The organism is Candidatus Fokinia cryptica, assembly GCF_034359305.1.
Taxonomy (GTDB): Bacteria; Pseudomonadota; Alphaproteobacteria; order Rickettsiales; family Midichloriaceae; genus Fokinia; species Fokinia crypta.
This window is the reverse complement of sequence record NZ_CP110343.1, coordinates 137,165-367,850: the sequence shown is the minus strand read 5'-3', so window position 1 is coordinate 367,850 and position 230,686 is coordinate 137,165. Positions and strand designations below refer to the sequence as shown.

Sequence of the window (230,686 nt, the reverse complement as noted above, 5' to 3'; positions counted from 1 at the left end):
AGGTAAAGTAGGTAATACCTTAAATTTTATCGTTCTTCCAGCACAAACCATAAGAGCATTTATTTCTGAATACAAAGAAGAATATGATGAAAATTCAGGTATTGTAATATGTTCCAAGGGAATAGAAAAAGATACAGGGCTATTTTTAAGTGAGATTATATCTGAAGAAATAGGCTTAAAAGTACCTTTAGGAGTATTAGCTGGACCAAATTTCAGCATAGATGTGCTAAATGGGATACATACTAGTACTACAATAAGTAGTACTGATCTAAATCTCAAAAAGAATACACTTAAAGTTCTTTCTTCTAATTCATTCACATTAGAAGAAAGCAATGATCTAATTGGTAGTCAGCTATGTAGCGCTTTAAAGAATATATATGCTATTGGAGCAGGGTTTACCTATTTTCAGTATATTAGAGAGAAATACGGAATAGAAAATATTGCAAAAGCTGAAAATGCAATACGCGATAATTTAATAGACTATTCAAATTTACTCGCTTCTTTTTTAACTGATAGCTTCCGAGAATTTAGAGAAATTTTTAAAGCTTTATGTGATATCGAACATATTGATACAACTTTTAATTATTGTGGTATAGGAGATTTCTTACTAAGTTGCTCCAGTAGTAAATCGAGAAATTTTCAGCTTGGATATCATACTGGATTATCCACTTTAAACTACAAGCCAAGCTATAATCGTGAAATACATCTATCTGAAGGGTACTTCAGTATACAAGGATTAATTAATAGAATGTTAAAGTATGATATTGAATATAAAAAATATAAAATACTTAACAGTATCGTAGAATTAATGGCTTTTTAATTATTTAAAAGATGGTGGGATCTGTAGGGATCGAACCTACGACAACACCGTTATGAGCGGTGCGTTCTAACCACTGAACTAAGATCCCGATAAAAAGCATAACCTTAATCGCTCTTCACTTTAAGATATGCACTTGAAAAATGCAACATTTAACAATGAATTGCATTAACAAAATATCCTCAAATACACTAGCATAGCCTCACTATACCTCATTTATTACCAAATGTTTAATAAATTTTTTATCAATGAAAGTTGTAAACATAAAAGTAGCCGTATACGCTATCAATGCAGATGTTACAACATCGCTTAGAAAATGCTTTCCTAGAATTATCCTTGTAATTCCACTAGCTGTACCAATAATAAAAGAAGCTATTATTACCCTTTTCCTCAACCTTCTAGCATTATAATAAAAAGCACTTATAAGAGAAAAAGCATATCCGGTCATTGCATGCGTAGAAACAAATGAGCATTTTTTCCTATTAAGGCATTCCCCTTTCATCTGAAAAGCCTTCGTAAAGTGCATATTTCCACCAAATTGTAAAATATTTTCTGGTCGAGGACGATGAAATACCGCTTTTAGCCCTAAATGCGAAACAAATAAACAGCAAAAAACGTATATCATCATACATGAAAGAGATAATTTTAGAGCATTTTTATAGTTACCACTATTTGACATAAGAAAAGATAGAGATAGTAGAGAAAATGCAATCATTGGACATATGAATAAAAATTCGCTCACTCCACTTAAGAAATCAGTCACATAAAAGCCATTAGATGAGTAAAAGAGAGAACTTACATATATATCTAAATAAGAAAATATACTAAAAATAAGTACACAAATTCCCCAAGAAAAAGCAATAAACAAAAATTTCGTCATCTTAAATTATATACGTTTAGAAATATTAATAGCTAATTTCGTCAAACACATTACGAATTTTCTATGAATTTCTGTAACTTTATTTGTCATATACTGAGCATTTGCAGAATCACGATGCATTTCTTCATCTTCTAAAAATTTCGATACCTTATCCTTGAGCTCTTCTAATAGAGCTATATTTGCTTCTAAAGAACTGATGTAACGGAGCGCATCTATTTTTTCAAGTTCAGGTAGATTCACACTTCTCTCTTCCTCCCTTTGAAGCAAAGCTAATTGATTAGCAATAATAATTGTGATTTGAGATAATTGCCCACTGTAATGTTCAGACACAACTGTTTCTACTCCGTCAATACAAGACATAGTACCTTGATGTTGCATTAGAAATGTACTAATAAAGCCTATACTTTCACTGCATATCCTCCATACAGAATTCACAATACTAGGTCTAGAATAAGAAGAAATTTTAGAGATGAAGTACTCCATATGTTCCTTCTCATTTTGAAGCATTGTCTCTATATGAGTGATCTCACACATATGAAATGTTTTATATATTCTCAGATGACCATTATACATATATACCGCACCTAACTCACCGGCATGATTGACTCGAATAAATGAACTAATAATCTTCCTTACAGAGAAAACGCCTCCCATAACCTTATGAGTAACGTCTCACTATTTTTTCTATTCTTTCCATCCCTGCCTTAACAATTTCAAGTTTTGGTCCAAAACTTATACGAATATAATGCCTGAATCTAACGTCTGCTAATACGATATCACTTTGATCATCAAAACATATACCTGGAACTACAATCACACACTCCTGTAAACAAAATTCTGTGAATCTCGCACCATCTTGTAAAATAAGAGGAAGATTAGAAAGATCTGCCCAAACATAAAAAGCTCCCTGAGGGACAAGATCGATAACTATACCAATATCTAATAACTTTTTAACAACATAATCACGTTTAGCTTGAAAACAACTTTGAATGCCTTTTACTTCAAGAGCAGCCGCATTTACATTTAATAAATGAAGTATATTTTTCTGCACAAGATTTGATGCTCCACCATCCATAAAAGCTCCGCAATCTGCTATAGTCTTTATTATCTTTTTAGAAGCAACGATCCACGCTAAACGTAATCCTGGATATCTCCAATTTTTTGTCAGACCATCTACAATAATTACATTGCTACTATCTACTGCTGTTATATATTTTGCAGAAGAGAAGGTATATGGAGGATTTACTTCAGGGCGATCATATACGTAGTGGGAATACACCTCATCCATTATCAGTATGAAATTTTCTGCCTCTGCAAGCTCAATAAGTTCAATCATCTGCTGCTCATCTGTCAATCTTCCTATAGGATTTGAAGGATTGCTCATTATTATTGCGGTTATTTTATATAATCTCACACTTTCTCTTAATTTTTCAATAGAAATTGAATATCCATTTTCTTTATTTAGTAGGATTGGTATTGCGTTATGCTCCTTAAAGAGTCCAATTATATTCTGATAAGGAGTATAATCTGGAACAAAATATCCTATATTTGCTGAATCCAAACTAGCTACGATTTTTGTAATGGCTAACCTTCCTCCTGATGTCACTAAAATATTATCATCACTATATCGTGATACAGAATCTCTATATCTACTATTATACAGTCCAGCAATTGCATCACGTGTATCACTCCTACCCTCTACTGGAGCATATTCCGATGTAGAATCATCATTTCTTAGAGACGTCATCCTACTTACCTCTGATAATGCTTCGGTTTCCGGAGCACCCTGCCCTAAATTAGCCCACAAAATATTTCCACTATAATACCCGTACTTTCTAGCTTGATTCATGATACTTATGATTCCTGTCTCGGAAAAGTTTTTCATCATTTTTCGTTTCGTAATAAGAGAAAATAAAATATTGTTTCCTAACTAATGTAATATCTTACAATAAGAAACTTGTATTGTTATCAAATTGAACAAATCTCACAAGTGTAATTCATGTTCTTTTAGCAACCATATAACACTTCCATTACCAATAACTTTACTAAATTTCCACATCACAATCTTCGATGTAGTACCTTTATATCCGCTTATGATAACATCATTGCTACTTACTGTATAATCTATTTCCTCTGACTGAATTTCAACTGAAATAGTTGCAGATTGATTATTTTCTGATATAACGGCATCTACTATATCAACATCCCTAACAGAAATAACGTTTTTTACGACTTTATAACCTCTTTCTTTGTTTTTAAGCATTACATTCTTTAGCTTTGCATAACCATCGTATTCCATTAAAACTTCCAATTCATCTATACTGTCTGAAGTGATACTCTTTTGTATAATATAATATACTTTCTCTACACTATGGAGAAAGTTTTCAACATTAAAACTATGCTCAACCTTCCTAATATTATCTATAACATTTCTTAAAGACGGTGATATACGAGCTTCTTCTACAGACATATCACTTTCTCTACTTGTAGCACCTTCTAATACACTCTGAGCTTTTGGTATCACATCTTTCATCTCTTTAGAGTCCTCATATTGTTTTCTTTGTGACACGCGTTCTGCAACATTATCTCTATCTACCTCTCCTAATATAGCAAAAAGCTTCCTTATGATAAGAAAGGCAACAAAAGCGAGGAAGACAAGTTCTACTATCTTATGCATTTTTAGCAACCGAAGGACTTCACGTGTTTATTGTATACTGAAAAATATAAAAAGAAAGCACCTCTACAATTAAGATGAAGGTATACTCCAAGATTCTCCTATCTCTAAATTTCTCAATCTCTTCGGATTTACATTGTTATATTTAATAGCTTTATCAAAATCCTCTTTAGCACATAAATAGCATTCATTAGACATCTTAAATGTCATATGATGCATACTACACCCATATTGAGCATTTAAATCTAAAAAAGCTAGCACCGCTTCAAATGGAGACATATGTACAGGATTACCCATCACTTGAGGAAGAGAAGAGCCAATTGGAAGTAATGCAAGTCTAAATGAAGTATATTTTCTTGACATATCTAAAAAATGATTCCCGTATGCTGTATCTCCAGCAAAATAAATATTACCTATTGGTGCTTTAATTACAAATGCTCCCCATAAAGCAACATTTGCATCTATTATATATCTACTAGACCAATGTAGTGCTTCTTCTGCAATAACACTTAAATTAGGCTTTATAGCAAGCTCTTGTCCCAACTCGCAAGTTTCTACTTTTATTTTACTATTACTTTCATGAATCACAGTATCATTTCCAGATAATGAAATAATTCTTGGATGATCTCTATTCCACAGGAGTTCTATAGTATCTAAATCCATATGATCATAATGATTGTGAGATATCAACACTACGTCAATATGTGGCAAATTATTGAATTGTATACCAGGTTTATGAACCCTCTTTGGTCCGCAACATTTCCATGGAGTAGCTCTCTCACTCCATATCGGATCGGTTAGTATATTAAGCCCCATCAACTGTATGAGAAATGTTGAATGTCCTACCCAAAATATTTTTATTTCGTTTCCATCTACGCTACTTTTTGGTATAAGATCAAACTTATTTGGCATCGAATCTGGCCATTTCACGGTTTTTGTAGTTAAATTTCTAATAAGATGTTTCACTATACTAAAATTATCATATGCCTTACTTTTATGTCTTACAAACTGAGTATTATACACTACAAGTACTATACATAAAATAAAGAATACTATTATCAGTATCTTTATAAGCTTCTTTATAAACATTAATGATTAAAATTATACAGTTCTCTATAAAGCGTCTTTAGGTGAAATAGATATTTTTTGTTAGAGAAAAACTTTTTACTTATACATTATCGCTACTTATCACTAACAGTTTTCTTACAAAAAAAATATGTACACACTATAAAAAAATTAACGGATATTTTTTTTCTAAACGTTATATTTAACCCTTTTTTCAGTAAATTAAAACCCCCCTCAGCATAATCAAATTATTAAAAAATAAGAATTTCAAAAATAGATGAGAGCAACTTTATTTTATGATATAGTCATATATCTTTTTTCGTCTCAATTCTATGAGCAAATATATCTTTATAACAGGTGGAGTTATATCATCCCTTGGAAAAGGAATTGCTGCAGCTTCCATTGCTGCCATTCTAGAATCGCGTGGAGTAAATGTGACAATTTTAAAACTAGATCCCTATATTAACGTTGACTCTGGAACAATGAATCCATTTCAACACGGAGAAGTATTCGTAACAGAAGACGGAGCAGAAACAGATCTTGATCTTGGTCATTATGAACGTTTCCTTCATATAAAAATGAAAAGAAGCAATAATTTTACTACTGGTCAAATTTATGAATCAGTAATCGAAAAAGAACGAAATGGTGAATATCTCGGTAATACTGTACAAGTTATTCCACACATTACCGATGAAATTAAACGCAGAATTTACAAAGGAGCAGAAAATTTTGATATCACAATTATAGAAATTGGAGGTACAGTAGGTGATATTGAATCATTACCATTTCTTGAGGCTATTCGCCAAATGCGATTTACTCATAGTAATCAAAATACCTTATTTATTCATTTATCATACGTTCCATTCATCACAGTATCTCGAGAAATCAAAACAAAACCAACTCAACATTCAGTAAAAGAATTACAAAAACTCGGGATTCAACCTGATATTTTATTATGTCGTATGGATCGTAATTTACCGGAGGAAGATAGACGAAAGATCTCTCTTTTTTGCAATGTAGAAGAAAGTTCTATCATTGGGTGTTACGATTCTGATTGTGTTTACAAGATACCTAGCATGCTTCATAAACAAGATATTGATACTATTATCTGCAAAAAGCTAAATATAAGCGATTTACCTGTAGCTAATTTATCTTCATGGAATAACATAGTAGAAATGATAAAAGAACCAACTGAAAGCGTCAACATCGCTATAGTTGGAAAGTATGTAGAACTTACAGAATCGTATAAATCATTATCAGAAGCATTTAAACATGCTGAAATTCATACTAACATCCGTGTCAATATCTTCTATATAAATTCTGAAGATATTGAGCGTAATGGTACAGCGCAACTTACAAAAATGGATGGTATTCTTGTGCCAGGTGGTTTTGGTAATCGTGGTGTAGAAGGTAAAATTGCCGCTATACGTTTTTCACGAGAAAATAATATCCCGTATCTTGGTATTTGCCTTGGTATGCAGATTGCACTTATAGAATATGCAAGAAATGTTGCAAATATGGATAATGCAAATTCAACAGAGTTCGATGCAAGTACTAAATTTCCTGTTGTAGCTCTAATTCAACAGTGGATAAATTACGATGGAAATATAGAAGCACGTGATAGTAATTCTAATATTGGTGGAACAATGCGACTTGGCAATTATCAATGCAATCTCTTACCTGATTCCCTCGCTACTACCATTTACGGTAATAGTGTAATTCATGAAAGGCATCGCCATCGTTATGAAATTAACAACTATTATGTCCCATATCTAGAGGAGGCAGGACTTGTTATAAGTGGTTATTCAGCTAGTACAGAAAAGCTTGTAGAGACAATAGAACTTCCACAACATCGTTGGTTTTTCGCATGTCAGTTTCACCCAGAATTCACATCTACACCACGAGATGGACATCCTTTATTTAAGGCATACATTAAAGCTGCATTAAGCTATAAAAAAGATAAGAAATAAAATTAATTCAACTATTTTTACATAAGTACAACAATCTTCTTATCCGCTATTTCGTTTCTGTAAAGCACTCATTATGAGACTTACTATTATGGTAGCTGCTGGAATATACATTAAAACATGTCTACACGAGCTTACATCATACATCTCATACGTATTAGCAAACGGTTCTAAGATGAGGAAAGATAGCGTTATTATGGTATGAAAAAACATGCCCGCCATAGTCCCTATACAATTCAGAAACGCAGTGATTACCGCTGAATCATACTTACCTGCTACTTGATTTCCAATAGAGTATATAAGCACTTGTGAGCAACTTAAAATACCAATAAAAAAGAGGCATATATTGATTATCACTGGATGATATTGCATTCCGGAACATGTATATAGTACTAGTAGACTAATAAAGATACTTGATAAACTAACCACTTTATAATATCCAAATTTTCTCCCAAAAAAAGCTGCTATAGGCCCACCAACTATCATACCTATGAACACATACGATACAATTCCAGCAGCGGCACTTTCGGAAAGAAAATACATTTTTCTGAAGTATAAGGCTCCCCATACATTTGCAAATGCCTCGTAACTGCCAGATATTAACAAATTACTAATCCCAAGCATAAGAAATATCGGATTTTTGATAATATTCAATAACCCTCGAAGAGATAATACATCGCCATCATTATTACTATTACCAGTACGTAGAAAAAATAGTACTAGCACGGAATCAATAACGCAGAACATAATCATAGGTATCACAACTGCGTACAACCCTAATTTATTTATCATTTGTCCGATAGGTTCACCTGCGTACACTGCTCCACAAAATCCAATACTAAACGCAAGTGAGAGCATTATAGGGTAAGATTTCTTGGAATACAGTTGAGACGTAACAATAGCAGTTGATAAAAATGCAACTCCAGAAGTCAAACCTAAAACGAACCTACTCAATAGCATTAGGTAAAAATTTATAGGCAAAAGAAACGGTATTATAGAGATTCCGGATAGTAAAATACATACAGATAGTAACTTTCTGATCTCATACCTTCTTACTAAAAGAGCAAATGGTATTTGCAAAATTGGAACACCATATGTCCATGCCGAAACGACTAAGTTAAATTGATTAGCACTAAGTCCTGCACTCATCATTTCTTTAGTGATAAGCATCGGTAAAAGTTTAGGAATAAACTGATACGTAAAAAACGCAAGCGGTAGTAAAAAAACGAAAAGCGATGCTACATGACCTCTTAGATTATGCATTGGTGGAGATACGGGAAGTTATTATATGCTTTATATATTCTCGTATATGAAAATGCAATTCATTCCTATACATCCAATGGTACATGAGATACAGCATTTTATATGCATTTAAATCGCTGATGAAGTTAATACATTTCATCTATATCTTTTTAAAAATTAAAACACAATTAGTCCCACCAAATCCGAAAGAATTGGACATAGCATAAGATATATCAGCTTCTAAAGGTTCATTTAATATGATATTCATATCTTTCGCCTCTTCTATCAACTCTGACACACCTATCGTAGGAGGTAGTATTTTATGCTTCAATGCCATCATACAAAATGCTGCTTCAATCGCTCCAGCTGCTCCAAGCAGATGCCCAGTATATGATTTTGTTGCTGATATTGGAATGTCTCGATAGTTCTTTCCTAGAAATTTTTTTATTGTCGTTATTTCAATCAGATCTCCTGCTGGAGTCGAAGTAGCATGAGCGTTAATATATCCTATATCAGAATGATTAATTTCAGCATCTTTTAAAGCTTTTTCCATTGCAGACATAATGCCGATACCTTCCGTTTCTGGCATTGTGATGTGATATGCATCACTCGTACTGCCATAACCAACAATTTCACAGTAAATTTTTGCATTACGTTTTTTCGCACTTTCATACTCTTCTAGCACGAAAATTCCAGCACCTTCCCCCATTACAAAGCCATCTCTTTCAACATCAAATGGCCTTGAAGCATTTTGAGGAGAAGGATTTTTAGATAATGCACGAGCTGCTTGAAAACCTGCTAATCCGAATCTACATATAGCAGCTTCAGAACCTCCACATAACGCCACATCTAGTTCTCCTGTAGAAATAATCCTAGCTGCTTCTCCTATAGCATGCGCTCCTGAAGCACATGCACTAACAATCGCATGTGACATTCCTTTAAACCCGTATTTTATAGATAAGTGCCCATTAGCTAAATTAATAAGAGTAGATGGTATGAAGAAAGGGCTAATCCTTCTTGGACCAGCAGATTCAAGGATCTTCATATTTTTTTCAATTGCGAGAAGTCCACCAATACCAGAACCTACTATCACTCCTGCTCTCATTGCTTTTTCCTCGGAATCACATAAGTAACCTGAATCCTTTATTGCTTCCTCCGCAGCATGTATCGCAAATTGTATAAATCTATCCATAGAAGAAATTTTTCGAGCTTCTATGTACTTTTCTGGTACAAAGCACATTTCTTCATCACTACAGTCATTTGTTTTAGTATCTGAAATATATCCGGCCACTTTTGACATGAGATCTGAAGTATCGAAAAGCGACTCCGGTATAACTCTTATACCGGAACGTCCTTTCATTAAAGAATCCCAACTCTTGTTTACTGTAATACCGAGAGGCGTTATAGCTCCAATACCAGTAACAACGATTCTTCTTTTCATCCTGTTATAAGAATTGATATCATGTGGGAATTATCTCAAATTTTCTGATTTTATCAACATTCTATTTATAAAATTCTGAGCATTTTGTACAATTTATGAAAAATACATGCAGTTATGATAAGTCACATATCAGGATATCCTGAAATCGCAATAAAGTATCAGAACATGTTCTGTTGCATGATTCAAAAAATGCAGAAGGAACTTCACTCGTATGGATTTGAAAGCTTAGATACATCACCAGTAGAAAAACTCGATGCATTGCTATCTAAAAGTGGCGATAACGAGATATACGGAATACAAAGAGCGAATGATAGGGGTAGTAATTTTTCTCCAGAACTAGGATTAAGATTTGATTTAACGTTTTCTTTCGCTCGGTATGTTGCTCAACATAGCAATGATATTATTTTTCCATATAAAAGATATCAAACTGGATATGTTTGGCGTGGAGATAGACCGCAAAATGGACGTTATAGACAATTTTATCAATTCGACATTGATATAGTTAATAGAGGAAATGAACTATTTTGGTCTGAGGTAGAAGTAGTATGCTTACTCTCGAAATGCTTGCACATTTTAGGGTTAGATAAATTCACTATTTTAGTAAATCATAAAGATATCTTGAGTGGTATATTCGAAAGCTTAGATATTCCTCAAGAAAAATTTCTTGAGATCGCTAGGTTACTTGATAAAACAGATAAAATTAAGATCGATACATTTGCAACATTACTAGAAGAAAATAACTGCAATAGAAAACAAATTGATAAGATATGCGAATTAGTAGCGATTGATTTTACTAAAGAATCAATGGAAGTACAAACAAAGATACTAGAACAATTTACGTCTTCGAAGAAATTTCATGAAAGCTTGGAATATATGAGAAAATTGATAGCTTTTACAAAAAATCTAAACGCATTTCATGATAACATAGTACTAATACCACGATTAGCTCGTGGCTTAAGCTATTATACCGGATTTGTTTGTGAAGTAGTTACAGAAAGTGATTATAAGCTAGGCAGTATATGCGGAGGCGGTACATATTCTAATCTTATAAGTAATTTAGGTTCAAAGCAGCAGTATGGAGGAGTTGGTGTATCAATAGGATTGTATAGATTATTTAAATTGCTTACCGATACATATCAAGAAAAGTACGAAAACACTATTATGATCACTACTCAGGATTATTCGATGATGGTAGTGTATATGAAACTAGCAAACCAGCTGAGAGCTTTATCATTAAATGTGTTTGTGTATACTGAAAAACAAACCCTTTCAAATCAATTAAAATACGCTTCTAAAAGAAAATTTAAATTTGCTATTATATTTGATAAAAAAGAGCATCAGGAAGGAGTTGCAATATTAAGAAATATGGAAGAAGGTATACAATCTACCGTAAAATTAAACGAATTGCCTCATATTGTAGGGCGAATGGTAGAAAATACGTAATATTCAGCATACATTTTGATACAAAGATCTTTTTATTCAAAAATTCGCTATATTTTTGAAAATAACAGATTATCAACTTATAAAATGGCGGAAGGAAAGGGATTCGAACCCTTGTTACCTTTTGGGTAAACACGCTTTCCAAGCGTGCGCCTTCAGCCGCTCGGCCACCCTTCCATCGAGTTCATAATTATAGATTTTATATAAGATGTAAATGATATCTCTACAATATTTTAAATATACCATTTCATTACATCCTAATTCGTAAATCCATTTAATTGAATAGAAAATACCTTCATTACCCGATATGCGATTATCACGCAGAGCAATATAAAATCGTTTTTTATTTACTTTTTGAATTATCTTTTACTATAGCAGTTATATATCCGTCAGATACCTGTATTTCAATCATCGATTCTTGCAATGCAAGATCTCTTGACTGTATTACAGTACCGTCTTTGGTTCTTACCACAGCAAAACCACGTTTTAATATATCCTTATAATCGAATTTTAAAAGTTTTTGATTATGCATATTTAACGAGTGTTCAACTTGCACTATCGAGGAATTAATATCTTTAATAACATCAGCTAATATTCTTGCTACTTCAGTTTCATATCTTTGCAATCTTCCTTCAATACTCCTACCGCTCTGAATTATAGCACTTTTATGCCATTGTATTCTTTCGTTATCATATTTGTACTGAGCACCGACAACCTTACGCATATCGCTGCACATACTGTCTATACTAGAGCTTATTCTTTCGAATTTTGATTCAAGCCTTGAGCAATTATCATTGAGTTGATAACCAACATCAATTGCTATTTCTTTTAACTTTGAACGTACTTTATCAGAGAATTTTTCTATATTACGCTCGAGTATATTATATTTCTCATTAAGAGTTCTGTTTGCACTTTCCAATTTATTTTTAGCTTCATCAAACTTTTTCTCAAGCACATACATAACATCTTGCATTGCTCGAGCATGCTGTAAGTCACCAATACTTTTAATAGCAGCTTCTGCTGCTGCTGTTGGTGTATGTACTCCTTTATCTGCTACGTGCTCTGAAAGCGTACTATCCGGAGCATGTCCAATCCCAGATATAATAGGGATTGTGCAATGATATATTGCTTCTATTATAGCTTCTTCATTGAATGTCTGTAAATCAGATACAGATCCACCACCTCTCGCAATTATCAATACATCCGGCTGAGGAAGCTCTTGAAAATTCATTTCAACTGTTTCTTCTGTAGTCTTTTCTATAAAGTTATTTAACTCAAAGTCCGTATACTTTGGAAGGGATTGAAATTTCTGCAATGCGTTACATATTTCAGCGACTGCTGTTTGCCCTTGCACACTTACATCGAATATAAAAAGAATTGTAGGTATACGTTGAGAAATCGTATTTACTATGTCTTCTATTACCGCACCTTGAATTGATGTTATCACTCCTATTATTCGTGGGAACGGAGGTAACTTCTTTTTCCTCTCTTCTAAAAAATATCCTTTCTCTGTATACTCTTTCTTGCGTTTTTCAAATTCTGCTTTTAAAGCCCCTTCTCCACTAATCTCAATTGAAGTTGGTTTTAGGTAATAACTAGAGTTACTGACAGAACTAAGAGAACCTATACATATCACTTCTACTCCTTCTTTTATCTCTGAACTAAGTTTAATATTTCTACTATTATTTTCCCAAATTGTGACTTTTAATATTATATTCACTGATGATGAATCTTTTAACTTACTCGCTGATGATGAATCTTTTAACTCTATAAAAATATGCCCTTTTCTTCGATCTATGGATGAAATTTCTCCACGTACTTTAATATCTAGATAACTATTCTCAAGTAGTCCTTTTACGTGCCGTGAAATCTCTGTTACCGAGTATATTTTCACTTCCTTCGATACGTTTCTAGAACTACACGCTTCGATCTTCATTATATTACTCTAAAAATATTTTTTTTATTTTCTGTAAGATACCTTCAACAGAACTAGTACTTCTCAGCATTGTATACTTCCTGTGACGAATCTTTTGATCGTTAATAAATTTTAGAACTCCTATAGCATTTGCATATTCCACTTCTAACCTATCATCTGGTGAAAACTTCTTTATCGGTCTCCCAATTCTTGTTTTAATACCTGACATCTTTCTAATCAACTCATCTATACCAACAATTTTTGTAGAACCACCTATTAGCACACATGCACTTACTTTTTTCATCCACTCATTTGGACATTTCTTTAGTAGCATCTCTATTATTTCTTCAATTCTTGCTTTTACTATTTCATCTAACAATGCTGTAGTGATTTCTTGATCGTATTGTGTGTCGCAATCTTCAATTATCACTTGTCCGGATTGTTTATACTCAAGTAAATTAGCATGCAGATTCTTTATCTTCTCCGCATCCTTTATCTTAACACCAAATGTCTTAGCTATATCATTCGTAATATTCATACCACCATATGGCACATATCCAATATACACCATGTGCTTCTCATGAAATATCGAGATAGACGTCACTCCACCTCCAAATTCTATAACACACACACCTAATTCTGTTTCATCTTCCGTAATAGTGGAACAAGTACCAGCATAATGCCCGCATACATAATGATTTACCGATATTCCACAATTCTCAAAGAAACTTGAAATATTCATTATTGTAGAATCTTGGCATGCAACAAAGTGCGTATCACAAATTAATGTATTACCATGCATTCCTATCGGAGACACTATTCCATCATAACCATCTATAGAATAATTATACACAAAACTATGTATCGTATCTAAGTTTCTCTTTTTGCAGTTATTATTATCAGCTTCGATAGCCATTTTATTAATATCTTTGTATGTCACAGCGTGACCTGCAATATTGAGTTTTGTCTCAGTAAGAATTGAAGTGAGAACACTTGAAGGTAGTGTAACATACACATCAGTCTTTTTATCGTTCATATGACGGAAAAAGTGACTAAAACAGTGTCTAACCACATCACGTAATGCATGAGGATCTGCTATGACTCCTTCCTTTACTCCAACACTAGAAGCACAATATGAATCTATAATCTCTATTCCGTCTCTGATGTCACTCACTTTAGCGAGTATCATAGCAATTTTGGAAGTACCAACATCCACTACAAAAGTATTATTGCTTTTTGATTTCGCTCTCATTTAACCTATTCATGAACTACAGATGTGCTCTTATTAGGGAGGTAATGGTAAGAAAATTATACGTACTTTACAATACTTCATAGATAGCTAAATGCCATAGTTTAGAAGATTATAAAGTAGATACTCAACTAATATATGAAATTATAGCAATGATTATAATTTATATCTGTAGGAAAAATATACTACCAATAATAATTTATTTCATTTACCATTGAATGATTGAAATTATAGATAGGGGAAATATTACATATTTTATCACCTAAAAATATAGACATCGATAAATTACTACTTCTAAGCAACTAAAATGATTGTAAATACAAAAATCACCGGATAATAAATGAATCTTTAGTAGATTTAAAGTGAAAAAGAATATATTTCATATAAATTGAATATTTCTCGATTTAAAACGAATGAATATCAAAATACCTTAAAAATATTTTTATAAAAGATAATTATTTTACAACAGCTTTTTATAAAAGTGAATGGATAGTACTCGACTAAGTAATACAACGTTTTTTTTACATCCAGAAGTAAAAAAACTTACTACATATCCATGATCGTGAAGAACTAAAATTTTACTCTAAAAAAGTAAGTTTTAGAAACACTGCAAGCTCATATACACAATTTTACCGCGATACTATGTTCAACAATAACATCATTGGTACATCAATCCTGAAATCATCCAACGAAAATAATAAAAAAACACAATAAGCTAGAAGAGGCTAGGAAGACTCATGGCTAAAAAGTGGAAGAACACGAAGTAACAAATGAGTAATTCTCATGAGCCACTCTCCTATAAAGTATAAAGAACAGCAGCTCCCTTCTATGATTTACAAATATTCACTAAATAATATCCAAAAAAAACTACAGCTTTATCAATAGAAATTACAAAATTCTACCCATAACAAATACTATGCTCTCCCCGCAGCCTAAAAAGACAAAAAGATTAATACAAAATCTACTACCAGTAATTAAACTACCAAATAAAAACTTCAGATAGAACAAATTACGCTATTTTCTTAGCTAATACCTTACGATAAGTAATAGAAACAATAACTGATGCAGCAGCATATATAAAGCAAGGATCTAATAGACCTAAAGCATGCTCATGACCGTGATGCACAAAACTACCTGCCACAATACCAACAGCAGAGAGCATTAAAGAGCCCATTAAAAAAGAAGCTTCGGACTCATAACCCAACTTACTATTAATGAACTTGCGCCATAAAGAACGTAAAGAAATTACTAGAAATAAGCCAAGAATAAGAAAAGAAGGAACAATATGAAGGAAATTTAAAACGCTATGCATAGTCACTAATTATGTATGTTCAACTCGATGTGAGCATACACAGATGTCTTGCTTTTTGCAATACGTGTGTCAGAATATCTATTACTAATTTATGTTGGTATAACAACAATGAAAATATGGAAAATAAGCAATATTTCTTTCGCTTTTTTACTGCTTACTTCTTCCTTTTGTTTTTATAAAAAGGGCTATTGTGCTCCTAATGCTGATATTAAATTCAATATGCTGGAACACAGAAAATGCATTATCCCTGCAATCTTTTATGAGAAAAAATACAATATATCTGAAAATCTATTGTTGGCTATTACAGTGGTAGAGTCTGGAATATATAACTCAGAAGCTGGAATGGCATTAGCATGGCCATGGACTATAGGAATCGCTGGTGAGTCATATAGATTTTCTACTAAAAGTGAAGCTATAAAATTTTTCAATAGCAAGGTGAATCAAGGAATTTCAAACATAGATGTAGGATGTTCCCAAATAAATTATAGATATCATGCTCACAATTTTGAAAACATAGAACAGATGATAGAGCCAGCAAATAATATAGCATATGCCTCATATCTTATTGTACAAAATTATAAGAACACTTCAGAATGGCTAAAAGCTGTTGCACAATTTCACTCTCTCACTCCAATTTACGCTAAGAAATATACAGAAAAAATACTAAATGTGTTAAAATCCTTCGAAAAGAAGACGAACATTAAAGAATTTAGTTTGTGAATAATATTTCAACAAATTAATAAAACATCTTTAATTCATAAGATACAAATTTTTCACTAATTTAGAAGCTTACCTGCTTTTTAAAGATATTAAACTTATATTACACTTCATCACTAAAAGCCTATCTTAATACATACTGCTAGTCCATGATCTAATAACTTCAAAGATGTCATAAGGAAATGTTTCACAATTTAACAATACAGCTTTATGAATTTCTTTCGGTTACTTATTACTGAAATCATTACTTTTGAAAAAGAATTCTATCTCAATTTTAGCATTTTCATCCGAGTCAGAGCCATGAACAGCATTCTCCTCTATACTAGCACCATATGTTCTTCTTAAAGTACCAACTTCTGCATCAGAAGGATTTGTTGCCCCCATTAATTTTCTGTAAGCCATAACAACGTCAGTTCCTTTTTCTAAAACCTGCACCACTATGGCACCGGAAGATATATAATCTACCAAAGAATTAAAAAACGGTCTCTCTGAATGAACAGCATAAAACGCACGAGCCTCATCTTTCGACATATGAATCATTCTTTGAGCTACTATTGTAAATCCGGCACTTTCTATATCAGCTATTATTGCACCAATTTTTTTTCTAGCTACCGCATCAGGCTTTATGATGGAAAGAGTATATTTCTGCATTCGCGTAAATGATAAATTTGCATGATATTATGTAGCATAATTTATCATAACCTTCAATAGATGCTAAACATCTCCAAAAAATAAACATATCTCTTAAAACGACAAATAATAGCCTTCTTAAGGATTTTATATTGACGTCTCAACATTCATTTTATATGTTACCTAGGTACACGTTTGCGGGTGTAGCTCAATGGTAGAGTTCTAGCCTTCCAAGCTAGCCGCGTGGGTTCGATTCCCATCACCCGCTCCATAGTTTTGTATGGTCTAATCTTACATTGTATTGCATTTTCGCAAAATCCTTCTGATATTTTTGCGATTAGTGCCTATATCCTGAAAGCCATAACTGCTACGTTTGGGCGTCTTTCTTCACAAAGCTCTTTTCTAACAAAGTAGTGAGGATGTGAACTAAAATCCCCAAAAACTTTTTTCAGTACTACTTTTTTCAATACTATCTCATTCATCCTTTTTCATCTTCAACTTTCTTGTAGCGCTTCTTCCGATACGCATTGTGTCATTTGCTGGGATTACTTTCTCGTAACAATCTTTTCATCTCTTCAATTTTCTTGTGGTGCTTCTTCCGATACGCATTGTGTCATTTGCTGGGATTACTTTCTCGTAACAATCTTCACGTTTCTTCCTTTTTTAGATATTTTTACTTCCTTACCGAATTTTTCTTGTTTTCCCTCTGAATATTCAATGATAGAATTAATCCAATCAAATTGCCTTTTAACAGGTTCACTTGTCATAGGATCTGAAGGAATAATAGTTTTCATTACCTCTTTGTTGAGCTCTGAAGTAGTCCCATTAGCTACTATCTTGATAAGCTCTATCGCCTCATCCCACTTTTCTGTATTTCCCTCTAACTGTTTCCCCTTTTTATCATTCTTTATCTCTTCCAAATTAGCTATAATATTGTTTATAGTACCCACACAACTAGTATTTATTGTTCCTTCTATCTCTTTCCAGTTTATCTTTTTCCGGTTTGACGTGGCAGCACTTATATCTTTTGAATCACCATTTAATTGCCCAAAATAATCAATTACCTCATTCAAATGTTTTACTATTGCTCCTATAAAACCAACTAGTTCTTTTCCAGCTTTTTCCAATTTTTCCTTATCCTCCTCTTTACAATCTTGTATCAGCTCATTCCAATTCTCTATATCACATCCTTTCAACGAACTCACTTTGCTTTCATAAGCACCTTTGAGCTCATCACAGGAATAATTTATAATATCCTTTATTAATTCTACTCCATCTTTAGAAGAACTTTTGTTACTTAGTACTAAGATGTTTATTACCTTCATAATCTTCATCATCTTCCACTTTTCTTTCAATAGAAGCAGTATAAAATTGCATTTGAGAGGACTGCTACCATTTCTTGATGTTTCTTCCATAATGTCTTTTATCATTTCTTCCAGTTTATATTCTCCTGTATCGCCATCAGATGACTGTATTAAAGTGAGAAAAATATTATTTTCCGTGACAAATTTCTTTTTAAAATCTTGATCTTTAATCTTATTTTCTAAAAAATTCACTATTGCTTCACATCCTGCATTATCACTATCTAGCATAAAGATAATTTTCTTTAAGTTATTCGGGAAATTTTGAAGCATAAAAGTAATATAAGAAGCCCTTGTTATCCCTCCTAAATAACAGAAATGATATCTATTTTTTTTCGAAATGCTCTCCATTTTTTCATTCACTGCTTCGAAAAAAGCTAAATCAGACTCTCCTTCTACGAAAATTACAATACTACCATTTGGTATCGCACTATATGTAAGTTTGGCAGCGTCTTCAGATGGAGTAAACCTTGGAGCTAAGAAATCCAAAATCTTTACTTTTCCACCCTTATTTTCTGCGCTCTTGAGTTCTACTTCTTCGCTACCATCGTCTCTCCTCATTCTACTCATCCACCACAACTCATCCGGTTCTACCTCTATAACGGTAGAAGGGGAATGAGTAGTAAGTACGACTGTGATTCCACTTTTCAACAGTACTTCCCGCACAGTTTTGATGTAGCTTTCTGCTAATTGGGGATTCAAACTTGCATCAAACTCATCAAATAGTAGATATTTTATATTTAACATTTTGCAGAAAGTAGCATAACATATCAATTCAAATATCATCTTCTCACCACTTGATAACTCCTCAAATCTCAAATTAATAGGTAGCTCTTCTCCTGTTTTCAATTTTGTTGTACCCGTGAAACAAAATTCTTCTCCTACAATAGTAAATTTATACTTAAAACTAATATTACACTTCTTGATACTACTATTTATATCTTCTTCTAAATTTAATATTTCAAATATGTGATAAGAAATTATGCTCTTCAATGCCTTAACAACATCTCTGTGCATTTCAATAGCACTTCTCACAAAAAGCTTTTGGATATATTGCTCAAATTCTGACTCTTTAGTTATCTTTTTTGTATCCTTTATCCCTCTGCTCTCAGCGGAAGTTTTTGCAAAAATTTCTTCAAGAATTATGAGGATCTTTTTACAACTATCGCTGTCTCTTATAATACAATGATAATTTTCAATATGCTCAATTTTTAAAAGATTAAGTGCCTTTAGAAATTCAGTAATTTCTCTCTTAGAAAATTCAGTAATTTCTAGTGCTGCACCTCCTCTTCTAAAAAAAAACAACCCTTCCATATATACTAACAAGCGTATTAAGACGCTATCTCTTACTTTATACTCCTCTTTATCTTCATTAAATAAGCAATTCTGCCAACTATGAGGCCTTTTAGAGTGCTTATATATTTCCCGCAAAATATCTTCTAATTCATGATAGATATCTCCAATTGTACAAAGCCTATTATGGAAATAATCGTAAGCTGAGTTACGAGTCGTAAGTAGTGCATTTGTTACATCCCTAGCAATCCCCTGCAAAAAATGAGTTTTACCAGCTCCATTCACTCCAGTGATGACGATCAAATTCCCTTTCCCATCAGATTTTTTCTTGAATTTCAATTCAACATTATTCCTCAAGCTCTTATACTGCTTCTCCTTTGATGCCTCCACTGAAAGACATACCATATCATCGTCGTTCCTATCGCCCTTATCGTTCTCCTCTTCTGCATTCTCACTCTCACTTACATTCTCAACATTTTCATCCAAATTCGAGGAATTAGTACTATTTATGTTGTCCATAACAAACATTAAAATTTTTCCAAAACAAATCCTTTTTACACACTTCAAAAAAACTACGCAAGTAAAAGGCCATCATCAATTGTAATAATATTTTGATATTATATAAGGAAAAGTACTTCTTATTAACAAAATACAACTTATATCTCGGTACTGTATGCAGATTATTTCTTGTATGTAAATCAGTACTGAGACAATACAGCTTGGTAAATTCCGACTCTTAATAACATTCGTGCGTTTACTTTAGGTATTATAATCTTGCGTAATAATCCATTTAAAAAAATAAATGAAGAAAAAGCATCGGTTCAACTTTTAGTGCATTTTACATGACTTTCATGCAACTCTAAGCCTCACTTAAATCACTGCATAGGAAAATCCGTATTGACAGCATGCAATACCGTATGTACTTCTTAGTATGTGGGGTGTCATCAACGCTAAACGAGTCAGATTCGAAAGGAAGCAGCTCAAGTTGTTGCATGATATGCCCACCTATTTGTGGTCAGATAGCTCAGTCGGTAGAGCAAAGGACTGAAAATCCTTGTGTCGCCGGTTCGATTCCGGCTCTGACCACCTTTTTCTTACACTCAATCATGAAATTCAGATCATTACAAAATCTCTGTGATGACCTTTTAGCGACGATGGTAGAGAAGTTTCATTCATACATTAAAATAGGCAGTAGCGAACACACATCTAGAGCATACTTACACGATTTATCATCATTCATAGAATTTCTATCTCACTACCATGGAACCAAGTGCTCCCTTGAGTATGTTATTGACGCTCCTATACAAACTATGAGAGCATGGCTTGCTTTTAGAACAGAACAGAAAGTAAGTCATAGATCAAATAGTAGAACGTTATGCGGATTACGATATTTCCTGCACTATGTAAAAGATGAATTTAAATATGATGTAAAAACTCTTATCAGCATCGACAAATTAAAAATCAGAACTACTAAGAATACCATTCCGAAAGCAATATCTGAAAATAATAGTATCGCTTTATGTCAATTTACGAACACTGATTTATATCCTGAAGAGTGGGTATTTTACAGAGATGTAAGTATCATCACCTTACTATACGGAAATGGCTTAAGAATAGGAGAAGTACTGAAAATTACAAAACACGACATTATAAACTTCAATACCGAAAACCTTGAGTCTAACTTCAACAGAAATGATGTAAGTCTTATAGTAAAAGGAAAAGGGAAAAAGGAAAGAAAAGTACCACTATTAGCTCACGTATTGAATACTATCCTACAATACATTACGAAGTGTCCGCATAAACTAGAATCACAACAACCAATATTTATTGGAATAAGAGGAGATGTATTAAACCCTGATGTATTCAGAAGGCAAATGAAATCTATACTTATTTCTCTCGGCATTGATACAAGAGCTTCTCCCCATACCTTAAGACATAGTTTTGCAACACATCTAATAAAAAATGGAGGAGATATAAGAAAAATACAGGAATTACTAGGTCATGTTTCAATCGCCTCTACATCTATATATTTGCATGCCGATACAAATGATATTGTTGAAACTGTTATGGAACTGCATAACAATAAAAAAAAGTAACTAAAGATACAAAAAGCTTTTATCTTCAGAAAATTGAGACGAATTGAATTTACTAAACTCAGATAAATAAAAATGTAAATATTATATTTTTTGGAAAAAAGTAAGGTTTTAATTGCCTATACTATATATCATTATTCTAAAGTAACATAAAAAGTCACTCAATGAAATCTATTGATTTACTCTATCTATATGTTATAATCACGACTGGTACGCTGATATATTTTACGATACCCAATCCAGCATGAGTGCTCCTATTACACCAAAGAAAAATTTATCTCAGTTCGAAATAGTACTGTATGCGGCATATCGTGCTTCACAACTTTCTCGAGGTGCGCCTTCTGCTATATCTGGAATGGAGGGACGAAAATCTACCGCAATAGCGATAGCAGAAATACAGAAAGGACTAATAGATGTGGAGAAAATGCGTGAAGGTATGATACAGGAACTGGTAGAGTCACGTTGGTTTTTAAAGAAAAAAGATCCACTTGATATCAAAAGGGAAGTTGCTAAAAAACGCAATGATGCCATGATACAAGAAATGGTAGATGAGTTATTCGACGATAAATTAGAAGATGAGCTCCTTTCACCAAAAGATGGAGATGAAAGGGAAGATTAATAATATACTGTTACGTTACTGCATAGCACCATGCTTTGTAGTTTTTATAGCATTCTTTACGTTTTTATTAGATTTGGCTACCAAAACTGTATCCGAAGTCGCAGTCCCTAATGGTGCACTTGAAGTACGCGGAGTAGATAGTTTTATCAATATCGTGAATGTTCAAAACCATGGAGTAATGTTTGGTTTTTTCAGTTCTCTTTTTCCAAGCCAACTCCCATTCATTGTATTACAAATACTGATAACTCTCACACTATTTATATGGAGCATATCAATGCAAGATATCGCATCTCGTATTGGAGTCGGTTTGATAATAGGAGGAGCAATTGGTAATACATACGATAGAATAGTAAGAGGATACGTACTAGATTTTATAGATATACATCTAACTCGGTATCATTATCCTGCTTTTAATTTAGCTGATGTAGCTATTGTGTTGGGAGTAATTTTGGTTTACTCTCGTTTCAGCCTTTCTACAGCTAAATGATATAAAAGTGATGAATTCGCTTTATTCGGTTCCTTCCTACATAAAAAAACTGAGCGATGTTTTTTGTAACAATACATCTCATTTGTTGGAGAAAAATGTTATAAGTGCACTGGATTTTCTTAATGCCGTCTTAGACATAACACGCTCTAGTATTTATCTTAGCAGAGGATTTTCAGCAATTCACGCTCCTAAAAGTATACAGAAAAGCGTAGGAGAACTCGTGATACACAATTTAGTTAATCACGAAAACTCTCTTAATGATGTAGAGCACGGGCTGCTCGAAGAGCTTAAGCATTTCATCTATTTACTCATAGATAGAAAGATGCTTCCTTTTATGTATCATTTCATTCAATTTGCAATAAATAAATTTTATAAACTCGCTAATCTCAGAAGAGCAACAATATTCACAACTAGGCCAGTAAATGACGATACGAAAGCACATCTTGTAAAAAGCCTTTCTGAAGCAGTAGATAACAACTCTATCGTGCCTACATTTCTTATAGATGATTCTATGATAGGCGGATTTAGAATTGAATCGGATTTTCTACTTATAGACAAAAGTATCGCCAGCAAAATACTTGCAGCCAAAAAACAGCTCACAAAACTTTAATGTAGAGCTATGGAAGAATATGAAAAATTTTCCTTTAAAGATATGGATGCTGTAAGAAAAATAATAGCAAAGTATCCTCAAGGAAAACAAAGAAGTGCAGTGATGCCATTACTTTGGCTAGGACAGCAGCAGAATAATAATTGGATATCTAACGCAGTATTGAGCCATATCGCTGAAGTATTGCATATGAACACCGCTCACGTGAAAGAAATTGCAGAATTCTATTCAATGTTTCATTCTAAGAAAGTTGGGAAGTATCTCGTGCAAATATGTAGAACTGTAGTTTGTGCATTATGTCAAAACCAGATGATCTATAAGGCAATACGTGATACAATAGGTATAGATGTAGGTGAAACATCAGAAGATGAATTATTTACTGTCGTGGAGGTTGAATGTCTTGGTAGCTGCATCAATGCTCCAGTAATCATGATAAATGACAGCTATTATGAGCATTTAAATTACGATAAAACGGTAGAAATATTAAAAGAACTACAAAAAAAACAACAATCTCATCCATCCAATGTATAACACTAGATCTATTGACGTTACTATAGGAGTTATAGTGATAGCCTTGACTATATTCGCAATCATCATTGTATTTAAACATGATACTACCGTGTTGGAGACGTCTAAATACACACTAAGAGGAGAATTTGAGAGAGTAGATGGAATAAGAGTGGGTAGCGATGTAAAGATTGCAGGAGTAAAGATTGGTAAAGTAAGTGAAATTTCTATTAATGAAGATTATCTTGCCGTATTAAAAATTGAAATTGTTGGAGATCTTAAAATCCCTTCTGACTCAGTAGCTGAAATCATAAGTGATTCGTTAATAGGGAGTAAATACGTTAACATAAACGTAGGTAGTAGTAGTCAATACTTAGCTGATGATGGTAAGTTTGAGTGGACTCAGCCTCCTGTGAACATTGAATCACTAGTTGGTAAATATATCTTTGGTATTGATAACACTAAAGCAGATGAAGGAACTGATACAAGTAATAATAATGGCAAAAGTGGCTAAAAAGAAAGTTTAGCTTTTCTCAATTTCGATACTGTTGCACATATTATCGCAGAAATAACAGAACCTAATATAACACCTGCTTTTGCACTATCCTGTATATTCACATCTTCAAATGAAAGGGTAGCGATGAACATTCCCATAGTAAATCCTATACCACAAAATGCTCCTATCATTAAGATATCATCCAAACTAATCTTGTAACCTATATTATACCGCTTCAGCATAATCAGCCCAGAAGTGGAGATACCTATATTTTTACCCAAAACTAACGCAATAAATGTAACACCTAAGACATCATAATGATCACCAATACTCATAGTAATTCCAGTATTGCATAGTGCGAAAAGTGGCAATATAAGGTATGTTGATGCAACTTGAAGGACTTTTTCTACATCTAATGCTTTTTTGCCAAAGGGAATTAAAATTCCTATCAAAAATCCAGAAACGGTATTATGTACGCCACTTTTCTGTATCAACCAAAATAAAGGAAGTCCAAATAACAACAACCATAATATTACTAAATTCTCCATATACCTACTTGAAATACTTGCAATAAATATTAAAACAGCAATATAGAATAAATACTCTATCTCTATGGTATTAGAGTAAAAAACCGCTACTACTAAAACAGCTATTAAATCATCAAATATCGCTACAGCTGTAAGAATTTTTCTAGAATTCTCTCTTAATCCACGCACTATCAAACAAACTGTTGTCGCAAATGCTATGTCAGTAGCAGTCGGTATTGCCCATCCGTTGATAATATCAACTTTTAGAATAAGGGCGGCAGCAACATATATTATCGCTGGAAATAGTACTCCACTGATAGCCATTACAAGAGGAAATGCAATACGAATACGAGAACTAAGAATCCCACCAACATTCATCTCTTTTCGCATCTCAATACCAATTAGCATAAAATACACAGGCATCAAAAAATGACTACTAACGTACCCTACACGCATACCATCTACAATTTCTCTGTATAAATCGGTACAAAGATTAGCAATAACAAAACCACATACCGCAAACAGCAATACTAAGAAATTCTTTTCTTCTATTAATTTTTTTAACTTCATCAATAAATTCGCATACCACAACTACATAAAGTAAACATTCATCTCAACATCTCTTTTGATGCAAGGGGTACGGCTAGCAATATCAATATTCATTGAATCTCCCGCAGCACAAGGACTCCTCAAATCTGCATTAGACTGACCATTGCATCCAATAAAAAGAATAGCACTCAAAAGAATGCAAAAGGATAACACTATGATTTTTTTTGCTGTAATATCCATGTGCTTGTAATAAAATTAGTTTCTATATTAGGATAACCTCTAAAATACGAGCAATCAATATATTTACTAAATATGTTTGTACTACAGCTTATACTTTTAAACGTAATTTGAAAAATGATATAAATCTCTCTAAAAGTTCTGTAGCCGCAATTTTATCATCTAATAATATCCTCTTCTTTCTGGATAATCCAACTTCTTTAAGCTTATGATTTGCTAACATAGTAGTCATACTTTCATTAAAAAAAGTAATATTAATACATTCATGATATTGTTGATTCAACTCATATAAATTATCAGTAGAATTGTATAGAGTTAACAATTCTTCTATATCACATGATAATCTTTGGATATCACATAGAAGATTTTTTGTCATTTCAGGAAGTTGCTTCCATGATATTTTTAGATGCGAATTTTCTATACTTTCATTATCAGGTTGCCATACCCCCATAACACAGCAAATTGGCACTGATTCTATAATAAATTTTATAATTTTTTCAGGTGCTGCATTATTATTTTGCACCGTACCATATGGTATTACGTTCCCGGTTAGACTAATAAATCGAGCAAGACCAATTTTTTTCATTCCGTTATCGAGCCCACTGAGTACATATGTTTTTTCCAGAGCAATTTTTTCTTCTATTAATTGCAAAGCATCATAACCGCTTATAAAATTCAACTTCATTGCATAGAGTATGTGGAAAAATAGAACATCTAGTAATTATTCTAAAAAATCAATCATAGCTTATAATATGAAGCATGTTATATCTGTAGAAAAAAATGTCTCAAATAAAATTTTTCCAATTTTCAAAAAGATCATAGATATAGAGGATTATCCGAATTTCATACCATATTGTTCGCAAGTCATTTATAAAAAATCTGATAAACTAAATAATGGTGAATTCACAGGTACAATACACTTTAAGTGGAAGATTCTTCATAAAAGCTTCACATCACATGTTGCATGTTTTTTCTATACTGACACCAACATATGTAATATTCAATTACAAGAAATTGCACGTAACTTACATAAAATAAAAGAAATGGAAGATAAATATTCGGAATATTTATCATTTATAGAGATAAAGATTCAGTCTAATGAATCAATATTCCACACTATGAATGGAAGTTGGAAACTAAAAAGAAAGGATAAAAATACTACTTCAGTATCATTTACTATGAATGTAGGCTTACAAAATTCACTCTTAAATAAAATTTTAAAACTAAATATCGAAGCAGTATGTTTTAGAATCTATAACGCAATAGTAGAACAATAATATCTTGTAAGATTTCATCATATAAGATAACTTTAGAAAAAAGAGCAATATATTCTCAAAATGCTATATAGCAACGAACTATTATCTATAGAAAAATGCAAAGTCGGAATGCAAAAAACAGAAGAAAAACTTGTAGATGAAAATGATATCAACATACTCACTCACCTTTTTGGAGATGCTAAAGATTGGACATTTATATCGCCCATTACCACATCATGCGACTCTTACACATCTTCTGCATATATATATCTGACGTTTTTACAGTACGTTTTCTCAAGCATTGAAACTAAAATTTTTGGGGCTAGTTTAAATTATAAATCTACCTCTTTCAAATGGCTACAAAACATAAGTGGTATTAAGATAGGGGATAAAATTAAAGCCGAATACACCATACAAAACATTGATAAAACCACTAGAAAAATAAAAATTGAAATCGCTGGTTATATTAATAACATACTAATTTGTAATGGTGAATTTATTATAGAATTACCGCAACAACCTATAACAAGAGATATCCATAACTTCCCAAAATTAAGACTATTAGAAGATAAACTTGGAAAAGGATATGAAGTGATGCTTGAGCGTCTTTCAAAAATAGCGACAAAACCGATGCCGTCCGCCATTATTTTTCCAACAGATTATATATCTCTAGAATTAGCATATGAGGGGAAAAAGGATGGTATTATAGATCCTATACTAATCGGTCCAAAAGAGAAGATTATAGATATTGCACAATCCAAGGGAATTAATTTAAATAATATAGAAATAATTAACGCAAGTACACATGAAGAAGCTGCTGCGAAAGGAGCATTTTTAGCAAAAGAACAGCGTATAAATTGTATTATAAAAGGAAATATACATACAGATGATGTTTTACATGCAATTCTAGATAAAGAAAGTAACCTTAAAACTTCTAGAAAAATATCACACGTGTTTATTGTAGGAACTCCAAACTATCAGAAGCCTATTTTTATCACAGATGCTGTAGTAAATATCGCCCCCGATTTAAATACAAAAGTTGACATCGTGCAAAATGCTGTAGATCTATATGTTACCTTATTTATAAGAACTCCAAAAGTCGCTATACTCTCAGCTGTAGAAACAGTAAACATGAAAATGCAATCTACCATAGATGCAACAATATTATCTAAAATGTCACAACGTGGTCAAATAAAGAACGCTATTGTAGATGGACCACTAGCTTTTGATAACGCAATCTCTAAGGAAGCCGCAGTTATAAAGGGTATTAAAAGCGATGTTGCGGGAGATGCTGATATATTCGTAGTACCTGATATAGAATCGGGTAATATATTGTTCAAACAAATGAGTTTCTTATCCGATGCAAAAAGTATAGGAATTGTGCTTGGAGCTAAGATTCCAATTGTAATTACTAGTAGAGCGGAAGGAGATATAATATCTAGAAAAGCATCATGCGCACTAGCATATCTCCAATATCTTAGTACAATGAGAGCCAAATAATTATATTTATTTAGTAGGAGTTGGCAGAAAATTACTAAAATCATAAGATATACTAAAAACCGGGATCTTACCTTCTATTTCTATAGGCAAATACACTTGTTTTTCGTTTCGATTAATAAAAGAAAATCTCCACTGTAGCTTGAGTATTTTTTCCAATAATGCCCAAGTAAGAGCATAGGAGCCGCTAATTCCATTAGTACTAATAACTCCGTTATCTATAGTACCTATGCCATTATCGATCTCCAAGGTACAATTCGTATTTTCGAAGTATGTTTTATTTTGATTTAGTGTCTGAGCAGCTTTATCTTTATCGAAATTCTCTACAGTAGAATTATTGACGTATTTAATAAATGATAATATATCTAAATTATATATAGATATTGCTTTTCCTTGCATCATTACTTGTCCAGATAAATTATGATAGAACGAAGATTTATATATTCCTTCAGTTTTCAAAAGACCATTAATGCTTGTAAAACCATCAATCACTATATTATTGTCCAATAAAAATCGTGATATAACTCCGGGATCTATATTAGATATCCCAAATGCTACTTCATAGCGTGGTAAATCTTTATATAAACTTATATTCGCTTGCATATCAAAATTTCCATTATCAAAGTCTCCGTGTAAGTTCCGAATTGTTATAATTCCTTCATCATTTTGAGATTGTACCATTAAGTTATTTATCTTTTTATCACCTAAAAACCATCCTGTAACAGAATCGCATTCTACATCCACTTGATGATCAAAAAATCCAACATTCATAAAATGTATTACTTCATCGGAATCCATATCTTTAGATATTGCAATTATCTCTGGAGGGAGTTTTTGATAATTAGTAACATCAGCTAGAAATTCCGATAAAGCTGAAGAGAAGAAATTAAGATTGATATATTTAACCCTTCCATTTAGCGTAAAATTTGGTCTGTAATTAACAACAGAAACAGCAAAATTCATAGTGCTCAAAAATTCACGATTTTCATTCAATTGCGAAAATTCCCCTGAAATATTATCTCGCTCCAAAATTACGTGAAGTAGTACACCATTATCTTCTAATTGCTGTGACATTGTCTTATCTGCAATCAAATAAAAATGTACCTCATCTTTTATATTTCTCAAAAAATGTAGATACTGACATTTTTGATTAAAAGTCTCACCGCTAATATCGTAATCGGTAAGGTATGAGCATGATAAAAAATTAGATAAGATGTTGTTTTTCAAAGAAAAAACCAATTTATCTAAAGAATGCACTATAAGCCATTCTGCTTCTCCTCCCCAGCCCTGATGCATTACAATATGAGTACGTAAATTATTAGTGTTTTTATCATCATTAGTAACATTTGATAAATATAAGAATGATGGAAAAATGGAAACACTAGAAGTTGATGTTATATTATCTGCTTTATAAGTAATATTAGAACTCATAAAAGCGATACCAATTCCATCAGCATCTTCAAATCCATAACCACCGGAATTAATATTTACGTTTTTAGAATCAAAAAACGCACTATAAGCACCACTATTACTATCAGCAAGCATGTTAATACTTAGCGTATCTCCAACTTTTTCATCTATTAACTGCAAATCCAAATTTGTTTTCATATCCATCATTAATATTCCATTTGATATCAAATTATTCAACAACTGAACCCAATCTCTATTTTTATAAATTTCTTCAAGATTAACATTATTAGGCATGTCTATCGGTATAGATAAATTTGATAATATAGTATGCTCTTTAAAGTTCACATGCAGGAAATTTTCCCATTCTCTATATAAGTATTCATGTGACTTACTATTTATTTTGGTAAGATTTATAGAGACTTCATCATTACTATTTTCAAATTTAAACAGATATTTCATCATTTCTTCGTTCTTGTTTAAAACTATCAACTCCATTAAATTATCTTTACTATGCTTTTTCAGATTGATCTTCACATTTGAAAAATCCATATCCAATTCCTTATCGCTCCATATCAGAGAAAAATCATGATTACTGTTATCAGCTTTTATATGAGCCTGTCCTTCATATCGTAAGCTATAAGCATTCTGATAACCGTTAAATATTGTGATATCGGGAAATTTATCAGAAGAAGTATATATTAATTTCACATTATGTAATTCTACATTACGGATAGGTGGTGGCTCTTTAACTACAGAATTAAGATATAAGCTACCATCTGTTATAATGACTTTATTTTCTTGTTTACTAAAGACAGAAGCAATGAAAGTGAAAATGTTATATCTAATACATATCTCTTTAGCGGTAATAACTTTTTCTTTTCTGTTATCATATATAAAAGCATTTGAAAATTTTATTTCTGGGAAGTATGAAACAAACAATTTCACATCACTTGATGAAATTTTGTATCCATATCGTTTTTCCATCGACTCATATATCGATTCTTTTACCACAATAAAATTAATAGAAAAACCAAAATACAAAACCGAAAGTACACTGCATAACGCAACTAATGCAACTAACTTATAGAAGCTATTCTGCATCACAGTAGATCACTATCGTAAGTAAATAGAGTATAAAATTTTTCTTTCGATAATTCAATATTATAAAAACAACATATACTATTTTACGATAAAACTATTTATTTACTACTTCACTTTCGATATTATGTCTTATTTGCTTAAGTCCATGCTTAGTTCTAGCTTCACTATACACCATAAACACTCCGCCTACTATTATAATAACACACCCAGTAATAGTCATTACCGTAAGATTCTGTCCTAAGAAAAGATATGCTAATAAAGCGGTAAATATCAAACGAGTATAATCAAAAGGAAATACTACAGAAACCGGAGAAAGCTTGAAAGCCTTAAAAAATGATATGATATGCACTACATGAGCAGCTCCCATTAATAAAATATACGGTATGTAGCTTAAATCTATAGTCCAAACATAACGAAATGCCAATGGAATAGAAAACGCTGTCCCTAGAAAAACATTATAGAATAATTGAGTAGCTGTCCTCTCGGTATTGCCTAGCATCTTTATAAATATGTTATTAGCACCCCAACAGAGTAGTGCAAATATCAAGTACATATAACCTATTAACGGAGCGGTATGTTGACTATTATAACCACTAGAAAAAACCAATATATTCCCTATAAGACCACATGATATAAATATTATTGTACCGATATGATACTTCTCCTTGAATAATACTATACTTAATATCGTTACTATTAATGGCTCAAGATATGTAAAAGCAGCAACTTCAGTAGTATTTACATACAAGATGGAATGATAAAATAATAAAGAACCTAAGAATGCACTCAAACCACGCATAAAGTGCAATCCTACCCTTGATGTTTTCAATACACTCAAACTTCTATGCTTATAGAATATCCATGGGATACTACAAACGAAAACAATAGATTTATATAAAAAGGTCAATTGCTCAGCTTCGAACACAACTCTTAGCTTCTTACTGCATGTATACAATACAGAAAGAGAGAATGCATTCAGCAACATTAGCAGTATACCCGGTATATTATTGCGCAGTTCTTGCGGATTATTTCTCATCAGACTTTCCATTTTAAAGAATACGAGTCTGAAAACTCTCACGTCTCAGCGTTATTATAATAACAATTTACATTATAATATTCAACGTAACAAACGGCATATTGAGAAAAATCATAATTTTCTTTTTAAAGTAGTGCTAATCTTCTCTTTAACAATAACTAAAGCTCCTCTTAAAGGCTTACGTAATATGTAAAAAGCAACTCCAACAGTCATAAAAATAATCACATAATTTAAATATCCAAAGTACTTAGCAATTAGTGTTGCATTATCACCCATTAGATACCCTATAAGTACAAGAGTCGTAACCCATATCCCTCCTCCTACACCACTATATAGACAAAACACTCCAATCGGCATTCTCGATAAGCCTGCAGGTATAGAAATGAAATGTTTCACCCCAGGCATAATCCTCCCTATAAAGACTGATACCCTTCCATATTCACGAAAAAATTTCTCTACCTTACTCATAGCATTTTCAGATATAAAAAAGTATCTACCATATTTTTCTATAAATTTTGCTCCATACCTATATGACACGTAGTAGCTAATAAATGCTCCGCAAAAGTTACCAGAAATACCAGAAATCAAGATTAAAGGAAGACTAAAAACATCTTGAGCAGCTAAGTATCCAGCTGGAATCATCGTTATCTCATTCGGAATCGGAATTAATGTACCTTCTATTACGGAAGTAATAAAGATCCCTACATATCCTAAATTTTTAATTAACAACATGAAGCTGTGAAGAAAACTCTTTATTAACAGCATAGAACTATGGAGAAATTCTAGTAACATCGAATGAAAATACTGAAAAAGCTTTTAATGCAATGATATAGATATTTATCGTATAGTCATCTATTATTCACTGTAAAGTTTTTAAGCTTATATTAGCAATGCTTGCTCGTGATGTAATTTCTACCTACCAACCGGTAGCAATATTTTTTTTGATAGTCGTACTCCTAAGTGTAATTGCAAATGCACTTCCTTTTTTACTTACAAAAACGAACTACTACAAAGCAAAAACTTCGGAATATGAATGCGGATTACCACCTGTAGGAATAAACAGACGTAGTACACATGTGGGATTTTATTCAATTGCAACACTATTTATAATATTTGACGTAGAAATATGTATGCTGTTTCCATGGGCAATAGGAATTAAATATATTACTCCATTAGCATTTAAGGTTGGACTAATTTTTATTGGCTTAGTAGGAACCAGTTTAGTGTATGAAATATCCAAAAAAGCAATCCGTATCTATTAGTAAGATTTATGTTCGACATTTTTTCATTCTTATATACTTCTATACTGGAAGAATATCGGACTGTCATCGCTAATAGCGTTCGGATAGCTATTACAATCTCATGGGCCGCAATTATCCTATATGTACTTTCTTTAATTAGAAGGATTTTAGTGCTATATAAAAATAAAAGAAGCTCATCATCATCAAACTATTGGTATAGAATAGCACTAAGTGGTTACACTCCAATACGTCTACTAATAATGGTAGTATCGATAAGGAAAGTAGCTACTATGCTTATTCCAAAACCTGAATTTATGAATAAAACGGTAAATATAGCATGTATCTTACTTGCGGTAAATTTCATAATAAGGGCAATAAAAATTACGGAAAAATTTATAATCCACCATACCCCTACATTTTTATCAAATAGCGATATAGTACTAGATAAACCGACAGTAGACGTAGCTTCTAAATTCATCTCAGCAATAATAGTACTGTTTGGAGCATTTGGTATATTAAAAATCTTTGGACTTAGCATAGAAGGGTTGATGGCTTTTAGCGGAATAAGCGGTCTTCTTATTGCTGTTGCCTCGCGAGATTGGCTAAGCGGAGTAGTTGGTACACTTAGTATTTATGCCGATCAACAGTTCAAGATAGGACACAAAATCAAATTATTAGATAATAGATTGCTACAACCAGAAGGAGTAGTAGAAAGGATTAATTGGAGATTTACACATCTGAGAGGTATGGACAATAAGAGTATATGTATACCTAATCTTCTTTTTATTTCTACTCCAGTGGAAAATGCATCAAAGATTACAAAAGTACATGTAGCTTTTAATATCTATATTTCCACAACTTCCATGAACACAGTTTCGGAATTTTATGAAAAATTCACTATGGAACTCACAGAAACAATCGGTATAATTCCTGAAGAACAATTGCCAATCTCTATATTGGAAGCTACAAGTAAAAGAACATTATTTAGGTGTAACACATTTTTTGAAAGACAAGATATCAACACCGCAGATCAGATAAAATTGCGAATAACTGAAGTAATTAATAAAATATGCAATAACTTAAATGTGGAATATGAAATTAATTTTTTATAGATAATTAATAGTCTTACTTCATGTCAATACTCAGACCAAAACTCGAAATTATAAAAGCTCCAAATGAGATATTGCATCAAAAATCTCAACCAATACATACAGTAACGGACGAAATTAGGACTCTTTTTATAGAAATGTATCAATACCTTACCAATACAAGAAATGGCATCGGATTGGCAGCTGTTCAAGTTGGATATTTGGTAAAGTTAATTATTCTACATCATGAAAATTTCTTCAGTGAACCAATTGCTCAGAATTTGGAGTATTCTCAAATAATGGAACTAGAAGAGAAATACCCTATCGTTATGCTGAATCCAAGAATAATACAAAGTTCCGATCATTACACTGAATTCGAAGAAGGCTGTTTGTCTTTCCCTAAATTATTCGTAAAAGTAAAAAGACCAGCAGATGTAACAATTGAGTATGAAGATATAAAAATGCACACTAAAGTATTAAAGTTGTCACACTCAATATTATCGGTATGTGTTCAGCACGAAATCGATCATACTAATGGTAAGGTATTCTTAGATCGTATTTCTCCGTTAAAAAGATCTTTAGCACTTCAAAAATATAAGAAATTATCGACTTCAACTGAAGATTAGTGTGATTTTTTACTTATCATAATCCTCTTATTCGTACATATTCCACAGTTCTTCAAATCTTTTTGTATATCGTGATATTATTCTCTTTCTCTTGTCTACAATACAATTTTCAGAATTACCATCTGTAGCAGCCTTTGTCCAATTATAGCTACCAGTCAACATAATAGATTTATCAAATATACTAAATTTATTATGTTCAATTTTTACTTTTTTATTTACCCTTACATTAAAGCCCATGGATTTTAATACTGGAATGAGAGAGAATTTCCCACCACTTTGCAATTTATCGGAAATAATTCTAATTTTTACGCCACGTTTTTTAGCATCAATTAAAGCATCGTATATTCTCATATTAGTCAATGAGTATACAGCAATATCTATCGAGTGTAGCGTTTTATTAGTAAGCTCAATAACATTATTTTCACAACAGTTAGATGGAGAGAAGCATACATTTTTCAGTGCCCATGATATGGGAGATTTCAGGAGAAACGTATAAACTACAAGTAATAACAAGCAAAGTTTAAAAATGAAGCTTCTTTTCATTTTCTTCTACACAACAAGATCTCTATATAGTGGATATTTTTCGCATATAAGCTTTACTTGTTCACCAATATTTTTCGCACAAGCAGTTTCCGTAAAATCACCCATGTCATTTATATCTCTCAATACATTAATACAATCTGCTATATGAGACGCAATTTCATAACATACATCGGTAGTTATACCTCTTGTAGTAATAGCAGGAGTTCCTATCCTAACACCGGACGTATAAGCGGGTTTTAGCTCATCGAATGGTACACTATTTTTATTACATGTAATACCTATACTATTCAGTGCTCTAGATAAAGTAATTCCATCTACTCCATGTTTTCTGAGATCGATTAATATTATATGAGAATCAGTTCCGCCAGTTACGGTATTAATTCCTATATCTGAAAAACATGTAGCCATAGCTTTTGCATTATTTATCACATTCTTAGCATATTCCCTAAAATTAGGTGACATTGCTTCTTTAAATGCAACTGCCTTAGCGGCAATTATATGCATTAAAGGTCCTCCCTGAATTCCGGGAAAAACCGCATTATTTATTAGCTTACTTAAAGTGTCATCATTCCATAATATCACCCCACCTCTTGGACCTCTCAATGTTTTATGTGTAGTTGCTGTAACTACATGTGCATAAGGAAATGGAGTAGGATATAATTCTGCCGCTATTAAACCTGCATAATGTGCTATATCAGCCATAAAATAAGCTCCAATAGAATCTGCTATTTCTCGAAATTTCTTGAAATCTATAACTCTGGGATAAGCTGAATAACCTGCAATTATGAGCTTTGGCTTTTCATTTTGAGCCATATCATATATATGATCGTAATCTAATACGTGTGTTTCTGGATTTAGCTTATAGTGTACAGCATTAAACCACTTTCCAGACATGCTAACGCTACTACCGTGCGTAAGATGGCCACCACAATCCAAAGACAAACTCATAATTTTATCATATGGCTTTAATAAAGCACTGAAAACCGCTTGATTAGCTTGAGTACCAGAATGTGGTTGAACATTAGCAAAACTACAATTAAAGAGCAATTTCACCCTATTAATTGCAAGAGCTTCTACTTCATCTACATACTCGCATCCATCATAATATCTTTTTTTAGGATATCCCTCGGCATATTTATTAGTTAGTACCGAGCCACATGCTTCCATCACTGCACTACTTACAAAATTTTCTGAAGCAATCAATTCAATGGAATTTTGTTGCCTATGTAACTCTTTTAGTATGATTTTATAAACTTCATAATCAGTATCTTTTATACTATTCATTTCTTCTTTTTTAAAATGTCATCCAAAAAATCAGCTGAACCGACTACACTAGCCACACGTTAAATCAACTCCATCATCGAAGCAATATTCAAATACTCTTTGAAACTCACTTTATCGAACATTTACTCTTTATCCGTACGATTTTCGATGATTATATAGTTCACAACTTCATTTATAATAGCATGTAGTTCCTCATTCAGATGAAAGGAATTGGTTAACTCTGAAGAAATAGCAAGGGCTTTTTTCCCTTCATTATGAGAAGTGTATAAAGACATCTTTATCACATTTTGAAGTATATGATACACTGAAACATCATTCATAATTAAAGGATCGTTATCTTTTGCAATACCGCTCCTCAATCGTAATGAATATCCAAGGAATTTATTATATTCTGTAATTCCATCATCGATACCTAGATCAGCAATCTTCTGACACTTCACAATTGCTTTTGCAGGTTCATAATTTCTTAATATCAAACCTAATTTATAATTTTCGTATAATCCAATATATGCATTAGTTTTGTATTGCATATCTTCTTGCTCTAAATTACCTGTAGATGGATTTTCGTATAGTATTCTTGTAAAAAGTGCAGCATCGTCCTTAGTATCTTTTACCCTTTTATAATCATAAAACTGCTTTACACCAATAAATACCGCAGTACATATAAATCCTAACGAAATTATTATGCCTGCGAATTTAACTCTTCTATTCCACTTTTCAGAGACTTCTTCTGCGAGAATATCGTCTAATGCATCCGGATTTTTATTCACTATCTTAAAAACATTAATTCACCTACCTCTTCACAGAATATAATAGATTTTCTCGATATTCTAGTTGCTTTTTAAGGAACTATATACGTATATTAATCTGAGTATTAGTGTTAATTAATATAAAAAATGAGAAAATCTTTAGAGAAAAATATATTGCTTACTATAATGATAGTTTTTACTGTCTTTCAGTATAGCATATTAAGAAGTATAAAAGACTCGTTTGTTGTAGATATAGCGCCAGAATTCTTGAGTGCTATAAAATCTTTTGTAGTACTGCCTGTTGCAGCATTTGCGATGGTGTTCTACATGCAGATATCTAAAAAACTTAATAGAGTTCACACATATCACCTTTTCAACTTCATCTTTGGAGCTATCATAATGGTATACGGGTTTATGATAAACGATACGTATACGGACTACTTTCTTGACGATTTAGCAGAATATCAGCAAAGATTTCCATCTCTCTATTACCCGATAGGTGTTGTTCGTTATTGGGTTGTATCATTTTACTATCTCACAGCTGAACTGTACGGCACATTCATGCTATCACTACTATTTTGGCAGATAGCAAACCAAATTACAGGAACTGATGAAGCTTCTGGATTATATCCTAAATTAGGTATTGCGGCACAAGTTGGATTGTTCGCTTCGGGAGAATTCTCTTCTCTTGTATCAGCTTCAATTGGAGAAAATGGAGAAAAAATCATGAAAAGCTGGGACGTTGTCCTTGCAAATGTTGGAATAGGATGTGTTGCGTCTACCGCCGTTTTAGCATTCTGTATCGAAAGACTTAAAGGTGTAGTAGGAAGTGCAACGATTAACCTAACAAAAGGATTTAAAGGAGAAAAAGTTAAGATGAGCTTTAGAGATAGCATTTCTTTCATCATGAAAAGTCCGGAAATAGGATTTTTAGTACTTTTTGTTCTGGCATATGGAATTGCTTTTAATACCATAGAGGGAGTGTACAAAAAGTATGCATCTATGGCATTTGCTGGTAAAACTGCTTACTTCCTATTCAATTCTAGAGTGCAAATGTGGACAGCAGGTTCTGCAATATTGTTTGGGTTATTTGGTTCTTATATTGGTAAAAAAATGAAGTGGCGTACTATAGCACTTATGACACCTGCTATCATACTTGGCACTGCTATACTGTTTTTTGGATGTATTAAGTTTTCTAGTAGTGTTGAGACGTGGGTTGCTACATATATTGGAATTAAAGCAATACAAGTAATAGCTATATGTGGAGCTATACAGAACGTCGTAGGAAAAGGTGCTAAATATCCGCTTTTTGATTCATCTTTAGAAAGAGTATATACAGTATTAGGTGAAGAGTTACGTACCAGAGGAAAAGCTGTAGTAAGTGTATTGGGTGGCAGAACAGGAAAAGGGTTTGGTGGATTATGGCAGCAATTTCTACTCTGGTTGTACGTAGTAGTATATAGTCCTTCTGTTGCACCTAGTATAGTTGATATACAAGATGCATTGTTGTGGACATCAATATTGATATGTATACCTTGGATTATTGCTATATTCCCTATGTCTGAAAAATTTGAGGAAAGAAGAGCTCAGAAAATTAATGAAACTGGAGAAGCTTGAATAGCCAAATAGGTGTAGCATATAAAATTTGCTACACCTAAGTTGTGAGTGGTAAAATCGTCCCTTTTGTTTAAAAAAATCATTTAATCTGAATTTTATTTACAAATGCTCTCCTCTGTACTCGCATAGGAACATTTTCGTACCTGAAGTAGACTCAAGTATAGCATTCTACTGATTGAGAAAAGAAAAAAGGCATAGCAAGTTTCAGACTTGATAGTATAAATGCGGCTCTTCATATCTCTCCCATAAACCATAAACTATATTATCAGCATACTTTATAAAACTTCATTATTGATCCGAAATGCTTATTTACAAATGCTCTCCTACTGTACTCGCATAGGAACATTTTCGTACCTGAAGTAGACTCAAGTATAGCATTCTACTAATTGAGAAAAGAAGAAAGTTCCATAGCAAGTTTCAGACTTGATAGTATAAATGCGGCTCTTCATATTATCTCCCATAAACCATAAACTATATTATCAGCATAAAAACTTCATTATTAATCCGAAATGCTTATTTACAAATGCTCTCCTACTGTACTCGCATAGGAACATTTTCGCACCTAAAGTAAAGTCTTTCTACAATTTTACAATAACTCTATACTTTTAAACAAAACAAGATACTAGAAAAAGTAACTGAAATACCATTAAACGAACATTAATAGCTCACTAAACGTTAGCGACATACTAAAAAACAAGAAATTTTGTTTTGTGATTTCTCTTATTACGTAAGTAATTGTCAATCTTAAGAAGAAATATTGCAGCTATTTTAGAAGATCTTTTTTATATATGAAAAACAATATTTAAAATGCTTAATTTAAAATTTTAAGAAAAATCCTAAACCACACAAAATATTCAAATTATAGATGGTGCATATCATTATTTAACTTATATATTATTCCAATCCCTCCTTTACTACTACCGTCTCTTCTTTTTCAAATCTTTTCCCTAAGAGAATCATGCATGGTGTAAAAAATAATGTAAGGATAGTAGCAAATGTAAGCCCTCCAGCAATCGAAGCAGATAACTGCTTCCACCACTGACTAGAAGGAGCATCATACAATATCTCTCTATCTATGAGATTAATAGTCAACCCCAGAACTAGAGGTAATAAACCAAGTATTGCAGTAGAAGCTGTTAAGGTGATTGGTCTAAATCTCTGCACAGCTGCTCTAATAGCAGCATCTTCTACAGTATGTCCTAATTTACGCAAATACTGATAAGTATCAATTAATATTATATTGTTATTTAATACTATTCCAGAAAGTGCAATAATACCTATACCACACATTACAACACCAAAAGCTTGATTTGATAGCATAAGCCCCAAAAGCACACCACCAGTAGAAAGCACAACAGAACTCATAACGACAAGCGCGTTATAAAAACTATTAAATTGCGTAAGCATAACTATAAACATCATGACAATTGCTGATAGGAATGCATTTCCAAGAAAATTTCCACTTTCTTTTTGACTTTCAAGATCTCCGTGCACAATCATCGACACTTTTTGCTCTTCTAATTCAGAAAACCAACGTTGAATCAGTTCGATCTGTTTTTCTGGAACTACACCATCTTTCACATCACTTTGAATTGTAATCGCTCTTGCACAGTCTACATGCAGTATCTCAGAACGTTTTCTAGTAGCTTTAGTTTCAGCTAAACATTCTAAAGGTACACTCCCCTTCCCGTAAGGGATTCTAACATTTTTAATCCAATCTATGTTCCTATACTCTTCTGGAAATCTCACTACAATATCAATTTCATTATCGTAATCTTTAGTAATATACTTGGATACTAGCAATCCTCCAGTAGCCATTTGAACAATCTGTCCTACATTTGCAGCAGTAATATTATATTTAGCAGCTAATATTCTATTTACGTTTATCCTATACTCTAATCCCTCAGAAGGCTCCGAAGTTTCAACATTTATGAAATTGTCATCTTTTTTCATTAGCATCACTACGTGCTCTGTAACTCGCTTTATACTACTCCAATCATCTCCTCTAACACTAAACCATACCGGCTTTCCTGATTTTGGGCCAGAATCACCAGAAAGAATTTCAAACTTTATACCTTCTACATTTTTTACTGCTTTTTTTATATCTTCTTGAATATCTTTCGCTTTTCTCCTTATTTTCCAGTCTACATACTCCATATCTATAGTGGCAATAGTATCATCTTTAAGGCTTTGAGAGCGTGCATCTGCAATTATTTTCGTATAAAAGTGCTTAATTTCCTTAAAATCCATAATTTGAGACTCCACCTCTCTAGTTATTGTATCTCTTTGTTTCATAGATAAATTACCTGAAGAACGTATTACTAATAGAGAATTCTTAGGCTCTATATCAGGGAAAAATTCAAATCCTTTGCTAAAAAAGCCAAAAACTACATATATGCATATTATCCCACAAAACAATAAGAGGATTGATTTTTTCGGTCTAGAGGTGAGTTTTATAAGTATATTGTAGTAGACTTTATACACTCCCTGTAGCTCAGAAAGATCTCCATTTTCAGAAGCATATATTTCATCAACTTTCCTACTATCTATAGTACGAGGTTTCTTTATAAGAATTGCGCCTACAGATGGTTGAAAGAATAACGCAAATAGCAGTGAACAAGTCAATATCATAGTTACTGTAATTGGCATATACTTCATGAAGTTACCTACCATACCGGGCCAAAAAAGAAGAGGCAAAAATACTATTACCTTTACTAAAGTTGACGTTATAATCGGCCATAACATTCTCTTTGCAGCACTAAGAAAAGCTTTTGATGGCTCCTCACCTTCAGTAATTTTTCTATCTGCATATTCACTAACAACAATAGCATCATCTACTACCATTCCTATTGACAAGATTAAACTAAATAAAACTATTATGTTTAATGTGTATCCACATACATACAAAATCAGTATGGTGGCAAAAAACGAAGCAGGAAGAGAAAACGCCACTAATAAAGAGGAACCAATTCCCATAGTAGAAAATACTATCAGCAACACCAACAGACCAGCGAGTAGTATACCATTTTCTAAGTCAGAAAGAGTTTCTTTTATCTCATTTGCTTCATCGTTTGAATAAGTAATATGAAGATTTTTTGGTAGATATTGCTTTCTAGATTCAACGAGATTTTTTATCTTTTCCAAAGTATTTATTATGTTAGCCCCATTTCTTTTTGAAACTGCTAATGCAATTACTTGCTCTCCGTTTATTCTAGCTATTGTAGTACTATCTTTGAATGAATATTTTACATCTCCAATATCTCTAATTTTCAGCACTGCACCATTATAATTTGCAATCGGAAAATCTAAAAGTTCTTGGTATGATTCGATCAGATTTTTAATTTTAATCTGATATGCACCTCCAGCATTATCTATCTTTCCAGCAGTAATAAGCATATTATTTTTGCTGATAAAATCAGCAACTACTGAAGGATTTAAATTATATAGAGCCAATTTGCTCGGATTAACTAATATTTCAACTAAAGGCTCTCTATCACCACTCAGATCTACCTCTAACACTTCAGGGATCATTTTAATTTGGTTTTTCATCTCCCTTCCTATAGAAATTAGAGTTCTTTGATCGAGATCACCTGATAAAATTACATTCAATACCGGAAATAAACTAAGATCTACTTGCTGTATGACTGGAGTATCAGCATCTTTTGGAAGTTGATTTTTCGTATCGTCCACCTTATTCCTCACATCCTCAAGAGCCTTATCTTGATCAATATTACTATTAAATTCTAATATAATTGAAGCACTTCCTTCATATGCGTGAGAAGTGATATGTTTAATACCTGAAATACCACGCAATGCTGTTTCTAGAGGTTTTACTATAAGTTGTTCCGAATCCTCTGGAGATATACCTTGTTGCATCACAAGCATATATATAACTGGTATCTTAACATCTGGATTATTTTCCTTTGGTATTTTAAGATACGATAAATAACCTATAAAAATAGAAAAGAGTAACAGCACTATTGTTGTTCTCTTATGCTGCGTAAAAAAATCCAACATAAAAAAGGTATAAACAATTAAACTTCTCTTGCACTACGCAGTATATCCGAGAATGATCTTTTAAATTCTATTAACAAGTCAGAAATGAACTTCTCTAAGGTAGGAGTAAACTTATACGAATTAGTATTGAACTCTGTCGAAATCGAGCTAAAATTCTCTCTTATATATTCGATCAATTTTGACTTAAAGAGCATAATATACTGAACTGGAATATCGTCACAATGATTTTTCACAATACTAAACATTAGTATCGCCTGCTCTTCGGTACCGTATAATTGATGCTGATCCTGCTTCAACATCTCTACGGTACGCTTCCCTCTCTCAAGTAAAGCCATTGTTGCTTTATCTAATTCCATAGAAAATTGAGAAAAAGACTCTATTTCTCTGTATTGAGCAAGTTCTAAACGTACTATACCTGTAAGTTTTTTTATTACATCAAGCTGTGCAGCAGAGCCTACTCTACTCACTGATAATCCAACATTTACAGCAGGTCTAACACCATTATAAAAGAGCTCACTCTCGAGAAAAATCTGTCCGTCAGTAATCGATATAACGTTTGTAGGTACATAAGCAGAAACATCTCCACCTTGAGTTTCAATAATAGGAAGAGCAGTAAGAGAGCCTCCACCTTTTTGATCTGAAAGCTTTGCGGCTCTTTCGAGTAATCTTGAATGTATATAAAATACATCACCTGGATATGCTTCTCTACCAGAAGGTTTTTTGAGAAGTAAAGATAATTCTCTATAAGCTACCGCATGCTTACTAAGATCATCGTACACCACTAATGCATGCATTTTATTATCACGGAAGAATTCTCCTATTGAAGAACCAGAATACGGAGCAAGAAATTTTAGTGTAGGACTTTCAGAAGCTGAAGCAGCAACAATTACAGTATAATTCATTGCATCATGCTTTTTAAGCAATTGAGCTATTTTAGCAATAGATGATCGTTTCTGCCCTATTGCAACATAAACACAATAGACTCTATCTGCTTTATTTTTAATCTCATTATTAATCTGTGCTTGCCTTATTATTGCATCTATTGCGATAGTAGTCTTTCCTGTTTGCTTATCACCTATTATGAGTTCTCTTTGTCCTCTTCCTATAGGGATTAGCCCATCTATTACCTGTATACCTGTCTGTAACGGCTCATTAACAGACTTTCTAGACATGATATCCGGTGCATTTTGCTCGATATTGCTCCGCTTTATATTTTCCGGCAATGGTTCTAAACCATCTAAAATATTACCAAGTGGATCCACTATCCTTCCTAATAATTCCATACCTACCGGAACTTGTAACACTTGCTTCGTTCTATACACCTTCGCTCCCTCCCGTACAGTTAGGACGTCTATCATAGCAATACCTACAACATCATCCTCTAATGACAATACTATACCAGAACCTCCATCCTGAAATGTCACATGCTCTGACATCCCTACATCTAGCAACCCGTATACTATCGCAATTCCATCGAAAGCCTTTACCACAATACCATACTCGCGAATACACTCCGGATTTTCATGAATGAGCTGGTTAATTTTAGCTTGGATAATGTGTTTTAGATCCAACATTGCTTTCCTCTAAAAGATATACATCGCGGTGAGCATACATAACTAATTCTTTGAATACAATATGTGAGAAATTTAGGTAAAACTCTTGAATCGTAATTTTACATAGTTAAGTAGTACTATAAACATATAGTATGATTAATAAACTCTCCATGAGCAAGTTATTATCTACCAAGATAGAGGTAATCACTACAGATTATAGCCTTCCTTATGAAGAAGTAATATTTCTTATGAAACAATCGAGTAACTACGTCAAAAAGCACAACTCTCATTTATTACTTATACTTCAACACGAAGCATGCTATACCACATTCAGTCGGTACCCTCCTGGCAAAAAAATAGAGCATATCAAGATAAAGGATGAAATTTTACCTTTATATTCAACTGATCGTGGTGGAAAAATAACTTATCATGGGCCCCAGCAGAAAATTTTTTATCCAATTTTTTTTCTCCCTAATTTATACAAACACATCGATATAAGAGATTTTATCAATAAATTAGAATGTACTGTTATCTTCACTTTAAAAGAGCTTGACATCGCAGCATTTCAAAAGAACGATGCTAGAGGAATATGGGTGAAAAATGCTAGAAATGAAGAAGCGAAAATTGCTTCAATAGGGTTACGATTTTCGAACATGATTTCACATCATGGTATTTCCATTAATATTTCAGATTGTCGAAATTATCTCGAACAAATTCCAGCATGTGGAATATTTGGAGGACGCACAGCATGTGTGATGGATTTTTTGGATGAAGAAAGTATAACTCTTGGTCTGTATATTGAGATGCTTTTCAAAAAGCACTTGAACACGTTTTTTTTTAGCATATGATCTGAAATTGTTAGTATAATCAAAGCTAAATATGAAAATAAGAACATTATGTATAGTTGCTATGATACTACTGATGCCAAGTATCAGTTTAGCTTCAGATATCAAAGATAATGCAAAAAGCAATTCAGTTGAATTATTACTAAATATTGTGAAAAATTGCCAACGTACACAAGATAATAAGGAAATTCTAAAAGAAAAACCTGAAAACATATATAAGTCTAATAATTTAAGGCATTATCAAAATATTGAAACAGAAGCAGCTGGAGTGAAAATAGCACTTATAGGACACGTATTGGATAATCATTGTCATCCTGTGCGGAACGCAGTTGTAGAAATATGGCAAGTAGATTCATATGGTAAATCACAAAAATATTGCGAAAGCGTTAAAGCACCTTTAGCGAGGGAAGAGCCAGATGCTGAATATACTAGTATGTTCAAGGAGTGTGATAGATTTTTTACCGGTAGTGGCACTTCCATCACGGACGAAAAAGGAATGTACGTTTTCTTCACTATAATGCCAGCAATAATCCACAAGACTCCACACATTGATATGAGTATTAACAGTAAGGAACTCGGCACGCTCAATACTAGGAATTTACTTACCAATCCATTAAATATAGATGAAATACCTGCATCGCTACTAAACAAGTTAGAAGGTAGCACTGCAATCTATAGATTTGATATAGTTTTCCCGATTGAAAATAGATATAATCGTTACTAAACCGTGTATGTTTTCGAGCATTTTGCATATTTCTCGCATTCTGTTATTAGGTTTTGTGCTCTTGCATTCCGATACGTGTTTCGGAAGAGATTGTTCTACTTCAGATATACAGTTTGTGGTGCGATCTATAAACGCTACAAATAGCATTAAAGCAGATTTTGTAGAACACATTAGCAATAGCATAAGCAAGGGTTATATTACATGGCTCAGACCTGCAAGTATAAAAATGGAGTATCATAGCCCCAAAAAGATACTACTGTTATCACAGGATGCGAACGTGATGTTACATTATGATTTTGAATTGAAAGAAGCAAGTTACGTACCAATACGTAATACTGCTTTACTAAAAATCATAGGTAATAATATTGTAAACCTACAAAAACAATTACATGTGAAAAGGTGTGATATAGATGGCGATATTACATCCTTGTGGATGAGTGGTATTATTATGGGAAAAGAAGTTGAAGATTATGAGAATACCGAGATTAAAGTAGAATTTCAGAATATTGTAGAAAATACCGTACTCTCTATCAGGCGTATTATAGTTTACAGATTTGGTAAAATTCATTCTCTCCTTACTTTAAGCAATGCCAAACTGAATCACGGCGTCAATAAGTCAGATTTTCATTTCAAAGATCCTACTTTTTATGGTGCAAATGATGAGTAATTCAAGCGTTATAATATCTCAAGAAGTAAAACTTACGCCACAAAGAGGGAAAGTATTAGGTTGGATAATGTATTTCAACGTCAAACCAGATAACTACTTGGGGATAAATATAGCTACTGGGTGGACTATGTGCATTAATCCTTATTGCCAAGTACAGATAAGATTTAGTAGCAAAGAAAGAGCTATACAGTTTGCTATAAAAAATAATTATAAATATTCTATTTTAGAGTTAAATATCTCATGCAAAAGTAAGAGAATTTATTATCAATATATAAATAATTATAAATAACTTTTAATTTTTATCCATGCACATTAAATATGATTTAGCAGTTCTTGGAGGAGGAGTAGGAGGCTATTCAGCAAGTATTGAAGCCGCTAAACTAGGTAAAAAAGTAGTATGCATAAACGCCGAAGAACGTATCGGAGGTACGTATGTAAATCATGGTTGCATACCTTCTAAGGTATTTTTAAATGTCACTCATGACTACTACCGAAGCACACACTCAAATATTCACAATGGAGTACAATATAACGATGTTACATTTTCGATGCATGATATGTGCCACCATAAAAATAACATCACACAAAGCATTTCTGAAAAAATCGAATACTCCTTCCAGAAATACGGAATAGATAAAATCACAGGTTTAGGCTCTTTTATTGATAAGAATACCATATTAGTCACTAACGGAAAAAAAGTAGTAGCGGAGAATATCATAATCGCTACAGGTTCAAAAAGTAGAGAGATGCATAATATTAAAATGGATGGAAAATCTATTATGTCATCAAAAGAAATTCTCAATATTAAAACTGTACCAAAAAAAATAGTAGTATTAGGTGGTGGTGCAATAGGAGCTGAAATTGCAATCGCATTTGGTAGAATAGGAACTGAAATTATTATACTTGAGCATGGCAATCATATACTCAATAACATGGACGATGATGTTGCTTTAGTTGCACAAGAACAGTTCAAAAATATTAAAAAGATAAAGATTTTTTCCAACGCTTCAATTACAGAAATCAACAAACAAAAAACAGTTAGTAGTGTCACTAATGAGAATTTTTTAACTATTAATTATATCTCCTCAAATAATCATGGGCAGATAACTGATGTCGATATATTACTAGTAGCAGTAGGAAGAATCCCAAACACCGATGGTCTTGAATTACAAAATGTACAAATACAAGTCGACGAAAGAGGAGCAATAGTTGTCGATAACAATATGCAAACCAGTATAAAGAATATATATGCTATAGGAGATGTAGTTTGTGGTATAATGCTTGCTCATAAAGCAGCAGCGGAAGGTAGGTTTGTAGTAAATAAAATGTATAATTTGAATTACAAAATAACATATAACGCAATACCTTCTGTAGTTTATACTCAACCAGAAATTGCATCTGTTGGATTATCTGAGAAGGAACTGAAAAAGCATAATCTAAATTATAAAGCAGTAAAAGCTCACTTCAAAAATAATCATAGAGCAATTCTTTCATGTTCAGATGAAGGTTTTATTAAAATACTTATAGGGGAGGATTTAAAAATACTTGGAGCTACAATAGTAGGGTATAATGCTGGAGAACTAATTGGAGAGATAATATTAGCAATACAGAATGGTATTGACATTAACGACATGTCATTACTCATACATTCTTATCCATGTATGAATGAAATAATAGAGGATGTAATGAGGACATTTAAAAGCGAATCAATATCGTTATAAGAATAGTCATGTACTGAATATATCCAAATTCTACAAGAATTATTGCACAGTAATAAGTTATTGTTATTATAGTGTACATACGTCATGTACGACGTTTTATAAGTAATATGTCACGATATAACCATTCTAAAATTGCTGATAAATGGCAGAGATATTGGAAAGAAAATAAAACTTTTTCAATATCAAATTCCGAGGCAAATGAGAAAAAATACTACGTACTTTCGATGTTTCCATATCCTTCTGGGAAGTTGCATGTGGGACATATACGAAATTATTCGATATCTGATGCAATAGCACGCTTTAAACACGCTTTAGGGTATAACGTTTTACATCCAGTAGGATGGGATGCATTTGGATTGCCCGCCGAAAATGCAGCAATAGAACATAATGTACATCCTAAAGAATGGACATTAGGAAATATAAAAACAATGAAAGAGCAATTAGAAAAGTGTGGATTTTCTTATGATTGGGATAGAGAAATTATGACATGCTCTTCAAGTTATTGTGCAGATCAACAACACCTCTTTATAGAGATGCTTAAACATGGTCTTCTATATCAAAAAGAAAGTGAAGTGAACTGGGATCCAATCGATAAAACAGTACTCGCAAACGAACAAGTAATAGATGGCAAAGGTTGGCGTTCAGGAGCTGTAGTTGAAAAAAAAATGCTTACACAGTGGTTTTTCAAGATTACAAATTTTGCAGAACACCTACTACAAGATCTTTTATCTCTTGAAAAATGGCCACTCAGGATTAAATCGATGCAAGAAAAATGGATTGGAAAATCAGAAGGAGCTGAAATGATATTTCGCATTTCAGATAGTACTGCCATCCACCACGATCTGAATGACATAACTGTTTTCACAACAAGACCTGAAACAATTTTTGGATGCACATTTATCGCTATTAGTTCTACTCATTCAGTAGCAAAAAAACTTGCGCAAAATGATAATCGTATTCACGCAATTCTGGAAGAATGGAAAAAATCTAGCACTATGGAAGCAGAGAGTGCAACTAAAGAAAAACATAGTATCATTACTAATCTTCGTTTTCTACACCCTATCTGTAATACAGAAATACCTTTAATTATCGTAAATTATATTGTAGATGGATACGGGACAAATGCTGTTTTCGGTTGCCCAGCCCACGATGAGAGAGATTTTGAAGTCGCAAAAGCACACAGTTTTCCCGTTATATCTGTAATACAAGATGAAATGATGATCAATTCAGATTTTCTTACAGGACTCTCAATTAAAGATGCTAGAAATAGAATTATCAAATATCTCGAAAGTAATAAAATAGGAAATCGTGCGGTCAATTTCAGACTTAGAGATTGGAGTATTTCACGACAAAGATATTGGGGATGTCCAATACCAGTAATATATTGCTCAAAGTGTGGAACGATAGCGGCTGATGAAAAATCATTACCGATATCACTTCCAGAAGACAGGAATTTATGTAAATCAGAATGGCTAAATGTGAAATGCCATATTTGCGGATCCGAAGCTACAAGAGAAACCGATACATTAGACACATTTGTAGAGTCTTCATGGTATTTTTTAAAATTCATACTTCCAGATACACCACTCAAAGAATGGAAAAATAATGCAACATATACAAACCAACTTAATCACTGGCTACCTGTAGATCAGTATGTAGGTGGAGCAGAACATGCCGTAATGCATTTAATATACTCCAGATTTTTCACAAAAGCATTACATCAATTAGGCTATATAAAGTTCCAAGAACCATTTACAGCACTGTTGAATCAAGGCATGGTATGCCATGCCGCATACAAAAATGAAGAAAAGAAATGGGTAGATGTTAAATATGTGAAAAAAATAAATGAAACAGAATATCTGCGTTATATAGACTCTAGAAATGGACGAGAAGTGCATCTCGTTGGCATAGAAAAAATGAGTAAATCAAAGTTAAATGGAATTGATGCTAATGATGCTATTGAACAATTCGGAGCCGATGCAGTGAGAATGTTTATGCTATCTGACTCTCCACCTGACAAGGATATAGAATGGTCAGATGTAGGTATAGATGGAATCTGTAAGTACCTTAATAAAATATATCGCGAAATTGTAAGTATCACTACTCAAAATATAAAGTATACACTCAGTGAAGATTCACATATGCAGTATATAAAAATATATGCTTTTACTAATGATTCTAATGTGCTTCGATGTATCCATACAACAATACGTCTTGTTACAGAAAGTTATGAAAAACACTCTTTTCATAAAGCGATTGCTTTCATACGAGAACTATCTAACACCGTATTGACTACCGAAGTAAAATCACTTGAGCTAAAAGCGATTGCTTTATGGATGATAGTTAGATTACTTAATCCAATCGCCCCTCATATTACTGAAGAGTGTAATCAAATATTGAGTAAAATTACCGACTCAAAACTTACTCTTTCGAAGATGAAATGGCCTACATATGATATACAATACTCTCAAAGTGAAACAGTGAAAATAGCTGTACAAATAAATGGGAAAACAAGAAATATTTTGGAAGTACAGTTAAACTGCTCTCAAGAAGAAGTTGAACAACAAGCTAAACTCTCTCATATCGTTTCAAAATATATAAAAGGAGAAATACAAAAAGTGATTTTCATACAAAATAAAATTTTAAACTTTATAACAAAAAACTAGCAAAATTATGTAGCTTATTCTTTTGATAAACACTCTTTTATTAAATTTAACGCGTTATCTAGCCCATATATATAAAAGAAAGAACCTAATCTTGGTCCGTTATTAGTTCCTAATAAGATTTCATATAATGCTGTGAAAAAAGCTTGTGGAGCTATATCAACTACCTTTGCAGTATCATATATAGCATTTTGGATTTCACTTTCAGTACAATCCATATTAACTATTTTTTCGAATTTCTCGTATAATATCAGCATTGCTTCCCTCTCAGTATCATTAGGACGTCTATACTGTTTACTTACTTTATATACATCTTCATAGAAGATAAGTGCTTTTTTTATAAGTAATATTATCATCTGCGGCATATTTGCATTTACCGATATCGAAGAATTGTACTTCGTTATGTATTTTAAGATATAAGCACAAATCATCTCATACGAAGAAGAGCGAAAAGCACCAATTAAGTTTAAAATCATAGAGTAATCAATCTTTGCCTCTAAAAAGCCCATCATCACATCAGCTTCAGTAGCATCTACGACATATCGCCCTAAGCAATCGTCATAACTATCTATCTTACCAAAATGTATATTATTTTGTTTTGCAATCTCTACGTAGAAAATTGGATTCATAAAAATAAGCTTCATATATCCACTTTTCTCAGAATCATCTGCTTTTTCGATATTTTTGAGCAATTCGAAGTATTTCCTAAAATCCCTGATATACTCATCCATGTATTTTACAATTAGTCCGAGAGATATTTTTTTAGCTGAAGTAGGAGATATATACATCAAATAGGCAAGTGAGTCGGTAAGACCATATTTTAACCATTGCTCTACTGTAATACCATTCGCCTTCGTCTTTGATATCTTTTCACCATTCTCATCCAAAAACAATTCATAGTACATCTGCTGCGGAGGAATGCCATCAATAATCTTACATCCCTTGGAATATATTGCACCATTCACTAGATGATCTTTTCCATACATCTCAAAATCAACTTGTAGCACTTTCCATCTTAGAGCAAAATCGAGTTTCCACTGCACTTTACACTCTCCATTTAAAACTGATACCTCTATCACATCATTAGTAACTGGCTCAGTATAACTTACAGTATTCTTTTCTAGATCTATCTCGTCTATTTTTACCTGTAATACTACCCCAGTACGCTTACATATCGGAAGGAATGGACTATACGTTTTTCTTCGTTCGTCACGAAGAGTTGGTAATATTAGATCCAATACTTTTTGATGACGCTGAAGAAGAATTACTATTCCACTATTCAACATTCCATTCCTATAACACTCAGTTGCACTCATAAATTGGTATTGAAAACCAAAATCATCCAAGAATTTACACAACTTTTTATTCATTGCTACCGCATAACTATCATCCTTACCAAACGGATCTGGTACTTCACTCAGAGGTAAACCTATATACTTTTGATATTCTTCCACATTTGCAATGAAATCAGGAATCTTTCTCATTGCATCTTTATCATCTGAAAAGCAGATCAGCTTTGTAGGAAAATTTGTTACTCTCTTGAACGCTTCCTGAACCATAACAGTACGAACCACTTCTCCAAATGTACCAATATGCGGTAAACCGGAGGGGCCATATCCCGTCGAAAAAAGTACAAACCCTTTTGATGGAACACTATTATTAATATGCTTCAATAAACTAAATGATTCTTTAAAAACCCAACTACTTGATTGACTTGCTTCTTTCAAATATGAGATATGCATTATTATCTTTAATCAATTATACAGTAGCATTGAACATTATGTTTGTTAGAATATAATTTGCAAACATGATTAGCACTGAAGACCATACTACCGCTTCGGTAGTCGCTTTTCCGATGCCAGAAGCACTATAGTCAGAATTAAAGCCTTGATAAAAAGATACAGAAGTACTAATTAACCCAAAAAATAAGGCTTTGATAAGACCAGAACTAAAATCTACAAGCTTAAATGCGTTGATCGAACTACTAACATACGTCTCATAGTTAAAATCGAGAATCATTATACTGACAACTCCTCCGCCTATTATACCTATTACATCAGCAATCATCACAAGAAATGGCATGCAAATTACTCCACTCATTATTCTTGGTATAGCTAAATACCTAATTGGATCGACACCTAATGTGTACATTGCATCTATTTGCTCGCTATTTTTCATGCTAGAAACTTCCGCTGCTATCTTAGCCCCTACCCGTCCTGTAAACATCAAACTGCTTAACACTGGTCCCAACTCTCTAGTAATCGATACTACAATCATACTACTAAGAAGCATTTCTGGATTTACTGCTGATAAACCAGTATAGCTTTGTAGTGCTAAAACAGCACCAGTAAACGCAGCAGTTAAACTAATAATAGGTAAAGAAAAAAAGCCAAATTCCAACACACAACTTCTAAACATCACAACTGAAATTTTCCTTGTAAACATCATTCCAATTACACAGAGAATAAAAGAAGGTAATCTTCCAATATTAGCGAAAAAAGCATTCACCGTTTGCATACAATTAACATTTTCTACATCAAGAGAATTAGCCAAAATTACAGCGTAAAAATTACTAGTTGTCAATCATACTTTCTGCTAGAATTTCACCTATGAACATCAAAATTCGTACTTGATACGGCACTGTATGAAAACAGAAGATATAAATTTAATAGAAAGCATACAATTCGGAGCGTATAAAAAGATAGTAGAATATCTAGCTATACTACAACAAGTGAACAATCACGTAAATTTATGCTCTTCAAAGTTACAGTTTAGTAAGCTGCTAAATTACGTTATGCGATCTGTAGAATTGCATCTTACCATACTAAAATTTAACTCCAAATCCCTCATATTAGATATCGGTAGCGGTAATGGTTTACCTAGTATTATACTGAGTATTTTGGGAGCTAAAGTTATAATGGTGGATTCTAATTCTAAAAAGTGTGCATTTCTTACATTAGCAGTATCAAAGTTAAATTTAGACGCTAAAATCATAAATAGTAGAATAGAAAAAGTAGAAGCAATGCAAATACCTATTGCTATAAACAATTGCATAACGATCACGGCATTGGCTTTTTCAACTGTAAAAAAATTACTCAACGCTTGTATACGAAACTTTGAATGCCTATCTCATCTGAACGTTAGTATTTTTCTGATGAAAGGTGAAAATATAGAATACGAAATACTAGAAGCCTCAAAGAGATTTAAATTTCAAAGCACTATTATTAATAGTACTTATGATGAAAAATCTAGGATTTTAGTACTAACAGACATCTCTTCAAAATAGATAAATTTTCTATGAGAAGCACTTTATCATATCAAATACGGAAGATAGCAAAAAGCATTATCGTAGTATCACTACTCATAATGCTGTTTATTTCACTTCTCACACTATTACACATCAGACTCACGAAGCATCAAATATTGCTTGCACAGAATATTGCGATGAAATATATAGAGTTGCCTAATGATAAAGAATTAGTATTTCAAAATGTAGAACTGAAATTTAGAAATTTCTTATCATCTCTTGAAATTCAGTGCACTACTCTTATCACAGATAAAGTTTCTCCACATTTTCAATATGCTCTTCCAAGTACAAAAATTTCACTTTCACTCCTACCATGGTCGTTTCTTTCGATTGATTCCATATTGCTTTCAGATTACAAGATCGATACAGAAATCTTATGTACACTAAATGAATATATAAAAAGTACCGGTGCTCAGCACATAAATTTTAAAGCACTTTCTAAAATACTTGCATTAGCACCTCATAAAGTAGAACTACAAAATATTACTCTACAATATAGCCAAAAAGAACAAATACTACTTGAAAAACTCACAATAAATCTAAATGACAATCACGAAAAATACGATGTAGAAAGTACCGGTATAGCTAAAAGGCATACAACGCGGTATTCAATCAAGCTGAATACAATTATTGGACCGCAATTCGACAATAATACATACATCAGTAGCAAAACAAATATTGCTTTTACAAAATATGAACCAACCAAAAAGGATATCCCACTCAAAACTAATTATGAAATCTCCATAAATCAAAGTGCTCCACATCTTTTTGACATATCTTTTGACTTTCATGATGTATATGCGAAAAATATCTTCTTCTACGATAGTGAAAAATTAGATAATATTACTGGTAATGGCTCTTTAAACATAAAGAGTAAAATTCTCAATATTAGCAATGGAAAGATCACGACTGATAATATGATAACAGCACAATTTAACTTACAATATCAGTATGAGATACCACAATTTGACTTCTTTATAAAAAATACCTCTCGAATTTCGAGAAATGATTTTCTGATGTACTGGCCTCGGAAATTAGAAAAAAAAGCTAAAAAATTCATACAAGAAAACGTATTTTTTGATAATATAGCGGAAGGAGGAGAATTAAGATTTTCATATATCGAGAATAAAATAAAATCATTCTCTTGGAATGCTAACACAGTAAACTCGAAATTTGCTCCATTATCACTACTGTTTCCAATAGTATCTGGAGAAAATGTAGCTATAAGTGGAAAATTTTATAATAAAGAAACAAATATTCATTTAGACGCAAAAAATGCATATGCCGATTTCTCTAAAATATCATCAAAGCATAAGTTTCAGAAAAATAATCTACTATATATACCAAACGGAAAAGCTGATATCACACTTGGAGCTCGCAAAAATCTCATGGATATAACATACTATATCGATGGTAAAATAATCTCATATTTAGACGTTATAAAGGCACTTTTTACTCAAAAATCTGTAAAAAGTATTGTTAACATTATCGATGATAATTTCGACGTACAGAATACAGAAGGAATGTTTTTAATGAATTTACAATTCGATTTACTTAAAAGTAATATACCTATCTTTAAAATAAACGGATATATAGATAAGATAGCGTTGAAAAATACTTCATATACGCATCAGATACAACAACTACTAGGTTCAAATATCAAACTAAGTAATGTATTGCTATCTTGGCATAAAGATACAATTCAAGTGTATACAGAATGCCATAATTCTAAAAACGTACATCAAGCTTTTCTCAATTACAGCTTAGCTCAAAAGAACAAAGAAATAGTAGAGAATAGTGATTTTAATTTTTCTGAATGCAAAGAGAAGATATTTGCTTTCAGCAAACTAAAACAAAAGAATTTTGGAATAACACCGGTCTCACTTGTTGGTGCAAACAGAGCAAATCAACTTATAGTGCGTTCATCTATTTATAATCCAATATATTTTGGCGATACAAAAATCACACCTCAAGACAGACTCGATACATTTATTTCGCTCGATATAAATAATCAAATATATCTCAAAACAATTAATATAAAATGCCCATATATATCAATATATAGAAGTGTAAATCCAGTTAATATTACTGACGTTAATGCCACGGTATATAAAATAGATAATACATATAAATTCTCACTAAGCAGTTCTGCAATATCGTATGATGGTACCGTAACTGTTAATAACGAAAATAATGAAAAAATCTTCACCATAACCCCTACGCATGCAATCTCAAAAGAAGAAAAAACAATAATTAAAAAGGATGGTAATAGTATATCTATTGATATTAAACAAAATACCCTCAATCTATCGGGGTTAACCATTACAGATATTTTGAACTTGTATAATAATAAAAGAAATAATTATGCTATATCATTAGCACTTGATATAAAAAACATATTACTGGGGCAAAAAATTAGATTGAGTAATACACTGCTGAATTACATTCGAAATAGTGATGAAAAAGATACAAAATTCGCATGTGTTACAAATAGCATTGGAAATACCGGACATTATGGAATCACATACGCAAATGACAAGCTATCAGTGCAATTGCAAAATGTGATGTCATTAGTTGAAAAATTTGCAAATCTTCAACAATTTAAGAAAGGAAATGTAAAACTTAGTACTAATTTTAAAACAATTGGACAAAAACAACACTTAGATGAAAATATACTACTGATATCAAATCTCGACATTCATAATAATAAATTAATAAATATCGCTACACGAATTCTGTCGCTGTATCCTAGCATGACAAATATTGCAAAAATTATAACTATGCAACAGCAAATCAGTATACAAGACAGTAAATGCTATATCTCAGATCTAAGCTTAAACAAAATATCTTTAATTGGATGTAATATAGAGAGCGATATGTTTACAATTACTGGAACTGGCGGAGCCGACATGCAAAAAAATGAAATAGAATTCAAAGGAAAAATAATGCTCAAAACTTTCATAGATGTACTATTCCTCCCGATAAATGCGATCATACATCGAAAAGATTATAGACCTAAATTCACCTTTAACTTCAAAGAAAAAATATTTTAGCCTTTGAGTTTTAGCCTTTTAGCATGATAAGAGTTAATATAACGGAACAGTTATAATGTAGATACAAAACAACTAAAAAAAGATACATACTACTGAATATTTATCGCCTACTCTGAATGTCAAAAAATAAAGTAACTTATATATGCCAAACATGCGGTACACAGTATGCTAAGTGGATTGGAAAATGTGATGGTTGTGGCTCTTGGAACACAATACTAGAGGAGCTAACAGATTTTAATATAAGCGGTTTGCATCAGAATTTTTCTAAAAAAGATATTCTTGAGAAAGTTATACCGATAAACGAACTAACTTCTTCAGAATCAGAACTATTATCACGATACGATACAGGTTTTGAAGAATTAAACAGAGTATTAGGAGGCGGAATAGTTGCTCAATCTACAATTCTCTTGAGCGGAGAACCAGGGATAGGTAAATCAACACTATTGATGCAACTTTGTAATAACCTCGCATTAAAAGGAATACAAAGCATATATATCAGTGCTGAAGAATCACTTAATCAACTAAAAATACGAGCACAAAGACTACAAATTACTGGAAGTGATATAAAAATACTGACAACAACTTCACTATTAGAAATTATAGCAACCGTAAATAACAATAAAAAAAACTGTGTACTGATAGTAGATTCGATCCAAACAATATACTTAGAAGAAATTGGTGCTACACCGGGTAGTATGAGTCAGGTAAAAGCCTGTGCTTTTGAACTTATAAAACTTGCAAAACAGCTCTCCAACGTTGTTATTATAGTAGGACATGTTACAAAAGATGGACAAATAGCAGGTCCTAAACTACTTGAACATATGGTAGATGTAGTACTTTCATTTGAAGGGGAAAATATAAAACAACATAGGATTATCAGATCAATTAAAAATAGATATGGCGCTACAAATGACATAGGGATATTCACCATGTCAAACGGAGGATTGATGGAAGTAAGTAATCCATCAGAACTCTTTGTTACACAACAATACGATGGTGGAGTGGCAGGTTCATGTATCACAGCTTTTCATGAAGGATCTCGAAGTATTATTGTAGAAATACAGGCTCTTACATCACAATCTTTTTTTACAAATCCCAGAAGATTATCTATCGGTTGGGATAGTCCTAGACTTGGTATGATAATAGCGATACTTAATTCTAGAATAGGAATTAAATTAATGGATAAAGAAGTGTACTTAAATGTTGTAGGGGGATTGAGAATTAATGAAACTGGAATAGATTTAGCTGTTGCAGTCGCTTTATTATCTGCACATTACGGTATATTAGTTACGCGTGATACAATTTTTATAGGAGAAATAGGATTACTTGGGGAGTTACGTCCAATCTCCTATATAGACAATAGACTTAATGAAGCATCAAAACTCGGATTCAAAAAAGCAATCATACCGAAAGAAAATCTTGCAAATGTTGCAAAATCAGAATTACGCACATCCATCGAGGTAGAAGGGTTCAGCAATTTAAAACAAGTATTTCACAAGATAAAAACTGAATTTACATCTGAACCAAGAAGAACATCTACTGAACATCGTAAATAGAGAGTAGCTACTTTGTGCTACTTGTACTACTTGATGATGGCATATGCGTCATACAAAAATCTTGATTAACACCAGAAACTCTAGGGTCATCACTTGGTATGCATACATTCTGACTAAATACACCACCAATACACTTTGCTTCAGTGCCAGTACATTTTATATGCTCTTTAAAATTCTTCAAATACTGCGTATTTTCTATGTCGCTCATAGTGATATTCCTCTCTTCAGACTTAACTTTTGACATGAGCTCTTGAAACTCCTTCCTAGCATTATCACGATTTTTGTTCTCCTCAATAGTACTACTATCGCATTTATTACTTTCAGCACTAGGCGTTGGAGTGGTACTACTATCACTTTGAGGCGTTGGTGCTGAAGGAGCGGTACTACTATTACTTTTAGGTATTAGTGCTGAAGGATTAATAACGGGACCGTAGAATATTGATTGAAGATTCGGAATATTGGTATCCTCTACTGTACCGTATAACCTGAAAGTAGCTGAACCAGATGCACATGTATTATCAGAAGAAATTTCGTTACATGCTTCTAAGGCATTTTGAAAGCTTAATGGTAATTCTACTTCAAAATATGCATCATAAGACAGTTCTAAATACGGTCCACCATCACGACATTGAACAGTGTATGGACATGTCCCACAGAAAGAATTGTTGCTATTACAGTATCCACCATCAACTGAAGATACCCAATAATTGTCCTTGCTTAATCCAATTACTATTGAAACTCTTCCAGAAAATATTGCTGAATTTGCAGAAATGTTTGTCAGCAAAACCCTAGTATTAGGATGCATCATAATATAGTACCCACAAGTCCCACCGAAACAAAATGAATTAGACAAAAACGCTGCATTTCTATTCCCAATGTTATTACCTGCACAATCAGTAACTTCTACCTTAGTATTATATACATCACAAAAGTAAATACTCGGTCCTCCACATATGCTATCGCTAGTATAATATTCAAAGCCGAACTTCTCTCTGACACCTTTATAAATACCCATAGAAAAAAATCCTTCACAATCTCCAAAAACATTAGAATAAAACAATTCTTCATATTGATACGAAAATGCACCACTTCCTTTCATACCATTACAAGTAGACTCCATAAGAAGAGGAGGAGATGCTGTGGTGGGAGATGTTGTAATAGATGTTGCGGTAGGAGATACTGCTGTAGTATTGATCGTACCAAGTAATATTGATTCAAGGTTTGTAATATTGGTATCCTTTACTGTACCATATAGCCTGAAAGTAGCTGAACCCAGACAAGAGACAGATGAAATAAAACTTCCATCTATGCAATTTTTAAAACTTAACGGTAATTCTATTTCAATATACGCATCAGAAGACAGTTCCCAATATGGCCCATTATGACATGGAGTGAAAGCTGCACATGCTTCACGGGCATAATAACAATCACTAAATTGATTAGTGTTAATAGCAACAAAACCATCTCCTGCATAAGGGTCACCTAACATGGTACCTATTGAAACTTTTCCAGAAAATATTACTGAATCTGAGGAAATACTTTTCTGCACAATAGGAGTATTGTAAGACATTATAATACTGTATCCACAAATCCCACCGAAACAAAACGAATCAGATAAAATTCCGCAACTCCCAACCCCAAATACATTACCTCTACAATCAGTAAACGTCCCATAAACATCAGATATGTCAATCGTTGGTGTCGAATTTATATTATTATAATAGTAAAAATAAATATAAGGCGGTACCTTTTGCTCAACCATCACACAAGAAGACATTCCATATGTTACCATATCATAACCATTATACTCCATAAGAAGGGGAGGAGTAGAAGATGTGCTTGTTGCAGTAGCGGTTGCTGTATTTGCGGTAGTACTAGTAGTTGTACTTGCAGTAGCGGTTGTACTACCTTGGCAAGAAGATGATGTACTTGTAGTAGTAGAAGATGTACTTGAGGTATTAGTAGCTGTACTACCTTGTGATGCAGGGCAACTCTCCTCAGAAGCTTTTTTATGGCAAGGTAAAGGAGGTAAAGTGAAGCTGTAAGTAGAGAAACCAGGAGCAGGAGTATATCCTTTATTACATTGAACACTTGCCATCGTATTAACACTTACGCTAGATGGAAGGGATGTCGTAGTGGAGGAAGTGCTTGTACTATTACCGGAAGAAGGTGGTGATTTAAGTTTTTGCCTTAGTTGTCTTATACTTACCGGCTTCCCACTCGCCGTATCGATCTCAACAGGGGATGAAATGATACTATCTATTGTAGCATTTGGTACAGCCCCAGAAGAAATATTACACGTTGACGGAAGGTTAGTGCATACTGGTTGAGGCGGTAACAAAATAGAAGTTACATTTGTATTATCTGGTCTATTATTACCTGAAATAAAATCCCATCCAGTATTAGCACTCATTATACAAATTTTATCTGGAATATGCGTATATATATTGTCCGGACCATCATAAATCCCTGGACAAACAGCTCTATCCATAAAGATTTGCTCTGTAACAACTGGTTCTTCTTGTCTTTTATTAAAATAAGAGCGTATTGTACCTATCGAAGGAAGTTGCTTCCTATAAGTTCGATAAGTGTTTTTTATATTTTCTTTTTCTTGAGTAGTACTTCTCGTACATAAAGCACATGAACAATAATTATATTTTGATAATATAGAGTCTGCTTGTGACTCTATATTTGATTTCATTTTTTTCTGACCTTTATCGCTATCGTCGTTGTATTTATCTGATAAATATTCAATTCCACTTTGATTACTTTGTGCTAGAGAAAGCAAATCTTGATTATCTACTGCATGACATAATCCATCATCATCTCCACAATAACAATATTTAGCTTTTCTAGTCCTCCAACCTCCCGGTACATAAAGTGCGATTGCATTAGCTGATGCAGCACCAATCTTCCAAGATGAACAATTCCAACAATGCTTAGGAGGACATACATCATCTTCTAACTTCTCCTTCTCTCTCTTTAGATCATTTTTAGCTTTTTTATAATTAGTGATTTTAGGATTGTTGATGAAATTTTTTACTTTTGCATTCTCAGTAATCTGTGGATTATCGCTTATTATAGACTGCGCATCTGGAATTATTTCCTTAGCATAATACTCTACTTTTGCTTTTATCTCGCTTAATTTCATTTTCACATTAGATTTAAGTGTCGAAATTCCAGGATACTCAGCATCTTCCTCCGATTCATCGAATATTTCACAATTTTTACCACATTCACCACCCGATGAAGTAAGATACATATACTTCTGCTGAGCACTATTACCCAAAATCAATGCTTTAATACTAAGATTGTAGGTACCTTCAATATTATTAGAATAACTCTGTAACCCCACTATAGATTGAGCATAACTGTAATATTTTATCTCCTCAGGAGATTTTTTTTTCTTACTGTATACACTAGTAGTCTTAAGTGGAACATATTCTCTAGAAAGCATATAATACTCCCCTATACTGGTGAGTGGCGTAGTACCATCACTAGACATAAGAGTTGCGATTTTTATAGTATAACCACTAGATAACTTACATGCGTGAGCAGAAGGATCGCCTATGTTACTTCCAAGATTTTTAGCAAGACTACATTCTGCACTCTGGAATTGATTACTACTTGATAATGTTACCAAGTTATAGTTTTGATCGAGATATAATGGAGCACCATTACTATCTGTACCTATTAACGTTCCTGTTGCCGGTATAGGTGTAATTGTATCATTCATCGATTGTAGCACCCCTACCACTACCGACTGCGTACTAGTGTTACCGTAATTATAGTATGGCATAATTACTATATTCGATCTTTCGCCTATAGAAGGACGGGGAACACACCCAAGTGAACTCGAAGAACTACCATCAGTAAAATTCTGAGTAACGCATATTGAACTACCATCAATTGAGATAGATGGACAAAATGTTCCAGGTACATTCGGTAATTTTTGACAATTCTGTAGATTTTCAGGTTTATCAAAAGAGTACTGCAATGTTATTGTTGGTGGGCTTTCATACATACTAATAGAAGAAGACTGCACTTGGACGGTTGGAGCATCAAATGTACTACCAATTCCTTCAAACCATTTCTGTAAATCTCCACTAGGTGATTGTATAGAAACTACTACTACAGGAGTAACAATTTGGTTAAAAGTTGGTGGTGGTGGAAGTGTGATCATTGGTACACATCCAATTACATTTCTACTTTGAAAATCATTATGAAATTCCAGATAATGTTCTTCTACTATTCCGCATACACATACATAAGCATTGTCTTTGTTGCATGTTTTTTGAAAAGAGTATAACTCATTCAATACATTACTTTGTACCTCTGAAAGGGTAGATGTATCGATATCACCAGTTGGATAAGAGTATAAACAAGTCACAATTTTGCCCGATTTTTTATAAAAAACACCACTTTTACATAATGAACCTTCAGAATATGATCTGATATCATTCACTTGAGACGGATTAAAGGTAAATACCTCTTTCTGTTTTAGATAATTATATGCACATCCAGTATGACGATTTAAAGGATCTCTGTGCGACATACATTCATAAATTGAAACCTTATATGAAGCATTGAACGGATTTGGAGAAGTTACTTCTATAGTACCACCTGTTAACCTTCTAATGTGAAGAGCTAGTATCTTACCATTACAATTACCTTGATATATCGCATTAAAACGAGAACATCTATTTTCCTCTTTTTTAGATGACGCATAACAAGCTAAATCCGGTAGCAAAACTAGCATTATAATGAATGCCATTATATAGCACTTCATCCAAACAAAGCTTTATTTCATATATCAAGATTGTATATGATACATATATTATTGAAATATATATTTAGAATATTTTTTTCTTTTACAGGTAAAAAAACACTAATGTTCATTAAGTAGTGAATTTTTAACAATCCTTTCTTCATGACAAAATAAGTGTAAGCAACTGTTATGCATTACCGTTATAAGTACTTTTAACCATACTTCACTTTCACCAATTTTTATAATCAATATATCAGATGGTATAATATGATGTAATAACCCAATACGCATTTCATACTGCTTTAAATGTACAAATGATTCTTTTATTATATTCTCCAGCAGATGCTTTGCATATGAGCGACTAATTACAATATTAGTAGCATACGAAACGCTTATTTGTTTAGCTTTACTCTCACTTATATAGCTCACTACAAATCCATCATAACCAGTACTCATATCCATGAATGAAAACTCAAATTGTTGCACATCATTAAATTCACATAATTTAGATGCTTTGAGACTACCTTCTTCTTGTAAAAGATAATCCACAGACATGAATAGTTTTCTCGTATTTCTACGAGAAATAAAATTTATACTATAACCATCTTCTACAATCTCAAATAAAAATACTTCTTTCAGCTGATGAATGATCTCTTCACATGTTAGATTTTGTAAAATTGCAAACCCATCTACCTCCTCAATTAAGTTAGAAGTAACGATATTATTTTTAGATAACTGAGTTCTCAGACATAAATCATTCATAATTGTACCAAGAGAACACATACCTAGTTTACCTTGTACGCAATATCCTTTTTCCCACATATCAGTATCACTCCATACGTCATATCTAACAGGCCATGTTGGGTATGGTCTTGCATCCCAAGCACATAAAAATAAATTTTCCACACATTCCGAATTTTGCCATCTCTCTTCCATTGCAACAATACAAGATTTCTGTATAAGAAAATTTATATCTCTATAAAAATTCTCACTATCAGGCTCTAAAAACATATTTGGTCGATTAGTAGCTACACTCATCGATGGAAAACCATATTCCGTAAACCAAATTTTCTTACTTTTCGGAACCCATGACGTTATAACATCATTGGGATTACGATGTAAATTACTCCACCACCATTCGATATTTTTCCATGCATATTCTTTTGAAAGAGTAATTTTATCTATATAAGTGCCACTCCTCTCATAGAGATAATCATACCCTTCCCCACTATCAAAATATTTTATAATATCTTTTACATCATAGTTAGACGTATGCTCTTCTATAAGAGGCATGTAGTTGTTTATTCCAATAAAATTTATATTTGGATCGCTCCATAAATCATCTAAATGATACCACCCTTCATCAGTATGGTGATATTCTAACCAATGAGCAGCATACGATATCAAAACATTACTAGGTAATATTTTTCTCACGTTTGCAGCTAGTTTTTTCATCTCCTTTACTGCAACAAAGTCTCCATCATCGTTTCTACACGCCATAATACTTACAAGTTCCGATCCTATCAAAAAAGCATCAATACTATTTCCTAAAATCCTAGCGTAGTGAGCAATGAAATTATTATAACCATCACTTTTATTAAAAAAATCCTCTAAATTAGAAGCGTCACAAATCATTTTTCCTCTCCATGGTTTGTCATTTTCATTCACAAGTAAAGTTGGATTGATCATAACTTTATACTGTCTACTTTTAAGCTCTCTTACTAATCTTATAACGCTTATGTCGCTTGGTGTACCACCATATATTAGCTTACCTGCTTGATCTCTTTTTATAAGCTCAGCATCATTTCTTTCATGAAAACATACACTCCACAAATCTGGAGATGTTATAATGTCAGCACTTTTAAATTCTACACCAGGCTTTATTGCAGCATCTTTAGTGTCGTACGTAGTAGCAAACCAATTCACTATAACAGACACCCATTTAACATTCGGTAAAGTACGAGCCATATCTTCAAGAGCAATTATTACATTTGCAACTTGAACGGTATGATGCTGATTTATATTGATAACTTCTTCTCTTTGACAAGGATTTGACTTGCTACTTTCTCTAAAAATTTTTGATTGTACGACAGTGTCGTATACAAATTCTCCATAACCTGGAACGAGATTTATAGATTTTACTCTTAATGATATTTCATTTCCTACATCACATAAAGCCAAAACCTCTACTTCTACCTTAGGAATATGATAATTGTAATGAGGTACAATAAAATTCTCAAAAACAATATAAGCTAAACCTCTATGAGCAGAAGTAGAATTCACGCCATGTATACGTTGCAATAGCGGATCTGGCATCTGATCTTCCGTGCCATAATATCCTCTAATTCGAGTGTATTGTGAATACAATATACCACTACCATTAATCCATACCTGACCAATACTATTAATAGGTCCTTGACATATAACCGCTGCAAAAGAAATCGCATATATATTCTGCACGCCATTATGATATTCAACATTTCTCAACTCTGTTACGCCGCTCATCCAAATTATACTACACTCTAACTTATATCGCCCATATACTATTGGTATTTGCTTATATTGTGGTAAATGAAAAGGAATATTTTTTGAAGGAAGATGCTCGATAACAGAATTAACTTTATTATAGCTATTAATAAGCGGATCTATAAGATGAGACTTGATGGTTAGTAAATGCTTACCTAAAGTAGCTCCTATAAAGCGATTTAGAATACGATTGAATATCTTGTACATTAAATTTCTTTCAAAAGAGCATTGATATGACGTGCAAAAACAAAATATTCTTAGATGGGATCATAAAATCTTGGAAGCATAGTGCTAATTTTTATTCTCATGAACTAATGTAAGAAATTTAGATATCCAGATTAAATACACTCCTTTTACTGCATTTTAGTATCACATAAATAATCTTGTAATTTTCTAACTATGAAGTAGGACTCTTAAGAACCTTTCTATTCATTTGGTAAGTTACTTTTCTTTACTGCTCTAGATTCTAGAATTAGTATTAAATCAAAGGAATATTTACGAAAAATTCTTGCCAGTTGTATAACTGCATTATCGATCCTATAATTCTTATAAAATTTATTTCACAATGTAGCGCAAATTTACATCACTGATATGCATTCTTCAAAAATTATAAATGGTACTAGATATGCAGAAGAAATTTTCACTCTACTAAAAGAAGAAATATACACGCTCAAAAAGCTTAATATCGTACCATGCATTACTGCCATAATGGTCGGTAATAACCCTAGCAGCGACGCTTATGTGAAAATAAAAAAAACTAAAGCTAAAGATCTTGGTATAGAGTTCCGTGTGCTGAAGTTTGAAGAAAATATCCAATTAGACGAGCTATCTAAGAGTATAGCGGAGGTCAACAAAGACTCTAAAATAAATGGCATAATACTTCAAATGCCTTTACCACGACACATGTCAAAAGATTCTCATGTTTTACTCGATATTATATCACCATATAAAGATATTGATGCTCTGACTACGTATAATATAGGAGCACTTATATCAGATACGCATCATGTATCGCCTTGTACACCACAAGGTATAATGTATGTATTAAAAAAAGTGTTCTGCGATAATATGCAAGGAATGAATGCAGTAGTTATAGGAAGATCGAAAATTGTAGGGCTACCATTAAGTCACATGCTATTGCGTGAAAATTGTACGGTAAGCATATTACATAGTAGCACAAAAGACATAACACAGCACACAAAAAATGCGGATATATTAATCGCGGCAATCGGCAAAAAACATTTTATAAAATCACATATGATAAAAGAAGGTGCGTGCGTGATAGATGTTGGCATAACACGATATAATTCTAAGTTATACGGCGATGTTGACTTTGACGATTTATACCCAAAAGTATCTTTCATTTCTCCGGTACCAGGAGGGGTTGGCCCTATGACAGTAGCATTTCTCATAAAAAATGCGATTACGTTAACAAAACTACAATATAATCTTCCAATAAATCATAATTGATAATGCAACAATATGGTTTTATCATATTCGCAATGTAACTAAGCTTGTAAAGTTCATGAAATTCCTGAAAGCCATTATGCTGCTAGCAGTATGTACTACTTTTGCACTTCCAAATTCGGATGCAGCTAATATTATGCCAACGCCTCTCAATAAAGACGGGCGCATTAAACTCGTACATTATAAGCCAAATTCCGTAATAAAGTTCGTAGGTCATTACTTATATAACTCGATAATAGAATTTGCTCCCGATGAAAAGATCGAAACCATATTAATGGGTGTTTCAAGTGGATGGCAATTACACCCTGAGGGTAATAGGATATTTCTCAAACCTATTAACGATAATGCAGAAACTAACATGACGGTCATTACTAACATGAGAATGTACTTTTTTGAAATGCATGCTGAAGAGGCAAATGGAGTAGACGATCCTAATATAGCATTCGTTACAAAGTTTGTTTATGCACAACTCGTAACAGACTTTCCATCAGGAACTTCTAATATGGCCTCTATGCATCAACGTAGCGATGCTCCTCCTGATTTAACAAAACCTTCACTTTATAATTTTAGGTATCAAATAAGCGGTATCGCAATGTCGATAGAACCTGTTTTAGTATTTGATGATGGGTATTTTACTTACTTCAAATTCAAAGAAATGAATGGTGCTATACCTGCAATATTTGCAGTAAATGATAAATTGGAAGAAGCTATGGTGAATTATAGAATCAATCACGGATATGTAATCGTTGAAAGGGTAGCTAATAGATTTACATTGAGAAATGGAAAAGATGTAATATGTGTCTTTAATGACGGATACTACAGACATAATGACACTTTCAGGGAAATTATGAATCTCACGAACATGAATTAAATAATTTAATACGTATTACAAGACAATTGACTGCAAAATTTTTTCCCGTATCATCTAGCACGTAGTGTTTTTTTTTAGATATGTTTTCGCCTAAAAAAACGAAGTTTCGTAAAGCATTTAAAGGAAAGATCAAAGGAGCTGCTTCAAGCGGTACCGAACTTTCCTTTGGCTCGTACGGCTTAAAAGCTCTTGAACCAGAGCGTATAACAGCTAGACAAATTGAGGCTGCTAGGGTTGCTATAAATAAGAAACTTGAACGCGCAGGTAAGTTATGGATAAGAATATTTCCTGATATTCCTGTTTCTAAAAAACCTGCTGAAGTTAGAATGGGTGGTGGTAAAGGCGGTGTTGAGTATTGGGTTTGTAGAGTAAAACCAGGGAGAGTATTATTCGAATTGGACGGGGTAACTGAGCAACAAGCACGTGCGGCTTTTAGCTCTGCGGAAGCTAGGTTGCCTATAAAAACGAGATTTGTTAAGCACATGTTTAACGTAAACTAGTATCAATATGAAATTCAGCGAATTACGTAATAAAACTCTAGAAGAACTAAGAAAAATGGAGTTGGAGTTAAAAGATACTCTTTTTGCAAAGCGTCTAGCAAAGAATATTGTTGGCTCTAAGTTTATTAAAAGAGGTATAGCTAGAATAAAAACTATGATTACTAATATCAAAAAAGAGAAAATTTAGTAATCTTTGGCATCGCTTTTATTTACCATATTTACCATTTTTATTCGTGGTTCTTTGATTTATATGGTACTTCGATAGTGTTTTTATGAATCTCTGTATTATTACTGGTAAAATTGGTAGTGGTAAAAGTACTATACTATCCTCAATTAAAGAACTTGGAGGAAGTTGTTACTCTATGGATGAGTTCTCTAATATCGTACTGCAGACTTTGCTGATGGACGAAGTACTTTCACTTTGCAACGGCCAAATTTTGATAATAGACGATATGGTTCAAGTGTACCAAGCATATCAGTTGATGATAGAATTGTGGGAGCAGCTTTCTGATAAGCATCCGAATGATCATTTTATACTACAAAGATATGGGCGAGTAGTAAATTTAACGAAGAAATTTACCGCTCTCAAAGAACTTATGCAGAAAAAAATGCCACTCCCACCTATTATCGATAAGAAAAGATTGAGCACTATTATTCTACAGAAACCATCTTTACTCCAACAGCTAGAAGACGTAATATATCCTACTACACTGCATTTAGCACTGCATTACATTCGCAAAAAACTAGCAATTCATCGTATAATATATATTGAACATCCTCCTGTAAAGCTTAATATCTTATTAAATAATTTAAAAGATATATCACACCATTTTTTCATCGTAGAAATTGATGAAAAATTAAGAAATACCAGACTTCTTCAAAGAGATACGGATAGACTCTTACTCAAGATGCTGCAAGAAAGACAAGATATTGAACTATCAACATTATTACAACATGTGGATTCACATAAGATTACAACTCTAAAGCATGAAAATAGCAACTTGATAGCTCAGAAAATTTTAGCAATTACTTAAAAAAAAACATATCACTAGAAGTGTGCTCTACTATCTAAGAATTTACAAACCCGTTTTCATTCGGTACATAATAATATGAATTTCTCAAATAAAAAAACACATTATCACCTTAGTATAGCTTTAATTTCCTCAGTACATTGTGTTACTACTTTCTTTATATACTTTACTTCATTATTCGTTATTTTAGTTTCAGAAACTACAGATAACACTTCTTCTAATGAAGATAATAATTTCTTAAGCTTTATTTCGTATAAAATAACCGATCTATAGTTAGCGCCTTTTATATCTATATCTGGCTCTGATACTATATCATTTAACTCCAATACATCAGCACTGATTCCCTTTAATACTCCAGAAGAAAACATATACTTTACTTTGTTCACAACATCACTCTTATGCATATTCACTACAGACTTATAATGTGAAAATTATATCCTGAATTACTTTATAAACGCAATATACTTTTTCAGTTCAATCTTTTATTGCATCAGCACATCATTCATCTCCAAAGTACATATCCTTAGATACAAATATATTGATTGCAGCCCCCTGATCAACTTTCATGATAATTTGTTGCGGAAATCGATTGTTAACAACATTATTTGCAACATTTTGGAACGCCCCAGAAGCTTCAGAAAGAGCTTGAGAAAGAGCTGTGGTAGTCGTTGTTACTCCGTTATTATTTCCTCCACTATTTGAAACAACTTCCGAATTACTTTGATCTGTCATCTTATATGTCATAATAGGAACTATAAAAGATAATAAAAATGCACTCGCTAACTGTCCTGCCCAATGATCATCCATATACCCTTGAACACCTAAACGTCCTAATTTATCACTAGATTTTGCATCTATTTTGATATCAACACCTGAAGGGGTAATAAGTCTATTCCATACTACTGCAACTGTAACTTGCCCTGCAGCTCCCTGAGCAGCATAGGTACCTACTACCCTCGAACCTTTAGGTATCAGAACATTCCTACCGTTCTCAGAGTATACATCTCTGGATATCACTGCTCTTATAATACCTGGATCTGAAAGTGCAGTGCTAATTGCACTTTCCAATACTCCTTCAATGATTTTTCCTTGTAGCAAAGTTCTATCTAAATCTGATAATTTCATCGCCATTGTTTTTGGAGAATCCGAAGGTTTCATTTTTACCCTATCTATCGCTCCCCCATCAAATCCAAGAAATTGCTTATCATTAGAGCTTTTTTCTTGCACTTTAGCACCTCCTCCAAATACTATTATGTTTTCTCCAAGAAGCTTTGATACGTCCTTAGTTCCCTTTATAGCTTTATTCATAGTACTACTAGTATTATGAACAATTGGAGGAGTCCGCAATTCATTTTCATCATGATATTGTGCTTCTTCAGAAGGTGACACATCATTCTGATGTAAAGATTCATCATGTACTGGTACTGTCACAGGAGGCAATGGAACAGAAACCTTAGGAGGTTCTAGCTGAGCAAGCGTGGTTGATGTACTCTGAGGAGCTGGTTGTGCTGGTAAAGTGATCACTTCCGCTTGCAATACCGCAGTATCTACTACTGGAGCTTTAGGCTTTTCTTTACTACTAAAGAACAACGAGTAGAGAATTATAATTAATAGAATAACGATACACCCAATCACAATTTTATGAGAAAGAGGTAAATTGATTAGCTTAGCAACAAAGCCATTATTTAACGAGTTTTTAACTATCTGTTGTTTGCTATCTTTTTTATCTTCCACGATATTCTGAGATTTAGTATTTTTCTCGTTTTGCGTATTATTTTTCATATGCTTTTAACGAAGATTTTGAATTACTACTGCTTCATCACCAATCTTTACGAAGAAACTCTTCGCAACATTATCTACTACATAATAATCCTTTACTTTCTTCACTGCTAAAGGTTTTAGTTCTTGGCCATTGAGCAAAAAGATTTTCGGAGTTTTAGTTAAAGTTTTGTACTGAAAGTACGTGCTATTGGAATCATCAAATATAGTAGAAGGATAAACATTCTTACTACCTTTTACCATCGTATAATTAAAGTTATAAGGTACGATTTCTTTCACCGGCTCTTCTGATTGATATTGCTTAGTAAGTAATTTTTTATCATCACTTTGGTTTGCATCCGGATAAAAGAACCTCACCACATATGCAAAACTATCATCTAACTGATTAGCAAAATTGCGAGTTTCAATTTCAAAATAATATTTTCTTTTATTGGTAATAACAGTCATATTTGTCATTACGTCATCTTCTATTGGCTTTATAAATAGAGTATTACCAACAACCGAAAGTTGCCAAGCATAACTATTACCTAATGAATAAGTTTGCAGCACCTCTCCTTCTCCAAATTCTATACTAGTTTGATATCCAGGAGATAAAACGAGAGGAAATACCTGATTAGGACTATAAATAAATTTCTGAATTCTCCTATCTATTGTAAGAGAAGTATCATACTGTATTGCCGATGAATAGAGTGGTGATAATAAAGCTAATACACAAAAGTAAGCTATAATACCTTTTTTTCCAAAATACATTATTACGTAATTACTATCTTACATAGAGATACATTGTGTATGATTCTTTTATTGCTAAACAGAAAAAGCAATATAATTCATCAAAAAAATGATTTTCTTGCTACTTCCTCCTTTTATTTCTCTTTTCTTTTTTCCTTTTATTCCCATCTCACCTTGATATTAAAAAATCTCCTATAGCGGCATGTTACTATGCTTTTTATCTATCTTAACTACTTTCTTCTCACTTAACATCGTAAATGCATTACATATCTTTGAACGCGTTTTGTATGGCTCTATTACATCATCCAAAAATCCTCTAGATGCTGCTATCTCAGGTGATGCAAATGCTTCCTGATACTCTAATATCTTTTGATTTATCTCTTTCTCCAAAAGGTTATGCTTCTTATACAATACCGATACTGCTCCTTTCGCTCCCATTACTGCTATCTCAGTATTATACCAAGAATAATTCACATCTCCTTCGAGATGTTTAGAGCTCATAACTATATATGCACCACCATAGGCTTTTCTAACTATTAAAGTCACTTTAGGGACTGTTGCTTCGGCATATGCAAAAAGAAGCTTTGCTCCATGCATTATAATACCAGAATATTCCTGTTTCACTCCAGGCAAAAATCCTGGCACATCTACTAAAGTAAGAATTGGGATATTCATAGAATCGCAAAATCGGACAAATCTTGCAGCTTTTATGGAAGCATTTACATCTAAACATCCTGCTATTTGAGTTGGCTGATTCGCTACTATACCAACCGTTCTACCATCAAAACGCCCAAAACCTACTATTATATTCTTAGCAAAATCTTTTTTTATTTCGAAGAAATCTCCTTCATCTACTATTTTTTCAATGATATGCTTCATATCATATGAACGCGATGAACTTTCTGGAATGATCTTATTCAAAGACATGATCGGTCTATCTATTGGATCCGTAGTACTTCGTATAGGTATATCAGAACTGTAGCTCGATGGTAGAAAACTTAACAATCTTCTAGTTTGTTTTAGAGCCTCAATATCGTTCTCAAATCTGCAATCTGCGACACCGCTTGTCATAGTATGAACTTTAGAACCTCCAAGTTTTTCATGAGTAACATCTTCGTTAGTAACGCTTTTTACTACATCCGGACCTGTAAGATACATATACGATGTCTGTTCCACCATAAATATAAAGTCTGTCAATGCTGGCGAGTAAACAGCTCCCCCAGCACATGGTCCCATTATAATGGAGATTTGAGGTATCACACCCGAAGCTTTAACATTCCGGAGAAAGATTTCTCCATATCCTGCTAAAGAGTCTACTCCCTCTTGAATTCTTGCACCACCAGAATCATTTATGAATATAAGAGGACAACCTATCTTCATGGCTAGATCTTGTATTTTATTGATCTTTTTAGCCTGCATTTCTCCTAGCGATCCACCCATTACGGTAAAATCTTGACTACATACTACCACACTTCTTCCATTGATAGTACCCCATCCTGCAACTACACCATCCCCGAGTACAACTGAATTTTGCATATCGAAGTTATTACATCTATGATGAACAAATGCATCTACTTCCTCAAAAGAATTATGATCTAGAAGCACTTGTATCCTCTCTCTAGCACTTAACTTACCCCTAGCATGTTGCTTCTCCGCATTAATAGATTCTGCTTTTGAGATACTGATAAATTTATCTATCATGCGACCTTATATTTATCTTACGTAGCTCTTTATACAGCATTTTAAATTTTTAAACAAATGTTTTAGCTATGATTATCTCTGTACTACATTTCTACTTCAGCAATGTACAAGAACTCTGGCATTACTGGAGCTTCTTCCTCAATTGCGTTAACAATCTCTTCTCTTAAAAAGTGGAAATTTTCTATCATATTCACTGTATTATTAATAATAACCTGATGAATTGGATCATTTTTCCCGTAAATACTTTTCCCTGAAACTGCGGCATGATCAAGCAACTTAGTTAAGGATTGCAGAGTATTACCAAATATAGATTTACTCATATCAGATGATGAAACGGAATCACGTATTTTTTGTACTGCATCTCTGGGATTCCTAAATACTAATAATCCCCAATTACCATCTAATGCATTTAATATGTTATGAGCTATATTTAGCTCTTTATCTATAGATTCTTTATGAAGATCTTGTAAAAAAGCCGAGATTCTTAAAAGATCATCGCCCTGCGTAAATTCGAAATTTTTCGCTTCAAATATAGCTGCATCAAAAGTACTCCTTAAATGAGCGTAATATTGAGATTGATATACATTGGATATAATATGAGAAAATATCCCACCGTCATTAGAGCTATTCAGCTCGTTATAATGCTTAGTCAGTAAATGTTGAAGCTGCTTCACATTAGCAGAAGAATCACGATATAATAAGCTATCGCAGTAAATAAGAGATAATTTCTCATTTATATTTCTTAAATGAAGAGTAGAACCCTCGAAAATCGGAGTTTTACATGGAGAATGTTTACTGTCGTGATGAGTTGTAAAAGAAAGCGTTTTAGTGGTAGAAAAAAACATGATATAAAAGAAAATATATAAAAAAATAAATTAACATCTACGAAATAATATATCTCTCTATACATATATGGTTGATTTTCTAATATAAAAAGATACATTGTAATAATATCTTAATATATTGAGACTGCATTGTCTAGGAATTTTATATACAAAATATATATATTAATCCCTATAACAGCCTAAGATTTCTTTTCTAATCTTTCTAGATATTCTTTTAATATCTTAATATCATCACAATTCATCTCTTCTCTACCATTGCAATAATCTTTCTCACTAACAGGATTCTTATTATTAGAAAGTGATTTATAAAAATTACACTGCACTATCGAGAGCTTACCTAGAATTTCTACTATTGAAGCGATATAGCCCACTTGCTCTCCACTATTACTATTTACTGTGGTAGTAATATTTTCGAATAAGATCTCGCATATCCTATCGCTAATCTCTGATATTTTTTCATACATCTGGACTTGTGTATCAAAGAACTTCTTTTTACTAGCTATTATTAGTCTATAAAAAATACATATACTTTATATATTTGTAATATCTATTATGCGATAATGGAAGCTCTTGATTTCAAATTTCTCTTTATTCCAACTCAACTAACACATCACCTGCAAAAACATAGTCTCCCACGCTTACATTAACTGCAGCTACATGCCCATCTACCGTACTACTTACTTTGATAGATTCTAAAGCTATTATAGACTGTCCTTCTACAATATCATCTCCTTCTTGGATTAAGACATTTGTTACAATACCTGAGGCATTAGCTACAATATTTCTTGAATCTTCATCATCTATTATAGGAGAACTATCATACTGCATCGCCACTGAATAGAGCGGTGATAATAAAGCTAATGCACAAGAACAAACTGTAATACCTTTTTTTATGAAATACATTATTACGTAATTACTATCTTACATACTGATACACTATATATAATTCTTTTAGCACTAAACAGAGCAGGCTTCTTATGAATAATGCTGATACCGCTCCTTTCTCTCCAATTGCCGCTATCTCGATTTACTTCTTATATTCTAACTCAACCAACACATCACCTGCAGAAGCAGAATCTCCTATACTTACATTGATTGAAGTTACGCATCCATCCACTGTACTATGTAATATATTCTCCATTTTCATCGCCTCTAAAGCTATTACAGGCTGCCCCTTTACGATAACATCTCCTTCTTGTACTAAGATATTTGTTACAATACCAGATATACTAGCAACAATATTTCCTGAATCTTCATCACTCTTAGGCTCTTTCATGTACTTCAACATCTCAGCAGCATATGGAGTATATATCCTAGCATCTACGGTAAAATCCATAAAAGTTAGTTGAACACTTGAAGAATTATGATGAGAAATGACCTGCAAACTATAATCCTTTTCATTAATAGTACACTGAAATAAATGACTACCTACCATCCATTTCGCAGAAATATCAAACCTACGATTTTCTATTGAAACCTTATAACCATCCTGAATTTCATGAACCACAACCGGATATAGATGATTACGCATAGAAATTACCCACCGAGTTCCAATCCAAGTAATATCTCCATGCTTTCTTCTATATGAAGTAGCAAGATTTCTTTTATGATATGTAAGAAATATGTAACTCGCAGCACTTAACAACACAGCATTTCTTTCATCTTCTATAGAAAAAGTATCCTCCTGTACAAACAGTTCATCGTCTATAAAATTTGTAGATATTTCACCAGCAATAAATTTTGGATGAGAGAAAACTTTTTGTAAAAAAGAACTGATGTTATGAGATACTCCAGTTATTACGTACTCACTTAGTGCATTTCTCATCTTTTCTATTGCACCTCCACGATCATCGCTCCATACACACACTTTACTAATCATTGGATCATAAAAAGGAGTAATATTGCTACCTTCTCTTACTCCTTCATCAATCCTAAGCCAGTCCTTCTTTTCAGGTTTTACGTAAGTAAGTATCTTACCTGTAGATGGAATAAAACCGGAAAGAGTATCTTCAGCATATATTCTACTCTCTAACGCCCATCCATTACATTTAACATCACTCTGCTTCATCTTCAACTTTTCTCCTCTTGCTATCGTTATCATTAACTCTACTAAATCAACTCCAGTAATAAGCTCCGTAACTGGATGCTCTACTTGTAACCTTGTATTCATCTCCATGAAGTAGAAATTTTTCTTTTCATCTACGATAAACTCCACTGTACCTACTGAATAATATCCAACCTTCTTAGCAAGTGCTACAGATTGCTCATACATCCTCTTTCTAATTTTTTCATCTACAAAAATACTAGGTGCTTCCTCAATAATCTTCTGATGTCTTCTTTGTATTGAGCATTCTCTTTCGTATAAGCATATATAATTTCCGTGCATGTCTCCTACAACTTGGATTTCTATATGTCTCGGATTTTTAATATACTTTTCTATAAATACCCTTTCATCTGCAAAATTATTCCTTGCTTCATTTTTAGTGGAACCAAAAGCCATTTCCATACTTTCGGGAGTATTCACTACCCTCATACCTTTTCCACCTCCTCCTGCGGCAGCTTTCAACATTACAGGATAACCTATTTTCTTAGCTATCTTTAAGGCATTTTCTAAATTCTTTACCTGTCCCTGTCCTCCAGGTACTATATTAACACCAGCTTCTGCAGCTATTTTTTTTGCTAACACTTTATCCCCCATTTTCCTTATCGCATCGGAAGAAGGACCTATAAACGTTATGCCGTTTCTCCTCATTAATTCTGAAAATCCATAATTTTCTGATAAAAAACCATATCCTGGATGCACAGCATCAGCACCGGTACTTTTCACTGCATACAGTATTTTTTTTGCATTCAGATAGCTTAATTGAGCTGGAGATGGACCTATATATACAGCTTGATCGGCCATCGAGACATGCATCCCATCAGAATCACTTTCACTATAAATCGCAACCGTTTTAATACCCATACGCTTGGCCGTACGTATTATACGACACGCTATCTCCCCCCTATTTGCTATAAGTAATTTATTAATCATGACGTTCAGTTAAGTCTATAGCTTTTAGAATTGCTTTACGCATTGTATCGCGTTCTACATACGTGCATCGCATTACTTCACGTGAGATACTATTTATAAAAGTATTTTGCAATACAGTGATTTCATCTTCCGAAATTAGATCACATTTACTTAATACTATTAACTCCTTCTTCTCTGCAAGCATCATAGAATATTTTGTAAGCTCATTGCGTACCGTATGGTATGAAGCAACTGGATTCTGAGTTGTAACATCTACTACATGAACCAGCACATTACATCTCTCAATATGTTTCAAAAATCTATCTCCCAGGCCTAAACCTTCACTAGCACCTTCTATCAATCCTGGTATATCCGCAAGCACAACCTCTTTGTTGATATCTACTCTAAAAACTCCTAATTGCGGCGAAAGAGTAGTAAATGGATAGTCAGATACTTTAGGCTTAGCATCAGTAACTATTGATAGGAATGTAGATTTTCCAGCATTAGGAAGACCAATAATACCTATATCTGAAAGAAGCTTCAAACTAAGCCATATAGAAAATTCATCACCCTTTTTACCTTTTATAGCTCTTGTAGGTGCACGTGATACAGAACTCTTGAAACATGCATTTCCAGCTCCACCTAAACCACCCTTAGCTATCACTACTTTTTCCCTATTCTTTTCCAGATCATGCATTAGATACGAGTATGTATTATCGAAGACTTGAGTACCAGCTGGAATCGTTATTATTAAATCATCACCACTAAAGCCAGTCCTATTACTACCACTACCATTAGCACCATTAGCAGCTATAAAATGTTGCCTATAGCGAAAGTTAGCTAATGTAGTTATATTATCATCTACACACAAAATTATATCACCACCTTTTCCACCATTACCACCATCAGGACCACCAAATTCAATAAACTTAGCTCTGTGAAAACTTACCGCTCCATTACCACCATCACCTGCTTTTAGATGTATCTTAACTTCATCTATGAAGAACATATTTGACTTTAAATTAGAATTACTGTTATAGCCTACTACTATCCATAAGCATGGTCAAATTTATAAAATTCCAAAAATACTACACTGTTATAGCGATATATGAATATTAGGAAGAATATCGAAAATCTGAGAGATGGATATCGTACTTTTAGAAATACTTATTTACTAGAGCATAAAGAGTTATTCGACAAATTATATAGGCAAAATCAGAGTCCTAACGTATTAGTAGTGTCGTGCTCGGATTCTCGTGTAGAACCATCTATTATAATGCAATGTGCTCCAGGTGAGATATTTGTAATACGAAATGTAGCTAATATAGTACCACCCCATGAGGAAGACGGAAAATATCATGGAACAAGTGCAGCATTAGAATTTGGAATTACCGCTCTAAATATTGAGCACATATTGATACTTGGACATAGGAAATGTGGAGGTATCGAAAAGCTTATGAGTACTGATTTTTGTAATAACAAGAATAGCTTTTTAGAAAAATGGATAAGTATTTTTGAAGAGGTAAAAGAACAAGTAGAAGATAAATGCATATCTCTATCGATGGAGGATAAAATTTTATTATGTGAGGAACGTGGCATCGTAAAATCTATACAAAATCTCCACACTTTTCCTTGGATAAAGAAGAAGGTGATGGAGAAAAGATTATTTATACATGGTTGGATTTTCGACATTGCAACTGGCTCAATGCTTGAATACAAACCTGATATTGATCGTTTTATAGAATTGTAGAGTAATACAATTTATAGCAAAAAATAGCATATCAAAATCGTAGTTGAAGAATTGAAATCTTATGGTTAGTATCTGAACTGCCGTGACGCGATCGTGGTGGAATTGGTAGACACGCAACGTTGAGGTCGTTGTTTCCGCAAGGAATTGAAAGTTCGAGTCTTTTCGATCGCACCACTTACCCCGTGCAAGTATTTTTCTTACATCAATATGAACAATATTCCTAAACATGTGGGAATTATAATGGATGGCAATGGGAGATGGAGTACTAAGAATTGCGTAAATTTAGAGAATTCATATTCGAGGGGAGCTAAAGTAGCAATTGATATAATAGAAGAATGTTCAAGAATTGGAATTAAATACGTTACACTCTTTGCATTCTCCATAAATAACTGGAAGCGTAGCAAAAGTATTGTAGATTTGATAATGAGTATTGGAGAACAATTCGTTGATGAGCTAGTAGATATATGTTCAAAACTGAAGATAAAAACTACCTTCATAGGAGAAATAAGCGATTTAAGTGATTCTATAAAAAAAAAGATAACTCTAGCAGAAAATGCAGAAACAGTAGGAAATATGCAACTTTATATTGCACTAAATTATGATGGAAAACATGAAATTTATAGTGGAGTGAAGAGACTGCTAGCAGAACATAGGAATAATGATAATTTTCTGATGGAAGATTTAAGTAGATACATTAACCCTCATAACATTCCAGAGATGGATCTAATGATTCGTACTGGTGGGGACAAAAGGTTGAGCGGTTTCATGACATGGCTATCTACATTCTCTGAGCTATACTTCACCGATACGTTATGGCCAGATTTCGATAGCAAAGAACTCGAAAACGCTATACTATACTATGGAACAAGAAAAAGAAATTTTGGAAATAGCAGAATTTAACATCGTATTACATATGCATTAGCCATCTGTAATCGGAATTGAAAAATTGCCTTATGTCGCAAATCTGATATTTCAGCATAGCAAGCCTTTCTATACCACCACCTAATGCAAAACCGGTCGCCCTTCGATCAATTTCACAGGCAGAAAACACATTTTTATGTATTAATCCACATCCTAAAAGTTCTATCCATTTATCACCTTCTTTATGATATCGTATAGATCCACTATCTTGCTCTACAAAACATCTGAGATCTACTTCAAAAGATGGCTCCGTAAATGGGAAATAGGACGAACGGAATCTCAACGGAAGATCATGAGTTTGAAAAAAGATTGATAAAAATACTTTTACAAATTGTATCATTTTTACAACACTTACCGCTTCATACTGTACATTAAAACACTCATACTGATGAAACATTGGGGTATGAGTAGCATCATAATCAGAACGATATACCTTACCAATTGAAGCTTTTTTACAGGGTAAAGATTTTTTATCACTTAAGTACCTAATTTGAGTAGTAGTTGTATGGGTGCGTAACAGAAGTTCATTAGTAGAGTGTGATACATAGAAGGTATCATGCATATTTCGAGCTGGATGACCTTCCGGCATATTAAGTGCAGTAAAATTATACCAATCATTTTCTATTTCCGTTCCTTCTAGCATTCCATATCCTAAAACTTTAAATATCTCTGTTACATCTCGTATCGTAGAAGATACTATATGTTCATTACCTATATGATTGCTACTCAATCTACCAGGAAGCGTAATATCCACTTTCTCTTTCTTCATTCTCATGTTCATTTCCGAAGCTCTTAAATGATTTTTCTGCTCCGAAATAGCTTCATTCACCTCTTTAATAGCAGTATTAACTGCTTGACCAAATTGCTTTCTATCTTGATTAGGAACTTTCGTAATCAGAGATGCAATGCTAGAAATAGCACCACTTCTACCAAGATATCTCACTCTTATATCTTCTACATTTTCTGTAGTCGTAACATTCTTTATCTCCTCTCTAAAACTTGACAGTGTTTTCGATAATAGTTCAAGAAACTCTTGCATAATTATATAAAGACTTAATATTTATTTTTGGTAAGCTTTTCTTAGAGCATCCTCTACTTCCTTTGACACGAAAGGGTCTAATTTTCCATTAAATTTCGCAATTTCCTTTACAGTAGAAGACGAAACGAAATTCGAATCGCTAGTAGAAGGTAAGAATACTGTTATTATATCCTTATTTAAAACGCTATTTATGTGTGCCATTCTAAATTCGTACTCTAGATCAATTGAAGATCTGACTCCTCGCACAATTGCTACAACATTATGTTCATGAGCAAAATTCACCAATATCTTCGGTGGCAATGCTAAAACTTCAACATTCATCTTATAACATGGTGCAATTGCACTCTCTACCATAGCTATCCTTTTTTCCATTGAAAAAAGTAACCTTTTCTCTGTATCTGATGCTACAGCAACTATTATTTTATCAAAAAGCTTAATTGCACGTAACAAAACACCTAGATGTCCATTTGTAAACGGATCAAATGTACCTGGATATACCGCAACTCTTACCATAATTAAGTTATTTAAGAATTATGAGTGAATTCTATAAAATGATACGACTAAAGTCATCACACATCCGAACTAATTTCACCACTTTCCAACAAGTATATTCGAAGCACATATTGCTGACATGAAAGCTGTTTCAGCCCTCATTACACTATTTCCTATTTTCCATACCCCAATATGAGAGAATTGCTTTGTCAAAAGCAAAAAAGAATTAAGTTCACTTTCCGACCAACCGCCTTCAGCCCCAACAACAAATACGACATCTTTTATATGATTTTCCGTAATATACGTATCTAAATTTTGGAATTTCTGAAATTGCTTAACATATAGACAATCTAATGATTGAGTATGCAACAGTACTACTAATACATTAGGAGAAATCGCATCAGTTATAGCATCGATAAAAGTATTTGATACCTTTATAATTGGTATTTTGATATTATCGGACTGCTCTACTGCTCCTTTGATGTAAGTAGGTATCTTATGTTCAGATATTCTTCTAAGCACCGTTCGCTCTGATAACATGATCGTAGCTTTCTCTACCTCGCACTCTACAATTTTAGAAATAAAAAATTGAAGATTATGTGATTTTGTAGGACAAAATATTATATGAATATTATTAGATACGGTATTAATCTCACGATGTTCAAGTTGTTCTACTATACGAATAATAACTTTTTTTCTTACTTCTTCTATATTAGCAAGCCACCTACTTCCATCCTCATTCAGCACCAATATCTTATCACCAACTTCTTGTCTTAAAACGTTTTTAATATGATTAGAGTCTAAATCAGATAATTTTATACTCTCATTTAGCATGAAATTTTGCTTTAGCAAAAATAATTTCCTATACTTACTCACTTTCCGAGAATACTTGACTATTTTCAGCGAGTGCTATACTTAAACTATACTTATGACATGTCAATAGAATGCATATGAATATAAATGATCTTATTAAGACTCTCCGTGGTATGACTCAAGCGCCAATCTCGGAATGTCAAAAGGCACTAAAAGAATGCAATGGTGATCTTAATAAAGCGGCAGAATTTTTAAAGAAAAGTGGTGCCGCAATATTGTCGAAAAATGCTGATAGAGCAACTAAAGAAGGAATAATATGCCTTAGTATGACATCTGATCGAAAGAAAGCAGTACTAGTGAGAATACAGTGCGAAACTGATTTCGTTGCGAGAAGTGAAGCATTTTTAAAGGGCTCATCTCAAATTGCTAGTATAATATTGACTAAGGAACCTAGTGATAGTATCGATGAAATCTTAGAATATACCAATAACGGTGTTAGTGTAAGAAATATTCTTGAAGAGTTAGCTGCTTCTTTGAGGGAGAATATTGTAGTAGGTAAGGTAACATCGATCAGTACAAACTCTGGAAGATTGCACAAATATATTCATGGTGCTATGGGAACGGATTGCGGTACGATATGCTCTGTTGTAGCAATCGATTCAGATATAGAGAGTGATGCAATTGAACTGCTAGGAAAAAATATAGCAATGCACATAGCGGCAACTTCTCCTATATCTGTAGATATCGAATCTATACCCGCTGATTTTATAGCAAAAGAAGAAGCCACTGCCATAGAAGAAGCTAAAAAAGCCGGTAAACCAGAAAGTATTATACAAAAAATTGTTACCGGAAGAATGCAAAAAATATATGAAGAGTCAGTATTACTAGAACAGAAATTTATCGTAGATAACTCTAAAAAGATTTCTGAAATTTTATCAGAAATAGAAGGAAAAGTGAAAGTAACAAAATTCGTACGCATGCAATTAAAAGAATAGTGTTACATATCACATATTAATAGGTATTTTGTGTTATTTGTCCGATCATCACTCAGGTTTTCGTGTATTTAGATTAAAAACTGTAGACAGCACACAGTTATACGCTAGGAAGCTTATTTCTCTTATGGGAGTAACAGATGAATTTGCAGTGAGTGCAAATATACAAACTAACGGTATTGGTTCCATGAATCGCTCTTGGGTAGGAGGGATTGGCAATTTATTCATGACCGTTGCGTTTCATTTAGACGTTGACGTGGACGACTCTATACCACAATTCTCCTACATTGGTGCTACTGCTATAGGAGAAGCATTAGTACAAGAATGCAACTTACAACATACGAGGTTATCTTATAAATGGGTAAATGACGTTCTACTAAATCATAAAAAATGCTCTGGTGTATTATGTGAAATACATCAAAATAAATTTCTTCTTATTGGAATTGGTGTCAATATAAAAAATTTTCCGAAACTTGATGAGCTACGTAATAAAGAATATGCACCGTATGAAGCTACATCTATTGAAAATGAAGGCTTACAAGTAAGTAAAAGAGTGTTAGAGAAAGAAATATTATGTAAATTAAGACAAAAATATGAACAGTGGAGAAGATTCGGATTTGAATCAATAAGAAAATTATGGATGCAAAGAGCTGAGTATTTAGGAGAACATATTTTATGGTCAAATGGTCTTGGTATCACAAAAATTGGAAAATTTCTTGGTATAAATATGGATGGGGAAATGCTTTTACTAATCGAAGATACTCAAGAAAAAAAACACGTTACACTAAAATTACGCACAGGTAGCATACGAACACTATTATAAATACATTCTCTTCTCATTCAGTTATTGTTTTCCTAAACACCATACAATTCAAAAGTTCTTGCACGAATGTTTTGATTGACGTATGTAACTACTATAATTCTCTTTATCGATGACTTTTAGAATGCGGGATGTCGTACTGTTATTGTGTGGAGGTTTTAGCTCTAATCATCGTACTTCCATAATTGCTACACAAAATGTAGCAAATCTTATGCAAAAAGGAGGTATCGATTTTGCAATAATATCTCTAACACGTTCTAAAAAATTCTATCTTTTGAATCACTCGGAATTGGATATCTTTAAAGAATTTAATGATATTAATATGATGAATTGCCAAGAAGTACAGTTGTTTATTTCTGATGGTCTAAAATTTGTAGTAGGTTCACGCTTTCTCAAATATGATGTAGTTTTTTCCTTAATATCCCAACATGATGAAGGAGCAATAATGTTACAAAGTATAGTTGAATGTACAAATACTAGATATATTGGAAGCAATCTGGGCAATACTCTAGGACTCTATAATAGAGACATAATGTACAGGATATTGAGTACATTTGGCATACAAAGTAAAAAATACATCATACTTGATCAGAATACGGAATACGAAGAAGTTGATGCTATATTTGGCTCTGGTCTTGTTGTCGCAAGATCTATCAAATGTGAGGTATCTCATTTATTTTACGCATTTGATAATTATAATGATTTTAAAAGATTGAAATCACTCATTATTGAAAAAAGTCCTAAACTATGTTTAGAGAAGAAATACAATAATTGGAAAGAGCTCGATGTAGTACTTCACATAATAGGAACAGAAGTTACTATCATAAATATGAGCTATGTAGAGTCAGAAATAAGAGCTATAGGCAATATTATATATCCTCATAGCGATATACCATACAAAGTTCTTTCATATCAACCAAAACTTTCTATGAATCTTTTAGAACAATTGAAAAATAATATACAAATTATATGTCGTACATATAAATTCTACGATACTGCTCAAATTCGCTTTTTTGTAGACGAAGAAGAAAATTTATATATTTCCGATGTATATGCTATGCCATATTTTACCGGCGAATGGTGCTTTTGGAGATACGATAAAACACTAATCTTTGTAGAAGATCTGATAAAAAATGCATCATGTAAAAAAAGTTTCATCAATGATAACTCAGCTTTTCAGCATTTACCGATGTGTTAGTAGCATTATCAATATAAGAAATGTAATAGCCAAAATGCTTTAGCTTTTTTCCTAATCGTAATGAGTAGCTTAATTACAGCATTTTGCTGGTAGGATTATATACTAACCCACGAATTACACGATTATAGGAGAAGATGTCAACTATTTTAAAGATATAGGTTGCACGTATGCAGTATTGTCACTATCCTCCTGAATAATTCAATAGTATCCGTGCATATTTGTGATTTTCAACTTTGATAATCCGTGGGCTGACAATAAAAATGCCAGTAATAAGCAAAATTTCAGGTCGCCACAAAGTAATAAAAGCTTTTTAGATGAGATATACGATTTCTTCGGAAAAAATACTCCTAATTTTACTGAAATGCGTAGTTTTTGGGTTGGAATTGCACTCTTGCTGATTCTACTCCTTGTAGGAAGTGGTCTGTACCTCATAGAACCTAACGAAATAGGGGTAATAGTAAGATTTGGGAAATATGATAGAATAAGCGGTCCAGGTCTGCACTGGAAAATGCCTACTCCTATAGAACAATTAGATGTTGTGAATACCACAAGGATAAGGAGGGAACATATAGGATTTCAAGATGTTACTCTAGAGGAAGACAGAAATCCGATGTTTGGAATTATAAGAGGTAGAAAGCAAAATACGACAATTGACGTAGATGTGAATAACGAAAGCCTACCTAGCGAAAGTTATCACTTAACTGGAGATGAAAATGTAGTTGATTTACGATTTTTCGTACAATGGAAGATATCAGATCCTGTGAATTATATCTTTAAAATAAAGAATACAACAGAAAAAGAAAATGAAACTGTGAAGTTAGCAGCCCAGAGCGCAATGAGACAAGTGATAGGAGTCGTAAGTCTTTACGATGCACTTTCTGAACAGAGAAGTTATATAGAGCAACAAACATATAATATGTTACAGAAGATTTTAGATTCCTATGAAAGTGGTATCGAGGTAGTAAGCTTAGGTATTTTATATAGTTACGTAGCTCCAGAAGTACGAGATGCATATAGAGACGTGCAAGCTGCGAAAGCAGATCAGCAAAAATTGATCAATCAAGCTGAAGCATATAGAAACGATGCTCTTCATAGAGCACAGGGAAATGCGGATGAGATAGAACAGCGCTCATTAGGATATAAAGAATCAACTGTAAAGGCAGCTTTAGGAGAAAAAATAAGATTTGAGTTAATGCAAAAACAGTATGCATTATCAAAAAATGTTATAAAAACTAAAATGTACATGGATGCTATGCAGTTTATTCTTAGCGGCAATAATAAAGTTATCACTGGAAAAGACGTAAAAGTTTTTTTGAATACATCAAAAGAAAGCGATAATATCGATAATAAGGCTATAGTTAAAGGAGATTCTTTAGATTGATAGATGATAAAAAGTTATAAATTTTTTGCACGTATAATAAGATGATTGCAGTGTATCTAGGTATTACATAAATTTTTATACTCGTTTTATCATGAAAATTTTATTTCATCCTTGTGAAGACTTACATCTGCATCTGCAAAATGGTGAAATATGTTGCCTCCCAACTGATACAACATGGGGTTTATCATGCAACTCAACTAATATGAATACGATTACTAGATTATTTTATTTGAAAAAACGGAGAGGAGACAAAAGCTTACCTGTTTTCGTACCATCAATAGAAGTTGCAACTCAACATTTCGAAATAAATAGTTTAGCCGAAAAATTAATCTCCCGTTATTGGCCAGGAAAATTAACGCTCCTTTTACCAAGAAAACAAATTAATCCTTTAGTCTATAACTATATTCATACATCTATTTCCAACTCAGATATAAAAGTTGCTGTTAGAATGCCAGGCAACAGTCGCTCTTTAGAAAGTATGAAACAAAGTACTGTTATTGCATGTACAAGTGCTAATTTTTCTGGTTTTGATCCAGCTCCTTCATTACATATCTTAAAAAAACAAATGGAAGCACATCATGCCTCTGTTGATAACGATGATATAAATCTATATTACAATACCCTCGATAAGGAATTAGTTTTGCATAAAATACCATCTACAATACTAGATATTACGGATGACAAAAAAATAAATCTTATAAGAGAGGGAGCTATCAAATATACTGAAATTATGAGCTACATAAAAGAATGTGGATTATTGTAATACCCTACTATAGACTGATTCTATAAAACGTGAATCCATAAAAATTTGCATTAGTTAATATGAGAACATACATCTCTTCTCCACATGGCAAGATAGTGGAATGCATCGCATCTAGGGTTGGTTTTTCAAGTTTGAACGGAACTATGGAAATAATGGAAAATCATGAAAATTTTATAGCTCCTCTTATAAATACAAATCTTATCATCACACGTACTGATATAGATGAAGTAATTGCATTTGAAGTTATTAGTGGCACCATAAAAATATATAATGGAGAGTGCCTAATATTGCTAGAATTGTATAAAATTTCAGAAGGTAGTTATTAGTTTCTTCATCTATACGTGTACGTATAATTGATTTTATATCAAAACACTTCATAATAGTTTCAGTTATCATTAAACAGAACAAAAAAGATAGTGCGGAAAAGGTATCTATTACTTCAACTATGTTTCTTATTCATCAAGATGTTTGCGCATGCAGAAAATGCACCACATCAAGAAATAGAGAAAACTCATAAAACTTCTATAAAAAGCAATAATGAATATAGAAAAACTTTCGAAGGCAAACACTCCTCAGAAAATTCGAAATATAAGAAAAAGCATATGGATATAAAATCTATAAGAGACAAATTCAACTTAAGCGAGAAGCAAATCAATAATTCGGACGAAGGTAAAAATTTTCAAAACAATTCCAATATAAATAACACTGAAAATGATAAAAATATAAAACCCGATCAAATAAAAAACACTGAGGTAATAAAAAATAAATCGCAAAAAACTGATAATGACGCTACTAAAAATTTAGAAAAGGTGAATACCTCAACTAAAGAATCAATAAATAATATTTCTGCACAAGAGCACATCAATAAGAATATAGTCGAAGAAAAACACTTTGAAACGGAAAATACGAAAAACGTTGATTTAAACACCACTGATAAAAAAAGTGGTAATGTTCCTTCTATACAAGAAACTAATTTAGAGCATCCAACAATTCATAACGCATCCAGCACTGAACCTCATTCAAAAGAACAGCAAAATACAGCTGATAATATCGCAACCGATACTCCAAGTACTCAAGCAAATGAAATAAAAAACAAGAATGAGTCAAAAACTACAACTTCAGCACCAATGACAAATACTGAATCTGTAGTAAAATCAGAGCAAAATCATCAATTAAATAAACACGAAAACGATAATACTATAATAGATATATCTAAAAAAACTCATACTAATGAAAAGCATAAAGTTGGATTTAAAAACAAAAATCACTCAAAACCACTTCCGGATTTTGTAGTATCAAGTCAAGAAGTGAAAATGTTAGAAAACATAAGTTCAAGAAAATACTATAGTAATGATGTATCGTCTTCTGATAAACAACGCACCAATCCATTCTATAGTGTAGAGTACTCAACTATGCTATTTCATGCAGTTTTTCAAAATGATTGCTTTGCAATTGCAGCACTTTTACAAAAAGGTGGTAATATAAATGCCCAACTTACTAACGGAGATAGTGTATTACTCTATGCTATAAAGAATAATAGAGTAGAAGTTGCCAAATATTTAGTTTTAAAAGGTGCAGATATAAACCTACAGAATACTCAAAAGGAAACGCCATTACATATAGCTATAAAAGCAGGAAATTTGGAATGCACATCTTTACTACTATATTATAATGCTGATGTCTTTATTAAGGATAAAGACGGCAAAACTCCCCTTTCATACTTAAAAAGTAGTGATACTGGCTTCTGTATACAAGTGTTTAGTATGTATACGAATAAGGAAAAAGCTCTAATTGATGCTTCTAGAATGGGATTATTAAGTGGTACTAGGTATATAATAAAAAGTGGCATAAAACCTACAGTCACAGACGAAAAAGGAAACACCCCTTTAATGTTAGCAGTAAAAAATGGAGATATTAAAATGGTATCATTACTACTAGAATATGGAGGAGAGCAATTAAAAATAGCTAATAAAGTTGGCGAAACCGCTATGTCAATTGCTGAAAATAATAATCGTACCGATATTGTATCTATACTAAAAACATTCCAAATTCAGGAAGAATTTCGCAAAAGTTGATTGCAATATAATATAAAATACCAATTTAAGGTAATCTTGAACAGAACAATGACAGGTTTTTGACTATTAATAAAAAAATAAGAACTGCTAAAGGCGTATGAATAGCAATATTGCAGTAAAGTAATGCTAATCAACTACGCCTAACAATACTACCACTCGTGAGAAAAATTTTTGGTTCTAAATGTATGCAGGAGCATCATTCTTAACAGATTCATCAGAATATGTGTTTTATGGAAATACTGAGATAAAAAACTTTTAACCAGCGGTGTACAAATGCGCGCAACAACTTAGAATTAACCACTGCTACCTGTAAAAGCACGTTATGCTTATACAGTTTATAAGATAGATCTCTATATTATTATTTCCCGCGGTGTACAAATGCACGCAACAACTTAGAATTAACCACTGCTACCTGTAAAAGCACGTTATGCTATACAGGTATAAGATAGATCTCTATATTATTATTTCCCGCGTGTACAAAATGCACGCAACAACTTAGAATTCATCCTGCTACCTGTAAAAGCACGTTATGCTATACAGGTAAGATAGATCTATATTATTATTTCCCGCGGTGTACAAATGCACGCAACAACTTAGAATTAACCACTGCTACCTGTAAAAGCACGTTATGCTTACAGTATAGATAGATCTATATTATTATCACTCGATGCATTTCTAGCGATATTATCTAAATTTTCAGGAGGCCAACCACTTATACTCATACCAAGATCTAAACCAAGATGACGTAATACGTTTTTGATCTCAGAAAGAGACTTTTTACCAAAATTAGTCATCTTCAACAAATCAGCTTCTTTCTTTATTACAAGATCTCCGATATATCTAATATTAGCATGAGAGAGGCAGTTATGAGATCTCACAGATAACTGTAGATTACTTACAAGAGTAAAGAGTTTCTTATCAAATGTTTGAGTAGCAATTGCCTTAGAAGAACTTTCTTCACTCTTAGATTCTTCAAAATTGATAATTGGAGCAAAGCTATGTTGCAGTATACGTGCTGCAACTCCAAGAGCTATATCTCCCGAGATACTGCAATCCGTTTCCAAAGTAATCTGCAACGTATCATCTAAAATTGTTTCCTCTACCTCGAAGAAACAGTTACGCACTGGAGAGAAGGAAGAGTCACAATATATCGGAGTATCTTGAAAAAGCCCAGGATACATTGCTCTATTTTCATCAGAAGTAGAGTATCCATACCCACCTCTTATCACGAAATCTACTTCTAACATACCATTAAAAGTCGAAGCAAGCGTACATAAGTGAGCATCAGGTTCGACTATGGTAACATCATTTGGTGTAACTACACTACGAGCTGTTACATCTCCACCTCTAGATACCTTGAGACTACATCTATGCGTCTCCCCATCTTTTACAATGAAGCTCAGTTGTCTTAAGTTATATATAAAATCCACTGTATCCTCTCGCATTCCATGTATTTGCGAAAATTCATGCTCCAACCCTTCTATTCTGAGGCAAATCATAGCACTTCCCCATATAGAGGACATCAAAACACGTCTTAACGCATTCCCGATAGTTATGCCAAATCCTTTTCTTAATGGAGAAATCTTAAACACAGAAGTTCCTTGATGCATATACGTGCAAGTACACACTGCATCAGGGAAGCTTTTCCAATTACGCGTAAGCAACTTGCCTATTTCTTGCATGACTAATCGAATTAAAAATTAACAGAGAACAAACATCTTGACATTTTATTTACTAAATACGCCTTCTTTTAGGTGGTTGCGTGCCATTGTGTGGAACAGGAGTTCTATCTTCTATTGCCGTTACAATTACCTTTTCAGCTACAGCTCTTACTGCTGATTCACGTCCAGCTCCAGGCCCAGAAATTTTCACTATAACAGCTCTCAGACCGTACTGATCGTATGCCTTTCCTATTGCATTCCGAGCAGCTATTTGTGCAGCATATGGAGTTGACTTCTTAGAACCTTTGAAATTGTTAGCTCCAGATGAAGACCACGTTATCACACAGCCATTCAGATCAGTAACACAAACATAGGTATTATTGAAGGATGCTACTACATGAACAATGCCAGAATAAACAACTTTTTTTGCCATATGAAACGAATTTGATTAATAATAACTATAATTAATACTCTACTTAGTAGCCATTTTCTTCCCTGCAATAGGCACTCTCTTACCTTTTTTAGTTCTTGCGTTAGTACGAGTACGTTGCCCTCTCAAAGGTAATTTTCTAAGATGTCGTAAACCTCTGTAGCAGTTTATTTCTATCAATCTCTTAATAGAAGTACTAACACGAGCTTTCAACATCCCTTCCACTTCATATTCGGAAACGTATTTCCCAATCTTAGCTAACTGATCTTCAGTCATACTATTAACTCTCATTTCCCCATCTATTCCAGCTACTTTACATATTTCACGAGCCCTATACAGACCTATACCATATATGTAGGTCAGAGCAATAAAAAGCTTTTTACCGGATGGAATATCAACACCTACTATGCGAGACACATCAAACTAAGATAATACAACAAACTGTACATACTGTTATATTGAGATTTGTGATTTAATCAAGTATTTTTTAAGTCGTAAAGCTAAGTGTGTTACCTAGTCTATGCTCTCTGTTATAAACAAATTTTTACATAATGGTATAATAATAACTGCAGGTGGAACTGGAGGACATGTATTTCCTGCAATCGAAATAGTGAAACACGCACTGCAATATTGTGATGTAGTTCTAATGACCGATAATAGGGGATATGGGCATATTGGAGATGATACGCTAGAACTACTAAAAAAGCTTGCAAAGCAACATAAGAAAAAATTTGTACTTAATATAGCGAATCTTAATCATTCTGCAAAATTGAGATTTTTTTTTGATTTAATAAAGCATTTTTGGACCGGAATATGCATCTCTATAAAATATGACTATCGCGTATGCATAGGAATGGGAGGATACACTACAGCAATGCCGATTATGGCATTCGTGTTATATAATCTGTTTCGTTTTAGAGATTCCAATGTCCTGCTATGCGAGCAAAATGCCGTACTTGGAAAAGTAAATCGAATATTTGCAAATTATTTATCGAACGTCACATTACTTACAACTTATGAAGACATCGTCTTACCTCGCGCAAATATCCCTTTAATACATCTAGGATTTATAGTGCGTGAAGAGTTTAAAAAATGTAAAAAAATAGAACATTCAAAGCTTCAAAATTACTTACAACTATTTATAGTAGGAGGTAGCCAAGGAGCTGCCACCTTAACTACGATATTAACTGAAATTATATCGAAAATAGATGTCGACACTAACATTCACGTATACCAGCAAATATCGAAGTCTAACGATATAGAAACTATTAAATCTTTGTATGCAAAAAATAAAATAATTCAGTTCTGCGATATTAGGTACTTCTTCAATAATTGCCATACTATAATGGCTCAATCCGATATCGTAATATCACGTGCTGGTTCATCTACTATAGGTGAAATTTTAATACTAAATAAAAAAGCCATACTTATACCACTACCAAATTCCACTGATGAACATCAGCTTTTAAATGCAAGATATATAAAAGCCCGGTACAATAATACATATCTAATTGAGCAAAAAGATTTGACTACAGAATCTTTAAAGAAGGCTATAACAATACTTTTGAGTACAAAAAACTAAAAGAAAGCAATCAGCTATGCAAATTTTATTTGTACTAACTCGCAACTTTACATATTATCCTCGTAGTTAATAATGAGAAATGTAGGAATTTCATAATGAAGGACAGAAATAATGTGGTGATTAGTGTAGATGCGATGGGTGGCGATAATGCTCCAAGTTTCGTAATAAGTGCTATGAATGAATACGCAAAACAAAATCCAGAAATACAATTTATATTATGCGGTATTGAGAACGAGATATCACCTTTACTATCTCAATATCCATCTTTATCTCGATATATCATAAAAATCATATATTCTGGTGAATCTGTTAAAAATGATGATGATCCTATCCATGCATTTAGAACTAAAAAAAATTCAAGTATGAGACTAGCAATAGAGGAGGTACACAATAATAATGCTAATGCAATTCTATCATGCGGCAACACCGGAGCTCTTATGGTGACAGGTAAAATGCTACTACATACACTAAATTCAATTAGTAGACCAGCTATAATAGCACCATTCCCTACGTATAAAAATGATGTTGTAATACTAGATCTTGGTGCAAATACTGAAATTAATGAGCAAATAGTGCTACAATTTGCGATTATGGGAAGCTCTTACTCCAAAATAGAATATGGTATCAAATCTCCCAAAGTTGGAATGTTGAACGTAGGAAATGAAGATAATAAAGGACGTACTATAGAAAGAAAAGGTCACATATTACTTCAAAATTCAAATATCAACTATTGTGGCTTTATAGAACCTCATCAAGTCATTAATGGTGATGTTGATGTGGTAGTTACAGACGGATTTTCTGGTAATATCTTTCTAAAATCAGCAGAAGGTACTGCAAAATTTATCAGTAAAGTTATGAAAAAAACGGTAATTGAAACTGGTATATTAGGAAAAATAGGGAGCTTTTTACTACGCTCACACTTTAAAAAAGTCTTTAAGATCATAAATCCATCTAGATGTAATGGAGCTATGCTAATAGGACTAAACGGTATCATCGTAAAGAGTCATAGTGGTGCTGACATAGAAGGCATAACAAACGCACTTGGTGTAGCTTATAGATTAGCAAAATATGAATTAAATACTAAAATCTGTAGTGATATGGAGGAAAAAATGCACTTATTTCAGCATCTTGAAGATAAAAAGATATCATAACTCCTTTTGCGAAAAATTTGCTAATTTTTCAGCATTATATAGAGATATAAGATGATCGATGAAATTTTGAATATTACCATCCATAACATCTAAAATGTTATGTATTGTAACACCAATTCTATGATCTGTAACTCTGCTTTGCGGATAATTATAAGTTCTCACTTTTTCAGAACGCTCTCCTGTACCTACTTGTGCTTTCCTATTTTGAGAACGCTCAGATTCTTTTTTGCTTTTCTCCAACTCATAAAGTCTCGCGCTTAGTATTCTCATCGCTTTATCTTTATTTCGATGTTGCGATTTATCATCTTGCTGACAAACCGTTATTCCGGTAGGGATATGTACTATCCTCACTGCACTTTCTGTTTTATTAACATGTTGCCCACCTGCTCCACTAGCTCTATATACATCTATTTTTAAATCTTCTTCCTTAATATCGATGTCTACTTCCTGTATTTCTGGTAAAGCTGCTACCGTTACAGTAGAAGTGTGAATTCTACCATTATTCTCAGTATTTGGTACTCTTTGTACTCTATGTACTCCAGCTTCAAATTTAAGTTTAGCAAAAGCTCCACGACCACTTATACATATCGAGCACTCTTTTACTCCATCTATCCCAGTAGAACTTATAGATAGTATCTCTACTTTCCAATTCTGACGCTCCGCATATCTGCAATACATCCTCATCAAGTCATATGCAAAGAGCGACGCTTCTGCCCCACCTGCTGCCGCTCTAATCTCCATAATAACTCCTTTTTCATCGTCAATATCTTTTGGAATAAGAAGTAGCATAAATTCATGCTCTACTTTTTCTAACTTTTGTGAGAGTGAAGTTTTTTCGCTCTGTAATGCTTCCTTAAACTCTGGATCGCCTGTAGCAGATAACTCAACTTCAAGTTCTTCACCAATTCTTTTTAAATCTCTCCTCTCTCTTATCACTCTTACTACAGGCTCCAAAGTGGAATATTCCTGATTTAGCTTTATCATATCGTCGACCGATAAAGAAGATTGCATCAATAATGCTGATATATGCTCATACCTCTTTTCTATCTCAATTGCGACTGAATCAAGTGACATCTGTACTCAGATAAATTTATGACTAAACGTTGCTAATATCGAACCTTATTCTATAAGTAAGCACAAAACTTATCAACATAAATACTTGATGCAAAGCCACTAAAGAGGAAAAATATACTATATATCAATTAGTTAAATAGAAAAGGAATTACCGCATCCACATTTCGATTTTATGTTAGGATTGTCGATCGCAAAATAAGAACCTCCAAGTTCATCTATAAAATCCATAGTACTATCTTTTAGCATCGTCATCGATACATTATCTACTATCAGATCAGGGCATTTTTGATGAATTAAATCTCTACTATCTATTTTAGCATCTAGCTTTCTTCCCTCGATAAGAAACTTATATTGATAGCCAGAACACCCGCCGCCAATTACCTCTACTCTAAGATAGTAATTCTGTGTGCCATCTTTATTCTTCTCGGATTCTATAAGCTCCCTTATCCTACTTAAAGCTTTATCAGTTATCTTTAACATAACAGTTATATAAATATTACAAAAGATTAATTAAAATCTTTATCCTTTCGCTTTATAAGGTTTGAAATTTTTTGTATAATCTTACCAAATCCGTTATTAGGAGTCTGAATTGATGCTTTTGTCCTTCTTCGCTTAAATTTGTTGGAGTACTTCCGATTCTTACCTTGAAAAGCCACATCTTCAATATTCTTTACACGTGTAGAAGTACTATCATTTTCTTCATCAAAATACGATTGTTCATCTATCCTAGAAAATGGGATTACTGTATTTGTAATTTGAGGTACTTCGGAAGATGTACTAAGAGAAAACATCGCCTCTGGTACTAGAGGATCTACAATAAAGTGAATTGCAATACCTTTACTGGAAGTACTTCTAGTAATATCATCATATATAGAAGTATGATTCAAGACTTGAGTTGCTAGCCTCGAACCTATAGTAATAGTAATGCTACTCAATTTAGAATTTTCAGATATTTCTTGCCTGATAGCTCTATGTATAGCATTAACGGTAGCATGATCTGCTCTAATATATCCTATACCGCTACAATTACAGCATTTTACCAAATTGATCTCGTAGAAAGAATTATGCGTTCTCTGTCTCGTAATATGCATAATACTAAGTTCATTTAGTGGTAATATCCTAAGATCAAGATTGTAATCTTTGTTAAGTTGAAGAGCTTCTTTGAGTATCAAATCTTTATTTTTAGTAAGTTCTAAGTCTATAAAATCCACCGCTATAGTACCGGACAAACCACGCAATTTTATCTGAACAATTATTTCCTTTATCGCTTCTAAATTCGTTTTAAGTGAAGTACTCTCTACATTACTTTCAGCAACGTTTTTTCCAGAATTTACATCTATAGTAGTCATCGCTTCCGTATGAGATATAACAATAGAACCTCCAGAAGGTAAAGAGACTTTATTATTGTATAGTACAGTAATTTTCTCTTCTATGTCGTAATACTTAAAAATTGGAGTTATGTGATTGTGCAACTCTATTTTACCTACATGCATAGGTAAAAATATCTTCATAAAAGCTAATCCCTGCTGATATTTTTCTTCTCCTTCCACGATTATCGATTTTATATCATTATTATACGTATCCCTAATGACGCACTCTACAAGACTCCCCTCCGCATGTAAAAAAACTGGACTTTTCTTATCTTCTGAATGCTTAAGAATACTGTCCAACAACTTTATGAGATATTGAAAATCTCTTTTCAATTCAATTTTAGTCCTTCCTTCAGATTCATTCTTAAATATGATGGATAGCACTCGCTCATTTCTTTTAACGCTATTCAATAGTTCATTACCTATATTTTTTAGTCTCACCTTATCGTTTCCAAGCTTTCTCATAAATCTTATTGGCTCTTTGGAAAAACGAGATACTATTGATATAAATCTACCAGTTAACGTAATATAAGTTGTTGCTAGTGGACATTTTTCGTCTTTTTGCTCTTTTACGATCTGCACTACCAACAACTGATCTTTCTTCAAATGTTTATTTTGAACACTTCTTGATCTATATCCATTACTCACATTAGAAAGTGGTAAAAAAGCATTATACTGCCCACCATAATCTACAAAAGCTGCTTGTAATGCATTCTCCACCCGTACCACTTTAGCTAAATATACATTCCCTTTTATATTTTGGATTTGAGAATTTTGCTGATACAGGGCTCTTAGTTCTGTTTTATCTTTGTCTTTCTTGCATATAGCAACCCTACATTCATGCCCTGAAGCACCATCAATTAATATCAAGTTCATCAATTTTAAAATTTCGAATGCAATGCTTATCGCTCTTTACTTTAACATCATGGAGCGTAATACTATGTTACGGCGAAATCAAGTTTCGATTCGCTTCTTAGTTATTGCGCCTGTAGCTCAGTGGATAGAGCGTTAGACTACGGATCTAAAGGTCATGGGTTCAAATCCTTTCAGGCGTGCCACGATATCATAGTTTATGTTGAAAGAAATCAGTGTGTACATCACTTGCTGTAGATGGCGTAAAGAAGTAGCATTTCAGTCGGAAGAATTGCGAGATTTACAGTTTTCTGATGTAAAATTCGATAATGTTAAGAAGTATACCTACGCCATAACAGAATTTACTTTAGAGTATCTAAGCAATATCAAGAGGCATAACAATGGAATACGGTTAGAGGTAATATTATGTGGAACTAGGAAAATGATTGCCTTAAACAAGGCTTACAGAGGTCTTAACAAAAGCACAAATGTATTATCTTTTTCTCAAATTATAAAAAATAGTGAAAATAATGATGAACTTATAGGTGATCTATACATATGTCACAAACCAATTGTAGATGAAATATCTGAATTAAATGTAACATTTTTACATCGATTTACTCAGCTAATAGTGCATGGAATATTACATATTACTGGCTATGATCATGATAATAAAAGTAGTGCTGATGAAATGGAATTAATTGAGGATATGCTGATGAACAAGATCGGCTTTTCAAAATTCTATTAATAAATGCGTGATACAAATCATTTCCCTTGAACTTCTAACAGAAAATATATAGCCTTGGTGCGTATATATCTTCTAATAATGTTAACAATGAAAAATAAATTATTGAGCATTGTCGCAGTCTTTTTTCTAGTCACTCAGCCGATGCTTGCTTTCTCTGAAGATTCAACAATAGGCGTTGCAGATCCTTCTAAGATATTTCAATCATCCAGTGGATATAAGGCTATCATTAGCCAAATGGAAGAAAAAGATAAGGAATGGAATGCTAAAATAAAAGAATCTATACAAAATCTAGCTAAAGAGAGAGAGATTTTGAACAAATCTAAAGTCACTGGAGATTCTAAAAATGACGCAAAGATAGCAAAACTTTCCGAGAAAATTAGTGCAAACGAAAATGCATTAGTAAAAAATAGTAGAATAATAGATTATGCCTTTAAAAAAGGAATGGGAGCAATGCAGAAGGCATGGGATGAATCTCTAAAAGAGGTCGCTCTGAAAGAGAAGAAAAAAGTTATAATTGCAGCTCCATTGTGGTCTGCACCAGAAGTTGACGTAACGGACAAATTAACAGCTAAACTTAATGAGAAAATTCCCCATGTTAAGTTAGATTTTGATGAAGCTCGTGCTAAATTGGAATCAGAAGCTTCGCCAAAGAAGTAGGATAAATTTCTAAGATATATTTTTACCCATCAATGGAAAAAAATAGAGGGCGAATCGTAAAGGTGTTAGATTCTGTTGTAGACGTTTCGTTTGAGGGAAGTACTCTTCCTAACTTGAAAAATGCCTTACGTTGCGAAATCGATGGCAGAGTTCTTGTGTTGGAAGTTGCTCAGTACCTTGGCGATAATATAGTTAAAGCTATTGCGTTAGGAGGAGTTGAAATGCTCGCCAGAGGTATGGAAGTTCTAGATACTGGAACACAAATCACTATACCAGTCGGCGAAGCAGTTCTTGGAAGATTGATGAATGTTCTAGGTGAGCCGATGGACAATAAAGGAGAAATTATAGCTTCAGAAAGAAGGAGTATATACTCTTCTCCACCCTCTATTACCGAACAATCACCAGATACTGAAATATTGGTAACTGGTATTAAAGTTATTGATTTACTAGCTCCATATCCTAAAGGAGGTAAAATAGGTCTTTTTGGAGGTGCAGGAGTGGGTAAAACTGTAATAATTATGGAACTGATAAATAATATTGCAAAAGCGCTTGGAGGATTTTCGGTATTCGCGGGAGTTGGAGAACGCACAAGAGAAGGAAATGATCTATATCATGAAATGATAGATTCAGGTGTCATAGATGAAAGTGATTTAACGAAATCGAAAGCAACTCTTGTATATGGACAAATGAATGAAGCTCCTGGAGTTAGGGCTACTGTTGCTTTTTCTGCATTATCAATAGCTGAGAAATTTAGAGATGAAGGAAGAGATATACTTCTTTTCATAGATAATATATTTAGATTTACTCAAGCTGGAAGTGAAGTTTCTACTTTACTTGGAAGAATGCCGTCAGCAGTTGGATATCAACCAACTCTCGCTACTGAAATGGCTATGCTACAGGAACGTATTACCTCTACCGTAAATGGTTCTATCACGTCGGTACAAGCAATATATGTGCCGGCTGATGACGTTACTGATCCAGCTCCTGCAACATCTTTCGCTCATCTTGATGCTACCACTGTTCTTAGTCGTAAAATAGCAGAGTTAGGTATATATCCAGCGGTAGATCCTCTTGATAGTACTTCAACTATCTTATCGAAAGAAATAGTAGGAGAGGAACACTATAACACTGCAAGAGATGTTCAGAAAATTTTACAGCGCTACAAAGCCCTTCAAGATATTATCGCTATACTTGGTATAGATGAACTTTCTCAAGAAGATAAGATAGTAGTAAATAGAGCTCGTAAAATACAAAGATTTTTCTCTCAACCATTTCATACAGCAGAGGTATTTACAAATGTAAAGGGCATTTTTGTACCCTTAGAAGATACTGTAAAAGGTTTTAGAAGATTACTTAACGGCGAATTTGACGATACACCTGAAAGTGCTTTCTTTATGGCTGGATCCATTGATAGCGTAATTGAAAGAGTAAAAGCGACAAAATAAGTAGACGCCGTTATAGCACAGTGGTAGTGCACTTCATTGGTAATGAAGAGGTCGTGGGTTCGATTCCCACTAACGGCACCACCGAAAAAAATGAGAGGAAAAAACATTAACCTCCTCTAGATGTTCTTTATTCGCTTTAACGACTACCTATGCTCAATCATCGTCATTCTCTTTCAAAAATTTCTCCTTGCCTACATGATCTTTATAAATTTCCGCCTCTGCCATAGGAGCTTTCCTTTGAAGAATTTTAGAAAACCTCTTAGAGTATTCTGAATTTATTTTTAACCACATTGGTTCAGCATCTATCTCAGATTGAATAGCTCCTACCGGACATTCAGATACACATACTCCACAATCAATACACTCATCAGGATTTATCACAAGCATATTTTTCGCTTCATAAAAACACTCAACCGGACAAACTTCTACACAGTCTGTATACTTACATCTTATACATTTACCGGTTACTACATGAGTCATATTTTTCTCAACGTCACTTTTACGCTACTTAATAATCTTAGATACAACACCAGCACCTACCGTTCTACCACCTTCCCGAATCGCAAATCTCTGACCTTCATCCATAGCAATAGGAGCTATTAATTCCACATTAATTGTGACATTATCACCAGGCATTACCATTTCAACTCCTTCAGGAAGCTGTATGGTGCCAGTAACATCAGTAGTTCTTACAAAAAACTGTGGTCTATAACCATTTAAGAACGCTGTATGTCTACCTCCTTCTTCCTTGCTTAAAGCATATAACTGTGCTTCAAAATTAGTATGAGGATTTATAGTATTGGTAGCGGCTACAACGCACCCTCTCTCAACATCTTCCTTTGAAATACCACGTAACAGTAGGCCAACATTATCTCCAGCTTGCCCTTGATCGAGCATCTTTTTAAACATCTCTACACCAGTACAAACAGTCTTATGTCTATATCCAAAACCAACAATCTCTACTTCTCCCCCAACCTTTACAACGCCTCTTTCAATACGTCCCGTAACAACGGTACCACGACCAGAAATCGAAAACACGTCCTCAACTGGCATTAAAAAAGGTAAATCAAGTTCTCTCTGAGGAGTAGGAATATATGAATCTACCGCAGCAAGAAGTTCTCCTATACATGCTCCATCTCCAGACGATGCATCTGACGAAGAAGCTTCCAAGGCTTTTAAAGCTGATCCCTTTACAATAGGTATTTCTTTCCCTGGAAAACCGTATTTTGTAAGCAAATCTCTTATTTCCTCCTCTACAAGCATAGCAAGTTCAGGATCTGTCACCTGATCCATTTTATTCATAAATACTACTATTGATGGCACACCAACCTGACGAGCAAGTAGTATATGCTCCCTAGTTTGAGGCATAGGCCCATCAGTAGCGGCAACTACAAGTATAGCTCCATCCATCTGGGCAGCGCCAGTAATCATATTCTTAACATAGTCAGCATGACCTGGACAGTCAACGTGAGCGTAGTGCCTATTTTTCGTCTCATATTCTACATGTGCAGTATTTATTGTGATACCACGCTGCCTCTCTTCTGGAGCTTTATCTATTTTATCGTACGCTACAAACGACTCACTGAAGTATTTGGTAATAGCAGCGGTCAAAGTAGTTTTACCATGATCAACGTGACCTATAGTACCAATGTTCACGTGTGGTTTAGTACGTTCGAATTTCTTCATTATCTTACGCAAATTTAGTTTACTGTATGAGCATGCTACTTCTGATTGCATGCTACACTTATAATCCTAGAACTTACAGCAACACTCTATTAAGATCAACATCTTAGTATAAATTGAGGAAAAATATGCTTTACATTTTACCCACTAACTCAAGCTCTTAATCGATCATTTGCAACATACTACTCATTCCACTTTATCTGCACATAACGTTATATGCAATATCGATACTAACAGCAAAATATGGCAATAATACACATATTGAGGTATTACAAGCGGTGATATACCGGTCATTCCACTCACAAGTAGCACTTGTGCTCCATACGGAATAATTCCTTGGAAGATACATGAAAATACGTCAAGAAGTGCAGCACTGTAATGTAACGGAATACTATTCTCAATTGCTGCCTCCTTTACTGCTTTACCGCTTACTATAATAGCTATTGTATTATTAGCTAAAAGTACATCAAATATCATGATGATTAAAGCGATCGCAAAAGAACATGCTTTTTTATTACTCATCTTTCTAGCAAACACAGCTGTAAGATCTTTACTCAAAATACTAAGCGAATTTCCCATTAAACCAGATAATCCACCTATCATGAGAGATAAAATCATAATCTCATTCATGCTGCGAAACCCTATTACAATGCTATTTGCAAAATCCAAAAAGTGGTATGTTGGCTCTTCTATAATTCCTACAATCCCAGCTGCAATAATACTTATCACCAAACTACGAAAAATACCTACACCACACATCGACAGTATAAGTAATAAAATATATGGAGAAATTAAAAATAAAGAGTATTCATGCGCGGTTAAAACTTCATTTCCTTTTGTAAAACCCAATAATAACAGTAATACACCAACAATTGCCGAAGAATAAAAAGCAAGCTTGGCATTGATGTAAAATTTCTTCTTAGGATCCGCAGCTTGCGAAGAAACAGCAGCTACTGTAGTATCGGAGATCAAAGATAAATTATCACCAAACATAGCACTACCTAATATCGTTCCTGAAATTAACTCCAGCTGTAAACCACTTTTCAAACTTAAAGCGGTAGCTAATGGCATGAGAGTGGCAATAGTCCCCATAGAAGTACCTATCGCAGTAGAGATGAAAGCGCCAGTAATAAAAAGCCCTATCAATAATAAACTCGATGGGATAAATGTTAGTAGGAGATTCACAACAGAAGGAATCGCGCCTATTTTACTCATCACTTCACTAAATGCTCCAGCTAAGAGAAATACTATACACATCATTATTATATCGGGATTTCTCACACCATCTATAAATGCACTAGCCCTAGTTTGCTGGTTCCCCTTATACATACTCCATCCCAAAGCAATACTGGGTAACATTATGATTAACGGAGAAATTTGATAAAACGGATTTTGCACTTCATTTAGGCTAAAATACAACCCTGATGATAAGAATAATGTAAGAAATAATACGAGAGGAATGAGTGACATAGATTAGGGAAGATGATAGTATTGAAGGATGATGTGTTGATGATCTTTTGAGTGAATATAAAAGGAAAGAGGAGGATAGAAGGATCAGTATGGAGAAGGTATTGAGTTGTGAGATCTAAGGTGAGGGAGGAAGATATAGGTGTTGAGAAGAGATAAAAATTAAGAACTGTAAGTCATTTAGGTGGGATTGTATAATACCAAGCAAGAGGGATAATATTTTTGTGGAGATTGATAAATTTCTAGGATTTATTGAGTATCAGAAAAAATACTTATTGCATCATCAATGCCAGTAGAATATTCAACTTGACCATCATAATTAGTATATACAACATTACCTTGAGTAAGTGAGAGCATATCTGCATCGTCAAAATGAGAACGGAATGCGTCGAATATTGACATCTCATTGCCTGGACAACAATTTGGTAAGTTTCGGGTACACATAGGGAGAATTTTTATCTCACTCTTTCTTTCTCCACTAAATATAGCGGGATTATAATGCCCAACATATCTAGGCTTACAGAAATATATATTACCTGCATATAATTTTAACGCCTCTGCAAATTTTTCAGAACTATAGATAAATAAGCTGCTTTTATCATGAACGTGTACCGAGGTATACATCCTATCTGCAATTTTCTCATGACCTTTCATTGTAACATTTTTATCGGACAATTTTGATGTTTCGACAATCACTGCTGTTAGATCATGCATCTTGTCACCAAGTCTAACGCCTTCTTTGAACAAAATGCTTTGTTGCTTCATAAGCTCAGCTGCTTCATCATATTTACCTTCCATCTCCTTTCTCTTTGCTTTATTGCTTAGTATATCTGCTTCAGTAATTTTCTCATTCATTTTTCGGAAAATAGCTTCCTTCTCTCTTTCTCAGTTTTTACTTCTGGATGTGTTTCTATATATTCTCGTGAGTCCTGTAATATCCTTACAAGTTTTTCTCCTTCTACCTCCAATCTCTCATATACTGTCTTTAGCTTTTCTTTTTCTATTTCCGCTACAGCAATTCCATCTCCTATCAGCTTTTTTTGTTCTATTTTAGTTTCTAAGATAAGGATTTTATATGTCTTTTCATCCAGCCTTTGACCGAAAAATTTCAACTCTGCACGATAATTTTTCACTACTTGATGTGTTTTTATATATTCTTGTGCTTCTATATAAGACTTTTCAAAATCCTTTTCAGTAGCTTTCAATTGTTTCATTCGTATCTTCTGCTCATCAGTTAATCTCTCCAATTCCTTCTTCGTCTCTTCCTCTGCACTCTGCCACCATTCTTTCTTCATCTCTTCCTCTTTCTTAGCCTCTCCCGACGCCACACTATCCTCCTCTTTCTGCACCTCTTTCTTCATCTCCTCCTCTGCACTCTGCTCCCCTTCTTTCTTCATCTCTTCCTCATTCGTTTCCTCTTTCTTAGCTTCTCCCGACGCTCCACTATCCTCCTCTTTCTGCGCCTCTTTCTTCATATCCTCCTCCTCTGCACTCTGCTCCCCTTCTTTCTTCATCTCTTCCTCATTCGTTTCCTCTTTCTTAGCTTCTCCCGACGCTCCACTATCCTCCTCTTTCTGCGCCTCTTTCTTCATATCCTCCTCCTCTGCACTCTGCTCCCCTTCTTTCTTCGTCTCTTCCTCTTTCTTAGTCTCTCCCGACGCCTCACTATCCTCCTCTTTCTGCGCCTCTTTCTTTATCTCCTCCTCTGCACTCTGCTCTCCTTCTTTCTTCGCCTCTTCCTCTTTCTTAATCTCTCCCGACGCCTCACTATCCTTCTCTTTCTTCGCCTCTTTCTTTATCTCCTCCTCTGCACTCTGCTCTCCTTCTTTCTTCGCCTCTTCCTCTTTCTTAATCTCTCCCGACGCCTCACTATCCTTCTCTTTCTTCGCCTCTCCTGATGCTTCACTACTTGATGAAAATGGTAAACTAATACCTTCTTCAGTTTTGAGAATAGTATTCGCTCTTGATTCTAAAGAAATTATAGCCTCCCAAGTATCCTTTTTTTCAACTTCTTCATGAAGTAGATTGTGCATCAAGTTATGTAATTCACTATATAACTGCTCACAACATTTTCTTTTGTCAATAAACATCAATAGCCTGGTTATGCTATATAACTCGTTATAAGACTCTTTAAACGATATATCCAATTGAGAGTACTCTAGCAGTGCTTCTTCAATGCCTATACGAACACAACTTTTTAGAAACTTGTTCACATTCGAATTTCTAGAAATAGACATGCATTAATACTTAATTGTTATAAATTTGTATGCCAGAATGATACCATTGTCTTTCTTTAACGCAAAGGATTTTATCAAAAATGATGTAAGTTTCTCTATACAAATGCTAATGTAATATATACAAATAAAATTTTCATTATATATTGTGAATCCGTAAAGCCACGTGCACTAAAATCCTATAAAGGCGGTAAAATTAGCTCTTTAGTACTTTTAGATGGTAATGCAGTGTTATGCGATACAATATTTTCATTAGGAAGAGATGGTAACACTCCAATTTTACGCTTGATAGAGTTAGAGCATCCAGCAAGAGTACTTATAACGATTAATAATAATAACAACCTCATACACAAGTAAAAAAAAATTGCAAATGTAGTTACGGATAATCTTTAATGTGTATTCGATCTTTCATACTCTAAAACAATAAAAGCGCTCTAATTCCCAAGGTATATGTCAATTTATTAGCTATCTCCTGCGGAATATAAGTTCTAATCAGATTGTTATATCGGTTATAAGAGATGACGTTAGTATAAACGTAGGATGATTGAGCTTCTCCATCTACAGTAGCACCATTAAAGGCATCCACTCCACCCATCATACTATTTGCATCACCTGAACAAGACTTATTTGGCTCAGGAATAGTACACACATTATTTTGCTGAACATATACATATTTGTCAGCAAACGCACTTCTCATACCATTATACGACATAAAATTATTAGTGATCGCATCTTTCATACTACTATCCACATACATAGCTCTTTCACTAAATTCCAACTTAGGCTTTAAATTAGCGGCTACAAAACCCTCCATCATTACGTTGTTCACTCTAAACGATAAACCGCCAGTTACTGAAAAACCTAATTTCATGCCACTGGCAGTTCTCAATTCATTATCCGATACAAGCGATGTTGCTTTGTTTTTGAAAGCAACATATGAAACTGGTGTATTACTACCATCACAAGTATTACCACTACTAGCAGCAAGACATACTGTGTCACATTTAGTTTCTCTACCTTCAGTATCTCGAATATGAAAAACCATTTGTGTGCCCGATAACCTCTCCCACGAATCATTTATTTTAGTAATTTTACTATCTGTAAGCTTCCAGTTTTCGTCAAACGACTTAATGTCAGATAAAACGTACTCCGTACTCACAATATCTACTGCTACCCCAAAGAAAGGACGAACCTTCATATTAGAAAGGTACTTCACAACAGAAATTCCGATTGAATTATTAGTAATTTTCATTCCATCAGATAATTGTAAAGTATTTTGCGGAAGCTCCTTTGCAGAATGGCTCAAGTAAGCAGTTAATGCCATATTATTGAACATACGACCAACTCCAAACGTGAATCCGTTGACAAATACACTTCCGTCAGTAATATCCTTCACATTCCCGCTCGTTACGTTATCACCAACTTCGCGCTCAAGACATTTCTCTAATCCTATTTTCTGTACTATTTCAGAAGTAAAAGCTGTTGAAACGAAATACTCTTCTTTCTTCCCTTTGCCTAGCTCAAGTGCTATAGCTTCTGTAGTACACAAAATGCTGAAAAAGAACAAATATAACCATAATCCTTTTTTCATACCACTATTCACTCATTATTACCGTACTAACATGCGAGATAATACAATATATACCGCTCAATAATCAATATATTATACATTGAAATCATTGAACAATACTACGTTATGTTTCATTTTCCTTTATAAATAAGGCATTAATCTCTTCTTCAGATAAATTATACTGAGGTTTAATTATTACATCTCTTACGGTACCGCCTACTCTTTCAACAGCAGTAACGCTTAATATGCCATTCACATCTATACAAAACAATAGCTCAAGTTTCGCCTCTTGCTTCTTTACTTTGTGAATAATCGGTACTTTAAACTTCGCTAAAGTTTTACATTGCATTACGTGCTCTCCTTCGCCCTGAGTTATATGTATATCAAAAGAATTTTGCTCTTCATGAGAATTCGTAAAAACGCTTTTCATCATAATTGGTATAGGAGTATTACGTGGAATAATGCATTCAACTGCACCACCTAATACTTCTATTCCTATACTTAGCGGAATCACATCCAGCAAGAGATGAGTTCCATTTTGTGAACTAAGAGATTTAGCATGCATTGCTGCACCTATTACTACAGCTTCCTCCGGTAGGATTATACTATCTGCTAAAAAATCGACTTGTAGACCATTCATATATCTCTTAGCCTTTTCTTTAATCATTGGCATTCTAGTCGCACCTCCAACAAAGATAACTTCTCTAATATCATTTAACGACAATTGAGCATCTTTCAACGCAATATGCATCACATCAAATGTTCTATCTACTAAAGTTTGAGTTGCTTCTTCAAATTCACAACGCGTGCAGCATACTTCATGGTCTCTCCAAGAACCAGTGTAATTATCATACAAACTCAATATTTCTTTAATTTTCCTCGCTTGCAAAACCATATCATTGGTAATAACTTTTTCTTCAAAGCCACATTTAGCATTTAATAGATTAGCAAGAGCAATATCAAAATCATCACCACCTAAAGTACTATCTCCACTAGTAGATATAACTCTAAATATTCTGTTCCGAACCTGTAAGATAGAAATGTCAAAAGTCCCTCCTCCAAGATCGTACACCATTATACTTCTATCATTCAAGTTGTCTAACATACAATGAGCTATGGCAGCTGCTGTCGGTTCGTTTATCATTCTAATTACATTGAATCCAGCTAACTCAGCAGCTGTTTTAATACTTATCCTCGCCGAATCATTGAAATGAGCTGGCACAGTTATCACTGCATCAGTAATCGTAGATTCAGTATATTCCTCTGCTTTACTTCTAAGATTTTTAAAAATCCCCATCGCCATACTTATTATATTTTTTCCAAAATCGAACTCCTCACCACCAAAGTAGTTAATATACTTCTTTCTGGTAGGATTATCACCTATCAGTCTCTTTACAGATATGATTTCCGTACTTTTTCCTAGCGAATCATGACGTACTACAGATGGTAATAAAGTGGAACGACTAAGATCTTCATTAACTGGTACTACAATCACTTTGCTATCCTCATTTACGAATGCTATAAGTGAATTTGTTGTACCAAAATCTATACCAACTGTAATATTCTTCTTGATTTCAGCCATGACTAAATTTAGATCATTTAAAAAGTAAATCGTGACAACACTACCAAATAACGAGATAGAGGAGCAATATAAAACAAAAGCAGTAATTGGAGCTGATGAATGTGGAGTAGGTTCATTAGTAGGGCCTGTTATAAGTGCTGCTGTTGTATATGATGAGCGCTTGCTCTCACTCAATATCAATGATTCTAAAAAGCTATCCAAAAAAAAGAGAGAGGATATTTATAATGAATTAATGAGGCTCGAAGTAGAGTATGCAGTAGGAGGTGCTAGCATCAGTGAAATAGAGAAAATGAATATTCTAAATGCTGCTAAGCTTAGCATGCAACGAGCAATAACAATGCTTCGCTCTCCAAATTGCGTAGCACTTATAGATGGAAACAGAAAAATTGAGATACCTGAAGCTCTTGTAATTCCCATAATAAAGGGAGATACCAAATCCGTAACAATTGCAGCAGCCTCTATAATTGCAAAAGTTACACGAGATACTATTATAAGTAACATGAGTAGTATGTATAGCGGATATGGATTAGAACGAAATATGGGATACGCTACAAAATATCATATAGAAATGCTAAAACAAAATGGATATACACAGTATCATAGAAAATGCATGTTAAAAAAGCTTATCTGTATATGAAAAAGGTTATAATATTAGGGGTTACTGGTAGTGTTGGTCTTGCTACATTACAAGCATTTAAAAAGCTTGGTTGCACTCATGCAATTAAGAGTATTATGACAAGAGGCTCTGATATCAAAAAGCTCGAAAAAATAGTAAGAGAGTTCGATATAACAAATATAATAATCACAAATAGAAGTGCTATCTCACAAATTAGGAGTACTGATTTTAAAAGAAAAGTCCGTATATTATCCGAAACGGAAGAAATATGCAATTTCTTACAATACGAACAACATGATACATGTGTAAGTGCAATTAGCGGAATAGCCGGTCTCATTCCAACGATTCTAACAATGCATTCATGTAAGAGGTTAATTATTGCCAACAAAGAAGCTATAATATGTGGGAACAAACTATTTATAGAACATGCTATAAAACTCGGAGTAGAAATAATTCCAATAGACTCAGAACATCATGCAATACACAGCATACTTACGCTCAATAATGACACAAATACGTGCAATATTAACAATGTAAGGAAACTTATACTTACTGCAACTGGTAGCTCTATATGGAAAAACAAAATATTACCTCAAGATGCCACTAAAATGGATATTCTCACGCATCCAGTTTGGAAAATGGGAAATGTTATAACAGTCAATTCAGCATCTATGATGAATAAAGTATTCGAAATGTACGAAGCGTCAATCCTCTTCGGTATTCCGATGCAAAATGTTGATGCATTACTTCATCCTGTAGCTGTTGTGCACGGAATTGTACAATATAAAAATGGCACATCTATTATGCACTGTAGAACTCCTACCATGGTATCTCCTATTATGGATGCAATATTATATCCACAACAACACGATGCTAATAAGACTTCAGATTCACAAAGTGCCTCGGAAAATAATTTTTTCAAAAATAAAACCTTTGAATTTTACGATATAGACACTGAACTCTTCCCATTATTTAGGCTAGCAAAAACTAGTATGACACATTCGTCTATTGTTGCACTAAACGCTATAAATGAATTTTACGTACAACAATTCTTAAATGATAGAATATCATTTCAGGAGATGATTAAAAGTATCGAAGGTAAATTTGAGAAATATAAAAATGATACTGACATCAAGTCATTTCAAGATATTATAGAATATCATAACGATATACAAAAAATGCTATAACAAATTAATCAATAAAAAATGTCTTTCATGAGGTCTTCTTCATTTAGAATTATCTTAGCTACTGCGTTAGTTATGTTTCTTCATGAATACATTTCATTCAATATACAATCCTTTATATACTCTATAAGCCTTTTATTAAAAGACGTAATGAGGATATGCGTACCATTTATCATCTTTCATTCAGTTTATTTTTGCTTTAGAAAACTCAACAACAAAGACGGAATGCGATTTATCATTTGTCTTCTACTTTGTATTATTTTATCAAATTTCTTATCCATATTAGTTTCAGTTTTTAGCTCTTCTGCTGTACTCAAATTCATCCCAATAGTACACAAAAACACAAAAATCCTCACATCAGGAGAAAATATAAAGCAACTTTTTACATTAGGCATACCTACTTTTCCATTATATTTAAATATGATGGTATTTATATTTTCCGCACTTTTAGCGATTATCATTAATGTGAGTAATAACTATTATGGTTTTACAGTAGATAAAATCGCTAATATCGTAAAAACAGCAATAAAATTTCTTATCAGTTATATAATACTCCCATTAATACCGATTTTCATATCTGGATTCATATTCAAAATACTACAAGATAAAGGACTTCAAGATACACTCTGCACATATCCTATAAACCTTATTATCAGCATACTTCTACTTTTCCTGTATCTCGGAATAATGTTTATAATCGCGGCATATGTATCAATTAACCGATCAGCTAAACAAATTGCAACAACTTTAATTAAGCCATCTATTACAGGTTTTAGTACAATGTCTAGTACAATAGCACTACCCTTATCTATTGAAGCAGTAGAGCAAAATGTAGTTGATAAGGAAAATGGGAAGGCAGCAATTACCGTAACTACTAGTATACACACGATAGGAGAGAGTATACTTATCCCTTTTCTTGCAATCTTGGTACATCAAAGTATTTTAGCGCCACTTTCTATATATGAAATGTTCATACTTTTATTAGTAGTGAATATTGCAAAATTCTCTGGAAGTGGCCTTCCCAGCGGAGGAATTTTTATTATCGCACCAATATTAGGAGAATATTTAAACTTTACATCTGAAGCACTAGGAATTATGACAGCAATTTACATTGTAATGGATAGCATTGGAACAGTTGGCAATATAGTAGGAAACAATCTCTTTGTTATCATTTTTGACAGAATATACTCTAAAAGTAAAAAATACATAAAATCATCTTAATAATAAATTACTGAAAAGTACTAAAAAATTAAACGAGTAACCTTCACTAGCAAGTCACTATATTGATCTAGTTATCACTTTCGTTATCATGAATATGAGCGAGAACTGCTACATGTATTTCTTATACTCATAACTAGCAAGCGTTTTAGTGTATATGTATATATCTACGGACTATAAAAAATATGCCATAGGAGTACTATGCAAAATACTAGCATTATCCTGCTTTTGTCTTCTCTCACTTGGATTTGAGAAGTTCCGCAATAATAATATAGGGCCATTAGAACAATTTGGTGTGATATGTATACTAGGAACAGCCATATTACTACCATTTGTAGGTATATTTTATCGGAAAGAGCTACAAAAAGCTAAAATAGTGCCATATATATTACGTTCTATATTAAGTATAGCAGGCATGGTAACGTGGATAGAAGCTGTAAAGCATTTTGGAAGTACTCAAGCCATATTAGTCAATTATTTGACTCCTATAATTACTGTATCTATTGCTTCTATTACTAAGAACGAAAAGTTACGAGTAATATCATTCATTTCTGGTATATTATGCTATATAGTCATTTTCTTCACTCTAAGAACTCATATCGAAGTTTCTGTTTACGGATTTACAATGGCTATAATCTCATCATTCTCTTGGGCATTATATGAAGTTGTATGCAAAAAACAAGCTACAACAGAACACTTTATAGTGCAGGTATTTTATACTTTTGCCTTTACCGCACTTTTCCTTTTATTCTTCTCGGTAAAGAAAATGTCTGCTTTTACAGGTACCGATATATTTTCTCTCTTCATTATTAGCATGCTAAGAATAGTTAATGTGATACTATTATTTTTGTCTATTAAATTAGCGACTCTAAATTTTCTAACTCCAGTATCTTATCTAAAACTCCCTTTGATGACGTTTTGGAGTTTTATACTACTTGGTGCTTCACCTCAACCGTATTACCTGCTTGCTACAGGAATACTGATATGTATTAATATTATGATGTTTAAAGTAATAAAGAAACTTACTTCTCAAAAAGACTTTCACTAACATACCGTAGTAATTCGGTAGCTATAATAGCTTTTGTATTTTTTGGTATATGAAGAGATTTTCCATTTTTCGCTAATAAAAGCACTTCATTGTAATCGCTATTAAAGACCTGATTATTCGACACATCATTGACGGCCACCATGTCTAAACACTTATTTTTTATCTTTTCAAGGCCATGTTTTTCCAAATCATTTGTCTCCGCTGCAAATCCCACACAAAAAGTTTTCGGATACTTTTCTTTGACATATTTTATGATATCAACATTTTCTTTTAAACGTAATTCTATCACTTCTTTCCGCTTTTTCATCTTCTCGTGTGAATATGATTCTGGCCGATAATCTGCTATCGCAGCGACTCCAACGTATACATCTGCTTTGTCAACTTCTCTGTCAACAGCATTTAACATATCAAAAGCACTTTCTACAGGAATAAAATTTATGCCAAGTGGAACACTTAATGCAGTAGAACCACTAATAAGAGTAACATTCGCACCCATGTTTCTCGCTACTCCAGCAATTGCATATCCCATTTTACCAGAACTATAATTGCTCAAAAAACGTATTGGATCTATTTTCTCTTTTGTGGAACCAGCAGTTACAACAATCTTTTTACCTAGTAAGTACTTTGGAGTTTTCAGTTGAAGTATATAGTCTACTATATCTGAAGTATCAGCTATATGACCAATCCCTACATCACCACACGCCTGTTCTCCATTAACTGGACCTAATATATGAACTCCATTTTTCCGTAGTATTTCTACATTTCTCTGAACAAAAACATTTTCCCACATTCCTTCATTCATCGCTGGCACACATACTATTGATTGTCGCGTAGCCAAACACAAAGTAGATAATAGACAATCTCCAATGCCATTTGCTAACTTAGAAATTGCATTAGCAGAGGCAGGAGCTATTAGTACGACATCGCATGTTTTTGCAAGTGAAATATGAAGCATCTCGCCATTTTCGATAGTATCGTCATATTCGTATACTTTTTTAGGAAATAGAGATTCTAATGTTAAAACTGATATAAAACTAGATGCTGTTTTTGAAAGTACTATTCGCACATCGCAAGAATTACGATGCAACGCTTTTGCTAAATCTATAACTTTATAGGCGGCAATACTTCCGGTAACGCCTAATATCACTTTAATACTCATGATGGAAACAATATTTATAACTCCTCCTGATGGTAAAAAACTACATCTAGAAACATATCGTTCATACTAATATGTTCCCACTTTTCATCTTCAAGTGTTCTTTTAAGATATAAGTCATTTGCACCGGTATCGTAAACCATTTGGTATATGGTAAGATTCCACATCCCTCCTCCATCTGATATCTTCTTATCCATCATATTCATTACATCAGACACAGAAATAACATTTTGCGCAAGGTTCAATAAATTATCCCTCCTCGACACACCAAGCCATGTATTTTCATCCGAGGGAGTAATACTTTCCCATGTTTCATTAAGATAAAAGTTAGTTGAAACGTAAACGCTATCCTCATCTGGAGTAAACGTTTTCATTCCACTATATGAAGAATATTCGTAGGATTGCACACGCTCCTTACTAGCAACATTTACTATAAGAGAATAGTCGGAATCTAATTTCTTAAGCTTCGTATCTAATTCTGATAAGCTACCGCTATTTTGAAGCGTATTTAATAGCTTTATAAGCAGAGATTCACTATTTTGATTTACTGCTTTTCCACCAGACGGAGAACCATTATTGAACTCAACAAACAATGATTTTTGATTAATGCAAGAAGGACAATATATTTGACCTGGCATCGCAATAAAGGCAGTTGGTATCATATTCTCTTCATGTAATACCGTAACTGTAAGGTATTTTGCTATTTTAGAAAAAGGCTCATGGAAGTCATAATTCCTTCCTATAATTGTTGAACTTTTAGTCTTGAAAGGAGGTATTGAGATAAAAGCACAAGCACTTACCTCACTCCTATTAACAATCAAAGAGTTAAGAGTTTCCATTCCATTTAATATCTTTACTTCGTCTAAGGTAAGGGTAGAGCCATCTGCTATTCCCTTTATGAAATCTTGATACGCACTTGGATATCTTCTATAAAATGCATCAGTTTTACTCAACAACGTATCGATCTGAATTTGATACTTGTTGACAAAAAACTCTTTTAAAATATCAAGAGAGAGCCTCAATTCTGTCTCAAGCGTCACACCGTATTTAAATCCCATTTCATATTTTGTTCCTTTTAAAATGATGCGTTTTACCTTACTCATAATTAATTTTATATAAGGAATATCATCCTTAGATTACACTATCTTTGATTTACAAACAATATAGTGATGTAACAGACAACTATATACAAAGATAAAATATCAGCAAAAGCTTACACAAGTTGACATAAAATAAAAATGTTGTACTGATACTACTTTGCGTACAAACTATGAACGAAAAACATACCATATGCTGGGTAGATATACCAGTAGAAAATCTAGAACGAGCAATCGCGTTTTACAGTGCAGTTCTCAACCAAGAAGTTCAGAAAATTTCGGAGTATAATCTAGAATTTGGTTTATTACCTCATGTAAATGACAACATTTCCGGTTGCTTAGCCATCATGGAAGATAGAAAACCTTCAAAAAATGGAGCATTAATATATTTAAATGTCGAAGGATTTCTTAATGAAGCAGTAGCAACTGCACTAAAAAGTGGAGGAACTCTTTTAAAACCGGTGGAAAGTATTGGAAATTATGGCTTTAGAGCTGTAATTACAGATAGTGAAGGAAATGCAATCGCACTCTACTCCAAAAATATGAATTTGTAGTCACGTAACACGAGATATATGGCATACTTCATACATGCAGTATAGCATTAAATTGAGTTTATTCTTTTCTGTAAAGTTTTTATAAACTCCTCCTGAGATAGATTGGGCAGTAGCCTACTATGTATTCTTACGGTGATGAGCCCTGGTTCAATTCTAAATTGATCTCTTTTCCACAATTTACCAGAATCCAGGGCAACTGGAACAAGTGGTACATCTCCAAATTTCTGTACGATATTTTTGTACACAGCATATATTCCATGCTTGCAATCGGCAACAACACCATGAGGTACTCTTGTACCTTCTGGGAAAATTAAAAAACTACCACCATTTTCCAAATTTCTCTCAGCACCTCTTATTACCTTTCGCAATGCACCCATTCCATGATTTCTCTTTATTGGAATCATATCTAGTACTTCTAAATACCATCCATAAAATGGGATTTTCAGCAACTCTTCTTTTACAACAAACGATAATTTTTTAAATACAGTAAAAAAAAACATCGTTTCCCATGGCGATTCATGCCTAGAACCGATAAGTATTCTTTTTTCATTTACTATAGAAATATCATCATACAATACTCGATATCTCACTCCACAAATTAATCGCAAAAGCGTCATCACTCCGAACGCCCATATAACACCAATTCTTTGCTTTGCTACTTTTTTAAGGGTAGCAGATATAAAGATTGGAGAAAAAGCTACGGTAATCATAAATGTCCAAATGAAAAGCGTAAGGTAAAATAAGCAAGTTCTTACAAATACCATACTGAAGCTATTCTTTTTTATTTCTTGCATACAACGCTGCAAAATCAAATGGAGCTAGCAGTAAAGTCGGATAAGAACCAAGACATACGGTTTCAGAAACGATATTCCTCACATACGGAAATAGTAAAGTAGGTGTTGTAACAAACAGCATAATATCTCTTTCATACTCAGATATATGTTCAGAGAGCATTACTCTAGCACCATATTGTAATTCAATAACATATACTAATTGCTCTTCAAACATCGATTCTATCTTACAACTTAGCACTACATCATACAAATTTTGCACTTCGAATGATATCACGTTTACGTTAAACGACACTCTGATATCCTGCTGTATAGGCAATTCAGAAGTAATATAATGACCATTACTCTCGAATGATAAGTCTTTTAAGAACTGAAATCGCACATCTAGCATAGGCATTTGCTGTTCCTTTGAAGGAATTGCTGCTTTATCACTATTTTCCATATTTTTAGTAAAAATAATATTTCATCATTAAACTACTACCACATATTGCATACCTATAGCATAGTTCGAACATCTAAGACTAATTTAACTGCAAATACAATGCTGTCAAGAATATCTAAAATGTTACATACAAAATCTTCTCTTAAACCTTCTGGCTCTTCCTATATATATCAACTTGGTAAACCAGTCTGGAGCAACAGACGCTATGAAGAATTTGCAAAAGCATATACAGAAAATGTAATAGTACACAGAGCTATTAAGATGATAGCTAACACTGCTGCGAGCATACCGATAAAGCTATATCAATCATCGAATAAAGGAGATATCCTCCTCCATACTCATCCAATTTTAGAATTACTCAAAAATCCTAATTCAGAGCAAAATGGAACAGATTTTTTAGAGTCATTGTACACTTATCGTCTTATTAGTGGAAATGCATTTATTCTTGGAAAACAAGGCGACGATCAGTATATGAATTTTCAAACATTAGAACTTCTATGTCCTAGCGTAATTAATGTTTTGGCTGGAAAAGATGGAAAGCGTGCTGGATATAGACATACAATCGGCAATTCATACAGTGATTATGCAATTAGCGAAGATGGTATGTCTGATATTTTACACATTAAAAGCTTCAATCCACTTTCTAATTGGTATGGACTTTCATCTATTGAGTCTATTGCAATTAGCGTTGATCAACATAATCAAGCAAGTATTTGGAACCAATCACTATTGCAAAACGGGGCACGTCCCAGTGCTGTTTTAACACTTCAAAATTATGTCAATCAAGAAGAATTTGAAAGATTACAAGAATCTATACGAAATGCGTTTACTAGTCCTGATAATGCAGGTAGATTGCTTCTATTAGAAGGAGGCTTGGAGTTAAAAAGTCTCGGTTTTTCTCCTCAAGATATGGATTTTTTGGAATCTAAAATGTGTAGTGCTAGAGAAATAGCAATAGGACTAGGTGTTCCTCCACAATTATTAGGACTTCCAGGCGAAAATAAATATAATAATTTTGAACAAGCTAGAATTTCTTTTCTTGAACAAACTGTAATACCTCTTGTACAACACACTGTACATCATCTCAACAAATGGCTAATTAGGAAAACCTCTAACTTCCAACTTAAGCACGATGCAACTCTTCTAAGTGCAATGGCCGACAGGGTACATTCAACGTGGGAAAGACTGGAAAAAGCTACATTTATTACTGTTAACGAAAAAAGAGCAATGCTTGGATTAGAACCAATAGCAGAACAGGAGAAGAATAAAGATACAAAATCAGAATGTTAGTGCTATTGCACTTTCTTGACATCTCTAGAACTATGGAGTAACAATCAATATACATCATGCTATGTGTTTTTAACATTTAAGTTTTTGACATGTAGTTACGGGGCATAGCGCAGTCTGGTAGCGCATCTGGTTTGGGACCAGAGGGTCGGGAGTTCAAATCTCTCTGCCCCGACCAATGGTGTATTGAAATACCTGATTTCTTCGGCTTTCTTTGTCTTTGTATGGATATTCTTTCATCAACTAAAGTAAGAAAAATCTTTTAAATAAGTTCTAATTCATGCTATCCTATTCTTCTAATTAGAAGGTTTTACAATTCATGAACACTATCATCAAGCAACGTAAGTTTGACGTTAATATAGATTTACGTCGCAACGAAAGACTGACAGAGTTCTCTCGTACCGTGATGAAAGATAGATACTTGATAGGTAATGAAACACCACAAGATTTATACTCAAGAGTAGCATCGTATTACGCATCTGATAGAGAACATGCTCAAAGATTATATGATTATATGAGCTTGGGGTATTTTTCACCTCCTACTCCGGTATTATCTAGTGGTGGTACTACTAGGGGATATCCAGTCTCATGTTTTCTGAACGAAGTTCCGGATAGTTTAGATGGAATATTAGATACAATACATGAAAATGGCAAACTCTCAGCAGGAGGAGGGGGGATAGGTACTTACTGGGGACATGTACGTTCTATAGGAGAGAAAATTAGTGGTAAGGGTCGTACATCTGGCATAATGCCATTTCTTAAAGTGTCGGATTCAGCAGTATTAGCTGTATCACAAGGAAGCTTAAGAAGAGGAAGTGCAGCCGCATATTTACAAGATTCACACCCTGAAATCAGGGAATTTATCGATGCTAAAAAATTAGTAGGAAGTGGGGATTTGCACAGAAAATTTATCAATCTTTATCACGGAGTGCTTTTAACAGATGATTTTATGAAAGCAATGATTGATGGAGGTGATTGGCATCTCAGAAGTCCAGCTACCGGAGAGATAATACGTACTGTAAAAGCACGTGAGATATGGATACAGTTACTCATAAGCAGACTTGAAACAGGAGTGCCATATATCATTTTCATAGATAGCGTAAATAAACAACGTCCTGATATTTATAAAAAACTACAGTTAGAAGTAAAACTTTCCAATTTATGCACCGAAATAGTTCTTTCGACCGGAAAAGACTATAACAGTAAAGTGAGAACAGCGGTATGTGTTTTATCTTCAGTTAATTTAGCAGATTATGAAAAATGGAAAGATAATGATAGATTTATACACGATATACTGCTCTTTCTCGATAATGTAGTAGAGGATTTTATAGATTCCGCTAAAAACTCCCCATGGCATCAGAATGCTGTTTATGCTGCCTCTCAAGAACGAAGCTTAAGCCTTGGCGTGATGGGATGGCACGATTTTCTTCAACAAAAAGGAGTTCCATTCAATTCAGAACTGGCTAAAACATACAACGAAGAGATCTTTTCTCATATAAAGAAAAAGTCCGAAATTGCATCTACTGAAATTGCCAAACAAAGAGGAGCTTGCCCAGATGCAGAAAAAGCCGGAGTAATGAAAAGGTTTGTTCACATAACTGGCATAGCACCAACAGCCTCTATATCTATCCTCAATAGTAATACGTCACCATGTATAGAACCATGGCAAGCAAATTGTATCGCTCATAAAACATTATCAGGAACACATTACGTACAAAATAAGAATCTCGCAAAATTGCTAGAAGAAAAACGCCAAAATCTTCCTGAAATATGGACTTCTATTATGGCAAATGATGGCTCTGTATCTCACTTACCATTCCTATCGCAAGAAGAAAAAGAAATTTTTAAAACAGCATTTGAGATAGATCAAATGTGTTTGATAGAACAAGCTGCAGCAAGACAACAATACATATGCCAAGCACAATCTCTAAATCTGTTCTTATCACCAGATGTAGATAAGACCTATCTCCATAATCTCCACAAGAGAGCTTGGGAGTTAGGTATAAAATCTCTTTACTATCTTAGATCTCATTCACTTAAGAGTGTCAAAATTTCCCATTCAGAGCAAAGTAGTAATATTGTTCAACTCGAAATGAATATCGGAGCACGTAAACTCTCCTCTACCACTGACGAATGTGATGTATGTCAATAATTCACTATTAGATGTTTTATTTTTTATTCAAAATTTGAAAATTTGAAAAATAAAAGAATTGCTATATTGAGATACGTTCTACACATACATGATAATGGATTTAACATAACTAAGCTCATAGATTGACTTTTATTGCTATATATATCACTCTATCGATGGATCATTTTCTATATAGTAATGAAAGACAATTATCATGATGTAGAAGCTGCTATAGGTGCACTTCGAAATGGACTACCAATACTTTTATATGATAATGAAAAAGAGAATGAGTGTGACGTTGTAATAGCAGCTCAAAAAGCTACACCAGAAATTATAAATTTCATGATCACTCATTGTAAGGGACTTGTATATGTAGCTATCTCTGCTTTTATAGCTAAAAAACTCTCATTAGAATTACAAGACGTGAGGGGAAGCAGTGACTTTACGGCTTTCACCACATCTGTAGATTATTCAGAGTCTACAACAGGTATTTCTGTAGTAGAAAGGGCAAGAACTATTAATGCTTTAGCAGATCCTTCCTCTACCCCACAATCATTTAAAACTCCCGGACATGTATTTCCAATCATTGCTAGAGATGGTGGATTAAAAATTAGGAAGGGACATACAGAATCAATTATTTTTCTAATGCAACTAGCTAATATGTATGAAGCAGGGGCAGGATGTGAAGTACTTGACGTAAACGGTTTTCCATTAGCCGGAAGTAATGTCTTTCGATTTGCAGCAGAACATAAATTGATATGTATAAGTGTAGCACAACTTGTTCATATTGCAGAAAACAATATATAATACCTCCTACAAATTATTAAATGTGATATGCAGATTTGTACGTGAGAACACTAAAGTAAAAAATGAATTTCGAATTTCATTACTATATTAATTTTATCGTTGCTATTACTGCAGGTTTTACATTTAGAGATTCTTATAGGATAGCATATAGTGCTCAATACGTTGATCATAACCACACTCAGTATAAAGTTTACCTATCCAACGTAGAGGAAAAAATAGAACTCTTCACAAATTGTATAAGTTGTAGCAACAATATAATAAACCCACCTCAACTACCATTCATATTATATCTTGCATTCCATTTTATACCTGGAAATCCCAAAATAGTAGCAATAAATAGAGAAGATCAAACTAAACATTCTTTATGCACAACTAAGAATGCTAATTTAGCAAAGAAAATGTTAGTTAAAGGATTAGAATCTAAAGATCCTTACTATATAGGTATAGCATCACATGCATATTCCGATACATGGGCACATCAAAATTTTTCTGGAATAATAGATGAGATAAATGCGTTATATCATCAGCATTCTTATGCTCAAATAGGACATCTAGATGCATTTACTTTACCAGATTTAGTAAACGTCGTGTGGTACGATCCAAGATTAAAGAATCCAATCGTAGATAATAACATAATCTTTATAGAAGCTGCAATATATCTACTAAAACACTATATGCAATCTATGCAATGCTCTAAAATTAATTACATACAAAATAAAAAACAATTACAACAATTTCTTAGTAGCACTTTTAAAATACCAAACATCAAACATAGAATACAAGAGTACTGTAAGTATGTAGAACTGACCTGTAGTAGGAGACTACAATACTTTGATCAGAACAAATGGCTGAAAAAGATGACTAATCATGAAATAGTCAACAATACGATATTTGTACAAGATATTACTCAATTTCGACGCTGTGACTGGTATAAATTTCAAGTAGCATGCAAAGCATATTTCGAGGAGATATACCCTAAATTACTCCCAAGAATCGATAATTATTATCGTAACCGTTCTATTTTTTTATAAAATCTTTCCCCATCTTTTTCCATTATCTAACAATTTAGATTTTGTATATATTAGTTCTGCATGTGTTTCTTTTGCAAAGTCATAGTTTGGCCCCTCCACTATCGCATATACTGGACATGCTTCTTGACATAACCCACAATATATGCACTTTGTCATATCTATATCATAGTGTGTTGCACATCTAGTACCGTTACTGAGTTGAGCCGTTACCATTGTAATGGCTTGTGCAGGACATATAGCCTCACACAATTTACAACCTATGCATCTTTCCTCTCCATTATCATATAGCATCAACATATGCTCCCCTCTCATCTTCGTACTAATAGGGTTCTTTTCAAACGGATATCGTATCGTAACTTTAGGCTTAAAACAGTAGAATATACCTAGTACTATACCTTTCACTAAATCATACAGAAGAATAAACTTCAAAAGTACAAATAAATTTTTGAACATCTTTTTTTTAGAACTCCCTACATTTAGTATCACAAATAACAGACATAATGTAAACTTTAGCTACTACTAATCATGCGATACACCCTTAAATAGCTCTATTTCCTCTATCAATAGATAATCATTCTTTCTGATTTTTTGCTTCAATTTTATAACTTCACTTTCCGGTATCTCCAATCTCATCAATACACATCCTCCCAACTGTAAACCAGTTTCTATCGTTGTTGGCACAGTTTGAGATGCTCCTAATTTCTTAATTCCTCTTGAGTGCCTATAATCCTCTACTTTAGCTATAAGAGGCACATCACTGAAACACTCTCCAAACATTCTTACTGCTTTGGCTAGTATACCTTTATCACTCATACACAATACTACAGCTTGAGCTTTATTTGTTCTTACGGTATCTAACGACTCTTTTTTAAGAAAATCAGCATAAAATACTGGAAAACCTTCTCTCCTAGCAGTTTTTACTAACATTACATTACTATCTAATGCTACATACGGTATTTGCTCTTGCTCTAACATATATGCAACTGTACGACCTACTCTACCAAATCCAGCAATTATTACATGCTGTTCAAGATCACTGATTTCACTATGTTCTTTTGAAGCTAATGATAAATTCTTCGATTCTACCAAATCTTCTATTTTCATACCAATAAAGGCTAATAATGGAGTGAAAGCCATACTGACCGTCACAATCATGTATAACAAGCGTGTCATTTCCGCCTCTATAAGACCTTTTCCTGAAGCTAGAGAAAATAATACGAAAGTAAATTCTCCGCCTTGCCCTAAAACCAAACCAGCATGAGCTGCTGCTCCCCAACTCATCTTCCATAACCTACATAACATCCCAATTATCAACCCCTTACAAATAAGTAGCACGGCAGCTCCACAAAAGATTTTCTCATAATTCTGAGCAACTTCATCTAAATCGAGTGACATCCCAACGGTAAAGAAAAATAATCCTAACAACAGACCATAAAATGGCATTATACTCTCTTCTATTTTTTGTCTGTACTCTGTTTCAGCAATTAATATTCCAGCTAGTAAAGCACCCATTGCCTCTGATACACCAAATTTTTTCATTACATGTGAAGCACCAAGTACTAAAAAAACAGCAGTAGCTACGTATACTTCTTCTTTTTTCACGCTTCCAATCAAAGATAAAAATGGCCTTAAAAGAATACGCCCTACAATAGTAATACCAATAATGCCGACAATTGCTTTAAGTGCTGCAATTCCCATTGCAGATAGTATAGTATCTGTACTTTCCTTTGTGGATAAGAGCTCTGTAACAGAAAACAGCAACACTACTATAATGTCCTGCAATAGTAGTATTGCAAGTGCTGCACGCCCTACACGCGTTGATGTTCTCTTATTTTCTTCTAGCACAGGCATCACAATTGCAGTTGAAGATAAACTGAGAGACGTTCCTATTAAAATGCATACATGATGCTCAAGAGAGGATATCTTCATGATTATGATAGAGAGTAACACTGATGTGAAAATCACCTGCCCTCCTCCCATTCCAATAACATACCATCTCATTTTTATCAGTCTTTCAAACGTCAGCTCTAGACCTATAACAAACAACAAAAGCGTAACCCCTAATTCAGAAAGCATTTCTATCACTGAGTGATCTTGCACGATATTGAATCCATGCTTTCCGAGTATAGCACCAATCGTAAGGTATCCCAATACAGGACTTAATTTGATTTTATGCGACAGTACGACAATAAAGATCGAAACTGATAGCAGTATCAATACATCAAACATTGTCGTACACATTATCTCCGGATCGTCTGGACAGATTATACGGATTAGCTGAAAAACATCAAATAGTATTCATTTTTTGTTATAATTATAATACACTCCTAGCCTGTTCTTCATGTTCATCTCATAAAGAAAATACAGTGTAGATATCTGACGTATATGGTAATCACTACATTCTTCACAGCTTTTTTTACGTGCATTGTTTATCTAAAAATAGCAATCTTATTACTAAAAAAATTCATACCAAAAGGACAGCCAATAAGACTAGAAGGGCCTGAAAATCATATCACTCAAAAGAAAAATACACCCACATTTGGAGGTGTAGTATTCGTATTCATATCACTCATAACACATATCGTGATCATGCTTCAGCATAACGAGATGAAAAATATTTTTTTGTGGTTACCATCTTTATGCATGCTAAGCTATGGAGCTTTAGGTTTTTATGATGACTTTCTAAAAGTCAAATTACACCATTCAAATGGAGTTTCTGCTGTAGTAAAATTGTGTATACAACTTGCAATAGGAGCTGCTATCGCTTTTTGTATTTCGCAATATCATTTCTCATTAAGTAAAATATGGATACCAATAATCGATGTGAAAATTCAGGTCAATTCAATCATATATTGCATTTGGGGAGCGCTGGTACTAGTTGCATCATCTAACGCTTTTAACCTCACTGATGGCGTAGATGGACTAGCTACTACCACAAGCATTATAGTGATAATTTCTGAAATAGTAGTTTTATGTTTTTTCTATTCACACTTTTCGGACAATAACTCATCGTCGCTAGAAGAAGTAAGTAACATAATACTATTATCTCTCTGCTTTTCATTGCTTGGTAGTTTATTTGGTTTTTTAATATATAATAAGCATCCAGCTAAAATTTTTATGGGCGATGTGGGAAGTATGTCTTTGGGTGGATTTATAGGCTGCATAGCATTAATCACAAGATGTGAGTTACTATTATTACTATTTGCAATAGTGCCAGTACTAGAGACGTTATCTGTTATTCTACAGGTATCTTACTATAAAATTACTAAGAATAGACTTTTTCTCATGACGCCTATACACCATCATTACGAAAAAAAAGGATGGACAGAAAATAAGATCAATATAAGGTTCGGTACTCTATCTATAATATCGTGTATCATAGGGTTACTACTGCTATATTCTAGCATGAATTAAATATTTAATTTGTATTCCGATCAATCATTGCATGCTTTATTTTTTCCAGAAAAATAGACTTTCCTTTAGATAAATCAACTATTAGTGGGATATATTGCTCATTTAATGTTTCATGCAAGTGTTTCGTTTTCACAGGTTTTAACTCATCTACCCATCTTCTTATATACTCGCCATTTTTATCAAATTTCTGGCTCTGTAAGAATGGATTCATAACTCTAAAGTAAGGAGAAGCACTTACCCCACTACCAGATACCCACTGCCACCCAAATGCATTACTTGCAACATCAGCATCCACCAATGTATCTAAAAACCATGCTGCGCCATATTGCCATTTTACATTCAAATTTTTAATCAAAAATGACGCAACAATCATTCTTACTCTATTGTGCATCCACCCAATTCTCCATAATTGCCTCATACCTGCATCTACAATTGGACATCCAGTCTTACCATATTGCCATTTCTTTATAATCAATTCATCATCTTCCCACTCTACTTTATCGAAATATTCAAGTTTTGAGCGATAATAATAATCTGGCATATGCTCTAAAGTATGGTACGAAAACTCCCTCCAAAACAATTCTAAAATAAATCTATGGACAGACTGCTCTTCCGGTATATCTTTTATCTCATGTAGTATTTTCCTTACACTGATCTCTCCAAAGTGTATATGAGGAGATAATAAGGATGTGCCATCAACAGACATGATATCTCTCTGTTTTGCATACAGCAATATACTTCTATCATGGATACTATCTCGAAATGATTTCCATTTATCTAGAGCAGCTTTTTCACCTATCTTCCAAAAATTTTCCATTTCCCTCCACCATTTTACACCTTTTATTTGAGGAATTGGCATCATAATATTATGTAAACAATATGAATTATGAGTATTGTTAAATTGTGGTAATGGTAGCGGAGCATCGATTTCACTTATTCTTTCAAATGCTTTTTTAGCAAATACGGTAAAAACTTTAATCTGTGTATCGATAAAAAAATTGCTAAACAACCTATTAGGCCGAAATTTATGGAATAATGTATGATGATTCTCTAATGCTTTCAAAAAAAGCTGAGGTAATTCATCACTATAGTAAATTTCAATTATTTCAAAAAGCCGCACTATCATTTTACAATCCACTAACGTATTTTCCGAAAATATAACTTGTATCCCATAACCCTCTAGTACTTTTCTAAAATCCTGCACAGCATTCAATCTCCACCATCTACTAGCACTACCTGTTAATTTTTCATCTATGCACATTACTACAATAGGCAAATTCTGATTTGCTGCATGAAATAAAGCAGGATTATCATGTAATCTGATGTCATTTTTAATCACTACAAGACTGATTTTAGGGCGTTCCATCTTATGTTGCGTATTGTGAGTCTATTGCTACTACATTTTTAATATACAAAATACTAAAAAATTATATTTTTCTACATTAACTCTAATTAAACTTACAGAAACTTCATACGCTATTCTAGTTATTGATTTATTAGATTCCTTGTTATAGCATGTGCGGGTTCAATAATAGAAGCATGTTCGAGTAATGTCGCTAAAATTCTATAGACCCATGTGTTCCTCTACTCGAGGGTTAGTATCAGTTGCACGTGACGACTTATGGGCTGGAAAGCCATTTAAAGGGTTAGTATCTTCACTAAATAAGAGTGGTGGACGTAATAACATGGGACGCATCACGGTACGTCATAAAGGTGGTGGACATAAAGTGAAGTATCGCATCATAGACTTCAAAAGGAGAAAGTTAGATATTCAAGCAACAGTAGAGAGATTAGAGTACGATCCTAACAGAACCTCGTTTATAGCTCTTATAAAGTATTCTGACGGTGAGTATTCTTATATCATTGCACCACATAATCTTAAAATTGGTGACACCGTCATTTCTTCCAGCAATGCCGAGATAAAGGTGGGTAACACACTTCCCTTAGGAAAAATGCCATCTGGTACCGTAGTTCACAATATTGAGTTAAAACCTAATAAGGGGGGACAATTAGTGAGATCTGCAGGATGCTCAGCAATGGTTACAGGAAGTGATGGTGATTACGTTTTGGTAAGGCTAAAATCGGGTAAAGCGACAATCACAAGAAAGATATTGAGAACTTGTTTTGCTACAGTAGGGGTTGTATCAAACCAAGATAATAGAAATATAAAATTTGCGAAGGCTGGTAGAAAGAGATGGATGGGAGTAAGACCTACTGTTAGAGGTGTAGCAATGAATCCAGTCGATCACCCTCACGGTGGCGGAGAAGGTAAGACCTCTGGAGGCAGACATCCTGTAACTCCTTGGGGTAAGTGCACTAAAGGATTGAAGACTAGGAAAAATAAAAGAACAGATAAATTTATTGTTCATGTGAAAAATAAATAATTTTTTAATAATAGATATGTCGCAAGCTCAACAAAAAAAAGAAAGAGAGGTAAGAAGGCTACCATACGTCGATCCTAGGCTTTTAAGAAAAGTGAAAAAAGCAATGCAAGAAAATGACCAAAAGCCTATCAAGACATGGTCCAGAAGTTGTACTATAGTTCCGGAATTTGTTGGATTAGTACTGGCAATTCATAATGGTAGAAAGCATATAGCTGTTATGATAAAAGAAGAGATGGTTGGAAAAAAGCTTGGAGAATTCTCACCTACAAGAACTTTTAAAGGACATGGTTCTAATAGAAAATAAAATATATAGTAAATATAATTCCTTTATTGTGAATTTCTAATCATATCAGAAGCGAATGGTGCTCTCTAAGCTTTTTGGTTTGAAATTTTTTGATTAGAAGTGTTTTTGCTTTAATTCTACGGAATATTTTGCTTTAGTTTTTCTCTTTCTAGAGTGTAGTAGTTTTTTTCCAGATTAATTTATATAAGAAAGTTTACTTTTTTCATTCATTGAGATAGTGAATTCAATCTTAATCACATATTAAATGCTCTTTTGTAGCTATAAGATAAAATCTTATAGGATTTTTCTCATATGTTAGAAATTTTCTGCTGAGCACACTTACTATCATACAATTACACTTTTCATCTTCTATCAGAAGAAATTATTTTCTCTTCAGAAAAAAGTTTTTTTTACTTATATTACAAAAATGCTGTCATATAATATACGTAAACTATTATAATATAAATTTTTATATTACTACTTGAACAAATTATACATACGCTAGAAACTCCATAGCTTCTATGAAAAGGGTATATAAATACTTACATTTTGTATAACTTCTCAATGAATATTTAAAAAAAGTATTGCGACAAAATTTTCGCATGTGTTAGCATTTTTATATGAGATATCTTTTTCTTCTTTATTGAGTATTTAATGTAAGATCTTTTAAGAAAAAATTATAAAGATAAAGAAATTTAATCCTCATATAAAGATAATTCTTTCTAACGAAATAAATTTTAAATTTGAAAAAATATGCTACAAAATGTCAAAAACATAACTAAATCTGTGGTATTAGTAGGACCAATGGGTTCAGGAAAAAGTGCAATAGGGAGAAGATTAGCGAAAAAACTGAAGCTACCATTCTATGATGTAGATTCCGTTATAGAGAGTCGAAAGATGCTTTCTATTACCGAGATATACGATTTTATGGGAGAAGAATACCTAGCTCAGTTAGAAGCACAAACTCTAAAAGAAATACTGAGCTACGGAATTTCCGTAATATCGGCAAGTGGAAATATTACGTTCACCAATAGTCTGTATAATATAATAAAAGAAAAATCGATATCTATAGCTATACTCGCAGATAAAGACGTATTATACGAACGACTAATGAGACGTAACGTCAGACCATCTTTCTCACACGCTAAGGATAAATATGCTTTCGTAGAAAAAATGATTAGCGATATGGAAGCAATTGCACCAAAGCTTAACCATACTTTAATAAATAATTCAACTGAATTACATCAAATAACTTACTTTATAGCAAAAAAAGTAGTGGAACTAAATCATAGAAATAACTCATTCTTTGAAAATAAAACTCAGCATATCAGTCGTTTTATGCAGAAAACAGTATAAAATCGTAAAATCATCTTTTCGTCTTAGAATCACTCTTTACCGTAAGGATGTACTTTAATTATATTAAAAAAACTCTTTATTATAATCAGATTCATAACATATTCTTAGCAATTGATTATATTTACTAATACGCTCACCTCTGCACGGAGCACCAAATTTTACAAAATCACTTCCGCATCCAAAAGCTATATCAGCAATAGTAGGCTCTTCTGTGTCCCCAGATCTGTGAGAAAAAATCAACATCATACTATTGAATTTTGCTAATATCACAGCTTCTATCGCTTCCGACAGCAATCCTATTTGATTAGGTTTTATAATAATAGCATTTGCAAGTGCTTTTTTATGTGAGATCATTTTATGATTGGTAACGAATAAATCATCCCCAACAATCATAATTTCATCTCCAAGTCTCTTCATAATCGTTATCCATCCTGCCTCATCTTCTTCATGAAATGGATCTTCAATACTCAAAATATTTCCACATTCCTTCACGATATCACAGTAAAATTGGCATAACTCCTCAGAAGAAAGGGCTTTATTAATTTCTGATAAATTATATAAGAAACATCCATTTTCTACCTTACAAAAGTTAGAAGCAGCTACATCAAGCGAAATTTTCACGCTATTACGATTGTATCCAGCTTTTTCAATTGCTTCATTGAGAATACCAAGTGCTTTCATCGTACTACCATTGGAAAAACTTACACCTCCTTCATCTCCTACATTGGTACTATAACCCCTCTCTTTGAAAATTTCTCTCAGCTTATGAAAGATTTTCGCTCCGACAATTATTTTTTCTGACATAGTGTTAAATGCTATTGGAGTGATCATAATTTCTTGAAAATCTAGCCCTCCAATTGCATGTACCCCACCATTTATCACATTCATCATAGGTGTGCATTTGTTTTTTCTATCTTCAGCAACATATCCCTTTGATCTCATTAAAGAATCAACATAGTTAGATATATGTAAATTTTGCTTAGAAGCACATGCTACACAAAATGCAACTGATACAGCTATACAAAAATTCCCTCCTAATATGCTTTTATTAGTACTACCATCTATACTAGCTAATACAGCATCAAACTCCCATTGCGAGGAAAATCTCATACCGTGCAAAGACCGAATCTTTGCTAAACCATCATTGATTACATCTCTCACACTGAAACCGTCACTATCTCTCTTTGCAACTGCTTCATGAATACCAACAGAAGCACCACTAGGTGCAATAAATCTTCCCACAGTTTTATCGTTCAACACGACTCTAGCTTCGATTGTCGGATTCCCCCTACTATCTAACACTTCGATCGCACTAATACTATCAACTATAAACACGACTCTATTTATTTCTTCTATATCGCGACACATTACTAAAGCCTATATACTCTGTCAACTATCTACAAAAAACGAATAAAAAATAATACGTTGATACTACATAATAGCTATCTATGTTCAGGATCTACTGCTATTCCATTCTTTTTTACCGAAAAAAAGAGCTGAGGCTGCTTCGCTTGTCCTGATCTTCCTACTAAACCTATTACATCACCTCTTTTTGTTTTTTTCCCTTTCTTTACCTCGATGCTTTTCAAGTTGCCATATGTAATAGTATACTTTCCATGTTTTATCACGACGTAATTTCCATATATCTCATTTCCATGCTTACAAAGCATTACTACTCCATCAGCAACAGCTAAAACTTTAGCTCCACTTTTAGCTTTTATTGTAATTCCATCTTTAAAATCGTCATTCTGTTGTTCCATATGTTTTAGTATCGCTCCAGAAACCGGCCAGATAAACGACTTATCTTTCATTGGATGCGAACTTCTAGCATCAATCACCGATGATAAAAATACATCTTCTTGATGTTTAGATGACAATGTATTTTCCTGCTTAATACTTTCTTTTTGTTGCTCATTCGACTGTACTTCAACGGTAGGATTGAAGAGACGTTCTCTCGTATCCGCTATAATATCTGGCGCCTTATGCTGAACTATCTCTTCATTACTATTTGTCTGATTCTGTAGCTCGCTACCGGAAGTACTTTCTACTTCAGCAGAAGACGACTGCGGTTGATTAACTTTCTCTTCTTGTATCTCTTGGCTTTCATCTTTTAAAGCACCTTCTACTGCATCAGATTCTTGTGATAAACTATCACTATACCCATCGACAACAACAAAGGTTCGAGGAGTTGTAGTACAAGATGTAAGACATATAACACAATATGCAAGCACTAGCACTTTCAATTCTATACTTTTCACTGTATTTTTTATATTTCCTATATGCGTAAGATAACTAAAATGACTCCAATTCGCAACGTTGGAAAAAATTTATTAAGCAAATGATAGGCTACATAGAAGGCTCAGTGCAAGAACTTGAGCATGATTACGTACTACTCAATGTACACGATATAGGATATATAGTGTATTGCGTGCCACGCATTATTAAAACTCTTCAAATTGGTGATAAAGTTGCATTTTATACTGAACAACAGTTCAGAGAGGATGCTGTACAACTCTTTGGCTTTACAACAAAACAGGAAAAAAAAATATTTCAATTACTAAAAGGTGTACATGGCATAGGTGCTAAACTAGCAATCATGATACTAAGTGAACTATCTGTTTCTGAAATAATCGAAGCTATTAGAGATAGCAGAGTAAATATATTTGAAAAGATAAGTGGTATAGGTAAAAAAATAGCTACAAGAATGGTAACCGAATTAAGCACTACAAATATATTTAAAAAATTGTATCTAGAGATAGACAGAGATACTAACTCAGAAGATGATAAAAATACAAAAATTTCATTATCTGGTACGTACCACGAGACATTAGAAGCATTAATATACCTAGGTTTTAGTAAAAATGATGCACAAAAAACTCTCGATATTATCTTAAAGGAACTACCACCACATATCACGAAGGAACAGCTACTTCAAGAAGCTCTAAAATCTCTGTCACGTCTTTAAGCACTACACTCGCAAACCACCATTAGCTCCGATTACTGCTCCAGTAATAAAGCCAGCACTATTTTTAGCTAAGAAGGCTGCAATTTCAGCAATCTCTTCTGGTGTACCAAGTCTACCAACTGGTATTCTAGAGACTACTTTTTGTAAATCTTCTGGTTTCATATGCATTACCATATCTGTGGCTAAATACCCAGGTGCAATAGCATTCACTGTAATTCCCAAAGCGGCATTTTCTAAGGCAAGAGCTTTTGTGAAGCCTTCTATTCCAGCCTTAGATGCAGAGTAATTAGTTTGACCTAGCATACCATTAGCATTTACAGAACTGATATTGATAATTCTACCAAATTTATTATCTCTCATTTTTTGTATTACACAGCGAGACATGTTAAATACTGAGAACAAATTAGTATGCAATACTAATTCCCAATCACTATTATCAGTCTTATGAAACATCTTATCTTTTGTAATACCTGCATTATTAACTAGAATTTCCACATTTCCACCTAAGTATTCTTCTATCATAGAAAGATGAGATTGACATGCTGAAAAATCGCTTACATCCCAACAAAAGGCTTTCGTTACGATACTTTTTTCTACTTCTAATGCTGCACTTTTATCAGCATTATAGGTTACAGCTACCGTATAACCATTTTCATAAAATTTCTTCGCTATTGCTTTTCCTAAACCCTTTACACCACCAGTTATTAATACACGACGTGACATCATTTTTTTATAAAAAATATCTATACTAGATTTAATTAAAAGAAAATCTATACTATATGTCAATACTCATTGCGTATAAAAGATAAGTTTTATAGAATTAAGATAATGTTTGTTTCATTGAAAAAATGCCTGATCAAGACACACCCAACACAGAAGATTCAATCCAACCATTATACCAAAAAATAAGGAAAATTCCAGAAATTGCACAGATACCAATAACAGCAATTGTGAACGGAACACCTTCTCAAGTTACAGTATCGGTTGGATATCCTAAGAAGGACAATCCTATCGAATTTCAGGCAAAAACGCTAGGCGAAAAACAAATAGTCATTCCAGGTGAAGTTGTGAAATCCTTAAGTGAACTCGTTGAAATCTCTCACAAATATCACATCTCAGTTGCGGAACTAATAAGACAATCAAAGCGAGCAGAAGAAGAACAAAAAAGAAAATCACAACCATCAATTCTTGCAGAAGAAAGAGCAGGACTTAAAAATAAGTTAATAAAAGATGGAGTGATTACAGAGCCTAATACTACAGTCAGTTAAAAGGCATAGAACGCCATGTAAAATAATAACATAAGATTATTCAATTTCAAATTATCGACTCATCTTCAACAATGATGTAGCATCACACTGGATATTATACATACCAGATAATGAAGCTCAAAATAAACATACTAAAAATAGTATCATTTTATAAACTATTACCGTCATTCATAACATTGGTTTCCTTATCATTAGGCGTACTATCTATCGTCAATTCTATTTCTTTTAAATTTGAGCAAGCAGCTACATTAATTATTATCGCTACTATTATGGATAGTATAGACGGGTATACAGCAAGATTATTAAAAGCAACGTCAAAATTTGGCGGAAATTTAGACTCAATCGCAGATGTAATAAGTTTTGGAGTAGCTCCCACTATCCTAATGCATATATGGCTTTCAACATATTCCATCACACAAGATGCGACTATATTTTCATTATGCACTATCTTATTCCCAAGCTGTATGGCTATAAGATTAGCAAGATTTAATACGCAAAATATTTCACCAGAAGATTTAGAAACGTATTGCACAGAAACGCAATATGAAAATAAGAAAGATATTAGAATAAGAAAAATACTATTTGGTATGGGAGCATTTTTCTGTGGAATACCAGCTCCCGTTGGAGCAATGCTTTTGATACTACCTTTAATGTTGAAGTTCAGCATTATAAAGACATTCCAAATCCCAGGACAAATAATACTGATATATCAAGTATTGGTCAGTCTCTCTCTTGTTAGCGTATTACCTACTTTCTCCTTAAAATATATGAAAATCCCAGTAACATATATACCACTTGCATTACTAGGTTCAGCATTATATATGGCATATATCTTCACTACACCATGGAATGCAATACCTTTACTGTTAATAATTTATATATGCTCTATACCGTTTAGCATAATAAAATTTGAAAAAATCTGTAAAAATCATATAGGCACAAGAGAATATCTTCGAGAAAAGTACTATAAAAAGTAAATACTATACTAGAGCAATCTAATCTTCGGTACCATTCTTGGATTATTGCATATATTAACACTATACCAGTGTAAAAATTGAACGGCAGAATCCATTAAATCATCATTTTTACAATACGGATACGATACTATTTCGTTACGTAGTGCGATAACATAATCGTCTTCGATTTGAGAACCTCTCTCTATTACGGATTTCCTAGGAAAAAATATTTTACCAACTTCAAAAAGAAATGAAATCAACGATAATCTAGCTTTCTTACTATACTTTGGCTTATACGAGATGACTTTCATTTTATGATCCGTAATATAGGGTAATTCTTGAATAAGCTGTATTCCTGAGGATGCTTCTTCAATAATGACACAAAATATCTTATTCGAAGATACGTTATATTTCTCTTGCCATTCTCTGATAATGAAGTTTTTTAATTCTAAATACTCTGTTTTTATTCTCTTCGCTCTTAACAAATATACCCCACTATCATTAACTCCCCACTCTGTCATAGCTGAATAATCGTTTTCCACTTTACTTTTACTTGCACAATCCCAGCTTTGATATATCATATCAAACTTCTTTTCAGCACCACTTTCATACCACTGAATCCAATCTTCTCTTACTATACTGCACTCTTTATATTTTAGCGGTTCTTGTTGATACTGAGATAAAAATACACTTTCCCCTACTGCATTTCTTAAAGAAGACAATGAATCTTCTGTATATCGAAAAGTATCAAATGGCTGATTTTTAGGTATTTTAACTTCATAATCGCCAAATTTATATACCCTATCGGAAGAAGATAGTGCTTCTATAACAACATGATGCCATTTGCAGGAATTTTTGATGTTAATCTGTAGCAATTTACCACTTAAATCTTGCTCATGCAGTCTTTGCATAATCAAACATATAATACCATCTTGAGGAGAATTAAGACGAGAAAATAGTACGCTTTGAAACCAATAATAAGTTTTTTCTCTGTACTCGGAAGAATTTATATTTTGTGGAATCTGCGGATCATCGATAATGATGATATCAGCACCTTCACCTAATAAAGTTGCATTTGGAGAAGTAGCAAATTTATACCCTAACTGTTCGGTACTTATTTTATCCTTAGAGAAACGGAACTGTTTTGCATATGGAAAACATTCATAATACCAATCTGATTGCATCACTGTTTTACAATCTGCATTATGTTTGATTGCAAGAGATTTACTGTAGCTTACCGTAATAATTTTCGAATGTGGTGCATGACCTAATATCCAAGATGGCCATATTACACTGAATATAATAGATTTTAATGCTCTCGGTGGTATATTTACTATCAAACGATTTATATCTCCTTTCTCGATAAGTTTTATATTTTCTATAAAGCATCTTATATGCCAATTCTGATACAGTTCTTTAGTAGGATGCAAGGTACGAAAAGCTTTATAAAAAAATGAATAAAAATCCTCTCTCAGAATACTGGAGAATATTTTGTTGAGATTTTTCACTTTTTGAAATGATAATGAATATTAAATGTGGCAACTGCGGGGTATTTTCGTACGATATAGATATCTGTAGTAAATGCGAAAAGGTAATACAAATAGATGATAAAATGGTGGTATATAAGGATACTTCTCTTGAAAATATTGAAAACAAAATCACATTCTTCAATATACTAGATATCACTGAACTAGAAGCCTTCTCTAATGAAATTTTGCTACTTAAATGCAACCAAAAACAAGAGAAATTTCACCCTGATAAGCATACTTTGGCTTCTCAAGATGAGAAATTAACTGCTATACATAGAGCATCTATATGTAACATAGCATTCATAACACTTTCCAATTTCGTATCTCGTGTAGAATATATACTACAAATTCATAAGATAGAGGAAGTAGTTGATAATAGTATTATAAATTATCTCTTCATAATGAATACAAAACTAGAGGAGTCTAATAACGAAGAAATAGCAGAAATAACAAAAGAAATAGAAAGTAAAATTATCTCGTTAATGAATTCAATAACACAAACAATAACACTCTTACAGTACAATAATGTTTCTAAATACCTAATAGAGTTGCGTTATCTCATCAAAATGAAAAAAAAATGCACATAAAAGTCAATATGTTCTTGACGCGAGCTGTCTAGACGTATTCTCTTGCGATTAGTTATATAATTTTATAAAAGCAATGGATACTCTTCTCGGAAGAGACACTAAGATTCCTGCACAATACTCACCACATGTATTGCATAAAGTTTCACGCTCATCCTCTAGAAAAGCGTTTTTAGAGAATTCTGAAGCAGCCAGAATCATTTTTGAAATGAATGGCTTCGATCTGTGGCGTTGCTACGAATTAATCTGGGTAGATAAGGACCACATTCCCGAAGCGTGTGTATTAGAATTCAGGTACGATGCTCAAAGCGAATTTATTTTGGAGTCTAAATCTTTAAAAATATATCTGTCGTCACTACGTAGAAGAACTTTTGAAGACAAGCAGGAACTAATTGAGACAATTTCTTATGATATTGGCTCTCTTTTAAAAACTGAAATTGCTATAAGGGTCTTTGAAGTTGACAACTGTACACAATTAACTCGATGTCATGGTATATGCCTAGATGAAAAAAAGAAAAAAAATAAAGATTATATTCTTAGCGAACTTCCAGAGAAAATATTCTATAGAAGGTGTGATTATATCATGCGTAGTGATACGAACGTAAATGTAGAAGAAATTCTATACACTAATACTTTTCAATCAAAGTGCCCTATTACTGAACAACCAGATCTCGCTACTGTGACAGTACATTACACAGGAGTAGAGCTAGATAAGGAAGCATTCGCAATATACCTGAATTCCTTTGCAGACCAAATAAACTTTCATGAATCTTGTATTGAGCAAATATTTGTTGATATATCTACAAAATACACAAGTGCACTCCTCGTATACGGAAATTATACAAGAAGGGGAGGAATTGAAATCAATCCATACAGAGCAAATTATCTTATTAATGATGCTTGTGTTAACAGAAGAGCACGCCAATAGTATTTGTAAGATTTATGTAAATATAATTTCGATTGCGATATATCATGATTTATACTACAGTTTTCGTGACTTGGTGCATATGCTAAAAGTTTCGCACAAAGCCACTCAACGTATGTGTCCTTAGCTCAGCTGGATAGAGCAAGTGCCTTCTAAGCACTAGGTCGGGAGTTCGACTCTCTCAGGACACGCCATATAAATGACTTTAGCGTAATCATTAGCATACCCCCTCAGGAGTCCCGTGTCATTTTTTTCTTGAGGTAATCCCATGCTTTGATGGAGAAATCCTTTGTTATATTGAAACCACTCTTTGCTACGTTGAAAGTACTCTTTGCTGCATTTTCTATTTTTGAAGGAAGTGCATAAAGTTCTTTTCCTACTACTTCTTCTACTTCATGCACTATCTGACCATCCCCATGCCCATATACACCCTTTGCAATCTCTGGAATTTTCGCTCCAAGTGCAGAAAAGAAAGTTACAGCATTACGCATGAGGGTAGCAACAGCAAGAAAACAAAATATCTGTAACATAATAAATAATCCAACTTGAGATTCAGCAGGATAATGAGCATCACTAAGAGCGGTATATCCATGGAGGATACATAGACCCCAAACACTCCAAATACATATTTTACAGACAGTAAAATTGAATATTACTGTTATTAGAAGAAATGTTATTACCTGCAGAAAAGATAGGGCACTAAAAATTAATACAATCTGAGACGCTACTCCAAACAAGTGTTTTATTGTACTCCAGAAAATTTTATTGGAAAAATCAAATAAAATACAAGATATAACAACTGGAGCGAAAATAAGTAATATAGCCATAATTGTTATTGCATACAGATACATCATTATAGCTTTCAACATCGACTCTATATAAATATATATCCCTATCATAAAGAGAATACATGCACAAAATGTGAGAAAACCTCTTAATAAGGATAATAATTTCAACATCGAACCCCATATAAAATGAAAAATGTAATCCAGATTATTGATTACAAATATTCCAGTATCACAAGAATTAACACATGATTCACATAATAAAAGATTTTCTAATAAAGACGCTCCGGAAGTAATATTTGTGACACTCAACATGCCTCCAAGAAATGGTTTTAAGAGGAAATCATAAAATAGCTTCCAACTGCTTGCACTAAATAAACACGCAATCGCAATAAATTTCGCTATATCTAAACTTACTTCTTTTGTAGTAACTTCAGACATGCCAACAAAAAACTTTAAAGCATGAATTACAATACTAAGTAATATGGAAAATCTGACTATCACTAGCATCATAGGATTTTGCACTATCCCTTCAAATAGTATCCCGACTGCTCCAGCTTCAGATGGAGCAACAGAGTTACCACTCCGTTTCAATATCTCAGCTCCTCCAAATAGCGTCTTAACGTATGCTGTTACAAAACGACAAATTGGCCCACCCTTCTTTGATGACTTAGATTCAGCAATAGAGCTCGGTTGTTGAGATAAAGACCCCGACTGTGAATCAAGCACTTTTGTGCTATTTTGCAAAACATCCCCACCTCCAGAACCCACTACTATAGCTTGTGATGATGCAACCTCATTAATTTGACCATTTTTAATATTCCGAACACTCTGAGTACCTTGTATTGTATACTGACCATTGAGAGGGCCATCCTTTACTGTGATAGTATCATAAACGTGACCATCTTTTATAGAAAGAGTTCCAGAATCATCAGTACCATTATATTCCACATCTTGCCCAAAACTAAAACTCTGACCGGCATATTTCTTCCAATTAAAATCTTTATTAGAATCTGTATCATCAGATGGTATTACAGTAACTCCTACAACATACCCGTTTGCAGCTAATGCATTCGGAGGAGCGCTTTCTACGGTCTGAAGATATGAACGAAAGCCATCAGAAATAGAACTTACGTTTATTCCATAAGCGTTTTTAGAAATTTGTTGAGCAATTAATGGGTCGCTGTTCGTATTGCCTCCATACCGAATTCTAAGAAATAAATAACCATTTTCTATTTCAGGAGGAATTGAGATGGTAGCCTCAGCATTAGTACCAGATTGCCACTGTACGGGCTTCCAGTTAGCAACTGAAATAGCATAACTTTCATCATCTTGAGATACTAGTCCAACGGGAATTATTGCATATTCTAATCCCGTACCGTTTGATAACACACAATTACCGCTAGAAATTACTACATAAAAGCCTCCTACATTATCTGTCCAATACACAGGATTTATGTCTTCAGAAGATTGATTAGAGGGTTCAAAATGTCTTAAACCAACTGCTAAAACCTGTTCTGAGTACTTGGAACCCAAATCTAAATATCCACTAAAACTTACAGCAGGAATTGCATTTCTATTATATCTAATATACAACGACTCTTCGTTTTCAAATTGACATCTTTGAGAATGCTTAGCGTGACTAATACAACTCAATATTTGACTGGATGGCATCATAGGCTCTTCGCGACATTTGCCTAAATAATCATATAAATAGGCATCCATATCTGCCACAACTCGCATACTGTTAGGATACTGTTTCGTGTAAATAGATCCTTGTAGCCCTGCAATAATTGGTGTTTTATCTTCACTTTCAAACTGTTCACTGTCAAACTCATATGTTGTGTGATCAGCATCGTCAAGCGTTATACTTACCTTGCTATTTTGAGTACCGATAGTACCACTATATGAGTTATCTCCATAATTTCCATTAAATGACGCAGTATCGTTTGATCCTTTTGTCACCCAAATACTTGCATTTTTTGTAGTACCATTTTCAGTAGCTGAAAAAGTATTATCAGTAGTATAGCCATTACTAGATTGTTCGAAAGTGTATGTATTTCCGTTTATCTTAGCTGTAGCAGCATATCTAGGTGTATATCTAAGCATAAAAGGATAACCAAAAACAGGCGATGAAGGAGCAGTATTATGGTATATCTCTAAAGAATTCAAGCCTTTTACAGCTGTAATATCATCACTAGTAGAAACAATGGATTCATCATGAAAATCACAAGATGTAGATACGCTAGTAACGGGAGTACTCTGAAAATTAAGTAACTCTTTTCTACCGAACATAGTAGAATCTAGTAAAATACTGTCAGTAAGTTCCCCTTCATCCCAACTACTCTGATTGTAATTGCTAGTAAGGTATAAAAATAAACTGTACTGATTATCATGATTTTTACATGAGTACGGATGCCATTGATTATTCGTATCTGCACCGTTTTCGGATCGAAACTGCAAATAATTACAGTCATATAAATAATTTCCGTAGTATTCTATTTTAAAAAAGCTATTATCCATCACAAATTGCCCTGTGAAATATGCACTAGCATTTCTAGCACTCCATACTTCGTGTCCCAAGTAGTAATCAGTGTTGATAGGCATTATTTCCGTTGTGGTTGTTTCATTCACAGAAGAACAAGATTTTTTATTTTTTTTCTTGCATTTCTTTTGTTGTTTTTGACACTTTTTTTTATTCTTTGCACTCTGACACGGATCATTAGTAGTAGTAATTGATTGTTTAGTAGCACAATCTCCAGGACCCTTACACCCTGCATATGCAGAATCATTAAAATCCCATCCACCAAGTGAATAGATAGAATATGGATTAGGAGAAATGTAACTTGTCTTAAATCCACACATCACAGGCTTACTTTCCATACCTACTTCTGTAATACCAACAGGATAACCTACTGTACTATCGTTATGTATTTCTAACTTAACTTGCTCTCCTCCATGTACCATCACCTCTGTATTATACGGATACGCTGCATTTAAGTCGTCTATCAAATACTTCTCATTATCATTATTGGTAGTAAATTTCTTCTTGTAAGTACTGCAAGTAGATTTAATTGCATTATTTGGAGCTACTAATTTTTGAGTCGTATATGGACTAGCATTACTACTATCATTATTTAATACCCTTATTTCAGATAGATAGTATACGACACCACTTTGGCAACTTATAATGCATTCTTGTATGGTATCCTGATTAGCTTCTATAATATTTATATTCTTTTGAATGTTTACATTCTTTTGTATTGCCTTATCAAAATCATCAACATCCTCCATAGTAATTCCATCTTGAGTATCATCTTGTATAGTAGATTTTAAATTTTCTGGAAGCGTAATACCATATAATGCAGCACACTCTTTCTGACATCTAGCCCAACATTTAAAACCTACAGCACCAACATAATGTAACTCTGTCATATCGTATTCGTTAATCAAATTACTCCACATTGGATTGTAAAATGAGTTGTCATAACTATACGTGCAACTTTTATAAAAATTTGATGGAGAGGCATTACACAAGCTAATGCAAAATAAAGAAAATACCGCAAGGTACAGCATAGCACTCCGAAGAGCTATCATAACACCAGTGAATTGCTCTAATGAATTCATATTATAATTACGGCTTTGTACTCTCATCTCTCAAATTTACTCAAATTATTTAAAGAGACTTTTGAAAAAGGCACTCGCCGCCTTACTTTCAGTATTACCAACAGGTTTCCCCATAGATTTAAAAGCACCGATCGTTTGTTGTGCTTTTATATCACCTACTGCAACATCACGTAATGATGCAACTCCAGTAAGCCCTTCTACGAAAGTAATCATAGAATCTGAAAAATAGTAAAATAGCATAGCCATTAACATCATATTAAACATTGGCGTTAACAACTGCCCCACTGCTTCTCGCTTCATTAGTGTAAAAGTGAAAACAAAAATTTGAGCTGTAGTGACAAAAGGCGCAACAGCTCTAGAAGGAGGAGTAGCACAATTCTGTAAAATGTTTATAGCTCCTGAATCAGATTTAACTACCGAATCAGCATTTTGAGCATTATCACTCTGACTTACCTTATGCATTGCACAAAAAACAGAAGTAATTCCTGTGCATAAACTATCTACATCAAGTAAAAGTTCTGAACCATTTGCTGTTGTAGCAGTTTGCATTTGAGCCTTAATCTGTGATGGAGATACACCATAAAAAATTGAATTCATACACGTCATAAATAACGCTATCAGCGCAAATAATACTCCAGGATATAAAGTGTATCCTATAATAAGCTTAGTAGCATGTTGCCCTATATCTCTAGTAGGCTCAAATAGGTAAAATGCACACCAGATCGGCATTAGTAATATCAGTATAGTAATAGTGAGCATTGATAGAATAAACATATGAGTAAATTTGAACGTCACCTGTAGTAAGAACACTAGATACATTAAAGTGACAATACTTAGTATAAACCCATTAATCCCAGCAAGTAGTCCGGCACTCACAAAAATAAAGACCAGCATCTGCAACAAAGAGTACTGACAACTACCAAAACTCATTAATATTGCCAAGGAACAATCTATAAAATCCCATACACTAAGATACACATATTGACCATTTCCAGGATATGGCACAGGAGTAGGATACAATACTTGTCCTGAAGATGGTGTAACTATAGTATCTCCATTAATTCCAGTAACATCAGATTTAATATCGATTCTATTAGGTCCAAGTAAATTCCTACCGTTATCAAGAGTACGGGTACACCATTGCATTGGATCGGTCAACTCTACCGACTGCATGAACATATTCGCTATACCATTCATAACATTCAGTATAACTTCATATAATCCTACACCCTGCCTTCCGTCAGCATCAGTAATGCTATTATACGGCATATAAAACCATACACTTCCTACTCCAAAATACCATGCTACTACTAATCTTGCTAAATATCCGAATGCTTGTCCTTTTGTGAGATGTTCTGGATGCACTAACAAGTTAAATCCTACAAATATTATATACAACACCATCACTACCAGAAAGGCATTCGTGAATTGCTCCTGTACTATCGCAAGAAATGATTCTTTTGGATTAGTAGGATTGACAAAAATCTTCACTAAAATTGTTTGTATGCATCCTACTACGGTACTCAAGATATGAAAATCTGATGATAAGAACATTGCTACTGAGTTTGCACTATTTGTGGAGTTTCCACTTTCCTGCATTCCAACCCCGAGAGAATTTAGATCTAACCTACCAGTAAGAAATGTCATACATATAGTATCCTTTAAAAAAGTCTCAAGACTCTCACTGATGTTTGGTGCTTCTATCGGAGGAGAAACTGTAGTCTCACCTATGATTATTGGTGGTAATCCATATCCTGCCATCTTTACTGCACGTAAAGTAACACGTCCATGTGCCATACTAAAATAAGCGCTTACTTTGTCCTGTGTTTTATATGCATTATTAATCTGATCATATGTTAATATTATTGTTTTATCTCCTTCCTGACTTTGCTCAGGAGATGGACAAGGTATATTAGTGTTTCTCTTTTTACGAGCCTTCAGATCCCATATCGGAATATTAACGTTTCTCACAACTATTATTTGAGGAAGTGCAAAATTAGCTGTTCCACCAGAAACAAGCATTACAGGCTGCAACAACGCAGTTATCTTTTCTGGAAGACGACGTAATACCGGATTCATACATTGAGGCATACCATCCATGCACCCATACATTGTTGATGCTTCATTTTGAGTAAGTGTTTTGCTTCGTATCATACTTAACAAGTGTAAACCACATTTACATTGATATAAGAATGGGACATCAAAAGCAGAAAAAAGTGCATCTCCTGACGTAGAAAAAAAGCTGTATTTCTTTGTACTAGAGTCTCGTCTACATTTTGCTCCCACCGCAAAATTAGCAAGATCTGATGGAATATTAACGTAGTAATTAGCACATATATTACAAATTTCTAGCACCAATCCACCAACACCAAGAAGAGCTAATTCACCTATTCCCGGAATAGCTATTGTCATAAGAGCTCCAATTATTAAAGGTATGAGTAGCGATGAGGTCATCATCGACTTTGCACTCAATAAAGACTTACTATTTTGACAATAATTTTGATTCTCCATTATTGCATATGGTATACACGTATTCTTTAATACTTCTTGCTTTGTTAAGTAGAGAGGTTTTTCTAATAAACAACTGTGAATTACACCTATCAAAGACATTATAAAATGATAGAACGAACTATCTGATATCAGTGGCTGATTCATAAATTGAATCACTCCACTATATCTAATAGTAGCTTCAGCTTTAGGTACTTCTACTACACTAAATGAGGATGCTAAAAGAAATATTAAAATTAACTTTTGCAAATATGAGAGCAACCTATTCATTATCTTGCATTTCCTTTAATCGCTTATAAAATCTTGGAAGCCAAATTTCAGGATCTGCACCGTATTTAGCAATTATCGAGTCTAGTATTAATACCGTTTCAGCTCTACCAGATAGCACAGAAACCACATCATCCATTCCATTTAAATCTATTTTTGCTACCACCGCATCATTTCCTTGTTTTATGAGAAAATATCTACTTCCTGGATCTGTCGCTTTAATAAGATTGTACTCTCGTTCAGTAAGCATAAATACAGTACGATATACGTCAGTGGCTTTTAAATTAGGTAGAAAAATTTGCGTTGCTGTTTGCTGCACTAATGTATCACTGATAGAACTTTTAGTAGCATCTTCCACACTTTGAGTTGCAAATACTATAAAAGCGTTCAATTTTCTTAAAACTTTCAACCAATCCTTTATCTTAGGAGCAAATACAGGGTTATCTATCAAAGCCCATGCTTCATCTAACACAATCATAGTTGGAGCACCATCTAGAGAAATATTAATTCTATGAAAGAGATATAATAATACAGGACCAAGAGCTTTTTTCTGCTTTAATACCTCCGCCATCTCAAATCCAAATACAGTTGCACTTGTAAAATCTACAACATCTTCATTGTTATCAAAAACCTTAGATAAAGCACCTTCTCCTATCCACATTTCAAGACGTCCTGCTAATGTACCAGGCCCACTAACACCAAGAAATGGAGCTATATTAGAAAGTTTTCTATCCTCCGGAGCTAATTTATAGGCACCTTCGATAGCACTTTGTAACTTGGAAATATCTTCAGCTGTAACTGTTTCTCCGTTAGATGTAACTAATTGCTGCAACCAATCAAGTAAAAATGCTCTATTTTCACCATTAGATGGTAATTTTAAAGGGTTAAAGCCACAAAATTTACCAGGATCAATCAATGTATACTTACCGTTTAAAGCTCTCAGAAATATTTCAGCCCCTCTATCTTTATCAAAGAAAAAAAGACGAGTTTTAAATCTCTGAGCTTGTGCAGCAAGGAAATTTAACATTACTGTTTTTCCGGCTCCAGTTGGACCAATTATCATTGTATGACCAACATCACGTAGGTGAAAATTAAAATAATAAGGAGTGCCCGATGTTGTATCTAGTACTGTTACAGCGTCTCCCCAATGATTATTTCTGAGCTTCCCTCTAGGGTAATTATGCATCGAACAAAATCCCGCAATATTATAGGTACTAACTATTGATTTACGCACTATAAAATCTATGTTTCCAGGCAATTGCCCCCAAAAAGCAGGTTCCATGTTTACACCTTCTCTCACACCCATAGCTCCTATGTTGCTAAGCTCTACAAGAGCTATAGATACGTTATCATCTAACTGTTTTAAAGATTCACCAAAGCAAGTAATGGTAAGATGGTGTAATCCAAAACTTATAGCACCAGTAGTAGCTTTATCTAGAGCTTCTGTAATTTCAACTATCTGAGAAAGTCCTTTATCTCCTGCTTGAATCATTCTATTTTGCTGGATTTGCATCTTACCAATCGTCATTTGTTTATTGGTAAACTGGAAGGATTGTGTAATTATAAATTCAAATGGTAGCTTTAAATAACGATCCATAATACCAGCCCAAGTTCTGGGACAATATTCTTTTAAACTTACAACTCCAGCATATTTAGTTGTATTATTGTCTTGTTTTATTTCTATATGTCTTTTTTTAAAGCTCAGTCTTTTATTTACCACATATTTCCCTAGATTATCCAAAACATATAGAATTTCTGTTTTCTGATCTCCATCTATCACTCTGGAAAAAAATGAAAAAGGCTCAGAATAATATCCACCATTTTTTTCCTTTATGCTTAATATTCTCGGACTATAATCTTTTAAAGTATTGACTATACGTTTTGTTGCATCATCAAGTTGCTCATAAGCTTCTGCTACCCTAAGTTTAAAGTTATCCTCTACATTTCCAGTAATTTTATCCAAGACAGAACTAGAAGTCTTTACAGATACTACTACTGCTATATACATGTCATTCATAAAAGCATCGTAATGCCTATATCTTTCCTGCCATTTTTTTTCTAACAACATAGCAAAACCATCTGGCATACTAGAATAGGAGCTCATTTCAAGTCCTTTTGATAGACTGCGAATCACATAAAAATAAAGAACAATGTTCTCATTCGCCATTCCTTTGAATAAGCTATTTCTGATATCTTTTTTAGAATCCAAAGCCTCATCATCTGCTGTTTCGAATGGAAAACCCGATAAACTTATAACCTTTATGAGAGAGTTATCATCTGTAATAATAGCTTCTTGATCTAAATGATTAGTATATTTTATAAATCCACTTGCTTGATATTCATTCTTGAATATCATCCAATTTGGGGCTTTTTTGGGAAAAAATTTAAACATAGAAGATATTTAATTAGGATCATATGAGTTACAGCCATGGTACATTCTATTTTTACTTCTCATGCATTTACTCACTTTCACTTGAAATAATTCAATGAATAACGGTTCTTTAGAGCAGAAATAATATCCTATACCATGCATCGGAATAATTCCGAATATAAATTTAAAGTCATGAGTTGCAGCAAATAAGCAGAAACATAGCATTACGTTTACTATCGCAAATACATAACTCACACCGAATAATAAAGTAGGTCGCGTTAAACCTAGAAAAAGTGAATCAGCTCTTATTTGGCCATTCATATTGAAGGAGTTTTATCCATCTTTAATAATTAGATGCAAAATCTCTTGTGCATGCAATAAAAAAATGACAGCCTATATAAAAAAGCTTCTCAATATGCAGAATAAAGCTTTCGGTACTATAAAAGAATCAAAGTTTGAAGAACTATATTCCATCATTGGTCAGATTTCTGACGAAATTGTTATTACCAAGGAAGGAGAGTTGATGCAAGCTATCAGCATAGAAGAACCTTCTCCCTTTGAACAAACAGAAACAGATTTCAAAACTTATATACATAACATGCTTCATAGTATGGAATTAGAGCATAAGAAAAATATTGCTATGTATATCTATTTAGTAAGAGATTATCAGGATTTAATAAAGCTAGTGTATTCAAATACAAATTCTAAACTTCCCGTTACTATTAGTAAAAATAATCAATTTGATCGTGCATTATGGAATAATCTCTACATCGTAATAGTACATAAAGGCATTAGAAACGTTTTCAGTACCAACAAATTTATAAATAGGGCAAAACTATTCCTATATAAGAAAACTGTAACAGAAGAATTTGAGCGACAATATAAACAATTTTCCGAAGTAGTGTCAAAACTTGTAGAAACGGTATCGCTTTATAAGCCTAAAAAATTAAAACTAAAACAGCATGATAATTATCAAGAGTCTGAATTAATAACTTTTTTTAATTATCTATTAACTTCTCAACATATTCCACATTATCTCGAATACAATGATATATTGTATGACAATCAAGCCAAGATTAGCGATCATTTAGATTATATTGTAATTGAATCTGATATTTTTCAAAAGAGATTCGTATCAACTCTCAATTTCAAATATCCATATCCGTTACATCGAGAGCATGTTAATACAATTTTAGAAATAGATACAAATTTTATCATTTGTGAAAGACTAATTTTTCCGGAACAGCATCAAGAATATTCAACTTTTCTAACAAATTTACAGAATCTTTACAAAATCACACAATCTACAAAGATGATGGAAATATCATCTATCAATCAAACTATAGATGAAATACAAGATAAAGGTGGATGCTGCATGATTCAAATTACTATTGTTGCACATGGAGAAAGCAAAGAAGAATTACAAGAAAAGCTTACAAAAATTCATACTAAACTTGCACAATTAGGAGTAACAACTCTAAAGGAAGATTTATATAATGTAAGCAATTTTCTTTCTTATTTTCCTGGAAATTCACATTATTTACACAGAGCGAATTTCAGCCCTATTAGCAACTCTATATTATTAGGCAATACAATATCACAAAGAGTTGGAAATTATAACGGTACAAGATTCGGAGCTCCATTAGCAATTTTGAAGAATATTAAAACACAACAGCCATTTTTCTTTGACATACTATCGTGCAATAAAGTAAAGCATACAGCCATTATAAAATCACCAACTGCAATTAACGATTCAAACTTAAAAGATCTGATAAAAGAATATATCGCAAACAATAAAATCGAATCATTTTCGATGTCCTTTAGTGAAAAAAAATATACAAGTAGTAAAGTGGCGCACTCACAGATAATCGAATTAATAAAAAGATATTTCCAAGGTGATTACTTAGAATCAGTTATTTCTTTGATATTTCAGAATGTAGATCTTTATGATGGTGATACTCAAAATGATGCAATAAAACAAATACACATCGCAATCTCTGCTACCACTCAAGAATACAATTTACGTAAACTGATAGACGAAATGAATGAAAGCACTAAAAGATGCTATTTAAAGCTTTTAGAGTACTACACTTTAATGAAAGATATTACTGAGCAAATTGCTACCGGAAACACAACAACGTTTGAAATACCACAATCGTTACTATCAGAAAATAGTACTGTAGGGTTCATATTTTTCTACGTGATACTAAGTGAATTATGTAATGTGCATACTCAAAATACAAAACCAAAAGCACTGTACATATCAGAAATATCTCCACTCCTAGCTCATCCATTCGCTGAAGAAATGATAAAAAGCCTTTTAAAGCAAATGATGTTATGTAATCTTTTTATAATTGGAGATTTAAATAATAAAGAAGCAATATATAGAACATCTCATAATAAGAATCCTATTATAAAATCTTTCAGAACGCGAATATTAATAGGAGATGAGCATTTTCCTAAAAAGTATAAGCAATCTCTTGGTATAACGAATGAAACAATAGAAGAAGTCCGTAATATGAGTAAAATAGAAAATAGTATACTCATCATTCAAGATGATATGTTAACGTTTTCAACAATTAATATTGGAAAATAGGAAGTGTGATCACGTAGAGACTGGAAAAATATCGATATAAGTCCTCGTGATCAGCACATTTATCATAATAACAAAATTATCTTGATAATTCAATACATTATATTAAATAAAAGTAAAAATACTATCTAATAATGAATGCAATACACTTCAATTTACTATCAATTTGAAATAGCGTTTCTTTCCTACAGAAAGAATGCACTTCTCTTCTATCACATGTTTTTTTAGCAAATTATACAACTCATCTTTAACGGTAATATTATTTATCTTTACTCCTCCTCCTCCGATGAGTCTCTTAGCCTCCCCTATAGATGACGTTATACCAATTGAGGCCATCACGTTACACAATGGAATGCTTTCATTTTCAGAAAAATCTATCTTAAAACTTTGCACATCATCGAAATTCTTTTTTTCATATATAGCTAAAGCTTTTTCATGGGCTTTTCTAGCTTCTTCTGCACCATGACATATTGTGGTAACTGCATTTGCAAGTAAGATTTTTTGTTGATTTACATCATTAGCATCACAAATTTCAGATATTTCCTCTAAACTCATATAAGTATATAACTGCATAAATTTTTTCACATCTTTATCATCTACACTTCTCCAAAATTGCCAAAAATCATATGGACTCTTCATATCACTATTCAACCATACAGCTCCTTCTGCAGTTTTACCCATCTTTGCACCACTAGCATTAGTAATAAGTGGAGTTGTAATACCGTACATGGTGCTAATGCCAGAAACTTTTTTCGCAAGCTCTATCCCTGCAATAATGTTACCCCACTGCTCTGAACCACCGAATTGTACCTTACAATCGTACTTCTTATTCAATTCCAGAAAATCATATGCTTGTAATAACATGTAATTAAATTCAAGAAATGAGAGCGGTTGTTCCATCTCAAGTCTTCTTTTTACATGTTCAAACGAAAGCATTCTATTAACTGAAACATATTTTCCATAATCTCTCAAAAATTCTATATATCTCACATCAATTAACCAATCTCTATTATCTACTATAATGAGATCGCCTTTATCTTTTTGCCGGAAAATACCATCTCTTTCTTCATCTATCCCAAAAAAACGAAGAAGATTGGCTCTGATAGAGTGTTTATTACTAAGAATTTCCTCATATGACATCATACGCCTCATCTCTGTTTTATCAGAAGGATCACCAATCAAAGTCGTTGCGGTGCCTAGTACTATTATCACATTATGTCCTGCATTTCTAACATGTGACAACAGCATTAATTGCACCAAACTACCTATGTGCAATGACTTTGCTGTACAATCAAATCCTATGTATCCAGTAGCAATAGATTCTGAAAAAAGATCTTTAGTAGCACCAAGATCGGTAGATTGATATATGAATCCACGTTTCTCTAAAGATAAGATAAGGTCATTCATTTTGAATTATAAAATTTATGCGATATTTTAAATATGATACCATCCTCACTATGAACATCCAATTCTTCGTATTTTACTCCTTTATATCGTTTCTGCAAACTGTTTACTATCTCCGCAATAGTTACGTCAGGTGTAGATGCCCCTGCGGTAATTCCTATATCTATCGGTTTATTCATACATTTTCTTATATATAAAATCGTATCGTAAAGAGCTTCTAATCTCTCAAGTGAATCAATGAGAAATGTCTTTTTATTATAGTATGAACCTACCTTCACTAAACTATTGGAATTAGAGCTAATAGCAGAACCTATAACAAGAATCACATCTACAACTTCTATAAGTTTTTTCACTCCATCTTGTCTATTTTGTGTTGCATAGCATATATCTACACCTTGTTCTTTTTCCACACTAGAAAAACGTTTTTCCAAAATCTTCACTATTTCTTGAGTTTCATCCAAACTAAGAGTAGTTTGGGTAATATATCGCACATTTGTATTACTTATACTGAGGCTTTTTGCATCATCTATAGAAGATATTATATGATAACGTACATACTCTGGTATACGACCTATAGTACCTATAATTTCTGGATGCTTAGCAGATCCTATTACTATTAGCTCATATGTTTCGGAATTTGATATTTTCTCTACCTTTTTATGAACTTTCTTCACTAATGGGCACGTCGCATCGATAATACGTAACTTTCTCTCTTCAGCTTTCTTTTCAACTTCTTTACTGACACCATGAGCAGAAAATACAACATTCGAGCTATATGGTACTTCCTCTATATTTTCTACAAAAATTACTCCCCTCTTTTCCATATCAGCAACAACTCTCTGATTATGAACAATTTTATGCTTTACATATAATGGTGTTCCATACATCTCTAAACATTTATCTAATATCTCTACCGCTCTTCTTACACCTGCACAAAATCCACTCGGTCGTGCAAGAATTACTTTATTAACAACTTTTCCTATCATCAAAGGACTGCAATATATATCTTAAAGCCGTATATCTTTTAGCTGCATCAGCACGTTTTACCCCAATCGCGAATGCTCTCTTCTGTCCTACAAAAATCGCTATATCCTTTACCCTAGTAAGTGCAGTATATATCAATCTCCTTTCTAGCATAACGTGATGTTGCATCATAACAGGTATAATTGCAGCTCTATACTCTGAACCTTGAGATTTATGTATTGTAATTGCATAAGCAAGACTAAGTTGTTCTAACTCTGCCCTTTTATAAGTAACCTTCCCTCTTTCCTCAAATAGCACACGAACTTCTTTTTGTTGTGCATCTATCTCTTCGACCACCCCTATCTCTCCATTAAATACTTTTTTGTTATAATTATTTTCTATTTGCATCACTTTATCTCCAACTTTATACGTATAATTTAATCCTTTTACGTATTCCTGCGTCCGATTCAATTTTTCCTGCATAACTACATTGAGGGCTCGTACCCCAGCTTCTCCTTTTTGCATTGGAGATATAACTTGAACATTATCTATAATATACCTGAAATTTTGTTTCCTCATTTCATCACTATCTTCCAGTTTAAATAAAAGGCGTAACATATTGCCTTGAATTAAATTCACTACCGTATTCGGTATATTTTCTGGAAATTCTTCTTCAAAAAATACTACATCACCACCCTGACATACCGCAGTACCAGCTTGAAAGCTCGGCACCGTACCGTTTTTGATCATGTGAGCATATTGTACTATCTTACTATGTTCTACTTGTCTGAAAATTTTCTCCAGATAAGCAACTTTTATCACATTAGATGTAATCATATCATTCAAAACTTGACCTGCTCCTACTGATGGTAGCTGTTCTACGTCTCCTACAAATACTACAGTAGTATCCGGTGAAACTGCTTTTAATAGAGCATACATCAGTCTTATATCTACCATTGAGCTTTCGTCTACTATGATTAAATCACATCTCAATTGTTTCTCCTCGTTATATTTGAAAGCACCAACCAAAGGATCGAATTCGAGTAATCTATGAATTGTAGTAGCATTTTCACCTGAAGATTCTGTTATCCTCTTAGCTGCTTTACCGGTTGGAGCTACAAGCTTTATTTTTATATCAGATACCTGTTGCTTAGCTGCTTTAATAACGGAAAAAATAAGTTGAGTCTTACCAGTACCAGGTCCTCCCGTAACAATAGAAAGTCTATGTTCAAATATATTCTTGAAAGCATCCTTTTGCCCATCTGATAGCTGTACATTAAATGCTTTCGATATAAAATCTAATCCTTCTTCTACATCCAAACTCTGCATCCTATTTTTCACATTACTACGAGCAATCTGTACAAGCCTGCGAGCTATCCCATTCTCCATATGGTAGTATACGGGAAGCATTATAATACTTTGCACATCATTTCCGGTATCATATAGATGCCGCTTAAATTCAGCTTCATCTTCTATTTTTTTACCACTGGAATAAAATGAATACTCAAATAGAAAAAGTTGCTTCTCCTTTAGTAAAGTCATGAGCGCTGAAAGAACTTCTTCAGAAGATACATCTAAAGTTGCAGTACTCTTGTTTACTAAAGTATTAACATTTACCCCAGAAGAACCTTCAAGTCCAAATTCAGATATCGTATGAATAATACCTGCCATTATTCTTTCTTTAGAATTCTTAGCAATTCCAAAATTCCCAGCTATCTTATCAGCACTCAAAAAACCAACACCTTTAATTTCTCTTGCAAGTCTATAAGGATTTTCTGAAATTACTTTTTCACAATTCGCTCCATATCTCTGAATGATTTTTGATCCAATATACGGAGGAATACCATACCGATGAAAAAACACTACTCTTTCGTATTCATGCTTATTTTCCATAAAACAATCATGTATAATTTTTGCTTTACTTAGGCTAATCCTCGGCACTACAGTTAATTTTTCATAATTGAACTCTATTATCTTCAAACTCTCTTCACTAAAGATTTCGTATATCTTCTGTCCAATCTGTGTACCGACACTTTTTAGTATGCCAGAACATAGATATATCTTCACCGAAGAGTCAGATTTTATTTCTCTACGTGGTATTGAAAACATACTTGTTTTACGAATCGGTTAAAGTATCACAAGCATATCAATTTTTCATCACTTGCCTAGCATCAGTTTAGCAAAATGTATCACTCTCACAAGAGTGAATTAGCTGATATATTAATTTTTTACTTCATATATGCTCTCTGATACTACTCATAAGAGCATTGTAATAGTGCAAATTATGTATCGTTAATAATATTCCGCCAAGCATTTCCTTCGCTTTAAAAAGATGGTGTAAGTACCCGTTTGTGTAATGCATACATGTATAACAATTACATTCCAGATCGAGATTGCCACGATCTGATGCATATCTCGCATTCCTAATATTAAGTTGCCCCATACTGGTAAAAGCCCTCCCGTTCCTACCACACCTACTTGGCATTACGCAATCAAACATATCTATTCCTCTTTCTACCGCTCCAATAATATCGGCAGGAGTTCCAACGCCCATTAAATATCTTGGTTTATCTTCTGGCAAACACTCTACAGCGTAATCCAATACAGAAAACATCTCTTCCTGACTTTCGCCAACAGCTAATCCTCCTACTGCATATCCATCAAATCCTATATTTACAAGTTGCTTTGCAGATTCTCTTCTTAAATCTTCATATAAACCTCCTTGCACTATCCCAAAAATGCCGTATCCTTTACGTGGTTTATATGACTGTTTAGAAAGCTCAGCCCACTTAGTAGAACGATTCATTGCAGCTTCTGCTACCTGATATGTTGCGGGATTATGAATACATTGATCTAACACCATAGTAATATCACTACCAAGCATGTATTGAATTTCTATTGAGCGAGCTGGTGTTAAAACGTATTGTGTACCATCAATGTGAGATCTAAATATTGCAGCATCATCAGTAAGCTTACATAATTTGCTTAGTGACATAATTTGAAAACCTCCAGAATCAGTAAGTATAGGCTTATCCCAGTGCATAAATTTATGCAATCCGCCAAATTCTTGGACTCTTTCAGCAGAAGGTTGCAACATCATATGATAGGTATTAGCAAGTATAATTTGAGCACCAGTTGCTTCTATATCTTCTTTTTTAAGACCTTTTACGGTACCCTTAGTTCCCACTGGCATAAAACACGGAGTTTCTATTATTCCATGAGCAGTTTCTATTCTTCCAACTCTTGCCTTACCTCGCTTAAGATATACGGTATCTCCATTAAGTTTCAGAGTACAACCATTTCTTTGTAACCTATTACTTTCACTTTTACGAAAGATTGAGAAATTCAACACTACTCTAAATTAGGTTTATGATTTTACGAATGATCATGTTATTACATATGATGTGAACTGTATCAATAACAGCATGAGGTATCTTGATAAAAGAATTACAAATAATCATGTTTTATTTCTATTAATAAGCTTTAGTATGCATTATGAGTCTCATACCTTTAATAGAAGTAGTAAAAAAATTAGAAAAAGAACTCAGAAAATATAACAGAGCATACTACGTGCAGAACAAATCACTTATTTCCGATATCGAGTATGATGAAAAGAAAAAGAAATTAACTCATTACTACGAGATGCTGTTCAAAATGCTTGATGAAGTGCCAGAAGTTTCGAGTTTAAGAGCAGATTACAAAGAAATGATAAAAGAGATGTATGATAATGGAGTCATGAATACAATAGGATTTCTTACAAATAAAGGATTTCAGAAAAAATCTCATACCAAACAAATGTATTCATTAAATAATGTATTTGATCCCAAAGAATTGAGTGAATGGTTGCAAAGAATAGCTTCGATATTAAAAAAAAGCTCTCAAGATACTGCTCTGCTATATCCTATATGTTGTGAAACGAAAATAGATGGCTTGTCATTTAGTGCATTATATAAAGATGGAAAATTAATACATATTCTTACTAGAGGTGATGGAATGAATGGAGAAGACGTCACAAGAAATGTAGATTTAATTGCAGAATTCCCTTTATCATTAGATGGCATTGAAGCTCTTAATTACCAAGAATTTGAAGTGCGAGGAGAAATTTTTATACATAATAGCATTTTCGAAGAAATTAATGATTTTCTGAAAAAAAACGGAGAAAAGCCTTTTTCTACAACGAGAAATGCAGCATCAGGAATATTAAGGCAGTTAAAGAACAGACTAAAGTATGATAAAATGCTATCATATCGAGTATGGGGTAGCAGTACGTTGCATGAGGAAAAAATGCATTACACTGAAGTAAGAGAATATCTAAACAAAGTAGGATTTAACATTATTTCAGAATTCAAAATTGCGAATAATATGGATGAAGTGCAGGATTTTTATAATAATATTCTTGTTTCACAAAATAACGGAAAGATCTCATATAATGCAGATGGGATAGTGTGTAAAGTAAATAACCTTAGAGTACAAGATGAACTAGGATATACTGCTACAGCACCTAGAGGTGCAATAGCATACAAATTCTCATCGGATTCTTATAAAACAAAACTATTGGACATAGTGATACAAATGGGAAAATATGGAAATCTTACACCAATTGCAATAATTGAAGCAGTAACAATAACAGGTACAACTATTACAAAAGCAACCTTGCACAATTTTGCAGAAATCGCAAAACGCGATATTAGAATAGGAGATATCATCACCATTAAAAAGTCTGGTGGCGTAATACCATGCATTTGCGATGTACTATATTCCGAAAGAAATACAAAACAAGAACTATCTAAATTTCAAAGCATAACAAAATGCCCATTCTGTAAAAGTTCACTGGTGAGTGAAACGGATGCATCATTGACTTGCTCAAACAACTCATGTCCCGAAAGGATTATACAAATGATGATACATTTTGTAAGTAAAGATTGTATGAATATAGGAGGAATTGGTAAAAAACAAATAAAGCAATTGCATCAAGCTGGTATTATAAAAGACTTTACCGATATACTGAAAATCGCAACTGATACGTCAAAAGTGGAAAGTATATTGCAACTGAGCGGTTGGCAAGAAGAAAGCGTTCAGAATCTTATATATTCCATAAAGAAATCTTATAATGTGACATTTTCTCACTTTATATTTTCACTTTGTATTCCACATATCGGCAAGGAAACTGCAAAAATTATCGCTTCTCAATATTCTTCATTAAATGAAATAATGAAAGCAATTGCAGAAGGTGAATTAATAAGTATGAAAGGAATAGGTAAAAAAACGATTAATTCTATAGAGGATTTTTTCACCGATCAAAGGAATTTAAAACTTATTACATCACTGTTAGAGATCATAAAGCTGAATTGATATAAAAAAAACAAAATATAGTAAGTAAAGTATAGAAATTAAATGACGCTACTATTCTCAGTAATACTCTAGCAATTACTTTTTCCTACGCAAAAACGAAGGTATATCAAAGAAGTCTTTCTTTCTGGGACGAGCATCTGACACAGATATCTCTTCCATTCTTTTTATGGAATCAAAATCATTTTTCTCAGGCTCTTTCTCATCAAAGTTATTTGTACTACTTTCCACCTCTTTTTCTGTATGTACTTTTCTTTCATCACTCTCCTTTTCATTCTGAGTAGTACTAGAAAGATTTTTGAATAATTCATACTTTTTAGGTGGTGTAAACAGAGTATTATTCGTATTACGTAAAGGAGAACTATGTTTATCACTCGGCTCTTGAAGAGTATTGGTATTGTGCTGTTGCTCCACATTATACATAGCGTGACTCTCAGATGTTGAAATTCTATCAGCACCACCTTCATACTGGTGTGACTTATTCGCAATACTATCTATTGTAACCTTTAGATTTTGTTGCGAATCTGTTTTATGGAAAATACTATCATGTTGTATCTGATTCCAAGAAACATTATGATTATTCAACTTAGCATGTTGCGAAGAGCTTTTTTGCTTTAAATCAATCTTATGATCTAATCCGGTTGCTATAACGGTTACGCTAAGTACATCTTTTTTATCGTTATTATACACCGCACCAAAAATCAATAAAGCATCTGGAGATCTTTCTTTTACCCTATTCACAACTTCATCTATTTCAAAAAGTGTCATATTATTCGCTCCAGTAACGTTTACTAGTATTCCTTGTGCACGCTCCATCGTCGTATCATCTAGAAGCGGATTATGTATAGCCTGTTCCGCCGCAACACTACCTCTATTTTCTCCACTCGCTTCTCCTACACCTACCATAGCTCTTCCCTTAAACGACATTACAGACTTCACGTCGGCAAAATCTAAATTAATTAGACCTTTTTCTTTTATGAGACCCGTTATTGAACGTAATGTATGTTTCAAGATTTCATCAGAAAGAGCACAAGCATCTTCAAAAGTAGTCTTATCCGTAGCAATTCTAAACGCATTCTGATTCGGCATTACTATCATAGAATTAACATACGGTTCTAACGCGTCAATACCAGCCTCTGCAACCCGCATTCTTCTACTACCTTCAAAATCAAACGGTTTCGTCACCATAGCAACAGTGAGTATATTTTTAGAATGTGCAATCTGAGCCACTACTGGAGATGCTCCTGTGCCTGTCCCACCACCCATTCCACTCACTATAAATAACAAACGAACACCGTTAAGTATATTTTGTACATCATCCATTGATTCCTCTGCTGATACTCTTCCAACTTCAGCATCTGCACCAGCACCTAATCCCATAGTAATCTCGGGACCTAATTGTATACGATTAGGACATTTCGACGTTTGTAATGCTTGTGCATCAGTATTTGCTATGCAAAATTCTATACCAGGTATCTCCGCATCAAGCATTCTTTCTACAGCATTACTGCCAGCACCTCCGATACCAAGTACCAAAATCTTGTCATCAAGCTTAAAGCCACTATCAGAATTTTCTATTTTTTTGCTCAACGAAGAGGTTCTACGAATGTTTGAGTTCATGGTATATATCGAACTTTATTATATCTGAAATGTTACAAAAAACACAAAAAATTGCAATCTCAAATATCGTACTTTGATACTCTTATCTTTATACTGATGATTTTTCATAAATTTCCGTTGCTCTCTCTATCACAGATTTCGGTATACCAGCAAGTCTTGCTATATGTAATGCATACGAATGTTGTGCGATACCCTCTGATATTTTATGCATAAATACTATTTTATTATTACATTCTGTTACATCCATTTTATAAGATCTTGCCTTTTCCAGAATTTTTTCTAATTCTCCCAATTCATGATAATGAGTAGCGAATATAGTTTTAGCTCCTATCTTTCCGTGTATATGTTCTGTTATAGCTCTAGCAATGGCCATACCTTCCCTAGCAGATGTACCACGCCCTACTTCATCGAGTAATATAAAAGATCTTTGAGATGCATTTTGCAATATACGTGCTGTCTCTAGCATTTCTACCATAAATGTAGATTCTCCATTTGCAATATTATCACTCGCTCCTATTCTTGACATAATACTATCTACAAGTCCTATTACAGCACTTTTAGCTGGTATAAAACAGCCTATTTGAGCCATAATGACAATAAGTGCATTTTGCCGTAAAAATGTACTTTTACCGGCCATATTAGCTCCAGTAATAATTTGGAAATTAGTATTCTCATCGAAAATACAGTGATTTGAAGTACAATTCTCAGCTAGAAGAACATCCAATACTGGATGCTTTCCATCATAAATTAGTAAATCAAAATCATTTATCATAGTCGGTCTGACATAATTTCTGCATTTTGCTAAAAATGCAAAGGACGTCATTACATCGATCTTTCCAATAACTGAAATACACACCGCTATATAATCAATTCTGTCCGTAATTGCTAAACGTATATTTTCAAATATCTCTTTCTCCATAGCATCAATCTTGCTTTGCACACTAAGAATTTCTATCTCTAATTCCTCTAATTCAGCAGTTTTATAGCGCACAACATTTGTAAGTGTATGCTTTTTTACAAACATAGTACCAGAAATCTTACTAGACTGAGACAAAGTGATATCAACACAATAGCCGTAAATGTTACTTTTGGAGATTTTCAAGTTACTAATACCGGTTAATTGAACATATTTTCTCCTTAAATCATCGATTTTATTACTTGCGTTATTTCTCAAATCATACAAAGCATCCAGTGGAGCATGATATCCTCTTTTTACAAATGAACTGTGATCAGTAACTTCCAATACTACCTGAGTAAGAGCACTATTCAGAATATTCAATAAATCATCGAATGATATCATTTCTTCCATTATTACTCTAATTTTCTTGGATAACTCCTCTCTTTCTACGTAATGAAAAATTTGCAGAGCTACACTCAAACCATCACGCATACTCATAAAATCTTTTACAGCACATCTACCAGCTGTTATCCTAGTAGCTACCCTCTCAATATCTGTCATTTGCTTTAATAATCCTCTGATATTATTGGTTGCTTCCACGTTTTCCAGGAACACTTCTACTACATCTAAACGAGCATTAATTACATGAAGTTCCTTCGATACTGTTCTAAGATAAGTTTTTAGAAGACGCTTTCCGATGCTAGAAACAGTATAATCTATTACAGAAAACAACGTATTACCCTCATTGACACTATCTTCTATCTCTAAATGCTTTCTCGTTGCAACGTCTATTTTTACAAAAATGTTATCATCTCTTTTTTTTGGTAAATTTAGTTGCGGTATATGTTCTTTTTGAGTGAATTTGATATATTCCAGTAGCACACCTATAGCAATAATCTCATGTTCATCAAAACCGAAAGAAGAAGATACGGTAGGAAGATTATATACGTCCTTCATAACTTCTATTGCTCTGTTATAGCTAAATAAAACATCAGGTCTTCTGGTAATGACTTTATTAGAACTATAAAGATGCAATGCTTCTCGTATCCATTCACATTTTTCTGCAACTTTATCTGCACACAGTAATTCTATAATTCTAAATTCATACAAGTAATTCATAAAATCCTTTCTCTGACCTTTAATAATAGAAAAATCAACAGTACTAAGATCAAGAACAGCTAAACAAAATCCTTCATCGCTATTACCACCATGCTTACATAAATGAACAGATGCAATGTACTTATGTGTCACATCATTTTCCATTTCTTCTTCGAAAAAAGTACCTTGGGTGATCACCCTCACAATTTCTCTCTTTACAAGAGTTTTCATACCTCTTTTTTTAGCTTCCTCAGCAGTCTCTAATTGTTCACAAATAGCTACCTTATAACCAGCTTTAAGTAACTTCTGTATATAAAAACTGCTTGAATGATATGGAACACCGCACATCGGTACATCAATTTCGTCGCACTTACCACGCTTTGTAAGTACTATATTGAGTACTTTTGCAGCAATAACTGCATCTTCGAAAAATAATTCATAAAAATCACCCATTCTGTAAAAGAGCATATATTCATTATTAGCTTTCTTGATGGCGAAATACTGCATCATCATCGGTGTAACCATAGCTTTATTGCTAATCATTTCGTTAACAATTCGAATGTTATCATGAGCATAAAATTATGCAAAATATCATTTCACTAGAAAATAATTTGCTATCTCAAAAACGGTCTATACATTGATCTTCTATATGAGTACGTGTATGTATTATTCATACGAAGATAAATAGATTTTTTCATAGGAATGTCTAGAGTTGGCAAAATGCCTGTTACAGTTCCTGCAGGAATATCATTAAAGATAGATGGTAGCTATATTAAAGCTTCCGGTCCTAAGGGTGAGCTTGAGTTTTCTTTTCCAGAACTTGTACAGTTCCGTTATGATGGTAATTTGCTGACAGTAAGTACAAATAGTGAAGAGAAGTTCGGTAGATCGATGTGGGGTACCGCAAGAAACGTTGTTAATAATATGATACAGGGTGTAAACACTGGCTTTAGTAAGAAATTAGAGTTAGTTGGTACTGGATATAAAGCTGCTATACGAGGCAAAATATTAGTTTTGGAATTAAGGTTCAGTCATCCAGTCTTTTACGGAATTCCTAGCAATGTTAATATTGAAACTCCAACACCAACGGAGATAGTGATTAGTGGAATCAATAAGCAAGTAGTAGGAGAAATTGCATCAGAAATTAGGAAACTCAGACCTCCTGAGCCTTATCAAGGTAAAGGAGTAAGATATGCTGGAGAACGTATTATCATGAAGGAAGGTAAGAAGAAATAGTTTTATGACACTATGAAAATCTCCGCTGTAGATATTAGGGTAGGCGATATCTTGCTATATGAGAAAAAGCTGATGAGGGTCATCAAAATAATGCATGTGCAACCTGGGAAAGGTGGTGCTTACATGCAAACTGAGATAAAAGATGTTGTAGATAGCACAAAAAAAAATATACGTTTCAGGACAAGCGAAAGTGTTGAAAAAGCCTACATTGAAGATGAGGAATATCAATTTCTTTACAGAATTGCAGAAAGTTTGTTCTTTATCAATTTTGTAAGTTATGAGCAAATTACGGTACATGAAGATATGATCGGTAAAGAAAAAGTTGGTTATCTACGAGAAAGTATGATAATAAAAATGCAGAAATATGAAGGAAATATAGTCTCGTGCAATTTACCAGAATCAGTAGTTGCTACCGTTACGGAATGTGAAGAATCCATTAAAGGACAAACTGTAACAAGCTCATATAAACCAGCTATTGTCAATAATTCTATCAAGATAATGGTGCCCCAATTTATAAAAAATGGAGATGAAGTACGTATAAGAACAGAAGATGATATATACCTAGAAAGAATCTAACTTAAAATGAGATACACATTTTATGAAAAAATATATTGCCTGTTTGCAGGCTACTTCCTATTTTTTGTGGCTTACGCCGCTTCGGCATTTATTCTCTTCGCCGTATTTCATAAAAAGATAGTATATGACTGCTGTTTTAGTGCAGTTGTTTTTTCAAGCGATAAAAAGCTTTCAAGATATCTTCAAAAGATCGTTGAGGAAAATTTTCGTAATACGCATCCATCTGCGTATCAAATTTACTATACATTAACATCTCAAAGTACATTATTGGAAAGTATATCAGTGAAAGTTTCTGTTAATAATACTGCTGTTATATCAGCTGAAAAAAGAAAGCCTTTTGCGTTATGGTATGAATCACTAGATTCTTCAACTTTCCTTCTCATAGATCAGTACGGAGATATATTATCCAGTCAAAACGCTACTAATAGAATTTTATATGAACCATTTTCTGAGATAAAACTGTCAGTATATGGCAAAAATGCAGCATTTAAAATCTATAATGCAAAAATAATTTACGATACTATCAGTCACATATCGTCGCACATACTTTACCTCCATCTAATTGAAAATAGAAGATGGAATGTAGTATGTAAAAATGGCACAATCATTATGCTACCACAACAAAACGCTAAAGAAGCACTTTCTATGTTACAACCGTACATCTCTTCAATGATGAGAATGTATTCAAAAATAGATATCCGTTTATTTCCTGAGAAATTTTTTTTGACTCCAATAGTACATCAAAAATGACGCACTTACCCAAGTTGATAGTCAAAAAACCTCTTTCATCTTGCGATCTAAAAAATAAATCGCCTTATCACGAAATATACTATTAACTTATCAAACGATATCTAAGAAATCTGAAAGTTCCTTCACTGTACTGGTAGAAAATATCTTAACGTTTAAATTATAAGGTATCATTCTGGATATAAGATCACCTAAAACTCTTTTAGGCCCTATTTCCACAATATACCTTGGTTGATACGTTTCAAGTATACATTCAATAGATTCTCTCCATCTCACCAAATTGTTCATCTGCAACATCATTGCTCCCCTTATTTCCTTAGCTACAGTACGTGCTTTTGCATCGTAATTCATTACTATTGGAATATCTACATCTCTAATATCAATTGCATCCAAATATTCTACAAAACATGAGGCAGCTTCCTTCATTATAGAAGAATGAAATGGAATATTAACATTCAACTTCATAATTTTTCTAATACCAACTCCTGAAGCTATAACAGAAGCTTTATCTAATGCATCTCCAGTACAACTAAGTATTACTTGTCCAGCACCATTATCATTCGCAATCTCACATATACTATCACTACTACAGTACTGCTTAACTGACTCTATAATCTTCTTTACTATCGAAATATCATAACATCCAAGTAATGCGATCATTCCACCCGTAGATGATTTCGCTGTATCATGCATGATTTTCCCCCTCATAAATAAGAGCTTAGCGGTATCTCGAAGATTAATACCGTCTATAGCACAAAGCGCTGAATATTCTCCTAGTGAATGACCAGCTACAACATTAACATTATTATAAAACTTCTTTTTCATTTCTTTTTTAATGATACGTATAATTGCCATTGACATAGCCATTATAGAAGGCTGTGCATTATATGTAGTAGTAAGCGATTCTATATCATCTCCAAAGATAATATCAGTAAGTTTCATTTCTAATGCATCATCCACTTCTTCAAAAACTTCCCTTGCAACTGAAAACTTTTCATACAAATCTTGCCCCATTTTTACATATTGTGAGCCCTGACCTGGAAATAGCAAAACGATATTTTTAGCCACTTTCTTCTTAAATTTTGTTAAATAATTTTCTTATAATATGCAATCTCTAATCATTTAAACAGATATGTTTTATCAGTATTTTCCCATTTAAAATCTTCATCTTCTCGTCCAAAATGTCCATATACAGCAGTTTTTTCATATATTGGTTGTAATAAATCAAGCACATCTATAATTGTACGTGGCTTTAAGTCAAAATTTTGCTGCACAACTCTTTCTAACACACGTTCATCCACATTACTTTCACCAAATGTATTTATGTTTATGCTTACTGGCTCTGCTACTCCAATAGCATATGCAATCTGCACTTGACACTTCCTTACTAATTTAGAAGAAACAATATTTTTAGCAATATAGCGAGCAAAATATGCTCCAGATCTATCAATTTTCGAAGGATCTTTTCCAGAAAACGCTCCACCTCCATGTGGAGATGCACAACCATATGTATCAACAACAATTTTCCGTCCCGTTAAGCCAGTATCTGCAATCGGCCCACCTATCACAAATCGCCCTGCAGGATTAATAAGAAATTTTGTATTTTCGTCTACCATATATTCAGGTAACGTAGGCTTAATTATCTCCTCTATCACGCCATCTCTAATCTCAGAATCTTTAACAAATTCATTATGTTGAGTAGAAAATACTATAGTATCGAAAGCTATAGGATTACCATTTTTCTCATCATACCTTATAGTAAGCTGAGTTTTTGCATCAGATTTTAACCATTGTAACGTACCACTTCTTCTTACACTGGAATGCTTTTTCATTAAACAATGAGAATAATATATAGATGCTGGCATTAGTGCGTCAGTCTCATCACATGCATAACCAAATACAATCCCCTGATCTCCTGCTCCTTCATCAATATCTGAATCACCTCTACCTCGTATACCACGTGCTATATCTAATGATTGTTTATTATAATTTACCAATATCGGATAGGTGTCATATGAAAATCCATAATCATCCTCAGTATACCCAATTCTTTTCAGCGTATTACGAACTACACTACAGTAATCTACGTCAGCAAAAGTAGTAATCTCCCCCGATAACAATATCAATCCACGTGCTACTACAGTTTCTGCTGCCACACGGGCATTTTTATCTTGTTTCAAAATAGCATCAAGAATTGCATCAGAGATTTGATCTGCAACTTTATCCGGATGTCCTTCCGAAACAGATTCAGAAGTAAGTAAAAAAGGCATTATCTAAGACTATTAATTTTCCATAAAGACGAGAAAAACCTTTGCTAGTTGTAAAACTGCAACAAACGGTCATTGTAACTACAACACCTTTTTGAAGGTAGAGGTACTATCAACATTTTTTCTCACTAGATCTCGTTAAAAAATACTGCATAAAACAATTACGTAATTTTGGAAACCCAAGCCTTGATGTTTCTAATAAATTTATTCACACTCGTCAATGAATACTACGTTTCCAGTGCTCATGTTGATACATCTTACGTTACTTGCTTTAATAGCACCACCACTAAGTGGTGCAATACAGTACTTTTTTTGCAATACAGTCAAAACAACGAAATATAGCAGTTTCATACCGATAATAGGAATCATAGTAAGTCTCTTTTCCTCCATACTACTTTTTTATAAAATTCTTCTTTTTCCATCAGCGGTACAGCATTCATTGTATAATTGGATAGAGGTTGGAGATGTAAAATTTGATTTCAGTATCGCAATAGATTCAATGGTCACTACGATTTTATTGGTAGTTTGTATAATTTCTACGTTAGTTTACTTGTATTCGATTGAGTACATGAAACATGACACCTCAATAAAGAGGTATATGTTATACCTTACTCTCTTTACATTTTTTATGATATTTCTAGTAACATCGGGAAATTTACTTCAGATGTTCGTAGGATGGGAAGGAGTAGGATGTTGTTCTTACTTCTTGATATGCTTTTGGTTTGAAAAAAGTAGCGCTACAAAAGCTGCATTAAAAGCATTTTTAGTGAATAGAGTAGCAGATATTTTTCTATTAGCTGGAATAATTCAGTTAGCACTAAAATGCGGAAGTACGAATTTTCAAGAAATTACAATCTATATCAATTCTCTACAAGGACATGATAATGCAATAGATATTATCGCATGTTGCATTTTACTAGGAGCAATGGGAAAATCTGCACAAATATTCTTTCATGTATGGCTCCCAGATGCAATGGAGGGACCAACTCCAGTATCAGCACTAATACATGCGGCAACAATGGTTGCAGCAGGGATTTTTATAATAGTAAAATGCAAAACAATATTTGAATATTCTATAATAGCTTCAAATATTACACTAAGTGTTGGTGCTATGACTGCTTTTATTATGGGAATAATGGCAATTTTCCAGACTGATATAAAGAAGATTATCGCCTACTCTACATGTAGTCAATTGGGATACATGTTTATGTCATGTGGAATACACTTGTATTCAGCTGGCATCTTTCACTTAATAACTCATGCATTCTTCAAAGCATTACTCTTCTTATGTGCAGGCAATATTATACATTCAGTTCATGGAGAGCAGAATATTTTTAAAATGAAACTATCTTTTAGAAATATACCTCTTACATACTGCTCTATGGTAATTGGAATTTTATCTATCACTGGAATTTTTCCATTTGGGAGTTTTTTTTCTAAGGAAATGATTATAGATGGAATATATAAGAGTTCCGCAAATAGTAATTTATGCTATGTAGCGTATATATTGAGCTTAGTCGGTGTATTTTTTACAGCAATATATTCTTTTAGAATGCTGTTAGTGATTTTTCATGACCACCAAAGCATACAAAAAAACTCAAGCAATACCGGAACATGGAAAATAAAAGTCCCTCTAATATTGCTTAGTTTATTATCATCGGTAATCGGCTATACCGGATACAACACTAGCATCTTTGGAATTTTTGCTGATATTACGAATTTTCATTCATCTTCTCAAATTGAATACATACCAACAATATGCACATTATCAGGATATGCAGTCATATACCTTATAAATCGCAAATATTCGGTATTACAGCTCATACCCAACATAATTAAAAATACCGTGCATCTTACAGTAAATAAAAAATTTTACTTTGAAGAATTTTACACAAAATGTATTGAAGGATTATATCAAACAGCTGATATATCAGCTTTTATCGAAAACTCCATCCTCAATAAAGGAATATCAAAGATTATAGATGTATACACTACCACTTCCCAAGTATTACTAAAAATATATCGGGGAAAGATAGAGTTTACTATTAAGGCAATTTGTATAACATTACTAACGATTACAATCCTTCTAATGTACTTTAAATTGTAATTATTTTGCTATAGCATGGTATAGAATATTTTCTCTTACGTAAAATGTTGCCAATACTCAAGAGAGTGCTGTTCGTTCTAGGGGCCCTCTTAGTGTACAGATTTGGAACTTATGTCACAATTCCTGGCATAGATCTAATAGTGCTAAAAAAAGTTGCAGATGATGCTTCTGCAAAGGGATTGCTAGGTGTTTTCAATATGTTTACTGGTGGAGCTTTGTCACGAATGTCAATATTCGGTCTTAACATTATGCCTTATATCACTGCATCTATCGTAATGCAATTATTGTCCGCAATAGTACCTTATCTCAGTGATATGAAAAAAGAAGGAGGGGAAACTGGCAGAAAGAAGATTGCCTCATACACAAAATATTTAGCTCTCATTTTAGCGTTTTTTCAAGCTTACGGATTAGTCAGTGGAGCAGAACAAATTTCAATCGATAATGCAAACATAGTAGTCGAAACTGGATTTCAGTTCAGATTAATCGGCACTATAAGTATGGTAGGTGGTACAGTATTTATGATATGGCTAAGTGATCAAATCACAAAACACGGGATAGGAAATGGCAGCTCCATGATAATATTTTCTGGGATTTTAGCTGGACTTATACCTTCTATCAACTCTCTATTCAGTATGATAAAAGTAAATGCTATTTCCATATTTTCATTATTATGCTTCGTGTTTTTTACCGCATTACTTCTTTTCATAATAGTATTTTTTGAAAGAGCATACAGACCTATTACAGTAACATATCCTAGAAAACAGATCGGTAACAAAATATACTCCGGAGACTCTACCCATATACCTTTGAAAATAAATACTTCAGGTGTTTTAGCTCCTATCTTTGCTAGTTCTGTGCTGATTTTCCCTTCCACAATTATAAATCTTTTAAGCTCCTCCACTAACCCGATAATAAATTGGCTTTTACAGAATTTTGGATACGGAAAACCACTATATATTACATTATATCTAATTTTTATAGTCTTTTTCAGCTTCTTTTACACATCTGTCGTTTTTAATCCAACCGATACTGCAAATAATTTGAAGAGGAATGGAGCAGTCATACCTGGTACACGACCAGGTGAACATACAGCAAAGTATATAGAATCCATCCTAATAAAGCTTAATGTTATAGGTGCAACTTATATATCATTCGTTTGTATTGTACCAGAAATGCTAGGTTCAAAGTACTCATTACCATTCTACTTAGGAGGTACCAGTCTATTGATAGTCGTAAACGTTTCCATCGAGCTTTTTCAATATATACAGAATTACCTTATCACGATGCAATATAGCAATCTTATAAAAAAAGGACGAGCTGTTATAAGGCGATAAAAAGCGTATTGCTCCAGGAAAAATTATTTAATTTATCATTCCAACCTTATATAATTTTAGGTCAAAATTTTCTAAATTTGCCTCACTATAAAATGCAATTTTTATTCTCGTAATATATGGAAATTCATTCTCAGATTATACATAAACTTACTTGCATGTAATCTCACTTTCTGAATAATACGAATATGCGAGTTTTACGTCCTCATCTAATGTTAGTTCTACTAAAGTCTTAAATATTTCCTTCTGCGATATACCTTTTAGCTCTAGCAATTTCGTATACATACTAATTGATGTGCAGCCAGGTATTGTATTTATTTCATTCACGTAAAGATTGCCACTGTCCATTAAAAAATCTACCCTCGCCCACCCTCTGCATTTCAATGCTTTAAATGCAGATTCTGCAACATTTGCAACCATTTCATGCTGCTCACGTGTAATTGAAGCAGGTATCACTGTGACAACATTCTTTTGATTACAATACTTAGCTTCGTACGAGTAAAATCCATCATCCACTACTATCTGACCAGCATCCGAACTGATCAATATACGTTGACTGTTTTCTACTTTTTCAATAATACTACATTCTAATTCTATTCCTGTTATCATTTCTTCTACCAGTACATCAACACTATATTGCAGTGCATTTTTTATCGCTACTTCATATTCTGCTTCAGAACGCACAATCGAAACTCCTATTGAAGAACCACTATTGCATGGCTTTACAACCATATCCTTTACTCCTAACCTCTCGGAAGCTTCAAAATAAGTTATAAAATTCTGTTTATTTATTTCTAAAAAAGGAACAATATTAATGTTATGGTAAGATAAAATTTTCTTAGTAAGAATTTTATTCATACAAGAAACGGAACTTGTTATGTTACTTCCAACATATCTCATACCATATAATTCCAACATACCTTGCAACATTCCATCTTCTCCTGACACACCATGCACCAATGGAAAAACTACATCTATATTATATTTTTGCCCTTTCTCAGTGTACAACTGAGTTCCGTTATTATTTTTCATAAAATAGCAAATTTGTGCTTTACTAGCTTTTTCAGCATCACATGACGTAATTTGTGGAAATAATGTATGCAAGTACCATATACCATTGCGAGTAATGGTCACTGTAAGTACATTAAAATCATCCTTCAGACAGTTGAATACATTTCTTGCAGAAATTATAGAAATTTCATGCTCTGGTGATTGTCCACCACATATAAGGAGTACGTCTTTCTTCATTATTGCATTTATAATGATCTAAAAATTTCTTTTATTTTTACAATACTCATACTTGATATAGCTTTTATTATCCTATCAGTATTCCATATAACGTACTCTGCTCTACCAATAAGATTTAATTCATCTACCATCCCTAAGCCGCTAACATTCCTACTATCGTTAGAATTATCTCTATTATCTCCCATAAAAAAGTATTTTCCCCGCGGTACAACATAAGTTCCTTCCGCACGTATCATATTAATTGGAATAGAGAATTCTTCTTTCTCACGGATATACATCACCTCTCTATAGCGCACATTATACTCTTTTTCATTTGGTAATTTTTCACTATATTCCACATACTTACATAATTTCCCTGTTTCGCAATCTTCAATTCCGTCAGCAATTTTAGTCTTTCCCACAATGACATCATTTACATATACATTAACACCATGTACTCGCACTACATCTCCTTCCATTGCTATCAGTCTTTTTATACATGTAGGAGCATTTACTAAACCACAGTGAAATACTATCACATCCCCAATACGAGGTTTCTTAGCAAATATCCTGTGATGTAACTGCGGATTAATCCAACTTGAATAATTGCCATATCCATAAGAAAATTTATTCACCAAAACGACATCACCTACCAATAGAGAAGGTACCATAGAAGAACTTGGTATCTCGAAATTCTCAAATATAAAATTTCTTATAATAGAAGATAGTAGAAGAGCTATTAATAGTGGTTTTAATATAGAATCTACAAATTTATTATGTTTCATTATTTGAATTACAAATTGACTATATACTTTGAATAATTTTCCTTTTTAAGGGATCAATATAATTGAATGCATTCATCCCTATTTTAATCATATTACGTACAAATTTGCTATTACTTTGTACTCCCATGTAGTGCATGGCATTCGTCATAAATGATACTGAATTAACCTGCAATCTTCTCTCGCAATGATACTGTTCTAACAAAGTCATCGAGCCAATATCAATCTGTGCTGTATTATATCTCAATATCAACTGAACCAAACTTATTACATCGTGCAATCCAAGATTAAGACCAAGCCCTACTAAAGGATGTATCACATGACCTGCATCCCCTATAAAAGCAGTTCTAGTGTGATATAATTTTCTTATCTTTTTCTCTACTAATTTATACGATTGTATATTTGAAATTATCTCTACACTTCCACATAAATCATATAACTCAAGAGTTAGTATTTTCTCCAACTCATCATTCGACATTGCATTAAGTTTCTCTGCATTCTGATTTTTTAATATCCATACTACTGATGATTCATATGGAGAATTATACGGCAATAGCGCAATAGTAGAGTGAGTACTAAACTTCTCCACTGCCATATTTTTAATATTATATGGATGACGTATATTGAAGCACATAGCTACTTGCTCGTAACTTCTTTCATATGAAGGAATATTAAAATGTTTTCTAACAAATGAATCTTTACCGTCAGCAGCAACTAAAAGTTTAGCCTTGAACTCAATTTTTTGTCCATTAGAGACACAACTCATAAATACTATTTCTTCATCAACGTAGAGTTCATCAATAGAAGTAACAAATAATAGCTCTATATTATGTAGAACTGTCTTCAACTTATTTGCAATTGTTGCTCTGAGCTTTAGCTCTGAGAACATACATCCTATGCTATTATTTGCATTATCAGCTTTCGATATTGATACTAATTCTTTTCCACTTTCATCTATCACTAGTATATCATCAATTCGCTTTTCTTCATTTATATCGCATTCATCTAAAAGTCCACATCTTAGAAGGAATGATATCGTATTATGAGAAAGAGCAAATGCTCTATCATTTTGCTTCTCCTGTTCTGATTGTGCTTGCTGCAAAGTAAGATCTGTACTATCAATCACAAAAATCACACGCATATCGTGACGGGCTAATGTATGAGCCAATACCATACCAGTAATGCCTCCCCCGACAATTGCTACATCATACTTATTAAGCATCAGATATTAACAATGGATATAACAAAAGAATATATAGTAAAATCATATGCAAAATTGAATCTTTTCCTCAAGATTCATGACATATTACCAGATGAATATCACGAAGTATGCACAATACTCACAAAAATTAACCTGCATGATACGATAACCATAACATTCGACAAAACACAAAATGAATTTTCTTCTTCTAGCATTAGTATGGTTTCAAATACTGGACAAAGCATAGACACGATACAGCACAATCTTGTACTAGATGGAGTGATGGAAATATTGAAATTACTAAAAATACGATATGGAATACGACATCACTCAATCGAGCAAATATCTAGAATGAAAATTAAGATCAATAAAAAGATCCCTATCGGCTCAGGTATGGGTGGAGGTTCTTCAAACGTAGGAACAATAATGCGTTTCCTATACTATCATCTGAAAAATCTAAGCATTGAAGATATAGTATCGATCAGTAATAAGATAGGAGTAGATGTAGCCTTTTTCACACATAATTATCAATGTGCATTAGGAACTCATAAAGGAGAACGATTACTTAAACTTAGACCGTATTACCACTATTATGCTGTTATAGTTTTTCCAAATTTTAGCTGTAACACGAGCTACGTATATCATAATTTCTCACTAACAAAAACAGAAAAAATACATAATGAAAAAATTCTTGATATGAGTAGTATACCGGAGTTAAGAAGGGATCTTATATTTAATATTGGCAACGATCTTGAGAACACAGCAATTCTTTTATATCCTGAAATATCGTATATATTAAGGATAATTGCTTCAACTTCAGCTATATATTACAGTATGACCGGTAGTGGTTCTGCATGCTTCGGATTGTTTAAGAATAAAAGAGAAGCCTTGTTGAATGCAAAAAAATTGCAGAATACTAAAGATAATTGGTCGATATATGTATCTAAAGTGAATTTTTGATCTGTAAAAATGAATTATTCTAAAGGACTATTAATACTTTACTGTTTTATATGTTTTTTCTTCGCATACTGTGCAACTCCTACATTTTTAAACGCTAAAGGTATCGAATATAATAGACAGCACTTTATCACTACGCCAATAACAATGGGATTAGATTTAAAGGGAGGTATTTCTATTATAACGGAACTTGATATCAAATCGTATATAAAAGCTACTCTCGAATCTAAAAGTCCGGATATTGAATCTTTTTTGCATAAAAGTAATATACGTTACTCTGGCATTGATATACGAGACAACATATTGCAAATCGCAGGTGCTAAATTAAACAATAAAGAATTAGAAGAATTAATTTCGGCTCTTGAAAAAACTACGTGCTCACAATGTGTAGCCGTAACAAAAGAAGAAAATAATATTAATGTAGCTCTTACAGAGAAGCATGATCAAATAATCACTACATCATTAATAGAGAGAGTTATAGAAATCATAAAAAAAAGAGTAGATGAATCCGGCACAAAAGAAATAGAGGTAATAAAATTTCAGGAAAATAAAATATTACTAAACATACCGGGAATTTATGATATACAGAGTATTAAGAGATTACTCGGTACAACTGCTAAACTCGAATTAAAAGAAATCGTTTTACCTGATAAACAAAAAGCATATAGTACTTCTATGGAAGCACTACCTCTTTTACATACTAATCCAGAACAAAAATCCCAAAAATTATATGTTTATAAGCGTTCTATAATAGATGGCTCTATGATAGTAGATGCTAGGGCATTAAATCACATTGGTGAATATGTCGTATCATTCTCTCTTAATGCAGAAGGAGCTAAAAAATTTGGCACATATACCTCTAAAAATGTAGGAAAATATTTAGGAATTATTATCGATAATAAAATTATTAGTGCTCCGTCAATAAGAGAACCTATACGTGGAGGGAGTGGTATAATATCAGGTTCATTTTCATTAGAAAGTGCAAGTGAACTCGCTTCTATGTTACGCTCGGGAAGTCTCCCAGTAGCATTGACAATAGTGGAAGAAAAAGTGATAGGTCCTACATTAGGTGAATCATCCGTACATTCTGGCAGTATTGCAACTGTAATAGCTTTGCTATGCATTATAACTTTTATGCTGATCTTTTATAGAATATGGGGAGTTTTCACTAACATAAGCTTGCTATTAAACCTTATCATCATAATCGGCATCGTATCTCTTATGAATGCTACACTTACGTTACCAGGAATTGCTGGAATCGTACTAACTTTAGGAATGGCAGTTGATGCAAACATTTTGATCTTTGAGAAAATAAAAGAAGAATTACGCCATATCAGAATAGAAGAAGGTAATATCTCCAAAAAGCACATCATCGCCACAATGAAGAAATCTTATTCTCAGGTAATGAGAACTATACTTGATGCAAATATTACAACAATCATTGCCGCTCTAGCTTTGTACATATTTGGAATGAGCGCACTGAGAGGATTTGCTGTCACCATTATCGTAGGAATATTATCATCAGTCTTTACAGCTGTTGGCACTACATATTTCTGCGCTGCAATATGGTGCAGTAATTTTAAAGCTAAAAAACTAGAGATGTGACTTAAGACGATATTCTTCTATAATTTTTGAGTGTACGTCTCCTACTAACTCATCAACTAACTCTTGTAAATCCACACTATCTACCATTAATTCTGAATTCATTTTAACGTAATACTCTCTATACTGCTGTTTAAATTTAGATCGAGCAGATTCTACTATGTTTCTTGCTTTCGTAATAGCATTAGCATTTATATCCCTACATCTCTGAGAGGTAGCATGTAATTCTTGCTCCACCTGAACTTGTATAAGCTCTATCTCTTTTTCAACTTTACTTATTAAAGCAACATTAGATTTCAGTACATCTACTCTTTGTTGCTTCCTATACATTAATTTCGGAACAAACAAAAAATGACAAAATAAAAACAAAAGACCAAAAGAAACACACAACCAAATTAGATTCGAAAACCAATAGTTCAACGGTACTAATATCATTCTTGTAAACTAAATTTTTCCACACTACGAAGTTTAACACAGACAATACAACTCTTCCATAGTGGCTAGAGTAGTAAGACGCATTATAAGATTTTCTAAAGGATTATTATAGAGTGCATGCTCTACATTTGAGACGAACATTCCGGGAGCGTTTAAATTATCGCCATTCCCTTTTTGCGTATGCATCCTCAGTAAAGTTGAACAATGTTGACCTCCTACAACGTACAGCATACGCTCGCAAGAAATATGCTTTTGTATTGATGATGAAATAAATAGCATTTCATCTTCATAACACAAAGCACTGTAGATACACTCTTGTATCACAAAGTTATTTTTCACACCCTTTCTGTAAAGTTCATCTCTATTCTTTTTATTAAGTTTTCTTATATCATCACCAGAGAATACCGCAATATTCGCTCTACCAAACGTGCCATTATCAGATTTTACAAATACCTTAGGGATATCTTTAATGCCATACAATTCATACTTTTCTTTTATTTTTTTTACGAGTGAATCCACTTCCTTCGCTAAGAGCTCATTTTCCATCTGCCAACTATCTCCATTCATAGAGATATAAGATGTTATGGAGCAAAAAAACCAATGATCACAATGCAAAATTTTTGAAATTTCCGTAGCAAGCTCTTCATATTTCTGGAAAAAGTTATATTTACTCCTACGATACCATCCATACAAAGGACTAGGTAAAACATTATTCACGGATGACAAAACTGTAGATATTCCATTCGTTAAATCTTTATTTAAAATAATTATAGAATCATCATTTACAGTTGCGTTATATGGCAAAAATGGAAGTGATTGAAAGTGAATAATTGCATTTTTTAACTCAATAAATGATGATTCATCATCAGAATCCAATAATAGAGAAAATTCTATTCCAGAATTGAAAGCAACTTCCTGCAGGATTTTTGATAACTTTACTATATTCTGTATATAAAACGGGTTGCGAGTAAAATTCTCTGGTACAAGATATATCGATGATATTTTTTTGCGAAATTTATGGATATATTCTGAGATATACTTCTGAAACAGCGATACAATTCTTTCGTTATGCTTAACATGCATAAATCCTGCAGGAAACATATTACAATCTACTACAGTACTTTTGTAAGAAGATTCTCTCAAATCAATTGAGTAATACAAGGGAACAATAATATCATTGAAAACATATCTATCGATTCGTGCCTTATACCATTCAGAAGTCACTTCTTTCTTCTCAGAAAGTAAAGCACATATTTTACTGTACTCTTTCACGATTTTTTATAATCTAAACAAGGATGATAATCTTCCTAACAGATACCTTTTTAGTCAATCTCTTTATATGGTCATACACTATTATACTAATGATATACCTTCACTACTACTTAAAAACGAACATACTTCCGTAGCACTGGATACAGAAGCAATGGGGCTTAATATGATAAGAGATAGAATGTGTCTGGTACAGCTATGTTTTGGTACTGATGAAGTGCATCTTGTGCATTTTCGTAGCAAAAACGATTATAAAGAAGCAGTTAATCTCATAAAATTGCTGTCAAATGACAAACTTTTGAAGATTTTTCACTTCGCAAGGTTTGATGTTGCAAAACTTCAACAATCGTTCAATATATCAATGAAAAACATATATTGCACAAAGATAGCATCAAAATTAGCTCGTACTTTTACTGACTATCATGGTCTTAAATCACTTTGCTCAGAATTACTTGGAGTAAAACTATCTAAGACACAACAAACCTCTAACTGGGGAGAGGAGATTCTTACTGAAGAACAAAAAGAGTATGCAGCATACGATGTACTATATTTGCACAAACTCGTGGATAAACTTAATAAGATCCTTATAAGAGAAGAAAAAATGGAAGTGGCACAAAAATGCTTCGATGCAATTCCAATAATCTCTGCATTAGATATTATGGGATTTAATGAGCAGATTTTTTGTTTTTAAGACGCAAATTTGCCAATTTGTAATTGACATATTTTAAAAATCAGATACTACTCTATATAGGGTGAATGTACCATTTTACCAATTCCTCGGTAGCTCAGTGGCAGAGCAAGCGGCTGTTAACCGCTTGGTCGTTGGTTCGAATCCAACCCGGGGAGCCAAGTGGGGTTTTAATCTTTTTTGGGGCTTTTAATTGAGTACAACTCTTCTCAGTCACTCACTGCAATTATTTTATTGGCATCCTAAATTTGGATTTTGTTGATATTAAAAAGAATAAAGCTATTTCGACTGAAGGAGTCAGTTATGTACGGCTCGGTGCTAAGAAGAAACTTATAAGATTCATAATACACCCTACCGTAGTTTTAAGACTACCTTTCTCTATTACCAATTCACAGTCAGTTTCCTTATTTTCTAATAGAATGTCATTTAAGCTTTTATAAAAAACAGCTACCTGCTCTGAAGTAAGCTTCTCTCCATACTTCAAATTCTTTTTTAAGAGGTAGTTTTTTCTGAGGCATAGAAAATTTCATAAAAAATCAAAGAGCATAATGATGATTACCGTAATTCAGTATTTTGCTTTTTCATCCGCTAATCCATAAAATGCTTTACAGGAAATTTTCAGAAAATTGGCAAATTATATAGACAAGTCAGCCGTATTTTTATACCATCCACTCGTAGTGTCAAGATACTGCTGTGATCCTGTAGCTCAGTCGGTAGAGCAACTGACTTTTAATCAGTAGGTCATGCGTTCGAGTCGCATCAGGATCACCATAATAATCTCGAATTCATAATAGTGGTACTAATGATATTTTCTGCTGACTTTCTTTTCGTCTGCATATCTTCCGCTATCGTCCTATGCCTAGCATGCACTATCCTTTCATCAAGGCTTATTTATAGCGTACTTAGTATGATACTGGCATTTATAGGTACATCACTTTTATATATAATGATGGGTGCGGAATATTTGGCTTTCACACTACTCATAGTATATGTAGGAGCAATAGCTATACTTTTCTTATTTGCAATAGTTGGAATGTCACAAGAAGATGAAGAGTATAAAAAATCAAAGATAGCACTATTACCATTTTTTGGAGTGATACCATTAGTATGCTTAAATGTATACTTACTTGAGCAAGAGACCGAATTACAAAATTCACCGAAAGTGTTTAAAGCATTAGAAATAGGAATTGCATTTTATGAAACACATTATCAATATGTCATATTGATAGGAATAATGTTACTTATAGGGACAACTGGAGCAGTTTTACTATGTCTTACAAACAATAATAAAGATACTGTGAAAAAACAAAGCATGTGGAAACAGTACATAGCACAAAGTTCTGTAAAGCTCGTTAATCCAAAAATAGGCGAAGGAGTAAGTATTGATATTGAAAAAAAAACTAAATAGCCTCAGTTATTAGCTTTTTCAGCATAGATATATTTGTGCCAAGTTTACTACTTGTGATGATCGCAGATTCAGCGATCGATGAATCTAAGAAATTATCAGCAAGAATATTTGGGAAGGTACTAGATAAATACGAAGCTGCATGTACAAATGAAACTTTATCAGCTTTTGTGAATACTATGAGAAAATTCCTCCCATTCTCACATAAAAATTTAATCATCTCTATATCACTCTCTTTACATCCATGCCTCACATCCACCAATAGCAATAATGCTTTAAGAGATGTACTACTCGTTATGTAATTTCTTGAAATATTATGGTTTTTACGAATATCACTCTTGCTGCGTTTGGCAAAACCATATCCTGGCATATCAACAATCATCAACTTATTATCAATCAAAAAATAATTAAGCTGCATTGTACAACCTGGTTTCATAGATCTTCTGCACAATCCTCTACGTTCAGTAAGAGCATTAATTATACTAGACTTACCAACATTTGATCGCCCCCATATCGCAATTTCGGGATATTGAATCTGCTTTAATGCATAATTAACGCTAGTGGTACCACACACAAAATTTGCATTATTATAATTGAGATTATCACTTATCATATAAGCAAATGCTTTTTTAATAGCAACTCAAGTTCTCCATTTTCGTACATTATCTTCATTATATCAGAACCTCCTATAAATTGTTGTTTGATATATAATTGAGGAATTGTTGGCCACTCCGAGTACGTTTTGATACCACTTCTAATATCATCATCTGATAACACATCAACATCTAAAAATTTCACATTCAAACGATTCAGAATCGCAACTGCTGTACCAGAGAAGCCACACATAGGAATAGATGCAGTACCTTTCATAAAAAGCACAATATCATTCGCGTTGATCATATTTTCTATTTTTTTCTGTATATCGCTCATATTGTTAATTACTAAATTAAACAGCAATTACTTCTATTACCTCAGGAATATAATGTTGTAACATTACTTCTACTCCATTTTTCAAAGTATAAGTAGAACTTGGACATCCATTACATGCACCTGTCATTTTGACATACACCTTTCCTTCCTCAAACTTTACAAAAACTATATCACCACCATCCTGAGCAACCGCTGGTTTAACAAACTCATTCAAAAGCTTTTTAATTTGATTGGAAATTTCATCATCAACACAGTTCTCTTCTTTGTCATTAGAACTAATCACTACCTCTTCTTGAGAATTACAAAAATACTCTACAAACAAATATGATAATTCTTTCTGTAAAGATTCCCATTCAGAACTTTTAACTTTTGTAACTACGATAAAGTTACTAGCTATCATTACATCTGAGATCGCATTATTCTTCAAAATAAAACTTGCAAGATTAGAAGTATAAGACCTCTGAGTATGAGATCTATCAAACATATACGAAATAGAACCTCCTACTAATTCAGATTGAAAAATAAATTTTTTAGCTTCTGGATTTGGAGTGCTTTCAATACTTACCAATTGATTGACATATGACATTTCTAAATCTACTTTGTTATTTATTGCAAAAAGTGCTTCAGCCAGCAAACAATCTGTATTGTATCATCAGTACACTGGATAATAAACATTTTTGAATGAGATGTATGATTTTCTTATAAAGAGATATCGCTCAGCTGGAAACGAGCTAATACATAGAAGTCTCGAAATTTCCACTAAAATCGGATGGAATGAAGATATATTAGAGTGTATATGGAGCACGATGGATGCAAAATGGTTAGCATTTTACTTTACTGATAGTACAATTTCGAGCTATACGGAATTTCTGTTATTGTATTTAGTAGCTGAACATTTAGAAGATTGGACACCAGAATCTAATAGTATAACAGAGAATGTAAAATCTGCATTATATGCACTATGTGATAGATATATCTCTCTAGAAGAACGGAGGTTGCCAATACTTTGTTACGCTACAAAAATTGAGCGCAAGATCAGTACCATGGCTATATGTTATAATCAAGCAGATATTATATGGCGTAAAATTTATGATGTATCTAGCGATATAAATTTCTATACTAAAAGACTGATTCTTGGTGCAATTCTTTATAATCTATTTTTATCTCTTTCAAAAAACACTATAAATAAAGAAGAATATTATCTTCAAATTGATAGAGGGCTCGCAAAAGCAAGAACATTTGCTAAATATAAGAGTATGATGAAGACTGCTTTTCATATTTAGATTATCGTCATGAAAGAAATTCAATATAAACCGATAAAAGGATTAGGCCAGCATTTCATAACAAATTCTAACATTACCGATAAAATAGTATTACATGCTAATCACATCGCAAATTGCGTAGTGATGGAGATAGGTGGTGGATATGGAATGTTAACACAATCTATAATGAAAATCGGTAAGCCTAAATTTCTTATATGTTTAGAAAAAGACTCAAATCTCATTCCACATCTTAGCAAAGTTGCTTCTTTATATAACAATATTAATGTTATACATGGCGATGCACTTAAGATAGATGAACGTTCTATAATGCATGAGGTATTGCCTGAATATATTGAAGAGAAAATCACTATTATTGGTAATTTACCATATAATATTGCTACAGCTCTTATTTGGAAATGGCTTAAAATTGCTAATACATTTAAGAGTTTTACCATACTAATACAAAAAGAAGTAGGTGCTCTAATATGCCAAGAAAACAAAACTTGCAATAATTTTTTAAGCTTTGTAATTAATACATTATGTAGAACAGAAATATTACTTGAACTCTCCCCAGATGTATTCTCTCCACCACCTAAAGTACAATCATCCTTGATATATATGGAACCAATACCAAACGTAAAATATGATTATGAATCTTTAATAAAATTTGGAAAAATACTATTCCATAATAGAAGAAAAAGTATAAGAAATGTGCTAAAATCTCTGCATAATTATGATATTCTCATGCATTCACTCAGCGTCAAGGGCATCGATCTTAGTAAAAGAGCAGAAAGTATGACAAGAATTGAGCTTTTATCTATTTTTGAAGAGCTAAATCACTCTTAAAGATTCAATGCATAATATAGGTATAATACTTGCAGCTGGGAAAGGTGCAAGATTTTCCGATGAAGTTACACCAAAGCAATTTCATAAGCTATACCGCAGTAGCGACGTGGTGGAGCATACTATATCAAAATTCCAGTTATTACCATTGAAATACATTGTATTAGTTCTTAATGAACCATTTATACAAGATAATAAACTTATAGCAAAATATCGCAAAGCATCCAAAAAAGACCTTGTAATAGTACGTGGTGGAAATACTAGAGCACTTTCTGTAATGAATGCGATCAATAAAATAAGAGAAATATATCAAATAAAGCATGTTAAGAATACTGAAGAGAAATTGAGTAAATTGATAGTTGCAATACATGACTCTGTAAGACCTTTATTTAATCACAAATCAGTAAACACTTGGCTACAATATTTAGCTTCCAACAGCGAATACGATGCTATAGAACCAATTTTACCAATTGTGGATGCAATCAGACTACATAGTGGAGAGGAATCATCGCGAAAAAGAGAAGAATATTATACAATACAAACTCCTCAAATTTTTAAATTCCCAGTAATAGAAAATGTTTATCAAAAACTAAATGAAATGCCAGATGAAGCAAAAATAGACGATATTGGATTACTCTACTATTTTAATAAACATCATAAAACTAATTATAAGATACTGAAGGTAGAAGGAGAATTAAATAATTTTAAGATCACCTTTCCTGAACAATTAGAAAAGGCAAGAAAACATATAGCGACAGAAGAATATACGAAACATTATTCGAAAAATTATAACGTCTTTAGGGTAGGAACAGGTATAGATGTGCATAGACTAAAAAAGTCTGAAAAATATGAAACGATCTCAATCGGAGGTACAATGCTTAAATGCATGTATAAGATTATAGCCCATTCTGATGGAGATGTTGTATTGCACGCAATTACAGACGCAATACTAGGAGCAATAGGAGAAACAGATATCGGCACTAAATTTTTAAACGATGATGTAAAATGGAAAAATGCTAAATCTGAAATTTTCGTACAACACGCAGTAACGCTTATGAAGAAAAAAAGATACAATATTAGTAATATCGACATATCGATCATAGCAGATCATCCGCAAATTCAATCTCATGTAAAAGATATGAAAAAGCATATAGCACGTCTTACTTTTATCTCACAAAATGACGTCGCAATCAAAGCTACCACTACCGAAAATACCGGCATCTTTACAGAAGACGCAATATATGCTCACTGCACTCTATTATTACACAGGAAATAGCTTTATTTAAGAGAAGGTATTTGATCAATAAATAGCAAATCCGACTTAAAACGACGCTTTCGCATGACGCTCCACCAAAATTAGTAACCTGCTAACAAGCCTAAACAAAAGAAATAGCTGCTAACGGTGCTGAATCTCCTTTTCTGTATCCAATCTTTACGATTCTAGTATATCCACCACTTCTAGAATTATACTTAACCCCAAGGGTAAATAACTTATTCACCGCTGTACAATTACCACCTAAAAGAGATATAGCGTATCGCCTAGTATGTAATGACTCCATTCTGGATTTCGTTACCAACTTCTCCACCATAGGCCTTACATCTTTAGCTTTAGCAACGGTTGTAACTATCTTTTCATGAATAATAAGAGACTTAAGGAGATTTCTAAACATAGAAGTACGATGACCGCAATTTCTACCGAATTTCCTATGACCAATCCTGTGACGCATTGACTTATATTGAGAAAATTAATGTGTACTACTTTCTTGTCTCCGCTACTAGAGCTTCAACTATCTTTATAACATCACCGACAGTCTCAACTTTTTGCATAGATTCATCAGAAATTTCGATCCTGAATTTTTCTTCCAGAGCCATAACAAGCTCTACAGAGGTAAGGCTATCGACCTTTATCTCTTCCTTTAGATTAAGCTCATCATTCATTTTCTCAACGGAGAAGCCTGATTTTTCCGCTATGATCATGTAAACACTTTGTTGGATATCGTTCACGTTTTGAATTTAAACAAACATTACAGATGAGACAATTTGCAGGGGTACAAATGCCATGAACCAACATATTGTACATCATGATATCTGTAAAAGCAAACGAAAAGCACTAGCTTTAAATATATCAAAAATATGATATGAGGCATCAAACAACTTCATAGAATGAATTTTTGATATTTTTTTACTTCCATTTCACTTTAATGCTAATTTGACTAAGATAACAAAAGATCATCTTATATAGTAATACCTTTAGTTTTTCTCTTGTGTTTATTGTAACTTTTGATATCTTCAGGTATATATCTCATGAAAATGCAGGCGTAGCTCAGTGGTAGAGCGCAACCTTGCCAAGGTTGAAGTCGAGGGTTCGATTCCCTTCGCCTGCTCCAAATTTCGGATGGGGGCATAGCTCAGTTGGTAGAGCATCTGCTTTGCAAGCAGAGGGTCATCGGTTCGAATCCGTTTGCCTCCACCACCAAAATAGAAGATTTTTCGTTTCCTTGGTGTGCTAGCACGAAACTCGTTACTTCCGGTTATTATCACCGAAATATGCTAACCTAAGCGGTAACTTCTACAAATGAAGAAGGAGTCTCTCTCAATTTTAATCTAGTACACTTCACATTGTACTCTTCGAATAACTTTGGAGTAATATTATACATCAAAAATATCGCCATATTCTCAGCAGTAGGTTGCTTCTCCAAATAAAAAACTGTTTGGGAAGTACATTTTTCAATAGAATCGCCTAAATTTTTATCTTGCTTTGAAAGTATAGTATTATGATCCCAGTATTGTTTTATCCAACTATCCAACTTCTGCTTTATGATAATAAAATCAATTACCATATCATGATCATCAAAATCCTCAAGAAATTTCGAAAAAGTTATTTCTGCAACATAACGATGTCCGTGTAACATTCTACATGCTCCTTGATGATTGACAATCCTATGAGCAGCATCAAATTCTATCTTCTTAGTGCACGATACCACTTTATTAATCTCAATATTCATAAAATTTCTGTAGAGAATTCAGCTTTCACTATCTAAATTTATGATATACTCTTGATGGTCTGCATCCAAGAGGCTTTTTGCTCTCATACACTTAAATAGAATATGTGAATGACTATACATAACAATATTCCACTTCCAAAAACTGTATTAGGGTTTTTGCAATTTTTTCTTAGAAGACATTTTTTTAGTGCACTCCTTATATTAGGAACCGGCATACTATGCAATCTATCTCATAATGTTGTGCTACCATATATTACTGGGAAATTGGTCGATATATTAAATGATATTTCCGATAAAACGCATGATACGCGCATTTTCTTTCAAAGTTTAGGAATAGGGATAGGTTTTTGGATAATATTAGAAATTATAAGTAGAACAAAAGGTCTTACATCAGCTCACTTCATTCCAAAATTTGAAACAGATATCAGGCTCTCATGTCTTAAAAGTGTACTAAAGCATGAACACGAGCATTTTCTTGATAGACAAAAACTCAATGCATTCAGTTACCGGATAGATGACTTACCACGAAGCCTCTATATGATATTTGATAACATTACAAATCTATTCGTACCTGTCATAATATCGATCGTATTGTCATCACTATTTTTGTTTGACGTACATCCAGTACTCTCATCTATGTTCATTGGATGGCTTTCAATATATATCGTAGTAATGATAGTACTTTCTCAACGTTCTGTAAAATTAACACAAATTGCCTCTCAGAAGCGAAGCAAAGTTCAAGCAGCTATTCTTGATACAATAATGAATAATTTCATAATTAGAGCACTTTCAAAGCAACATCATGAAATGAGATATATAAGTAAGATACAAGGAGAAGAAATGAGAGCCAGTAGATATTCATTAGTCAATATAGAATTAGTAAAATTATGCCTAGGAAGCATTAGCATTGTCAGCATTAGCTTTCTCTTTTTTGTAGCTGCAAAAATGTGGACTGCAGACGTAATATCAACAGGAGATGTGATATTTATTGTGCAAAATAGTATGAATATAATGAGTACGATGTGGTTTGTTGCGGATGAAATCACTTACACACTTTTAGAAGCAGGTCGAGCAAAACAGAGTATTAACGTCGTAACAGAGAATGTACGTGAGGACGTACTAGTAGAACACGTAGTTTTATATAGTACTCATGGAGAATTTCTTTCTCCAGAAAGTGATATACCTCATCAACCTCAAAACGATTATAACTTAATATTTGATAAAGTGACGTTTGGGTATCCTGATAACAAAGTGCTGTTTTCTGATTTATCAGTAACAATCAAACAAGGAGAAAGAGTAGGATTAGTAGGTACATCTGGAAGTGGAAAAACGAGCTTCGTAAACCTCATTATTGGCTTTTATAAAAAACATAATGGAGATATTTTAATAGGAAATAAAAAAATCGAAGAATATTCGCCTAGGGAATTGAGTAGATTAATCAGTATAATGCCCCAAGAAATCATGCTATTTAATAGAAGTATCCGCGATAACATAGCATACTGCAATCACAACATACCGTTTGATAAGGTAGTGGAAAGTGCTAAATTGAGTCAGTGTCACGAATTCATTACCTCTTTAGAAAATGGATATGACTCCATAATTGGAGAAAAGGGATTTTCTATATCAGGTGGACAAAAACAAAGAATAGGTATAGCAAGAACGCTGATACAGAATGCACCAATTCTAATCATGGACGAGTGCACATCATCTCTTGATTCCACAACTGATAAGAAAATTCAAGAAGCATTAAAGATATTAATGAAAAATAAAACTGTAATCATGATAGCTCATAAAATTTCCACATTACAGCACATAGATCGGATACTGGTATTTAATGAAGGTGCGATTGTTGAGGATGGCACTCATGACCAGCTAATAGCGAAAAATGGATATTATTCTCACTTATGGGAAATGTACTACTCAAGAGGAGCTAAAAGCACAATACAGAGTTGATATGAATTAGTATTGAAGATGAAGCAGCAGCGACGCCTCATCTTCATACTTTATTAACATTCTAGCATTCGCCATATTATCATCTCTGTCTCCTATATCGTCCATATCAGCATAAAAGCTCTTCAAAAAAACTCAAATTTCCTAATTAACCAGAAAAATAAAATAAGAAATAACTATTCCAGTACTTCACATATCTTCCATCTGTTCAGGATAATTTGTTTCCAAATCCCCAGGAATGCTATCGTGAGAACACGATAAATCATCAGATCCAGGAGCTTGTTGCTCTTGAGGCTCTGGATGATCTGGATCTTGAATAGGAGTGTTGTAATGATAACCTAGCATACAATCTAAAACAAACCCTCTTAGAGTGCTATGAAATTCTAGAACATGCAGTATGCTCATGATAGAATTCATAGTATCAGCTTCATGTATTCCATGAAGATAAAGCCTATTCACAACAGAAGATAAGTCTTCACCAAAGTTATTCCTGCCATGCTCTGAAGATATAATAGAATGTATGCCATACACTATATTACTATCCATATAGGTATCACATATCTTTTTCGTTTCACGCTTCACAATTTCAATTGCATTAGCACGATCTGCATATTCGGGGAGCACATGACTCGCAAGAGAAATATTCGATAATTGTGTGGTAAGCATCGATATTTCATGTTGCTCTTGAATTTGCGATTCAATCACTTGTTGCTTTACACTTTTTTCAAAGTACTCTCTAGCAATCTTCATCACAAGTTGTTTTGCATCTTCTCCACTTTCTATAATATATCTGATCTTCAGAAATGAAGCATCAGAGCTAGGTGCCCCCCATAAAAGATGAGGAGGGCCGGAAAGAGGAGATTCTGAGAAAATCCAAAATACATCAATTTTATACTCTGAATCTTTAATTTTGTCATATATTATATCAAATATTGCTTTGATACTATTAGTCAATTCTACGGAATGGGTCTGCATATTTAATGATGAATTTAAAACACAAAATGCAAAAGTAGTGTAATCTTTTCCAAAATGAAATACTAATTTATATTATCATTTCACAGTAATTACTATGCATAACTTCCATGTAGAGCGATGAAATGTATATAAGCTACCCAATACAGCGTATTGTCTTAAACCACCAACACAACGAAGCGGCATGGAATATAAAGCACTAGATCAGTCAATCATTAAGAATTGGGTTATAAGCCCCATTTCTTTTTGAGCTTTCCAATCTCTCCATTGTTAGTAAGCGTTTTTAATGCGTCATTTACTTTAGGAAGTAGTTTAGAATCTTTCTTCATAACTATTCTGTAGCCGTCAGATATAGAACCTAAAAGTTTCCACTTCAATTTATTATTCTTCGCAAAATATTTAGCTTGTGGCACATCAACGATTACCACATCAAGACGCTTAGCTTTGAGAGCTTCTACCAACATATTATTATTGTCCATATAAACTATTTTTGGCTCTTTACAGTTCTGATTGATCCAAGCAGTATTACCAGTAGTACCGAACTGAATACCTATAATCTTCCCTGAAAGATCCTCTTTTTTGGTAATCTTATCGTTGATATATAGCATTCCTATCGTATCTTCGTAATAAGGATCTGAAAAAGCAAAATTCTTCTTTTTAGCTTCCGAAGCTGATATTGTAGCAATTGCCACATCAATTTTACCTATATTGACAGCTGGAAAAAGACTATTAAATGTCATATCCACAAATACCGGCTTTACACCAAGTTGCTGAGCAACTAAGTTACCTAAATCTACATCAAATCCAGTAAGCTCCCCGTCTTTGTAAAACTCGAAAGGAGGATACATGCCCTCGGTACCTATCCTCAATTCTGCAACCTCAACTGCAAAAACACTTTTAAAAGTAAGTATGCAACATAAAAAACATTTGGCAATGCCGGTAAAATACTTCATAATTACATGTTGATAACTTACAAATATCGCACTCAGAGTATAAAATGAGGATTTAGAAGTCAAGATATGAAAAACAAACAAAAAGAAAATGTATACTTAATTATTGCAATACTAATTATATGCGTAGGTCTTGTAAATGATATAACAAAACCATTCGTATACGGAGGCATACTTGGATACATCATACTTCCATTTTATTTATCACTCGCAAGGCGATTACGCAGTAAAAGTACAGCAGCTTTGATATCGGCCACACTAGGAACGGTCATAATATTATTCTTCTGGAGTGTAATTATCTGGGGAATAATGACAGGCATTAGCATAATACACAATGCACTTACTAGCAAAGATATACATTTCACATCATACCTTGGCGATATCAAATCTATTATTGAAAATGCCATCATGGATAACGTTCACTTTGACAAAGTGGTATCAAACCTCAACATAGGACATTATACAAAATTTATATACGATATATTTCAGATATCTTGGGTAAATGCTATGTCGTTCGGATTATTTATTTCTATCGTTCCATTTACCTCGTACTATGTTATGAAGGAGGCAAATACATACAAATTACTAACATTAAAACTATTTTCTCCAGAAAAAATCACTCTTTTAGAAAAAATTGGAAGTAATGGTCGTATGATTTTAATAAGATATTTGGCTTTATATACTCTTTTATCTTTAATTCATGGCTCTATCACTTATACTACTCTCATCATCTTCGATGTAAGTAATGCACTAAAATTATCAATAATTGCCGCTATCTCTAATTATATTCCATATATTGGAGGAATTTTAACGTACTCTTGTATCTTTATAGTAGCTACGGCAAAATTCGGAATCGGAAGCGAAATCTTAGGACTAGCACTTTTTTTCGTAGGATATTCAATTTTGAATTTTATATTTTTGAGAAATATAGTAGGAATGAAGCTCGATTTACATCCTATTATTACCGTATTCTCTGTACTTATATTTGCAAAATGTGGAAATATAGTAGGAATACTGTTAGCAATACCACTCGCATCATTTTTGCTTATGCTGTTTAGAGAATTAACGTACACTCAAGATAGAAATTTGGATTTTTAATATCTAAACATAAATTCTTATTAGTTAGGTAAAATTTTTTCACTTCATGATATGTCAACGATTAAAAAATCTAAATTCGGTGCAGAAGCTACAAAACTTCTTCATATGATGATACATTCGGTTTACACTAAACAAGGTGATTACGTCGCAATACGAGAACTAATTTCAAATGCTTCAGACGCTTGTGATAAGCTAAGATACACTCTACAGTCCAACGTACAAGATGCTAGTATTAGCTCAACTGAAGAAGAGTATGAGATAATAGTAAAATTTGATGACAAAGAAGGAATAGTTGAAATATCTGATAATGGTATCGGAATGACAGCAGAAGAAATGGAACAAAATTTAGGTATAGTAGCAAGATCTGGTACTCAAAGATTCGTACAAGAACATTCTAAAGAAATGGTAAATAGTCAAATCGGTCAATTTGGAGTAGGGTTCTATGCTAGTTTTATGATATCAGATGAAGTTACGGTTACATCTACAAAATTTGGTAGTAATGAAACCTTTATCTGGAAATCAGATGGAGTAGAAGAATTCACAATAGAAAAAAGCGACGAAACAAAAACGAATGGTACTATAGTAAGACTAAAACTAAAAAGCGATGCATCAGTAACATTAAATGAATATAAATTTATAGATATAATTAAAACTTACTCTGAACATATCCCTTTTAAAATATATTACGTCTCCGCTGATCAAAAAACACCGGTAAATAGCGGTATCGCACTATGGCTAAGAGATAAAAAGAGCATTACCGAAGAAGAATATCATGAATTTTATAAAAAACTTTCCTATCTTCCAGATTCTCCTATGAATACCATACACTGGATCGCTGAAGGTGGAGTAGAGTATAAAGCTCTTATCTTTATACCGAGTATAAAACCATTAAATTTATTTGATCATGAGAGGAAAGCTAAAGGAGTAAAATTATATGTAAAAAGAGTTTTTATTGGTGATCGTGAACTAAGTATCATACCTCCATATCTTAGATTTTTGTGTGGTATAATAGACACTGAAAGTCTTCCACTTAATATAAATCGTGAATCAATTCAACTTGATGACGGATATGCAAAAATATCTCGCGCAATAGTGAAAAAAGTACTAGAAGAAATCAATAAAATGGTTGTAGAAGAAGAGAAAAGTCAAAAATTTTGGAGTTTATTTGGAGAAATAATAAAAGAAGGACTATGCGAACAATATATGTTGGAGAGTGAAAGAAACGCTATTCTCGCAATCAGTAGATTTTACACAACTAAGTCTCCACAAAAGCTAGTTTCACTAGATGAGTATATACGAAATATGCAAGAAGGACAAAATGAGATTTTTTACATTACCGGAAAAAATTTGGAGGAATTGATGCAAAATCCACAACTTGAACTATTTAAGAAAAAAGGAATAGAAGTTCTCCTCCTGAACGATGTAGTAGATGATTTTTGGACAACGGTCGTTTCATCGTATCAAGGTAAGGATTTTCAATCAGTATTAAATGCTGATATATCACTCGAAGATAAGAATAATAAGCAAGATGAAACCACTAAAGAGCATTTAGAGTCTAAGGCGGACGTACAAAAATTAGCAGATCATATGAAGGAAATTCTAAAAGAACGGATAAAGGATGTCGTAATATCGCAGAAATTAGAAGAAAGTCCTGTGTGCTTATCTATTCCTAGAGGGGGGATGAACTCTAAAATGGAAAAACTTTTAATTGAGCAAGGACAGCTATCTAAACGCTCTACAAAAATATTAGAAATCAATCAGTCTCATCCATTAATAGACGAAATGATAATAAGACTAAAAAGAAACGAAGATATTGAGAAACTTAATAATATGATAGAGGCATTATTTACATCTGCATGTCTAATGCAAGATGAACCAATATACACACCTCACAAATTTACTAAATTCTTATATGAAATAATGCTAGATAGTATGTTTAAATAACACAATATGCTTTACCTGAGAAAAGTAATTTTACTAGCTTCTATTATAGTGCTTTGTAGACTGACATACATATCTTGGAAAGTACTCACTCAAGGAGATAGACAGCAAATCATTATTCCGCACCTGAAGTGTGAGTCTTTGTCGGTAGATGAGACAAGTAACAATAACCCCAAATCTACATATTACAGAGGTAGTATCATTTATGATGCACTTAATAGATAAATTATTGCATCGATATATTTTCGAAGTGTTCGATTATCCTTTTACCTTTTACAAGGTATAAGTCGAATCTCTGATTATAACTCGAGAACTGTTGATTTTGTGCATTGAAAAAGCTTGCTGCATCTATCATTCTTTGCATTTGTTTTCTGGAAAAAATTTTTTCAAATGCATCGAATGATACATTGCTCATTACTATAAATTCTTGCCCACTAAATTCCTCTTTATAAACGCTTCGTGCCTTGACTTCGCTAAATATTAAACTGTCATTACATATAGTAATGATATCAATCTCTCCATAAGGAGTCTTATATCTACTAGCAACCTTCGTATGATTTCGCTTAGATAATACCTCACTAACAAGTTCTTCTCCAAACCTTCCATACTTATTAGATAAAATACGCTGAAATCTCATATAATCAGAAAGTTGAACTTATACGTAATCCGTATTCTATAGCACCACTATTTGGCCGTAAATCTATAATTGCTACACTAGCTTCCTCTTGATAAGTCAATAAATATAAAGTCGGCTTACCATAAACGACATGACTACTTGTATCATATTTTGGAATATCATTTATGTGAGTGACAGATTCTGGTATCACCACATTATCTTGATAAATCCGATTACTGTTTGAGTTTTGTGCTTTGAAAATTACATCATTAAAATTTGTTCTTCTAGCTTTTATAAAAAGCTCTATCCTCATTCGATCGAACATCTTTCCACCTCCAAACTGTAGTGCAATCGTATCATTCCAAGAGCCACTGCTTTGTTGCTGAAAAATATTGTATTCAAGTCCACCAGAACAACCTAACAAAAGATAATATTTATTCTTTAGCTCAAAACAACCTATACCATATCCTTCCAGTGCTATAGAATCTTGAGATATGGAAAAATTAGAACATTTATAGGTAGTATGAAGATATGATGCATCGATACCAACATGTTTATTTTCACTAAAAAGACTTCCAATCTGCAGACCAATACGTGGAGATGGATCAGAAATCACATTAGAAGATTTTTTATAAACACCTTCGGTATAGTTGACTCTCATTGAAGAGCTATCAGAAGCAGCTCCGTATATCGAAAATATAAATTTATCTTTTTGAGCTCCAACATCAGCATTTGAGATACCTCTTCCTACTATGAGAGAAAGAAGAATTTCTAGTAGTAAATAATAAAAAGCCACATTCCGTAACAATCACTATTCCTGTGTTGATTCTACGGTATAAGTTAATAATGATCAATTATGAAATTTTTGAAAAACATTCCTCTTTCCTGAAAATTTTTCCATTGATCCAATGAACTACACATAGGTGACAGCAACACTGTATAATCTTCCATAACGCTTTCATCTAAAACATTTTTTATACTTCTCATTGCTACATCTAAGGTATAGCACTTATAATACTTGAGCAATGTAGCGGACATTTCTATCTCATATGCAAATCTATCGGTAGTTTCTCCTATAAGAAAAATTGCATTAATATTGTGAAATTTCGGAAGGATTTCGGTAAGTTTTTCCCCTTTAGATTTTCCACCTATAATTAACAGCACATTCTTATATAAAGATAATGAATACTCTACCGCTGCTTGCTTTGTGGCTTTACTATTATTAATAAATTTCACTGATTCATATTTTGGTGCTTTTGAATAGCATCGCTCCAAGCAGTGTGGTAATGTTTGCAAATCCATCTGCATATTTGGTATACCAACAATTAAAAATGTAAGAAGAGCTATTATGCCAATATTTTCTTCAGGTATGACCGCTATTTCCCCAGTTTCAATCTTGTAGCAATTGTGATTTTCTAAATTCACATTAAGTATTCCTTTAGAAAAAGTCACTCCTCTAGAAATATCTTTTGTTGAAAAAGGTATAAATTCACTTCCTTCATACATTGTACTTAGCTCACTCCACTCATTTGCTCTATCTTTATAGCCAAGAGCAACACTTTTTGTGTTGTAGAATTTTTTAACATTCTCCAAAATATATTGTGAATATTCAGAATCTACACACAGTATATTGTGAATTGGTTTATACTTTTTTGAGTGGCAAAATATTTTACTTTTGTAGTACAAGTATTCCTCCATCGAATTATATCGATCTAAATGATCCACGCAAACCGTCAGACATACGCTGATTGTAGGAACAAATTCATTTAATAGTTCAAGCTGAGCAGAGGATAATTCGAAAATACATACCACTTTCTTTTGAAGCCTTTTAGCAACAATAATATCATCATATATCGATAAAACGGGTATTCCGATATTTCCGGAAAGTATGACTGCTAAGTTTTGACCGTTTTCTTCTCGTTTTAATTCTGATGCTATTCCAGAAGCAGTTGTAGATTTACCTACAGTACCAGTAATAAATACTGCGATATCATCACCATCATGAAAACTAATGCCATTTTCAAGTAAAGTCGCATATAACAAATCGAAATCGCATGATAAAGTTATACCATGAGCCTTACAAGCTGTTACTAAGGTATTATTCATTGGTATTCCTGGACTACAAAAAACGATTACTTCATCCGTTTCACCTTGCACCATATTTTCTACTATGTTCGATGCTTGAACCGAGTTTAAAAAAATAATTCTCTCTTCTAAACTACAATGCGATACTACTCTTCTGACGAACTCTTCCTTAGATATAAAGTCGTCTACACAAAATATCTGAACAGTATCACTAAAATAACGCAATACATGCTCCAGTATTGAGCATCCGGTAATGGATAGACCAAGTATAAATACTTTCTTAAAGGCTTTCATTAATGGTAGTATATAAATTGTTGTGTAGTTACTACTGAATAGATAAGATCTATAATTAATTTCGGTATATCACGTAATTGGTTACCTTACTATGGTATTTTTATGAATTCTAAGTTTATATCACTAATTAATTCTAAATTTATACCACTAATTAGTTGTAACTAAGCATAAAAATTAATATAGCATGAATATTATAGCTATTGATGGTCCTGCTGCATCTGGAAAAGGAACTATCACTTCTACATTAGCTGAAAAATTAAATGGACATCACATAAATTCCGGTAGTGTGTATAGAAAATTAGCCGTACTTCTTTGTGAAAAAATAAAAATAGACGATTTATTTGATGCTAATCTAGAAGTAGAATGCGATAACATCGTATCAGAGATTATGCGAGATGGAGTTTTTCACACTTCTAAAGTATCTGATTTGCAACTTTATACTCCTCATATATCAAGAGTAGCGTCTAAAATTGCGACATACAGTTCAATCAGAAAGTTAGCAACAAAAATACAGCTCGATACAATTCAAAGTTGTAAAACCCACTATAAATTCATCCTCTTAGAAGGAAGAGATGCAGCATTAGTAGCAGGTAATAATTGCTTGTGTAAAATCTTTATTACAGCACATATTTCAGAGAGAGCTAAAAGAAGACTAAAACAGTTGAAAAATTCAAAATTCTCCTCTATATATGAGTCGGTATTACGGCAAATGGAAAATAGAGACACGGACGATGCAACGAGATTTCTCGATCCGTTATCTGTAAGCGGAGATGCGATTGTAGTAGATTCAGGAGCTGCAAGCATAGAAGAGGTTGTGGAATTTTTAACGACATTTATATTGCTTAAAACCTCTTCTTTTCGCTCATAGTCTGGTTTCGCACTCAAAAAAGTAGCCGTATTTCTGTTAACAAAGAAATCTTTCGTATGCACAATAATAATCCTTCTCATAATAAGAAGAACCAGAACAATGAGCCTGACATCCAAATTCATGAGGATTTTGAAGAACTGCTTGGAGAATCTACTTCATCCTCTTTGCAAGGTGGTTTCGCTAATGGAGTAGTGGTAAGTTTAGATAAAGAATTCGCTACGATAGATATAGGAGGTAAAAGTGAAGGTAGAGTATTACTCTCAGAATTTAAGAATACATCCGAACTGAAGATAGGACATCAAGTACACGTATATGTCGAAAATATAGATGGAGGAAAAGCTGGAGGAGTAACTCTGCTCAGTAGAGAAAAAGCGATGCTAGAAGACGGCTGGAAAAAAATAGAAGAATCATTCAAATCTCAATCTGCAGTCAGAGGTGCAGTGATAGGTAAGGTAAAGGGTGGTTTTGCTGTAAAGTTGTTGGGACCTTTTGTTGAAGGAGAATCTAACGGAAGCAATGAATTCGGTGATTTAATAGCTTTTTTACCAGGTAGCCAAGTCGATGTTAGACCTATTAAGGAAGAAATATTGCTCGAAGGTGATATATTGGTAAAAATAATCAAAATGGATGATACACATGGTAACCTTGTAATCTCGAGAAGAGCTTGCATAGAGGAAACAAGAAATGAGTATCGTGACGAATATCTGAAAAGTATTCAAGTAGGCTCTATAGTAAAAGGTGTTGTGAAAAATGTTACCGACTATGGAGCTTTTATTGACCTCGGCCCAGTGGATGGTCTTCTCTATATTACCGATATCTCATGGCAAAAAGTGCCACACCCATCTGCAGTACTTGATGTTGGTCAGGAAATAGAAGCAATGATTATCAGTTATGATCCAAATACTAAGAGAATATCATTAGGCTTGAAGCAAATGCAGAAAAATCCTTGGTATGACGTAAAGGATAAGTATCAGGTAAAAACAAAGCATAAAGGTGTAGTAACAAGAATAGTGAATTATGGTATATTCGTAGATATCGAACCTGCTCTTGGTATTTGTGGATTGGTGCATTCCTCAGAAATTAGCTGGACTCAAAAAGTTATGACAGCAAACAAGTCGATACAGGTAGGAGATGTAATAGAGGTTATGATCTTGGAATTTAATATCGAGGAGAGAAAAATAAGCCTTAGCAAAAAACAATGTGAGCCAAATCCTTGGGTAGATTTCATAGCACAAACTCCAGTCGGTACTACTTTGAACGTCGTTGTAAAGAACGTATCAGAAGAATTTGGTCTTTTTGTTGTACCAGAACAGAACACATCTCTTATACTGCTTATACCGGTACTAGAAATAGCTTGGAAAAATGCTCAGGAAAAAATTAAGAATTATGCCGCTGACATGAAGCTACAATGCCTTGTTCTTAAAACAGATGCTCAACAAGAAAAAATTACATGTAGTATTAGAGCAATAGGTAAAGAAAGAGAGGAAATTAACCCTATTATCGAGTCACTACAAAAACAAGAATCAGTAAGTGGTATAGTTACGAAAGTTAGAACTTCATCGTTAGAAGCAGAAGTAGCAGGAGAATTTTCTGTACATATTGATATAGCTAATATGCAAGATGTGTTAGGAGATACGAAAGATTTTGATACAACTGCAATGATAGGAGCGAGCTTAACACTAAAAATAATAGGTTTTGACGAAAATAATGTGTTAAGAGTTACTCCTATTTCAATAAAATGCAATAATGCAAATTAATTATTAAATAACTTCATAAAGCGTTTATAATTACAGTTCTTAAAGTTGTTAGATTTTTGCATGATCTCAACTTTAAGCTATTAATTTTTCCGTGCGGTAGTGAAATTTTTACTAGTTTTTCGTGAGTTTTTTGGTATCATCCTACATAGTGAACGTTGAGATAATACAATAGCAGTTTAATGGCAAAGCAAAGTGTAATAGCAAGAAATGAAAAGCGCAAAAAGATAGTCGCTAAGTATTCTAAAGTAAGAAAAGAGCTTAAAGATGTCGTAAGAGATATGAATAGACCAATTGAAGAGAGATTTAAAGCTCAAATCAAGTTAAACTCTTTACCTAGAGATGGTAGTAGTACTAGAGTTCGTATGCGTTGTGCACTTACAGGAAGAGGAAGAGGAGTGTATAGGCATTTTATGCTTTCAAGAATATGCTTAAGAGATTTAGCTACCAAAGGGTTATTACCTGGTGTAAGAAAAGCGAGTTGGTAATTCTCTCTAAAGAACCCAACTTTAGTAGTTTTGCTGCTCTCATGTTTTGCTTACTTCTAAGATAGTCGTTATTAGTGTGTGTGGTGATGTATTTTTTTTTCGAAAGTGCAACTTTACAGAAATAACTTGTATCTACGTTCTTTGGAGTAGCTATTAAAATTCTCTGTTGCAAATTACTGAACGTAGCTCATGAATATCATACCTGTGATTTCTACAAATTAAGTATGTGAAGACATTTTAACATCGTAAAAAAAACTCTTATCTTCGAGTGTACCTCGTAACAACTTCTGAAACTCCATAAAGTTCTAATAAAATTTTATGATATCTTCTGTATCTACACTACTACTCGGTTCAACAACACATTTCTTTAAATCAAAGAATTTCAAGATATTTTGTGGGATTAATATTGTTATTTTTCAACACAAAATCATATGCTCTTCCTATACGCTTCCAATACATTACAGATAGTTCTCAATAAACCTCTACTCGTCAATTAGCGTACGATGTTGAGTAAAATGAAAAAATTTAAGTAATGCGTGAAGGTCTATAGCATAAATATGAAGTATAAAAGTACCAATAAGTAAGAAGATGCGTAAATATTGCTAAATTTAGATAGCTGAATTTCCTTTACTAAAATCATATAGAAAAATTATCTTCTTCTTTCTTTATGAATACGCAAGCACGATAAACAAAAACTTATCTTACAATAGCTCTATTCATACTATCTAACACTGCTCCAAGGAAATATCTAGCCATGGTAGTCGCTCCCTTACTTATGTATACACTTACTGGCTTTCCTGGTCTGAGTTCAACATCGCTACCTAAGAATTCTACTTTTTCACCAAGTATTCTCAATTTTACTAAATAAAACTCAGGTGGAAGAGTTTGAGAAGTTGGCGGTCTTTCTTGTCTATCAGCTGAAACATAAAAAACTTCAGCTGGTAATTTTGGCACTAGGCGTTGTTTTTCTGCTTCAAGTTGCACTTTAGCTTTCATTCCCTCTTGAACTCTAATTAAATCTTGAGGCATTACATAAGCTTCTACAATTATCTCATCGTTAGGATTGATAATACTAGCAATGGTATTATCATTATGCGATATAACGCCACCTTCGGTATGATATCTAAGGCCAGTAACCAATCCACTTTCTGGAGCTCTAATAGTTAACCTCTGAAAACGATCTAAAGCTTGTAAATATCTGCTCCTTAGTTGCAAAAGCTCGAGATGATTTTGCTTATACTCATCGGAAATTTTAGACACTATATCTTTTAAGTAACTCGCAACTCTCACATCACTATTTTTTACCTCTTCTCTAGTGACGGCAACCGCTCCACGTAACTTACTTACGGCATTTAGATACTCATTATAAACTCTTTGAGCATCACTTAATTGGAACTTTGACAATATTTTAGACTCCGATAACTTTTCCACATCAGATAATTTTTCCTCCTCTATTTTCAGAGTTTTAGAGCTAACCTCAAGCTGTTTTTCGTACTCTTTTAATTCATCTAATTTTCTCTTCTTTTCACTTGCAAAGAGAGCAAGTTTCTCTTGTACATCTTCCTTCCTCGCATTAAAAACTTGAGTCTGAGTAGCAATGATATCTTTTACTTCTGGATCTTTAATATCCAATTCCACATTATTAAAGTCAGGTTTCTTGTATTTATTCAACTCAGCAAGCAAACGTATCTCAGCAGCTATATGAAATCTCAAAGTAGAAAGAGTAGCTTGCATGTCTGAAACAACACTAGCTCCTTCTAATTGAACTATAGGATCGCCTTTCTTTACTATATCCCCATCTTTCACGAATATTGTTTTTATAACTCCACCTTCTGGATGCTGGATGCTTTTTCTATTATTTTCTAGAACTAATACTCCCCTAGCAATTACGGCACTATCGATAGGAGCGAAACCAGCCCATAATACGAATATTACAAAAAATGTTGCTAGTGCTAACATTACGAACTTTACTGGCTTTTTAACTGCACCTTTCAGACTTTGATCTATTTTGCCCTGTAATATCGGCTCCGCCCCACCTTCACCTTTAAGAAAAGCTACAATTTCAGAAATAAAAAAACAAATAGAATGCCACCCATCTTTGAGCATCTTTTTATATCCATGAGAATTTTTAGGAGCACCAATTCCGAATTGGGACAAAATCTTTTGGATTTGTACATCTTGAACAGCATCAGCATCGATAGGACTTTTCTTATCAGAAGCAATATTTTTCATTCCATCCAAAATTCTTTGTTTATCACATTTCTTGTTGCCAAAGAATGAGACAACACCACACAATTTATTGATGAGCGTATTTAAAATTTTTTTCATATACTTCATAAAAGTTGTAATTATAACTACTGAATCTTCTGTTTTTGTTGAAGCGCCTTGGTAATCTCTGCATAAGGTCCTGACATAACTATTTCACCACTTCTCATCACTACGACAATGTCTGCTAATTGAAGCATTACAGGATTATGAGTCACAAGCACAACGGTTGCTTTTTGTTCCTTTAATACCTCTATAGCTGTTATGAGATTATGTCTACTTGCATCGTCAAGACTAGCCTCAGCTTCATCTAACAACACGATCTGAGGGGTTTTATAAAATGCACGAGCTAGACCTATTGCCTGTTTTTGTCCACCAGAAAGATTACTACCATCAACTCCGACATCCGTATCATAACCATTAGGAAGGCGTGCTATCATATCATGAACCCCTGCTATTTGAGATGCTTGTATGATATCTTCGTAATTTGCATTATCATCAAGTCTCGATATATTCATTTTTACAGTACCTGAAAGTAACTGCACATCTTGAGGTAAATATCCTATAGAACTACCTAAATCCTCTTTTCTAAGATTTTTCCTATCACTACCATCTATTCTCACTATTCCCAATCCAGGCTCTTTAGCCCCTGCAATTATTGATAGGAGAGTAGATTTACCGGAACCGCTAGGTCCTATCAAAGCGCAAACTTGTCCTGGTTTAATATGAAGGTTAATTGCCTTTATAAAGTACGCACTACTACCATACGGGGCATAGTACACATTTTCTACAGAAATCACTCCTTCAGTAGCAGGCATTTGCATAAGCTCCTCATCGCGAACAAAATTTTTAAACCCACTATTTAGCCTTTCATAAGCTTTTTTCACGTTAAGAGCGTTTTTCACGGCATTTAATGCATTTCCCCAAGGTTCCAATGCCTTACTTATCAATGTTGAACCAGTAATCATCGCACCGGATGTAATTTCTCCTCTGATCACGAGATAAGCTCCAGTTAGTGTAGTAAATACCTGTAATATACCACGCACAAGCTTACTAAATTCCATTGCAAAAGTTTGCCTTCTACTATTATCGATTCTTGACTCATTGACCTTTAAATTAATTTTGTGCCAAATTTCTACACCCCTTTTAGACATTCCCATAGATTCCATTACCTCAGCACCTCTAGTGAGGTTATCAACATACTTCATGCTTGCTATGAAATTTTCGTTATATTTCTCAACAAGCTTCTTTGTATATCTTTCATTTATAACACCAACCACTATTATCGCAATAGAACCTATCAGAGCCAAAGTACCCATCATAGGATGAATGAGAAAAAGTATTATAGTAAAAACCAAAGCCCACGGTGCATCTATTAGCATTACAGGAGCGTTCGAGGCAATATAATTACAAAGAGTTTGCAAATCTCTGATACTCTGACTACCTGCATTCCCTTTTGCGATAAGTGATGTTTTAATAGCATTATGAAGAACAGAATCTGCAATCTTATACTCAAACCACGAAGACATCTTACTCATCACGAAAGCCCTACCTCCAGTTATAGAGCTATTAACAAGATATGCTACTATTACTAGGAATGTAAAAGCTCCTAAGGTATCGAGATTACCACTAGGTATTGCTTTGTCTAGCACATTCAAACTGAAGAATGAAATCCAAACACTAAGAGCTGCCGAAGCACTACTTGTTAGTACTGCATACCATATCATTACACGCATTGCACTCAATGCATTTCTGATAGGAGTATCTGTATTCTGGTTCTTATTAATCACGACGCACTAAAAATATTCTATTGCTACCCTAAGAAATTATAGTTAATTACTTTTAATAAATAAACCTCTTATCTTCTAATGCGCAAATACATTAGCGCTTTATATGTATTTTATCTATTTTGCACACTCACATCTTATTCTGATGCACACACTAACAATAGTGATGAAAATAATTTAAAAAGCTCATTTTCTTCTAAAATAGAATTTGAGATGTGGAATGCACTAAGTGAACAAAAGAACAACAGTACAACGTATAGCAATACGTGCATCATTACTGGAAAATTGAAATACCAAGAAAAGCTTTCGGAAAACCTAAAGTATATTTTAGGTATGGAAGGTATGATATATACCCCATGGAGTAAAGTAATGGAAGATATGCCAATACTACAGGATATATATGGTATTTTAGAACATGATATTACTTCTGATGCTTATCAAAAGCTCATAATCAGCATGAAAACGGATAGGAGCATAGATCCATTAAAATATCAATCAGTAGGCTTTCGCACTTATGGTATAAGATACCTTCCAATCGCATTGCTACAGCAAAAATTAGGTGATGATATAAATGCTAATATAAAGCCATATTCTTCATTTCTTAGCGAACAACCCTTATATAAAAATACTCAGTCATTCGCTAATAAAGTCAGTCTTGTCGGAGTTTATAACGATTTTACCGTAGGTCTCACTTACGTACCAGATACAAGCGAGTATTTTGGAAAATTCTCAACACCAGAACATATTACAAGTAACATACTACAACGATATAAAAATAACGTGAGGGCACTAACTTCCTACTCTGGTAAGTTCCAAAATATAGATTTTATAGCATGGTATGGTGGAGAAAGTGCATATTTCGAAGAAAATGATAATAACTGCGGAAGCATAGTATACGGTATAAAAGTTGGATACATGGGAACTCAGCTATCCTTAGCTGGAGCTTCATTCAATAACATCACTAAATCATTAAAAGGAGAAGAAAATAGTACATATTTAGGAATTTCATATGGAATCAGTAAGTTCAGAGTAGGCTTTATAAGCGATACTTTCTTCGGAGAGGAATATATATCAAATAAAATGGGACTTTTTGAAATACATTATGATAAACATATCGCCATACTCTTCGGAGTAGCAAAAACGCAGTATAAAGAAAATTCTCAAAATTTAGTAATATGCAATTTAACAGGAGTATTTTAAAAAAATTGCCACAACAGCAATTTTTAATTTAAGTATCATTTAATCTCGTGTCTTGATATCTGCAAACAAATATAATGAACCGCAGACTAGTATAAGTGCCTCCCTATTGTTTATATGAGACAAGCATTCTCTAATTCCGTCATGTACGTCTTCAACTATTTTGCAGTTAAAGCCCATTTTTATAGCCTTATCGTAAAGCACTAAACTACTTTCAGACTTAGGCTCGCTACGAATCGATGTTACACATAATAATGTCGTTTCTATCTGAAAAAAACGCAAGAAGCCTTCAATATCTCTACCTTTTGTACGACCATGGATTACATAAAGTGGTATCGTGCTGCTTTTAAATTGCATTATACTAGCCATTAGCATTTCAGCACCTCCAACATTATGAGCACCATCAAAAATTAACGTAACATTATTTGGTAAATCATAACCTAAATCATTAGAGGTAATTTTCTGCATTCTTCCAGCCCAAAACGCATGTTTTACAGCTTCAGATATATGAAGGAGAGAAAAATTTTTGTAATATAGTAATCCAAGCATAAGCATAGCAATTGCTGCCGTTGCAGCATTTAAAAATTGATGTATTCCAGCTAACGTTGGTTTTGGTATTCTAAATACTACATTTCTTTCAAGACTTCCTATACCAGCAAGCACAAGAGAATTAGAAAGTACTTTATTGCGTAATCGTCTTGGCAATTGAAAGTACAGCTCAATTTCTTCATCAAATACCTCGAAATTCCAATCTCTTCCAAAAAGTACTAGATTAGCATTTTTTGATTCACAATATTCAGTAATAGTATTTACTGCTTCTCTTGGTTGCCAACTTACAACTGTTATCGAATTTTCACCGATAATACCACATTTTTCTGTTGCGATTGAAGATAAGGAATTACCTAGAAATTCCGTATGATCCAAAGAAATAGGAGTAATAATGTTCAAGATCTTATCCCGTACTATATTGGTAGCATCAAAATTTCCACCCATTCCGACTTCTAACAATAGAGCATCAGCTTTTTCCTGAGAAAATTTATATAAAGCTAATCCTGTTGTCGCTTCGAAAAATGAGAATCTACCATCATCTCCTATAATGTGATTCCCGTAGTTGCACAAAATTTCCAATTCTTCATCAGATATCTCCTGATCTCGTATTACTATACGCTCGTTAAATCTCATCAAATGAGGTGATATATACCTATGAGTAGTATATTTTGCATTTTTAAAGCATTCTCCTAAATATGCTATAGTTGAGCCTTTTCCATTCGTACCAGTTACATGAATTACCGGCGGTAAAGCACTCATATCCACACGCAGTGCTGTCACAATCTCTCTTATTCTATCAAGACCAGGTTGTACGTTATTACTCAGCAACCTAGGCCATGGTGGCATTATTATGCTCATCAAGAAGGCATAACTCTACTTGAAATACCAAAATACCCTTTATGTTTATTACCAGAATATTGAGAAATATCCGTTACATCATTTTTACAATGTGATGCATAATGCAATTTTTTCTTTAATTCAGTACACACGTTATACATCGGCACCACTCCAGTAGTATCCACCTCGGCAATTTTATCAAGAGCTTCTACCACAGTTTTTAGCTTTTCTGCAACTAACAAGATTTCTCGTTCATCCATATGAATCGCACAAAGCTTGCAAAGATTCTTTATATCCATGTTAATTATTATAAATCAATTACTCTCGTATAGGTATCACATTGTTCTTATTTTTTCTACGCATGATATAAAAATATCTCTACAAGTGCATAAAAAAATCACGAAAATTTCTTGTATTTTATACATCGCTTTGCAATATAATCATACAGATTACACTATAAAAACTTTATGGATGCTGTTCTCAAAATTCTAGACTATACTAATTCGCACAGTTTTATAGCTAATACCGGATTTATAGTGTGTATACTAATAATAGTTAAGTTTGCTCGTAAACCCTTATATAGAGCATTACGCAAAAGATTAATAGAAATATTTAGAGAGATAAAAGCATCTTTGGAAGAACTCGGACAGCAATATAAAAGAAAAGATGATATGATTCGATATCATGAGACGATGACTACATATATAGAGAAAGAGATTAATGAAGCTTATGTAGATCATGATAAAGTGATTGAAGAAGCTAATAAGAGAGTAAAATATATGAAAATTGAGCACGATAAGACCGTAAAAAGAGCTAAAAAAAATGCTAAAATGCTTCATACTCAATCTATAATGAATGACATATTGGAAAACTTAGAGGTTGGATTACGCAGAAAGATGTCTAATATGAGTGATAAGGAACATGAAGAAATTATTATTCAAGAAAGCAATAAGATAAGAGACTTAAAATAAAGCCGTGATTCTACTAGAAAACATCCAAAAGAGTGTATCAGCTGGAATAAAAGAAGAACAAAGATCAATATTGAGAAATATATCGTTCTCTGTTCCTCACGGGAATGTGACGGCAATAGTAGGACCTTCTGGTTCAGGTAAATCTACTCTACTTCAGATTATCGGATTACTGGATATACCAACAAACGGGAAATTAATATTGAATGGTATCGAATGTAGCTTTAAAAGTGATAAAATTGCTACTGTAATGAGGAAGGAAATGATAGGCTTTGTATATCAGTTTCATTATCTACTAAGCGGTTTCACAGTTTTGGAAAATCTTTTAATACCTATGAGAATAAAGAATAAAAATGCTGATAAAGAAATTGCTTTTTCCACACTTAAAAAATTTAATCTAGAACAGAAAGCGAATATGGTAGTAGATCAGCTGTCTGGAGGTGAAAAGCAAAGAGTTGCAGTTGCAAGAGGAATCATAAATTCTCCTAAAATAGTAATTGCTGATGAACCTACTGGTAGCCTCGATAGAAGAAATGCAGATTGTGTATTCGAAGTGCTACTTGAAGTCGCTAGAGAAAACGATACAACTGTCATTATAGCTACTCATGACGATAATATTGCAAAAAACTGTGATCAAGTATTTATGCTTTCTGATGGTTATCTTACAAAAATGTAAAGAAAAAGTTATCGTAGATCTATTGGAGGAAGGAAAAGACGCAATACTATGGTTCCCAATTATTCTATCATTAGGAATTATAGCAAGAATCGCATACAACATCGAAGGCGTATTTGTAAGAATACTATCTATATTTTTACTTATAACACTGTGCTGCTGGAAACAATTTCATACTAAAGTAACCAATAAGACAGATTTTTTTAACATCATTTGTTACGCATCTTTCTTTTTTTGCATCGGTATCACAGTAATGGACATGAGGATCACCAAGGTACAAGCACCAAAGTTAAGTAGCAAAATAAACGCACATGTTGAAGGTATAGTAGATTCGATATATAAAACAAATAATCACTACAAAGTACTTTTAACAGACTTAAACATCAGTAAAATACATGCATCTGATACACCTCATACAATTAGAGTAAGAGTTAGCAAGAAACACAGTACTGTATTAAAAGACTATAATAATATACTAGGAGCACGAGTTTCTTTTGACGCTCAGCTATCTCCTCCTCAAACTATAGAACAACAGTATCCATTTGACTTCGCACAATTTGCATATTTTCAAAGAATAGGTGCTGTAGGATTTTCTCTTACTAATTTTCATATTTTAAAAGAGTCTGAACATTCTATATTGCACCTTCCAGAAATCATAAGGCATAAAATAGCATCGCATATCGATATAGAATTAGAACATGATATAAGTGGAGTAGTAAACGGATTATTGCTAGGAGAGATATATAAAATACCGAAACATATTTACGAATATTTTAGAATTTCTGGGACTTCTCATGTTATAGCAATTTCAGGTATGCACATTACAGTAATGTCAATAATGATGTTATATGTCATTAAGTTTTTTTTATTACGCACCAGTATTTCTATAGATAATATATTGAGCTCTAAAATCTCTTACTGTGTAGTGTGCGCACTAATCGTACTTTACCTTCTTGTAGTAAATTCTCCTATTTCTGGAGTGAGAGCAGTATCAATGTTTTTACTATGCGGACTAGGTATCGTAGTAGATAAGCGTTACGACATAAAACGCGTACTTGCTACTACAGCATCATTGATACTACTTTTTCAACCTGAATCAATACTAAACGCTGGCATGCAACTGTCATTCTTAGCTTGTATAGGAATGATATATTGTATTCAGAACTTACAATTTGGTTTTGACAGTATAAATTATGAAAATACAAAATTGAGAAACGTATTTATAAAATTATGCATCTATTTTCAAAATCTTGTAACATGCTCCATCATTGTGACAATATGTACTATACCTGTAATAGCATTTCATTTTCATACACTCTCAATTTATTCCATATTTGCAAATCTTGTCATCATTCCATTAGTAGATACAATTGTAATGCCACTATCGATGATATATCTTGCCACAAGTTTCATTGATTATAGTAAATACGCATTGCAGCTCTTAGCCATACCAGTGAAATTAATGATATATTTCGCTAAATATTTTGCAGAACTAAAATATGCAGCAATTTCTGTAAAAAATATCTCAAAAGAGATAGTAGTCGCACTATCTCTAGGAAATGTTATTATAATGTATACCAAAACTGATACGATGAAGTTGATTGGCTTTTTCATCTTATCATCTGCACTACTACTTTTATTGTAAATTGTTATGAAAGAGGAAAATAAATGTGCTTTTGTGAAAAAATTTATATCCTCATTAAAAAGAATAGGTATAAATTCCAAAAATCATATATCTTTATTTCACTTACTTGAAAATGAAATAATAGTCGTCGGATATTCCGGAGGAGCTGATAGTTTATGCTTAGTACTATTACTTCTCGAGGTAGCAAATTTGTTAAATATGGAAGTATATCCAGTATTTGTTAATCACGGTCTAAAAAAAATAGCTGATATAGAAGAAGCTCAAGCAGCGGATATCTTATCTTCTTTTACTGGAAGAAGAATGGTCGTACAAAAGTGGAATGGAGATAAACCAAAAAGTAATATTTATTCTATTGCAAGGGATAAAAGGTATGAATTACTTTTTCAAGCGGCATACGAACATGGTGCAAAGATTATCATGACTGCTCACCATGCAGATGATAATATCGAAACTGTTTTGATGAATATAATGCGTGGTTCTGGAGCAGAAGGTATATGCGGTATCTCTCAAGTCATGGAATTGCAAGCCTTTTACAAGAATAAAAATCGACAACTATTACTTGTTAGACCGCTTTTAGATTGGTCTAGAACTGAAATTGAAAGATATTTAGCAAGAAGAGGTGTGAATAGTTACGTTATGGATGAGATGAATAAAGATAAAAGATTTCTGAGAGCTTCTGTACGGGAACTTTTAAATAATGTCAAAGAAAATATAAAAACAAATCACACATACGATCTTTTTTATAAAAGATTTACCCTTCTTACTAATAACATACAAAGAACTATGACATTTGTAGAAAAGTGTACAAGTGATTGGCTGATGAAAAACTACTGTGTATCGCATTACGGAGCAGGATTTTTTAATCTTAGACTATTTGCGGAATTAGAATTAGAAATGAAACTTAGAATAATGAAAAAAATGCTCCGCAACATCGTACGTTTTAAGTATCCACCAAGATTATCATCACTATTATTACTATGCGATAATATAACAACTATGAAACCATGCACATTAAACAAATGTATAATAGCACAAGCTTCTCAAAATGAGCTTATAGATGTAGTAGAAGATATGAGTATTAAAGAAAGGGTAATGATAATAGTAAAAGAATCGCAATTTATTGATGATACAGTATACGAAGCTAGCTCTAAACTCATATGGGATGATAGATTTTTAATCACATGTATTACATCAGAAAAAAAGAATCCCTTTACAATTTCGCGATTTGAACCAAAATATGAAAAAATTAGTTTACCGTTAGAATGTAATGTTAAAAGTGTAGCTGAGGTAAAGAAAGTATCAAAAAGAGTTCTCAATGCTGTGCCATTTTTATACTATGGAAAAGCTATTATCAGTCCATTAATTAATGAAGTAGAAGTCTCTTTGAACGGAAAAAATTACATATTTTCATCTAAGTATCTTTTCAGAAATGAAAATAACAGTGAACATTGCACGTGGATATTTTCGCATAATCTTGGAGGATTAGATAAAAATGAAGAACATCAGGTTGATGAAGTTACCACTGAAATGATAAATCGAAAAAATGAAATAGTAAGTGATTAAGAATGACTTAAGTTATGAGAAACGTTAGCCAAGATTTAGTTAACTTAAAACAAGAAATTGCTCCCAAAAACAATTCAGCCAAAAATGGAGATGCTCTCTAAAAGCACAGATTAGCAAAACTACTAAAAAAACTAACTAAGAGGATAATGCAAAAAGATACAATATCCGTGAAAACCTTATCATGAAGCTTCTCTTTTCTCGCTACCTTACTTTCTATTTTTCTTCTGCTATAGACTGCACATTCACGGTTAAATTTACTTCAACATCTTCATACAATGAGATCGCTATGCTATAAGTACCAATCATATTCAATTTTTGATGCATAATGATCTGCACTGGTTCGACGTCAAATCCTAATGAACTAGATATCGCTTCACTAATATCAGTCTTACTCACAGAACCATATAATTTTCCATCATTACCAGCTTTGCAAGATAATATTACAGATGCAACTTTCATTACTTCAGCTCTTTCTAAAGCAATTTTTCTCTGCTCTTGAGCTTTGAGTTCTAATGCAGCTCTTTGCTCTTCGAACTGCTGAACCGCTTTAGGAGTAGCATACACGGCATAATTCATAGGAATGAGAAAATTTCTAGCATATCCTCCTTTCACCTTAACCATGGTACCTACTTTATTACCATGTACAGCATGAGTGAAAATCACATTAATGGTACTCATCTACAAAAAATATAAAACGAAAAAATAACTATTGTAATCCTAACTGCCGTGCAACTTTTACGCATCTTTTCAATTCTGCCTGCATTTTTCTTGAAAGGCCAGTAGTCTTTCTCGGTAAAATACGACCACATCCTGAAAGATAGTCTTTAAAAGTTTGAACATCAAACGGCACTACATTTAGCACTTTGACTTGCTTCGCCCTTCCTTGTTGGGTTTTTTGTGCTTCAGCTGTTTTATTAAATAGGATAGAGCTTTGTAGAAGAGGCAAAACGGATACATGAGGCGTCTCACTTTTCTTTGGCGACTCCACATCACTAGAAGGGGTTTGCTGAGAACTAGACGTGTTGGTAGTAGATCGGGAATCTGTATTACTCATGACGAAGTGATAATATATGTTAAATTAAACGACAGCCGGCTCTTCCGTTACAGGGAAAGAGTATCTTGTCGACAGCACCATAGAACGTACAACATTTTCATGATGAACACTAAAGTAGTGAGTGAGTTCTCTAACACGAGAACCTTCGCACTCTATACCAAATATCACAAAATAAGCAGACGTACCATTCTTTACTTTATACTTTAAATCTCTCATTCCCCACCTTTCAAGCTGCATTATCTTACAATCTTTTTTCTCCATCATACTCTTCACAGAGAAGATAGTATTCTCGATATCGTGGCTACTCATATCATGCCTTAAGCCCATGACAACCTTATAAAACCTCATTAAAGAGCTAATTACAGATGAATTTCAACAATCAGTATTATATAGAACAAAACATGTAAATCAATACACTCCACATTTGCTTTACGTATCCTGTAAAAGCACTAGCATAAGTTTATTTGATTTGCTAATCCTTAAAATCCAATTATTTGAGTATCCAATATGAATCAAACTGAGAATACGTCCTTTGCAAAGCCTAATACATTGCTAACTGCAGAAGTAGGATATAAACCGTTTAGATATCCATGGGCATACGAAATATGGCTACAACAGCAACAAATGCACTGGCTAGCAGCAGAAGTAACTATGGGAGACGATATATCTGACTGGAACGTATTAAACGAAGCAGAACGTCATCTTATTACACAGGTATTACGATTTTTTACACAAGCAGATAGTGACGTAGCAACGATATGTTATTTGAAATATCTAAAATTTTTCAAACCTACAGAAGTAGTAATGATGTTGTTATGTATTGCAAATACTGAAACTATACATATGGATGCTTATTCACATTTGCTCGAATCTCTAGGATTACCGCAAGTTGAATACAAGGCCTTCTTGAAGTTTGAAGAAATGCTAACAAAGCACGAATTCTTATTTAAGTTTAATATGAACTCTCCACATGAGGTAGCTAAAACTTTAGCTGTGTATGGAGCTTTCACAGAAGGCTTACAGCTCTTTGCTTCATTTGCAATGTTAATAAATTTCCAGAGATTCGGTAAAATGAAAGGACTCGGACAGATTGTTGCTTGGTCAATAAGAGATGAATTACTGCATACAGAAGCAATGATAATGCTATTTCACCAATTTATTGAGGAATATCCGGAAGCATGGACTAAAAAATTGCACACAGAAATCACCGAAGCATGTATTAACGTGGTAAAAAATGAGGATGCATTTATAGATTTAGCATTTGGAATAGTAAAGGAAGTACAAGGTTTATCAGCTAGTGATATGAGACAGTATATAAGGTTTATTGCTAATACTAGAACAAAACAATTACGTATAGAGCCTCCATTTCCAGAAGTTACCGTCAATCCCTTAATGTGGATGGATGAAATCGTAGTTGCACCACAATTTACAAATTTTTTTGAACAAAGACCAACTGCACAATATGGAAGAGCTGCTACCAGTGAATCGTGGGAAGATGTATTTTAACATCCTAACGCATTAAGAAGATTTTAGTTCCATGATTTTGTTATTGCATTTAGGGATACGATGCTATTTTTCAATACGATAAATAGTAAGTTTGTATTGAAAAAAACATGGATAAAAGCGACATATATAGTGAAAATTAATTATATTTTATCATTTTCATTTATATCCACTCATTTTCTTAAGATAATTTTTGCTCGAAAGATTATTCTATGATATCCTAAGGAAAACGAGCTCGTGTGAACGTATAAGTACTACCACCATGTTTTTCATAGTAAACATTATAGCTCTACTACTTAGTACTATACACATACAGTATTCAAGTGCCGATTCCAAAATAGATATCTCCGCAATCGATAATACCGAACAAACACAAAATAATATTTCTTCAGTTGGATGTTTTGAAGCTGGATTAGATCTAAGATTAGCAAACGATACAACTCTCAAAAAACAACAATTCGGTATCGACTGGTCATATAATAGCTTTCAATGGCCATTTCTCCAAGATAAAGGATTAATACTGGGAACCATAGGTCTAACTTATATGTATGACTACTCCGATTCTAATCCTTCTAACTGGTTAGGTGTAAAATTTACTGCATCTGGTGTAAGAAGAGTAACCGATATGTATAGCTTTGGCGTTTTTATAGGAGGTTCAATAACAAAAGACATTAGTAGCAATGTTATCAACGAAACTACTAAAAAAAGCGTAAGTATGCTTTATCCATTTGATATGGGGTTGCGTATGCAATTTCACAAATTAGGAGTGCAGTTAGGAACTTACACTTATATTGGAAGTGATAGCTTAGAAAATGAGGAAAAAAATAGTACTGATATAACTCAAAAATTCTTTTCTCTTCCTCTATATGGAAGAGTTTTCCTATCGTTTTAGCAATGCTACGTTATATGAACGAGCATATCTAAAATAGCTCTAGCAGTAATTATTGAATATTTTTTATATATTAAATATATAGACAAACCAATATCGAACCTTCAGTATACGTACACAGAATAAGAAACAAATATCTCTCCTTTGTACTATTTCCTACTTATTATTTAGCAACGATAGTCGCATTATAATTTCTTCTTTCGTTGCCGTAAAATTACTATCTATATAAATCTGAGTAGCTTTTCTTTTATACTTACCTATATCGGCATTACTTCTTACGAGTGGTCTTATATCATGACCATTTATTGGTAGTGTAATTTTAGCATACTCTTCAATCTTTTCTATCGAAGGTGAAAATCCTCTATCCATTATTACGTTACATATTTTTATAAAATCTACATACGCTTGTACGCCAAACAAAAAAACTGCTCTCTTACCACATTCTTCATCATCTACCACTACATCTAATCTACCTATGTACTCATACAATTTCATCAATGTTTTCAATCTCAAAAATTCACGATTTGTAAACATTATTTCTTTTGACAATTGAATGACTGATTCTAAAATTGTTGTTGTATCGCAATCTCCGTCTTGTATAAGAATGCATGCGACATTTAAAATACTATCATACGGAACACATCCTCTACTTTTCTCAATAAATTGATTAAGAACTGGAGATATTATTTCAAGAATTTCACAACTCTTCATTACCTTCAACGACTGCATACAATACGGCGTTTTAAGAAGTGCCATCATTTCTTTTCTAATCCTTTCTTTAGATAAGTTTTGTAACATACTTCTATGCTCTCCCAGCACTTTTACCTCAGAATCATCAAATTTCGGAGCATGAAATAAACCACTAAATCTAAAAAATCTCAATATCCTCAAATAATCTTCCCTTATTCTAGATACTGCATCTCCTACAAATTTTATCTTCTGCTCTTTTAAATCCTTTATTCCGGAATGATAATCGTACATCACATTTTCTATATCACAATAAATAGCGTTTATTGAAAAATCGCGTCTCATAGAATCTTCAAGCCATGATATATAACTTCCTGAAACAACTCTTGCAGCTCTTCCAAAACATTCCAAATCTTTACGTGGTGCAGCAATATCATACATCACATTCTTATAGTGTATTTTGAGCACACCATACTTTGCCGAATCATCAAAATAGCTTAGATTATGAGCTTTTAAAATTTTTATAATTTCCAAAAAATCAGCTTTAACTACTATGTCATAATCAATTCTGCGCGGAAATTTCAAACTAAAATACTTTTCAATCAGATGGTCTCGTACTGAACCTCCAACTACTCTTACTTCAAAATAAGTATTCAAGATTTTTAAAATATCCATACATTCGTTGGAAAATAAATCTCCTTGATTTTCTAAAGCGTTTGACACAGTTCACTGTAATGCTTACTCTTTGAGAAGCATAAACTAGTACTAGTTACTACAGCAATACCGCTTCTGCATATGATAGGACGTATTGCATTGAATTTTTTCATATTTTGGAATGAGCGTAGCGTGTGGCATAGTTGGATTACCTAATGTTGGTAAATCTACTCTCTTCAATAGTGTACTTGGAAAGGAAGAAGCAGAAGCTGCTAATTATCCTTTTTGCACCATAGAACCAAATAAAGGCATGGTAGTAGTTTCAGATAAAAGACTTGAAATACTTGCCGATATAGAAGGTTCTCGCAATATTATTTACTCTACCGTAGAACTTGTAGACATTGCAGGTCTTGTGAAAGGAGCGAGTAAAGGCGAAGGACTTGGTAATCAATTTCTTGGACATATAAGAGAAGTTGATGTTATTGCACATGTCGTAAGATGTTTTGCTGATAGTGAAACTCATCATGTTGACGGGAGTGTTGATCCAAAGCGTGATATCCTCGTAATACAAAATGAGCTTATATTATCTGATCTTGCAACCATTGAAAAAAGACTAGAACGTTCCGATAAGAAAAGTAAGGCTGAAAGAGAGTCACAAGTAACATTATTAAAACTTTGTCAAGAATATCTTCTCATAAATGATGTGAAGGGAGTGATAAATCTTGTAAATGAAGAAAATGAAAAATTTTTTAAGGAACTTGGCTTGTTGAGTATGAAGAAGCAAATATATGTTGCAAATATAGGAGAAGAAGATGTAAGCAAGTCTGGAAATGAGTATTCCCAAATTGTGCAAGAAATAGCAACATTAGAAAATAAAAGAGCAGTTATACTATCCGCTAAGCTTGAATCCACATTAGCTCTTATGAATAGAGAAGAGAGACAGTTTTTTCTAGAGAATTATGGCCTTAAAGAAGGTGCCGTAGGACGATTGGGGAAAGCATTGTATGACGAATTAAATTTCATTACTTTCTTTACAGTTGGTCCACAAGAAGCTCGCGCATGGAAGATAAAAAGAGGCACTACAGCTCCGAAAGCAGCAGGTGAGATACACTCAGATTTTGAGAGAGGCTTTATAAAAGCAAATGTATGCTCATATGAAGATTACTGTAAATACGGTGGAGAGCAAAAAGCGAGAGAACACGGAAAAATTAGAATTGAAGGTAAAGAATATATCGTAAATGATGGTGATGTAGTGCATTTTAAATTTAATGTCTAATCTTGAATAAAAAGAACCATATATCCATCTCTTTCAAGAAATACACACTCTACAAAGTTACTATTCTATATATCAAATAGATGCATTACTATCTCTACTACTCTCATTTAGTCACATCATTATTGTTATCCAGTAACGTACTTAGCTGTATTCCAAAGTTATTCACTTGGAACTTCACAGTAAAAAAGTTTTTTTAATATTTTCTAGTATCTTTAAGAGGCTTACGATCTCTTATATAACATACATAAATAGAAAATAAGATAAGTCATCAGAACACAAACATCACGAGTATGAGCTAAATTAGCTTTATATATCTATAACATACGTATATTGCTTTAGGGCGCTATATTAGTGATTAAAATTACATCACTTAATAACACACAATACAGAAATATCTTACCAGACAATCGAATTTTGATAACATCAGATTATCTAAAAACAAATTATAGATTGCAAATCAGATTATTACGTCGAAAAAGAAAATCTAGCGCAATAAAGGAAGTAAAATAGGTGATATAACAAAAATACGAAACCATATACTGACACAAACGTATAATATGGACATGAATCCCATTACATCAAGAGGTAAAAAAGTCACTTGACTTAGAGTAGAGCTAGTTGAAGCGCAAGAATAGTCGAAAAAATCGAGGGAAATATCGATCATAAGAAAAAAAAAGAGAGCGAGCTTTTTTTCTCGCCCTCTTTTCTATAATGAAAGACATTATTGTATCTCATTATACGATTATATATAGAGAGGAAAAGATGGAGTTAAATCTCCACTCTTCCTCCTATTATATTACATATCAAGTACGACAGAAGCTGTTAAGAATGCATTCATAGAGCTACCTTCTTTCTTGAACATCAAGTTATTTAGCGTTACAGCTTGTGTAACTTTCGTTCCAGTAACGGAAGAAGCAACAGTAGCACTAGGAGCATAAAAGGTAGTAACTGTTGTACGCTCTCCAGATGTTTGTCCCAAGGTAACGGTTTTGCTTTTCTCTTGGAATGAAGGAATTTTGTATTCATTGTTATCAAACAATGCACCCAATTGAAGACCAACATTACGCATTTGGAATCTCACACCAACTTCACCAGCACAATAAAACTTCCACGCATCAGAATCGGTAGTAAATACTTTACCAAATTTAGTAGATGATATAGGAGTTGCAGTACCAGCATACCCAACAGCGGTAGTATCGACATTAGTCCAAGCACCACTAGTAAGTATTCCGGTTGTACCTTGTTGTAAACCGCTTATAATTGATAAAGGACTACCAGAAAGTTGAATACCATCTAAAGTAACCTGTGTTTGAGCACCTCCGAGCACACCAGCAACATAAGGACCAACTTTAATGTCTTTTCCAGTGCAGAATAAAGGAGCTACACTAGCACGAGCACCCAAGATAAATCTTTCGAGCTTCACACCATACGCAACTAAGTCTTGAGTAGCAGGAGCAGCTACACCAGAATTATTGAGCCAAGAGTAGCTAACTACACCACCTATAGACCCTAATAATACGCCATTTGTTCCGATTTTTGATTGTAAGCCATTCCAACCTAAGTTAGCACCAAAGCCGTACATTCTATTATCGCTTTTATCGGAAGTTTTTACGCTTTTATAGGAAACACTACTACTTGTAATAGAAGGAGCAGTAGTAGGAGTACCGGTATTTGTTAATTTTGTTCCGTCTGCTGCCATTTCTAACTTTACAGCACTAGGAGTCATGAAGAATTGGAGTCCTACTTCGAACTCTCCTATTCTCTGATCATCTTCGTTTGTTAATACTGGACTAGCAGCATCAAGAGCATTTAATGTTTGAGAAGCAGATGCGTTACCCATTACGAGCGAACCTACAAGTGCTAATGCAAGATATTTTTTCATATTTTTCAATATAAATTTATTGGATATGATCTAATTCTATTCGTGCTTTATGAATTGTACAAACCTGTGCGTTTCATAATTTTAAAATTCGGAGTATTTGTTGCAAATCTGCAACTACTTAAAATACCACAATACACTAGTAAAAACGCTATAAATGGGAATAGTAAGTAAAGAAGAGGATGCATATCTGTAATGTACCATATATTCTAGTCCGTAATTTCATTACAAACTATCTGAAGCATGTGTATTAGTAAGTATCATAAAATATCCTGACTAATATATTACCACTATAGGCCGATAAATAGAGGCTGCAATAAATGTAACTTCAAAATGATATTCGCAAAGTGGGCTTGCAACGGCTATATTAAGGTCTCATCTCTTGTTCGAAACAACGAATAATTGACTTTCGTTTAGCTAGTTGTTAATAATACTCGATACTATCAGTATGAAATAGAAAATGCCAAAGTTGAAAACTAAGAGTAGCGTAAAAAAGAGGTTCTTTCAGACTGCTACGGGAAAGATAAGAGCTGGGCAAGCGAATAAACGGCATAATATGCGAAAGCGCTCCGCTAGACAACTTAGAGAACAACGTGGTACTTGCATTTTACCAGAAATGGAGCGTATAAGAATAAAGCAGTACATACCATACGGCTTATAGAAAAATTGATTTTATATTGATATCGCTGTAATTCGATAGTACCGTGTTAAACTTAATATTTAATATTCTGAGATGGCTCGTGTAAAACGTGGTGTAGTTGCTCGCAAGAGACATAAGAAGATTTTGGAAATGGCATCTGGCTATAGGGGACGTGCTAAAAGCTGTTTCAGAGTTGCCATTGAGAAAGTACATAAAGGGTTGCAGTATGCTTATAGAGACAGAAAAGTTCGTAAGCGTGAATTTAGAGCTTTGTGGATACAGAGGCTGAATGCTGCTTTAAGGGAGAAGGGATTAAAGTACTCTCACTTCATGGGACTATTTCTTAAGAGTAAAATTGGCCTGAACAGAAAAATGCTATCAGAAATTGCTATACGTCATCCAGAACAGTTTAGCGAGATAGTAAATAGAGTAAGTGCTCATCAGTAGACTCCTTCCCTAAAATTGCGCTGATATTAGATTTTGGATGATAGAGTTTATTACAATCGTTTTACGCTCTACAATATCCTATGTCCTAAACTGTAGTTATCACTGTAGAGTGTAGCTTTATACTTAGTAAAAATAATAGAAGCTGAAAGTATCGAAAATAATATCGAAACTTTTACAAAGGATGAGGATAGTATTTCTAAATCTTCTAGTGAAATAAGTATTCAAGAAAAAAGATATAAAATTAGGATACAATATTCTTTGTCAGCATTTGAGGAATTAGAAGTAAAGATAACATGAAAATCTTTTTAACCATAACACTACCCATACATTCTAAAGTATCGAAGAACTTTTATATTGCCATATAGTCGTTTTTATCTATTGTTGACGTCATCGTATGTTTATGCGACCATGCGACATTCGGTCAGATTTTATCCTTCGTGTTAAATGAACGTTAGCTCCTTCATTATAGAAAGCGTAAAGCCTTATAAGTATTACTTATACTTCGTTGCGTTCTTAATAATTTTATCAGGTCTAGAGTATCCACTAAAATCATACATTCTAAAACTTATTATAGATGATGTAAGCGTAATGCAATTTCATAGAATATGGATGTTGGTTGTTTGGTATTGTATCGCTCAAGCTCTTACATTTCTTTTGTGGTATTTCTTTGATTGGTGTGAATTAAAATACATGCCACAAATAAAACGAGACATAGCAATTAAATTTATTAAAAAAATTGGATTATACGACCATCACTTTTTTCAAGAACATCCATCAAGTACTATATCTTCTAGAATCAAAGATGCGGCTAAGATCATCCCTAGAATCATGGAACTTTCATTAATACAGCCGCTTCATTTACTAGTGACTATTATAATAAGCGTAGCACTATTATTTAAAGTGCACCCCATATTCGGATTAACAATGCTAATATGGGTATCGGCATTTGTAGTAATGTGTTACATCAAAATAAAAAAGATAGGATTACTAGCTAAAAAGGAAGCAGAATACGAAATTAATACTTATGGAGAAGTAAATGATTACGTGTCAAATATGATGTTTATCAAGATATTTTCATCTCTTTTATACGAAAAATCCAGATTGAAAATACAACTTGAGAAGTTAATGACTAAAAGCATTACTACTACTTCTGCTTTAATATCTTATTTTAGAATTCAACATTTCATATTTTCTTCATATATAGGACTATGCTTGATTAGTATGGTATATTGTAGCTCAAAAGGAATCATTACCCCAGGAGACTTCGCTCTTGTATTTATGACGAACTTAGAAATCATCACCCGATTATTTCATATTACTTTTGTTGTAAGAGAAATTATTATAGATTACGGTACTTTGAAACAGGCTTTATCTATTTTAGAATATGACACTGGAGTTAAAGATAAGCCAAATGCCTCCACCCTTGTAGTGAAAGAAGGAATGATTCAATTTCATAATGTGAAATTTCATCATAAGAATAGTACTACACTCTTCTTAAATAAATCTATTACTATACCACCGAAGCAGAAAATTGGTCTTGTCGGTTATTCTGGAAGCGGTAAATCTACTTTCATAAATCTTATTCTGAGGTTATATGATATTGTCGACGGCAGTATATACATCGACAAACAAGATATCTGTCAAGTACGACAAGACTCATTAAGAAATGCTATATCCGTAATACCTCAAGATGTTTCTTTGTTTAGTCGCTCTATTATGGAAAATATTAGATATGGAAAAATTAGCGCAACTGATCAAGAAGTAATAGAAGCAGCAAAGAAAGCACATATCCACGATTTTATTACGAAGCTTCCGAAAGGATATGATTCTCTTGTGGGAGAGAGAGGTTCAATTCTTTCTGGAGGACAAAAACAACGCATAGCAATTGCAAGAGCAATTCTAAAAAATGCACCAATTCTTATACTGGATGAAGCTACATCTCATTTAGATTCTGTAATAGAAAGCGCCATACAGAAGAGTATTGCTGAATTAATGAAAAATAAAACTTCTATTATTATAGCTCATAGATTATCTACACTGCTTACTGTAGATAGAATAGTAGTATTCGAAAATGGTAACATAATTGAAGATGATACTCACGCAAATTTATTGAAGAAAGGAGGCACATATAAGAAGCTTTGGGATGCACAAGTTGGAGGATTTTTACCAAATGGAGAGATATAAAAAGTCTTTTTTACATTTCACGCACAACATTAATACCTAAAAGGTCTAAAGATCGATAGATGATATTTTGTACAGTATATGCTAAATATAACCTTGCATTTCTTTCCTTAGGAGATGCTTTCAGAATTTGACATTTCTCATATAAAAGGTGAAATGCAGATGCAAGCTCATAAAGATAGCTAGATAAGTGATGAGGTTTCAATGTTTCTAAAACTAATTCAAAGGTATCCCAAAACTCTAATGCCTTCAAAGCGACTGAAATTTCAGCTTCTTCTTGAAATTGAGCGTAATCTGCTAAATTTAAATGCTGAAAATCTATGTTTTTTGAGTCTGGAGATTCCTGAAATTTTTCTAAAATTGAAAGTATTCTGATATAAGCATTTTGTATATAAACTGATGTACACCCATGCAGTGATAAAACATGAGGCATATGAAATACATAATCCTTTATATAATCATTTTTTAAATCGAAGTATTTTATAGCTCCTACACCTATGGTGTGAGAAATTTTCACGCTATCAGAAATTACACGTCCTTTCATCATTGAAAAAGCTTCAATACAAGCTGCTTCTATTAACTCTGAAAGTGGAGTATTGTTACCTTCTCGAGTTTTGAGAGGCTTTTTGTTATTTCCCAACACATTTCCAAAAGCTATATGAGATAGCTTCACTCCTTCATCCCAATTTGCTAGTCGAGCTATATGAAAGACATGTTTAAAATGATCGATTTGTCTATTATCGGTAATATATATAAGCCATTTAGCATTCTTTTCTTGGACTCTGTACTTTAAAGCGGCTAAATCTGTTGTTATGTATAAATAAGTGCCATCAGATTTTTTTAAGATTTCTACTTTATCATCTATCTTTACTATCTCAGCTCCATTATCCTTTTCGCAGATCTTTTTATTTCTCAAGTCATCTACAATTCCTTGTAGCTCCTTCCGATATGAACTCTCACCTTTGATGTTTTTAGTATCAAAATCCACCTCTAACCTATCAAAAGTATCAGATAGATATTTTGTAGTCTTTTTCACTAATAAATCCCAGATTTTAAGGCTCTCTACATCACTATTTTGTAGCTTATCAAGCCTGATACGAGCCCTTTTCTCAAATTCTATATCTTCGTCAAATAGCTCTTTTGCTTTCTGATATATGACATTCATCTCATTCATACTGAGATTAGCAGTCTCTATTTCTTTCTCGATAATAAACTGAATTATAAATCCAAACTGCGTACCCCAATCTCCGAGATGGTGTTGCCTTATAATATTATATCCAGCAAACTCTAAAATTCTTGAAATAGCACATCCTATTGCAGCAGAACGTAAATGCCCCACATGCATCTCTTTTGCGACATTCGGACTTGCATAATCTACTACAACATCAACATTCTTCCGCGGTAGTGTATCTATTCGAAATTCAAATAAACTTTGAGATATAAATTCATTTTTCAAAGTAATATTTAAAAAACCGTTGCCAGAAAAAGAAAAAACAAAACAGTCACTCATTTCGTCACCAGAAAAAAGCTCTAGAAACAAATCATGTGGAGTTTTAGAAGTGTTTTTTGCTAATTCAAATAGAATATCTGTTTGGTAAGAATTCTGCAAAAACGCATTTTTTCTTACACGTACAGCAGTATTTTGATAGCCAGAGTTATGTAGAAAACATGTTATAATTTCCCTTATTTGAGATTTTATTCCTCCTATCATAGCAACTTTCTTAGTGTGTTAAGTAGTATTTTGTAACGGTAACTAACATAAATAAAATGAATGATGTTGGTAGTAAACGCCCCCATCCTATTTTAAGAAGTTGGTCGTATCGATACCTTGGCAGAACTCCTCTCACTATTATAAATAACATTAAACATCCTAAGGTCTTTACTAAGAACCATATCACTGATGGAATGCACTCGAGAGATTGTATACCAAATGGTACTGACCATCCTCCTAAAAATAAAAGCGTAGTTAAGCTACTCATCAATGCCATATTAGCATATTCTCCTAGAAAAAACATCGCGAACTGCATAGAAGAGTACTCCGAATGATATCCCGCCACAAGTTCGCTTTCTGCCTCTGCTAAATCAAAAGGATGTCTATTTGTCTCTGCAAGAGTACATATAAAGAATAGTAAACCTATAGGTAACATCAAACATCTTAAAATCCAATGCATATCTACTTGCATGTACACTATATCTGTGAGATTACCACTACCTGCGATTGTAACGACAGAAAGAATACATAATCCCATCGTTAACTCGTACGAAAGCATTTGAGCAGTTGCTCTTATGGCTGCTAAGAATGGATACTTAGAATTGCTTGCAAGTCCAGCTAATATGATACTATATACCGAAAGAGAGGAAACAGATAGAACAAACAAAATACCCAAATTTAGATCACTAATGTAGAAGTTCCCTCCTATAGGTATAGCTACCCATGCAAATAGTGCGATAGTCATAGTAATCAGCGGAGCCACTAGAAATAATATTTTATCTGCTTTATGTGGTATTATTGGCTCTTTAAACAGCAGTTTAATTGCATCAGCCATTGGTTGTAATATCCCAAACACCCCTACCATACTTGGGCCTACTCTAAGCTGCATAAATCCTATCAACTTCCTCTCAATTAAAGTAAGATAAGCCGTTACAAGTAAAATGCACAGCAATAAAATGATTGATGAAATAATGATACTCATTAGATCGGTGAGAAATATTTACTAAAAAGCAGTTATAATCCTTTCTTGTAATACAGCAGTATTAAAATGATACAGAAAGCCTCGTTCCAACGCTATAATTTATATTTTGTACAATATCTCCATCAATTATCATAGTTTTACTATCTGTTTTTATACTTTCTATTGCGGCTTTATACTCTTCCGTAAAAAAATATCTTATTGCCCCAAGTTCCAATTTCATTAGCTGTCCACCTTGTAAGAATGCAGTAGGCATATCTGAAAGATCGTTATTAAGGCTGTTGCATGCTTGATTTTCAGTAAAAGTACTGCATTCTCCATCTTCCTGAACTGGTATTACATAATACCTCCCTCTATCATCAAGTATCTTAGTGATATTTTCATGAGTGTAAGTATTTACTAACTTATTTTGTATATCGTAAGAGCCAAAGAGATTATTTTGCAATTTCAATCTTGTGTCTTGAAATCTGACAGTACCAAAAATCTCAAGCTGCATATTGCAGTGTCTAAAAGCAAGTCCTCCTTGCACACCTAGGAAGGCAGAATTGTTTTTTTCAGTTTCTACATTCCCATCACCGGTCGCATCTCCTAGTAAAATTTTGACTGGAGTATCGTTCTTAGTATATCCGAAATCTAGAATATTTTTACCATTTAAATACTGTACTGATTTGCATGTATTACCTATAGATTCTACAACACATACTTTATTTGAAGATTTTGATTGCCCACTTTTTGTATCTTGAACATAAAAAGCAAATTGATTAAAGTCCACAAGTTGGCGTACTTGTGAATTTGCCAAAGGAACAGCACGCTTATTTAAAATGTTTCCATCTTCATCAATTTGCTTAAGACCGCGTAAGCTGTACTGTATCGTTGCTCCACCAACTGATACACCTATGAACGGCTTTATTAGGTTTGTCAAATTGAAGTACTTTATAAGACTTATTTCTAGAGCACTTTGTTCAATATGAAACTGTTCTGATATCACTAATTTATCATGAGGGACACTTAATGTATTCATACTAAACGTACTCATCAAACTTATTTCATGAGGAAATACATAACCAATCCCTATAATGGGTGAAAAGAAAGACGTGGAGCTGTTTGTTATATTTTTTACATCTGTCACTTTGCGCTTAGTAGAGTCTGTCTGCACTATAACCGGAGAACTCAAAGTTAATTGAGGAATTATTGAAAGACTAGCTCCGGCTGTTAAGAATAATCCACTAAACGGTCGTGTGTACTTTACCTTACTATATTTATTAGTAGCACCAAGAACAGGATGTATTATAACCATACACATTACTAACATGTACATCACGCCACTGAAGAAGTGTTGTGCAGAACAGTAGCGCTTCATAGAAGCGTTTTTTACACCAAATCCTACTACTAGAGTAAAGAATAACTCTAATTTATGGAATAGTTTTTTATTATTCCTACATGCAGATTTTGTAAAATCTCGTAAATGGTGCGAACGAAGGGACTTGAACCCTTATGTCTGAAGACACTAGATCCTAAGTCTAGCGCGTATACCATTCCGCCACGTTCGCATTTATTTATTTATAGAACACTTCCAAAAAATATAAAGAGTTATCGACACTTATATCTTGGAAGTGCAAATTTCTTTGAAAGTTGATTTAAGCCTCAACGACAATAATATAAAAATACTTATCGTTGCACATATTGGTATTATTGCAATTCCACACTTATACGAATATGTGGTATAGTAAGCATTTGCAGGATTAAAGAACTTTATAATATAACCTATTGCAGTATGAAAATAGAATCCTCCTAACATATTGGTAGTATTGAGAAATGCTACGGCAATATTATGAGAACTTTCTCGAGTAATAGTACACCCTATTGCAAATATAAGCACTTGATAACAGCACGCTATCCCAGTTATTAGGAACAGTATCTTAAGTGACGTTGGATTTAAGTGACTACAAAAAATAAGACATATAAATGTGATAGATAGGGCTATAGCACAACATAAAACAGTATTAATATTACCGCATTTCTTTCCAAGAGTCGCTAAGATTGGCCCTCCAAATATCATTCCTATAAATATGAACGACACTAATGAAGCAGCATCATCCTTTTCAATATCAAATGCGCTTATCAAATAACTAACTCCCCATACATCTGCAAATCCTTCAAGAGCACCAACCATCAAAAAATTCGTAATGCTAAGAATAATAATTTTCGGTGAGATTATTTCTTTCAAATCTTTCCTTATATCACTTTTCTCGCTATTAAGATTATAATTTTTATATTTTCTTAATGTAGAGAGTGCAATAATCGATATTATGAATGACGTTATCGCTAACACAGATGAAACTCTTCCTATTCCATATTGCTCTAGTAGAGTAACGGTAGGCTTACCACCATACAATGCGCCTAATAAGCCTATAGAAAATGACCAACCTATGATTTTTCCGTAATTTGCTGGAAGAAAATATTCCATGGCGACTTTAGATACGCATAAAAATGCTGAAGCTGATGCAGCTCCTGTAATAAATCTCGCAATTATTGCTACTGAAAACGATTCGGTATTGGTGAAAAGAACAAAACATATACCGGCTATTTTTACACTAAAAGCAAGAATATAACGCACATGATATCTAGTAAGTAATACTGCAATCGGAATCTGCATCAAAGAATATCCGCAATAATATGAGCCGTTTAAAATGCCAAACTTCTCGATGGGAATATTAAATTGTAGGAGAAAGTGATTTAGTAGAAGGCCAGGCCATAACCGTAATATAAACTGATAGCCAAAAAATGCTAGCGGACTTAGCAGTATAAGAGCATAGCGTAAAAACATACCTAATATTACTAGCATATACTAATATTAAGAATGATAGAACATGGCACATCTCAAGTAAATTGATATGTCTACTTTCCTTTCAATACCACTATAGTATCGGCCAAACGATCGTGCAATGCCCTCCCATGCTTGGAAAATGGTATAAATAATATTAATCCTATACAAAATGGTAATACAGAAACAGCATACAGGACAGTTCTTAAAACAGCGGTACGTACAGAAATTCTTTTACCATTACCCATCTCCAAAACTGTACATCCAGTTACAAATTTACCTAAAGTTCTACCATAATAAGCGAGACAAATAATGAAATACAGAGCAGATATAAGAATCATAATAACTTGAATAGTTGCGTATTTCAGTAAAAATTCTCGACTCACACTATTCAAAAATGAATCTAGAGATGTAATGCCAGAAAGATCTGAAAATTTTGCTAATTCTGATGTTATGGAAAGCTTATCATATAAAAACTCAGTCAATGGAGCTGATAAAAAAGCTAATAACATCACATCCACAAGCCACCCCAGCAATCTCCTATCGAAACTTGGAATATTATACGATACATTTTCGATAGAGACCGTACGTGATACTTTTTTTTTCTTCCGAAGCAATCCTGATACTCGTCGTAACATTTTTCTTATGCTTACTTATTAACTCTAAGCAAAATAGCTTACGTATTATTCAATATCAATACCATTAGCCGATGGTATTTTCTTTTCTATATAGCATGTGTATGATGCGTGCTAATTCTAGCAGCTCGTATCACAAAAATGCTTAACATCTCCTTAATAAGGCTAGTGATACCATTGATAAGAGAAAGATGGAAAATAGTTTTTCTCATACTTTTTACTAGTATGACGTGGGTATGTCTATCGTCTTATCAAGCTCAAATACTAAAGGAAATTATGGATTACGTATCGTCTAGTAATTTTGGATCTCAGAAATCATCTTCATTCTACATTTCATCATGGATTTTTATATGCGCTGCAATATGTATAAACTACATTTTAAATCACTATTTAATGAATGTAAAATTTATACCTAGCATAAGGAAAATGAGTTATGAAAGAGTTATGAGCAAACTATTGGATGTTTTATTACCATCCTATAGCAACGTATTTAGTGGAGCTATATCTATGAAAGTCGGAGATTTAGCACTCGGCATCAGCGAATTTTTCACTACAGCAGAGAGATTAATAACTCCATGCATATTCTTTTTCATAGCATCTTTCATGCTGTCTAAGCTATCTCTTTTACTTGGTATCCTCTCTTTTTCTCTAAGTTGTTTGTTTATCATTTTTAACATAGCGTATCTAAAAATATCTGTAAAAGCTGCGAATAATGCGTGGCATGCTAATTCCAATGTACACGGTATAATAGTTGATATACTCACTAATATATGGTGCGTAGTGACGAATTCTTCACAGAAAAACGAAAAGAAAAACATCTCTGATGCGACCGGCATCGCAATACAGAAAGAAATAAAATTCCAGATTACTATCGTTCCATTGATGATATTCTTTTCTGGATGGTATGTTGCTGTGTTTTGTGGTGGACTCTATTTTTTATTTGTTCAGTACTGTAAACACGCGATAACAATCGGAGATTTTGCTCTATTCTTCTCCCTCATAGGTAAATGTTTCGGATATCTTTGGAAATTTATGGCAGAATTTATAAGAATGTCTCGACTTCTTGGTAGAATATCACAAGCAGTAAATGACATAAGTAAAATATGTAATATACGCGATGTATCAGAGCTGCTTTCTGGAAAAGTGTGTGATGCAGAAAAAAGTAGTAAAAAACACCATAATACATACATATCAAACTCAGAAAAAAATATAATATCCCTCCACAAGATCGTATTTCAAAGAGAACACTTCATAACGAAATTAGATGAGCTCTCAATCAAAATTGGAGAAAAAATAGCTATAATTGGTACCACAGGTAGCGGCAAAACAACTCTTGCGAACATAATGTTAGGTATTATTAAACCAGATAGCGGTTATGTTGCAAGCAAATATCATGATAAATTACTACAGCATTCAGCAATAGTTACACAAAATAGTACCTTATTTCACAGAACGATTATGGAAAATATGACATACGGAAGCTGCGATGCTGTCACCGAAGAAGTGCTAAAGATAGCTCATATGGTAGGAATAGCAGAATATATAGAAAAATTAGAAAAAAAATATGATTCTATTGTTGGAGAAAAAGGCATAAAACTTTCTGGAGGACAAAAGCAAATGGTACTTCTCACAAGAGCATTACTTCGAAAGGATACGGACCTAATTATTTTTGATGAGGCAACTTCTCAAATGGACAAGATTACCGAAGGAAAAGTATTAAATGCAATTCATACGAATGCAAAAGAAAAAACTATTATATTTATAACGCATAGAGATTCGTACGTACAAT

General features: G+C 33.3%; 199 protein-coding genes and 14 tRNA genes (2 of these 213 cut by a window edge). 105 read left to right on the top strand and 108 right to left on the bottom strand.

Going from position 1 to position 230,686, the window contains the following annotated elements; all coding sequences use genetic code 11:
• Positions 1–820, top strand: partial view of an NAD(P)H-dependent glycerol-3-phosphate dehydrogenase gene (locus Fokcrypt_RS01735; RefSeq protein ID WP_323722483.1) — the 3' portion only. It extends 191 nt beyond the left edge of the window; 820 of the gene's 1,011 nt are visible here — the last part of the coding sequence; the start codon falls outside the window, past its left edge; its stop codon occupies positions 818–820.
• Positions 821–832: 12 nt separating this feature from the next.
• On the opposite strand, the gene Fokcrypt_RS01730 is transcribed toward Fokcrypt_RS01735, so the two are convergent.
• From Fokcrypt_RS01730 to Fokcrypt_RS01705, 6 genes are all read right to left on the bottom strand, one after another.
• Positions 833–908, bottom strand: a tRNA-Met gene (locus Fokcrypt_RS01730).
• 114 nt (positions 909–1,022) lie between these two features.
• Positions 1,023–1,697 (bottom strand): phosphatase PAP2 family protein, encoded by a 675-nt coding sequence (locus Fokcrypt_RS01725; RefSeq protein ID WP_323722482.1) that lies wholly within the window; start codon positions 1,695–1,697, stop codon positions 1,023–1,025.
• Between the two features lie 6 nt (positions 1,698–1,703).
• Positions 1,704–2,351 carry a demethoxyubiquinone hydroxylase family protein gene (locus Fokcrypt_RS01720; protein WP_323722481.1) on the bottom strand — a complete coding sequence of 216 codons (648 nt, stop codon included), beginning with the start codon at positions 2,349–2,351 and terminating at the stop codon, positions 1,704–1,706.
• A gap of 4 nt (positions 2,352–2,355) precedes the next feature.
• Positions 2,356–3,585 carry a pyridoxal phosphate-dependent aminotransferase gene (locus Fokcrypt_RS01715; RefSeq protein WP_323722480.1) on the bottom strand — a complete coding sequence of 410 codons (1,230 nt, stop codon included), beginning with the start codon at positions 3,583–3,585 and terminating at the stop codon, positions 2,356–2,358.
• 96 nt (positions 3,586–3,681) lie between these two features.
• Positions 3,682–4,374, bottom strand: coding sequence for a Tim44 domain-containing protein (locus tag Fokcrypt_RS01710; protein WP_323722479.1), 693 nt, complete (start codon positions 4,372–4,374; stop codon positions 3,682–3,684).
• A gap of 69 nt (positions 4,375–4,443) precedes the next feature.
• Complete coding sequence (locus Fokcrypt_RS01705; protein ID WP_323722478.1) at positions 4,444–5,460, bottom strand: MBL fold metallo-hydrolase; 1,017 nt, start codon at positions 5,458–5,460, stop codon at positions 4,444–4,446.
• A gap of 308 nt (positions 5,461–5,768) precedes the next feature.
• Here Fokcrypt_RS01705 and Fokcrypt_RS01700 point away from each other — a divergent pair, with 308 nt between their 5' ends.
• Complete coding sequence (locus Fokcrypt_RS01700; RefSeq protein ID WP_323722477.1) at positions 5,769–7,406, top strand: CTP synthase; 1,638 nt, start codon at positions 5,769–5,771, stop codon at positions 7,404–7,406.
• A gap of 39 nt (positions 7,407–7,445) precedes the next feature.
• Here Fokcrypt_RS01700 and Fokcrypt_RS01695 read toward each other — a convergent pair whose 3' ends face one another.
• Together Fokcrypt_RS01695 and fabF are read right to left on the bottom strand one after the other, a co-directional pair.
• The gene (locus Fokcrypt_RS01695) at positions 7,446–8,666 is read right to left on the bottom strand and encodes an MFS transporter (protein ID WP_323722476.1); all 1,221 of its coding nucleotides are present in this window, start codon (positions 8,664–8,666) and stop codon (positions 7,446–7,448) included.
• A gap of 139 nt (positions 8,667–8,805) precedes the next feature.
• The gene (fabF, locus tag Fokcrypt_RS01690; protein ID WP_323722475.1) at positions 8,806–10,086 is read right to left on the bottom strand and encodes a beta-ketoacyl-ACP synthase II; all 1,281 of its coding nucleotides are present in this window, start codon (positions 10,084–10,086) and stop codon (positions 8,806–8,808) included.
• A 114-nt stretch (positions 10,087–10,200) separates the two neighbouring features.
• Here fabF and hisS point away from each other — a divergent pair, with 114 nt between their 5' ends.
• Positions 10,201–11,529: a histidine--tRNA ligase gene (gene hisS, locus Fokcrypt_RS01685; RefSeq protein WP_323722474.1), complete on the top strand. Its 1,329-nt coding sequence runs from the start codon at positions 10,201–10,203 to the stop codon at positions 11,527–11,529.
• Between the two features lie 85 nt (positions 11,530–11,614).
• Here hisS and Fokcrypt_RS01680 read toward each other — a convergent pair.
• The 4 genes from Fokcrypt_RS01680 to Fokcrypt_RS01665 all read right to left on the bottom strand — a co-directional run bounded on the left by Fokcrypt_RS01680 (position 11,615) and on the right by Fokcrypt_RS01665 (position 16,002).
• Positions 11,615–11,703, bottom strand: a tRNA-Ser gene (locus Fokcrypt_RS01680).
• A gap of 166 nt (positions 11,704–11,869) precedes the next feature.
• The gene (locus Fokcrypt_RS01675; protein WP_323722473.1) at positions 11,870–13,462 is read right to left on the bottom strand and encodes an exodeoxyribonuclease VII large subunit; all 1,593 of its coding nucleotides are present in this window, start codon (positions 13,460–13,462) and stop codon (positions 11,870–11,872) included.
• Between the two features lie 4 nt (positions 13,463–13,466).
• Entirely contained in the window at positions 13,467–14,693 is a 1,227-nt protein-coding gene (gene ftsA / locus Fokcrypt_RS01670) for a cell division protein FtsA (RefSeq protein ID WP_323722472.1), read from the bottom strand.
• Between the two features lie 1,006 nt (positions 14,694–15,699).
• Positions 15,700–16,002 (bottom strand): hypothetical protein, encoded by a 303-nt coding sequence (locus Fokcrypt_RS01665; protein ID WP_323722471.1) that lies wholly within the window; start codon positions 16,000–16,002, stop codon positions 15,700–15,702.
• 66 nt (positions 16,003–16,068) lie between these two features.
• Here Fokcrypt_RS01665 and Fokcrypt_RS01660 point away from each other — a divergent pair, with 66 nt between their 5' ends.
• Positions 16,069–16,722 carry a lysozyme family protein gene (locus Fokcrypt_RS01660; protein ID WP_323722470.1) on the top strand — a complete coding sequence of 218 codons (654 nt, stop codon included), beginning with the start codon at positions 16,069–16,071 and terminating at the stop codon, positions 16,720–16,722.
• Positions 16,723–16,944: 222 nt separating this feature from the next.
• On the opposite strand, the gene ndk is transcribed toward Fokcrypt_RS01660, so the two are convergent.
• A complete protein-coding gene (ndk, locus tag Fokcrypt_RS01655) occupies positions 16,945–17,370 on the bottom strand; it encodes a nucleoside-diphosphate kinase (protein WP_323722469.1) in 426 nt (141 codons plus the stop codon).
• Positions 17,371–17,546: 176 nt separating this feature from the next.
• Here ndk and Fokcrypt_RS01650 point away from each other — a divergent pair.
• A tRNA-Gly gene (locus Fokcrypt_RS01650) sits at positions 17,547–17,620 on the top strand.
• A gap of 355 nt (positions 17,621–17,975) precedes the next feature.
• On the opposite strand, the gene Fokcrypt_RS01645 is transcribed toward Fokcrypt_RS01650, so the two are convergent.
• On the bottom strand, positions 17,976–20,522 hold the full coding sequence (locus Fokcrypt_RS01645) for an AAA family ATPase (protein ID WP_323722468.1): 2,547 nt from the start codon (positions 20,520–20,522) through the stop codon (positions 17,976–17,978).
• Between the two features lie 494 nt (positions 20,523–21,016).
• On the opposite strand from Fokcrypt_RS01645, the gene Fokcrypt_RS01640 reads away from it, so the two are divergent.
• The 7 genes from Fokcrypt_RS01640 (at position 21,017) to Fokcrypt_RS01610 (ending at position 24,830) form a co-directional block, all read left to right on the top strand.
• A tRNA-Phe gene (locus Fokcrypt_RS01640) sits at positions 21,017–21,089 on the top strand.
• A 20-nt stretch (positions 21,090–21,109) separates the two neighbouring features.
• Positions 21,110–22,099, top strand: a complete 990-nt coding sequence (locus tag Fokcrypt_RS01635; protein WP_323722467.1) for a tyrosine-type recombinase/integrase — start codon at positions 21,110–21,112, stop codon at positions 22,097–22,099.
• A gap of 241 nt (positions 22,100–22,340) precedes the next feature.
• The gene (gene rpoZ, locus Fokcrypt_RS01630; protein WP_323722466.1) at positions 22,341–22,715 is read left to right on the top strand and encodes a DNA-directed RNA polymerase subunit omega; all 375 of its coding nucleotides are present in this window, start codon (positions 22,341–22,343) and stop codon (positions 22,713–22,715) included.
• The gene (lspA, locus tag Fokcrypt_RS01625; protein WP_323722465.1) at positions 22,672–23,202 is read left to right on the top strand and encodes a signal peptidase II; all 531 of its coding nucleotides are present in this window, start codon (positions 22,672–22,674) and stop codon (positions 23,200–23,202) included. Before rpoZ ends, lspA begins: the two co-directional genes overlap by 44 nt.
• A gap of 10 nt (positions 23,203–23,212) precedes the next feature.
• Positions 23,213–23,812 (top strand): F0F1 ATP synthase subunit delta, encoded by a 600-nt coding sequence (locus Fokcrypt_RS01620; RefSeq protein WP_323722464.1) that lies wholly within the window; start codon positions 23,213–23,215, stop codon positions 23,810–23,812.
• A 9-nt stretch (positions 23,813–23,821) separates the two neighbouring features.
• Positions 23,822–24,340, top strand: coding sequence for an NADH-quinone oxidoreductase subunit NuoE family protein (locus Fokcrypt_RS01615; RefSeq protein ID WP_323722463.1), 519 nt, complete (start codon positions 23,822–23,824; stop codon positions 24,338–24,340).
• Positions 24,333–24,830, top strand: a complete 498-nt coding sequence (locus Fokcrypt_RS01610) for an MlaD family protein (protein ID WP_323722462.1) — start codon at positions 24,333–24,335, stop codon at positions 24,828–24,830. The genes Fokcrypt_RS01615 and Fokcrypt_RS01610 overlap by 8 nt, the downstream gene beginning before the upstream one ends.
• On the opposite strand, the gene Fokcrypt_RS01605 is transcribed toward Fokcrypt_RS01610, so the two are convergent.
• Both Fokcrypt_RS01605 and ruvX read right to left on the bottom strand, forming a co-directional pair.
• Complete coding sequence (locus Fokcrypt_RS01605) at positions 24,827–25,909, bottom strand: Na+/H+ antiporter NhaA (protein WP_323722461.1); 1,083 nt, start codon at positions 25,907–25,909, stop codon at positions 24,827–24,829. The genes Fokcrypt_RS01610 and Fokcrypt_RS01605 overlap by 4 nt on opposite strands.
• A gap of 307 nt (positions 25,910–26,216) precedes the next feature.
• Positions 26,217–26,810 (bottom strand): Holliday junction resolvase RuvX, encoded by a 594-nt coding sequence (ruvX, locus tag Fokcrypt_RS01600; protein ID WP_323722460.1) that lies wholly within the window; start codon positions 26,808–26,810, stop codon positions 26,217–26,219.
• A gap of 10 nt (positions 26,811–26,820) precedes the next feature.
• Between ruvX and Fokcrypt_RS01595 the strand changes: the two genes are divergently transcribed.
• Positions 26,821–27,402, top strand: a complete 582-nt coding sequence (locus Fokcrypt_RS01595; protein WP_323722459.1) for an SRPBCC family protein — start codon at positions 26,821–26,823, stop codon at positions 27,400–27,402.
• 60 nt (positions 27,403–27,462) lie between these two features.
• Positions 27,463–28,881: a bifunctional enoyl-CoA hydratase/phosphate acetyltransferase gene (locus tag Fokcrypt_RS01590; RefSeq protein ID WP_323722458.1), complete on the top strand. Its 1,419-nt coding sequence runs from the start codon at positions 27,463–27,465 to the stop codon at positions 28,879–28,881.
• 6 nt (positions 28,882–28,887) lie between these two features.
• On the opposite strand, the gene Fokcrypt_RS01585 is transcribed toward Fokcrypt_RS01590, so the two are convergent.
• From Fokcrypt_RS01585 to Fokcrypt_RS01575, 3 genes are all read right to left on the bottom strand, one after another.
• Positions 28,888–31,389, bottom strand: a complete 2,502-nt coding sequence (locus Fokcrypt_RS01585; protein WP_323722457.1) for an AsmA-like C-terminal region-containing protein — start codon at positions 31,387–31,389, stop codon at positions 28,888–28,890.
• A gap of 94 nt (positions 31,390–31,483) precedes the next feature.
• A complete protein-coding gene (locus tag Fokcrypt_RS01580) occupies positions 31,484–32,437 on the bottom strand; it encodes a DMT family transporter (RefSeq protein ID WP_323722456.1) in 954 nt (317 codons plus the stop codon).
• A 99-nt stretch (positions 32,438–32,536) separates the two neighbouring features.
• On the bottom strand, positions 32,537–33,157 hold the full coding sequence (locus Fokcrypt_RS01575) for a DedA family protein (protein WP_323722455.1): 621 nt from the start codon (positions 33,155–33,157) through the stop codon (positions 32,537–32,539).
• A gap of 158 nt (positions 33,158–33,315) precedes the next feature.
• Here Fokcrypt_RS01575 and Fokcrypt_RS01570 point away from each other — a divergent pair, with 158 nt between their 5' ends.
• Genes Fokcrypt_RS01570 through def form a run of 3 tightly spaced genes read left to right on the top strand, consistent with a single transcriptional unit; the run spans position 33,316 to position 35,380 of the window.
• Positions 33,316–33,687, top strand: a complete 372-nt coding sequence (locus tag Fokcrypt_RS01570) for an NADH-quinone oxidoreductase subunit A (RefSeq protein ID WP_323722454.1) — start codon at positions 33,316–33,318, stop codon at positions 33,685–33,687.
• Between the two features lie 8 nt (positions 33,688–33,695).
• Positions 33,696–34,778, top strand: coding sequence for a mechanosensitive ion channel family protein (locus tag Fokcrypt_RS01565; protein ID WP_323722453.1), 1,083 nt, complete (start codon positions 33,696–33,698; stop codon positions 34,776–34,778).
• Positions 34,779–34,798: 20 nt separating this feature from the next.
• On the top strand, positions 34,799–35,380 hold the full coding sequence (gene def / locus Fokcrypt_RS01560) for a peptide deformylase (RefSeq protein WP_323722452.1): 582 nt from the start codon (positions 34,799–34,801) through the stop codon (positions 35,378–35,380).
• A gap of 27 nt (positions 35,381–35,407) precedes the next feature.
• Here def and Fokcrypt_RS01555 read toward each other — a convergent pair whose 3' ends face one another.
• From Fokcrypt_RS01555 to Fokcrypt_RS01545, 3 genes are all read right to left on the bottom strand, one after another.
• Complete coding sequence (locus tag Fokcrypt_RS01555) at positions 35,408–35,923, bottom strand: phospholipase D-like domain-containing protein (protein WP_323722451.1); 516 nt, start codon at positions 35,921–35,923, stop codon at positions 35,408–35,410.
• A 6-nt stretch (positions 35,924–35,929) separates the two neighbouring features.
• On the bottom strand, positions 35,930–37,207 hold the full coding sequence (gene glyA, locus Fokcrypt_RS01550) for a serine hydroxymethyltransferase (protein WP_323722450.1): 1,278 nt from the start codon (positions 37,205–37,207) through the stop codon (positions 35,930–35,932).
• A gap of 122 nt (positions 37,208–37,329) precedes the next feature.
• The gene (locus tag Fokcrypt_RS01545) at positions 37,330–37,977 is read right to left on the bottom strand and encodes a hypothetical protein (protein WP_323722449.1); all 648 of its coding nucleotides are present in this window, start codon (positions 37,975–37,977) and stop codon (positions 37,330–37,332) included.
• 126 nt (positions 37,978–38,103) lie between these two features.
• Here Fokcrypt_RS01545 and Fokcrypt_RS01540 point away from each other — a divergent pair, with 126 nt between their 5' ends.
• On the top strand, positions 38,104–39,573 hold the full coding sequence (locus Fokcrypt_RS01540) for an Npt1/Npt2 family nucleotide transporter (protein WP_323722448.1): 1,470 nt from the start codon (positions 38,104–38,106) through the stop codon (positions 39,571–39,573).
• Between the two features lie 894 nt (positions 39,574–40,467).
• Here the strand turns inward: Fokcrypt_RS01540 and Fokcrypt_RS01535 are convergent.
• Both Fokcrypt_RS01535 and atpA read right to left on the bottom strand, forming a co-directional pair.
• Positions 40,468–43,590 carry an efflux RND transporter permease subunit gene (locus Fokcrypt_RS01535; RefSeq protein ID WP_323722447.1) on the bottom strand — a complete coding sequence of 1,041 codons (3,123 nt, stop codon included), beginning with the start codon at positions 43,588–43,590 and terminating at the stop codon, positions 40,468–40,470.
• A 17-nt stretch (positions 43,591–43,607) separates the two neighbouring features.
• Positions 43,608–45,161 (bottom strand): F0F1 ATP synthase subunit alpha, encoded by a 1,554-nt coding sequence (gene atpA / locus Fokcrypt_RS01530; protein WP_410519735.1) that lies wholly within the window; start codon positions 45,159–45,161, stop codon positions 43,608–43,610.
• Positions 45,162–45,313: 152 nt separating this feature from the next.
• Between atpA and lipB the strand changes: the two genes are divergently transcribed.
• From lipB to leuS, 6 genes are all read left to right on the top strand, one after another.
• Positions 45,314–45,991 carry a lipoyl(octanoyl) transferase LipB gene (gene lipB / locus Fokcrypt_RS01525; protein ID WP_323722445.1) on the top strand — a complete coding sequence of 226 codons (678 nt, stop codon included), beginning with the start codon at positions 45,314–45,316 and terminating at the stop codon, positions 45,989–45,991.
• Positions 45,992–46,022: 31 nt separating this feature from the next.
• Entirely contained in the window at positions 46,023–46,712 is a 690-nt protein-coding gene (locus Fokcrypt_RS01520; protein WP_323722444.1) for a dioxygenase family protein, read from the top strand.
• Positions 46,713–46,767: 55 nt separating this feature from the next.
• Positions 46,768–47,379, top strand: a complete 612-nt coding sequence (locus tag Fokcrypt_RS01515) for a LolA family protein (protein WP_323722443.1) — start codon at positions 46,768–46,770, stop codon at positions 47,377–47,379.
• On the top strand, positions 47,369–47,668 hold the full coding sequence (locus Fokcrypt_RS01510; RefSeq protein WP_323722442.1) for an NADH dehydrogenase ubiquinone Fe-S protein 4: 300 nt from the start codon (positions 47,369–47,371) through the stop codon (positions 47,666–47,668). The genes Fokcrypt_RS01515 and Fokcrypt_RS01510 overlap by 11 nt, the downstream gene beginning before the upstream one ends.
• A gap of 16 nt (positions 47,669–47,684) precedes the next feature.
• A complete protein-coding gene (gene lpdA, locus Fokcrypt_RS01505; protein ID WP_323722441.1) occupies positions 47,685–49,100 on the top strand; it encodes a dihydrolipoyl dehydrogenase in 1,416 nt (471 codons plus the stop codon).
• Positions 49,101–49,207: 107 nt separating this feature from the next.
• On the top strand, positions 49,208–51,766 hold the full coding sequence (leuS, locus tag Fokcrypt_RS01500) for a leucine--tRNA ligase (RefSeq protein ID WP_323722440.1): 2,559 nt from the start codon (positions 49,208–49,210) through the stop codon (positions 51,764–51,766).
• 14 nt (positions 51,767–51,780) lie between these two features.
• Here the strand turns inward: leuS and lysS are convergent, their stop codons facing one another.
• Both lysS and Fokcrypt_RS01490 read right to left on the bottom strand, forming a co-directional pair.
• Positions 51,781–53,505, bottom strand: a complete 1,725-nt coding sequence (lysS, locus tag Fokcrypt_RS01495) for a lysine--tRNA ligase (RefSeq protein WP_323722439.1) — start codon at positions 53,503–53,505, stop codon at positions 51,781–51,783.
• Between the two features lie 16 nt (positions 53,506–53,521).
• A complete protein-coding gene (locus Fokcrypt_RS01490) occupies positions 53,522–54,316 on the bottom strand; it encodes an MlaE family ABC transporter permease (protein WP_323722438.1) in 795 nt (264 codons plus the stop codon).
• 91 nt (positions 54,317–54,407) lie between these two features.
• On the opposite strand from Fokcrypt_RS01490, the gene Fokcrypt_RS01485 reads away from it, so the two are divergent.
• From Fokcrypt_RS01485 to radA, 3 genes are all read left to right on the top strand, one after another.
• Positions 54,408–55,049 carry a 16S rRNA (guanine(527)-N(7))-methyltransferase RsmG gene (locus tag Fokcrypt_RS01485; protein WP_323722437.1) on the top strand — a complete coding sequence of 214 codons (642 nt, stop codon included), beginning with the start codon at positions 54,408–54,410 and terminating at the stop codon, positions 55,047–55,049.
• 80 nt (positions 55,050–55,129) lie between these two features.
• Positions 55,130–58,123 (top strand): hypothetical protein, encoded by a 2,994-nt coding sequence (locus tag Fokcrypt_RS01480; RefSeq protein WP_323722436.1) that lies wholly within the window; start codon positions 55,130–55,132, stop codon positions 58,121–58,123.
• A 116-nt stretch (positions 58,124–58,239) separates the two neighbouring features.
• Positions 58,240–59,679, top strand: coding sequence for a DNA repair protein RadA (gene radA / locus Fokcrypt_RS01475; RefSeq protein WP_323722435.1), 1,440 nt, complete (start codon positions 58,240–58,242; stop codon positions 59,677–59,679).
• Positions 59,680–59,686: 7 nt separating this feature from the next.
• Here radA and Fokcrypt_RS01470 read toward each other — a convergent pair whose 3' ends face one another.
• Together Fokcrypt_RS01470 and Fokcrypt_RS01465 are read right to left on the bottom strand one after the other, a co-directional pair.
• Positions 59,687–64,453, bottom strand: coding sequence for a hypothetical protein (locus tag Fokcrypt_RS01470; RefSeq protein WP_323722434.1), 4,767 nt, complete (start codon positions 64,451–64,453; stop codon positions 59,687–59,689).
• A gap of 114 nt (positions 64,454–64,567) precedes the next feature.
• Positions 64,568–67,180 (bottom strand): baseplate megatron protein TIM-barrel domain-containing protein, encoded by a 2,613-nt coding sequence (locus tag Fokcrypt_RS01465; RefSeq protein ID WP_323722433.1) that lies wholly within the window; start codon positions 67,178–67,180, stop codon positions 64,568–64,570.
• A 384-nt stretch (positions 67,181–67,564) separates the two neighbouring features.
• Here Fokcrypt_RS01465 and Fokcrypt_RS01460 point away from each other — a divergent pair, with 384 nt between their 5' ends.
• From Fokcrypt_RS01460 to Fokcrypt_RS01440, 5 genes are all read left to right on the top strand, one after another.
• Positions 67,565–68,443 carry a bifunctional 5,10-methylenetetrahydrofolate dehydrogenase/5,10-methenyltetrahydrofolate cyclohydrolase gene (locus tag Fokcrypt_RS01460; RefSeq protein WP_323722432.1) on the top strand — a complete coding sequence of 293 codons (879 nt, stop codon included), beginning with the start codon at positions 67,565–67,567 and terminating at the stop codon, positions 68,441–68,443.
• Positions 68,444–68,498: 55 nt separating this feature from the next.
• The gene (locus tag Fokcrypt_RS01455) at positions 68,499–69,311 is read left to right on the top strand and encodes a TrbG/VirB9 family P-type conjugative transfer protein (RefSeq protein ID WP_323722431.1); all 813 of its coding nucleotides are present in this window, start codon (positions 68,499–68,501) and stop codon (positions 69,309–69,311) included.
• An 80-nt stretch (positions 69,312–69,391) separates the two neighbouring features.
• Complete coding sequence (gene rplP / locus Fokcrypt_RS01450; RefSeq protein WP_323722430.1) at positions 69,392–69,811, top strand: 50S ribosomal protein L16; 420 nt, start codon at positions 69,392–69,394, stop codon at positions 69,809–69,811.
• A gap of 7 nt (positions 69,812–69,818) precedes the next feature.
• Entirely contained in the window at positions 69,819–69,998 is a 180-nt protein-coding gene (rpmC, locus tag Fokcrypt_RS01445; protein ID WP_323722429.1) for a 50S ribosomal protein L29, read from the top strand.
• A gap of 85 nt (positions 69,999–70,083) precedes the next feature.
• Positions 70,084–70,845: a nucleoside/nucleotide kinase family protein gene (locus Fokcrypt_RS01440; RefSeq protein ID WP_323722428.1), complete on the top strand. Its 762-nt coding sequence runs from the start codon at positions 70,084–70,086 to the stop codon at positions 70,843–70,845.
• Between the two features lie 104 nt (positions 70,846–70,949).
• Here Fokcrypt_RS01440 and Fokcrypt_RS01435 read toward each other — a convergent pair whose 3' ends face one another.
• From Fokcrypt_RS01435 to cgtA, 9 genes are all read right to left on the bottom strand, one after another.
• Complete coding sequence (locus Fokcrypt_RS01435) at positions 70,950–71,246, bottom strand: hypothetical protein (RefSeq protein WP_323722427.1); 297 nt, start codon at positions 71,244–71,246, stop codon at positions 70,950–70,952.
• 94 nt (positions 71,247–71,340) lie between these two features.
• Positions 71,341–72,624, bottom strand: a complete 1,284-nt coding sequence (locus Fokcrypt_RS01430) for a TraB/TrbI/VirB10 family type IV secretion system protein (RefSeq protein ID WP_323722426.1) — start codon at positions 72,622–72,624, stop codon at positions 71,341–71,343.
• Positions 72,625–72,630: 6 nt separating this feature from the next.
• The gene (locus tag Fokcrypt_RS01425) at positions 72,631–73,371 is read right to left on the bottom strand and encodes a TrbG/VirB9 family P-type conjugative transfer protein (protein WP_323722425.1); all 741 of its coding nucleotides are present in this window, start codon (positions 73,369–73,371) and stop codon (positions 72,631–72,633) included.
• A gap of 171 nt (positions 73,372–73,542) precedes the next feature.
• A complete protein-coding gene (locus Fokcrypt_RS01420) occupies positions 73,543–75,051 on the bottom strand; it encodes an acyl-CoA carboxylase subunit beta (protein WP_323722424.1) in 1,509 nt (502 codons plus the stop codon).
• An 83-nt stretch (positions 75,052–75,134) separates the two neighbouring features.
• On the bottom strand, positions 75,135–75,896 hold the full coding sequence (locus Fokcrypt_RS01415; RefSeq protein ID WP_323722423.1) for a hypothetical protein: 762 nt from the start codon (positions 75,894–75,896) through the stop codon (positions 75,135–75,137).
• A 179-nt stretch (positions 75,897–76,075) separates the two neighbouring features.
• Positions 76,076–76,360 carry a hypothetical protein gene (locus tag Fokcrypt_RS01410; protein ID WP_323722422.1) on the bottom strand — a complete coding sequence of 95 codons (285 nt, stop codon included), beginning with the start codon at positions 76,358–76,360 and terminating at the stop codon, positions 76,076–76,078.
• Positions 76,361–76,484: 124 nt separating this feature from the next.
• The gene (locus Fokcrypt_RS01405) at positions 76,485–76,799 is read right to left on the bottom strand and encodes a biotin/lipoyl-binding protein (protein ID WP_323722421.1); all 315 of its coding nucleotides are present in this window, start codon (positions 76,797–76,799) and stop codon (positions 76,485–76,487) included.
• A 124-nt stretch (positions 76,800–76,923) separates the two neighbouring features.
• Positions 76,924–78,930, bottom strand: coding sequence for an acetyl-CoA carboxylase biotin carboxylase subunit (locus Fokcrypt_RS01400; RefSeq protein ID WP_323722420.1), 2,007 nt, complete (start codon positions 78,928–78,930; stop codon positions 76,924–76,926).
• Positions 78,923–79,918: an Obg family GTPase CgtA gene (cgtA, locus tag Fokcrypt_RS01395; RefSeq protein WP_323722419.1), complete on the bottom strand. Its 996-nt coding sequence runs from the start codon at positions 79,916–79,918 to the stop codon at positions 78,923–78,925. Before cgtA ends, Fokcrypt_RS01400 begins: the two co-directional genes overlap by 8 nt.
• Before the next feature lie 99 nt (positions 79,919–80,017).
• Between cgtA and Fokcrypt_RS01390 the strand changes: the two genes are divergently transcribed.
• From Fokcrypt_RS01390 to uppS, 3 genes are all read left to right on the top strand, one after another.
• Entirely contained in the window at positions 80,018–80,659 is a 642-nt protein-coding gene (locus Fokcrypt_RS01390; protein ID WP_323722418.1) for a carbonic anhydrase, read from the top strand.
• 87 nt (positions 80,660–80,746) lie between these two features.
• Positions 80,747–80,833 (top strand) — tRNA-Leu (locus Fokcrypt_RS01385).
• A 33-nt stretch (positions 80,834–80,866) separates the two neighbouring features.
• Positions 80,867–81,559, top strand: coding sequence for a polyprenyl diphosphate synthase (uppS, locus tag Fokcrypt_RS01380; protein ID WP_323722417.1), 693 nt, complete (start codon positions 80,867–80,869; stop codon positions 81,557–81,559).
• Positions 81,560–81,566: 7 nt separating this feature from the next.
• Here the strand turns inward: uppS and pheS are convergent, their stop codons facing one another.
• From pheS to Fokcrypt_RS01365, 3 genes are all read right to left on the bottom strand, one after another.
• Positions 81,567–82,619, bottom strand: a complete 1,053-nt coding sequence (gene pheS, locus Fokcrypt_RS01375; protein WP_323722416.1) for a phenylalanine--tRNA ligase subunit alpha — start codon at positions 82,617–82,619, stop codon at positions 81,567–81,569.
• Positions 82,620–82,640: 21 nt separating this feature from the next.
• A complete protein-coding gene (gene coaD / locus Fokcrypt_RS01370) occupies positions 82,641–83,132 on the bottom strand; it encodes a pantetheine-phosphate adenylyltransferase (RefSeq protein ID WP_323722415.1) in 492 nt (163 codons plus the stop codon).
• Between the two features lie 75 nt (positions 83,133–83,207).
• On the bottom strand, positions 83,208–83,987 hold the full coding sequence (locus tag Fokcrypt_RS01365) for an RsmE family RNA methyltransferase (protein ID WP_323722414.1): 780 nt from the start codon (positions 83,985–83,987) through the stop codon (positions 83,208–83,210).
• A 74-nt stretch (positions 83,988–84,061) separates the two neighbouring features.
• Here Fokcrypt_RS01365 and tsf point away from each other — a divergent pair, with 74 nt between their 5' ends.
• The 7 genes from tsf to Fokcrypt_RS01330 all read left to right on the top strand — a co-directional run bounded on the left by tsf (position 84,062) and on the right by Fokcrypt_RS01330 (position 91,153).
• Positions 84,062–84,919: a translation elongation factor Ts gene (gene tsf / locus Fokcrypt_RS01360; protein ID WP_323722413.1), complete on the top strand. Its 858-nt coding sequence runs from the start codon at positions 84,062–84,064 to the stop codon at positions 84,917–84,919.
• Between the two features lie 28 nt (positions 84,920–84,947).
• Positions 84,948–85,739 (top strand): biotin--[acetyl-CoA-carboxylase] ligase, encoded by a 792-nt coding sequence (locus Fokcrypt_RS01355; RefSeq protein WP_323722412.1) that lies wholly within the window; start codon positions 84,948–84,950, stop codon positions 85,737–85,739.
• 109 nt (positions 85,740–85,848) lie between these two features.
• Entirely contained in the window at positions 85,849–86,934 is a 1,086-nt protein-coding gene (locus Fokcrypt_RS01350) for a D-alanine--D-alanine ligase (RefSeq protein WP_323722411.1), read from the top strand.
• Between the two features lie 220 nt (positions 86,935–87,154).
• Positions 87,155–88,315, top strand: a complete 1,161-nt coding sequence (gene hflK / locus Fokcrypt_RS01345; RefSeq protein WP_323722410.1) for an FtsH protease activity modulator HflK — start codon at positions 87,155–87,157, stop codon at positions 88,313–88,315.
• 91 nt (positions 88,316–88,406) lie between these two features.
• Positions 88,407–89,078, top strand: a complete 672-nt coding sequence (locus tag Fokcrypt_RS01340; RefSeq protein WP_323722409.1) for an L-threonylcarbamoyladenylate synthase — start codon at positions 88,407–88,409, stop codon at positions 89,076–89,078.
• Positions 89,079–89,137: 59 nt separating this feature from the next.
• Complete coding sequence (locus Fokcrypt_RS01335) at positions 89,138–89,404, top strand: hypothetical protein (protein WP_323722408.1); 267 nt, start codon at positions 89,138–89,140, stop codon at positions 89,402–89,404.
• A 138-nt stretch (positions 89,405–89,542) separates the two neighbouring features.
• Positions 89,543–91,153 (top strand): ankyrin repeat domain-containing protein, encoded by a 1,611-nt coding sequence (locus Fokcrypt_RS01330; RefSeq protein ID WP_323722407.1) that lies wholly within the window; start codon positions 89,543–89,545, stop codon positions 91,151–91,153.
• Positions 91,154–91,785: 632 nt separating this feature from the next.
• On the opposite strand, the gene Fokcrypt_RS01325 is transcribed toward Fokcrypt_RS01330, so the two are convergent.
• The 3 genes from Fokcrypt_RS01325 to rpsM all read right to left on the bottom strand — a co-directional run bounded on the left by Fokcrypt_RS01325 (position 91,786) and on the right by rpsM (position 93,661).
• Complete coding sequence (locus Fokcrypt_RS01325) at positions 91,786–92,763, bottom strand: DNA-directed RNA polymerase subunit alpha (protein ID WP_323722406.1); 978 nt, start codon at positions 92,761–92,763, stop codon at positions 91,786–91,788.
• Between the two features lie 124 nt (positions 92,764–92,887).
• Positions 92,888–93,247, bottom strand: coding sequence for a 30S ribosomal protein S11 (rpsK, locus tag Fokcrypt_RS01320; RefSeq protein ID WP_323722405.1), 360 nt, complete (start codon positions 93,245–93,247; stop codon positions 92,888–92,890).
• Positions 93,248–93,286: 39 nt separating this feature from the next.
• Positions 93,287–93,661 carry a 30S ribosomal protein S13 gene (rpsM, locus tag Fokcrypt_RS01315; protein ID WP_323722404.1) on the bottom strand — a complete coding sequence of 125 codons (375 nt, stop codon included), beginning with the start codon at positions 93,659–93,661 and terminating at the stop codon, positions 93,287–93,289.
• Between the two features lie 103 nt (positions 93,662–93,764).
• On the opposite strand from rpsM, the gene Fokcrypt_RS01310 reads away from it, so the two are divergent.
• Positions 93,765–94,826: a UDP-N-acetylglucosamine--N-acetylmuramyl-(pentapeptide) pyrophosphoryl-undecaprenol N-acetylglucosamine transferase gene (locus Fokcrypt_RS01310; protein WP_323722403.1), complete on the top strand. Its 1,062-nt coding sequence runs from the start codon at positions 93,765–93,767 to the stop codon at positions 94,824–94,826.
• Positions 94,827–94,921: 95 nt separating this feature from the next.
• Positions 94,922–95,977, top strand: coding sequence for a phosphate acyltransferase PlsX (gene plsX, locus Fokcrypt_RS01305; RefSeq protein WP_323722402.1), 1,056 nt, complete (start codon positions 94,922–94,924; stop codon positions 95,975–95,977).
• On the opposite strand, the gene prfA is transcribed toward plsX, so the two are convergent.
• The 3 genes from prfA to Fokcrypt_RS01290 form a co-directional block, all read right to left on the bottom strand.
• Positions 95,972–97,051, bottom strand: coding sequence for a peptide chain release factor 1 (gene prfA, locus Fokcrypt_RS01300; RefSeq protein ID WP_323722401.1), 1,080 nt, complete (start codon positions 97,049–97,051; stop codon positions 95,972–95,974). The genes plsX and prfA overlap by 6 nt on opposite strands.
• A 132-nt stretch (positions 97,052–97,183) precedes the next feature.
• Positions 97,184–97,531, bottom strand: a complete 348-nt coding sequence (locus Fokcrypt_RS01295; protein ID WP_323722400.1) for a HesB/IscA family protein — start codon at positions 97,529–97,531, stop codon at positions 97,184–97,186.
• Positions 97,532–97,557: 26 nt separating this feature from the next.
• A complete protein-coding gene (locus Fokcrypt_RS01290) occupies positions 97,558–99,297 on the bottom strand; it encodes a ribonuclease E/G (RefSeq protein WP_323722399.1) in 1,740 nt (579 codons plus the stop codon).
• A 106-nt stretch (positions 99,298–99,403) separates the two neighbouring features.
• Here Fokcrypt_RS01290 and Fokcrypt_RS01285 point away from each other — a divergent pair.
• The 5 genes from Fokcrypt_RS01285 (at position 99,404) to Fokcrypt_RS01265 (ending at position 102,204) form a co-directional block, all read left to right on the top strand.
• Positions 99,404–99,479 (top strand) — tRNA-Arg (locus Fokcrypt_RS01285).
• A 14-nt stretch (positions 99,480–99,493) separates the two neighbouring features.
• Positions 99,494–100,021, top strand: a complete 528-nt coding sequence (gene ybeY, locus Fokcrypt_RS01280; RefSeq protein WP_323722398.1) for an rRNA maturation RNase YbeY — start codon at positions 99,494–99,496, stop codon at positions 100,019–100,021.
• A gap of 87 nt (positions 100,022–100,108) precedes the next feature.
• Complete coding sequence (locus Fokcrypt_RS01275; RefSeq protein WP_323722397.1) at positions 100,109–100,678, top strand: OmpH/Skp family outer membrane protein; 570 nt, start codon at positions 100,109–100,111, stop codon at positions 100,676–100,678.
• Positions 100,679–100,710: 32 nt separating this feature from the next.
• Entirely contained in the window at positions 100,711–102,123 is a 1,413-nt protein-coding gene (gene atpD / locus Fokcrypt_RS01270; RefSeq protein ID WP_323722396.1) for a F0F1 ATP synthase subunit beta, read from the top strand.
• A 6-nt stretch (positions 102,124–102,129) separates the two neighbouring features.
• A tRNA-Thr gene (locus Fokcrypt_RS01265) sits at positions 102,130–102,204 on the top strand.
• Between the two features lie 72 nt (positions 102,205–102,276).
• On the opposite strand, the gene fdxA is transcribed toward Fokcrypt_RS01265, so the two are convergent.
• From fdxA to Fokcrypt_RS01225, 8 genes are all read right to left on the bottom strand, one after another.
• Positions 102,277–102,603: a ferredoxin FdxA gene (gene fdxA / locus Fokcrypt_RS01260; protein ID WP_323722395.1), complete on the bottom strand. Its 327-nt coding sequence runs from the start codon at positions 102,601–102,603 to the stop codon at positions 102,277–102,279.
• Between the two features lie 24 nt (positions 102,604–102,627).
• Positions 102,628–103,809: an elongation factor Tu gene (gene tuf / locus Fokcrypt_RS01255; RefSeq protein ID WP_323722394.1), complete on the bottom strand. Its 1,182-nt coding sequence runs from the start codon at positions 103,807–103,809 to the stop codon at positions 102,628–102,630.
• A 183-nt stretch (positions 103,810–103,992) separates the two neighbouring features.
• Positions 103,993–105,276, bottom strand: coding sequence for a Na+/H+ antiporter NhaC family protein (locus Fokcrypt_RS01250; protein ID WP_323722393.1), 1,284 nt, complete (start codon positions 105,274–105,276; stop codon positions 103,993–103,995).
• Between the two features lie 246 nt (positions 105,277–105,522).
• Positions 105,523–106,128 carry a hypothetical protein gene (locus tag Fokcrypt_RS01245; RefSeq protein ID WP_323722392.1) on the bottom strand — a complete coding sequence of 202 codons (606 nt, stop codon included), beginning with the start codon at positions 106,126–106,128 and terminating at the stop codon, positions 105,523–105,525.
• A complete protein-coding gene (locus Fokcrypt_RS01240; RefSeq protein ID WP_323722391.1) occupies positions 106,125–107,306 on the bottom strand; it encodes a hypothetical protein in 1,182 nt (393 codons plus the stop codon). Before Fokcrypt_RS01240 ends, Fokcrypt_RS01245 begins: the two co-directional genes overlap by 4 nt.
• A 380-nt stretch (positions 107,307–107,686) precedes the next feature.
• Positions 107,687–107,854, bottom strand: a complete 168-nt coding sequence (locus Fokcrypt_RS01235; RefSeq protein WP_323722390.1) for a hypothetical protein — start codon at positions 107,852–107,854, stop codon at positions 107,687–107,689.
• 68 nt (positions 107,855–107,922) lie between these two features.
• Positions 107,923–109,098: a hypothetical protein gene (locus Fokcrypt_RS01230; RefSeq protein WP_323722389.1), complete on the bottom strand. Its 1,176-nt coding sequence runs from the start codon at positions 109,096–109,098 to the stop codon at positions 107,923–107,925.
• 103 nt (positions 109,099–109,201) lie between these two features.
• Positions 109,202–110,659, bottom strand: coding sequence for an Hsp70 family protein (locus Fokcrypt_RS01225; protein WP_323722388.1), 1,458 nt, complete (start codon positions 110,657–110,659; stop codon positions 109,202–109,204).
• A 31-nt stretch (positions 110,660–110,690) separates the two neighbouring features.
• Here Fokcrypt_RS01225 and Fokcrypt_RS01220 point away from each other — a divergent pair, with 31 nt between their 5' ends.
• The 4 genes from Fokcrypt_RS01220 (at position 110,691) to Fokcrypt_RS01205 (ending at position 114,725) form a co-directional block, all read left to right on the top strand.
• A complete protein-coding gene (locus Fokcrypt_RS01220) occupies positions 110,691–111,296 on the top strand; it encodes a ribonuclease HII (RefSeq protein ID WP_323722387.1) in 606 nt (201 codons plus the stop codon).
• Positions 111,293–112,462, top strand: a complete 1,170-nt coding sequence (locus Fokcrypt_RS01215) for a hypothetical protein (RefSeq protein WP_323722386.1) — start codon at positions 111,293–111,295, stop codon at positions 112,460–112,462. Before Fokcrypt_RS01220 ends, Fokcrypt_RS01215 begins: the two co-directional genes overlap by 4 nt.
• Before the next feature lie 18 nt (positions 112,463–112,480).
• Positions 112,481–113,680: a cation:dicarboxylate symporter family transporter gene (locus Fokcrypt_RS01210; protein ID WP_323722385.1), complete on the top strand. Its 1,200-nt coding sequence runs from the start codon at positions 112,481–112,483 to the stop codon at positions 113,678–113,680.
• A gap of 154 nt (positions 113,681–113,834) precedes the next feature.
• Positions 113,835–114,725 (top strand): DMT family transporter, encoded by an 891-nt coding sequence (locus Fokcrypt_RS01205; RefSeq protein ID WP_323722384.1) that lies wholly within the window; start codon positions 113,835–113,837, stop codon positions 114,723–114,725.
• Here the strand turns inward: Fokcrypt_RS01205 and coaBC are convergent.
• Positions 114,700–115,884: a bifunctional phosphopantothenoylcysteine decarboxylase/phosphopantothenate--cysteine ligase CoaBC gene (coaBC, locus tag Fokcrypt_RS01200; RefSeq protein WP_323722383.1), complete on the bottom strand. Its 1,185-nt coding sequence runs from the start codon at positions 115,882–115,884 to the stop codon at positions 114,700–114,702. The two genes, Fokcrypt_RS01205 and coaBC, sit on opposite strands and share 26 nt — an antisense overlap.
• Before the next feature lie 14 nt (positions 115,885–115,898).
• Positions 115,899–116,984, bottom strand: a complete 1,086-nt coding sequence (locus tag Fokcrypt_RS01195) for a C45 family autoproteolytic acyltransferase/hydolase (RefSeq protein ID WP_323722382.1) — start codon at positions 116,982–116,984, stop codon at positions 115,899–115,901.
• A 167-nt stretch (positions 116,985–117,151) separates the two neighbouring features.
• Between Fokcrypt_RS01195 and Fokcrypt_RS01190 the strand changes: the two genes are divergently transcribed.
• Positions 117,152–117,532 (top strand): VOC family protein, encoded by a 381-nt coding sequence (locus tag Fokcrypt_RS01190; protein WP_323722381.1) that lies wholly within the window; start codon positions 117,152–117,154, stop codon positions 117,530–117,532.
• A gap of 47 nt (positions 117,533–117,579) precedes the next feature.
• Here the strand turns inward: Fokcrypt_RS01190 and Fokcrypt_RS01185 are convergent, their stop codons facing one another.
• Together Fokcrypt_RS01185 and Fokcrypt_RS01180 are read right to left on the bottom strand one after the other, a co-directional pair.
• Positions 117,580–118,326, bottom strand: a complete 747-nt coding sequence (locus tag Fokcrypt_RS01185; protein ID WP_323722380.1) for a lysophospholipid acyltransferase family protein — start codon at positions 118,324–118,326, stop codon at positions 117,580–117,582.
• Positions 118,304–118,765 carry a protein-export chaperone SecB gene (locus tag Fokcrypt_RS01180; protein ID WP_323722379.1) on the bottom strand — a complete coding sequence of 154 codons (462 nt, stop codon included), beginning with the start codon at positions 118,763–118,765 and terminating at the stop codon, positions 118,304–118,306. Before Fokcrypt_RS01180 ends, Fokcrypt_RS01185 begins: the two co-directional genes overlap by 23 nt.
• A 99-nt stretch (positions 118,766–118,864) precedes the next feature.
• Between Fokcrypt_RS01180 and Fokcrypt_RS01175 the strand changes: the two genes are divergently transcribed.
• The 5 genes from Fokcrypt_RS01175 to Fokcrypt_RS01155 all read left to right on the top strand — a co-directional run bounded on the left by Fokcrypt_RS01175 (position 118,865) and on the right by Fokcrypt_RS01155 (position 124,021).
• Positions 118,865–120,055: a phage portal protein gene (locus tag Fokcrypt_RS01175; protein WP_323722378.1), complete on the top strand. Its 1,191-nt coding sequence runs from the start codon at positions 118,865–118,867 to the stop codon at positions 120,053–120,055.
• Positions 120,056–120,153: 98 nt separating this feature from the next.
• Positions 120,154–120,230 (top strand) — tRNA-Pro (locus tag Fokcrypt_RS01170).
• A 141-nt stretch (positions 120,231–120,371) separates the two neighbouring features.
• Positions 120,372–122,204, top strand: coding sequence for a ribonucleoside-diphosphate reductase subunit alpha (locus Fokcrypt_RS01165; protein WP_323722377.1), 1,833 nt, complete (start codon positions 120,372–120,374; stop codon positions 122,202–122,204).
• Positions 122,205–122,381: 177 nt separating this feature from the next.
• Positions 122,382–122,990 carry a 3,4-dihydroxy-2-butanone-4-phosphate synthase gene (locus tag Fokcrypt_RS01160; RefSeq protein WP_323722376.1) on the top strand — a complete coding sequence of 203 codons (609 nt, stop codon included), beginning with the start codon at positions 122,382–122,384 and terminating at the stop codon, positions 122,988–122,990.
• Positions 122,991–123,052: 62 nt separating this feature from the next.
• Entirely contained in the window at positions 123,053–124,021 is a 969-nt protein-coding gene (locus tag Fokcrypt_RS01155) for a DUF6765 family protein (RefSeq protein ID WP_323722375.1), read from the top strand.
• Here Fokcrypt_RS01155 and nuoI read toward each other — a convergent pair.
• Together nuoI and Fokcrypt_RS01145 are read right to left on the bottom strand one after the other, a co-directional pair.
• The gene (nuoI, locus tag Fokcrypt_RS01150) at positions 124,016–124,474 is read right to left on the bottom strand and encodes an NADH-quinone oxidoreductase subunit NuoI (protein WP_323722374.1); all 459 of its coding nucleotides are present in this window, start codon (positions 124,472–124,474) and stop codon (positions 124,016–124,018) included. The two genes, Fokcrypt_RS01155 and nuoI, sit on opposite strands and share 6 nt — an antisense overlap.
• A 66-nt stretch (positions 124,475–124,540) precedes the next feature.
• Positions 124,541–126,262, bottom strand: a complete 1,722-nt coding sequence (locus tag Fokcrypt_RS01145; RefSeq protein WP_323722373.1) for a cation:proton antiporter domain-containing protein — start codon at positions 126,260–126,262, stop codon at positions 124,541–124,543.
• 144 nt (positions 126,263–126,406) lie between these two features.
• On the opposite strand from Fokcrypt_RS01145, the gene mraY reads away from it, so the two are divergent.
• Positions 126,407–127,435, top strand: a complete 1,029-nt coding sequence (gene mraY / locus Fokcrypt_RS01140; RefSeq protein ID WP_323722372.1) for a phospho-N-acetylmuramoyl-pentapeptide-transferase — start codon at positions 126,407–126,409, stop codon at positions 127,433–127,435.
• Between the two features lie 4 nt (positions 127,436–127,439).
• Here mraY and Fokcrypt_RS01135 read toward each other — a convergent pair whose 3' ends face one another.
• Complete coding sequence (locus Fokcrypt_RS01135) at positions 127,440–128,801, bottom strand: cryptochrome/photolyase family protein (RefSeq protein WP_323722371.1); 1,362 nt, start codon at positions 128,799–128,801, stop codon at positions 127,440–127,442.
• A 184-nt stretch (positions 128,802–128,985) separates the two neighbouring features.
• On the opposite strand from Fokcrypt_RS01135, the gene rplB reads away from it, so the two are divergent.
• The 3 genes from rplB (at position 128,986) to Fokcrypt_RS01120 (ending at position 131,458) form a co-directional block, all read left to right on the top strand.
• Positions 128,986–129,819 carry a 50S ribosomal protein L2 gene (gene rplB, locus Fokcrypt_RS01130; RefSeq protein WP_323722370.1) on the top strand — a complete coding sequence of 278 codons (834 nt, stop codon included), beginning with the start codon at positions 128,986–128,988 and terminating at the stop codon, positions 129,817–129,819.
• 16 nt (positions 129,820–129,835) lie between these two features.
• Complete coding sequence (gene rpsS, locus Fokcrypt_RS01125) at positions 129,836–130,123, top strand: 30S ribosomal protein S19 (protein ID WP_323722369.1); 288 nt, start codon at positions 129,836–129,838, stop codon at positions 130,121–130,123.
• Positions 130,124–130,855: 732 nt separating this feature from the next.
• Positions 130,856–131,458, top strand: coding sequence for a shikimate kinase (locus Fokcrypt_RS01120; protein ID WP_323722368.1), 603 nt, complete (start codon positions 130,856–130,858; stop codon positions 131,456–131,458).
• 63 nt (positions 131,459–131,521) lie between these two features.
• On the opposite strand, the gene eno is transcribed toward Fokcrypt_RS01120, so the two are convergent.
• The gene (gene eno / locus Fokcrypt_RS01115) at positions 131,522–132,826 is read right to left on the bottom strand and encodes a phosphopyruvate hydratase (protein WP_323722367.1); all 1,305 of its coding nucleotides are present in this window, start codon (positions 132,824–132,826) and stop codon (positions 131,522–131,524) included.
• Positions 132,827–132,900: 74 nt separating this feature from the next.
• Positions 132,901–133,716: a murein hydrolase activator EnvC family protein gene (locus Fokcrypt_RS01110; RefSeq protein WP_323722366.1), complete on the bottom strand. Its 816-nt coding sequence runs from the start codon at positions 133,714–133,716 to the stop codon at positions 132,901–132,903.
• 80 nt (positions 133,717–133,796) lie between these two features.
• Here Fokcrypt_RS01110 and ruvA point away from each other — a divergent pair, with 80 nt between their 5' ends.
• Positions 133,797–134,423 carry a Holliday junction branch migration protein RuvA gene (gene ruvA / locus Fokcrypt_RS01105; protein WP_323722365.1) on the top strand — a complete coding sequence of 209 codons (627 nt, stop codon included), beginning with the start codon at positions 133,797–133,799 and terminating at the stop codon, positions 134,421–134,423.
• Positions 134,424–134,426: 3 nt separating this feature from the next.
• Here the strand turns inward: ruvA and Fokcrypt_RS01100 are convergent, their stop codons facing one another.
• Complete coding sequence (locus Fokcrypt_RS01100; protein WP_323722364.1) at positions 134,427–135,146, bottom strand: 3-oxoacyl-ACP reductase; 720 nt, start codon at positions 135,144–135,146, stop codon at positions 134,427–134,429.
• Positions 135,147–135,271: 125 nt separating this feature from the next.
• Here Fokcrypt_RS01100 and Fokcrypt_RS01095 point away from each other — a divergent pair, with 125 nt between their 5' ends.
• Together Fokcrypt_RS01095 and Fokcrypt_RS01090 are read left to right on the top strand one after the other, a co-directional pair.
• Entirely contained in the window at positions 135,272–135,691 is a 420-nt protein-coding gene (locus tag Fokcrypt_RS01095) for a DUF2610 domain-containing protein (RefSeq protein ID WP_323722363.1), read from the top strand.
• Between the two features lie 110 nt (positions 135,692–135,801).
• Positions 135,802–136,668 (top strand): CDP-alcohol phosphatidyltransferase family protein, encoded by an 867-nt coding sequence (locus Fokcrypt_RS01090; protein ID WP_323722362.1) that lies wholly within the window; start codon positions 135,802–135,804, stop codon positions 136,666–136,668.
• Between the two features lie 8 nt (positions 136,669–136,676).
• Here Fokcrypt_RS01090 and Fokcrypt_RS01085 read toward each other — a convergent pair whose 3' ends face one another.
• On the bottom strand, positions 136,677–138,155 hold the full coding sequence (locus Fokcrypt_RS01085; RefSeq protein WP_323722361.1) for a hypothetical protein: 1,479 nt from the start codon (positions 138,153–138,155) through the stop codon (positions 136,677–136,679).
• Positions 138,156–138,169: 14 nt separating this feature from the next.
• On the opposite strand from Fokcrypt_RS01085, the gene Fokcrypt_RS01080 reads away from it, so the two are divergent.
• The 3 genes from Fokcrypt_RS01080 to Fokcrypt_RS01070 all read left to right on the top strand — a co-directional run bounded on the left by Fokcrypt_RS01080 (position 138,170) and on the right by Fokcrypt_RS01070 (position 139,879).
• On the top strand, positions 138,170–138,763 hold the full coding sequence (locus Fokcrypt_RS01080; protein ID WP_323722360.1) for an iron-sulfur cluster co-chaperone HscB C-terminal domain-containing protein: 594 nt from the start codon (positions 138,170–138,172) through the stop codon (positions 138,761–138,763).
• A gap of 73 nt (positions 138,764–138,836) precedes the next feature.
• Complete coding sequence (locus Fokcrypt_RS01075) at positions 138,837–139,688, top strand: hypothetical protein (RefSeq protein WP_323722359.1); 852 nt, start codon at positions 138,837–138,839, stop codon at positions 139,686–139,688.
• Positions 139,689–139,802: 114 nt separating this feature from the next.
• Positions 139,803–139,879, top strand: a tRNA-Arg gene (locus Fokcrypt_RS01070).
• 36 nt (positions 139,880–139,915) lie between these two features.
• Here Fokcrypt_RS01070 and Fokcrypt_RS01065 read toward each other — a convergent pair.
• From Fokcrypt_RS01065 to Fokcrypt_RS01050, 4 genes are read right to left on the bottom strand one after another with little or no spacing between them, the layout of a single operon-like run.
• Positions 139,916–144,097, bottom strand: a complete 4,182-nt coding sequence (locus Fokcrypt_RS01065) for a TrbL/VirB6 family protein (protein WP_323722358.1) — start codon at positions 144,095–144,097, stop codon at positions 139,916–139,918.
• 45 nt (positions 144,098–144,142) lie between these two features.
• On the bottom strand, positions 144,143–146,875 hold the full coding sequence (locus Fokcrypt_RS01060; protein WP_323722357.1) for a type IV secretion system protein: 2,733 nt from the start codon (positions 146,873–146,875) through the stop codon (positions 144,143–144,145).
• Entirely contained in the window at positions 146,868–149,264 is a 2,397-nt protein-coding gene (locus Fokcrypt_RS01055) for a VirB4 family type IV secretion/conjugal transfer ATPase (protein ID WP_323722356.1), read from the bottom strand. Before Fokcrypt_RS01055 ends, Fokcrypt_RS01060 begins: the two co-directional genes overlap by 8 nt.
• Before the next feature lie 9 nt (positions 149,265–149,273).
• Positions 149,274–149,564 (bottom strand): VirB3 family type IV secretion system protein, encoded by a 291-nt coding sequence (locus Fokcrypt_RS01050; RefSeq protein WP_323722355.1) that lies wholly within the window; start codon positions 149,562–149,564, stop codon positions 149,274–149,276.
• Positions 149,565–149,628: 64 nt separating this feature from the next.
• Between Fokcrypt_RS01050 and Fokcrypt_RS01045 the strand changes: the two genes are divergently transcribed.
• Complete coding sequence (locus Fokcrypt_RS01045) at positions 149,629–151,839, top strand: VirB4 family type IV secretion/conjugal transfer ATPase (protein ID WP_323722354.1); 2,211 nt, start codon at positions 149,629–149,631, stop codon at positions 151,837–151,839.
• 147 nt (positions 151,840–151,986) lie between these two features.
• Here Fokcrypt_RS01045 and tyrS read toward each other — a convergent pair whose 3' ends face one another.
• The 4 genes from tyrS to tgt form a co-directional block, all read right to left on the bottom strand.
• Positions 151,987–153,243 (bottom strand): tyrosine--tRNA ligase, encoded by a 1,257-nt coding sequence (gene tyrS, locus Fokcrypt_RS01040; RefSeq protein ID WP_323722353.1) that lies wholly within the window; start codon positions 153,241–153,243, stop codon positions 151,987–151,989.
• A complete protein-coding gene (gene ispH / locus Fokcrypt_RS01035; RefSeq protein ID WP_323722352.1) occupies positions 153,240–154,226 on the bottom strand; it encodes a 4-hydroxy-3-methylbut-2-enyl diphosphate reductase in 987 nt (328 codons plus the stop codon). The genes tyrS and ispH overlap by 4 nt, the downstream gene beginning before the upstream one ends.
• On the bottom strand, positions 154,207–156,312 hold the full coding sequence (gene recD2, locus Fokcrypt_RS01030) for an SF1B family DNA helicase RecD2 (protein ID WP_323722351.1): 2,106 nt from the start codon (positions 156,310–156,312) through the stop codon (positions 154,207–154,209). The genes ispH and recD2 overlap by 20 nt, the downstream gene beginning before the upstream one ends.
• 124 nt (positions 156,313–156,436) lie before the next feature.
• Positions 156,437–157,492 carry a tRNA guanosine(34) transglycosylase Tgt gene (tgt, locus tag Fokcrypt_RS01025; protein ID WP_323722518.1) on the bottom strand — a complete coding sequence of 352 codons (1,056 nt, stop codon included), beginning with the start codon at positions 157,490–157,492 and terminating at the stop codon, positions 156,437–156,439.
• Positions 157,493–157,698: 206 nt separating this feature from the next.
• On the opposite strand from tgt, the gene ligA reads away from it, so the two are divergent.
• A complete protein-coding gene (gene ligA / locus Fokcrypt_RS01020) occupies positions 157,699–159,555 on the top strand; it encodes an NAD-dependent DNA ligase LigA (RefSeq protein ID WP_323722350.1) in 1,857 nt (618 codons plus the stop codon).
• A gap of 75 nt (positions 159,556–159,630) precedes the next feature.
• Here the strand turns inward: ligA and ftsZ are convergent, their stop codons facing one another.
• Together ftsZ and mutS are read right to left on the bottom strand one after the other, a co-directional pair.
• Complete coding sequence (ftsZ, locus tag Fokcrypt_RS01015; protein ID WP_323722349.1) at positions 159,631–161,142, bottom strand: cell division protein FtsZ; 1,512 nt, start codon at positions 161,140–161,142, stop codon at positions 159,631–159,633.
• A gap of 118 nt (positions 161,143–161,260) precedes the next feature.
• Entirely contained in the window at positions 161,261–163,711 is a 2,451-nt protein-coding gene (mutS, locus tag Fokcrypt_RS01010; RefSeq protein ID WP_323722348.1) for a DNA mismatch repair protein MutS, read from the bottom strand.
• A 159-nt stretch (positions 163,712–163,870) separates the two neighbouring features.
• On the opposite strand from mutS, the gene rplF reads away from it, so the two are divergent.
• From rplF to Fokcrypt_RS00995, 3 genes are all read left to right on the top strand, one after another.
• Positions 163,871–164,404, top strand: a complete 534-nt coding sequence (gene rplF / locus Fokcrypt_RS01005) for a 50S ribosomal protein L6 (protein ID WP_323722347.1) — start codon at positions 163,871–163,873, stop codon at positions 164,402–164,404.
• A 12-nt stretch (positions 164,405–164,416) separates the two neighbouring features.
• On the top strand, positions 164,417–164,980 hold the full coding sequence (locus Fokcrypt_RS01000; protein WP_323722346.1) for an elongation factor P: 564 nt from the start codon (positions 164,417–164,419) through the stop codon (positions 164,978–164,980).
• A 66-nt stretch (positions 164,981–165,046) separates the two neighbouring features.
• Positions 165,047–165,730, top strand: a complete 684-nt coding sequence (locus Fokcrypt_RS00995; protein WP_323722345.1) for a cell division protein FtsQ/DivIB — start codon at positions 165,047–165,049, stop codon at positions 165,728–165,730.
• Between the two features lie 90 nt (positions 165,731–165,820).
• On the opposite strand, the gene Fokcrypt_RS00990 is transcribed toward Fokcrypt_RS00995, so the two are convergent.
• Together Fokcrypt_RS00990 and metK are read right to left on the bottom strand one after the other, a co-directional pair.
• Positions 165,821–166,795 (bottom strand): ACP S-malonyltransferase, encoded by a 975-nt coding sequence (locus Fokcrypt_RS00990; RefSeq protein WP_323722344.1) that lies wholly within the window; start codon positions 166,793–166,795, stop codon positions 165,821–165,823.
• A gap of 50 nt (positions 166,796–166,845) precedes the next feature.
• Positions 166,846–168,000 (bottom strand): methionine adenosyltransferase, encoded by a 1,155-nt coding sequence (gene metK, locus Fokcrypt_RS00985; protein ID WP_323722517.1) that lies wholly within the window; start codon positions 167,998–168,000, stop codon positions 166,846–166,848.
• 238 nt (positions 168,001–168,238) lie between these two features.
• Between metK and nuoL the strand changes: the two genes are divergently transcribed.
• Positions 168,239–170,101: an NADH-quinone oxidoreductase subunit L gene (nuoL, locus tag Fokcrypt_RS00980; protein ID WP_323722343.1), complete on the top strand. Its 1,863-nt coding sequence runs from the start codon at positions 168,239–168,241 to the stop codon at positions 170,099–170,101.
• Positions 170,102–170,145: 44 nt separating this feature from the next.
• Positions 170,146–171,435, top strand: a complete 1,290-nt coding sequence (gene secY, locus Fokcrypt_RS00975) for a preprotein translocase subunit SecY (RefSeq protein WP_323722342.1) — start codon at positions 170,146–170,148, stop codon at positions 171,433–171,435.
• Between the two features lie 147 nt (positions 171,436–171,582).
• Here the strand turns inward: secY and Fokcrypt_RS00970 are convergent, their stop codons facing one another.
• From Fokcrypt_RS00970 to Fokcrypt_RS00960, 3 genes are read right to left on the bottom strand one after another with little or no spacing between them, the layout of a single operon-like run.
• Positions 171,583–172,680, bottom strand: a complete 1,098-nt coding sequence (locus Fokcrypt_RS00970; RefSeq protein ID WP_323722341.1) for a D-alanine--D-alanine ligase family protein — start codon at positions 172,678–172,680, stop codon at positions 171,583–171,585.
• 8 nt (positions 172,681–172,688) lie between these two features.
• On the bottom strand, positions 172,689–173,444 hold the full coding sequence (gene lepB, locus Fokcrypt_RS00965; RefSeq protein WP_323722340.1) for a signal peptidase I: 756 nt from the start codon (positions 173,442–173,444) through the stop codon (positions 172,689–172,691).
• Between the two features lie 19 nt (positions 173,445–173,463).
• Positions 173,464–174,663 carry an FAD-dependent monooxygenase gene (locus Fokcrypt_RS00960; RefSeq protein WP_323722339.1) on the bottom strand — a complete coding sequence of 400 codons (1,200 nt, stop codon included), beginning with the start codon at positions 174,661–174,663 and terminating at the stop codon, positions 173,464–173,466.
• A 12-nt stretch (positions 174,664–174,675) separates the two neighbouring features.
• Here Fokcrypt_RS00960 and ispE point away from each other — a divergent pair, with 12 nt between their 5' ends.
• Together ispE and secD are read left to right on the top strand one after the other, a co-directional pair.
• The gene (gene ispE, locus Fokcrypt_RS00955; protein WP_323722338.1) at positions 174,676–175,602 is read left to right on the top strand and encodes a 4-(cytidine 5'-diphospho)-2-C-methyl-D-erythritol kinase; all 927 of its coding nucleotides are present in this window, start codon (positions 174,676–174,678) and stop codon (positions 175,600–175,602) included.
• A 9-nt stretch (positions 175,603–175,611) separates the two neighbouring features.
• Positions 175,612–177,204, top strand: coding sequence for a protein translocase subunit SecD (gene secD, locus Fokcrypt_RS00950; RefSeq protein ID WP_323722337.1), 1,593 nt, complete (start codon positions 175,612–175,614; stop codon positions 177,202–177,204).
• Here secD and Fokcrypt_RS00945 read toward each other — a convergent pair.
• The gene (locus Fokcrypt_RS00945; protein WP_323722336.1) at positions 177,193–177,531 is read right to left on the bottom strand and encodes a hypothetical protein; all 339 of its coding nucleotides are present in this window, start codon (positions 177,529–177,531) and stop codon (positions 177,193–177,195) included. The genes secD and Fokcrypt_RS00945 overlap by 12 nt on opposite strands.
• Before the next feature lie 138 nt (positions 177,532–177,669).
• Positions 177,670–178,908, bottom strand: coding sequence for a glutamate--cysteine ligase (locus tag Fokcrypt_RS00940; protein WP_323722335.1), 1,239 nt, complete (start codon positions 178,906–178,908; stop codon positions 177,670–177,672).
• Between the two features lie 67 nt (positions 178,909–178,975).
• On the opposite strand from Fokcrypt_RS00940, the gene Fokcrypt_RS00935 reads away from it, so the two are divergent.
• The 4 genes from Fokcrypt_RS00935 (at position 178,976) to Fokcrypt_RS00920 (ending at position 181,001) form a co-directional block, all read left to right on the top strand.
• Entirely contained in the window at positions 178,976–179,596 is a 621-nt protein-coding gene (locus Fokcrypt_RS00935; RefSeq protein WP_323722334.1) for a ribonuclease D, read from the top strand.
• A gap of 83 nt (positions 179,597–179,679) precedes the next feature.
• Positions 179,680–179,754 (top strand) — tRNA-Asn (locus Fokcrypt_RS00930).
• Between the two features lie 534 nt (positions 179,755–180,288).
• A tRNA-Lys gene (locus Fokcrypt_RS00925) sits at positions 180,289–180,364 on the top strand.
• 31 nt (positions 180,365–180,395) lie between these two features.
• A complete protein-coding gene (locus Fokcrypt_RS00920) occupies positions 180,396–181,001 on the top strand; it encodes an NADH-quinone oxidoreductase subunit J family protein (protein WP_323722516.1) in 606 nt (201 codons plus the stop codon).
• Here the strand turns inward: Fokcrypt_RS00920 and yihA are convergent.
• From yihA to Fokcrypt_RS00905, 3 genes are read right to left on the bottom strand one after another with little or no spacing between them, the layout of a single operon-like run.
• Positions 180,994–181,611 (bottom strand): ribosome biogenesis GTP-binding protein YihA/YsxC, encoded by a 618-nt coding sequence (gene yihA, locus Fokcrypt_RS00915; protein ID WP_323722333.1) that lies wholly within the window; start codon positions 181,609–181,611, stop codon positions 180,994–180,996. The genes Fokcrypt_RS00920 and yihA overlap by 8 nt on opposite strands.
• Positions 181,608–181,928: a Grx4 family monothiol glutaredoxin gene (gene grxD, locus Fokcrypt_RS00910; protein ID WP_323722332.1), complete on the bottom strand. Its 321-nt coding sequence runs from the start codon at positions 181,926–181,928 to the stop codon at positions 181,608–181,610. The genes yihA and grxD overlap by 4 nt, the downstream gene beginning before the upstream one ends.
• 16 nt (positions 181,929–181,944) lie before the next feature.
• Entirely contained in the window at positions 181,945–182,562 is a 618-nt protein-coding gene (locus Fokcrypt_RS00905) for a NifU family protein (RefSeq protein WP_323722331.1), read from the bottom strand.
• Between the two features lie 52 nt (positions 182,563–182,614).
• Here Fokcrypt_RS00905 and Fokcrypt_RS00900 point away from each other — a divergent pair, with 52 nt between their 5' ends.
• From Fokcrypt_RS00900 to ispF, 3 genes are read left to right on the top strand one after another with little or no spacing between them, the layout of a single operon-like run.
• Positions 182,615–183,211 carry a hypothetical protein gene (locus Fokcrypt_RS00900; RefSeq protein WP_323722330.1) on the top strand — a complete coding sequence of 199 codons (597 nt, stop codon included), beginning with the start codon at positions 182,615–182,617 and terminating at the stop codon, positions 183,209–183,211.
• 9 nt (positions 183,212–183,220) lie between these two features.
• A complete protein-coding gene (gene rsmA, locus Fokcrypt_RS00895; RefSeq protein WP_323722329.1) occupies positions 183,221–184,036 on the top strand; it encodes a 16S rRNA (adenine(1518)-N(6)/adenine(1519)-N(6))-dimethyltransferase RsmA in 816 nt (271 codons plus the stop codon).
• Positions 184,037–184,043: 7 nt separating this feature from the next.
• Positions 184,044–185,309: a 2-C-methyl-D-erythritol 2,4-cyclodiphosphate synthase gene (gene ispF / locus Fokcrypt_RS00890; protein ID WP_323722328.1), complete on the top strand. Its 1,266-nt coding sequence runs from the start codon at positions 184,044–184,046 to the stop codon at positions 185,307–185,309.
• A gap of 100 nt (positions 185,310–185,409) precedes the next feature.
• On the opposite strand, the gene rplQ is transcribed toward ispF, so the two are convergent.
• Both rplQ and Fokcrypt_RS00880 read right to left on the bottom strand, forming a co-directional pair.
• On the bottom strand, positions 185,410–185,760 hold the full coding sequence (gene rplQ, locus Fokcrypt_RS00885) for a 50S ribosomal protein L17 (RefSeq protein WP_323722327.1): 351 nt from the start codon (positions 185,758–185,760) through the stop codon (positions 185,410–185,412).
• A gap of 28 nt (positions 185,761–185,788) precedes the next feature.
• Complete coding sequence (locus Fokcrypt_RS00880) at positions 185,789–186,037, bottom strand: acyl carrier protein (RefSeq protein ID WP_323722326.1); 249 nt, start codon at positions 186,035–186,037, stop codon at positions 185,789–185,791.
• 308 nt (positions 186,038–186,345) lie between these two features.
• Between Fokcrypt_RS00880 and Fokcrypt_RS00875 the strand changes: the two genes are divergently transcribed.
• Together Fokcrypt_RS00875 and Fokcrypt_RS00870 are read left to right on the top strand one after the other, a co-directional pair.
• A tRNA-Gly gene (locus Fokcrypt_RS00875) sits at positions 186,346–186,420 on the top strand.
• Positions 186,421–186,430: 10 nt separating this feature from the next.
• A tRNA-Ala gene (locus Fokcrypt_RS00870) sits at positions 186,431–186,506 on the top strand.
• 82 nt (positions 186,507–186,588) lie between these two features.
• Here the strand turns inward: Fokcrypt_RS00870 and Fokcrypt_RS00865 are convergent.
• Positions 186,589–187,038: a 6-pyruvoyl trahydropterin synthase family protein gene (locus tag Fokcrypt_RS00865; protein WP_323722325.1), complete on the bottom strand. Its 450-nt coding sequence runs from the start codon at positions 187,036–187,038 to the stop codon at positions 186,589–186,591.
• Between the two features lie 108 nt (positions 187,039–187,146).
• On the opposite strand from Fokcrypt_RS00865, the gene Fokcrypt_RS00860 reads away from it, so the two are divergent.
• On the top strand, positions 187,147–188,991 hold the full coding sequence (locus Fokcrypt_RS00860) for an ABC transporter ATP-binding protein (protein WP_323722324.1): 1,845 nt from the start codon (positions 187,147–187,149) through the stop codon (positions 188,989–188,991).
• Positions 188,992–189,177: 186 nt separating this feature from the next.
• Here the strand turns inward: Fokcrypt_RS00860 and Fokcrypt_RS00855 are convergent, their stop codons facing one another.
• Positions 189,178–189,963 carry a hypothetical protein gene (locus Fokcrypt_RS00855; protein WP_323722323.1) on the bottom strand — a complete coding sequence of 262 codons (786 nt, stop codon included), beginning with the start codon at positions 189,961–189,963 and terminating at the stop codon, positions 189,178–189,180.
• Between the two features lie 224 nt (positions 189,964–190,187).
• Positions 190,188–190,913, bottom strand: coding sequence for an ABC transporter substrate-binding protein (locus tag Fokcrypt_RS00850; RefSeq protein WP_323722322.1), 726 nt, complete (start codon positions 190,911–190,913; stop codon positions 190,188–190,190).
• Between the two features lie 66 nt (positions 190,914–190,979).
• Between Fokcrypt_RS00850 and Fokcrypt_RS00845 the strand changes: the two genes are divergently transcribed.
• The gene (locus Fokcrypt_RS00845) at positions 190,980–192,008 is read left to right on the top strand and encodes an AI-2E family transporter (protein ID WP_323722321.1); all 1,029 of its coding nucleotides are present in this window, start codon (positions 190,980–190,982) and stop codon (positions 192,006–192,008) included.
• Positions 192,009–192,059: 51 nt separating this feature from the next.
• Complete coding sequence (gene htpG, locus Fokcrypt_RS00840) at positions 192,060–193,952, top strand: molecular chaperone HtpG (RefSeq protein ID WP_323722320.1); 1,893 nt, start codon at positions 192,060–192,062, stop codon at positions 193,950–193,952.
• A gap of 223 nt (positions 193,953–194,175) precedes the next feature.
• On the opposite strand, the gene Fokcrypt_RS00835 is transcribed toward htpG, so the two are convergent.
• From Fokcrypt_RS00835 to Fokcrypt_RS00825, 3 genes are read right to left on the bottom strand one after another with little or no spacing between them, the layout of a single operon-like run.
• The gene (locus Fokcrypt_RS00835; RefSeq protein ID WP_323722319.1) at positions 194,176–194,586 is read right to left on the bottom strand and encodes a YraN family protein; all 411 of its coding nucleotides are present in this window, start codon (positions 194,584–194,586) and stop codon (positions 194,176–194,178) included.
• 4 nt (positions 194,587–194,590) lie between these two features.
• Complete coding sequence (locus Fokcrypt_RS00830; protein ID WP_323722318.1) at positions 194,591–195,361, bottom strand: hypothetical protein; 771 nt, start codon at positions 195,359–195,361, stop codon at positions 194,591–194,593.
• Between the two features lie 44 nt (positions 195,362–195,405).
• Positions 195,406–196,944 (bottom strand): Mur ligase family protein, encoded by a 1,539-nt coding sequence (locus Fokcrypt_RS00825; RefSeq protein WP_323722317.1) that lies wholly within the window; start codon positions 196,942–196,944, stop codon positions 195,406–195,408.
• Positions 196,945–197,128: 184 nt separating this feature from the next.
• Here Fokcrypt_RS00825 and cmk point away from each other — a divergent pair, with 184 nt between their 5' ends.
• From cmk to rpsN, 3 genes are all read left to right on the top strand, one after another.
• Complete coding sequence (gene cmk / locus Fokcrypt_RS00820) at positions 197,129–197,812, top strand: (d)CMP kinase (RefSeq protein ID WP_323722316.1); 684 nt, start codon at positions 197,129–197,131, stop codon at positions 197,810–197,812.
• 56 nt (positions 197,813–197,868) lie between these two features.
• Positions 197,869–199,569 (top strand): S1 RNA-binding domain-containing protein, encoded by a 1,701-nt coding sequence (locus tag Fokcrypt_RS00815; protein ID WP_323722315.1) that lies wholly within the window; start codon positions 197,869–197,871, stop codon positions 199,567–199,569.
• Positions 199,570–199,748: 179 nt separating this feature from the next.
• Positions 199,749–200,054: a 30S ribosomal protein S14 gene (gene rpsN, locus Fokcrypt_RS00810; protein WP_323722314.1), complete on the top strand. Its 306-nt coding sequence runs from the start codon at positions 199,749–199,751 to the stop codon at positions 200,052–200,054.
• Between the two features lie 696 nt (positions 200,055–200,750).
• On the opposite strand, the gene Fokcrypt_RS00805 is transcribed toward rpsN, so the two are convergent.
• Together Fokcrypt_RS00805 and Fokcrypt_RS00800 are read right to left on the bottom strand one after the other, a co-directional pair.
• The gene (locus Fokcrypt_RS00805; protein WP_323722313.1) at positions 200,751–202,382 is read right to left on the bottom strand and encodes an HlyD family type I secretion periplasmic adaptor subunit; all 1,632 of its coding nucleotides are present in this window, start codon (positions 202,380–202,382) and stop codon (positions 200,751–200,753) included.
• A gap of 26 nt (positions 202,383–202,408) precedes the next feature.
• A complete protein-coding gene (locus Fokcrypt_RS00800) occupies positions 202,409–204,109 on the bottom strand; it encodes a type I secretion system permease/ATPase (RefSeq protein WP_323722312.1) in 1,701 nt (566 codons plus the stop codon).
• Between the two features lie 78 nt (positions 204,110–204,187).
• Between Fokcrypt_RS00800 and Fokcrypt_RS00795 the strand changes: the two genes are divergently transcribed.
• The gene (locus Fokcrypt_RS00795; protein WP_323722311.1) at positions 204,188–205,306 is read left to right on the top strand and encodes a hypothetical protein; all 1,119 of its coding nucleotides are present in this window, start codon (positions 204,188–204,190) and stop codon (positions 205,304–205,306) included.
• Between the two features lie 39 nt (positions 205,307–205,345).
• On the opposite strand, the gene Fokcrypt_RS00790 is transcribed toward Fokcrypt_RS00795, so the two are convergent.
• Both Fokcrypt_RS00790 and Fokcrypt_RS00785 read right to left on the bottom strand, forming a co-directional pair.
• A complete protein-coding gene (locus Fokcrypt_RS00790; RefSeq protein WP_323722310.1) occupies positions 205,346–206,710 on the bottom strand; it encodes a bifunctional folylpolyglutamate synthase/dihydrofolate synthase in 1,365 nt (454 codons plus the stop codon).
• Positions 206,710–206,949, bottom strand: coding sequence for an Asp-tRNA(Asn)/Glu-tRNA(Gln) amidotransferase subunit GatC (locus tag Fokcrypt_RS00785; protein WP_323722309.1), 240 nt, complete (start codon positions 206,947–206,949; stop codon positions 206,710–206,712). The genes Fokcrypt_RS00790 and Fokcrypt_RS00785 overlap by 1 nt, the downstream gene beginning before the upstream one ends.
• 207 nt (positions 206,950–207,156) lie before the next feature.
• Here Fokcrypt_RS00785 and Fokcrypt_RS00780 point away from each other — a divergent pair, with 207 nt between their 5' ends.
• Genes Fokcrypt_RS00780 through tilS form a run of 4 tightly spaced genes read left to right on the top strand, consistent with a single transcriptional unit; the run spans position 207,157 to position 211,538 of the window.
• Entirely contained in the window at positions 207,157–207,660 is a 504-nt protein-coding gene (locus Fokcrypt_RS00780; protein WP_323722308.1) for a hypothetical protein, read from the top strand.
• A gap of 4 nt (positions 207,661–207,664) precedes the next feature.
• Positions 207,665–208,333 (top strand): ABC transporter ATP-binding protein, encoded by a 669-nt coding sequence (locus Fokcrypt_RS00775; protein ID WP_323722307.1) that lies wholly within the window; start codon positions 207,665–207,667, stop codon positions 208,331–208,333.
• Positions 208,311–209,975 (top strand): ComEC/Rec2 family competence protein, encoded by a 1,665-nt coding sequence (locus Fokcrypt_RS00770; RefSeq protein WP_323722306.1) that lies wholly within the window; start codon positions 208,311–208,313, stop codon positions 209,973–209,975. The genes Fokcrypt_RS00775 and Fokcrypt_RS00770 overlap by 23 nt, the downstream gene beginning before the upstream one ends.
• A gap of 6 nt (positions 209,976–209,981) precedes the next feature.
• Positions 209,982–211,538, top strand: a complete 1,557-nt coding sequence (tilS, locus tag Fokcrypt_RS00765) for a tRNA lysidine(34) synthetase TilS (protein ID WP_323722305.1) — start codon at positions 209,982–209,984, stop codon at positions 211,536–211,538.
• 213 nt (positions 211,539–211,751) lie between these two features.
• On the opposite strand, the gene rplI is transcribed toward tilS, so the two are convergent.
• Genes rplI through rpsF form a run of 3 tightly spaced genes read right to left on the bottom strand, consistent with a single transcriptional unit; the run spans position 211,752 to position 212,940 of the window.
• Complete coding sequence (gene rplI, locus Fokcrypt_RS00760; protein ID WP_323722304.1) at positions 211,752–212,216, bottom strand: 50S ribosomal protein L9; 465 nt, start codon at positions 212,214–212,216, stop codon at positions 211,752–211,754.
• 28 nt (positions 212,217–212,244) lie between these two features.
• On the bottom strand, positions 212,245–212,592 hold the full coding sequence (rpsR, locus tag Fokcrypt_RS00755) for a bS18 family ribosomal protein (RefSeq protein ID WP_323722303.1): 348 nt from the start codon (positions 212,590–212,592) through the stop codon (positions 212,245–212,247).
• Positions 212,593–212,616: 24 nt separating this feature from the next.
• On the bottom strand, positions 212,617–212,940 hold the full coding sequence (gene rpsF / locus Fokcrypt_RS00750) for a 30S ribosomal protein S6 (RefSeq protein WP_323722302.1): 324 nt from the start codon (positions 212,938–212,940) through the stop codon (positions 212,617–212,619).
• Between the two features lie 159 nt (positions 212,941–213,099).
• On the opposite strand from rpsF, the gene Fokcrypt_RS00745 reads away from it, so the two are divergent.
• Both Fokcrypt_RS00745 and Fokcrypt_RS00740 read left to right on the top strand, forming a co-directional pair.
• Complete coding sequence (locus Fokcrypt_RS00745) at positions 213,100–214,098, top strand: ribonucleotide-diphosphate reductase subunit beta (RefSeq protein WP_323722301.1); 999 nt, start codon at positions 213,100–213,102, stop codon at positions 214,096–214,098.
• A gap of 259 nt (positions 214,099–214,357) precedes the next feature.
• A complete protein-coding gene (locus Fokcrypt_RS00740) occupies positions 214,358–214,987 on the top strand; it encodes a hypothetical protein (protein WP_323722300.1) in 630 nt (209 codons plus the stop codon).
• Between the two features lie 153 nt (positions 214,988–215,140).
• Here Fokcrypt_RS00740 and Fokcrypt_RS00735 read toward each other — a convergent pair whose 3' ends face one another.
• The gene (locus Fokcrypt_RS00735) at positions 215,141–216,394 is read right to left on the bottom strand and encodes a tRNA nucleotidyltransferase/poly(A) polymerase family protein (protein ID WP_323722299.1); all 1,254 of its coding nucleotides are present in this window, start codon (positions 216,392–216,394) and stop codon (positions 215,141–215,143) included.
• Between the two features lie 112 nt (positions 216,395–216,506).
• On the opposite strand from Fokcrypt_RS00735, the gene ychF reads away from it, so the two are divergent.
• Positions 216,507–217,601 carry a redox-regulated ATPase YchF gene (gene ychF / locus Fokcrypt_RS00730; protein ID WP_323722298.1) on the top strand — a complete coding sequence of 365 codons (1,095 nt, stop codon included), beginning with the start codon at positions 216,507–216,509 and terminating at the stop codon, positions 217,599–217,601.
• A gap of 796 nt (positions 217,602–218,397) precedes the next feature.
• Here ychF and Fokcrypt_RS00725 read toward each other — a convergent pair.
• Positions 218,398–219,483 carry a hypothetical protein gene (locus tag Fokcrypt_RS00725; RefSeq protein WP_323722297.1) on the bottom strand — a complete coding sequence of 362 codons (1,086 nt, stop codon included), beginning with the start codon at positions 219,481–219,483 and terminating at the stop codon, positions 218,398–218,400.
• Between the two features lie 457 nt (positions 219,484–219,940).
• Between Fokcrypt_RS00725 and rpmI the strand changes: the two genes are divergently transcribed.
• The 3 genes from rpmI to Fokcrypt_RS00710 all read left to right on the top strand — a co-directional run bounded on the left by rpmI (position 219,941) and on the right by Fokcrypt_RS00710 (position 222,751).
• Complete coding sequence (rpmI, locus tag Fokcrypt_RS00720) at positions 219,941–220,141, top strand: 50S ribosomal protein L35 (RefSeq protein ID WP_323722296.1); 201 nt, start codon at positions 219,941–219,943, stop codon at positions 220,139–220,141.
• Between the two features lie 72 nt (positions 220,142–220,213).
• Complete coding sequence (gene rplT / locus Fokcrypt_RS00715) at positions 220,214–220,567, top strand: 50S ribosomal protein L20 (RefSeq protein WP_323722295.1); 354 nt, start codon at positions 220,214–220,216, stop codon at positions 220,565–220,567.
• Positions 220,568–221,011: 444 nt separating this feature from the next.
• Positions 221,012–222,751 carry an ABC transporter ATP-binding protein gene (locus Fokcrypt_RS00710; protein WP_323722294.1) on the top strand — a complete coding sequence of 580 codons (1,740 nt, stop codon included), beginning with the start codon at positions 221,012–221,014 and terminating at the stop codon, positions 222,749–222,751.
• 10 nt (positions 222,752–222,761) lie between these two features.
• On the opposite strand, the gene argS is transcribed toward Fokcrypt_RS00710, so the two are convergent.
• The 6 genes from argS to Fokcrypt_RS00680 all read right to left on the bottom strand — a co-directional run bounded on the left by argS (position 222,762) and on the right by Fokcrypt_RS00680 (position 228,900).
• A complete protein-coding gene (argS, locus tag Fokcrypt_RS00705; RefSeq protein WP_323722293.1) occupies positions 222,762–224,459 on the bottom strand; it encodes an arginine--tRNA ligase in 1,698 nt (565 codons plus the stop codon).
• Between the two features lie 10 nt (positions 224,460–224,469).
• On the bottom strand, positions 224,470–225,441 hold the full coding sequence (gene nuoH, locus Fokcrypt_RS00700) for an NADH-quinone oxidoreductase subunit NuoH (RefSeq protein ID WP_323722292.1): 972 nt from the start codon (positions 225,439–225,441) through the stop codon (positions 224,470–224,472).
• A 61-nt stretch (positions 225,442–225,502) separates the two neighbouring features.
• Complete coding sequence (locus Fokcrypt_RS00695; RefSeq protein WP_323722291.1) at positions 225,503–226,798, bottom strand: hypothetical protein; 1,296 nt, start codon at positions 226,796–226,798, stop codon at positions 225,503–225,505.
• A gap of 106 nt (positions 226,799–226,904) precedes the next feature.
• Positions 226,905–226,988: transfer RNA gene (locus tag Fokcrypt_RS00690), tRNA-Leu, on the bottom strand.
• A 50-nt stretch (positions 226,989–227,038) separates the two neighbouring features.
• Positions 227,039–228,265 (bottom strand): MFS transporter, encoded by a 1,227-nt coding sequence (locus Fokcrypt_RS00685; RefSeq protein ID WP_323722290.1) that lies wholly within the window; start codon positions 228,263–228,265, stop codon positions 227,039–227,041.
• 71 nt (positions 228,266–228,336) lie between these two features.
• Complete coding sequence (locus tag Fokcrypt_RS00680; RefSeq protein WP_323722289.1) at positions 228,337–228,900, bottom strand: RDD family protein; 564 nt, start codon at positions 228,898–228,900, stop codon at positions 228,337–228,339.
• 108 nt (positions 228,901–229,008) lie between these two features.
• On the opposite strand from Fokcrypt_RS00680, the gene Fokcrypt_RS00675 reads away from it, so the two are divergent.
• On the top strand, positions 229,009–230,686 hold the 5' portion of the coding sequence (locus Fokcrypt_RS00675) for an ABC transporter ATP-binding protein (RefSeq protein ID WP_323722288.1). It continues 80 nt past the right edge of the window; the window shows 1,678 of its 1,758 coding nt (coding positions 1–1,678); its start codon is at positions 229,009–229,011; its stop codon lies beyond the right edge, outside the window.

Bases quoted from the DNA above. Each gene is read 5' to 3' on its own strand.
- Fokcrypt_RS01725 (WP_323722482.1), bottom strand. From the start codon at position 1,697: ATGACGAAATTTTTGTTTATTGCTTTTTCTTGGGGAATTTGTGTACTT.
- Fokcrypt_RS01720 (WP_323722481.1), bottom strand. From the start codon at position 2,351: ATGGGAGGCGTTTTCTCTGTAAGGAAGATTATTAGTTCATTTATTCGA.
- Fokcrypt_RS01715 (WP_323722480.1), bottom strand. From the start codon at position 3,585: ATGATGAAAAACTTTTCCGAGACAGGAATCATAAGTATCATGAATCAA.
- Fokcrypt_RS01710 (WP_323722479.1), bottom strand. From the start codon at position 4,374: ATGCATAAGATAGTAGAACTTGTCTTCCTCGCTTTTGTTGCCTTTCTT.
- Fokcrypt_RS01705 (WP_323722478.1), bottom strand. From the start codon at position 5,460: ATGTTTATAAAGAAGCTTATAAAGATACTGATAATAGTATTCTTTATT.
- Fokcrypt_RS01700 (WP_323722477.1), top strand. From the start codon at position 5,769: ATGAGCAAATATATCTTTATAACAGGTGGAGTTATATCATCCCTTGGA.
- Fokcrypt_RS01695 (WP_323722476.1), bottom strand. From the start codon at position 8,666: ATGCATAATCTAAGAGGTCATGTAGCATCGCTTTTCGTTTTTTTACTA.
- fabF (WP_323722475.1), bottom strand. From the start codon at position 10,086: ATGAAAAGAAGAATCGTTGTTACTGGTATTGGAGCTATAACGCCTCTC.
- hisS (WP_323722474.1), top strand. From the start codon at position 10,201: ATGATAAGTCACATATCAGGATATCCTGAAATCGCAATAAAGTATCAG.
- Fokcrypt_RS01675 (WP_323722473.1), bottom strand. From the start codon at position 13,462: ATGAAGATCGAAGCGTGTAGTTCTAGAAACGTATCGAAGGAAGTGAAA.
- ftsA (WP_323722472.1), bottom strand. From the start codon at position 14,693: ATGAGAGCGAAATCAAAAAGCAATAATACTTTTGTAGTGGATGTTGGT.
- Fokcrypt_RS01665 (WP_323722471.1), bottom strand. From the start codon at position 16,002: ATGCATAGCGTTTTAAATTTCCTTCATATTGTTCCTTCTTTTCTTATT.
- ndk (WP_323722469.1), bottom strand. From the start codon at position 17,370: ATGCAGAAATATACTCTTTCCATCATAAAGCCTGATGCGGTAGCTAGA.
- Fokcrypt_RS01645 (WP_323722468.1), bottom strand. From the start codon at position 20,522: ATGGACAACATAAATAGTACTAATTCCTCGAATTTGGATGAAAATGTT.
- Fokcrypt_RS01635 (WP_323722467.1), top strand. From the start codon at position 21,110: ATGAAATTCAGATCATTACAAAATCTCTGTGATGACCTTTTAGCGACG.
- rpoZ (WP_323722466.1), top strand. From the start codon at position 22,341: ATGAGTGCTCCTATTACACCAAAGAAAAATTTATCTCAGTTCGAAATA.
- lspA (WP_323722465.1), top strand. From the start codon at position 22,672: ATGAGCTCCTTTCACCAAAAGATGGAGATGAAAGGGAAGATTAATAAT.
- Fokcrypt_RS01620 (WP_323722464.1), top strand. From the start codon at position 23,213: ATGAATTCGCTTTATTCGGTTCCTTCCTACATAAAAAAACTGAGCGAT.
- Fokcrypt_RS01615 (WP_323722463.1), top strand. From the start codon at position 23,822: ATGGAAGAATATGAAAAATTTTCCTTTAAAGATATGGATGCTGTAAGA.
- Fokcrypt_RS01610 (WP_323722462.1), top strand. From the start codon at position 24,333: ATGTATAACACTAGATCTATTGACGTTACTATAGGAGTTATAGTGATA.
- Fokcrypt_RS01605 (WP_323722461.1), bottom strand. From the start codon at position 25,909: ATGAAGTTAAAAAAATTAATAGAAGAAAAGAATTTCTTAGTATTGCTG.
- ruvX (WP_323722460.1), bottom strand. From the start codon at position 26,810: ATGAAGTTGAATTTTATAAGCGGTTATGATGCTTTGCAATTAATAGAA.
- Fokcrypt_RS01595 (WP_323722459.1), top strand. From the start codon at position 26,821: ATGTGGAAAAATAGAACATCTAGTAATTATTCTAAAAAATCAATCATA.
- Fokcrypt_RS01590 (WP_323722458.1), top strand. From the start codon at position 27,463: ATGCTATATAGCAACGAACTATTATCTATAGAAAAATGCAAAGTCGGA.
- Fokcrypt_RS01585 (WP_323722457.1), bottom strand. From the start codon at position 31,389: ATGCAGAATAGCTTCTATAAGTTAGTTGCATTAGTTGCGTTATGCAGT.
- Fokcrypt_RS01580 (WP_323722456.1), bottom strand. From the start codon at position 32,437: ATGGAAAGTCTGATGAGAAATAATCCGCAAGAACTGCGCAATAATATA.
- Fokcrypt_RS01575 (WP_323722455.1), bottom strand. From the start codon at position 33,157: ATGTTGTTAATTAAAAATTTAGGATATGTAGGGATCTTTATTACTTCC.
- Fokcrypt_RS01570 (WP_323722454.1), top strand. From the start codon at position 33,316: ATGCTTGCTCGTGATGTAATTTCTACCTACCAACCGGTAGCAATATTT.
- Fokcrypt_RS01565 (WP_323722453.1), top strand. From the start codon at position 33,696: ATGTTCGACATTTTTTCATTCTTATATACTTCTATACTGGAAGAATAT.
- def (WP_323722452.1), top strand. From the start codon at position 34,799: ATGTCAATACTCAGACCAAAACTCGAAATTATAAAAGCTCCAAATGAG.
- Fokcrypt_RS01555 (WP_323722451.1), bottom strand. From the start codon at position 35,923: ATGAAAAGAAGCTTCATTTTTAAACTTTGCTTGTTATTACTTGTAGTT.
- glyA (WP_323722450.1), bottom strand. From the start codon at position 37,207: ATGAATAGTATAAAAGATACTGATTATGAAGTTTATAAAATCATACTA.
- Fokcrypt_RS01540 (WP_323722448.1), top strand. From the start codon at position 38,104: ATGAGAAAATCTTTAGAGAAAAATATATTGCTTACTATAATGATAGTT.
- Fokcrypt_RS01535 (WP_323722447.1), bottom strand. From the start codon at position 43,590: ATGTTGGATTTTTTTACGCAGCATAAGAGAACAACAATAGTGCTGTTA.
- lipB (WP_323722445.1), top strand. From the start codon at position 45,314: ATGAGCAAGTTATTATCTACCAAGATAGAGGTAATCACTACAGATTAT.
- Fokcrypt_RS01520 (WP_323722444.1), top strand. From the start codon at position 46,023: ATGAAAATAAGAACATTATGTATAGTTGCTATGATACTACTGATGCCA.
- Fokcrypt_RS01510 (WP_323722442.1), top strand. From the start codon at position 47,369: ATGATGAGTAATTCAAGCGTTATAATATCTCAAGAAGTAAAACTTACG.
- lpdA (WP_323722441.1), top strand. From the start codon at position 47,685: ATGCACATTAAATATGATTTAGCAGTTCTTGGAGGAGGAGTAGGAGGC.
- leuS (WP_323722440.1), top strand. From the start codon at position 49,208: ATGTCACGATATAACCATTCTAAAATTGCTGATAAATGGCAGAGATAT.
- lysS (WP_323722439.1), bottom strand. From the start codon at position 53,505: ATGCATATCTCATATTTGAAAGAAGCAAGTCAATCAAGTAGTTGGGTT.
- Fokcrypt_RS01485 (WP_323722437.1), top strand. From the start codon at position 54,408: ATGAAAACAGAAGATATAAATTTAATAGAAAGCATACAATTCGGAGCG.
- Fokcrypt_RS01480 (WP_323722436.1), top strand. From the start codon at position 55,130: ATGCTGTTTATTTCACTTCTCACACTATTACACATCAGACTCACGAAG.
- radA (WP_323722435.1), top strand. From the start codon at position 58,240: ATGTCAAAAAATAAAGTAACTTATATATGCCAAACATGCGGTACACAG.
- Fokcrypt_RS01470 (WP_323722434.1), bottom strand. From the start codon at position 64,453: ATGGCATTCATTATAATGCTAGTTTTGCTACCGGATTTAGCTTGTTAT.
- Fokcrypt_RS01465 (WP_323722433.1), bottom strand. From the start codon at position 67,180: ATGTACAAGATATTCAATCGTATTCTAAATCGCTTTATAGGAGCTACT.
- Fokcrypt_RS01460 (WP_323722432.1), top strand. From the start codon at position 67,565: ATGCATTCTTCAAAAATTATAAATGGTACTAGATATGCAGAAGAAATT.
- Fokcrypt_RS01455 (WP_323722431.1), top strand. From the start codon at position 68,499: ATGAAATTCCTGAAAGCCATTATGCTGCTAGCAGTATGTACTACTTTT.
- rplP (WP_323722430.1), top strand. From the start codon at position 69,392: ATGTTTTCGCCTAAAAAAACGAAGTTTCGTAAAGCATTTAAAGGAAAG.
- rpmC (WP_323722429.1), top strand. From the start codon at position 69,819: ATGAAATTCAGCGAATTACGTAATAAAACTCTAGAAGAACTAAGAAAA.
- Fokcrypt_RS01440 (WP_323722428.1), top strand. From the start codon at position 70,084: ATGAATCTCTGTATTATTACTGGTAAAATTGGTAGTGGTAAAAGTACT.
- Fokcrypt_RS01435 (WP_323722427.1), bottom strand. From the start codon at position 71,246: ATGCATAAGAGTGATGTTGTGAACAAAGTAAAGTATATGTTTTCTTCT.
- Fokcrypt_RS01430 (WP_323722426.1), bottom strand. From the start codon at position 72,624: ATGAAAAATAATACGCAAAACGAGAAAAATACTAAATCTCAGAATATC.
- Fokcrypt_RS01425 (WP_323722425.1), bottom strand. From the start codon at position 73,371: ATGTATTTTGGAAAAAAAGGTATTATAGCTTACTTTTGTGTATTAGCT.
- Fokcrypt_RS01420 (WP_323722424.1), bottom strand. From the start codon at position 75,051: ATGATAGATAAATTTATCAGTATCTCAAAAGCAGAATCTATTAATGCG.
- Fokcrypt_RS01415 (WP_323722423.1), bottom strand. From the start codon at position 75,896: ATGTTTTTTTCTACCACTAAAACGCTTTCTTTTACAACTCATCACGAC.
- Fokcrypt_RS01410 (WP_323722422.1), bottom strand. From the start codon at position 76,360: ATGTATGAAAAAATATCAGAGATTAGCGATAGGATATGCGAGATCTTA.
- Fokcrypt_RS01405 (WP_323722421.1), bottom strand. From the start codon at position 76,799: ATGTATTTCATAAAAAAAGGTATTACAGTTTGTTCTTGTGCATTAGCT.
- Fokcrypt_RS01400 (WP_323722420.1), bottom strand. From the start codon at position 78,930: ATGATTAATAAATTACTTATAGCAAATAGGGGGGAGATAGCGTGTCGT.
- cgtA (WP_323722419.1), bottom strand. From the start codon at position 79,918: ATGTTCTTCATAGATGAAGTTAAGATACATCTAAAAGCAGGTGATGGT.
- Fokcrypt_RS01390 (WP_323722418.1), top strand. From the start codon at position 80,018: ATGAATATTAGGAAGAATATCGAAAATCTGAGAGATGGATATCGTACT.
- uppS (WP_323722417.1), top strand. From the start codon at position 80,867: ATGAACAATATTCCTAAACATGTGGGAATTATAATGGATGGCAATGGG.
- pheS (WP_323722416.1), bottom strand. From the start codon at position 82,619: ATGCAAGAGTTTCTTGAACTATTATCGAAAACACTGTCAAGTTTTAGA.
- coaD (WP_323722415.1), bottom strand. From the start codon at position 83,132: ATGGTAAGAGTTGCGGTATATCCAGGTACATTTGATCCGTTTACAAAT.
- tsf (WP_323722413.1), top strand. From the start codon at position 84,062: ATGAATATAAATGATCTTATTAAGACTCTCCGTGGTATGACTCAAGCG.
- Fokcrypt_RS01350 (WP_323722411.1), top strand. From the start codon at position 85,849: ATGACTTTTAGAATGCGGGATGTCGTACTGTTATTGTGTGGAGGTTTT.
- Fokcrypt_RS01340 (WP_323722409.1), top strand. From the start codon at position 88,407: ATGAAAATTTTATTTCATCCTTGTGAAGACTTACATCTGCATCTGCAA.
- Fokcrypt_RS01335 (WP_323722408.1), top strand. From the start codon at position 89,138: ATGAGAACATACATCTCTTCTCCACATGGCAAGATAGTGGAATGCATC.
- Fokcrypt_RS01330 (WP_323722407.1), top strand. From the start codon at position 89,543: ATGTTTGCGCATGCAGAAAATGCACCACATCAAGAAATAGAGAAAACT.
- Fokcrypt_RS01325 (WP_323722406.1), bottom strand. From the start codon at position 92,763: ATGCATCAAGGAACTTCTGTGTTTAAGATTTCTCCATTAAGAAAAGGA.
- rpsK (WP_323722405.1), bottom strand. From the start codon at position 93,247: ATGGCAAAAAAAGTTGTTTATTCTGGCATTGTTCATGTAGTAGCATCC.
- Fokcrypt_RS01310 (WP_323722403.1), top strand. From the start codon at position 93,765: ATGCTCTCTGTTATAAACAAATTTTTACATAATGGTATAATAATAACT.
- plsX (WP_323722402.1), top strand. From the start codon at position 94,922: ATGAAGGACAGAAATAATGTGGTGATTAGTGTAGATGCGATGGGTGGC.
- prfA (WP_323722401.1), bottom strand. From the start codon at position 97,051: ATGTCACTTGATTCAGTCGCAATTGAGATAGAAAAGAGGTATGAGCAT.
- Fokcrypt_RS01295 (WP_323722400.1), bottom strand. From the start codon at position 97,531: ATGTTAAAGATAACTGATAAAGCTTTAAGTAGGATAAGGGAGCTTATA.
- Fokcrypt_RS01290 (WP_323722399.1), bottom strand. From the start codon at position 99,297: ATGAACTTGATATTAATTGATGGTGCTTCAGGGCATGAATGTAGGGTT.
- ybeY (WP_323722398.1), top strand. From the start codon at position 99,494: ATGTTGAAAGAAATCAGTGTGTACATCACTTGCTGTAGATGGCGTAAA.
- Fokcrypt_RS01275 (WP_323722397.1), top strand. From the start codon at position 100,109: ATGAAAAATAAATTATTGAGCATTGTCGCAGTCTTTTTTCTAGTCACT.
- atpD (WP_323722396.1), top strand. From the start codon at position 100,711: ATGGAAAAAAATAGAGGGCGAATCGTAAAGGTGTTAGATTCTGTTGTA.
- fdxA (WP_323722395.1), bottom strand. From the start codon at position 102,603: ATGACTCATGTAGTAACCGGTAAATGTATAAGATGTAAGTATACAGAC.
- tuf (WP_323722394.1), bottom strand. From the start codon at position 103,809: ATGAAGAAATTCGAACGTACTAAACCACACGTGAACATTGGTACTATA.
- Fokcrypt_RS01250 (WP_323722393.1), bottom strand. From the start codon at position 105,276: ATGTCACTCATTCCTCTCGTATTATTTCTTACATTATTCTTATCATCA.
- Fokcrypt_RS01245 (WP_323722392.1), bottom strand. From the start codon at position 106,128: ATGAATGAGAAAATTACTGAAGCAGATATACTAAGCAATAAAGCAAAG.
- Fokcrypt_RS01240 (WP_323722391.1), bottom strand. From the start codon at position 107,306: ATGCACAATCTACTTCATGAAGAAGTTGAAAAAAAGGATACTTGGGAG.
- Fokcrypt_RS01235 (WP_323722390.1), bottom strand. From the start codon at position 107,854: ATGAGGTTGTTATTATTATTAATCGTTATAAGTACTCTTGCTGGATGC.
- Fokcrypt_RS01230 (WP_323722389.1), bottom strand. From the start codon at position 109,098: ATGAAAAAAGGATTATGGTTATATTTGTTCTTTTTCAGCATTTTGTGT.
- Fokcrypt_RS01225 (WP_323722388.1), bottom strand. From the start codon at position 110,659: ATGGCTGAAATCAAGAAGAATATTACAGTTGGTATAGATTTTGGTACA.
- Fokcrypt_RS01215 (WP_323722386.1), top strand. From the start codon at position 111,293: ATGAAAAAGGTTATAATATTAGGGGTTACTGGTAGTGTTGGTCTTGCT.
- Fokcrypt_RS01210 (WP_323722385.1), top strand. From the start codon at position 112,481: ATGTCTTTCATGAGGTCTTCTTCATTTAGAATTATCTTAGCTACTGCG.
- Fokcrypt_RS01205 (WP_323722384.1), top strand. From the start codon at position 113,835: ATGTATATATCTACGGACTATAAAAAATATGCCATAGGAGTACTATGC.
- coaBC (WP_323722383.1), bottom strand. From the start codon at position 115,884: ATGAGTATTAAAGTGATATTAGGCGTTACCGGAAGTATTGCCGCCTAT.
- Fokcrypt_RS01195 (WP_323722382.1), bottom strand. From the start codon at position 116,984: ATGAGTAAGGTAAAACGCATCATTTTAAAAGGAACAAAATATGAAATG.
- Fokcrypt_RS01190 (WP_323722381.1), top strand. From the start codon at position 117,152: ATGAACGAAAAACATACCATATGCTGGGTAGATATACCAGTAGAAAAT.
- Fokcrypt_RS01185 (WP_323722380.1), bottom strand. From the start codon at position 118,326: ATGCAAGAAATAAAAAAGAATAGCTTCAGTATGGTATTTGTAAGAACT.
- Fokcrypt_RS01180 (WP_323722379.1), bottom strand. From the start codon at position 118,765: ATGGAAAATAGTGATAAAGCAGCAATTCCTTCAAAGGAACAGCAAATG.
- Fokcrypt_RS01175 (WP_323722378.1), top strand. From the start codon at position 118,865: ATGCTGTCAAGAATATCTAAAATGTTACATACAAAATCTTCTCTTAAA.
- Fokcrypt_RS01165 (WP_323722377.1), top strand. From the start codon at position 120,372: ATGAACACTATCATCAAGCAACGTAAGTTTGACGTTAATATAGATTTA.
- Fokcrypt_RS01160 (WP_323722376.1), top strand. From the start codon at position 122,382: ATGAAAGACAATTATCATGATGTAGAAGCTGCTATAGGTGCACTTCGA.
- Fokcrypt_RS01155 (WP_323722375.1), top strand. From the start codon at position 123,053: ATGAATTTCGAATTTCATTACTATATTAATTTTATCGTTGCTATTACT.
- nuoI (WP_323722374.1), bottom strand. From the start codon at position 124,474: ATGTTCAAAAATTTATTTGTACTTTTGAAGTTTATTCTTCTGTATGAT.
- Fokcrypt_RS01145 (WP_323722373.1), bottom strand. From the start codon at position 126,262: ATGTGTACGACAATGTTTGATGTATTGATACTGCTATCAGTTTCGATC.
- mraY (WP_323722372.1), top strand. From the start codon at position 126,407: ATGGTAATCACTACATTCTTCACAGCTTTTTTTACGTGCATTGTTTAT.
- Fokcrypt_RS01135 (WP_323722371.1), bottom strand. From the start codon at position 128,801: ATGGAACGCCCTAAAATCAGTCTTGTAGTGATTAAAAATGACATCAGA.
- rplB (WP_323722370.1), top strand. From the start codon at position 128,986: ATGTCGCTAAAATTCTATAGACCCATGTGTTCCTCTACTCGAGGGTTA.
- rpsS (WP_323722369.1), top strand. From the start codon at position 129,836: ATGTCGCAAGCTCAACAAAAAAAAGAAAGAGAGGTAAGAAGGCTACCA.
- Fokcrypt_RS01120 (WP_323722368.1), top strand. From the start codon at position 130,856: ATGCTACAAAATGTCAAAAACATAACTAAATCTGTGGTATTAGTAGGA.
- eno (WP_323722367.1), bottom strand. From the start codon at position 132,826: ATGTGTCGCGATATAGAAGAAATAAATAGAGTCGTGTTTATAGTTGAT.
- ruvA (WP_323722365.1), top strand. From the start codon at position 133,797: ATGATAGGCTACATAGAAGGCTCAGTGCAAGAACTTGAGCATGATTAC.
- Fokcrypt_RS01100 (WP_323722364.1), bottom strand. From the start codon at position 135,146: ATGTCACGTCGTGTATTAATAACTGGTGGTGTAAAGGGTTTAGGAAAA.
- Fokcrypt_RS01095 (WP_323722363.1), top strand. From the start codon at position 135,272: ATGCCTGATCAAGACACACCCAACACAGAAGATTCAATCCAACCATTA.
- Fokcrypt_RS01090 (WP_323722362.1), top strand. From the start codon at position 135,802: ATGAAGCTCAAAATAAACATACTAAAAATAGTATCATTTTATAAACTA.
- Fokcrypt_RS01080 (WP_323722360.1), top strand. From the start codon at position 138,170: ATGAATATTAAATGTGGCAACTGCGGGGTATTTTCGTACGATATAGAT.
- Fokcrypt_RS01075 (WP_323722359.1), top strand. From the start codon at position 138,837: ATGGATACTCTTCTCGGAAGAGACACTAAGATTCCTGCACAATACTCA.
- Fokcrypt_RS01065 (WP_323722358.1), bottom strand. From the start codon at position 144,097: ATGAATTCATTAGAGCAATTCACTGGTGTTATGATAGCTCTTCGGAGT.
- Fokcrypt_RS01060 (WP_323722357.1), bottom strand. From the start codon at position 146,875: ATGAATAGGTTGCTCTCATATTTGCAAAAGTTAATTTTAATATTTCTT.
- Fokcrypt_RS01055 (WP_323722356.1), bottom strand. From the start codon at position 149,264: ATGTTTAAATTTTTTCCCAAAAAAGCCCCAAATTGGATGATATTCAAG.
- Fokcrypt_RS01050 (WP_323722355.1), bottom strand. From the start codon at position 149,564: ATGAATGGCCAAATAAGAGCTGATTCACTTTTTCTAGGTTTAACGCGA.
- Fokcrypt_RS01045 (WP_323722354.1), top strand. From the start codon at position 149,629: ATGACAGCCTATATAAAAAAGCTTCTCAATATGCAGAATAAAGCTTTC.
- tyrS (WP_323722353.1), bottom strand. From the start codon at position 153,243: ATGAATGACCTTATCTTATCTTTAGAGAAACGTGGATTCATATATCAA.
- ispH (WP_323722352.1), bottom strand. From the start codon at position 154,226: ATGATAGGAAAAGTTGTTAATAAAGTAATTCTTGCACGACCGAGTGGA.
- recD2 (WP_323722351.1), bottom strand. From the start codon at position 156,312: ATGTTTTCAATACCACGTAGAGAAATAAAATCTGACTCTTCGGTGAAG.
- ligA (WP_323722350.1), top strand. From the start codon at position 157,699: ATGAGTCTCATACCTTTAATAGAAGTAGTAAAAAAATTAGAAAAAGAA.
- mutS (WP_323722348.1), bottom strand. From the start codon at position 163,711: ATGATTAGCAATAAAGCTATGGTTACACCGATGATGATGCAGTATTTC.
- rplF (WP_323722347.1), top strand. From the start codon at position 163,871: ATGTCTAGAGTTGGCAAAATGCCTGTTACAGTTCCTGCAGGAATATCA.
- Fokcrypt_RS01000 (WP_323722346.1), top strand. From the start codon at position 164,417: ATGAAAATCTCCGCTGTAGATATTAGGGTAGGCGATATCTTGCTATAT.
- nuoL (WP_323722343.1), top strand. From the start codon at position 168,239: ATGTTGATACATCTTACGTTACTTGCTTTAATAGCACCACCACTAAGT.
- secY (WP_323722342.1), top strand. From the start codon at position 170,146: ATGTTGCCAATACTCAAGAGAGTGCTGTTCGTTCTAGGGGCCCTCTTA.
- Fokcrypt_RS00970 (WP_323722341.1), bottom strand. From the start codon at position 172,680: ATGAAGAAAGACGTACTCCTTATATGTGGTGGACAATCACCAGAGCAT.
- lepB (WP_323722340.1), bottom strand. From the start codon at position 173,444: ATGAAACATAATAAATTTGTAGATTCTATATTAAAACCACTATTAATA.
- Fokcrypt_RS00960 (WP_323722339.1), bottom strand. From the start codon at position 174,663: ATGCTTAATAAGTATGATGTAGCAATTGTCGGGGGAGGCATTACTGGT.
- ispE (WP_323722338.1), top strand. From the start codon at position 174,676: ATGGATATAACAAAAGAATATATAGTAAAATCATATGCAAAATTGAAT.
- secD (WP_323722337.1), top strand. From the start codon at position 175,612: ATGAATTATTCTAAAGGACTATTAATACTTTACTGTTTTATATGTTTT.
- Fokcrypt_RS00945 (WP_323722336.1), bottom strand. From the start codon at position 177,531: ATGTATAGGAAGCAACAAAGAGTAGATGTACTGAAATCTAATGTTGCT.
- Fokcrypt_RS00935 (WP_323722334.1), top strand. From the start codon at position 178,976: ATGGTCATACACTATTATACTAATGATATACCTTCACTACTACTTAAA.
- Fokcrypt_RS00920 (WP_323722516.1), top strand. From the start codon at position 180,396: ATGATATTTTCTGCTGACTTTCTTTTCGTCTGCATATCTTCCGCTATC.
- yihA (WP_323722333.1), bottom strand. From the start codon at position 181,611: ATGATAAGTGATAATCTCAATTATAATAATGCAAATTTTGTGTGTGGT.
- grxD (WP_323722332.1), bottom strand. From the start codon at position 181,928: ATGAGCGATATACAGAAAAAAATAGAAAATATGATCAACGCGAATGAT.
- Fokcrypt_RS00900 (WP_323722330.1), top strand. From the start codon at position 182,615: ATGTATGATTTTCTTATAAAGAGATATCGCTCAGCTGGAAACGAGCTA.
- rsmA (WP_323722329.1), top strand. From the start codon at position 183,221: ATGAAAGAAATTCAATATAAACCGATAAAAGGATTAGGCCAGCATTTC.
- ispF (WP_323722328.1), top strand. From the start codon at position 184,044: ATGCATAATATAGGTATAATACTTGCAGCTGGGAAAGGTGCAAGATTT.
- rplQ (WP_323722327.1), bottom strand. From the start codon at position 185,760: ATGCGTCACAGGATTGGTCATAGGAAATTCGGTAGAAATTGCGGTCAT.
- Fokcrypt_RS00865 (WP_323722325.1), bottom strand. From the start codon at position 187,038: ATGAATATTGAGATTAATAAAGTGGTATCGTGCACTAAGAAGATAGAA.
- Fokcrypt_RS00860 (WP_323722324.1), top strand. From the start codon at position 187,147: ATGACTATACATAACAATATTCCACTTCCAAAAACTGTATTAGGGTTT.
- Fokcrypt_RS00855 (WP_323722323.1), bottom strand. From the start codon at position 189,963: ATGCAGACCCATTCCGTAGAATTGACTAATAGTATCAAAGCAATATTT.
- Fokcrypt_RS00850 (WP_323722322.1), bottom strand. From the start codon at position 190,913: ATGAAGTATTTTACCGGCATTGCCAAATGTTTTTTATGTTGCATACTT.
- Fokcrypt_RS00845 (WP_323722321.1), top strand. From the start codon at position 190,980: ATGAAAAACAAACAAAAAGAAAATGTATACTTAATTATTGCAATACTA.
- htpG (WP_323722320.1), top strand. From the start codon at position 192,060: ATGTCAACGATTAAAAAATCTAAATTCGGTGCAGAAGCTACAAAACTT.
- Fokcrypt_RS00835 (WP_323722319.1), bottom strand. From the start codon at position 194,586: ATGAGATTTCAGCGTATTTTATCTAATAAGTATGGAAGGTTTGGAGAA.
- Fokcrypt_RS00825 (WP_323722317.1), bottom strand. From the start codon at position 196,944: ATGAAAGCCTTTAAGAAAGTATTTATACTTGGTCTATCCATTACCGGA.
- cmk (WP_323722316.1), top strand. From the start codon at position 197,129: ATGAATATTATAGCTATTGATGGTCCTGCTGCATCTGGAAAAGGAACT.
- Fokcrypt_RS00815 (WP_323722315.1), top strand. From the start codon at position 197,869: ATGCACAATAATAATCCTTCTCATAATAAGAAGAACCAGAACAATGAG.
- rpsN (WP_323722314.1), top strand. From the start codon at position 199,749: ATGGCAAAGCAAAGTGTAATAGCAAGAAATGAAAAGCGCAAAAAGATA.
- Fokcrypt_RS00805 (WP_323722313.1), bottom strand. From the start codon at position 202,382: ATGAAAAAAATTTTAAATACGCTCATCAATAAATTGTGTGGTGTTGTC.
- Fokcrypt_RS00795 (WP_323722311.1), top strand. From the start codon at position 204,188: ATGCGCAAATACATTAGCGCTTTATATGTATTTTATCTATTTTGCACA.
- Fokcrypt_RS00790 (WP_323722310.1), bottom strand. From the start codon at position 206,710: ATGAGCATAATAATGCCACCATGGCCTAGGTTGCTGAGTAATAACGTA.
- Fokcrypt_RS00785 (WP_323722309.1), bottom strand. From the start codon at position 206,949: ATGGATGAACGAGAAATCTTGTTAGTTGCAGAAAAGCTAAAAACTGTG.
- Fokcrypt_RS00780 (WP_323722308.1), top strand. From the start codon at position 207,157: ATGGATGCTGTTCTCAAAATTCTAGACTATACTAATTCGCACAGTTTT.
- Fokcrypt_RS00770 (WP_323722306.1), top strand. From the start codon at position 208,311: ATGGTTATCTTACAAAAATGTAAAGAAAAAGTTATCGTAGATCTATTG.
- tilS (WP_323722305.1), top strand. From the start codon at position 209,982: ATGAAAGAGGAAAATAAATGTGCTTTTGTGAAAAAATTTATATCCTCA.
- rplI (WP_323722304.1), bottom strand. From the start codon at position 212,216: ATGAGTACCATTAATGTGATTTTCACTCATGCTGTACATGGTAATAAA.
- rpsR (WP_323722303.1), bottom strand. From the start codon at position 212,592: ATGAGTAATACAGATTCCCGATCTACTACCAACACGTCTAGTTCTCAG.
- rpsF (WP_323722302.1), bottom strand. From the start codon at position 212,940: ATGAGGTTTTATAAGGTTGTCATGGGCTTAAGGCATGATATGAGTAGC.
- Fokcrypt_RS00745 (WP_323722301.1), top strand. From the start codon at position 213,100: ATGAATCAAACTGAGAATACGTCCTTTGCAAAGCCTAATACATTGCTA.
- Fokcrypt_RS00740 (WP_323722300.1), top strand. From the start codon at position 214,358: ATGTTTTTCATAGTAAACATTATAGCTCTACTACTTAGTACTATACAC.
- ychF (WP_323722298.1), top strand. From the start codon at position 216,507: ATGAGCGTAGCGTGTGGCATAGTTGGATTACCTAATGTTGGTAAATCT.
- Fokcrypt_RS00725 (WP_323722297.1), bottom strand. From the start codon at position 219,483: ATGAAAAAATATCTTGCATTAGCACTTGTAGGTTCGCTCGTAATGGGT.
- rpmI (WP_323722296.1), top strand. From the start codon at position 219,941: ATGCCAAAGTTGAAAACTAAGAGTAGCGTAAAAAAGAGGTTCTTTCAG.
- rplT (WP_323722295.1), top strand. From the start codon at position 220,214: ATGGCTCGTGTAAAACGTGGTGTAGTTGCTCGCAAGAGACATAAGAAG.
- Fokcrypt_RS00710 (WP_323722294.1), top strand. From the start codon at position 221,012: ATGAACGTTAGCTCCTTCATTATAGAAAGCGTAAAGCCTTATAAGTAT.
- argS (WP_323722293.1), bottom strand. From the start codon at position 224,459: ATGATAGGAGGAATAAAATCTCAAATAAGGGAAATTATAACATGTTTT.
- nuoH (WP_323722292.1), bottom strand. From the start codon at position 225,441: ATGAGTATCATTATTTCATCAATCATTTTATTGCTGTGCATTTTACTT.
- Fokcrypt_RS00695 (WP_323722291.1), bottom strand. From the start codon at position 226,798: ATGAAGCGCTACTGTTCTGCACAACACTTCTTCAGTGGCGTGATGTAC.
- Fokcrypt_RS00685 (WP_323722290.1), bottom strand. From the start codon at position 228,265: ATGTTTTTACGCTATGCTCTTATACTGCTAAGTCCGCTAGCATTTTTT.
- Fokcrypt_RS00680 (WP_323722289.1), bottom strand. From the start codon at position 228,900: ATGTTACGACGAGTATCAGGATTGCTTCGGAAGAAAAAAAAAGTATCA.